The sequence below is a fragment of the Rhizobium sp. R339 genome (assembly GCF_002211395.1).
Classification (GTDB): domain Bacteria; phylum Pseudomonadota; class Alphaproteobacteria; order Rhizobiales; family Rhizobiaceae; genus Rhizobium.
Genome location: NZ_LOKV01000024.1, coordinates 113,398 through 335,428, shown reverse-complemented (window position 1 = coordinate 335,428; position 222,031 = coordinate 113,398). Strand labels below are relative to the sequence as shown.

Genomic DNA, 222,031 nt, shown 5'->3' with positions numbered 1-222,031 from the left:
CGCGAGGCTGAAGCCGGGTGGTCCGCGCGGACCCAGGGAGTTTCCCGACCTTGCCGATCATATCCCGGCACTGCTTCGCAGCAGCGACGCCTTTCGCGATTCTTGGTCGCGCATGTCGAAGCCTTACCGGGATGACAGGATCAAGGCGGCCCTCCTCTGCGCGCCGGGCCGATCCGTTCTTGGTTTCAGCGAGGAAAGCCTGAAAGCGGTCGAGTCACCGGCGTTCATCCTCGTCGGCGATGCCGACCGGGCGGCTCCGGCTGAGGAATGTTCGTCATGGCTGCATGCTCGGCTGAACCACAGCACCCTTAAGATCTTCGAAGGCGGCCTTGGGCATTATATCTTCGTGCCGGAGGGCACGGGACTTGGCTTTGCCTTTGCGGCGGAGCTCTTTACCGATCCGCCAGGCATCGAGCGCGCAGCCGTTCATGAAGAGATCGCCGATCTGTCGGCCGCCCTGTTCCAGAAGGTCAGGACAAGCACATAGCCAAAAGAAAAGCCCCGTTTCCGGGGCTTTTGCGTGTCGATCCTGCTCTAACCGTCAATCGACATCGTCGACGACCGCGTCGGCGGCGCCGCTGATGCGGTGAGCGAGAGCGGCTTCCATGAACTCGTTCAGCTCGCCGTCGAGCACGTCGTCAGGCGCGGTGCTGGCAACGCCGGTGCGCAGGTCCTTGACCAGCTGGTAGGGCTGCAAAACATAGGAGCGAATCTGATGGCCCCAGCCGATGTCCGTCTTGGAGGCGGCTTCGGCGTTGGCGGCGTCCTCGCGCTTCTTCAGTTCCGCTTCGTACATGCGGGCGCGCAGCATGTCCCAGGCCTTGGCGCGGTTCTTGTGCTGCGAACGCTCCTGCTGGCACTGCACGACGATGCCGGTCGGGATATGGGTGATGCGCACGGCCGAGTCTGTGGTGTTGACGTGCTGGCCGCCAGCGCCCGACGAACGATAGGTGTCGATGCGGCAATCGCTTTCGTTGATCTCGATCTGGATCGAGTCGTCGACGACGGGATAGACCCAGATCGACGAGAAGGAAGTGTGGCGACGCGCATTGCTGTCGTAAGGCGAGATGCGCACCAGACGATGCACGCCCGATTCCGTCTTCAGCCAGCCATAGGCGTTGTGTCCCTTGACGAGCAGGGTCGCGGACTTGATGCCCGCCTCTTCGCCGTCGTGGACTTCCAGAAGCTCGACCTTGAAACGCTGGCGCTCGGCCCAGCGGGTGTACATGCGCAACAGCATGTTCGCCCAGTCCTGGCTTTCGGTGCCGCCGGCGCCGGAATGGACTTCGAGATAGGTGTCGTTGCCATCTGCCTCGCCGGAAAGCATCGCTTCCACCTGGCGGCGCGCGGCCTCGGCCTTCAAGGCCTTCAGCGTGTCCTCGGCTTCCTTGACGACACTCTCGTCGCCCTCTTCTTCGCCGAGTTCGATCAGCTCGATATTGTCGTTCAGCTGCTGTTCGAGCTGCTTCACGCCGCTGATGCCGTCATCGAGCTGCTGGCGCTCGCGCATCAGCTTCTGTGCTTCGGCGGCGTCGTTCCAGAGGTTCGGGTCCTCTGCCTTGTTGTTCAACCAGTCCAGTCGTCTTATCGCCTGGTCCCAGTCAAAGATGCCTCCTCAGCAGGGTGATAGCCTGCTTGGTTTCATCGACCACGTTTTCGATTTCAGCTCGCATTTTCCTGCTTCTCTGTATCGGTCTTCTCAAGTGCTGGTGACATAGAGACGCCCGCCGCGGATGTAAAGGGCCGTGGCGGGCGTTCAAAATTCAGGTGAGCGTCAGAAGAGGCCTGGCGTACCGGTCTGGACGGCTTGATTGGCCTGCGGGGAGGTCTTCAGGATCTCTTCCGGCGCCATCGTGCTGTCCATGCCGATGACCGAGAAGCTGTCGGCCGGGCCGGTGCCGGGTTTGAAGGCCTCGATGATGGTATTCGGATCGCCATCGACGGCGGCCATGCCGGTCTTGCGGTCGATCGGGATGAGATTCATGCCTGCGGGGATCACGAATTTGGATTCCGGCATGTCCTTGACTGCAGTCTGCATGAATTCGTTGAAGATCGGCGCGGAAAGACCACCGCCGGTGCCGCCGCGGCCGAGGGGCGCCGGTGTGTCGAAGCCCATATAGAGGCCGGCGACGAGGTCCGGCGTGAAGCCGACGAACCAGGCGTCCTTCTCGTCATTGGTCGTGCCGGTCTTCCCGGCGACGTCGCGGCCGCCGAGATCGATCTTGCCGGCGGCGGTACCGCGCTGGATGACGCCCTGCATCATCGAGGTGATCTGGTAGGCGGTCATCGGGTCGAGAACGGTTTCGCGGTTATCGACGACATTCGGCTCTTCCTGATTCTGCCAGTCGCCGGCATTGCAGCCCTCGCACAAACGCTCCTCATGCTTGAAGATCGTCTTGCCGTAGCGATCCTGGATGCGGTCGATCAGTGTCGGCTTGATCTGCTTTCCGCCATTGGCGAGGACAGAATAGGCCGAGACCATGCGCAGAACCGTCGTGTCGCCGGCGCCGAGCGACATGGAGAGAACCGGCATCATGTGGTCGTAGATGCCGAAGCGCTCGGCATATTCGGCGACGATGTTCATGCCGAGATCGTTGGCGAGGCGCACCGTCATCAGGTTGCGCGAATGCTCGATGCCCGAACGCAGCGTCGACGGGCCGCCGGATTCGCCGCCGTAGTTTTCCGGCCTCCAGACCTGGCCGCCCGAGACGATTTCGATCGGCGCGTCCATGATGACGGACGCCGGCGTATAACCATTGTCCATCGCCGCCGCATAGACGAATGGCTTGAAGGAGGAGCCCGGCTGACGCATCGCCTGGGTGGCGCGGTTGAATTCGGACTGGGCGTAGGAGAAGCCGCCGACCATGGCGAGCACGCGGCCGGTCTTCGGGTCCATGGCGACGAGACCGCCCTGCACTTTCGGCGGCTGACGCAAACGATAGGAGGTCGAGGCGTCGTCGCCGAGCTTCTCGACATATACGACGTCGCCCGGGCTCAAGACGCCCTCCGGTGATTTCGCGGTCTTGCGTGAGCCGTCCGCCGACCGGAAGGCCCACTGCATGTTCTTGGCGTCGATCGTTCCGCGCTGACGGTCCGCCGCAACCTTGCCGCTACCGTCCTTGGACGGCTGCAGGCCGATATCGACGTTGTCGTCGGACACGGCGAGCACGACGGCAAGCCGCCATTCCGGCACGTCGGACAGCGTGGGAATATCGGCAAGCGCCTTGCCCCAATCGCCGCCTGCGTCGATCTGCTTGAGCGGTCCATGGAAACCGCGACGCTCGTCATAGGTCACGAGACCGTCCTGCAGCGCCTTGCGGGCGGCAAGCTGCATCTGCGGATCGAGCGAGGTGCGCACGGAAAGGCCGCCCTCATAGAGCACCTTCTCGCCATATTGATCGATCAGCTGACGGCGCACGGCTTCTGCGAAATAGTCCGAAGCGAAAAGCGAAGGGCCGGTGCTGCGGGCGGTAACGCCGAGCGGCTGCTTCTTGGCTTCCTCGCCGTCGCTCTGGCTGACATAGCCGTTCTCGACCATGCGGTCGATTACCCAGTTGCGGCGCTCGAGCGCTGCCTCGGGATGGCGGAAAGGATGGTAATTGGCCGGGCCTTTCGGCAGCGACGCCAGATAGGCCGCCTCGGCAACGGTCAGCTCGGTGACCGACTTGTTGAAATAGGTGAGCGCGGCTCCGGCGATGCCATAGGAATTCAGGCCGAAGAAAATCTCGTTCAGGTAGAGCTCGAGGATCTTGTCCTTGCTGTAGGCCTGCTCGATCCGGAAGGAAAGGATCGCTTCCTTGATCTTGCGGTCGATCGTCTGGTCGGAGCTCAAAAGGAAGTTCTTGGCCACCTGCTGCGTGATGGTCGAGGCGCCGACCGGACGCCGGCCGGACCCGAAATTCTGCAGGTTGACGAGAATTGCACGGCCGAGGCCGGTCAGGTCGACGCCCGGATGGTTGTAGAAATTCTTATCTTCGGCCGAGAGAAAGGCGGCCTTTACGCGGTCGGGAATGGCCTGAATCGGCAGGAAGAGGCGCTTTTCCTTGGCATATTCGGCCATCAAGGCGCCGTTGCCGGCGTGGACGCGGGTCGTGACCGGCGGCGCGTAACTGTTCAGAACGGCATAGTCCGGAAGATCCTTCGCGACGCTGGCGAGATAGATGGCAATACCCGCCGCCGCGACCAGAAACAGGACGCAGGCCATTCCGAAGAAATATCCAAGAAGTCTAACCATATTTTAAGCTACCGGTCTCTTCGATCTTCAATCGGCGCAGCCGCAACGATTGCACAGATCAAGGCAATTTGCACGTTGCGCGCGGCTTACTCCATGAGCGCTACCGCCACAAGCCGATTCCGCGCTCCAGGCTACGAAACATAAGCCGGAGTAACGGCGCGAATGTGAGCAAAATAGGGCTCCGGACGCCGCATTCACCGCTATATCAGCGTTTCATCAGGAGTGTCACATCCAAGCAACGCCCCTCCTGGCAGCGGGAACGACGCCGTTTGCTCCGAATTTGATTCAGCCAGCGCAGTTTAATATCTGTTTTTAAACGTCTTATCGCTTCAGAACCACCGCGCGGCCTGGACGGCAGTCAGCCGCCATTCGCCACGACGGCCGTGCGGTATCGCTTCACCGCGTCGGTCAGGAGATCGGCGATCTTGCCGCGCCAGGTCTCGTCCAGCAGAAGCTTCTCATCCTCGGCATTCGAGAGGAAACCGATCTCGAGCAGGATCGACGGCACGTCGGGAGCCTGCAGCACGCGGAAACCGGCATGGCGATGAGGGTTGTTGATGGTGCCGACCTGGTCCTTGAAGGAGTTCAGCACGCTCTCGGCCATGGAGATCGAGAAGGCCTGCGTCTCGCGCCGCGTCAGGTCGAGCAGGATATCGGCGACCTCCGGCGGTTCGGCGACAGTTTCCTTGCCGGCGATCTGGTCGGAAAGGTTTTCGCGCTCGGCGAGATCGGCGGCGAGCTTGTCCGAGGCTTTGTCCGAGATCGTGTAGACGGTCGCTCCGCGGATATCCTTCTGCTTCAGCGTGTCGGCGTGCAACGATATGAACAGGCCGGCGTGGTTCTGGCGGGCGATCAGCACGCGCTGCGAAAGCGACAGGAATTCGTCGTCCTGGCGCGTCAGGAAAGCCTTGATGCCCGGCTCCTTGTTCAGCCGGTCGGCCAAAGCCTTGGCGAAAGCCAGCGTCACCTGCTTTTCTTCGGTCTTGGTGTCGACGCCGATCGCGCCGGTATCGATGCCGCCGTGACCGGCATCGACGGCGATGACGAAATCGCCGGGGGCGGCCTTCTCAGGCGCCGGAATGGCGCTCGTCGTCTGGGCCGCCTCTGCCCGGTCGTCCCAGGATTGCGTCTTGACCAGCTCGGCAAAGGCCTGCTTGTCGATCATCTCGGCATCGAGCACGAGCCGATGGCCCTTGCCGGCCTCGTCGGCCTGCACCTTGGCGAGCGCCAGTTTCACCGGCTTCGCAGTCGTCAGCACGATGCGGGCGCTTTCCTCGTCCATCTTGCCATAGCGGATGTCCTTGAAGAGGCCGCGTGCGGCCAGATCCTTCGCCGGGAACCCGAAAGCGGTCGCCGGCAGATCGACGACGATGCGCTCCGGATTGGCGATATAATGGACGGAAAAGCGCGGTTCGCGGTCGAAATCGATGACGATGCGCGTTCTTGCGTCATCGCCGATGATGCGCGCGCCATAGGCGAGCAGCGGATCCCTGGCCTCGGCGGAACCCGCCACGACAGGCAGGAGGCAGCCGGCGACAAGCACCGCCCTCAGAACCCGCCTCGCGAATGTCGATCGCCGCGCTGCGGATTTCGCCGCGATCCGAGCCCTCTTAAACAATAAACCGCCACACCCCATTTATCTCGCGATGGACCCGGCATGGCCGGACGCTCGCCCGAGAGCAAACAGCTTCCACCGCCCCGTCGAATCGCAATCGCTTTATCCCCGATTCCTATGCGTTACGAAATCCATCAATATTATGGCACATTTGGCTTTTCCCTTGCTATTGTGACAGAGAAAACATACAACGCATTTTAGGGTAGAAGTGTTGACGGGATAGAGTCGCCGCAAGGCTGCCAGCCAGATCAGGACCTGGCGCCACATCGGTCATCGTCCGCCGTCTTATGCGTTTCAACCCAGAACTGGATCCTGATTTTCCGGCTTTTGTCGGAACTTCATTGGTGGATCAGCCACCACGCTCTCAGGGAGCACCCTCATCGGACCCAAAACGGGTCTTCGTATTGTCGATCACGCTTGGTTGTTGATGGTTTCGCAGCAGATTTTATCTGAAGTCTACAGGCCCCGGACCGAAATGGTTCCGGCTGCGGTCTGGCTGCTGCTCTCCTCTTCGCGCCAGGCGCGACTTTCATTATCCGGCGCGGCCACGGTGGACCGCATTCTTTCTGTTTCTACAGCAGTCGGGAATGCGCTCTCGCGGCCACGCCGAGGAGCACAGCTTACATGGCAGACAAAATGCTTATCGATGCGTCTCACGAGGAAGAGACGCGCGTCGTTGTCGTTCGCGGGAACCGCATAGAAGAATTTGACTTCGAGTCGCAGCACAAGAAGCAGATCCGCGGCAATATCTATCTCGCCAAGGTAACGAGGGTCGAACCCTCGCTACAGGCCGCCTTCGTCGATTACGGCGGCAACCGTCACGGTTTCCTGGCCTTCGCCGAAATCCACCCCGATTACTACCAAATCCCCCTCGCCGATCGTCAGGCGCTGCTTCGGGCCGAAGCTGAGGAGCATCGCCGCGACGAAGATGTCGAGCATGTCGAAACCGCGCCGATCGTCGATCTTTCGACCCAGGATCAGCCGGATGTCGGCATCGTGCCCACCGAGGCGCCTGAACCGGTTGCCGTAGCGGAAGAGGCAGCGGCGGAAGAGGTTGCCGCAGCGGCAGAGGTGGCGGCATCGCCCGAAGCCGCCGAGGAAGCGCCGGTCAAGAAGGCACGGCCGCGCCGCAGCCGCAAGAAGGTTGCCGAAACGACCGCGACCGAGGACGCCGTTCCCACAGACGTCGAGGCCGAAGGCGCTGCAAACGTCGACAACGAGGATGATGGTTCGACCGGCGGCACGATGGCCGCGATGGTGGAAACCGACACGATCTCCGAGGATATCGACACCAGCAAGCGTCGTCACGATGACGACGACGATGAAGACGATCACGGCGAAGAGGAAGTCATCGAATCCGTCGGCGCAGAAGACGCGATGGAAGAAGTGCCGGACCGCGTGCAGCGCAAGCCGCGCAAGCAGTACCGCATCCAGGAAGTCATCAAGCGCCGCCAGATCCTGCTGGTGCAGGTCGCCAAGGAAGAGCGCGGCAACAAGGGTGCTGCTCTCACCACCTATCTCTCGCTGGCAGGCCGCTACTCGGTTCTGATGCCGAACACGGCGCGCGGCGGCGGTATTTCCCGCAAAATCACCAATCCGCAGGACCGCAAGCGCCTGAAAGAGATCGCGCGCATGCTCGAAGTGCCGCAGGGCATGGGTGTCATCCTGCGCACCGCTGGCGCCAATCGCACCAAGGTCGAGGTCAAGCGCGACTTCGAATATCTGATGCGCCTCTGGGAGAATGTGCGGACGCTGACGCTGGCCTCCACCGCTCCCTGCCTGGTCTATGAGGAAGGCTCGCTGATCAAGCGCTCGATCCGCGACCTCTACAACAAGGATATCGGCGAAATCATCGTTGCCGGCGAAGAAGGCTATCGTGAAGCGAAAGACTTCATGAAGATGCTGATGCCGAGCCATGCCAAGGTGGTTCAGCCGTATCGCGACATCCACCCGATTTTCTCACGCTCCGGTATCGAGGCCCAGCTCGACCGCATGCTGCAGCCGCAGGTGACGCTGCGGTCCGGCGGTTATCTGATCATGAACCAGACGGAAGCGCTGGTTTCGATCGACGTCAACTCCGGCCGCTCGACGCGCGAACATTCGATCGAGGACACCGCGCTGCAGACGAATCTCGAAGCCGCGGAAGAAATCGCCCGCCAGCTTCGCCTGCGCGACCTTGCCGGCCTGATCGTCATCGACTTCATCGACATGGAAGAGAAGCGCAACAACCGCGCCGTCGAGAAGAAGCTGAAGGAATGCCTGAAGAACGACCGCGCCCGCATTCAAGTGGGCCGCATCTCGCACTTCGGCCTGCTCGAAATGTCGCGCCAGCGCATCCGCGCTTCCGTTCTCGAATCGACCACCCAGGTCTGCTCGCATTGCGGCGGCACCGGCCACGTCCGTTCGCAGTCCTCCGTCGCCCTGCATGTGCTGCGCGGCATCGAGGAATATCTGCTCAAGAACACGACGCACAACATCACCGTGCGCACCACGCCTGATATCGCGCTCTACCTGCTCAACCACAAGCGCCAGACGATCGTCGATTACGAAGCGCGCTTCGGCGTCGCGATCATCATCGACGCCGACGGCTCGGTCGGTGCGCAGCACTTTGCGATCGACCGTGGTGAGCCCGTCGAAAATCCGGTCAAGATCGAAAGCCTCTTCAACTTCGCAGCCATTCCCGAGGATGACGACGACGATATCGTCATCGAGGCGGATGAGGACGAAGACGAAGAGCTCGAGGAAAAGGCAGCCGCAACCGAACGCCCTGCCACGGCGCGCTCGGAAGGCGAAGGTGACAACAACCGCAAGCGCAAGCGCCGCAGGCGCCGTCGCGGCCGCAACGGCAATGCCGAGCAGCCGGCACTGGCGGCAGGCGAAGCCGGCGACGAGGACGAAGACGGCGAGGACGAAGGCAGCGAGGGCGAAGAAAATGCTGCCGCCACGCCTGAGGCCCGTGCCGAGAGCGAGGAATCACAGCGCCGCAAGCGCCGTCGCCGCGGCAAGCGTGGCGGTCGCCGCAATCGCGCCGAGGACGGTTCCGAACTGGCGGCCGATGAAGGCGGTGAAGACAATGGCAGTGACGAGAGCGAAGGCGACGACGTTTCGAATGACGTCGCTCCTGCCGAAGCTGCAGTCGTCGAGACTGTTGCCGAACAGGCCGGCGAAGACCAGGCAGCAGCGGCCGCAGTCGAAGGCGCTGCCGTCGTCACCGAGGATGTGAAGCCCGCTCGTGGTCGCGGTCGCCGCAAACCCGCCGCAGCCCCCGTCGAGGAGCTGGTGGCGGAAACGGCACCGGCCGTCGAAGCCGAGCCGGAGGTGGTCGAAGCCTCCGCCGATCTCGAAACGCAGGTCCAGGAAGAGGCAAAGCCGGTTCGCGCCAACCGCGAATCAAACATCTCCTCCTCCGAGCCGACGGTGAAATCCACCCGCAGCGACATCGGCGAAAGCGACGACGGCAAGCCGAAGAAAGCTGGTTGGTGGCAGCGCCGCGGCTTCTTCTGAAAGCTGATTTTCGGACGTAAATGATGAAATCCGGCCGTGGTGACGCGGCCGGATTTTTGTTTGCGGCTATGGCGTCGGTCTTGAACGGCGCAACATCGATGTGTATATTTTACGGGAGATATACACATCGAGCTGAGAAATGCGAACCAACATAGATATTGATGATGCCTTGCTCGTCGCGGCAATGACTGCCACGGGATTGCCGACGAAAAAGGCCACCGTCGAACAAGCCTTGCGAAGCCTCGTCGAAAGGCACCGCCGGACCAATGCAATCGCCAACCTCTCAGGGATCGGTTGGGAAGGCGATCTCGACGAGATGCGTCGCGACCAACCGGACGATGAACGGTGATCGTGGTCGACAGTTCGGTCTGGATAGCGCATATGCGCGGAACAGATACAATCGCGAGACAACGTCTCCAGAATATAGAGAATCCGCTGGATATTGTTGTCGGGGATCTCATTCTTATGGAGGTGCTCCAAGGCGCACGTAGCGAACGCCATGCAAGTATAATCGAAGAGAGCATGCGTCAGTTCACTATCTGCCCGATGCTTGGCAGCAACATCGCCATCAAGGCGGCCCGCAATTACCGCCTGCTGCGGGAGCGCGGTATCACAGTGCGCAAGACCATTGACGTGATCATCGGCACATTCTGTATACAAGAGGGCTATGCGCTTTTGCACGATGATCGAGATTTCGATCCAATGGCCGAGCACCTCGGCTTACGGATTGCCTGATCTCAACGCGCAAAGCCGAGGCGGTGTGCTTGCCCCTCGCTGGCCACAGGCCAGTGGTGTAGAACGCTTCGACATCACCTGGCTGACGGGATGAAAAATAATCACCCCCGCTTGGGGATCAGGCGGCCGGCGGATAGAGAAGATCGACGATGTAGCTGGCGTCGAAGCGGGAATCGAGCATGCCGTAAGTAGAGCGCCAGCCGCCGGCGAGGCGCGTCTCGATGAAGGCATCGGCGATGCGCCCTGCCCCGAGCCGATAGAGTTCGGCAGCGCCCGCGGCAAGCGCCAATTGCTCGACCAGCAGGCGTGCGGCGCCCTCATCCTGTTCGCAGAGGGCGATTGCGGCACGCAGCACGTCGATCGTCTTCTTGCCGGCGGGGCCAAGATCGCGGGCGAGCCCCGCAAAGACCGTCTCGAACAGGTCCTTGCCGCGGTTGAGCACGCGCAGCACATCCAGCGCCATGACATTGCCGGAGCCTTCCCAGATGGCGTTTACCGGCGCCTCGCGGTAATGGCGGGCAATCGGGCGCTCTTCAATGTAACCGTTGCCGCCGATGCATTCCATCGCCTCGTAGATCAGGGCGGGAGCGATCTTGCAGCACCAGTATTTGGCGACCGGCGTCATGACGCGGGCATAGGCCGCGTCCTCGGCATTGCCGCGCGCCTTGTCGAAGGCATCGGCAAGGCGGAAGGAGAGCGCGGTGGCGGCGGCGACATCGAGCGCCATGTCGGCCAGTACGCGCGTCATGATCGGCTGGTTGACGAGCATCTTGCCGAAGACGCTGCGGCCGCGCGTGTGGTGCACGGCCTCGGCCAGAGAGGCGCGCATGATGCCCGAAGAGGCAAGAGCACAATCGAGCCGCGTCAGCGTCACCATGTCGAGGATGGTGCGGATGCCCGCATCCGGACCGCCGAGCAGGAAGCCGAACGTGTCTGAGAATTCCACTTCGGAAGAGGCGTTGGAGCGGTTGCCGACCTTATCCTTCAGCCGCTGGAACTGCAGGCCGTTGGCGGACCCATCCTCCAGAAGACGCGGCACCAGGAAGCAGCCCATGCCCTCCTTGGTCTGCGCCAGCATGATGAAGGCGTCGCTCATCGGAGCGGACATGAACCATTTGTGGCCGGACAGCCGGTATATGCCTTCGCTGACTTTTTCGGCGGCGCTGCGGTTGGCGCGCACATCCGTACCGCCCTGCTTTTCCGTCATGCCCATGCCGATAGTCACGGCGGATTTCTGCATGGCAGGCTTGTTCGACGAATCGTATTTGCGCGAGAGGATCTTCGGCGCCCAGTCCTTTTGCACCGCGGGCGAAGCCGACAGCGCGGCAACCGAGGCGCTCGTCATCGTCAGCGGGCAGAGATGGCCGGATTCCAGCTGCGCCATCATGTAGAAGCGCGCGGCGCGAACCTTGTGGCCCGCATCCTTGGCCTCGGTATCGGCCTGCGGGTCCCAAACGGAAGAATGCAGGCCAACCGACATGGAGCGGCGCATCAGCGCGTGCCAGGCGGGGTGGAATTCGACAACATCGAGTCGCTCGCCGCGCGGGCCATGGGTGCGCAGCTGCGGCGCCCCCTGGTTTGCCATGCGCGCCAGTTCCTGCGCCTCCGGCGAGGTGACGTAGCGTCCCATGTTTTCCAGGTCCTCGCGGATGCCGCGCGGCAGAGCCGCCGTCAGATCGACGATCAACGGATCGGATCGATAGGCATTGATGCCGGACCACAGGCTCGGCTGGTTGAGTTCTGCGAGTTTGTCGTCAGTCCGGTTGGCGGAGGTCATTATTCGCTTCTAGTGCAAGAGCCCGGCAAGGGAAACCGGAAGTTATGATTCGCTTCATCCTGCTCTATCGGAATTCGGGCGAAAATGCATGGGGACATAAGCCGTTGCCCACAGCGCATACTTGCCCCGGCGAACAGCACTCTTTATAGACCCGCCAGAGACAGCAAGAGGCAGGGTCATGGTCTTTTTCCCCCACCGCCACCTCATCGGCATCAAGGGCCTCACCGAGCAGGATATCACCTATCTTCTCGACAAGGCCGACGAAGCCGTCAAGATCAGCCGCCAGAGAGAAAAGAAGACGTCGACGCTGCGCGGGCTGACGCAGATCAACCTTTTCTTCGAGGCTTCGACCCGCACGCAGGCCTCCTTCGAGCTTGCCGGCAAGCGGCTTGGCGCCGACGTCATGAACATGTCGGTCGGCAATTCCTCGGTGAAGAAAGGCGAAACGCTGATCGATACGGCGATGACGCTGAACGCAATGCGCCCCGACGTGCTTGTGATCCGCCATTCGAGCGCCGGTGCCGCGGCCCTTCTTGCGCAAAAGGTCTCCTGCTCGGTCGTCAATGCCGGCGACGGACAGCATGAACATCCGACCCAGGCGCTGCTCGACGCGCTGACGATCCGCCGCGCCAAGGGCAAGCTGTCGCGCATCATCGTGGCGATCTGCGGCGACGTGCTGCATTCGCGGGTGGCGCGCTCCAACATCCTGCTCCTCAACGCGATGGGCGCACGCGTCCGCGTCGTCGCGCCAGCGACCCTCCTGCCCTCCGGCATCGCCGAGATGGGCGTCGAGGTGTTCCATTCCATGAAGGAAGGGGTGAAGGACGCCGATGTCGTGATGATGCTCAGGCTGCAGCGCGAGCGCATGTCGGGCGCCTTCGTGCCTTCGGTGCGCGAATATTATCACTTCTACGGGCTCGATGCCGAAACGCTGAAAGCGGCGAAAGAGGATGCGCTGGTCATGCATCCCGGCCCGATGAACCGCGGCGTCGAGATCGCCTCCGAGGTGGCGGATGGCCCGCAGAGCGTGATCGCCGAACAGGTGGAGATGGGGGTCGCGGTGCGCATGGCCGTCATGGAGACGCTGCTCGTCTCGCAGAACCAGGGTCCCCGAACCGATGGAATGATGGCATGAGCAACCCGATCGTCCTCAAGAACGTCCGCATCGTCGATCCCTCGCGCAATCTCGACGAGGTCGGCACGATCATCGCCGAAAACGGCGTGATCCTTGCCGCCGGCAGGGCAGCGCAGAATCAGGGCGTGCCGGAAGGCGCCGTCGTGCGCGACTGCACCGGCCTCGTTGCGACGCCCGGCCTCGTCGACGCGCGCGTCCATATCGGCGAACCCGGCGGCGAGCACCGCGAGACGATCGCATCGGCGAGCCGGGCAGCGGCGGCCGGCGGCGTGACCTCGATCATCATGATGCCGGACACGGATCCCGTTATCGACGACATCGCCCTCGTCGAATTCGTCAAGAAGACGGCGCGCGACACGGCCGCCGTCAACGTCTATCCGGCAGCCGCCATCACCAAGGGGCTTGCCGGCGAGGAAATGACGGAGATCGGCCTGTTGATGCAGGCGGGCGCCGTCGCCTTCACCGATGCCCATTCCAGCGTCCATAACACCCAGGTGCTGCGCCGCATCATGACCTATGCGCGCGAATTCGGTGCCGTCATCTCCTGTGAGACGCGCGACAAATATCTCGGCGCCAATGGCGTCATGCATGAGGGGCTTTTCGCCAGTTGGCTCGGGCTCTCCGGCATTCCGAAAGAAGCCGAGCTCATCCCGCTCGAACGCGATCTCAGGATCGCCGAGCTGACGCGCGGCCGCTATCACGCCGCGATGATCTCCGTGCCGGAATCGGTCGAGGCTATCGAGCGCGCCCGCAGCCGCGGCGCCAAGGTGACCGCAGGCGTCTCGATCAACAATCTGGCGCTCAACGAAAACGACATCGGCGAATACCGCACCTTCTTCAAGCTTTATCCGCCGCTGCGCCCGGAAGCCGACCGGGTGGCCATGGCCGACGCCGTCGCGAGCGGCGCGATCGACATCATCGTCTCCTCGCACGATCCGCAAGACGTCGATACCAAGCGCCTGCCCTTCGGCGAAGCGGCGGACGGCGCGGTCGGCCTCGAAACCATGCTGGCGGCGGCTCTCAGGCTTCACCATGGCGGCCAGGTAAGCCTGATGCGCCTGATCGACGCCATGTCGACCCGTCCCGCTCAGATCTTCGGCCTCAATGCCGGCACGCTGAAGCCGGGTGCGGCGGCCGATATTACGCTCATCGATCTCGATGAGCCTTGGCTTGTCGCCAAAGACATGCTTCTCTCCCGCTCGAAGAATACGCCGTTCGAGGATGCGCGCTTCAGCGGGCGGGCCGTCGCGACATACGTCTCGGGGAAGCTGGTCCACGCAGTCTAAGAGACGGCTGGAAGGATAAGCCACGGAGGGCTGAGGGGACATATGCTATCCAATCTCATGTCATGGCAGATCACATTGCCGATCGCGCTTGCCGCCGCCGTCATCGGCTATCTCTTCGGTTCCATTCCTTTCGGCCTGATCCTCACGCGCGCCGCCGGCCTCGGCGACGTGCGCAGCATCGGCTCCGGCAATATCGGCGCGACCAATGTTCTGCGAACCGGGAACCGGAAGCTCGCCGCCGCGACACTGCTGCTCGACGCTCTGAAGGCATCGACCGCAGCCTGGATCGTCGGTTATTTCCTCGGTGAGGAAGCCGCCATCATCGCCGGTTTCTTCGCCTTCATCGGCCATCTCTTTCCGGTCTGGATCGGCTTCAAGGGCGGCAAGGGCGTCGCCACCTATATCGGCACGCTGCTCGGCATTGCGCCGATCATGGTCGTGCTCTTCGCCGCCGTCTGGCTGGCAATCGCCTTCACCACCCGCTACTCCTCGCTGTCGGCGCTGGTCGCCATGCTCATCATTCCGATCGCGCTGTGGATCCTCGGCAGCGAAAAGGTTGCGGCTGTTATGGCGGTCATGACGCTCATCTCCTATTGGAAGCACAAGGCCAATATTTCCCGCCTGATGGGGGGGACGGAAAGCAAGATCGGGGCGAAGGGATAATGGATGCGCTGAGCGCGGCACCCAAAGGCGTTGTGCTGACAGAACGGCAGAGAATTGCCTGGCTGCGCCTCATCCGCTCCGACAATATCGGCCCGGCGACCTTTCGCGACCTCATCAATCATTTCGGTTCGGCCGAAGCCGCGCTCGCGGCGCTGCCTGAGCTTTCCGTGCGCGGCGGCGCCACACGGGCAATCCGCATCGCGACCGAGGCCGAAGCGCATCGGGAACTGGAGGCGGCGCATCGCTGCGGCGCCCGCTTCGTCGGCATCGGCGAGCCGGATTATCCACAAGCCCTGAAGCAGATCGACGGCGCGCCGCCGCTCCTTGCCGTGAAAGGTGCGCTTGCCGCCGCCAGGCGACCGGCCGTCGGCATCGTCGGTTCACGCAACGCCTCGATCGCCGGCGCCAAATTCGCGGCCATGGTGGCGCGCGACTGCGGCCGGGCGGGTTATACCGTCGTCTCCGGCCTGGCGCGCGGCATCGACACGGCAGCCCACCGGGCAAGCCTTGATACCGGCACGATCGCAGCCCTTGCCGGCGGTCTCGACCAGCCTTACCCACCCGAGAATATCGGCCTGCTCGAGGAGATAACGGCCGGCAACGGCCTGGCTGTCAGCGAGATGCCGTTCGGCTGGGAGCCCCGCGCCCGCGACTTCCCGCGCCGGAACCGGCTGATCGCCGGCATTGCGCTCGGCCTCGTGGTCATCGAGGCGGCAGAGCGTTCGGGTTCGCTGATCACCGCGCGGCTTGCAGGAGAGTTCGGCCGGCTGGTGTTTGCCGTGCCCGGCTCACCGCTCGATCCGCGCTGCCACGGCACCAACGGCCTGCTGAAGGACGGGGCTTCGATCGTCACCACGCCCGCCGATGTCGTCGAGGCCCTGGCGCCGCTTGCGCAATTCGATCTTTTCCCGTCCTCGATGGCGGAGGAACCGGCGCGTGACGGCAGGGCGATGATCGTGCCGCCCGGCGATACCGACCGCAGCCGCATCATCGACGCGCTCGGACCGACGCCCGTCGAGATCGACGACGTCATCCGCCATACCGGTCTTTCGGCATCCGCCGTCTATCTCATCCTTCTGGAGCTCGACATATCAGGCAGGCTGCATCGGCATCAGGGCGGTCTTGTCTCGCTTTCCGATTGAGCTTTGCGCGATATCAGCGAGTGGCTTTGCGAACTGCAGTAGCCGCGTGTCGAATCCGATAGCCGCGCCACTTGAAATTGCATTCAGCGTACAATCTTCCCTCGATTGCACCGTACGGAAGAAGTAAAATTGTAGCAAACCCCTTGACCGCGGCGATTTCCCTGTCCATGTCGGAGGGCCAGTATCCAAGTTGCGCTGCGTGTTGCGCTGGCCTCCACGCCGGCGCTGCGTCTTTTTTAGAGAATCATCATGAATGTTGTAGTGGTGGAATCGCCTGCCAAGGCCAAGACGATCAATAAGTATCTCGGTTCGGGATACAAAGTGCTCGCTTCCTTCGGCCATGTGCGCGATCTGCCTGCCAAGGACGGCTCAGTTCTTCCCGATCAGGACTTCGAAATGCTCTGGGAGGTCGACGGGGCGTCGGCCAAGCGGATGAAGGATATTGCCGACGCGGTGAAGTCCTCCGACGGACTGTTTCTCGCGACCGACCCGGATCGCGAAGGCGAAGCGATCTCCTGGCACGTCCTCGACATGCTCAACAAGAAGCGCGTGCTGAACGGCAAGTCGGTCAAGCGTGTCGTCTTCAACGCGATCACCAAGAAGGCCGTGCTCGACGCGATGGCCGAGCCGCGCGATATCGACGTGCCGCTGGTCGATGCCTATCTCGCACGCCGCGCCCTCGACTATCTCGTCGGCTTTAATCTTTCGCCGGTCCTGTGGCGCAAGCTGCCCGGCGCGCGTTCGGCCGGCCGCGTTCAGTCGGTGGCGCTTCGCCTGGTCTGCGACCGCGAGTCGGAGATCGAGCGCTTCATTTCGGAAGAATATTGGAACATTTCAGCGCTCCTGAAGACGCCGCGTGGCGACGAGTTCGAGGCAAGGCTGGTTGCGGCCAATGGCAAGCGGCTGCAGCCTCGATCGATCGGCAATGGCGAGGAAGCCGGCAATCTGAAGGCTCTGCTTGAAGGCGCAAGCTATGTCGTCGAAAGCGTCGAGGCCAAGCCCGTAAAGCGCAACCCGGCGCCGCCGTTCACGACTTCCACGCTGCAGCAGGCCGCCTCGTCCAAGCTTGGCTTCTCGGCATCCCGGACCATGCAGGTAGCGCAGAAGCTGTATGAGGGCGTCGATATCGGCGGCGAGACTGTCGGTCTCATCACCTATATGCGTACGGACGGCGTGCAGATGGCGCCGGAAGCAATCGATGCGGCGCGCCGCGCCATCGGCGAGCAATTCGGCGACCGCTACCTGCCTGAGAAGGCCCGCTTCTATTCCACCAAGGCGAAAAACGCTCAGGAAGCGCACGAGGCCATTCGTCCGACCGACTTCAACAGATCGCCGGACCGTGTGCGCAAGTTCCTGGATGCCGACCAGATCCGTCTCTATGATCTGATCTGGAAGCGCGGCATCGCCAGCCAGATGGCCTCGGCCGAAATCGAGCGCACCACGGCCGAAATCATTGCCGACAATAATGGCCAGAAGGCTGGCCTGCGCGCCGTCGGCTCCGTGATCCGTTTCGACGGTTTCATCGCCGCCTATACGGACCAGAAGGAAGACGGCGAACAGAGCGACGATGCCGACGACGAGGATGGCCGTGTGCCGGAGATCAATGCGCGCGAGAACCTCGCCAAGCAGAAGATCAACTCCACGCAGCACTTCACCGAGCCGCCGCCGCGTTATTCCGAAGCATCGCTCATCAAGAAAATGGAAGAGCTCGGCATCGGCCGTCCGTCGACCTATGCCGCGACGCTGGCGACGCTGCGCGACCGCGATTACGTGACCATCGACAAGCGCAAGCTGATCCCGCAGGCCAAGGGCCGGCTGGTGACGGCCTTCCTCGAGAGCTTCTTCACCAAATATGTCGAATATGATTTCACCGCCGATCTCGAAGAGAAGCTCGACCGGATTTCCGCCGGTGAGCTGAACTGGAAGCAGGTGCTGCGTGATTTCTGGAAGGATTTCTTTGCGCAGATCGAGGACACCAAGGAACTGCGCGTCACCAACGTGCTCGATTCGCTGAACGAGGCGCTGGCGCCGCTGGTCTTCCCGAAGCGGGAGGATGGCAGCGATCCCCGAATCTGTCAGGTCTGCGGCACCGGCAACCTGTCGCTGAAGCTTGGCAAATACGGCGCTTTCGTCGGCTGCTCGAACTACCCCGAATGCAATTACACCCGCCAGCTTTCCTCCGAGAACGGCGGGGAAGCCGAAAACGTGGCGCTCAACGAGCCGAAGAACCTTGGCGTCGATCCGACGACCGGTGAGGAGCTGACGCTGCGCTCCGGCCGCTTCGGCCCTTATATCCAGCGCGGAGACGGCAAGGAGGCCAAGCGCGCCTCTCTGCCGAAAGGCTGGAAGCCCGAGGATATCGATTACGAGAAGGCGATGGCGCTGATTTCGCTGCCGCGCGATATCGGCAAACATCCTGAGACCGGCAAGATGATTTCCTCAGGCATCGGCCGCTACGGCCCGTTCCTGCTGCATGACGGCTCCTATGCCAATCTGGAGACCGTCGAGGATGTGTTCTCGGTCGGGCTCAATCGCGCTGTGACTGTCATCGCCGAAAAAGCGAACAAGGCGCCGGGCCGCGGCGCGCGCGGCACGCCGGCGGCACTGAAGACGCTCGGCGATCATCCCGACGGCGGCGCCATCACCGTTCGCGACGGCAAGTACGGTCCCTATGTCAACTGGGGCAAGGTCAATGCGACCTTGCCGAAGGGCAAGGATCCGCAGGCGATCACCGTCGAGGAGGCGCTTGCGCTGATCGCCGAGAAGGCCGGCAAGGCCCCTGCGGCGAAGACCGCCAAAGCGAAAGCCAAGCCGAAGGCTGCGGCCGCCGAGGCCAAGACCGCCAAAACGGCTGCCAAGCCGAAGACAACGAAGGCGAAAGCGCCCGCAAAATCGAAAAAGAGCTAACGTGAGTAGAACACCGCGCGAGAGAACGAACCCTGCGGGCAAACGCCCGGGCAAGATCGGCCGCGCGGGCAAGGATGCTCCCGCCGTCGAGCCGCTGAACATCGTCCACGGCGCGCTGCCTTCGCGCGAGGTGATCCTGCGTTTCATCGCCGATCATCCGCAGAAGGCTTCGAAGCGCGAACTCGCCAAGGCTTTCGGCCTCAAGGGCGACAATCGCGTCGAGCTCAAGCACATGCTACAGGAGCTCGAACAGGAAGGCATGCTGCAGAAGAACCGCAAGTCGCTGATCCGTCCAGGCGCGCTACCGCCGGTGACCGTTCTTGATATCACGACGCGCGATAAGGACGGCGATCTGATCGGCCGGCCGGCGGAATGGCCTGAGGATCAGGGCGTGGCGCCTGCGGTCGCCATTCGCCAGCAATCGCCTGCGGGCCGCCAGGGCAAAGGCAAGGCGCCCGTCGCCGGCCTCGGCGACCGCATCCTCGCAAAGATCTTCCCGGCCGTCGATCGCGGCGGGCCGGCCTATACGGCGCGCATCATCAAGGTGATCGACAAGCGCCGCGGCGCCTCGATGGGTGTTTTCCGCAGTGCGCCGGGCGGCGGTGGCCGGTTGCTGCCGATCGAGCGGCGCGGCGAAGAAATGGTGATCGATCCGGACTATACCGGCGGCGCCAAGGACGGCGATCTGGTCGAGATCGAAGTCGCCCGCCTCGGCCGCTTCGGCCTGCCGCGCGCCAAGGTGCTTTCCGTCGTCGGCTCCGTCGGCTCGGAAAAGGCGATCTCAATGATTGCCATCCATGCGCACGGCATCCCGCATGTCTTCCCGCCCGCCGTCATCGCCGAGGCGGAGGACGCAAAGCCCGCCACCATGTCGCATCGTGAGGATTGGCGCGACGTGCCGCTGATCACCATCGATCCGGCCGATGCCAAGGACCATGACGACGCCGTCTATGCCGAACTCGACCCCTCGCCCGACAATCCCGGCGGCGTCATCGTCACCGTGGCGATTGCCGACGTCTCCTGGTATGTCCGCCCCAAGTCGCCGCTCGACCGCGAGGCGCTGAAGCGCGGCAACTCGGTCTATTTCCCGGATCGCGTCGTGCCGATGCTGCCGGAGCGCATCTCCAACGATCTCTGCTCGCTGAAGGAAGGCGTCGACCGCCCGGCGCTTGCGGTTCGCATGAGTTTCTCGGGAGAAGGCCGCAAGATCGGCCACACCTTCCATCGCGTCATGATGAAGAGCGCGGCCAAGCTTTCCTACCAGCAGGCCCAGGCGGCGATCGACGGTAATCCCGACGACAAGACGGGACCGATGCTCGAGCCGATCCTGAAGCCGCTCTGGCACGCCTATGAGGTGATGAAGCGCGGACGCAACCGGCGCCAGCCGCTGGAACTCGACATGCCGGAGCGCAAGATCCTGCTGAAGCCCGACGGCACCGTCGACCGGGTCTTCGTGCCGCCGCGGCTCGATGCGCACAAGCTGATCGAAGAGATGATGATCCAGGCGAATGTCGCCGCCGCCGAGACGCTGGAAAAGAAGCGCCAGCCGCTGGTCTATCGCATCCATGACGGCCCGACGCTTGCCAAGCAGGAAGTCCTGCGCGAGTTCCTGGCGACCCTCGGCATCTCGCTCCCCAAGGGCGGCAACGTGCGCGCCAACAGCTTCAACGGCATTCTGGCGAAGGCGGAAGGCACGGCGCACCAGACGATGGTCAATGAGATGGTGCTGCGCTCGCAGAGCCAGGCGATCTACAGCCCTGAGAATATCGGCCATTTCGGCCTGAACCTGATGAAGTATGCGCACTTCACCTCGCCGATCCGCCGCTATGCCGACCTCATCGTGCACCGCGCGCTCGTCGGCTCGCTGGGCTTCGGCGAAGGCGGCATCACCCCAGAGGAAGAAGCCACGCTCGACGATATCGCCGCCGAAATCTCGACATTCGAGCGTCGCGCCATGGCGGCCGAGCGTGAGACCATCGACCGGCTGATCGCCCACCACCTCAGCACCCGCGTCGGCGAGGAGTTTGCCGGCCGTGTCTCCGGGGTGACGAAATCGGGACTCTTTATCTCCTTGCCGGACTATGGCGCCGACGGTTTCGTCCCTATATCTACGCTCGGCACCGACTATTTCATCTATGACGAGGCGCATCAGGCTCTTTCCGGAGAAAAGACGGGGCTCGGCTATCGCCTCGGCGACAGCGTCACCGTGAAGCTTGCCGAGGCAATTCCGCTGGCCGGCGCGCTGCGCTTCGAGATGCTGAGCGAGGGGCGTGAGATGCCGGCGGCGGTGCGTTCCTTCCATAAGGCCGGCCGCCGCGAGAGGGGCCAGGTTCGCAAGAAGCCGGGAACGCGGCCACCGCGCGGGCGCCGCTGAGGCATCGTGCCGAAAGCAGCGATGGTCCGATGATGAACCGGTGCTTTTGGCTTGAAAGAGGAAGACGCGATGAGCACACCGACCGATCCGGTCGTCCGCTACGGGGATAGACCCGAGGCCGAGCGTCCGCTTGGGCGTTCCATCATGCGCGGGCTGTTGAACCGCTGCCCGGCCTGCGGCAACGGCAAGCTCTTTCGCGCCTTCCTGAAGCCTGTGGATCATTGTGCCGCCTGCGGCGAGGCGATGCATCACCATCGCTCTGACGACCTGCCGCCTTATATCGTCATCCTCGTCCTCGGCCACGTCGTGGTCGGCGGCTATATGCTGACCGACATGACTTTCCTGCTGCCGGTATGGGTCCATCTTGCCATCTGGGCGCCGATCACCGTCATCACCGCGCTTGCCTCGATCCAGCCGATCAAGGGCGGCGTCATCGGCCTGCAATGGGCGCTGCGCATGCATGGCTTCGGCGGAGAGAGCGACAATCCCGACGATTACGACCTTCCTCGCCGGCCGGATTGAGCACCTTCACCTTCCAGACATATTTAGCGTGTAGTGGCAGCCCTCCACCGACCACCACCGATATGCGGCAGTCGATAATCCGCAACGACTTGACATGGTAAGCTTTTCTTGTCTGAACAGGCTTTACATTCCGCAGATCACATCGGAAATACTGCGAAACGCTGCTCGTCACCTGGATTTGGCACGTCTGTGTCTTTCTATGTGAGGCGAGAGGTCGATTCGCTCGGGCAGCTTTCTAAGGATGGATAAATGTCTCAGCCGAGAAACGGCACACCAGGCGATCTCGAAGAAATCCATTGGCCTTCTCTGGTGGCAGCCGTCTCATCCATTTCAGCCGTCGGCATAGCAATTGGCCTCGGACTGCCCCTCCTCAGCATCATCCTCGAAAAACGCGGCATCTCGTCCACTCTGATCGGGCTCAACACGGCGATGGCCGGGGTCGCTGCGATGGCCGCCGCACCTATTACCACCAAGCTCGCCCATAAATACGGCGTTGCCCCGACGATGCTCTGGGCCGTGCTGATTTCGGCGCTGAGTGCGCTCGGCTTCTACTACGCCCAGGATTTCTGGATGTGGTTTCCGCTGCGTTTCGCCTTCCATGGCGCCACGACGACGCTGTTCATCCTCTCCGAATTCTGGATCAACGCCACCTCGCCGCCTTCCAAGCGCGGCTTCGTGCTCGGCATTTATGCGACGGTGCTCTCCCTGGGTTTCGCGGCCGGACCGCTGCTCTTTTCGCTGCTCGGCAGCGACGGGATCTTCCCCTTTCTGATCGGCGCCGGCGCCATCCTGCTTGCCGCCATTCCGATCTTCATCGCCCGCGACGAAAGCCCGATACTCGAGGAAAAACCGGAGCTGCATTTCATGCGCTACGTATTTCTCGTGCCGACGGCGACGGCGGCCGTCTTCATCTTCGGTGCGGTCGAAGCGGGCGGACTGTCGCTTTTCCCGATCTTTGCCGTGCGCGCCCACTTCACCGAATCGCAAGCGGCGCTGCTGCTGACGATGATGGGCGTCGGCAACGTCATCTTCCAGATCCCGCTCGGCTTGCTCTCCGACCGCATCAGAGACAAGCGGCCGCTTCTGGCGGGCATGGCGCTCATGGGATTCGTCGGCTCGATGATGTTGCCGGTACTGGTCAACAACTGGCTGCTGATGGCCGGTATCCTGCTTTTCTGGGGCGGCTGCGTCTCCGGCCTTTATACGGTCGGCCTCAGCCATCTCGGATCGCGGCTGACGGGCTCCGACCTTGCGGCGGCCAACGCCGCCTTCGTCTTCTGTTATGCCATGGGAACGGTGGCCGGGCCGCAGGCGATCGGCGCGGCGATCGATGTCGCGGGAAATAACGGTTTTGCCTGGGCAATCGCCGCTTTCTTCGGCCTCTATGCCCTACTTTCCGGCATCAGGTTGATGTTCATTCGAAAACGGACTTGACTTTTCGGGCGGGATTCGTAGTTTCGCGCCAGAATTTGCCGTGGAGCCTCATCCGGCTTCCACGGCTTTCATTTTCTTAAAGGCAGGACGAGCATGGCCAAGGCTACAACAATCAAGATCAAGCTGCTGTCGACAGCCGACACCGGTTTCTTCTACGTCACGACGAAGAACAGCCGTACGATGACGGACAAGATGACGAAGACGAAGTACGACCCGATTGCTAAGAAGCATGTCGAGTTCAAGGAAACCAAGATCAAGTAATCACTTGATCCAGGTATTTTCAAAAGACGCGCGCCCTCGGGTTGCGCGTTTTTTGTTGTCCGGCCCGGTAGCTTTCCTGAAATATGATAGCGCAAACAGACAAAACGCCGCCCTTCCATCTTCGGGAAGTGACGGCGTTTTATTGAAAGGGGGTCGGCCAGCATGCAAAACGGCACGAGGAACCGCTATAGCTTGCCTACTAGCCGACCGACCCCACGACCCAGGAGATGCGGCGGACCTGAGCATCATGGGGTATCGACAACTCCTCCACGGGAGCGCTTCTCTTATGAGCGATAATTTGCGCAAAAATGAAAGAAAATCAACAAATTCTTAATGGTAAAAAATCTGAGTCTGATTCTATGGTTAAAAGTCCAGTTTTGGAACATACAAAGAATCATTGGCTCTGCTTGACTTTAGAGCGCAACGCTCACGTTCCCGAAGAAATTCGGCAATATAAGATAATAACTTACGCCGCCGCTCCCCTTACGTGAGGTGACGCCCTGTCACTCTATTTAGCCTTGTTGGCACCCGCTAATTTTTATAGTTTCTAATTCATCAGCAGCGATGAACGGACGGTTTCAAAAACTATCGCGCGCCAGCACATCACAGCAACGCAGGCTGTCCATTTTTGGGCTATTGAGTTGCAAATTTTTCACCCTGCCTTTTCCCGGCCGGGATTAAAAATCGGTAACAATTTGCTTACCGCAGTGGAAAACCCGTAAAGCGCGGCTAAGGCGGCAAATGATTCGTCAGGCGGCTGCGGCGACCACGCGATTGCGGCCTGTATTCTTGGCCTCGTAGAGAGCCAGATCCGCCTGCTTCATCAGCTGATCAGGGGTCAAGACGGCTGCAATACGTGAGGATATGCCGAAGGAAGCGGTGACGTTCAGCGCCTGACCGGAATGTTTCAGCAGGAAGGGCGCGCTTTCGACCGCCGCACGCAGACGCTCGGCGACGGCAGCGGCAATTTCCGGCGAGGTATCGGGCATCACGACGACGAATTCCTCGCCGCCATAGCGGCAGGCGAGATCGGCGCCGCGAATGGTCGAGCGCACGCGGTTTGCGAATTCCCGCAGCACCTCATCGCCGCCATCATGACCGTAGGTGTCGTTCACCTGCTTGAAGCGGTCGATATCGGTGATCAGCACCGAGAGCGGCCGGCCACGCGCCATCGAACGGTTGAAAAGCACGTTCAGGTGATTATCGAGGTAGCGCCTGTTGTAGAGACCGGTCAGCGGATCGGTCACGGCAAGCTCGATCGTCTGTTTGACGCTGTTGCGCAGGCGGTCGTTGTAGCGCTTGCGACGGATCTGCGTCAGGCTGCGGGCCACCAACTCATTGGGATCGACCGGGCGGATGATGTAGTCGTTGACGCCGAGATCGAGCGCGCGAACGACCATCTCGTCGGCGCCCTGCTCGGTGATGATCAGGATCGGCAGAAAGCGCGTGCGTTCCAGCGAACGCAGTTGCGAGCAGAGGCGAAGCGGATCGTAATCGTCGAAATTGGCGTTGACGATGACGAGATCGAACGCGTTTTCGGCCGCCTCGAAGAGGGCAGCCTGCGGATCAGAAAGGGCAATCACGTCGGCGACGGGCTTCAGCGCTTTGACGATGCGCTCCTGCGAATTGGCGCGGCCGTCGACGAGAAGCACCTGGCCGGCCTCGTCGGCGCGGCTCTCGCCTCCCCGCATCAGGTCGTCCATGCCCATCGTATGGGCGGTATTGGCGCGGATGCGCAGTTCATCGCTCAAGGTCTTCAGCCGAAGCAGGCTCTTTACCCGCGAGATCAGCTGCAGGTCGTTGACCGGCTTGGTCAGAAAATCATCGGCGCCGGCCTTCAGGCCGCGCACGCGATCGGCGGGTTGGTCGAGCGCGGTGACCATGACGACGGGAATATGGGCGGTTCTCTGGCTGGCCTTCAGCCGCTCGCAGACCTCGAAACCGTCGATCCCGGGCATCATGATGTCGAGCAGGATCAGATCGACTTGGTTGCGCTCGCAGATCGCCAGGGCCTCGTAGCCGTCGGCTGCGGTCATCACGTCGAAATATTCCGCCAGCAGCCGCGCTTCAAGCAGCTTCACGTTGGCCGGAATATCGTCAACCACCAGTATTCGCGCAGTCATAACGGTCTTTCCGATGCGTCAGGCATCGCCCAGATAGGTCTTGATCGTCTCGATGAATTTCGGAACCGAGATCGGCTTGGAAACATAAGCCTCGCAGCCGCCCTGGCGGATCCGCTCCTCGTCGCCCTTCATCGCGAAAGCGGTGACGGCGATCACGGGAATCACGTGCAGCTCGTCGTCTTCCTTGAGCCATTTGGTGACTTCCAGGCCGGAGACCTCGGGAAGCTGGATATCCATGAGGATGAGGTCAGGGCGATGCTTGCGCGCCAGATCGAGCGCCTCCATGCCGTTTCTCGTCTGAATCGTGGTATAGCCAGACGCCTCGATCAGGTCGCGAAAGAGCTTCATGTTGAGCTCGTTATCTTCTACAATCATCACCTGTTTGGGCATGACAAGCTGTCCCTACGTCCGTTCGCGCAGTCGTTCGTCCCATGAGAAATGCACATGCGGACAAATAGCTCCGTGAAACCGATAGCGCACGCTACCGGTATTTGGTTGAAGAAAAGGTAACTTACCCCTCGAAATGCAAAGCAACTTCAAGACCTCGAAACAACAAGCCGCCGACCCGCACGAGACGGCGATCGCCGTTCTCGGCTGGCTTGCCGACGACCCCGAGATGTTCGGCCGCTTCCTCGCGCTCACCGGTGTGGCCCCTGCCCAAGTGCGGGGCGCCGTCAACGATCCGGGATTTCTCGCCGGCTTGATGGATTTCCTGTTGAACCACGAACCGACGGCGATGGCCTTCTGCACGGCGAGTGGCATCAGCCCGGAGGCGGTGACCGCCGCCTGGCGGCATTTTTCCTCGCCCGGCCTCGATTCCGGAGAGTATTGACGGTGATCGGCGCAGCGGAAATCGACATCTCGCATATCCGCCTCGGCGAACGGCCGCTGATCGTCTGCGACGTCGACGATGTCGTGCTGCAGTTCATCGGCCCTTTCCAGTTGTTCCTTCAAAGCCTGGGCCATGAATTTCTGCCGCGATCGTTCCGTCTCCACGGCAACATCGTCTCGATGGCCAATGGCGCGGAGATCGAGGACCAGCATGTCAGCCGGCTGATCGAAGAATTCTTCGACGCGCAGGAGCTGTGGCAGACGCCGCTCGATCAGGTCGTCGAGACGCTCGATCGGCTTTCGCAAGAGGCCGACATCCTTTTCCTGACGGCGATGCCGCCGCGGTTTCAGGATCAGCGCCGACGACTGCTCGACAGAATAGGTCTTCTCTTTCCGCTGCTTGCCAGCGAACAGCCCAAAGGACCGATCGTTCACGCATTGCATGCCAGCCGCTCCCTTCCCGTCGTCTTCATCGATGATATGGCGCGCAACCTGCATTCCGTCAGGGATCACGTCGCCGATTGCCTGCTCATTCACCTGATGCCGAGTTCACCCGTCCACCGTTTCGCACCGGCAGCGGCCGATGACATCACCCGGGCCACCGACTGGACCCATGCGGCCGCACTCATCGAGGCGCATTTCCTTTCCGGCACGCTCAATCGCGCAGCTCCAGCCGCATGAGCGGACGGCCATCCTTGCGCCTTGCCACCGTCTCGAAACCGGCTGCATCGAAGATCGCCGTCGAGCCGATGCAGAGTGTCACGGATTTCGACTGCTTCACATGATCGATCGGGCAGGCTTCGAGGAGCCGTGCGCCGTGGCGCCGCGCATGGTCGATCGCGCCGGCGAGCAGGCGATGGCTTAATCCCTTGCCTCGGAGTTTCGGCAGCAGGAAGAAACAGCTGATGGCCCAGATCGATGGATCATGCGCGTCGCCCTCCTCCAGCGGCCGCGAGACGGTGCGCGGCGAATTGAACTGTGGCACGTCGTAGCGCGGCCCGACCTGCACCCAGGCGACCGGCGCACCATCGGCATAACAGAGAATGCCCGGCGGCGGGCCTGCGTGGATCCGGTCCCGGATATACGCCTTGCGCTCGTAGGCCGACATTTTCGTCTTCACCGCATGCGGAAGGCGTAGCGCGACGCACCAGCAATTATAGAAGGCGCCCTGCGGCCCGAACAGGATTTCGAAATCGCCCCAGCGCTCTGCCGTTACCGGCTCGAAACAAAGATCGTTATCCAAAGGCAAAGCTCCGGCCTCTCTTGAGACTCGTAAGCTTAAGGCGTAACGTCGCCACGTTCAATCTTTGTTCTCATGATGACATCCGCCCCTGACAAGACACCCGGCTTCTGTCGCGACTGCCTTGCCGAGCAGAAGGGCGAAGCGCGCCGTTGTGTGTCCTGCGGCAGCCCCCGTCTCATGCGCCATCGCGAACTCTACGCCTTGACGCTTGCCCATATCGACTGCGACGCCTTCTACGCGGCGGTCGAAAAACGCGACAATCCCGAACTTGCCGACAAGCCGGTGATCATCGGCGGCGGCAAACGCGGTGTCGTCTCCACCGCCTGCTATATCGCCCGCATCCATGGCGTACGTTCGGCGATGCCGATGTTCAAGGCACTGGAGGCGTGTCCCGAGGCGATCGTCATCCGCCCCGACATGGAGAAATATGTCCGGGTCGGGCGCCAGGTGCGGGCGATGATGCAGGACCTGACGCCGCTGGTGCAGCCGCTGTCGATCGACGAGGCCTTCCTGGAGCTTGGCGGCACGGAGAGGCTGCATCACGATCCGCCGGCGCGGACGCTTGCCAAATTCGCCCGCCGCGTCGAAAAAGAGATCGGCATCACCGTTTCGGTCGGGCTTTCCTATTGCAAATTCCTCGCCAAGGTCGCTTCCGATCTGCAGAAACCGCGCGGCTTTTCCGTCATCGGCCAGGAAGAAGCGGTGGAATTCCTGGCGCCGCGTCCCGTCACCACCATCTGGGGCGTCGGCAAGGCCTTTGCGGCGACACTGGAGGCGGATGGGATTCGCACGATCGGACAGTTGCAGCAGATGGAGGAGAACGACCTGATGCGCCGCTACGGCAGCATCGGCCAGCGGCTCGCCCGGCTGTCGCGCGGCGTTGACGACCGCGAGGTGCATCTCAACGATGCGGCCAAGAGCGTCTCAGCCGAAACGACCTTCTTCGACGACATTTCACGTTATGACGATCTAGTGCCGATCCTGCGCAACCTTTCCGAAAAGGTCTCATGGCGGCTGAAGAAAAACGATATTGCCGGCCAGACCGTTGTCCTGAAGCTGAAGAGCGCCGACTTCAAGATACGCACGCGCAACCGCAAGCTCGAAGACCCGACCCAGCTTGCCGACAGGATCTTCCGCATAGGGCTCGAGCTTCTTGAAAAAGAGACTGATGGTACGAAGTTCCGCCTGCTCGGCATCGGCGTCACCGATCTCGGCGATAGCGCCCGCGCCGACCCACCGGATCTGATCGACCGACAATCCGGCCGGCGAGCGGCCGCCGAAGCAGCGATGGACAAGCTGCGCGACAAGTTCGGCAAGAGCACGGTCGAGACCGGCTATACGTTCGGCAGCGCCAAGCGCGATCACTGATGCATGTCGCCTGGAAGTTTGAACGGTTCCGGGGTAACGACATGCGTCAAAACAAAGAGAGGCTGTGAGCTCAGCTCGCCATCCAGCCTATAAAATCTTCCTTAAACTTCGTCCCGTAATGTGCCGGACCAGTATTGCGTATGGTTGGGTATCATGTTCTCGCGTCTCGCCTTGGGCCTCGGCTTGCTGTCGGCCACAGCACTCGTGCACCCTGCTTTTGCCGCGGATGCACGCACGCTGCAGATCTTCGTTTCGAAGAGCAAGCAGTCGCTTGCGGTCTATGACGGCACCGAGGTCGTCGCGACCTCGAAGGTCTCGACCGGCAAGGACGGCCACACGACGCCGAGCGGCATCTTCTCGGTGCTCGAAAAGCAGAGATATCACGAATCCAACATCTATTCGAACGCGCCGATGCCCTTCATGCAGCGGCTGACATGGTCCGGCATCGCGCTGCACGAATCCAATTCGGTGCCGCGTTATCCGGCCTCACATGGCTGCGTGCGCATGCCCGGGGCTTTTGCAAAAATGCTCTACGGCATGACCGGCACCGGTATCCCGGTCATTATCAGCGACGGCGAATTGGCGCCGCAGCCGATCGACCATCCCACTCTTTTCCATCCGGATATGCCGGCGGCGATGCCGTTGCTTTCCGACGTCGAGCTGCGGCCTGCAATGCCTGTCAGCCCGCAAATGCCGGTGCAGGTGGCGATGAACGATACGGCGGCGATACCGATGCCGGCTGCATCGCCGAAGGCCGAGCCGCCATCCGAGCCGATCAGCATGCTGATCACCCGCCGCACGCTGCGCGAGACGGTGATCGACATCCAGACCCTTCTCAACCAGCTCGGCTTTTCCGCCGGTGATCCCGACGGGCTGCTCGGGCCGACGACCGTGCAAGCGATCAAGGCCTTCAAGACGCTGCGGCCGGCGGAATTTGCCGGTGACAGGAACCTCATCTCCGACACGCTGCTCACGGCCGTCTATGCTGCCGCCGGCAAGGGCGCGCCGCCGAACGGCGTCATCATGGTGCGGCGGGCATTCAAGCCGATCTTCGAAGCCCCGGTCACGATCGCCGATCCTGGGCTGGCGCTCGGCACGCATTTCTTCACGCTGCATGCGGTCGACGAGACGGCCGGAACGGCAGAATGGCTCGGCGTGACGCTCACGAACAACCTGTCACGAGAGACGATGAAACGGCTCGGCATCACCAATCAGGAAAGCTCGATCGTCACGGGCCGACCGATTGCCCGCTCGCTCAGCCGCATCGAGATCCCCGAGGAGACCCGCAGCAAGATCGACGCGCTGATCGCGCCGGGCTCGACGCTGACGATCTCCGATACCGGCCGCGGCACAGAGACCGGCGAAGGCACGAATTTCATCACGATCACCCGGGGCTGATCAAACAAGTTCGACGTCCACCACTCCCGGAGCGGCGCGAAGAGCGGCGGCGATCTCAGGCGTGATGCGGTATTTCTCCGGCAGCGCCACTTCCACCTCGCGTTTGCCCTCTTCCTTGATGACGATGAAGGAAACGAGGCCGTCGCCCTTGGCGTTGAGATGGCCGGCCACCATTTTCAGCGGCCCGGAATCTCTGACATAGACGCGCAGCGCCTTCTGCATCTGCAGCGACTTTTCCTCCAGCGACTGGATCGTCTGGATGCGCAAACCGATACCCTCCGGCCGCTCCTCCCCGGTCGCCGTCAGCAGGAAGGATTTTCCCGATTCCAGTATGTCGCGATACTGGTTCAGCATCTCCGAAAACAGCACGGCCTCGAACTGGCCCGACGAATCCGAAAAGACGATGATACCCATCTTGTTGCCGGTGCGGGTCTTGCGCTCCTGCTTCGAGATGACGGTTCCGGCAAGGCGCGCATTGGTGGCGCCCTGCTTGATGGCGGACGAGAACTCGGCGAATGTTTGCACGCGCATCTTCTGCAGGATGTTGTTGTAGGAATCGAGCGGGTGGGCGGTCAGATAGAAGCCCAGCACCTGGAATTCCTTGAGCAGCCGCTCCGAAGCCAGCCAGGGTGAATAGGGCGGCAGAGAGATCTTCTCCGGCCCTGACGTCAGCGTGCTGCCGAAAATATCCGACTGGCCGCTCAGCTTGTTTTCCTGGGCGCGCTGGGCGTAACCGAGGACACGGTCGAGGCCGGCTGCCAGCTGCGCGCGGTCCGTGCCGAAGCAATCGAAGGCGCCGGCATAGATCAGGCTTTCGAGCACGCGGCGGTTCACCTGGCGCGGATCGATGCGCAGGCAGAAATCCTCGATGCTGGCAAAGGGCTTATCGCCCCGCACCTCGACGACATGGTCGACGGCGGATTCGCCGACACCCTTGAGGGCGGCGAGCGCATAATAGATGCGGTTGTCGCCGGTTTCGAAATGGCGGAAGGAGGTCTGCACCGAAGGGGCGATCACCTCGATGCCGAGACGCTTGGCGTCCTGACGGAAATCATTGACCTTTTCCGTGTTGGACATGTCGAGGGTCATTGAGGCGGCGAGGAATTCGACCGGATAATGCGCCTTCATATAGGCCGTCTGGTAGGAGACGATGGCGTAGGCGGCGGCATGCGACTTGTTGAAGCCGTAATTGGCGAACTTCGCCAGCAGTTCGAAGATATTGTCGGCTTGCGGCTTCGATACGCCGTTCTTGACGGCGCCATCGACAAAGCGTTCGCGCTGCTGGTCCATTTCGGCCTTGATCTTCTTACCCATGGCGCGGCGCAAAAGATCGGCTTCTCCGAGCGAATAACCGGACAGGACCTGGGCGATCTGCATCACCTGTTCCTGATAGACGATGACCCCCTGGGTTTCTTTGAGCAGGTGGTCGATCATCGGATGGATCGATTCCAGCTCTTCGTCACCGTGCTTGCGGGCGTTGTAGGTAGGGATGTTCTCCATCGGGCCCGGACGATAGAGCGCCACCAGCGCAATGATGTCCTCGATGCAGTCCGGCTTCATGCCGATCAGCGCCTTGCGCATGCCCGCGCTTTCCACCTGGAACACGCCGACCGTTTCGCCGCGCGACAGCATCTCGTAGGTCGGTTTGTCATCGAGAGGAATGGAGGCGAGATCGACATTGATGCCCCGCTTGGCGACGAAATCGACCGCGACCTTCAAGACCGTCAACGTCTTCAGTCCGAGGAAGTCGAACTTGACGAGGCCAGCCTGCTCCACCCACTTCATGTTGAACTGGGTAACCGGCATGTCGGAGCGCGGATCGCGATACATCGGTACGAGCTTGGAAAGCGGCCGGTCGCCGATGACGATGCCGGCGGCATGCGTCGAGGCATGGCGGTAAAGTCCCTCGATCTTCTGGGCAATGTCGAGAAGGCGCGCGACCACCGGCTCCTTTGCCGCCTCTTCCTGCAGCTTCGGCTCTTCCTCGATCGCCTTGGAGAGCGGCGTCGGATTGGCCGGGTTGTTCGGCACCAGCTTGCAGATCTTGTCGACCTGGCCATAGGGCATTTCGAGCACGCGGCCGACATCGCGCAGCGCTGCGCGCGCCTGCAGCGAACCGAAGGTGATGATCTGCGCCACCTGCTCGCGGCCATATTTGGCCTGGACGTAGCGGATCACTTCTTCGCGGCGGTCCTGACAGAAGTCGATGTCGAAGTCCGGCATCGAAACACGTTCCGGATTGAGGAAGCGCTCGAAGAGCAGCGAGAAGCGTAGCGGATCGACGTCGGTGATCGTCAATGCATAGGCGACCAGAGAACCTGCGCCCGAACCGCGGCCCGGCCCGACCGGAATGTCATGCTGCTTGGCCCATTTGATGAAGTCGGCGACGATGAGGAAGTAGCCGGGAAAGCGCATGCGCTCAATGACGCTGAGCTCGAATTCCAGTCGCTCGCGATAATCCTTTTCTTCGTAGCCCGGCGACATGCCGAGCGTGGCAAGCCGCATATCGAGCCCTTCGACCGCCTGGCGGCGCAATTCGCCGGCCTCGGCGCGCTCGGCCTCCTCGGCATCGTCGGTGGCGCCGGTGAAGCGCGGCAGGATCGGCTTCCGCGTCTTCAGCACGAAGGAGCAGCGCCTGGCGATCTCGATCGTATTCTCCAGCGCTTCCGGCAGGTCGGCAAAAAGCTTGGCCATCTCGGCGCGGCTTTTCAGATAATGATCCGGGGTCAGGCGAAAGCGGCTGTCGTCGGAAACGATGGCGTTGTGCGCGACCGCCATCAGCGCATCATGGGCATCGTAATCGTCGCGCGTCGGGAAGAAGGCCTCGTTGGTCGCCACCAGCGGCAAGTCGTGCGCATAGGCAAGCCCGACGATCTTCTGTTCATGCCGCTTGTCATAGGTGCCGTGGCGCTGCAGCTCGACATAGAGCCTGTCGCCGAAGAGGCGCTTCAGCATGAGCAGTCGAGCTTCCGCCTGGGCGGCATGGCCTTCCTTAATCGCCGCGTCGACCGGTCCGGTGAGCGCACCGGTCAGGGCGATCAGCCCCTCGGTGCCCGCCTCCTCCAGCCATGACGCGCGGATATGGATGGCCTGATTGCCCTCGCCGCCGAGATAGGCGCGACTGACGAGATCGACCAGCCGTTCGTAACCGGCCTCCGTAGCGGCGAGAAGAACGATCGACGGCAGCTTGATCAGCGCCTGCTGGCCGCCGCGCTTTTCCGTTTCCAGCCCGTCTTCCATGTCGATCGAGACCTGGCAGCCGATGATCGGCTGCAGGCCCTCGTCCATCGCCTTCTGAGAGAATTCCAGTGCGATGAACAGATTGTTGGTATCGGTTATGGCGATCGCCGGCTGGCTGTCGCCGGTCGCCTTGTAGAGGATCTTCTTGAGAGGCAGCGCGCCCTCGAGGAGCGAATAGGCGGAGTGGACCCTCAGGTGGATGAAGCCCGGCGTGCCGCCGGTCGCCTCAGCCGTAGAACCTTTTGCCGTTTCCGCCATGACATGCCTTCCCAATCACCCGAATGAATCGGACGCATTGTCGGCATTGAGGGCGATGATGTCCAGAAGAAGTCCCGCGTCCGGACCGCATGGCTGCCATGCGATCCCCTGAAAACTTTAGATGGCGATGACGATCAGCGAGAAGCTGGCAACGAACATTGCGATGGAGGTGAATGCTGCGATATCACGGATCATGTCAGTCATTTGGCTCTCCTTTACTCGTTATGTTTTTAATTTGTTCCATCTATGTTCTGATGTCAACAGGAATCTTTTCCTTCATGCTTGCGTTTGAAAAAATCCCGTGAGGCGCGTGCGAATCAGCTTTGCTCAGCCCTGGTGTGAGAGTGCCCTCGTCAACCGGCTCGGTGTCTCGACTGAAAACCGGTCCGCGCTGATCATCTGACAGCTGCGACCTCACTCGCGATTTTGTTCTTCTTATGTTCTCTCTGCCGTGTTACATGCATAACGGATGAGTCAGGGGAAGACGACAATGCTCGACACCACGATGCTGAACAACTTCATCGTAGAGGCCAAGGCCGCCACCTATGTCGGCGATGGTGTGCCTCGCCTGCCCTGCCGGCCGGGCTCTCACGATATCGGATACGAACGCGGCGACTGGCGCTATCTCGACAGCTATTTCGGCAGCACCGATTTCGCCGGACAGGAGGTGGTGTGGTTCGGCGACGAACCCGTATGGGCGATGAACTATTTCGGCTGCGTCATCGCCCCTGACCTCATCGATGGGAGCGCGGCCGGGACGGTGATCAGGGCAGCTCTCTCGGCAATGTATCGGCAAGGCCGGTTTCTCGGCGGCATGGAATTCGATCATCCGCTCGGCCGCTATATCGACCGCAGCGAAGGCGGCTGCGACCGCTTCAGCGGCCATGAATGCATCATGGTCGACGGCCGAAAATCCTATGTTCTCGATTATCGCGGCGGGCTGGTCATCCCTTGATCCCAGACTCAGAAGTCGACGATCTTCCCGTCGGAGATCGTCACGCGCCGATCCATGCGCCGGGCAAGCTCGTGGTTGTGGGTGGCGATGAGAGCTGCAAGGCCCGACTGGCGCACCAGCGCCTCCAGCGCATCGAAGACGTAGCTTGCCGTTTCCGGGTCTAGATTGCCGGTCGGCTCGTCGGCCAGAAGCAGGGTCGGCGCATTGGCGACGGCGCGGGCGATTGCGACGCGCTGCTGTTCGCCGCCGGAAAGTTCGCCAGGGCGATGGGCGCCTCGGTGGCCGATGCGCATGTAATCGAGAAGCTGGCCGGCCCGCTCTCCGGCTTCCTTCCAGGACAGCCCGGCGATCAGTTGCGGCATCATGATGTTCTCAAGTGCGGAAAATTCCGGCAGCAGGTGGTGGAACTGGTAGACGAAGCCGATTTCGCTACGGCGGATCGCGGTGCGTTTCTCATCGCTCAGGCCATCACAGGCATGGCCGTTGATGTTGACTTCACCGCCGTCGGGATGCTCCAGCAGACCGGCGATATGTAGCAGCGTCGATTTGCCGGTGCCGGAGGGAGCGACGAGAGCGACGATCTCGCCCTTCGACATCGAAAAATCCGCGCCCTTCAGGATCGGGAGCAGCGTATCGCCCTGCCCGTAATGGCGCTCGACGCCGGTAAGCTTGAGAACGACGTTGCGTTTCATGAAGGCGGCATTCCTTATTCGTAGCGCAGGGCCTGCACCGGATCGAGCCTGGAGGCGCGCCAGGCCGGGAAGATGGTCGCGATGAAAGAGAGCGTCAGTGCCATGACGACGATCGAGATCGTTTCGCTGAGATCCATCTCCGCCGGCAGCTGACTGAGGAAATAGACCTGCGGATTGAAGATTACTTCGCCCGAGACCCACGAGAAAAACTGACGGATGGATTCGATGTTGACGCAGACGAGCACGCCGAGCAGCACGCCGGCAATGGTGCCGACGATACCGATCGCCGCCCCGGTCATGAAGAAGATGCGCATGATCGCACCGGCGCTGGCGCCCATCGTGCGCAGGATGGCAATATCGCTGCCCTTGTCTTTCACTAGCATGATGAGGCCGGAGATGATGTTCAGCGCCGCCACCAGCACGATCAGCGTCAGGATCATGAACATGACGTTGCGCTCGACCTGCAGCGCCGAAAAGAAGGTCTGGTTGCGCTGGCGCCAGTCGGTCAGGTTGATCTGGCGACCTGCCGCCTCCACGACCTTGGGTTTCAGCGTGTCGATATCGTCGGGGTGATCGACGAAAAGCTCTATCGACTGCACCAACCCCTCGGCATTGAAAAAGAGCTGCGATTCTTCCAGCGGCATGAAGATGATCGAGGAATCATATTCCGACATGCCGATCTCGAAGAGGCCGGAGATTTTGTAGGACTTGACGCGCGGGCTGACGCCCATCGGCGTAATGTCACCATCCGGTGACGTCAGCGTAATCAGGTCGCCGACGCTCAGGCCGAGCTGGTTGGCCATGCCGGTACCGATCAACACTCCCTGGCCGGAGGCAAACCCCACCATGTCGCCAGGTTTAATATTCTCCGAGACCGCCTTGAGTTTGGTCAGGTCCTCGGCGCGGACGCCGCGCACCAGCGCGCCGGTGCTGCCGCCGGCCTGGGCGGAGGCGAGAACCTGGCCTTCAACCAGCGGCAGAGCCATCTTGACGCCCGGCACGGCAGCCAGCCTGCTGGCGAGGTCGGCATAATCGGTGAAGGGGCCATCGGACGGCTGGACGATCATATGACCGTTGATGCCGAGGATGCGCGAGACCAGCTCGGTGCGGAAGCCGTTCATGACAGCCATGACGATGATCAGCGTCGCGACACCCAGCATGATGCCGACGAAGGAGAAGCCGGCGATGACCGAGATGAAGGCTTCCTTGCGCCGGGCGCGCAGATAACGCCAGGCGACGAGACGTTCGAAGGTGGAAAATGGCTTGCCAGCCGGACCCAAGCCGGATGTTGAACTCCGGTCCACTGCTGCCTCTGCCATTTCGCCTCCGTTTCCTTAAGCCACGAACCTGTTGATTGCCGCTTCGATGGTCATCGTTTCGCGGGCACCGGTCTTGCGGTCCTTTACCTCCACTTCGCCGTTCGCGACCGCGCGCGGGCCGGCGATGATCTGGACGGGCACGCCGATCAGGTCGGCAGTCGCGAACTTCGTGCCGGCCCGGTCGTCGGTATCGTCGTAGAGCACGTCCTTGCCGGCCTTGGTCAGCGCGGCATAGATCAGCTCGCAGGTATCGTCACAGGCCTGATCGCCCGCCTTCATGTTGATCACGACGGCATCGAAGGGCGCGACCGACGCCGGCCAGATGATTCCGTTGTCATCATGCGATGCTTCGATGATGGCGGGAACAAGGCGTGTCGGGCCGATACCGTAGGAACCCATGTGAACGAAGTGTTCCTTGCCGTCAGGCCCCTGCACTTTCGCGCCCATCGCCTCGGAATATTTCGTGCCGAAATAGAAGATGTGGCCAACCTCGATGCCGCGCGCCGACAGGCGGTCGCCTTCGGGAACGGCGTTAAAGGCCGCCTCGTCGTGCATTTCCGAGGTCGCCGCATAGAGCGAGGTCCACTTGTCGAAGATCGACTTCAGACCCTCGACGCTGTCGAAATCGGTGTTGTCGCCAGGAATATCGAAACCGACGAAGTCCTTATGGCAGAAGACCTCGGATTCGCCGGTGTCGGCGAGGATGATGAATTCATGGCTGAGATTGCCGCCGATCGGGCCGGTATCGGCGCGCATCGGGATGGCGCGCAGGCCGAGCCGATCGAAGGTTCTGAGGTAGGCGGCGAACATCTTGTTATAGGAATGCTCGGCCCCTTCGCGCGTCAGATCGAAGGAATAAGCGTCCTTCATCATGAATTCGCGCGAGCGCATGGTGCCGAAGCGCGGGCGGATCTCGTCACGGAACTTCAGCTGGATGTGGTAGAGGTTGAGCGGCAGGTCTTTGTAGGACTTGACGGAAGAACGGAAAATATCCGTCACCATCTCCTCGTTGGTGGGACCGTAGAGCATCGGCCGATCCTGGCGGTCCTTGATGCGCAGCATCTCCTTGCCGTAGGCATCGTAGCGGCCGCTTTCCTGCCAGAGCTCGGCCGATTGCAGGGTCGGCATCGACAGCTCGATGGCACCGGCGCGGTTCTGCTCCTCACGGATGATGGCGTTGACCTTGTCGAGCACGCGCTTGCCGAGCGGCAGCCAGGAATAAATGCCCTGTGACTGCTGGCGGATCATGCCGGCGCGCAACATCAGCCGGTGGGAGACGATTTCCGCCTCCTTGGGGTTTTCCTTGAGGATGGGCAAGAAATAACGGGACAGACGCATGGCGGATTCCGGACAGTTGAGATCCCGCGGAAAAGCGGAATCGAAGACAATTGTTAATGTCGGGAGCGTTCATAGCCGCTTCGCGGCAGGAAGGAAACCCGCAACGGACCTTGGAAACCTCCCGCACGCGCATGTTCGCACCCGCAAAATGAACGGGCATAAAAAAGCGCGTGTTTATAAGGACTTGAACGAAAATCTTGTCAACAGAAAAATTTTGCTAGGGTGTAGCAAAAATGCAAAAAAAGGTAATGACAAAGCCCAATGTTTGAGCTAGCTTTAGCTCACAAAACAGGCAAGGAAGTTAATTCTTGCCATTTCGCGGTCAAGTCTTGGGAGGATCAGATCTTAGGCGCGCTCGTCGCAGCCCCGGCAACGGTTACAGATCACGCGATACTTAAAACAAGGCTTTTAGCCTTGTTTTTTTTTGGTTTTTCGGCTTCTTCCGTTTCCTAAAAGCCCCTCTCCTTCATAAGAAAGCAGGCCTCATTACGTTACGGAAGCTCTTTGCCGTAACAATATGACATCGGTATGACGGTATACCGTCTGCCGAATTTACATCTGCTCAAACTTTGAGCAAAAGCCGCTTCCTAATAGAAGCTCGGCCCGAATTGTGGAAGAGCATCGAAGCCCCAGCCGAAATAGGTGTCGGAAACATACCAGGCGCCGTAGATCACAGCCGAAACCAGCGTCGTCAGAGAAAAGACAAAGCCGGCGCGAAAACGGGTCGGTGCGCTCGGAACGGTGCCAAGCACCACATCATTATGCTCAGCCTGGGTGCGCAGGCCGATCGGCAGGACCGCGAAGAGTGTCATCCACCAAATGATGAAATAGACAGCAAATCCCTGGAGAAAAATCTGGAGCATCATGGTTCCCATTCATGCCGGTTCGGCACCGCAGTCTTTGCGCAACTCAAGACGCAAGCCCAGCGCATTGCTGCTGGAATTGCCCTGAAGCATCCTTATACGTCGGAATGGCGGCCAACTCAAAGCGAAGGAAATGTTTGACCACTGTTAGGTCACTCTGCCGCAGCGCTCAGGCCTATTCGAGTTCGATCAGCGTGCCGAAGAAATCCTTGGGGTGCAGGAAGAGCACCGGCTTGCCGTGCGCGCCGGTCTTCGGCTGGCCATCGCCGAGCACTCTTGCACCTGCCTCGACCAGCCGGTCACGAGCGAGAAGGATATCCTCCACCTCGTAGCAGATGTGGTGCATGCCGCCGGCGGGGTTCTTTTCGAGGAAAGCCGCGATCGGCGAGGCGTCGCCGAGCGGCTGCAGCAATTCGACCTTGGTGTTCGGCAATTCGACGAAGACGACGGTGACGCCGTGCTCCGGGAGGGCCTGCGGCTCAGAAACGGCAGCACCCAGCGTATCGCGATAGGTGGCCGTCGCCGCGGCGAGATCAGGAACGGCAATGGCGATATGGTTCACCCGGCCGAGCATGCTCAGACCTTGGTGACGAAGGCGGTAACGACAGGCTTCTTGCCCCAGGTTTGGTTCGCGGCGGCGCGGACGGCGCGGCGCACGGCTTCCTGCAGCATGTCGATATCCTTGCGGCGGGCTCGCGGAATGCTTTCGATGGCGCCGATCGCCGCGTCGTAGAGCGTATCTTCCATCTCATCGCCCTCGTCGTCATAAACAGGCAGGCCGATCGAAACGAGATCGGGATCGCCGATGATGTCATAGCGCGCATCGAGCACGATGCTGACGGCGACATGGCCGACATAGGAGAGCTTCTTGCGCTCGCCGATGCCCATCTCGTCGAAATCGCCGATCAGCATACCATCCTTGTAGATGCGGCCATGCGGCGCCTCGCCGATCACCTCGACGGGACCGGGCGCCAGCCGCAAGATATCGCCGTTGCGCACGCGCGGCACGATCGCAATACCGGATTGTTCGGCAAGCTCCTTGTGGGCCGTCAGATGCGTCGCTTCGCCGTGGACGGGGACGACGATCTTCGGCCGCGTCCACTCGTACATCCTCTGCAATTCGTTGCGGCGGGGATGGCCGGAAACGTGGACCAGCGCCTCGGTGTCGGTGATGATGTGCACACCCTGTTCGACGAGGCCGTTCTTGATGTCCTGGATCGCCTTCTCGTTGCCGGGAATGGCGCGCGAGGAGAAGACGACGATATCGCCGGCCGCAAACGCCACATTGCGCATCTCGTCACGGGAAAGCTTGGCAAGGGCTGCGCGCGCCTCGCCCTGGCTGCCGGTCAGGATGACGACGACCTTGTCGCGCGGGATATAGCCGTATTCCTCCTCGGAAATGAAAGGCTTCACGCCTTCCATCAGGCCGATATCCTGGGCAACATCGACGACGCGCTTCAGCGAGCTGCCGAGCAGCAGCACTTCGCGGCCGGCCGCCTCAGCAGCCTCGGCGACGGTGCGGATACGCCCGACATTCGACGAGAAGGTGGTGATAGCAACCCGGCCCTCGGCATCCTCGATGATCTTGCGCAGGCTTTCCGACACATCCTTTTCGGAGGGCGAGACACCGTCGCGCAGGGCATTGGTGGAATCGCACATCAGCGCCAGCACACCCTCGTCGCCGAGCTGGCGGAAGCGCGTCTCATCAGTCAGCGGTCCGAGAGAAGGCTCGTGGTCGATCTTCCAGTCGCCGGTGTGGATGACATTGCCGGCCGGCGTGCGGATCATCAGCGACATCGGCTCGGGGATCGAATGGTTGACGGCCACACCCTCGATGCTGAAGGGGCCGACATTGATCGTGTCGCCCGCCTTGAACGGCGTCACCGGCACTTCACCAATCGTTGCCTTCTCGAAATTGCGCTTGGCTTCGAGCAGACCTGAGGTAAAGGCCGAGGCGAAGACCGGCACGTTGAGACCCGGCCAGAGATCGGCAAGCGCGCCATAATGGTCTTCATGGGCATGGGTGATGATGATCGCCTTGAGGTTCTTGCGCTCACTGGCGAGGAAGCGGATATCGGGCAGCACGAGGTCGACGCCCGGCAGGTCGGGGCCAGGAAAGGTGACGCCGCAATCGACCATGATCCACTGGCGATGCTCGGGCGGGCCGTAGCCGTAAAGAGCGAGATTCATGCCGATCTCGCCAACGCCGCCCAGAGGCAGGAATACCAATTCGTCCTGTTTCGCCATAATTTTCGTTTTTTCCGCTATCCAAAAAACACATCACCGGCGGCAATAGACATCATCCTGCCAGCGCCGGTATCGAGCATCAACAAGCCATTATCATCAATCCCGGCGAATTGTCCGGAAATCGACCGGTCCGGTAAATTGACCGTGATCTTTTCGCCGATGCCACAGGCGATAGTGCGCCAGCGCTCCGTGATCTCGACGATGCCGCGGCCCTGATCCCATATATCGAGCACATCGGCCATCGCAGCGAAGAGATGGGCAAAGAGTTCCTCGGGAGAAGCCGCACTCCCCTGCTCGCGCAGGCAGGTGACGGGATAGAGCGGATTATCGGGCATCACCGAAACATTGATGCCGATGCCGACGATCAGCGCATAGCGCCCGTCCGGCAGCCCCTCGCCTTCGACGAGGATGCCGCAGGTCTTCTTTCGACCGATCAGAATGTCGTTCGGCCATTTGACTTCGAGCGGCTCGGCGCCCGGGGGCAGCACCCTGCGGATCGCCTGGTGCACGGCGACGGCGACGGCCAGCGGCAGGGAGCCGAGGCGCTCCATCGGCGCGGGGTCGATCAGGAGAAGAGAGGCATAGAGATTGCCGCGCTCGGAAACCCATAGCCGGCCGCGACGGCCGCGGCCGCCGGTCTGCCTCTCAGCGGTTACCCAGAGATTCCCGCCATCGCCCGCCCGAGCCCGGGCGAGGCATTCGCTATTGGTAGACGATGTTTCCGACAGAGCCTCGTGCCGGAAATCGCCGAGCGATATCCGGCGCCGTCCGTCGGAGGACATCAGAAGAGCGTCGCGGCGGCAAGCGCTGCCGCGCCGCCGATCGGTCCGCCGATCAGAACATAGGCGGTGACGAAGAGGCCGGAGAGACCGAAGACCAGGCGTAACGAGCCGGAGACACGAGCGAATTCGCCGGTCGCTTCATCGAACCACATCAGCTTGATGACGCGCAGATAGTAGTACGCGCCGACGACCGAGGCGAGAACGCCGATGATGGCGAGCGCGTAGAGCTTGGCCTCGATGGCGGCGACGAAAACGAAATATTTCGCGAAGAAGCCGGCGAGCGGCGGGATGCCGGCAAGCGAGAACATCAGCGCCGTCAGCACCACAGCCATGAAGGGGTTGGTGGTCGAGAGGCCGGCGAGATCGTCGACATTCTCGACGACGGTGCCGTCCTTGCGGCGCATCGACATGATGATCGCAAAGGTGCCTAGCGTCATGATCATGTAGATGACCATGTAAAGCATGACGCCGGAAACACCGGTCTGATTGCCGGCGGCAAGACCGACCAGAGCGTAACCCATGTGGCCGATCGAGGAATAGGCCATCAGTCGCTTGATGTTCTTCTGGCCGATCGCGGCAAAGGAGCCGAGCAGCATCGAGGCGATCGAGATGAAGACGACGACCTGCTGCCAGTCCGCCAGAACAGGCTGGAAAGCGGTGATGACGATGCGTGTCATCATCGCCATGGCGGCAACCTTGGGGGCTGCGGCAAAGAAGGCGGTGACCGGCGTCGGAGCACCTTCATACACATCGGGCGTCCACATGTGGAACGGAACGGCCGAAATCTTGAAGGCGATACCGGCAAGAATGAAGACCAGACCGAAGACGAGGCCGAGCGAACGCGCACCCTCGACGGACAGCGCCTGGGCGATCTCCGAGAAATGGGTGTGACCGGTGAAGCCGTAGACCAGCGACATGCCGTAGAGCAGCATGCCCGAGGACAGAGCGCCGAGGACGAAATATTTCAGGCCGGCTTCGGTGGACTTCAGGCTGTCGCGGTTGATCGCAGCGACGACGTAGAGCGCCAGCGACTGCAGTTCCAGTGCGAGATAGAGCGAAATCAGATCGTTGGCCGAGATCATCAGCAAGATGCCGAGGGTCGCCAGCACCAGGAGAACCGGGAACTCGAACTTGTCGAGCTGATTTTCCCTAGCGTGGCCGATCGTCATGAACAGGGCGACCAGCGAACCGATGAGCGCCACCAGCTTCATGAAGCGGGAGAAGCCGTCGGCCATATAGACGCCGCCATAGGCCAGGCCTTCCGCCGGAACGAAGAGCAGCCACAAGCCGGAGGCCAGGAGCAGGACGATAGCAAGGCCGGTGACGACGGGGCCTGACCGCTCACCCGAGAAGACGCCGACCATCAGCAGGACAAGGGCGCCGACCGCGAGGATGAGCTCCGGCGCGGAAAGATGCAGACTGAGGAGGATTGTTTCAGCGGTCATGTCCAATAAGTCCCGTCATCAATTCATAGACAGCGCAACATTCTGCGCTGCGTGCACGGCGGCCGTGTAGTTGTTGACCAGCAGATCCACCGAGGCGGCCGTCGCATCGAAGACCGGAGCCGGGTAGACGCCGAAGAAGATGGTCAGCGCGATCAACGGGTAGAGGATCAGCTGCTCGCGGGGAGAAAGATCGAGCAGCGTCTTCAGCTTTTCCTTCTCCAGCGCGCCGAAGATCACCCGGCGGTAAAGCCACAGGGCATAGGCGGCCGAGAGGATGACGCCGGTGGCGGCAAAGAGCGCGACCCAGGTGTTGACCCGGAAGACGCCGATCAGCGTCAGGAATTCGCCGATGAAGCCCGACGTGCCGGGAAGCCCGACATTGGCCATGGTGAAGACCATCATCGCGACGGCATATTTCGGCATGTTGTTGACGAGACCGCCATAGGCGTTGATCTCGCGGGTATGGGTACGGTCATAGACGACGCCAACGCAGAGGAACAGCGCGCCGGAGACGATGCCATGCGACAGCATCTGGAAGATCGAACCCTGAACGCCCTGCATGTTGGCGGCGAAGATGCCCATGGTCACGTAGCCCATGTGCGCCACCGAGGAATAGGCGATCAGCTTCTTGATGTCGTCCTGCATCATCGCCACCAGTGAGGTGTAGATGATGGCGATGACGGACAATGCGAAGACGAACGGCGCGAAATAATCGGACGCAACCGGGAACATGCCGAGCGAGAAGCGGATGAGGCCGTAGCCGCCGAGCTTCAGCAGCACGCCGGCCAGGATGACCGACCCCGCCGTCGGCGCCTGAACGTGGGCATCCGGAAGCCAGGTATGGACCGGCCACATCGGCATCTTCACCGCGAAGGAGGCGAAGAAGGCGAGCCAAAGCCAGGTCTGCATCGCCGGCGGGAACTTGTAGGCAAGCAGCGCGGTGATGTCGGTCGTGCCGGCCTGCCAGTACATCGCCATGATGGCGAGCAGCATCAGCACCGAGCCGAGCAGCGTATAGAGGAAGAACTTGTAGCTCGCGTAAACGCGGTCCTTGCCGCCCCAGACGCCGATGATGAGGAACATCGGAATGAGGCCCGCTTCGAAGAAGACGTAGAAGAGCACGATATCGAGCGAGACGAAAACGCCGATCATCATCGTTTCGAGGATGAGGAAGGCGATCATGTATTCCTTCAGGCGCTTCTCGATCGAGAGCCAGCTTGCGAGCACGCAGAAGGGCATGAGGAAGGTCGACAGGATGACGAACAGCATCGAGATGCCGTCGACGCCGACATGATAGCCGATGCCGGTGCCGAGCCAGTTGTGCTTCTCGACCATCTGGAAACCCGGATTGGCATTGTCGAAGCCGAGCCAGATCAAGAGGGAGACGACGAAGGTGAAGACGGTGGTGATCAGCGAGATCCACAGCACGTTCTTGCGGCCGCTTTCGCTCTCGCCGTTCATCAGCAGCAGAAGCACCACACCGACGAGCGGCAGGAAGGTGACCGTTGAAAGAATAGGCCAATCGGTCATCAGAAGGAACTCCCGAGCATCATCCAGGTAACGAGCGCCGCAATGCCGATCAGCATGGCGAAGGCATAGTGATAGAGGTAACCGGTCTGCAGACGGACCACGCGGTCGGTGACGGCGACGACGCGGGCGGCGACACCATTCGGGCCGTAGGTATCGATGACTCCGACGTCACCCTTTTTCCACAGGAAGCGGCCAAGGGCCCGCGCCGTACGGACGAAGAGGAAGTCGTAAAGCTCGTCGAAGTACCACTTGTTCAAGAGGAAGTGGTAGAGCACGCGGTGCTGCTTGGCGAGGATGCGCGGCGTCTGCGGCGAGCGGATATACATGTACCAGGCGGTAACGAAGCCAAGCACCATGGCGATGAAGGGGCTCAGCGCCACCAGCGCCGGCACATGGTGGAATTCTTCCACCAGTTCGTTTTCTGCACCCGTGAAGAGCGCACCCTTCCAGAACTCGGCATATTCTTCGCCGTAGAAGCGGCCTTCGAAGATCACGCCCGCAAGCACCGCGCCGATCGCCAGCAAATAGAGCGGAACCAGCATGACCTGCGGCGACTCGTGAACGTGATGCATGACCTCGTGCGAAGCGCGCGGCTTGCCGAAGAAGGTCATGAAGATCAGACGCCAGGAATAGAAGCTGGTGAACAGAGCTGCGATGACCAGCAGCGAGAAAGCGAAACCTGAGACCGGCGAGTGCGAAGCATAGGTCGCCTCGATGATCACGTCCTTGGAGAAGAAGCCGGCAAAGCCGATCGGCGTGAAGGGAATGCCGACGCCGGTGATCGCCAGCGTGCCGATGATCATCATCCAGAAGGTCACTTTGATGTGCGGCCGCAGGCCACCCATGTAGCGCATGTCCTGCTCGCCATCGACGGCGTGGATGACCGAGCCGGCACAAAGGAAGAGCAGAGCCTTGAAGAAGGCATGCGTGAAGAGATGGAAGATCGCCGCGCCATAGGCCCCTACCCCGAGCGCCACGAACATGTAGCCGAGCTGCGAGCAGGTGGAATAGGCGATGACACGCTTGATGTCGTTCTGCACGAGACCGACGGTCGCCGCGAAGAAGGCGGTGATCGCACCGATCACGGTAACGACGGTCAGTGCATCCGGCGACAATTCGAAAAGCGGTGACATGCGGGCGACAAGGAAGACGCCGGCGGTAACCATGGTTGCGGCATGGATGAGAGCCGAGACCGGGGTCGGGCCTTCCATGGCGTCCGGCAGCCAGGTGTGGAGCAGGAACTGGGCCGACTTGCCCATCGCGCCCATGAAGAGCAGCAGGCAGATGCCGGTCAGCGCATGCGCCTTGTCGAGCTGCATGCCGAAGAGGTTGAGGATCACCTCGCTCGCCTCGCCGCCGCCTTCATGCGGAGCGAAGTTCGAAGCATTGGCGAAGATCGTGTCGAAACCAATCGAGCCGAACAGCACAAAGACACCGGCAATGCCCAGCACGAAGCCGAAGTCGCCGACGCGGTTGACGATGAAGGCCTTCATTGCCGCAGCGGTTGCCGAGGGCTTCTTGAACCAGAAGCCGATCAGAAGATAGGAGGCGAGACCGACGCCTTCCCAGCCGAAGAACATCTGGGCCAGGTTATCCGCCGTCACCAGCATCAGCATGGCGAAGGTGAAGAGAGAGAGATAGGCAAAGAAGCGCGGGCGATGCGGATCGGTGTGCATGTAGCCGATCGAATAGACGTGAACCAGCGTCGAGACCGTGTTGACGACGATCAGCATGACGGAGGTCAGCGTATCGATACGCAGCGACCAGGAAACGTCGATGCCGCCGGACTGGATCCAGCGCAGCACCTCGACCTTGATCGGGCCGCCTTCGGCGTGGCCCATGCCGACCGTGAAGAAGACGAACCAGGACAGGATGGCGGCGATGATCATCAGGCCGCTGGTGACATATTCCGAAGCCTTGGCGCCGATGGCGCGGCCGAACAGGCCGGCGATGATTGCGCCGATCAGGGGAAGAAAGACGATAGCCTTATAGAGGAACATGAGCCACTCAGCCCTTCATCATATTGACGTCTTCGACCGCGATCGAGCCGCGGTTGCGGTAGAAGACAACGAGAATTGCAAGACCGATCGCCGCCTCGGCAGCCGCGACCGTCAGGATGAACAGCGCGAAGACCTGGCCGACGATGTCGTTCAGGAAATGGGAGAAGGCGACCATATTGATGTTGACGGCAAGCAGGATCAGTTCGACCGACATCAGGATGACGATGACGTTCTTCCGGTTCAGGAAGATGCCGAAGACGCCGAGCGTGAAGAGGATGGCGCTGACCGTCAGGTAGTGGGAAAGTCCGATGACCATGTTCTTTGTTCCTTGACCTGCCTTTATACGCCCTGCCCCGGCTTGACCGAAACCACCTCGACGGCGGTGGCGGGCGTGCGGGAAACCTGCCTGGAGATGTTCTGCCGCTTGATATTGGTGCGGTGCCGCAGCGTCAGGACGATGGCGCCGATCATGGCAACCAGCAGCACCAGACCGGCGATCTGGAAGAAATAGACGTAGTTGGTGTAGAGCACGTCGCCGAGGGCGGCCGTATTGGTGCGCTCGCTGAGTGCCGGGATCGGCATGGCGACGGACTTGGCAATATCGGGCGAGATGACGCTGCCGCCGATGACGACAATCAGCTCGGCTGCGAGAATGATTCCGATCAGCGCGCCGATCGGCGCATACTCCAGAACACCGGCGCGAAGCTCGGTGAAATCGATGTCGAGCATCATCACCACGAAAAGGAAGAGAACCGCGACCGCGCCGACATAGACGACGAGCAGGATCATCGCCAGGAATTCGGCACCCGCCAGCAGGAAGAGGCCGGCCGCATTGAAGAACACCAGGATCAGGAACAGAACCGAGTGAACCGGGTTCTTCGCCCAGATGACCATGAACGCCGACGCTATCGCGACAAAGGCGAAAAGATAGAAAAATAGAGCCTGCAGACCCATGTTGGTGCCTTTTTCATCTTCCCCCGGGCAGCCGGGAGTTTCCCTGCCCGATGGAGCTTTCCGCGGCGCTGGCCGGCAAAGCTCCTGTGCATATTGACCGTGTCGGGAGCACTTACGCTCCGTCGCGGCATTTCAAAACGTCAATCAGCGGTACGGAGAATCGATCGCGATGTTGCGGGCGATTTCGCGCTCCCACCGGTCTCCGTTATCCAGAAGCCGCGCCTTGTCGAAATAGAGCTCTTCGCGCGTTTCCGTCGCATATTCGAAATTCGGACCTTCGACGATCGCGTCAACAGGGCAAGCTTCCTGGCAGAAGCCGCAATAGATGCACTTCACCATGTCGATGTCGTAGCGCACCGTGCGGCGCGTGCCGTCGTTGCGGCGGGGACCGGCTTCGATGGTGATCGCCTGGGCAGGACAGATCGCCTCGCAGAGCTTGCAGGCGATGCAGCGTTCCTCGCCGTTCGGATAACGGCGCAGCGCATGCTCACCCCGGAAACGCGGGGAAACCGGACCCTTTTCGAAGGGATAGTTGATCGTCGCCTTCTGGCGGAAGAAATAACGCATCGACAGGAAGAACGCGCCGACGAATTCCTTGAGAAACAGCGAGTTGATGGAGCTGGACAAGCTTGCCATCTTCAACCTCCAATTTTGCCGGAAACGAGAGCGGACATCATCATGCCCATCCCATCAGCTTCAGCACGAATGCAACGATGATGACCATGGCGAGCGATAGCGGCAGGAAGACCTTCCAGCCGAGGCGCATGAGCTGGTCGTAGCGGTAGCGGGGAACGAAAGCCTTGACCATCGCGAACATGAAGAACACGAAGCAGGCCTTCAGCATGAACCAGATGATGCCGGGTACCCAGTTAAGGATCCAGATATCGACCGGAGGCAGCCAGCCCCCGAGGAAGAGGATCGTCGTCAGCGAGCACATCAGGCAGACGGCCGCATATTCGCCGAGCATGAACATCATGTACGGCGAGGAGCCGTATTCGACCATGAAGCCGGCGACGAGTTCCGACTCGGCTTCCGGAAGGTCGAAAGGCGGGCGGTTCGTCTCGGCGAGCGCCGAAATGAAGAAGATGATGAACATCGGAAACAGCGACAGCCAGTGCCAGTCGAGGAACGATGCCGGCAGGCCGAGCATGGTGCCGAGGCCGGTATGCTGCGCATTGACGATATCGGTCAGGTTCAGCGAGCCGACGCAGAGAAGCACGGTAACGATGACGAAGCCGATCGAGACTTCATAAGACACCATCTGCGCGGCCGAACGCAACGCGCCGAGGAAGGGATACTTCGAGTTCGAAGCCCAGCCGCCCATGATGATGCCGTAGACTTCGAGCGAGGAGATCGCGAAGATATAGAGGATGCCGACATTGATGTTGGCAATCACCCATCCGTCGGCGAGCGGCACCACCGCCCAGGTGGACAGCGCGAGCAACACCGTCACCAGCGGAGCAAGCAGGAAGACCGCCTTGTTGGCGCCGGCCGGGATGATCGGCTCCTTGAAGACGAATTTCAGAAGGTCGGCGAAGGACTGGAACAGGCCGAAGGGACCGACGACGTTCGGGCCGCGGCGCAGTTGCACGGCCGCCCAGATCTTGCGGTCGGCGAGCAGCACGTAGGCGATGAAGACGAGCAGGCAGACGAGAAGCAGCAGCGACTGACCGATCATGATGATCGCTGGCCAGACATAGCTCGAAAAGAAAGAATCCATAGTCCCTGCCCTTACTCTGCCGCGACTTTGAAGTTGTTGCGGGCCAATGCCGAGCACTCAGCCATGACAGCCGAGGCGCGCGCTATCGGGTTCGTCAAATAGAAGTCTTTGACCGGCGACGCAAACCCTGACTTGTTCATCTTGCCGGCTTTTTTCGCAACTGCGGCAATTTGGGCGCTATCGGTTTCAGCGATCTCGTCGATGGCGGCGAAATGCGGGAAAGCGGCATAGAGCCGGGCGCGCAATTCGCGCAGCGAATCGAAGGGAAGCTTCTTGCCGAGCACGTCGGAAAGAGCACGGATGATCGCCCAGTCCTCGCGGGCGTCGCCCGGCGCAAAGCCTGCGCGGCTGCCCATCTGGACGCGGCCTTCGGTGTTGACCCAGGTGCCGGATTTTTCGGTGTAGGCCGCAGCCGGCAGAATGACGTCGGCGTGGTGGGCGCCGTTATCGCCATGCGAACCGATATAGACGGTGAGCTTGGCCTTCTTGGCGGTGAAGTCGAGTTCGTCCGCGCCTAGCAGGAAGAGCACATCCATCGCCGTCAGCATTTCGGCGGCATTGACGCCCTTGGCACCGGGAACGAAGCCGAGGTCGAGGCCGCCGACGCGCGAGGCAGCAGTATGGAGAACGGCAAAACCATTCCAGCCTTCGACGACTGCACCGACCGAGCCGGAGAGCTTAGCTGCGGTTGCGAGAACACCGGCGCCATCGCTGCGCGACAGCGCGCCCTGGCCGATGATGATCATCGGCCTTTCGGCATTCTTCAGGACATCAGCGAAGGCGTGGTTGCCGTCGACCAGATCCTTCAGCGTGTCGGGACCGCCGCCGAGATAATCATAGCTGTAGCGCAGTTCGCCTGGCTCGCCGATCACGCCGATCGGGAACTTGCCGCGGCGCCAGCGCTTGCGGATGCGGGCGTTGAGGATGGCCGCCTCGAAGCGCGGATTGGCGCCGATGATCAGCAGCGCGTCGGCCTGGTCGATGCCGGCGATCATCGGGTTGAAGAGGTAGCTTGCACGGCCGAGCGACGGATCGAGTGCCGCCCCATCCTGGCGACAGTCGAGATTTTCCGATCCCAGCGACTTCACCAGTTCGGACAGCGCATACATTTCCTCGACCGAAGCGAGATCGCCAGCAATCGCGCCGATCTTGTCGCCGGAGGTGGCGCTGACGGCGGCCTTGACGGCGCCGAAGGCCTCGGCCCAGGTGGCCGGCTGAAGGCGGCCGTCGCGGCGGACATAGGGCCGGTCGAGGCGCTGGGTCTTCAGGCCGTCCCAGATGAAACGGCTCTTGTCGGAGATCCACTCCTCGTTGATGACTTCGTTGACGCGCGGCAGGATGCGCATGACCTCACGGCCGCGCGTATCGACGCGGATCGCCGAACCGACGGCATCCATGACATCGATCGATTCGGTCTTGTTCAGCTCCCAGGGACGCGCGGTGAAGGCGAAGGGCTTGGAGGTGAGCGCGCCGACCGGGCAAAGGTCGACGACGTTGCCCTGCAGCTCGGAGGTCATCGCCTGTTCGAGATAGGTGGTGATCTCGGCATCTTCGCCGCGGCCGATCAGCCCGAGTTCGGAAATGCCGGCGACTTCGGTCGTGAAGCGAACGCAGCGCGTGCAATGGATGCAGCGGTTCATCACCGTCTTGACGAGCGGGCCGATATACTTGTCCTCGACGGCGCGCTTGTCTTCCTGATAGCGCGAGGTGTCGATGCCGAAGGCCATCGCCTGGTCCTGCAGGTCGCATTCGCCGCCCTGGTCGCAGATCGGGCAATCGAGCGGATGGTTGATCAGCAGGAACTCCATCACGCCTTCGCGGGCCTTCTTGACCATCGGCGTGTTAGTGAAAACCTCGGGCAGTTCGCCATTCGGTCCGCCGCGGATGTCGCGAACGCTCATGGCGCAGGAGGCCTGCGGCTTCGGCGGGCCGCCCTTCACTTCGACAAGGCACATGCGGCAGTTGCCGGCGACCGACAGACGCTCATGGAAGCAGAAGCGCGGAACTTCGGCGCCGGCGTCTTCGCACGCCTGCAACAGCGTGAAATGATCCGGAACTTCGATCTCGTTGCCGTCAATCTTCAGTTTTGCCATCGTCGCTCAGTCCTGTTTCCCGTTTGCCTGAAGACGGCAAACAAACCCATTTTTGCAACAGTCTCATTGCCAAGCCGGATCTTTCGTCCTGCTGGCAGCTGATGTTGCCAAATTCTCTGTCGCGCGTTCCAGACCTGAAACCCGCACCGGCATCTTAGCTCGAGGCCCCCGCCCCTCCGCCGATCTGCCCGTCTTTCCGGCCGCCTGATACGGCCGGACATTTCATTTCTTCCTGCGGCCCCGCCCTGCCAGAACCTTCGCCTGGCCGGCCCAATCGTCGCGCGCGATACGGCCGTTGAAGCCGAGTTCGACCTCAAGCCGGGCAATCTCCTCGTCGCTCCAGGCGGCGATCTCGGCGAAGCTGCGAATGCCCCTGGCATTCAGCACCTCTTCCAGCTTCGGACCGATGCCAGCGATCAGCTTCAGGTCGTCCGCCTTCTTCGTCCTCGCCGCCGGCTTTGCCTTCACGGCGGGGGCCGGCTGGCTGGCCAACAGTTCGCTGGCCGGCTTGACCACCGTCAGTTTCGGTCCTGCCTTCTTTTCCACTACCGGCTTGGCAACAGTCTTGATGTCAGCGCGGATGTTCTCCGGCCGGATATCGACATCCGGCGCCGGTTCTTCCGGCGGCGTGTCGTCGAGGACTGCGGCAAGCTTGCCGGTCGTTTCCAGAGCGCTCTGGAAGGCTCCAAAGAAAGCGCCCGCCATCTGCGTCGAAAAACCGAAGCCGATCGCGGTTGCGGCGGCGAAGGCGGCAGCGGGATGCGCCATCAGCGGATGCACGGGCATTGCCCGTGCATTTTCCAGCACCTCGGCGGCAAGACGGCCGAAGCCAGCCGCGAAATCCGCCGCCTCTTCCCTGTTCCTGCCGCTGGATGCCTTGTCCGCCATGATTATTCAGCCGCCTCCAGAACCGCACCGTGATCGAGCGCGCTTGCCGTATACTGGTCGATGCGCTTTTCGATCTCTGGACGGAAATTACGGATCAGCCCCTGCACCGGCCATGCGGCGGCGTCGCCAAGCGCGCAGATGGTGTGGCCCTCGATCTGCTTCGTCACCTGGAACAGCATGTCGATTTCACGCTTCTGGGCATTGCCCTTGGCCATGCGCTCCATCACGCGCCACATCCAGCCGGTGCCTTCGCGGCAGGGCGTGCACTGGCCGCAGCTCTCGTGCTTGAAGAAGGCCGAGATGCGGGCGATCGCCTTGATGACGTCGGTGGACTTGTCCATGACGATCGCGGCGGCCGTGCCGAAGGAGGAGCCGACGCCGCGCAGGCCGTCGAAATCCATCGGGCAGTCAATGATGTCCTTGGCCGGAACGATCGGGCAGGACGCGCCGCCCGGAATGACGGCGAGCAGGTTGTCCCAGCCGCCGCGGATGCCGCCGGCATGGCGGTCCACCAGCTCGCGGAAGGTGATGCCCATTTCCTCTTCGACGGTGCACGGCTTGTTGACGTGGCCGGAGAGCATGAACAGCTTGGTGCCGACATTGTTCGGACGGCCGATGGCCGAGAACCAGCCGGCGCCGCGGCGCAGGATCGTCGGCGCAACGGCAATCGATTCGACGTTATTAACAGTCGTCGGGCAGCCGTAGAGACCCATATTGGCTGGAAACGGCGGCTTCAAGCGCGGCTGGCCCTTCTTGCCTTCCAGGCTTTCGAGCAGCGCGGTCTCCTCGCCGCAGATATAAGCGCCGGCGCCGTGATGGACGAAGATATCCATGTCCCAGCCGAGCTTGTTGTTCTTGCCGAGCAGGCCATAGTCATAGCACTCGTCAATCGCCGCCTGCAGCGCTTCGCGCTCGCGGATATATTCGCCGCGCACATAGATGTAGGCGGCATTGGCGCCCATGGCGAAGCTCGCGACGACGCAGCCTTCGATCAGCGTATGCGGATCGTGGCGCATGATGTCGCGGTCCTTGCAGGTGCCGGGCTCGGATTCGTCGGCATTGACGACGAGGTAGTGCGGGCGGCCGTCGCTTTCCTTCGGCATGAAGGACCACTTCAGGCCTGTGGGGAAACCGGCGCCGCCGCGACCGCGAAGGCCGGATGCCTTCATCTCGTTGATGATCCAGTCCCTGCCCTTTTCCAGGATCTGCTTGGTGCCGTCCCAGTGGCCGCGGCTCATCGCGCCTTTCAGGGATTTGTCCTTGAGGCCGTAGATGTTGGTAAAGATGCGGTCTTTATCTTGTAACATGCTTCACCTCTTACCGCGGCTTCTTGCCGAAGACCTTGATATATTCCGCTTCGCCGCCCTTGGCGAGCGCCTTGGCCTGCTTGACCCAGTCGTCGCGCTCGATGCGGCCGCGGAAATTCAGGTAGCCATCGACCCAATCGCGTTCGGCTTTCTTCCAGCCTGCGACCTGCGCGAAGGTGAAGATGCCGATTTCGTTCAACGTCGCCTCGATCTTCGGGCCGACGCCCGAGATCATCTTCAGATCATCCGGTGCGGCAGGCCTTTCGATGCCGGCCGGGCGATTCTTGTCGGTCAGGGCAGGTTTTGCCGCCGGAGCGGCTTCGGCCTTGGCGGCCGGGACAGGCTTGGCAGCCGCGGTGCCGGAAACCGGCTGCTCCTCGGCAGCCTTGGCATTCTTCGCTGCCGCCTTCGGCGCCGTTGCCGGCGTCTTCAGCGCGGCATTGGTCTCCGCGTCGGTGCTCTTCGGGCGGGCGGCCTCCGATGGCGGAACCGGAGCGCCGTCGACAGGCGCGGACACGATTTCGGCCTCGGCCTTCTTGGCACGCGCCCTCGCCTTCGGCTCTTCCGTCGTCAGCGAGGTCGGGCCGCCTTCAGGCGCGGAGAATATCCGGTCGATCTGGGTGCCAGGCTTGATGCTTGCGCCGTTGCCGGCGGCAAAGGTGTCAATAATCTCTTCCAGGCGCGCCGGCGTCAGGTCCTCATAAGTGTCCTTGCCGATCATCACCATCGGTGCGTTGACGCAGGCCCCGAGACATTCGACCTCTTCCCAGGACAGCGTGCCTTCGGCATTACGCTCGAAGGGATGGGCGTGGATCTTGCTCTTGCAGACCGACATCAGCGCTTCCGAGCCGCGCAGCATGCAGGGCGTGGTGCCGCAGACCTGGACATGGGCGCGCGTGCCGACGGGATGCAGCTGGAACTGCGTGTAGAAGGTCGCGACCTCGAGCACTCTTATGTAAGCCATGTCGAGCATGTCGGCGATTTTTTCGATCGCCGCGCGCGTGACCCAGCCGTCCTGCTCCTGCGCCCGCATCAACAACGGAATGACCGCCGATTGCTGGCGGCCGGCGGGGTATTTCTGGATCGTCTTGTCCGCCCAGACCGCATTTTCATCGCTGAAGGCGAATGCGGCAGGCTGAAATTGATCTTCGGCTAATCGACGAACGGACATTCTTCCTCACGCCTTGTCAGTTTAGGGTTCCACACCGCGACGCAGTCAAGGACTGCATCTCGCAGGCATAGGCCGACTGGTCTTTCTGCATAAACACTACGAATTTGCCGCCGTTCGGAACGGCAGCCTTGATCTGATAGCCCTTGGACAAAAGCTCGCCCATGGACGATTGCGCTGCCGGCGGCGTCACTTCCTTATGCCCCAACGGCGTGCCGAGGGTGTCGGCCTCCTGAGCCGAAACTCCGGATGCCGAAAGAAGAAGCGCGACGACGAGCGGCAGACGCTGCATCAGCGGTCCACCTCGCCGAAGACGATGTCGAGCGAGCCGAGAACGGCCGCGACGTCGGCAAGCTGGTGACCGCGGCACATGAAGTCCATCGCCTGGAGATGAGCATAACCGGGCGCGCGGATCTTGCAGCGATAAGGCTTGTTGGAGCCATCGGAGACGAGATAGACGCCGAACTCGCCCTTCGGTGCCTCGACGGCGGCATAAACCTCGCCGGCCGGCACATGATAGCCTTCGGTGTAAAGCTTGAAATGGTGGATCAGCGCTTCCATCGAGCGCTTCATCTCGCCACGCTTCGGCGGCACGACCTTGCCGTCGATCGACGAGAAAGGACCGGTCTTCGCATCGGAGAGCAGGCGGTTGACGCACTGCTTCATGATGCGCACCGATTCGCGCATCTCGATCATGCGGATCAGGTAGCGGTCGTAATTGTCGCCATTCTTGCCGATCGGAATGTCGAATTCGAGATCGGAATAACATTCGTAGGGCTGGGCGCGACGCAGATCCCAGGCGGCACCCGACCCGCGCACCATGACGCCGGAGAAGCCCCAGGCCCAGCAATCCGCCAGCGACACGACGCCGATATCGACGTTGCGCTGTTTGAAGATGCGGTTGCCGGTCAACAGGTCGTCGATGTCGTCGAGTGCCTTCAGGAAGGGGTCGCACCAGTCGCCGATATCCTGCACGAGCTTTTCCGGCAGATCCTGGTGGACGCCACCCGGACGAACATAGGCGGCATGCATGCGCGAACCCGAAGCGCGCTCATAGAATACCATCAGCTTTTCACGCTCTTCGAAGCCCCAGAGCGGCGGCGTCAGCGCACCGACGTCCATGGCCTGCGTCGTGACGTTCAAGAGATGCGAGAGGATGCGGCCGATTTCCGAATAAAGAACACGGATCAGCTGACCACGGATCGGGATCTGGATGCCGAGCAGCTTTTCGACGGCCAGCGCATAGGCATGCTCCTGGTTCATCGGCGCGACATAGTCGAGGCGATCGAAATAGGGCACGGCCTGAAGATAGGTCTTGGTCTCGATCAGCTTCTCGGTGCCGCGGTGAAGCAGCCCGATGTGCGGATCAACCCGCTCCACAATTTCGCCGTCAAGCTCCAGGACAAGACGAAGAACGCCGTGCGCCGCCGGATGCTGCGGTCCGAAATTGATGTTGAAGTTGCGGACGTTATGTTCTGTCATGGCGATGGGCTCGCGTTCTCAGATAACCAGTGAGTGGCAGGCACAAGCCCACCAGCCGCCTGAATTTATTGCTTCGCTTTTTCATCGCCGGGCAGCACATATTCGGTGCCTTCCCAAGGCGACATAAAGTCAAAGTTTCGGAATTCTTGTTTGAGCTCAACCGGCTCATAAACGACGCGCTTTGCCGCGTCATCGTAGCGAACTTCGACGAAACCTGTCGTCGGGAAGTCCTTGCGCAGCGGATGGCCTTCGAAGCCGTAGTCGGTCAGGATGCGGCGCAGGTCCGGATGGCCGATGAAGAGCACGCCGTACATGTCCCAGGTTTCGCGCTCGAACCAGTCGGCGCCCGGATAGACGGCGCAGGCCGAGGGAACGGGCGTATCCTCATCAGTCGCGACCTTGACGCGGATGCGCAGGTTCTGCTTCGGCGACAGCAGATGATAGACGACGTCGAAACGGAGTTCGCGCTGCGGCCAATCGACCCCGCAAATATCGATCAGGTTGACGAAGCCGCATTTGGCATCGTCACGCAGGAAAGTCAGCAGCGCGATCAGGTTTTCACCCGTCGCCGTCAGCGTCAGCTCGCCATACTTCATCTGCGAGGCGGCAATCAGGTTGCCGCGCGCTTCGCCAAGATAGGACGCAAGCTCAGTCAGGGCTTCACTCATATGCCTTGTCCTTAACCCTTAGCGTTCGATCGTGCCGGTGCGCCGGATCTTCTTCTGCAGCAGAAGCACGCCATAAAGCAGCGCCTCCGCCGTGGGGGGACAGCCCGGCACGTAGATATCGATCGGCACCACGCGGTCGCAGCCGCGCACCACCGAATAGGAATAGTGATAATAACCGCCGCCATTGGCGCAGGAGCCCATCGAGATGACGTAGCGCGGCTCCGGCATCTGGTCATAGACCTTGCGCAGAGCGGGCGCCATCTTGTTGGTCAGCGTGCCGGCGACGATCATAACGTCGGACTGGCGCGGCGAGGCGCGCGGCGCAAAACCGAAGCGCTCGACGTCGTAGCGCGGCATCGACAGCTGCATCATTTCGACGGCGCAGCAGGCAAGGCCGAAGGTCATCCACATCAGCGAGCCGGTACGAGCCCAGTTGATCAGCTCGTCGGTCGAGGTAACGAGAAAACCCTTGTCGGCGAGCTCGTTGTTGATCTCACCGAAGAAGGCGTCGTTGCTGCCGATCGGCTTGCCGGTCGAGGGATCGATGATCCCTTTCGGCTGCTGGGCGACGAGCGGCTGATTGCTCACAGGGGTCACTCCCATTCCAGGGCTCCCTTCTTCCATTCATAGATAAAGCCGATGGTCAGCACCAGGAGGAAGACCATCATGGACCAGAAGCCGAACCAGCCGATGGCGCCGAAGGAAACGGCCCAGGGGAAGAGGAAGGCGACTTCGAGGTCGAAGATGATGAAGAGGATCGACACGAGATAGAAGCGGATGTCGAACTTCATGCGGGCGTCGTCGAAAGCATTGAAGCCGCATTCGTAAGCCGAGAGCTTTTCCGAATCGGGCGCTTTGAAAGCCACGGCGAACGGCGCAATGAGCAGAGCCAGGCCGATGACAAGCGCGATACCAATGAAGATAGCGATCGGAATATAGGAACTGAGCAGTTCAGTCATCATGTTCATCCTTGCTTGCCGGAGGCGCCAGACGGCGCATTTGGGCAATTGCCCGGCAAGCGAACGTGCGTTGCAACAAGCCGTGGTTAGCGCAGCCGAAGCCCCGGCGCAAGACTTTTACAGAGGCAATTCGACGCGTCGCGCGCGGACATTATCAAGCAGATGCAATGATGTCGCGACAAATCCGCAGAAGCTGATTCAAGCTGCATGCCTGACCCCTGGAAACTGCATGGCTTTCGGAAGAGAATGGCGCGAGTGACGGGGCTCGAACCCGCGACCTCCGGCGTGACAGGCCGGCACTCTAACCGACTGAGCTACACCCGCGCATAACGGACGGAAGAGCCGGACGGCGGTGATTTGTCGCCGGCTTGGAAATGGCGCGAGTGACGGGGCTCGAACCCGCGACCTCCGGCGTGACAGGCCGGCACTCTAACCGACTGAGCTACACCCGCACTTCATTTTCAAGCAATCCGGATGCCTTCGCACCCTCACCAAAACGGCTGCCCGTTTCGATGAGCGGCTAACTACGGGGTTCGTCTTTTAGTGTCAAGCAGGTTTGGAGACAAAACCATGACAGTCGTTGAATTGTTTCGTCAAAGACCATGCGGGGAGAATGAAAAGCCGGCAATTCCGTTTGCCGTTGCGGCACGGACGCCCGATCGAAGCCGACGACACGGTCGAAGCCGAGATGCCTGCCGCCTTCCCCTCCCCTTTATCCACAGCCCGGCTACGCCCGATCGCCACAGCAAGGAGCAAGACCGCCACCAAAAAAATCAAAAAATCTTCACAAACACTCTTGCGGTTTTGCCGCGATCCGCATAGATCACGGCCACCAACGCGGCAGGCCGATCCGGCTTCGTTTGCGATGGGCGATTAGCTCAGTTGGTAGAGCGCCTCGTTTACACCGAGGATGTCGGGAGTTCGAGTCTCTCATCGCCCACCATTCTTTTCCCTTACGTTTCAAAAACCTAAACGACATCAAGGGCTACTAGAGCCCTGGGTCATGTACACGGTGCGTTTGATCACCAATCCTGCGAAGACGCCACGGCGTCTATTGCTATGTGAGGCGTGCGCCGAAAGATGTGGCCGACCGGCAAGGCGGGGTCGCCCAAGAACAACATCCCGGATATTATCGAAGAGATCGCCTCCGACCGGCTACCACCGTTGGTGTGAGCGAAGACCTAGGAGATTTCTGTGGCCATTACGAAGCTCGATGCGGCACGGAGGCAGTTGCTTGCCGCTATCCATCTGCACTGGTTTTTGGTTGAGCCACTTGCCGTGTATCAGTTGGCCGCGAACGTATCCGAAGTATGCGATAAACTTCTCGAAAAGTCGGGAGGAACACGTATCAAAAAGCATGTGGCTGACGACCATGGTTGGGAAGTCAAACACGTAAACATGCTTATCAACTCAGCGCGCAATTTCATGAAGCACGCCGATCGCGATCCTGCTGCAATACTTGAGGATATCACATTTGATGAGTGCACTGCTCTCCTCCTGACCGCTTGCATCGACTACACAATGGCCGCAAAACGTAGTCCGCCCGTGGTCGGAGTGTTTATTGCTTGGTTTGCTGCGGCCAAGATCGGCGGAAGCGAATCGGCATTCTCAGCGATGGCGGGCGGTTTGTTCCCTGGTCTCGCTGAGATGAGCCAAGCAGATCAAATTCTCGCTGCTCGTCGTTTCGTCATTCACCCTATGCAGGGCGATATCCTACATGATAGCCGCAACGAATTGTCTGACAGCTGGCGTTGGAATGAGTTACGCAAGTCCGGGCAAGACTTCAGAACTGGATAGCCAACCAAAAGGAACCGACGGCAGCACGCGTGAGTATCTTCATATGTAACAACATTACATCTCTGAATTACCCGCCCTCTATACGAGAGCCAAGAGGCGTTGCACTCGGACGGTGGCGCTCCTTGTGGGATAGGGGCGCGCCTGTCGTTACGAGATCGCCTTTCACCCTTCCGCCGAAACGGACATACCGGAACGGCAGGTGTTACGCCCGGCAGATCCAGATTCGGCCCGCCGTCTGGAGCCAACGCTCCACCAAAACGGACTACTCCTAGTCGCCCGGCCACCTCCCATTAGGCGAATGGATGGGGGCCGGCCAAAGTGAGACTATTCGCCGCCCGGAAAGTCTCCGTGCATAAAGGTTTCTCACGCCTTGGGGGGTGCCATGAGAACTCTCTGCTCCGCATTGACGCTGTGCATCGCGATGGCCGTTGGCGCGCCAAACGCCACTTACGTCACCCTGCCCGGCTATGCATTCAAGACGAATCCGAATTGCCAGCGCCACGAACCAAAGACCAAATTCGACAGAAGGTGCGACTGGCCGAGCCTCGGCTTCAAGGATTTTACGCCTCCTCTCGTGACCGTGCTTGGGATCTGATGAGCCTGCCCGGCTCGCAAATCATCCCGGTCATGCCTGGCGGCCTGAAGGGCTTCATCCCTTCGCCAGTTCCTTGTCCACGGCGGAAACCAGCCGCGAATCATCCGCCGTCACGTCGGGCGCGAAGCGGGCCGCCACCTGGCCGTCACGGCCGATCAGGAATTTTTCGAAGTTCCAGAGGATGTCGTCCTTATCCCCGTCTGAAATGCCGTGGGATTTCAGGCGTTCGCGCATCGGGCCGTCGCCTGTCGTCGGCACGCCCGATTTGGTCAGTTGCCGGTAAAGCGGATGCTGGGACTCACCCTTGACCGAGATCTTCGAGAAAATCGGGAAGGTGACGTCGTAGGTGCTGGTGCAGAAGTCGAGGATTTCGGCGTCGGTGCCGGGCTCCTGGCCCTTGAAATCATTGGCTGGGAAAGCGGCGATGACGAAGCCGCGTTCGCGCTTTTCCCCATAGAGCTTTTCGAGCCCTTCATATTGCGGCGTCAGCCCGCATTTCGAGGCAACATTGACGATCAGGAGCACCCTGCCCTTGTATTCGTCGAGCGTGGTCTCACGGCCATCCACCGTCTTCACAGGGATATCAAGCACGTTTCCCGTCACGGGAGCCTCCATTTCAAAAGACTATTTTCGCCGAGCTTAGCGATCTCGCCGCCGTTGTCACCAGCGCCGGGGCCAATCGGGCTTCAGGACAGAGCCGGTGCGGCTTCCGGCCGCACCGGCTCCGAAAAGCCATCAGGCGGGAGACGTTTCCTTCACATCGTCGAACAGGAAGTGCACGACGATGTAGTCGGTCTTGTAGTGGCGGCCGCTCTCCGACACGGCGTCGACGCTGCCGCCGTCCTTCGGATGCCAGGCATGGTAATGAGGATTGGTGGTGATCAGCGTGATGGCCTTGCCGGCGAAATTTTCGTTGCCCAACCGGAAGCGCATCTCGGCGAGCGGCCAGATTCGTTCGTAATCCTCCATGGTGATACGCGCCTTCAGCGCGTTGCGGTGCAATGGCGCCTCGCCGGCCTCGGCGGGCAATTCCAGCACCACCTCTTCGGCTCCGCTGATGATGGCGTTGAATTCTTCAGGCCACATGCGTCTCATGAAGTCGCTCCTCCCGAGGCTCTTTCGTCAGTCCACAGATGAAACTTAGCGGTTTGCGCGAAAGAAGCAAATTCCCGTAATGCGGTTGTCATCAGCATCGGCTGCTCCTACTTTCCTCTCGAACTCCATCAGGGCCGCCAGCCGCCCGCAATCCCGAGATCAGAGATGAAAACACGTGAAGAAAGGCAGGCGCTCCGGGCGAGCATGCCGCGCACGCCGCTCAGCGCCCATCATATGGAAAACGCCCGGCTGCTGCCGGATCGCGGCGAACTGCTCTATCGGATCCCGAACGGCGGCATCGGCGTCGAGGTGGGAGCTGCCTTCGGCGAATATACGGCTGAGATCCTGGAAAAGAATCGCCCGGCGCAGCTCTATCTCATCGATCCGTGGTCGATGGACCGCTACAGCTCCGGCCTCGATTCGATCCACACGCAGTTCGCGGCCGAGATCGAGGCCGGCCGGCTGCATCTGATGCAGGGAACATCGCTCGAAAAGCTTGCCGAATTCGAGGACGATTTCCTCGACTGGGCCTATATCGATACCGACCATTCCTTCGAGCTCACCTGGCAGGAGCTTCTGCTCTGCGAAAAGAAGGTGAAGCGGACGGGGCGCATTGCCGGGCATGATTTCTGTACCGGCAATACGGTGAAGCCGATCGTCTATGGCGTCGTCGAAGCAGTCACCAAATTCTGCAAGGATTACGGCTGGCAATTCGAATTCCTGACGGTCGAATCACACGCGCATTTTTCCTATTGCCTGAAGCGGCTCTAAGAGCTCATCCCCTGCCGGCATATTGCTCGTCGCTGACCTGCTCCATCCAGTCGGCAACGCTGCCATCCAGCGCCTCCTGAATGGCGATGTGCGTCATCGCCGTATCAGGGCCGGCGCCGTGCCAGTGTTTTTCGCCCGGCGCGAACCAGATCGTGTCGCCGGCGCGAATCTCCTGGATTTCTCGGCCCCAGCTCTGGGCAAGGCCCCTGCCTGACGTGACGATCAGCGTCTGGCCGAGCGGATGGGTGTGCCAGGCGGTGCGGGCGCCGGGCTCAAAGGTGACGGATGTTGCCCTCACCCGGGCCGGCGCCGGCGCCTCCATCAGCGGATCCTGGCGAACCGCGCCGGTGAAATAATCAGGCGACGGCTTGACAGAGGGGCGCGAGCCCACGGGTTTGATCTCCATGACAGTTCCTTTTCATCCATTGCGGCTGAAGCATCTGGACCCAACGATATTTCATCACCGCGGCCGATCAAGGCCGGATCGGCGATTGCCGCAGAGTCGCCTGCCTGATACGCCAATGTCTTTCATGACCTACGGAGGATTTTTTCCATGAAACACCATGCTTTCGGCCGCATGCCGTTCACGGTCACCAATGTCGGCTTCGGCGCTTGGCAGATCGGAGGCTCCTGGGGCGATATCAGCGAAGCGGACGGCCGCGCGGCCCTGAATGCCGCGCTCGATGCCGGCATGACCTTCATCGATACGGCTGACGTTTATGGCGACGGCCGCTCGGAAAAGATCATTGCCGACGTTTTGAAGACACGCGGCGGCGAACGCCCGATGGTCGCCACCAAGGCGGGCCGCCGTCTCAATCCACATGTTGCGGAAGGCTATAGCAAGGCCAATCTCAAAGGCTTCATCGACCGCAGCCTCAAGAACCTTTCCGTCGACAGCCTCGATCTCGTGCAGCTTCACTGCCCGCCGCGCGAAGTGTTTTACCAGCTCGAGGTCTTCGCAGGTCTCGACGAGCTGCAGAAGGCCGGAAAGATCAAGGGTTACGGCGTCAGCGTCGAGAAGGTCGAGGACGGGCTGAAGGCGATCGAATATCCCGGCGTGGTCAGCATCCAGATCATCTACAACATCTTCCGCCAGCGCCCTGACCACCTGTTTTTCGCTGAGGCGCGCCGCAGGAACGTCGCGATCATTGCCCGCGTGCCGCTCGCAAGCGGCCTTCTCTCCGGCAAGATTACCCGAGATACGCACTTTGCCAGCGACGACCACCGCAACTTCAACCGCCATGGCGAAGCCTTCGACGTCGGCGAGACCTTCGCGGGCGTACCCTTCGAGGTCGGCCTGCAGGCGGTCGAGGAAGTGCGCAAGCTGGTGGCCGCCGGCGCCACCATGGCCGCCTTCGCGCTGCGCTGGATCCTGATGGCCGAAGCCGTCACCGTCGTCATCCCCGGCGCCCGCAACGCCGAGCAGGCCAAGGCCAATGCGGCCGCTGCCGACCTCGCGCCGCTCGCAGCCGATGTCATGGCGGCAACGCGGGAGATCTACGCACGGCTGATCGCACCGCATGTGCATCAGCGCTGGTAGGCTGGAGCTACTTCTTTGTGAGGGCTGCGGCAGCGTGAGACCCCCTCATCCGGCTGCCGACACCTTCTCCCCGTAGACGGGGCGAAGGGACCAAGCCGCGACCTCTCCATTCCCGCTCATGTCTCACAGGGCACGTCCCCTCTCCCCGTTTTTACGGGGAGAGGGCTAGGGTGAGGGGCAGCTTTCAGTTCGTCGCGGTCAAATCAACAGGGAAGAACAGCGTCTCGCCGGAGGAGTCGCTGACGCCGTCATTGTCGGTGACCGCGTAGGGTTTGCCCGATGCGTCGAAGGTGAAGCCTTCGAGCTTGTCGAGGACATAGCCGTTGGTCGCGGTCTTGAGTTCGCCGAGGAAGTCGTGGGCTTCGGTCTTCTTGACGACCGGCAGTTCGCCGCCGAGCTTGGCGGGCTTCAGCTCCGAAATCGCGACCTTGTAGAGCTTCTTCAGCTTGGCCGCGTCGCCGACGAGGTTGTCGCGCTCGATGATGTAGACGCTATCGCCATGGGCGGAAATCTCGGAGAGGCCGACCCAGCCGCTTTCCGTCTTGTCGAGCGGATAGCGCACGGCGCCCCATTCCTTCTTCTTCGGATTGTAGGAGACGAGCTTGACGAAGCCCTTCTCGTCGTCGCCCCACTCGCGCTGAACGGCCATCCAGAGCGTGGTGTCGTCGCCGGTACCGATAATGGTCACGCCTTCGAAACCGAACCGGATTTCGTTGGCGGCAAGCTCTTTCGGCAAGGCAATCTCGGCCTTGATGTCACCCTTGGCATTGACGTTGTAAAGGGCGTGCGGGACGAGGCGCTCGCTGTAGCCTTCCGAGGCGAGCCAGAAGGAGCCGTCGGGGGCCGCCGCGATGCCTTCGATGTCGAGCTTCTGGGCCGGAGCGCCATCACGCTTGACGACCAGCGCGTCAGTGATGACAGCCGGCTTCTTGGTCGCGTCAATCGTGTAGATCGTCGGCTGCGAGCCGAGAACGCTGTCGCTGACGGCATAAAGCATGCCCGGCTTGCCCGGAACGGCGGCAAGGCCCGAAAGGGCAGCGAAGCCGATCGGATTGCCGTCCTTCTCGGCCGAGACGATCTGCGGATAGGCCTTCTCGCCTTCCGAACGCTCATAGATCATCACATGCGAGCGCGCGCCGCCGTCCTTGCCGAGGTCGACTTCATTGGCAGTGGCAAAAAGGTTGCGCTGGGGAATGGCCACCGCGCCTTCGGGCGAAATCCCGGACGGCAGCAGCTGGATGAGCTCGGGATCGGCGCCGGTATCCTTGTAGACGCCGACGATCGAGGCGCGCTCGGCAAGCAGGAAGAAATAGTTGTCATCGCCGAACCTAGCGGCTTCCAGGCCTTCCGGCTCGACGCCCTTCGATCCCGAACGGCTTTCCGGATAGTGGCCGATATGGGCGACGGCGCGTTCGAAGGAAGCGCCCGATTCGTAAAGAACCTTGCCTGTCTTGTCGAAGATGGTGAAGCCGCGCGACCCACCCTGGTAATCGCCTTCATTGGCCACGACGAGGCGGCTGTCGTCCAGCCACTTCACGGCGTCCGGCTCACGCAGCACGCCCTTCGATTCGCCCGTGAATTTCAGGGCGCCGTCGCGCTTGGTGTCGATGCCGGAGAGATCGACGCTGCCGGCGGTAAAGTGCGTCTTCACCTGCGCCGTGTTGGCGTCGATGATGACGATCTCGTTGTTTTCCTGCAGCGTCAGGGCAATCTCGTTCAGGCCATTGAAGGAGACGAATTCGGGCTCCGGATCTTCCGGGGCAACGCCCGCAAGCCCGGTCAGCGTCACGTGCTTGATGGTGCCGCAATCGACGGTGCCGTTCTTGACCTGGAAGACGGCGAGGTCGCCGGCCGGCATCTGCGGGATCTTGCCGTCATTGACGTCTTCGTCGCGTTCGTTCTCGATCGCGATGGCACCAAAGGTCTTGTCCTTGTTGAGGGCGATCGAATCCGGCTGGCCACCGAGATCGCAGGTGCTCTCGATCTTCTTCGTCGCGACGTCGACGATCGCCAGACGGCCCGAAGGCTTGGCCTTGCTGTCGGAGGTGTTGACGGCAACGAGCGCCTTGCCGGCGCTGGAGGTGACCGATGTCGGCTCGCCGTCCATCATCAGCGCGCCCCCGGCCTTCGGAGCCTTGGCGTCGGTGATGTCGATGAAGCCGATCGCGCCAAGCGGGCTGTCGCTATAGATCAGCGTGTTGCCGTCGTCGGTCGCGGTGATGATTTCGGCGGAGGTCGGCGAAAGCTCGTCCTTGTCACCAGGAAGGTTCTGGGCGACCGGGAAGGAGGCGATGCGGTTGAAAACCGGCTCGGCCGCCGCCGGGAAGGCAGCGGATGCGAAAAGCATGGCAGCGAACGCTGCTTTGCGCGATGAATTTGTCATGGAAATCCCCCAATGTCGAAAGATCGAACAGAGGGGTTTTGCTGGACTGCCATGACAGAGACATGACAGTCCGCGTCATTTCAGGGGCTTTGCGTCAGGACGCTTGCCTTTCCCGCCGCATCTCGCTTCGCATGATGAAGAGCGATGCGCAAAGGATGAGCGCAGCGCCCAGCCACAGATAGCCGGCCGGCGCATAGCCGAAGAACAGCCAGCCGGCGAGCACGTTCAGCGGCAGCTTCAGATCGTCGAATGGCTGCACATAGGCGGCGTCGGCGCTGGCATAGGCAAGGGTCAGCAGATATTGCGCCACGACCGTCAGGAGGCCCGCCAGGAGGAAGAGCGCAAGTGTCGTGCCCGTCGGCACCGTGAGGTCCGCGGCAAGCGCCAGGCCGCCGTTGATCGGTGTCAGCAGCACCAGCAGCCAGACGGTGATCGTCTCGGGCTTTTCGATGCCGGTCAGACTCTTGGTGATGAGAGACGATGCGCCCCAGAGCAGTGCGGAGAGAACCGGAAGCAGTGCGGCCCAGGTAAAGCTGTCCGACCATGGCTGGAGGATGATCATCGCGCCGGCAAAGCCCACACCCGTCGCCGCCCAGCGGGCCGTGCCGACGCGTTCGCCGAGGAAGAGGCGCGCGCCGAGGATGATGAAGAAAGGCGAGGTCATGACGAGTGCGATCGCCTGCCAGATCGGCACCGAGGCGAGACCCAAAATCCAGGCCTCGACGCCGAGCGCGGCAAAGATAACGCGTACGACATGCCGCCATGGATAGTCTGTTCGCATGGCCGAGAGACCGACCTTGCGCAGGAAGGGCAAGGAGAAAAGGAAGGCGAAAGCATATTGCCAGAAGGCTGCGGAGGCTGGCGGAAAGGCGAGCTTCATCGTCAGCCATTGAGTGACAACATTGAGGAGCGAGAAGGCCACGCCTCCAAGCACCATGAAAGCTGCGCCGGCAAAGGCGCGGGAACGCGGGATTGCAAGGGAATTCTGATTCATGTCTTCCATCCAAAATAGGAACCAAACATAAATCAGGACGCATGAGGCGATGGCACGCAGGCCGGCAGTCCCCTGCCCGCACGCGGCCATTCTCATTCTCTTTCATCCGGACTGTGACCGTCGGCTCCGGAATCGCACCGGATCTGCTGACCCCTCCCCGGCCAAGGCTTCGGAAGGCGCTCGCGGGCTCAGGCCGCAGCCCTTACCGCCGGTGGGGACTTTCACCCCGCCCTGAGAACAGCATTGTTGGTAGAACAAAGTGCTGCATGCGGCAAGCGGCAAAACAAAAGGGGTCCGGCAATGCCGAACCCCTCGAAATCCTGCTCAGCCGTTCTCGTTTACGGCCGGCGGACGATCAAATCAGCCGTTGACGGCGTCCTTCAGGCCCTTGCCGGGCGTGAACTTCGGCACGTTGCGGGCCGGAATGTCGACTTCAGCGCCGGTCGACGGATTGCGGCCCTTCGTTGCAGCGCGATGAGAAACGGTGAAGCTGCCGAAACCAGCGAGGCGGATATCGCCCTTGTTCTTGAGTTCGGCCTGGACAACGTCGAAAACCGCGTCAACAGCGGAAGCCGCGTCAGACTTCGTCAGTCCTGCCTTTTCGGCCACTGCGGACACGAGTTCATTCTTGTTCATGTTTCCACCCCTTTCTAAATGGTATGAAACGACTCAAATGTAAGCTAGGCGCAGAATAGGTTTCATCAGGCCCGCCGGAAACCCAAAAGCCCTGCAAATCAAGGAAAAGCAAGCGTCTCCATGACGTTTTCACAAAAAAGGCTGGCGTTTCCGCCAGCCTTTTCTCGTCTTTTGCGCGAATTGGGCACAAATGTGGCAAATGCCACTCAATGCGCTATGGCCGCGCCCGTGTCGTCGAGACCTTCGACCGAGGTGATGACGGGCGTTTCCACCGTGCCATCCCACTCGATCGGCTCCGGCCGGCGGATCAGCGCGTGCTTGATCACCTCGCCCATCCGGGAGACCGGGATGATCTCCATGCTGTTCTTCACGTTGTCCGGGATCTCCGCCAGGTCCTTGGCGTTCTCCTCCGGAATCAGCACCTTCTTGATGCCGCCGCGAAGCGCTGCGAGCAGCTTTTCCTTGAGACCGCCGATCGGCAGCACACGGCCGCGAAGGGTGATTTCACCGGTCATGGCCACATGCTTGTTCACCGGGATGCCGGTCATGATCGAGACGATGGCGGTTGCCATGGCGACACCGGCCGAGGGGCCATCCTTCGGCGTCGCGCCTTCCGGCACGTGCACGTGGATGTCGTTCTTTTCGAACATCGGCGGCTCGATGCCGAAATCGACGGCGCGCGAGCGGACATAGGAGGCCGCTGCCGAGATCGATTCCTTCATCACGTCCTTCAGATTGCCGGTGACCGTCATGCGGCCCTTGCCCGGCATCATCACGCCTTCGATGGTCAGCAGCTCGCCGCCGACTTCCGTCCAGGCAAGACCGGTGACGACGCCGACCTGATCCTCGCCCTCGGCTTCGCCGTGGCGGAAGCGCGGGACGCCCAGGTAATCGGCGATGTTGGCGGCCGTCACATGAACGGACTTCGTCTTGCCCTTGATGATCTCGGTGACCGCCTTGCGGGCGAGCTTCATCAATTCGCGTTCGAAGCTGCGGACGCCGGCCTCACGGGTATACTGCTGGCTGATCGCCATCAGGGCATCGTCGCTGACCGAGAATTCCTCGGGCTGCAACGCGTGTTCCTTGATGGCCTTCGGCAGCAGGTGCCGCTTGGCGATCTCGCGCTTTTCATCTTCGGTGTAGCCGGCGATACGAATGATTTCCATGCGGTCCATCAAGGGCGCCGGAATGTTCAGCGTATTCGCCGTCGTGATGAACATCACGTCCGACAGGTCGTATTCGACTTCCAGGTAATGGTCCATGAAAGTCGAGTTCTGCGCGGGGTCGAGCACTTCGAGCAGGGCCGAAGACGGATCGCCGCGGAAATCCATGCCCATCTTGTCGATTTCGTCGAGCAGGAAGAGCGGGTTGGACTTCTTCGCCTTCTTCATCGACTGGATGACCTTGCCGGGCATCGAGCCGATATAGGTGCGGCGGTGGCCGCGGATTTCGGCTTCATCGCGAACGCCGCCGAGCGCCATGCGGACATACTCACGGCCGGTCGCCTTGGCGATCGACTGGGCGAGCGAAGTCTTGCCGACGCCGGGAGGGCCGACGAGGCACAGGATCGGGCCTTTGATCTTGGTAGCGCGGGCCTGCACGGCGAGATATTCGACGATGCGTTCCTTGACCTTGTCGAGACCGAAGTGATCGGCTTCGAGGATCTTCTCCGCATTGTTGAGATCGGCCTTGATCTTCGACTTCTTGCCCCACGGGATGCCGAGCAGCCAGTCCAGATAGTTGCGCACGACGGTGGCTTCGGCCGACATCGGGCTCATCTGGCGTAGCTTCTTCAGCTCCGCATCAGCCTTTTCACGGGCCTCCTTGGACAGCTTGGTCTTGGAGATGCGCTCTTCCAGTTCGCTCATCTCGTCGCGGCCTTCTTCGCCGTCGCCGAGTTCCTTCTGGATCGCCTTCATCTGCTCATTCAGGTAGTATTCGCGCTGGGTCTTCTCCATCTGGCGCTTGACGCGCGAGCGGATGCGCTTTTCGACCTGCAGGACCGAAATCTCGCCTTCCATGAAGCCAAGAGCCTTTTCGAGGCGGGCCTTGACGCTGGTGGTCTCCAGCATCTCCTGCTTTTCGGTGATCTTGATCGACAGATGCGAGGCGACCGTATCGGCGAGCTTGGAATAGTCGTCGATCTGGCTAGCGGCGCCGACCACTTCGGGCGAAATCTTCTTGTTGAGCTTCACATAGCTCTCGAATTCGGAAACGACCGAGCGCGACAGGGCTTCCAGTTCGACCGGATCGTCATGCGGCTCCTCGAGCACATGGCCGAGCGCCTCGTAGAAATCCTCGCGGCTGGTATAGGTGTCGATCTCGGCGCGGGCGCGGCCTTCGACCAGAACCTTCACGGTGCCGTCAGGCAGCTTGAGCAGCTGCAATACGTTCGCCACGGTGCCGACATTGTGGATCGCGGAAGGATCCGGATCGTCGTCGCTGGCGTTGATCTGCGTGACCAGCATGATCTGCTTGTCGGATCCCATGACCTCTTCGAGCGCACGGATCGACTTTTCCCGTCCGACGAACAGCGGCACGATCATATGCGGGAAAACCACGATGTCGCGCAAGGGCAGAACAGGATATGCGGTGCTGCTCGCTACAGACGTTTTCTTCGTCATTTTATGTCCTTTCCATCGTCCCGTTGCCGGGCTCTCTGCACGGCCGCTTGGGACCGGCCGGCACTCTCACTTGGCACTACAAGTGGAGGTTCTGACTACGCTTTTCAAGCCACGCTAACGCCCGCGTTCCCCGGATGTGACAGCTTTATTACAACGGAACGCCAACACTATGAAACGCGTGGCTGGACCGGCGCTTACCACTTCCGACCCGGCTAAAATACAAACGCCAGCAATGGCTCACGGAATCGCTGCATCTTTGCCAAGCACCGCCCCTTGCGCAACATCGGCAAAGGCAATTCCGGTTCCCACCGGTAAAATACTAACAGTGCCTCGCATGGTTTTTCAAATAGAAAGGGGCCCGCCTAAGGCAAGCCCCTCAAAATAATGGTGCGAAAACCACAAGACTACGCGGATGCGTTGGCTTTTTCTTCCTGACGATCGGCATAGATGTAGAGCGGACGGGCCGAACCGCGCACGACTTCCTCCGAAATGACGACCTCGCGCACGCCTTCCAGCGTCGGCAGCTCGAACATCGTATCGAGCAGGATCTTCTCCATGATCGAACGAAGGCCACGGGCGCCGGTCTTACGCACGATCGCCTTACGGGCGATCTCGCGAAGCGCGTCCTCGTGGAAGGTCAGTTCTACGTCTTCCATCTCGAACAGGCGCTGATACTGCTTGATCAGCGCATTCTTCGGCTCGGACAGGATCTGGATCAGCGCATCCTCATCGAGGTCTTCGAGCGTCGCCAGAACCGGCAGACGGCCGATGAATTCGGGGATGAGGCCGAACTTGACCAGGTCTTCCGGCTCCAGTTCGCGCAGCACTTCGCCGACGCGGCGGTCGTCCTGGGCCTTGACGGTGGCGCCGAAGCCGATCGAAGTCTTCTCGCCGCGGGCGGAGATGATCTTGTCGAGGCCGGCAAACGCGCCGCCGCAGATGAACAGGATGTTCGTCGTATCGACCTGCAGGAATTCCTGCTGCGGATGCTTGCGGCCGCCCTGCGGCGGAACGGAAGCGACCGTGCCTTCCATGATCTTCAGGAGCGCCTGCTGCACGCCCTCGCCCGAGACGTCTCGGGTGATCGACGGGTTGTCGGACTTGCGCGAAATCTTGTCGACTTCGTCGATGTAGACGATGCCGCGCTGCGCACGCTCGACATTGTAGTCGGCTGCCTGCAAAAGCTTCAGGATGATGTTTTCCACATCCTCGCCGACATAACCGGCTTCCGTCAGCGTCGTCGCATCGGCCATGGTGAAGGGAACGTCGATGATGCGGGCGAGCGTCTGGGCAAGATAGGTCTTGCCGCAGCCGGTCGGGCCGACGAGCATGATGTTCGATTTCGCCAGCTCGACTTCGCCGTTCTTGGAGGCGTGCGCCAGGCGCTTGTAGTGGTTGTGAACGGCGACCGACAGGATCTTCTTCGCCTGCCGCTGGCCGATGACGTATTCGTCGAGGACCTTGATGATGTCCTGGGGCGTCGGAACGCCGTCGCGGGACTTGACCATCGAGGACTTGTTCTCCTCGCGGATGATGTCCATGCACAATTCGACGCATTCATCGCAGATGAAGACGGTCGGTCCGGCAATCAGTTTCCGGACTTCGTGCTGGCTCTTTCCGCAGAACGAACAATACAGGGTGTTCTTGCTGTCGCCGCCGTTGCTGCCGCTGACCTTGCTCATATCACTTTCCTTCCAGCACGCCGCATTTCAAGGCGAAATCGCGGTCCACTCTATCAGCTCCTGGCGGCGCTCCGTTGCCGGAGCCTTTGCCGAGAAGGGCTTCAGGGGGTACGAACCGGTCCCAGTCAATCATGTGCGGGTCCCGGCGGCAACCAATTCCCCTTCGAATGCCGAATGCTATGTCATAAAAATTCAACATAGCATTAATAGTTACTATTAGCGTCTTCGTCGCCTGATGAAAGCCTTGTTCGATCACAAATGAGATAGAACTGTGGCGGCAAAAACGCCATCCCAATTAATTACTAGGCCTGCTCGCCTTCCATCTCGAGGCGCGACGTCAGAACCTTGTCGATCACACCCCAGCCCTGGGCTTCGTCCGCATCCATGAAATGGTCACGATCGAGCGTCTTTTCAACTTCCTCATAGGTGCGGCCGGTATGCTTGACATAGACCTCGTTGAGGCGGCGCTTCATCTTGAGGATGTCGCGGGCATGGCGCTCGATGTCCGAGGCCTGACCCTGGAAGCCGCCGGACGGCTGGTGCACCATGATGCGGGAGTTCGGCGTGGCGAAGCGCATGTCCTTATGACCGGCCGCCAGCAGCAGCGAGCCCATGGAGGCCGCCTGGCCGATGCAGAGCGTCGAAACCGCCGGCTTGATGAACTGCATCGTGTCGTAGATCGCCATGCCTGCGGTGACGACGCCGCCGGGCGAATTGATGTAGAGCGCGATTTCCTTCTTCGGGTTTTCCGCCTCGAGGAAGAGAAGCTGGGCGCAGACGAGCGTCGCCATATGGTCCTCGACGGCGCCCGTCAGGAAGATGATGCGTTCCTTCAACAGGCGGGAATAGATGTCGTAGGAGCGTTCACCGCGGTTGGTCTGTTCAACGACCATCGGCACGAGGGCCATTGCGGTATCGACTGGGTTTCTCATGTGCGTCCTTTGTCAACGTCTCGCCGGCCGGCGCCGGGAATCAAAGAAAATGTCTTATCCCTACATAGAGTGTCCCTGCCCTTCTCTTCAAGACACGCATGAGGATAACGTTAAGAAGGCGGGGCAAGGCGGCTAAGCTTCGGCTCTGGCAGCCTCTTTCTCCCAAACGCCTGATGACGGCGAGCCCCAGGCGCCGTCTCCCCCGGCTTTTCTCCGGGACAGGATGAAGAAAAGCTTACTCCATTCGACAGTGCTCACACACGTTTACCCCACGGAAAGCCTACCGGCAGATATCGGCGCAAAACCATGCCGCAGTGCAGCGGCATTAAGGAAGTAGCGATCTTCATCGGCAAGGGTGCAGCCTGACAGACAAGGGCCGACAGACGAGGGGTTGCTGCCGTGTTCAATATCGCTACAGGTCTCGCCATCTGGTGTGCGGAGGCCATGACGCTCGCTTTGGTGTTGTTCGTCGCATGGCGCCACAACGTCAAGAACGAGGCCTATCTCTATTGGGGCTTCGGCTTCCTTCTGACGGGAATGGGATTCGCGATGGTCGCGTTGCGCGGTCAAATCCCGAGCGTGCTTTCCATAGAGGCGGGCAATGCCATCGCGCTCCTCGGGCAGAGCGCCTGGGTGGCGGGTTTCCTCGCGCTCGACCGCAAGAAGATCGAATGGTGGGCGTTGCTGCCGCCGGTAATCTGGCTGGCGGGGATCTTCCTGCCTTGGGTCAACGACGACTATTCCAACCGCGTTGTCCTCTACAACCTCGCTTCGGCGACGGGCGCCACGGCGCTTGCCATGGCAGTCGCCGCCGGCGACATGCGCCGCGAGCGCACCCGCGTCAAGCTGATGGGCGTCTTCGTCATCCAGGGCTGCCTGTGCTTCGGCTCGGCGCTGACGATGGCGCTGACGCTGCCGAGCGAGATCGACGCCACCAATCTCGGCGGCGCCTCGGCGATGGCCAGCGCCTTCCTGCTCACCATCGCCTTCGCGCTGACCTGCCGGCTGATCATGGAGCGCTCCGAACGGCACCTGCGCGCGCTGAGCCTGACCGATGCGCTGACCGGCGTGCTCAACCGCCGCGGCCTGCTCGGCTATTTCGACGCCATTCAGGAAAGAGCCCATGACGAGCAGCGCCAGGTCGCGGTGCTGCTTTTCGACCTCGACCATTTCAAGCGCGTCAACGACCGCTTCGGCCATCAGTCGGGCGACGCCGTGCTCACCGCCTTTGCGCGCATGGCCCGCCAGTATATTCCGAACAACATCTTCGGCCGCATGGGCGGTGAGGAATTCGCAGCCTTCGCAGCGGTTACGGACCAGACGGAAGCCGAGGCGATCGCCGAAGCGATCCGCACCGAATTCTGCCGCCTTCCCGTCAGCACCGGCGAGGTGATCGTTCCGGTCACCGTCAGCATCGGCATCGCGCTCGCCTCCTCGATCGAAGCCAATATCGACAAGCTGATTTCGGCCTCCGACCGGGCGCTCTATGCAGCGAAAGCGGCCGGCCGCAACTGCACGGTCACGTTCGGCGAAGCGGAGGCCGCAGCCCCGGTGCCGGCCGCGCCGAGCAGCGCCGCCGGCGAGCTGGTGCCGACGGTCGACGACCAGGTCGAGGCCCTGCGGCGCATGAGCACGCTGTCGCGTGCCGGCTAGCCTGATAATCCCGAAAACCGGAGTCGATCCCCGGGGTTAGGCACAGGTTTTAAAGTGACTGGTGCGCCCTGCGAGGCGCGCAGCCGCTGAAGCCGGTTGCCTCGCCAGCATCTTTTCGAGGCCCGGCAAATCCGCTAAGCCTCAGCGCATGACGATACCGCCCTTCCTCTCGATCGATCCCGCCAGCCGCCATGTCTCGCTGGATGCCCGCAATCCGGCCTTTTACGGCAATCCGAACGCCGTCTATGCGGCGCTTCACGCCCATTGCCCGACCTTTTATTGGAAGGAGCAGAAGCAGTGGTTCTTCACTGGCTACGACCATGTGAACGGTCTGTTGCGCGACCGCCGCTTCGGCCGGCAGATCCTGCATATCGCCAGCCGCGAGGAGATCGGCCTTGCCGAGCCGAGCCCTCATCTTGCCAGTTTCGATCTCTCGGAACGCTATTCCCTGCTCGAACTCGAACCGCCGGAGCACACGCGGCTGCGCACGCTGGTCAACCGGGCCTTCGTGTCCCGCCATGTCGAGAAAATGAAGCCGGAGCTTGTCGAGCTTGCCAACCGGCTGATCGACGGCTTTGCGGACCGGCGCGAGGTCGAGCTGCTCTCGGCCTTTGCCGACATCATACCGGTGACGATGATCGCCCGCATGATCGGCATTCCCGAAGAGATGGGGCCGCAGCTGCTCGCCTGGTCGCACGCCTATGTCCGCATGTACATGTTCGGCCGGACGCGCGAGCAGGAGGACGAGGCCGAACGGGCGGCGAAGGAATTTTCTGACTATGTCAGGACGGTGATCGCCGAACGGCGCGCCGAACCGCGCGACGACCTGCTGACCCACATGATCCATACCGAGCACAAAGGCCAGTATCTGACCGAAGAGGAGCTGATCTCGACGACGATCGTATTGCTCAACGCGGGGCATGAGGCGACCGTGCACCAGATCGGCAATTCCGTGCGCACCATCCTCGACAGCGGCACAGATCCGGCGATACTCTTCCGGGACGAGGCGACGACGGAGCGCACCGTCGAGGAAACGCTGCGCATCTGCGCCCCGGTCCACATCTTCCAGCGCTGGGCGCTCGAGCCTGCGGAAATCGACGGCGTCTCCTTCAAGCGCGGCGACAAGGTCAGCCTCATCCTCGCAGCCGCCAATCTCGATCCGGCGAAATTCACCGATCCCCTCGCCTTCCGGCCAGACCGCAGCGAAGCGGCAAACCTCTCCTTCGGTGCCGGCATTCATTTCTGCATCGGCGCGCCGCTGGCGCGGCTGGAACTCAACGTCGTGCTGCCGATCCTGTTCGAGCGGCTTCCCGGCCTCAGGCTGGCAAAGACGCCCGTGGTCAAGGACGTCTACCATTTCCACGGGCTGGACCGCCTGGATCTGCGGTGGTGATCAAGCCCCTCGCATATCAGCCGTAACGGCCGGTGATGTAATCACGATTGCCGCAGCCGTGCATGAAAACGTCGCGTTCCGGCGACATGCTCTCGTGTCCGGCAGCCTCGCGCAGCGTGCGGCCGCAATCCTGCGGCGTTACGCCGCCTGTTCCTGAAGCTTGCTGGAGATGTCGAGCGCCGACATCGGTTTTCCGATCAGGTAGCCTTGCAGCTGGTCGCAGCCGGCCTCTCGCAGGATCGTTGCCTGGCGCGAATTTTCGATGCCTTCCGCGGTGACGGGAATCTGCAGAGCGGTCGCCAGGGAGATGGTTGCCTTGAGGACATCGGCGCCGTTGGAGGCCTGGTCGAGCGCGGATACGAGCGAGCGGTCGATCTTCATCCGGTCGAAGCCGAACTGCCGCAATGCGCCGATGCTTGCATAGCCGCACCCAAAGTCGTCGAGAGCGAATTTAATACCGACCTGCTTGAGGTGATCGATCGACCGGCGGGCCTGATCCGGATTTGTCATGAGAACGCCTTCGGTAATCTCCAAGGTCAGGCGTCTCGGATCGAAATCGAGATCCTCGAGAAGCGAGATCACTTCGTCGGCAAATTCCGGATTGCAGAGTTGGACCGGCGAAACGTTCACGGACAATGCCAGGCCGGGCCAGTTCCTGGCATGCTCGATCGATGTTTTCAGCATATGAACGCCGAGCGCATCGATGAGGCCGCACCTTTCGGCAAGCGGAATGAAAATCTCCGGGCTGATATTTCCCGTCGCAGTTCGCCAGCGCGCCAGCGCCTCAAGGCCGGTGACCGCGCCCGTCGTCGCAGAGACGAGAGGCTGGAAAACCGCTTCGATTGTTCCATCGCCGATGGCGTCCTTCAACAGGCTTTCCAGTTCGGCGACCCTTAGGCGCTCGCGATCCAGCTCGGGGTCGTATTCGATCGCCCGGCCCCTGCCGTTTTCCTTGGCGCGATAGAGCGCCATGTCAGCCCGGCGGAGCAGCTCCAGCGGCAGTATGTCTCTCTCACGGGCCGCAGCGCCGATGCTCGCGCCAACCTCGATCGTTCGTCCGTCTATTTTGAAGGGCTCGGCAAACAGTGCCAGAATGGTCTCTTCTATCTCTTTACGCGCGGCGGTTCCAACCTGAACCAGCGCGAACTCGTCGCCTCCGAGCCGCGCCACAGCAACGACTTCAGGATGGCAGGCGCTCAACGCTTTCGAGACGATCCGGATCAGGTCGTCTCCAACCGCATGCCCCCAGGCGTCGTTGACAGCCTTGAATCCATCGAGATCGACCAGATAGAGCCGGGGCGGCGAAAAATCCGAGCCTTCCGACTCTCCCAGGAGGGTGAGAAGCCCATGCCTGTTCAACAGGCCGCTTAGGCTATCATGGTTCGCTTCGAAAATCGCCGCCTGCGCCAATTGGTTCAGGCGCCGCGCCTCGGAGGCGCCGACCAGCAAAACGCCCGCCAGGAACAGCACAAGGATGATGACGGCTGCCGCGACATAAGGATAGACCCCCTGAAACACGGCGCTACCCGGCGCCTTGCTCGGCCAAACAAGATGGCCGACGACGCTGCCCTTGAGGTCCGTGATCGGCGTATTCAGCAGACCCGGCTCGGGCGCGGCGGCAAGGCGCAACCCTTCGAGTTCGTGTTCGCTCGAAAGCGTGGCGAGAACTTCCGCGTTGAATTCCTTGTAGAAGCTCAGCACGCTGAGCTTCGGCAGCTCGCCTTCTTTCTCGAATGGCTGGATTGCCTGTGACGCGATCAGCGCGATACCCGTTTTGGTCTTGATGAAATTGACCACCGGCGCCTGGCCGGAATCGGCTGCCTTGTCGACCTGCCGATAAAAGGATGCGCCGAAATAGGTACCGGGCTGGAAAGGCTTGCCCTTGGCATATGCGGAGATGATCGACGAGCGGTCGGGGCCGATCACGACGGCGCCGTCATAGAGGGGGTAGTCCGCACTGGTTTTACCCCAGTTCTCATAGGCCCAATCTGCCGCACCAGGAGCTGAGATCGCCTTATAGGCGTCATCCCATACGGCATTATCAGTCGTTGTCGCGCTCAGGCGATCGACAAAGGCTGCGACGGCCGCCCGGGCGGCGCGCGTGGCCCTGGCATCGTCGATCTCATTCGCCGACCGGGTCATCGTCGTCACGACGTGGGCCATGAGGCCTGTCAGCACGAGAGCGATGACAAGGAAGCAAACAGTTGTCGCAATATTGGAAAACGTTTGGGTGCGAACGTGCCTACCCGCAAGATTCGACGACATGCCAATCCCGGAAAGATGAATTGTAAGGCCATGTCTATGGTGACGGCAGGAGACATCATGTCCGCAATGCGCTGCAGATAAGGTCTACCATTTGACGATGTAGGCACACTTAAAGCGAACGATAAAATGCCGTCTATCCGCAAAAGAGCAGCGGCGATTTCAGGAAAAACCGCCCATAATCGCCGCAATCCGGGACAGAGCCTGCATGGGGAGAGGCCGTTTGCAGCCGCTTCCTAAACCTTGATCACATAATCCTTGCGAGTCGTTTCAACGACTTCCCAGGTTCCCTTGAAGCCGGGTCTCAAGATCATCCGGTCGCCTGCCTTCAGATGAACCGGCTCGCCGCCATCCTCGGTCACGATCGAATGGCCGGACAGCAGGCTGAAATATTCCCATTCCTCATAGACGATCCGCCACTTGCCCGGCGTCGCCTCCCAGATCCCGGAATAGAGGCCGCCTTCGGATTCCTCCAGGTTCCATGTGCAGAATTGCGGATCGCCGGAAATGATCCGGTCCGCCTCGGGGGCGCCGAACTCCGGTTCTATGCCGTCGGTGCTGAAGGTAATGAAGTTCCCCACGGCCATCGCAGACCTCTCCGATATCAATATGTTCTTCGCAGCAAATGTTCGTCTGTGGCCGCAAAAGCTCGACGAAAGATCTACCGTAACAACGATTAAAACCTTTCAGACACCCTTTCAACACGGATGAAGAGCATCTACATCGCCTAATACCGGGGAGACATCGCGGACCTAAGACCAGTCGAAACGAAGGTCAACCGACCCGGGGGAATGGTAGATCCGACGGACTCCAGGAGTGTTTGATGGGGTGGGAAGCGCTGGAGCTGTGGGGCAAAGATGCGGTTCGCATCGAAAAACTCTCCGGCGGAGTCGCCAATGATGTCTGGAGCGTGCGCGTCAACGGGCGACTCGCGGTCGGTCGGCTGGGCACCAGGAGCGACGCCGATCTCGCCTGGGAGGCCGATCTCCTTCGCCACCTTGACCGCGAAGGTCTGAGCGTGCCGGTGCCGATCCCGGCGGCCGATGGAAGCCTGTTCGCCGATGGCCTTATGGTGATGGAATATATGCATGGCGGGCCACCTGAGACGGAAGACGACTGGCGTCGCGTCGCCGAGACACTCCGCGAGTTGCATCGGTTGACGCGGGGTTGGAAGCAGCGCCCAGGCTGGCGGTCCTCGATTGATCTCCTGCACACCGAAACCGGGACGAGGATCGACCTTGCAACGATGCCGCCGAATGGCGTCGCGCGATGCAGAGCGGCGTGGGCGCGGCTTATCGGTCGCGAGACGCGCGTCGTCCACGGCAACCCGACCAACCCTGGCAATATCCGCATGACGGCGAACCGCGTCGCACTGATCGACTGGGATGAATCGCATGTTGACGTCCCAGATCTGGATCTCGCCCTGCCCTACAATGCCGCCAGTCTCGAAGGCACAGCGTACGACGTCGCCGCGCAAGCATCGGCCGCGTGGGAAGCCGCCGTCTGCTGGGAAGACGACTATGCCATCAAGCGACTTGCAGAAGTGCGAGCGGTTTGAGCAACGGCACCGAGGGGCGGCCTCTCCCCAGACGCTTCAATCAAAATAGCTACGGGCGTGGGTCCGTCGTCACGGATTGATAGGCTGTCGTCGGAGGAATGAGATTCGCTTCAAGCGGAGCGCACGCTTTTCCAAGAGATGCCATGAAAGCCACCCGAACAACATCGCTGTCGGCAAGGAAAGGGCGAACACGCTCCACGGCGTGCTGTATTGGCCGAGGGCATAATTCACCACCTGCTCCACTGGCCAGCCATATAGATAGGTGCCGTAGGAGAGGTCGCCCAAGCGGTCGAGCGTCGGCAGGCGTATAATTGGCGAGGTCGCGATGTAGACAAGCGGATAGGCGAACAACATGGGTCCGTAAAGATAGTCGGGCCAAAAGACGGCGAAGAGCACACCGAGCGCCACGAAGATCGATGCCAAGACAATATTTGGCTGCCACTTTTCGATCACGAACCAGAGAAGCGAACCGCAGAAGAAGAAGGGAGCGATAAAAGTGAAATCCGTGATCAGCTTTCTGTCTGGCCACGGATGCTCGAAGAAAAGCTCCCACGTGACGGCCACGGTTAGGACAAGCGCCATCAACGGCGCTCGGAGGAGCCCGATGGCCATAAATGCCGCAAGGATGAGGTAGCAGAAGATTTCCTGGCGAATCGTCCAAAGAGAGCCGTTGGTAAAGGTGGCAAGCCAGGAGATTGCAGGATCATAAAACTGCACTTTCGGCAGGACCATGCCATAACTCGGATTGAGCACCGAATAGACTGTCGTCCTCACATGATACGACCAGCCCAGGTAGCCACCAATGCCCAACGGGCTGAAAATGGCGCCTAAAACATACACGCTGAGCAGCGTGCAGACGACAAGCGCCGGATATATCCTAAGCACCCGCCGCCAGAGAAAACCGCCGACGCTGCCGAACTGCGCGCTCTGCGTGACGAGGAAGCCGCTGGTGATGAAAAACGCGTAGACCCCGAATCTACCAAGATTCCTGCCCTCGCCGAGCAAGCGCATGAAAGGCTCGTTCGCCGTGGTCTTTTCCGAGATAAGGAAGGCATGCGAGAATATGACCATGGAGGCTGCACCGAGCCTGATCATGTTGAAGTTCGGGTAAAATGGCTTCCTGACTGCAGGCTCCTGCATGCGAGCCCCCGTTCCCTCAAGGTTTAACAGATCATTAAGGTGGGTTTTGAACGTTGTCACGACCGTTATGAAAATAGGGCGAGATAACCTTTGATCCGCCGAACTACGCCTCGGTCGAATTATTGTTGGCCTGAGAATGACCGCTCTTATGGATCGAGTTGGACGGCTCGCCGCCTCACTCCCCTCTTTTTCGATTTTTAGTCCGATCAAACAAAATCAGCGCCCGACTCTGCTCGAACCGGGCGCTGATCCCATAATTGCATCGGGCAAACGTAGTCTGCGAAATTTACAAATGCTTGCTGCGAAGGACGGTCAGTGTTCTTCGCAGCAAACCCTTGCATAGACCACGATTGAAATCGTTGTATTTTTTATGCGCGTTCGCATCGTATGTTCAACATCGTCGCAGCGTACCATTGCTCAGCTCCAAGGCTTTCGCAGCATACCTATGTTCGATTTTGCAACCAAAAAAATACGTTCCCACGCGACAAAGCAATGGTGAACGTTTCAGCTGGAACGAGGCTGGCGCTGGGTTGTCCTAGTCACGGGCTCCGATTGTGGCCGGCTAAGGTGGCGGCTCCCCTACCAGATCACCTTGGACAGCTCGGAGACGACATCGTCCCCATAGCTCTCGTCCTTGATGCTGAACTCCGCCTCGCCAGACACGAGATTGAAGTTGAAGTAGACTTCAGCCTGATCTTGTCCGAGGAAAATCTTAGTGGTGTACCAGTCTCCGGGACCGCCGCCGAAGCCGCCTCCAGAGGAGCGGACGGTCGCTGGTCCGAGAAATGCTATATCGAATTCCAGCGTATCCTGTTTGACATCTGAAAAGCGAAGATCGCTCGCTTCCAGGGCTTTTCCCAGTGCGGAAAGGAATCGAGTGGGGCGCGGCCCGCCTGTGACATGGCGGAACGTGCCATGCGACTCACTATGCAGTTCGATGACGAATTTCGTTTCGTCGTCGCCCTGGCCGTACGACGCCATCAAGGCGAGATCATCAGCGTTCGATTTAACCGGCAACGGTGTGATCTTGAAGGGAAGCGACACAGGAGGCCGGCCGTCGGCAACCTGATCTTGTGCGTATAGGCTGCCCGAGAATACAGCGCTCGCAAATACCATCAAGACGGAGCGTCGAGTGATCATTCATTCTCCTAAGTAAGAACCTGCCGCCACGGACTTAGCACGCCGCCTTGGCTGGGCCGCGGACGAGATTATTCCCAGTCGCCATCGTCGTCTTCGCCCGCTTCCGCAGCAGTCAGTCCGATCTGGTATCGATGCGTCGGTACAGAGATGAAATCGACCGCGGCGGGGTTCAGAAACAGGTAGTGATGGTACGGGACGGCCTGGATGTACCGCGCTCCGAACTCCGGAATATACTTGCCATCAAAGATATCGGAAAAGGCATCGTACATTTTTCGTTCGCTCTCGATCGAAAGCTCTCGCCTTGCTCCGGAGGACAGCTGGTAGACGCAGCGGAAGGACAGCCTCTCGGCCTCATCGAGAGTCTTCTCCACAAGTTTGTTGACCTCGTCCACCTGTTCCTGCGTCACTTTTCCGGAGGCAAGGTCCTGTTCGATCACCTCTTTGGGAGGGCCGAAGATGACTCGTTTCAGGCGCTCCAAGCTTTTTTTGTCGTAGTCCGCCTCGCCGAAGTCGAGCACGATGGATTCGATGATTTCCCAGTCCCGGTTATCGGGATATTGCAGATTTGAAGGGTTTTCGTAGGTCTCGTGTTCTGGACCGTAGTCGTCATGCGCCTCGCTACAGAAATAGATGTCGGCGATAGCATCTCTGCGAATGGCTACCAACTGATTGGTCAGACTTCGAATGGGGATGAAGTAGCTCGAACCCATCATCGCGCGCGAAAACTGAACGCGAGCTTCTTCCGAGATGGAAAGGACGAGTGGCCTTCCGCCAGCAGCAAAGTGGAAGGATACCTCACCGTAATATTGGTGTTCGGTCGGGGCGCTGTCGTCGTAAAACGCCGCCACGATCGGAGCGTTAACTCCCAACAGGCGGTCTTCGGTCGAATTGAACAGCTTCGCCAGCGCCTTCATCTTTGCAGGCGGGACCTGTGCCCCCTTTTCCCATCGCTGATATGTCGGTTGCGTGACTTTAATCGCCTCCGCTACCTCTGTCTGGGTCATTTCGGCAGCAAGCCGATGTTCTCGCAACCTATTCGATGCCATGATCGCCCCCACGTCTGTATAATATACGTATATTATACAGACGTGGGCTTGGCAATCATTTTCGTCGGCGACATACCTAGTGGGCGGGAGCTTTTGTTGCCATCAGCACGCAGCAGCCAAAGCACTCCCGTCGCAGGCAGCCAAGGAGATGCAAAGCGACGTCACCGAAATCCAGAAGCACGGTTCGGCTCCCTCCTCTCCGCTCGATGATTGCCGACGCGCGATCCGACAGGAACCACGCCTGGGTTTTCGTCTCGGCCGATCGGGCATAAGTCAGGACCTCTAGGAATGAAGACAGATCGCGTTTGAGCCGATTGCCAGTCAGATCTTCGAAAGCGCCTGCTCGAGATCGGCGATGATGTCCTTGACGTCCTCGATTCCGATCGAAAGCCGCACCACATCGGGGCCGGCGCCGGCGGCGATCTGCTGCTCGTCGGTCAGCTGCCGGTGCGTGGTCGAGGCCGGATGAATGACGAGCGAGCGGGTGTCGCCGATGTTGGCGAGATGGGAGAAGAGCTCCAGGCCTTCGACCAGCGTCTTGCCCGCTTCGTAGCCGCCCTGAACGCCGAAGGTGAAGACGGAGCCTGCTCCCTTCGGCGAGTAGCGCTGCTGCAGGGCGTGGTTCGGGTCGTCTTCGAGGCCGGCATAATTCACCCAGGCGATCTTGCTGTGCGCCTTCAGCCATTTCGCCACCGCCATCGCATTGTCGCTGTGGCGCTGCATTCTGAGCGGCAGTGTTTCGATGCCGGTCAGGATCAGGAAGGCGTTGAAAGGCGAGATCGCCGGGCCGAGGTCGCGAAGACCGAGCACGCGGGCGGCGATGGCGAAAGCGAAATTGCCGAAGGTCGCGTGCAGGACCATGCCGTTATATTCCGGTCTCGGGCTCGACAGCATCGGGTAATTGCCGGATTTCGACCAGTCGAAGGTGCCGCCGTCGACGATGAGGCCGCCCATGGAATTGCCGTGGCCGCCGAGGAATTTGGTCAGTGAGTGAACGACGATATCGGCACCGTGTTCAATCGGGCGAATGAGATAGGGAGTTGCCATCGTATTGTCGACGATCAGCGGCAGGCCGTGGCGATGCGCGACCTCGGCGATCGCGGCGATATCGACGAAGGTGCCGCCAGGATTGGCGAGGCTCTCGATGAAGATGGCGCGCGTCTTGTCGTCGATCTGGCTTTCGAAACTTGCGGGATCATCGGGATCGGCCCAGCGGACCTGCCAGCCGAAATTCTCGAAGGCATGGCCGAACTGATTGATCGAGCCGCCGTAAAGCCTGCGGGCGGCGACGAAATTCTCGCCGGGGCGCATGATGGTGTGGAAGACGATCATCTGCGCCGCATGGCCGGAGGCGACGGCAAGGGCGGCGGTTCCCCCTTCGAGCGCTGCGACACGCTCCTCGAGCACGGCCTGCGTCGGGTTCATGATGCGGGTGTAGATATTGCCGAAAGCCTGCAGGCCGAAGAGAGAGGCGGCGTGGTCGGAATCATTGAAGACGAAAGCGGTGGTCTGGTAGATCGGGGTCACCCGCGCGCCGGTCGCCGGATCGGGCTGGGCGCCCGCATGAATCGCCAAAGTGTTAAATCCCGGATCATTCTTGACCATGTCGTCCTCCAGTTTTGCTGACGGGCAGGATCATAGCCTGTCGCCGATGAAAGTTAATCGCGATCCGTTTCAACCCAGGGGCGTTGGGTGGAAAATCCGTCTCCGCGGACGGCACGTCAGGCAACGAGCCGAGGATACTCGATCGCCGGGCAGCGATTCATCACCACCTTGATGCCAGCGGCCTCCGCCTTAACCGCAGCCGCATCGTCGCGGACGCCGAGCTGGGCCCAGACGACCTTCGGCAGCGGCTTCAGCGCCAATACTTCTTCGACGACCCCATCCAGATATTCGGCGGCGCGAAAGACGTCGACCATGTCGATCGGGACGGGAATGTCGGCGAGCCGGGCATAGACCGTACGGCCGTGAATCTGTTTGCCCGCCTGCCCCGGATTGACGGGAATAACCTCATAACCGCGCGACAGCAGATAGCCCATAACGCCGTTGCTCGGCCGCGCCGGATTGGGCGAGGCGCCGGTCAGCGCGATGGTCTTTACCGAATGCAGGATGTCGGCAAGATAATCGTCCGTGTAAATGTCGTGGTTCATACCGGCTTCTCCACTCCCAAATGCCCTCGGCAGGGCGTAATGTTTGTTTACGTCTCCATGAAACCGGAGGCGCATGTTTCCCGTATATATGAGTTGGGTGCTCCAGGAGGATGATTCGATGAAAAAACTCGCTCTTGCCCTCGCGCTCGTGCTCGCCGCATCACCGGCACTGGCGATCTCGCGTTACAATCCGCTCGCCATGAGCTGCGCCAGCGTGCGCGCCGCCATCCACAATCAGGGCGCCGTCATCTTCCGCTACCAGTCTCCTCGCGGCCTGCCGCTCTACGATCGCTATGTCCGCAACAGCAATTACTGCGACGCGACCGACTATGCGGAATGGACGCATATTCCCTCGAAAGACAATCCACGCTGCCCTGTTTTGAACTGCCAGAACATCGACAACCTTGACGGGATGCTGTTCATTCCACATTATCAACTCTGATAATTCCGCCGCCGCGATCGGTGCGAGAGGGATACGCTCTTCGCGCTTGCGAAAGAGCTGCAGCTCAATCCCGCGCTGCGATTTGTTTTAAATTATACAATCAGCAGCTTCAATTTTCCTCTATATCAAAGTTATAGAATAATATCTATATTTCAGCACCATAGGGTAATCGGTTGTCGAACCCCTCCAAATAATTTCTTTCTTTGTTCCATACATGGACGCATTATGTTCTTACGTCCATTAGAAACATCTCATAGTTGAAAGCAGCTTCTGGATTGAACGCATATCGCGCGCACGTAAAAATTGCTCCGAAGGACTGCCATCGGATACACATCGACGGATGCTGATCGGCATTTGAACGACGCCGTCACGGGCCCGCCTCCATTTTCGTACAAATCCCAGTTGTCTTTTCAGAAATTTAGGCCGCCTATGGAAAGGCGCTTCCTTCCCTCGGCTCTCGGGTTTTACTTCCTTGCCTCTCGACGTCATTCTTCTCGTTCTTTTTGGCGCATTGCTGCACGCGACATGGAATGCCATCGTCAAGGCCGGCAACGACAAATCCCTCGATGCGGCGCTGATTTCGGCGGGCGGCGCGGTTTCGGCCCTGCCGTTCCTTGCATTCCTGCCGTTGCCGCACGCTTCGGCCTGGCCGTTCATCGGCGCCTCGGCCATCCTGCAGTTCGCCTATTTCCAATTGGTCGCCGCCGCCTACCGGGCCGGCGATATCGGCCTCGTCTATCCGCTGATGCGCGGCTGCGCGCCGCTGCTGATTGCCGCCACAAGCGGCTTCGTGCTGCAGGAAAAGCTTTCCCCCGCAGCACTTGCCGGCATCATGACGATCTGCGCCGGAGTGCTGACGCTCGCCCTGGAAGCGCGGCGAGGCAACAGCCACGCCGTGATATTCTCGCTCGCCAATGCCTGCGTCATCGCCAGCTACACCTATGTCGACGGAATCGGCGCACGCCTTTCCGGCAATGCCGTCTCCTACACATTGTGGATGTCGCTGCTGCCGCCCGTCCTGCTGTTCTCATGGGCGACATCCCAGCGCGGCGCTTTCGCCGTGACGCGTCATATCCGTCGCAACTGGTGGCGCGGCCTCGTCGGCGGCGCCGGCTCGATCGCTTCCTACGGGCTGGCGCTCTGGGCGATGACGAAGGCCCCGGTCGCTACCGTTGCCGCCTTGCGCGAAACCGCAATCTTGTTTGCGCTGGTGATCTCCGTCACCGTGTTCAAGGAAAAGGCCAGCATCTGGCGCTATGTCGCAGGCGTCGTCATCGCGATCGGCGGCCTGGTTCTGAAACTGGCGTGACTACTCGCCCTTCCATTCCGCCTTACGCTTGCCGAGAAAGGCGCCGATCCCTTCCTGCGCATCGCTTGTCAGCATGTTTTCGACCATCACACGGGCGGTATAGTCATAGGCTGCCTCCACCGGCAGTTCGAGCTGGCGGTAAAAGGCTTCCTTACCGATCTTCAGGATCAGCGGCGACTTGCCGGCGATGACGCCGGCATATTTGGCGACCACCTGGGCCAAATATTGTTTCGGTACGATGCGGTTGACGAGGCCGAAGTCCTTGGCGGTCGGGGCGTCGATCGTCTCACCGGTCAAGAGCATCTCCATCGCCTGCTTGCGATGAGCAGCGCGCGAAACCGCGACCATTGGGGTCGAGCAGAACAGGCCGATATTGACCCCCGGGGTGCAGAATGTCGACGTATCCGTGCAGATCGCCAGATCGCAGGAGGCAACGAGTTGACAGCCTGCGGCCGTCGCAAGCCCATCAACCTCGGCGATGACGGGCTTCGGCAGATGCGTGATCTTCAGCATCAGATCGGCGCAGAGCCGGAAGGACCGTTCGAAGAAGGCGGCTCCCTGATCGTCATCGGCGCGATGGGCGGTGAGTTCCTTGAGATCGTGGCCGGCGGAAAAGACGTTGCCGGTCGAGGCGATGACGACGACCCGCACATCCAGATCCGCAGCCGCCGCCTCGAGCGCGTTCATCAGCGCTTCGAGAAGCGCGATCGAAAGCACGTTTGTCGGCGGGTTGTTGAGGACGAGCCGCAGCACCCCGTCCCGCAGCGAGCGGAGCAGCAATCCACCCTCATCCGCGCTGTCTGCGTCCTTCCGGAAGGATACGATTTCGGCCATGATGCTGCTCCCTGCGCTTGATTTTCCAAACAGCAGTTCTGCCACAAGGCGCCGGCAATTTCGAGCAATATCGGCGGTTTAGGCGAAAGCGGCCGGGGCCACTACTCTATCCAGAACCATGACCTCGATACCTCAGCCTTCGCCTCGGCGGGCGTCAGGCCGACATCGCGCAGCTGGTCGTCATTCAGTTCCGAAAGAGTGCGGCGGCTGCGGCGCTTTTCCAGCCAATGCTCGATAGCCGCGACGAGCCGCAGGGCCAAGCCGCTAAGCTTGCGGAGCTTCGGCGGGACGATATTGCGGGACGCTTCATTGATCTCGCTTGCTTCCAAAGACATCTCTGCTTCCTTTCCTCGACGGAGGAAAGATGCGCTGGAAGATGCCCCGAAAGAAGCTTATGGATATTATGATATGCATAAGGATTTCTTTGGGATGCCTCTCAATCTCGATCAGCTCGCGACCTTCGTCAACGTCGCAGATCTCGGAAGTTTTACGGCTGCGGCCGACAAGGAGGGGCTGACGCAACCGGCCGTCAGCCTGCAGGTCAAGGGGCTGGAACAGCGGCTCGGCGTTCGGCTCATCGAGCGCGTCGGGCGGCGGGCGCAGCCGACCGCGGCAGGGCTCGACCTGCTCGCGCATGCCAGGCGCCTGCTCCAGGAATCCGCCGCGGCGGAAGAAGCGATGACGCCGTATCGGGATGGCGCGAGCGGCCGCGTGCGCATCGGCAGCGGCGGCACGGCGTCGATCCATCTGCTTCCCCGCGCCATTGCCGCCGCCAGGAAAAGCATGCCCAACCTCGAAATCACCGTCCACATCGGCAATGCCGACGACATCCTGCGCGACCTGGAGGCCAACAGCCTCGATATCGCCGTCGTCGCCCTGCCCGCATCCGGACGGAACTTCGAGATCGAACCTTTCTACGAGGAGGAGCTGCTGGCCGTCGCGCCCGCGTGCAGCCGCATGCCCGAAGGCGGACCGGACGCCGCCTTCATGCGCGGCAGGACGCTGCTGCTTTACGAGGGAGGCAATACGAGACGCATGATCGACGACTGGCTGGCCGCCCCGGATAACAGGATCCGGCCCGCTATGGAGTTCGGCAGTATCGAAGCGATCAAGGAACTCGTGGCTGTCGGGCTCGGCTGGTCGATCCTGCCGGGGCTGGCGTTGAAGCGCGACCGTGCAGGGCTTGTGGCAACGTCGCCGCTAAGGCCCAAGCTCACGCGCCGCCTCGGCATGGTTCTGCGTCGCGACAAACATCTGACACGCGGGCTTCGTGAAATGATGAAATGTCTGCGCGAGTTCGAAGATTAGCGGCCTTTCGAGCGTGCAATCCTGCCTGTAAAGCGGCGTGAAAGTGTCAGGCACGGTCGTTCTTCAGGCAACAAATTGTGAGGTATTATAACACCACATATCTAACTTGCTGTTTTTACTATCTATTTTTTCCACGCATCGGGACGGCCCGTATTGACCGGATGTCACATTGCCTTTATACACCGCGCCAGAACGCAGCCTTTCCGGGCTGCTTTCTTTTTGGCCTGCCTCAGGCGTGCCAATCCAAGCAACAAGAAACGCCCTTCAAGCCCTCGGGCCAAGGGTCCCAAAAGAGAGTATTCACTATGGCAACCTTCTCCCAGAAGCCTGCAGAGGTGGAGAAGAAGTGGGTGATCATCGACGCCGAAGGGCTGGTCGTTGGCCGTCTCGCTTCCATCATCGCTATGCGCCTGCGCGGCAAGCACAAGGCAACCTTCACTCCCCACGTTGACGACGGCGACAACGTCATCGTCATCAATGCCGACAAGGTCGTTTTCACCGGCAAGAAGTATTCCGACAAGGTCTACTACTGGCACACCGGTTATGCCGGCGGCATCAAGGAACGCACGGCGCGCCAGATCATCGAAGGCCGCTTCCCGGAGCGCGTCCTCGAAAAGGCAGTCGAACGCATGGTTCCGCGCGGCCCCCTCGGCCGTCGCCAGATGAAGAACCTGCGCGTCTACGCCGGCTCCAACCATCCTCATGAAGCCCAGCAGCCGGTCGCCCTCGACGTTGCCGCGCTCAACAAAAAGAACGTAAGGAGCGCCTGATATGGCTGACCTCTCCTCCCTGAAGGAACTCGGCACGGCTTCCGAAGCTGCTGCTCCGGCCCACGTCCGCAAGGTCGATTCGCTCGGCCGCTCCTACGCGACCGGCAAGCGCAAGAACGCCGTCGCCCGCGTCTGGGTCAAGCCGGGCTCCGGCAAGATCATCGTCAACGGCAAGGAATTCGCGGAATATTTCGCCCGTCCGGTGCTGCAGATGATCCTGCGCCAGCCGATCGTCGCGGCTGCCCGTGACGGCCAGTTCGACATCGTCGCAACCGTTGCCGGCGGCGGCCTCTCCGGCCAGGCCGGTGCCGTTCGCCACGGCCTGTCCAAGGCGCTCACCTACTTCGAGCCGGGCCTGCGCTCGGTCCTGAAGAAGGGCGGCTTCCTGACCCGCGACAGTCGCGTCGTCGAACGCAAGAAGTACGGCAAGGCAAAGGCCCGCCGCTCCTTCCAGTTCTCCAAGCGCTAATCGCTTCGGACAGACGGAATTTACGAAGGCCGGGGAAACCCGGCCTTTTTGCTTGCGCGTTGAGGAGCTCGTGGGCCTGTTTGGCGCCATTGCCGCATTACGGTTCTGCTGATAGAAATCCGGCAAAGCGCTTCGCGAGTGTGCGAAGCGGCAGCCAAGGCCGCATCATGGGAACAACCAAGTCCGCAGACAACTAAGCCGCAACAACTTTGCGCTGTTGTTGCGGCGTCTGTCCCAGCAAATCCGATACTGATGAAAAGACAGATCGCCGCCGAATGAAATCATTTGAGCGGATCTTACCCATGTCTTATCCGAAAATTCCGTCCTGGAATTATTCCGTGCCGGCGGCATTGTTGCTGATGGCTCCCTTCGACATCCTGGCGTCCCTTGCCATGGACATCTATCTACCGGTCGTGCCGACGATGCCTCAGGCGCTCGCCACCTCGCCTGAAGTCATCCAGTTGACCCTCAGCCTCTACATGCTTGTGCTCGGCGTCGGGCAGATCGTCTTTGGTCCGATCTCCGACATCGTCGGGCGACGACCCGTCCTGCTCGGCGGAACGGCACTCTTTGCCGTTGCATCCTTCCTGCTTGCCGGGGCCTCATCGGCGTCCCTCTTCGTGGCCTTCCGATTGCTGCAGGCCATCGGCGCCTCAGCGGCTCTTGTCGCCACCTTCGCGACGGTGCGAGATGTCTACGCCGAGCGCCCGGAAAGCAGTGTGATCTATAGCCTGCTCGGTTCCATGCTATCTCTTGTGCCTGCGTTCGGGCCGATCGTCGGAGCGTTGATTGCGGACCGGTATGGGTGGCGCGCTATCTTTCTCGTCATCGGCCTCCTCTCGGTCGCCGCCGTTCTCAACGCCTGCACGCGATGGCATGAAACCCGCCCGACGGCTGCGGCCGCAACCATCGCGTTACGCCCCATTCTCACGAGCTTTCCCTTCTGGGTCTATACGACCGGTTTCAGTGCGGCGATGGGGGCCTTCTTCGTCTTCTTCTCGACTGCGCCCCGTATCCTAATCGATCAAGCCGGGTTTTCCGGCATCAGTTTCAGCCTCCTCTTTGCTTCGGTGGCACTGGTGATGATCGCGACGGCGCGCTTCGCCAAACACTTCGTCACGCGCTGGGGCATCGCAGGCAGCCTCGCAAGAGGAATGACGATGCTGCTTCTCGGTGCGGGGATGCTTGCCACGGGAGAAATGTTTCCGCTGGCGCCCGTCGCCAGTTTCATCCTTCCGATGTGGATCATCGCGGTCGGCATCGTCTTTGCAACGGCTGTCACCGCCAACGGTGCGCTCGCAGCCTTCGGCGATATCGCGGGGACGGCAGTGGCGCTCTATTTCTGCGTCGAAAGCCTCATCGTAGGAATTGCGGGCACATTATTCGTGGTTCTTCTCGATGGCGACACAGCTTGGCCGCTGGCAGGTTATACCGGCGTGACGGCACTGATCACTCTGGCGGGATTGCGCCAGCTCCTTCGGAAGACAGCCTGATCAACGGCTGCTGAACAGCGGCCGCTCGAAAACCTCGAGCGGCCGTCAAGCAACGGGATCGCTTGAAATCTCGGCGCACCTCGCCTACCCCTTCTGCTGCCCCGAAAGGAAACACCAGTTCCTTCCGGGGGATCAGGCGGACCTCGTCGAGTGGCAGCAGATCCGCCGCCCGCGGTGTAGTCGTGACCGGTGATCCGGCAACATCAGCCGACATCGAACGCGGCTCTGGTTCAGCGCCCACAGAGAAGGAGCCCCCTCTTGGCGAACAAGTCCATCGATCACGCCTTCACGGCCACCAGCCTCACCTCCGCCGCCAGCGACCCGACCTTTGCCGGTGCGCTGTCCTTCATGCGCCGACGCTTCACCAAGGAACTTGCTGGCGTCGATGTTGCCGTCTGGGGCATTCCTTTCGATGCCGCGACATCGAACCGGCCGGGCACGCGCTTCGGGCCGCAGGCGATCCGCCGCGCTTCGGCAATCTTCGACAACGACGCGCAATATCCCTTCAACCGAGAACTCTTCGCCGGCATGGCCGTGATCGACTACGGCGATTGCCTGCTCGATTATGGCAACCATCAGGACACGCCTGCGGCCATCGAACGCCAGGCGAACGTCATCCTCGACAGCGGCGCTTTCCTGCTGACGCTCGGCGGCGATCACTACGTCACCTGGCCGCTGCTCAAAGCCCATGCGGCAAAACACGGGCCGCTGGCCCTCGTGCAGTTCGACGCGCACCAGGACACATGGTTCGACGAAGAGCGGCGTATCGATCACGGTTCCTTCGTGGCGCGTGCCGCCCGCGAAGGCATCATCGATCCCGACCGCTCGATCCAGATCGGCATCCGCACCCATGCGCCGGAGGATTGCGGCATCAACATCCTCTATGGGCATCAGGTCGAGGACATGAGTGCCGGCGACATCGCCTCGGCGATCATCTCCCACACGCGCGGCGCTCCCGCCTACCTCACCTTCGATATCGATTGCCTCGATCCGGCTTTTGCGCCGGGCACCGGCACGCCGGTCGCCGGCGGACCGTCGAGCGCCAAGATCCTCTCGGTGCTGCAGCGCCTGCATCAGCTCGACATTCTCGGCGCCGACGTGGTCGAGGTGTCGCCGCCCTATGATCATGCCGATATCACCGCCATTGCGGGGGCAACAGTGGCAATGTATATGCTGGGTCTTCACGCCGAGCGACGCGCCATCGCTGTGTCACAAGGCTGACGTATCATCGCAAACTGAATCCGGAAACCTTCAGAACCCATTGAAAGCGCAGGTCTAACATGGCACCGAAAATCTTCATCGACGGCGAACACGGCACAACGGGTCTGCAGATCCGCACGCGCATGGCCGGCCGCCGCGATGTCGAGCTTCTGTCCATTCCCGAGGCCGAGCGGCGCAACGCCGCCATGCGCGAGGACATGCTCAACAGCGCCGACATCGCCATTCTCTGCCTGCCCGACGACGCGTCGAAGGAAGCGGTGCAGATGGTGTCGGCCAACAACAACGTCCGGGTCATCGACACCTCGACCGCCTTCCGCGTCAATCCCGGCTGGGCCTATGGCTTTGCCGAAATGGACAATGCGCAAGCGGACAAGATCAAGGCCGCCCGCTTCGTCGCCAATCCCGGCTGCTATCCCACCGGCGCAATCGGCCTCATCCGGCCGCTGCGCGCCGCCGGCATTCTGCCGGACGGCTATCCGGTGACGGTCAACGCGGTCTCCGGTTATACCGGCGGCGGTAAGCAGATGATCGCGCAGATGGAAAACCCGGATCACCCGGACGCGATCACAGCACCGCATTTCCTGTACGGCCTACCGCTCACCCACAAGCACGTGCCTGAGATGACCGTGCACGGCCTGCTCGACCGTGCACCGATCTTCTCTCCATCCGTCGGCAAGTTCGCGCAGGGCATGATCGTGCAGGTGCCGCTGCACCTCGACGATCTCGCCGAGGGCACGACGATGGAAAGCATCCACGCCGCACTCGTCGCCCATTATACCGGTCAGGAGATCGTCACCGTCGTGCCGCTCGCCGAAAGCAAGGCGCTCCCCCGCGTCAACGCCGTCGAGCTCGAAGGCAAGGACACGATGAAGCTCTTCGTCTTTGGCAAGGAAGGCGGCTCGCAGGTCAATCTGGTGGCGTTGCTCGACAATCTCGGCAAGGGCGCCTCGGGCGCCGCCGTCCAGAACATGGACCTGATGCTCGCCTCCTGACGTCATGACGCCGGACGCGCTTTTCGCCGGCGTGCAGGCATGGTTTGCCGCCGCCCTACCCGACCACGGCATCTATGCGCTGATGGCCTTCGCCGTCATCGCCGGGCTTGCCCGCGGCTTCTCCGGCTTTGGCGCTGCGCTGATTTTCATTCCGCTCGGCGGTGCGATCGTCGGGCCGAAGCTGGTCTCGCCGATCCTGCTCGTCATTGATGGCGTTGCGACGCTCGGGATGATCCCGCCCGCCTGGCGCGGCGCCAACCGACGCGAGGTCTTCATCATGGCGGCGGGTGCTGCCCTTGGCGTGCCGGCCGGCACTGCCATACTGGCTTTGCTGGACCCGATGCTCTTGCGCTGGAGCATCGCGATCATCGCCATCAGCCTGCTTGCGCTTCTGGTATCCGGGTGGCGTTACCACGGCGCGCCCTCCGCACCGCTTACCAGCGGCGTCGGCCTGATCGCCGGGCTTTTCAGCGGCGCGGCACAGCTCGGCGGGCCGCCTGTGGTCGCCTACTGGCTCGGCGGTAAGAGCGACCGCACGCGCGTCAGGGCAAATGTCGTGCTTTATTTCTCGATCTCAACCGTCTTCAGCGTCATCAGCTATTATGTCGGCGGCCTGTTCGTGCCGGCCGTCTTCGCGCTCACCGTCGTCATCCTGCCGAGTTATGCCATCGGCCTCTACGGTGGTTCGAAACTCTTCGGGCTTGCCGAGGAACGGACCTTCCGCATCGCCTGCTACGTGCTAATTGCTGCCGCGGCGATCATCGGCATGCCACTGCTCGATGGGGTGCTGCGCTGAACGATTCTCTTCAGTTATGCTCTGCGATCAGCGTCTCGCGCGGATATTCACCGTAGAAGCCGCGCCAGTTGGCGATGGCGAAGCCGAAGACCACCAGCGCGCCGGCCTGGTGCAGCAGGCCCCAGTGCAGCGGCACCTGCATCAAGAGCGTGGCGACGCCGATCGCCGCTTGTATCGTCACCAGCGCAAAAAGCAGGACGGCGCGGCGCGCATGGGTGGTCCATGATGCGCCGCGAAGGGCGATCACCATATTGATCAGCGTGAGCGCGAAGAGCGTATAGGCGCCGATGCGGTGGATGAACTGCACGGTCTTCGGATTCTCGAAGGCGTTGATCCAGAAAGGCTGCTGGATCAGCAGATCCGACGGGACGACCGCGCCGTCCATCAGCGGCCAGGTATTATAGGAAAAGCCTGCATCGAGCCCCGCCACCAGCGCGCCGAGATAGATCTGGAACAGCGAGAAAATGGCGATCGCGGCAGCAAATGCGCGCGAGCTTCGTGCCGGCGCCGGATCATTCGAATGTCTGGAGAGACCGCGCATGATCCACATGCAGGAGGCGAAGATCAGGCAGGCCATGACGAGATGGGTCGCGAGCCTGTATTGGCTGACGTCGGTGCGGACCGAAAGACCGGAGGACACCATCCACCAGCCGATGAAGCCCTGCAGGCCGCCGAGCGCCAGGATGCCGGCGAGCGGCCAACGCAGGCGTCTCTCGATCCGCCCCGTCAGCCAGAAATAGATGAGCGGCAGGGCAAACATCACGCCGATGCCGCGGGCGATCAGCCGATGCGCCCATTCCCACCAGAAGATGCCCTTGAACTCGTCGACGGTCATGGAGCTGTTCAATTGCTGAAATTCGGGAATGCGCTGGTAAAGGCGGAACTCCTCCTCCCATTCGGCAGCCGACAGCGGCGGGATGACGCCGTGGATCGGCTTCCATTCGGTGATCGACAGGCCGGAATTGGTGAGCCGTGTGGCACCGCCGACGAGCACGAGACAGAAGAGCGTCAAGAGCACGAAGCCGAGCCAAAGGCGCACGGCGCGGCGGTCGCGGTCCTGCTTGCGCATTTCGCTGCGGATCGCCTGTTCCGTGGTGAGGTTCGCGACGGCCATGATATCTCCTTCTATCCGGGTGTTGATTTGCCCCACCGGCTCATGCAAAACAAGCCCCGAACCTTTGCGGCATGCCGTCGCGCCGGTTCGATCCATCCATTGCAAGAGATAAGCGATGCCCATCCGCCTCCGCAAATTCATCGGCACGATCCTCATCATCGTGCTCGTGCTCGGCTATGCGCTGCTGGCCAATACGATCGCGGTGGCAACACTCGGCAACGCGCCCTGGTGGGGGCATCTTCTCTATTTCCTTCTGACCGGCCTGCTCTGGGTCTTGCCGGCAATGGTGATCATCAAATGGATGGCCGGACCGCGGCGGCAGTGAGGCCATTAACGGCCGAATAACCGTGATCGGCGGAAAACCTCGCCCACCCCGCGCGATTAAACCAAATATACGTCAGGCACCCCTACCTTCCGCTCAGCATTCTTGACCGGAGACCCACCCGTGCAGACGCAAAAGCTCGATGTCCATGAACATCAGTCAAATGACGCAGCTTTGGCCGAAACAGCCCTTTCAAACCTGCGCCAGCTGAGCATGAAACTCGCGATGGCCGAAATCGACATCAGCGTGTTCGACAGCATGCAGCCGCTGGAGGACGACTGGCGGGCCTTGGAGCGCGACAATCTGCAGTCGCTTCACCAAAGCTATGACTGGTGCGCCGCCTGGGTGGGCGCCTTTCAGCGGCCGCTTGCGATCCTCAAAGGCACGCATGCCGGCGAGACCGCTTTCATTCTGCCGGTCGAGATTGTCAAATCCCGCGGGCTTTCCGTCGCCAAGTTCATCGCTGCCGATCACAGCAACATCAATACCGGCCTGTTTTCCGAAAACTTTGCAGGAAGCGGCGGAAGCATCGACGCCGACCAGTTCGCCGGCCAGCTCCAGAATGCGTTGAAGGGCCGGGCCGATCTGCTGCTCTTGCAGAACATTCCGCTGGAATGGCGCGGGCGGCAGACGCCGCTGACGGGGCTGCCGATGGTCCAGAACCAGAACCACGCCTACCAGCTGCCGCTCCTTTCCACTTTCGAGGAAACGCTGAAACAGCTCAACGCCAAGAGCCGGCGCAAGAAATTCCGGGTTCAATCGCGACGCCTCGAGGCGGCGGGCGGCTTCGAATACGCCGTTCCCGAAACATCGGAAGAACAGCACGACCTGCTCGATACGTTCTTCCGGCTGAAAAGTGCTCGCTTCGCCAGCCTCGGCCTGCCGGACGTTTTCGCCGACAAGGAGACGAAGACCTTCCTGCACGGCCTCATCGACAGCCGAGATGAAGCCAAGGAGTATTTCGGGCTGCAGATGCATGCGCTGCGGCTCAAAGGCGAAAACGACGGCCGGATCGCCGCGATTTCGGGCATCTCGCGCAAGGGCGATCACATCATCTGCCAGTTCGGCGCAATCGACGAAGAGCTCGTGCCGGATACGAGCCCGGGCGAATTCCTTTACTGGCAGACCATCTCGGCACTGCACGGCAAAGGCGTGGCCCTGTTCGATTTCGGCCTTGGCGACCAGACCTACAAGCGTTCCTGGGCGCCGGTCGAGACGGCGCATCACGATGTGGTGCTGCCGATCACGCCGTTCGGCGTCGCCGCCGGCGCTGCGCACCGGCTCGTGACCCGCGGCAAGGCGCATATCAAGGCGCGCCCGAAACTTTATAAATTCGCCCAGGGCATCCGGGCAAAAATCGGCTGACGGCTCAAGCCGCGCGGCCGAATTCCTGCTTCGCCCCTTCGCCGCCCGACATCAGCACGACGCGCTCGTAACCTGCGGCCTGGAATTCGGTCATCAGCGTCACGAAGACGGTCTCTTCCATCTCCGGCAGGGAAAGGATGATCTCGACGTCGCGGCTGTGCGTCAGCCGCGAGACACCGGCGACATCGGCCGCACCACATTCGACGACCACGAGGTCATAAGCGGCGGCGAGCGCATCGAGGAGCAGCGACAGCCTGTCGACGCCACGCATTGCGCGGCGTGCGTCGCTTCGGCCCTGCGGGATCAGATGGGCATCGGAAAGGCGGTCGCCGTGGATCGTGTCACCAAAGGCCGCCTCGCCGCAAAGCAGATCGGTGACGCCAGGTGCCGCCCGGTCTTCAGCCATCAATTCGGTCGGATAACCGGAACCGGTCATGTCGACCAGGATGACGCGGCGGCCGGCATCGGCGAGCATGCGGGTCAACAAAACCGTCGCCGCCGAGCCATTGTCACCGGTCGGAGATATAGCTATCGCCAGGGGCGCTCGGCTGCCGGTCAGATAATCCGCAACCGATGCAATGGAGAATTCATTCTCGTCCTCCGGCGCCTCTTCGGCGGCCTCAGGCTCCTCGACTGCGTCGTCCTCATCCGTGACGGCGGCAAGCATGCTCGGCTGGACAGGCCTCCTCGCGGCGACGGCGACCGGAGCGGCCTGCGGCGCCTCGTCCTCGATGGCCGCTTCCTCATCGGGCGCCTTCGGGGCGATATCGACGGCGCGCAGCGCCCGGCCGCTGAAGAGTTCGGCCAGCATGATGACGATCGCGCTGACGATCAGCGTTGCGACGGCGGCAACGACGACGATCGGCACGACCTTCGGGAAATAGGGATCGACCGGCTCGATCGCCTTGGAAACGATGCGGGCATCGGCGGGGCTCGAATTGCTGTCGGCGCGGGAAGCGGCCTCGCGGTAGCGAACCAGATAGGTTTCCAGCAACTGGCGCTGCGCGTTTGCCTCACGCTCCAGCGCATTGAGGCCAACTTCGTCTTCGCCGGCGCGGGCGCTGTTGGCCTGCACCGTGTCTTTCTGGCGCTCCAGCTCACTCGCGCGGAGATCGGCAACCTTCGCCTCGTTTTCGATGCTCGCCAGGATCTTCTGCGTCTCCTGGCGGATCTGGCCGCGAATATCGGAAAGCTGGGCGCGCAAGCTCTTCAACCGCGGATGACTGTTGAGAAGACTGGTCTGGAGGTCTGATATTTGCGACTGCAGCCCGGATTCCGTCGCCTTCAGCCGTTGGATTGCCTGCGAGGACATGATGTCGGGCAGCGTGTCGGAGGACTCGCCCGACGATAGCGCATTGCGCACCGCCTGCGCCCTCGCCTCGGCATTGGCCTTGTCGCCGCGCACACGGGTCAATTCTGCGGAGATGTCATTCAGCTGCTGGGCCGGAAAGGTGGTCGTGCCGTTCGTCTGCAACAGGCCGTGGGTGGTGCGATATTCGGCCACCTTCTTCTCGGCCTCGGAGACTTTCTGCCGCAGGCCTTCGATCTCCGGCTCCAGCCAGCGCGTCGCTTCCGAATTGGAATCCAGCTTAGCGCCGCTCTGGATTGAGAGATAGACCTTCGCCATGGCGTTTGGAATCGCGGCGGCGAGCTTCGGGTCCTTGGAGGTGAAGGTGATGCCGATGACGCGCGACCCCGGCACCTGATAGACCTGCAAACGTTCGATGAAGGCGTCGATGACGCGCTCTTCCGGCGGATTTTCCAGCGGGTTCTTCTTCAGGTGCAGCTTCACCAGGATGCTGCTCATCGCCGAGCCGCTGGCGGCATCGTCGAATTCCGGCAGGTCATAGAGCTTGAGATCGTTGATCACCCGCTTGAGAAGATCGGCCGATTGCAGGAGCTGCACCTGGCTCGCGATGTTCAATTCGTCCATCAGCGGGCTGGCGCTCGCGTCACTGACCTGCTGGGTGCTGGCAAAGGCCGGCGCACGCGGCTCGATGAGAAGGCGTGTCTCGCTGCGATATTGCGGCGACATGAGCTTGGCGCCGGCGAAGGCGGCGCCCGCCGCCATGAGGGTAATCGTCAAAATCCTGAGACGGCGCGCCCAAACCGCGCGGGCCAACTGGCCGAGGTCGATGTCCACATCCTGATCACGCACTACGCCGGACATGCTCTTACTCCACAACAAATGTGCCGTAAGCGTAAACGACCATGGTAACTCAACGGTTAATGGCGAACTTCCAAGAAATAAGCATCGATCGGCAAGGAACTCGGGAAATCGCAGAGGTTTTTTACCGGGCATTAACCCTAACGGATCGATAACGACATCACCGAGTTCATTTTCTGTGAGCACAAGCGGATGTCTGTCGCCCCGCCCAAGATCCTTTTGGCCCTGAGCCTTGCAGCCATGACGGCAGCATTGGGCGGCTGCACAACGTATAAGCCGGCTCCGAAAGCCTTCAACGAGGCGACCATCCAGCCCTATACGCTTGATAGCGGCGACAGGCTGCGCATCACCGTCTTCGATCAGCAGAGCCTGACCAACACCTATACGGTGGATCAGGCCGGCTATATCGCCTTCCCCCTCATCGGCCAGGTCCCTGCCCGCGGCCGGACCTTGCAGCAGCTCTCGGGCCAGATCGCCCAGAAACTGCAGCAGGGCTATCTTCGCGATCCCGACGTCACCATCGATGTCGATCGCTACCGCTCGATCTTCATCATGGGCGAAGTCGGCCAGCCCGGCCAATATGCCTATGTTCCCGGCATGACCGTGCAGAACGCCATCGCGGTTGCCGGCGGCTTCACCAGCCGCGCCAACCAGAGCATGGTCGACGTGACCCGCAAGATCAACGGGCAGGTGCTGACCGGCCGGATCAACATATCCGGGCCGATCATCGCCGGCGACACGATCTATGTCCGCGAACGGCTCTTCTGAGTGATGACAAAACAGAGGCCGCTCCGCATCCTCCATTGCTTCAGGTCGCCGGTCGGCGGAATCTTCCGCCATGTCCGCGATCTCGTCGAGGAGCACAGCAAGGCCGGTCATCAAATCGGCATTCTCTGCGACAGCTCGACCGGCGGCGAACACGAGGACAGTCTTTTCGACGATATCCGTCCCTATCTCTCGCTCGGTCTGACACGCGTGCCGATCCGGCGCTCAGTCAGCCCGTCCGATATTGCGACGATGTGGGATACGTACAAGAAAATCAAAAGTTTGCGGCCGGATGTGCTGCACGGGCACGGCGCCAAAGGCGGCGTGCTCGCGCGACTTGCCGGCTCAGCCTTGCGGGTGAACAGGTATCGCGTAGCCCGCCTCTATACTGCGCATGGCGGAAGCCTGCATTATTCGCGCTCCTCCTTCACGGGACAGTTCGTCCTCAGGATGGAGCGCCTGCAGGAATATTTCACCGATGCGCTGGTCTTCATCTGCGAATATGAGCGCGACACCTATGCGCGCAAGGTCGGCAAGCCGCGGACGAAGACGCAACTGATCTACAACGGCATCGGCGAACGGGAGTTCGAACCGATCCATACCCGGTCGGACGCTGTGCACTTCATCTATGTCGGCATGCTCCGGGACCTCAAGGGTCCCGATCTGTTTGTCGATGCCTTCGCCAAGACCGAGCGGCTGCTCGGCAGGCCGCTCTCGGCACTGATGATCGGCGACGGGCCTGATCGTGACCGTTACCGCGAGATGATGGTGGAACGCGGCCTTGGCAAGCGTATCGGCATGCTGCCGGCGATGCGCATCCACGAAGCCTTCGCCATGGCGCAGAACCTCGTCGTTCCCTCTCGCGCCGAAGCCATGCCCTATATCGTGCTCGAAGGGCTGGGCGCCGGCAAGACGATCATTGCAAGCCGCGTCGGCGGCATTCCCGAGGTGCTCGGCAAGGACAGCCCGGCCCTGGTGGAGCCCGGCAATTCCGATGATCTCGCCCGCGTCATGGCGGAAGCGCTGAGCACGCCCGGCTGGCACGCCAGAACAATGCCCACGCGTGAAGCAGTAAAGGCCGTGTTTTCCTCGGCCGTGATGGCGCAGGATGTTCTGAAATTGTACCATGAGCTCGTCGATCCCGCGGCCAGGCAAGCAATACCCGTCGCCTCGTAAATATTTCTTAGGGGCTTTCTGGTATTTCGCTTGCTGACAACGAGCGACAAAACCCCATGAACAAACTGGAAAAAAGCGATCAGTTCGACGTAGAAGCACTGCGCAGGCAGGTTTCCGACGTCGAGGCGCGCGGCGATGCGGCCGAGGAGAAATCTTCCGGGCCGATCGAGATCAATCCCTATGCCCGGCAAATCGCCGAACAGTTCCGCGACGGTCCGCAATCGCCCGTGATCATCATCGGTCAGTTGCGGCTTCTGGAATTCCTGGCGCTCTTCGCCATCGCCCTGATAGCCCACTATTTCTGGCCCGGCGATGGCAGCGATACCCCGCTGATGCGCGCCGGCATGGCGGCTATCGCTTCGGCCCTGACGGTCGTCGGTCTGCAGCTTGCCGACACCTACACCATCCCTGCGCTTCGGGCCAAACTCAGGCTGATGCCGCGCATCCTCGCCTCATGGACGATCGCGCTTATCCTGACCGCCGGCTTTTTCGCCCTGGTCCGCGGGACGACATGGGCGATGATCGATGCCTATGTCCCCTGGTTCGTGGCGGGCGCGCTCTTCCTCGCGGCCGAGCGTTTCCTCGTTTTCTACGGCATCCGCAACTGGGCGCGCAACGGCATCATGGAGCGGCGCGCCGTCATCGTCGGCGGCGGCGAACCGGCCAAGGAGCTGATCCGCATCCTCGAACAGCAGGCCGACAACGACATCCGCATCTGCGGCATCTTCGACGATCGCGGCGAGAAGCGCTCGCCGATCATGGTCGCCGGCTACCCGAAGCTCGGCACCGTGGCCGAACTCGTCGAATTCGTGCGGCTGACGCGCATCGACATGCTGATCATCGCTTTGCCGCTTTCGGCCGAGGCTCGCATCTTCGACCTCTTGAAGAAGCTGTGGGTGCTGCCCGTGGATATCCGCCTGGCCGCGCATGCCAACCGGCTGCGTTTCCGGCCGCGCGCCTATTCGCATGTCGGCTCGGTGCCGATGCTCGACATCTTCAAGAAGCCGATCCGCGACTGGGATTCCGTTGCCAAGCGCAGCTTCGACATCTTCTTCACCCTGGTCGCGCTTGCACTGCTCTGGCCGCTGATGGTCGCAACTGCGATCGCCATCAAGGCGACATCCGATGGTCCTGTTTTCTTCATGCAGAAGCGTCACGGCTTCAATAATGAAATCATCAACGTCTTCAAGTTCCGCTCCATGTACACCAACATGGCCGACCCCACAGGCAAGGCCGCGGTGACCAAGGGCGATCCGCGCGTCACCCGCGTCGGCCGCTTCATCCGCAAGACTTCGATCGACGAGCTGCCGCAGCTGTTCAACGTGCTGCGCGGCGAGCTCTCCCTCGTCGGCCCGCGTCCGCATGCGGTTCTTGCCCAGGCACGTGACCGCGCCTTCGCCGATGTCGTCGAAGGTTATTTCGCCCGCCACCGCGTCAAGCCTGGTGTCACCGGCTGGGCGCAGATCAATGGCTGGCGCGGCGAAGTGGACAATGACGAGAAGATCAAGTTCCGCACGGCCTACGATCTCTATTATATCGAGAACTGGTCACTCTGGTTCGATTTGAAGATCCTATTCCTGACGCCTATCCGGCTGCTCAACACGGAAAATGCCTATTGAGCGCGATCGAGGCGACATATTCGCGTGTCGCCCAGCCGCAGCGGATGACGCTGCGCTTGATCGGCTCGGCCTTCGTCGTCTTCGGCGTCTTCCTTTCCGGCTTCGTCATCGACGAACCCGCCCCCTATGAACTCTGGATGGCGGGGCTGATCGGTCTCTGGTTCATCCTCGGCCTGAAGATCTCGCGCAGCGTGGCGCCGCTGCTTGCCCTGCTCCTCACCTTCAATATCGGCGGCATGCTGTCGCTGACGCAGATGAAGGACCTGGCGACAGGGCCGATGTATATCGCCGTCTCGACCTTCCTGGCGCTGACGGCGGTCTTCTACGCGGCGATCATCGAGGACAGCCACAAGCGGCTGCCGCTGATCTTCAACGCCTGGGTCTTCGCCGCCGTCGCCACGTCGGCGCTCGGCGTGCTCGGCTATTTCCACGCCTTTCCCGGCTCCGAGGTGTTCACGCTCTACGACCGCGCCAAAGGCGCCTTCCAGGATCCGAACGTTTTCGGCCCCTTCCTGGTGCCGCCGTCGCTCCATCTCATCCACGGCATCCTCGTCGGCGACCTGAAGAAATCGCCATTGAAGGCCGCAGCCCTGCTGGTGATTGCGCTCGGTATCTTCCTGTCCTTTTCCCGCGCCGCCTGGGGCCTCTTTGCCCTCGGCGTGCTGCTGCTGATCTTCATCATGCTGCTGAAGGAGCGCAGCGGCGCCTTTCGCTTGCGAGTTCTGATCCTGTCGCTGGCGGCGATCATCATGCTGGTCGCGTCGCTGCTGGTGGCGCTGCAGATCCCCAAGGTCGCAGAACTGTTTTCGGCGCGCGCGCAGCTGGTGCAGCAATATGACGGCGAGCATCTCGGCCGTTTCGAGCGCCACAGGATCGGCTTCACCATGATGATGGAGCGCCCGCTCGGCATCGGGCCGCTGGTGTTCGGCACGATGTTTCCCGAGGACGAGCACAATATCTGGCTGAAATCGCTCACCAGCTACGGCTGGCTCGGCTTCGTCAGCTATGTCGGCATGCTGATCTGGACACTCACCATCGGCTTTCGCAACCTGCTGCTTGACAGGCCCTGGCAACCTTTCCTGATGATCGCCTGGATTTCCGTGCTCGGCCATGCGGCAATCGGCAACGTCATCGACATCGACCATTGGCGGCACGTCTATCTGCTCTTCGGCACGGTCTGGGGCTGTGTCGCGCTGGAAGCGCGGCACAGGCGCCGAAGCTCCGTGGCAGCGGCGTGAGGTCTGCCTATTTCGTCGCCCCTGCCGTCAAGCCGGCGATAAACCGCCGCTGGAAGATGAGATACGTCACGATCAGCGGAGCGATGACGATCACGGCACCGGCGGTCAGCACCGGCGTATTGACCGTGTAACGCCCCTGGAAAAACAGCATGCCGAGAGGCAGCGTCCGATAGGCATCGTCATTGACCAGAATGAAGGGAATGAGAAACTCGTTCCAGGTCCATATGAACAGGAACAGCGCCAGTGTCGACATTGCCGGCACCATGAGGGGGACGACGATCTTGCGAAGGATGTAGAAGCGTCCGGCGCCATCGAGGACCGCCGCTTCCAGAATTTCCTCCGGCAATTGCTGCATCGCGCTGGCGAGGAAGATCGTCGAGAATGGGATCGACATGGCGATCTGCGGCACGATTACCGCGGCATAGGTATTGATCCATCCGAGGTAGCGCATTTCATAATAAAGCGGGATGATGAAGGCCTCCGCCGGCACCATCATGCCAAGCGTCAGGATGGCGAACAGCGTACGCCGGAGCGGAAAAGACAGGAAGGCGAAGGCGAAGCCCGTCAGCAGGCCGAGAAAGACGCTGGCTGCGACGACCGGTATGACGACGATGATCGAATTCCAGAAGTAAATATTGAAATGCCCGGCATTCCACGCATCGAGGTAATTTTCGAAGTGCGGATATGCCGGCAGGGCAAAGGCACCCTTCAAAACGTCGGCCTTACTCTTCACCGAGGTCAGAAGCAGAAGCAGGAAAGGCGTGATTGTTACGAAAGCGAGAAGCCAGAGGAGAATGCGCAGAGATAGCGCAGCGGCGGGGATATTGGATGAACGGCTCATCAAACCACCCCTTTACTTTGTGAGCCCACGAACCGGTGAATGGCATAGTTGATAATGAATGTGAGAGCCGCGCCGACAATGGCGATGGCCGCCGCCGCGCCGAAGCGATTGAGCTCGAAACCGAGCTGATACATGTAGATGTTCGGCACGAGCGTCGCGTTCGCGGGTCCGCCGCGGGTCATCGTGAAAATCAGGTCGAAGCTCTTGATCGACGCGATGACGGTCAAAAGCAGCACCACTCTTATCTCAGGCAGAAGAAGCGGCAGCGTTACCCAGAAGAAGGTTTTTCGCGCCGAGGCGCCATCGACCTTGGCCGCGTCGAAAAGGGACGGATCGATGCGCTGAATTCCGGTCAGGAAGATGACCATGCAGAAGCCGAAGAAATACCATGTCGCGACGACCCCGACCGCGGAAAGCGCGAAATTGAAATTGCCAAGCCAGGGCAGAGCGAACATGCCCAATCCCACAGCCCGCAGAAATTGATTGAACGGGCCGAAGGCGGGATTGTAGAGCCATGCCCAGATGATACCCAAAACGGCCGTCGGCATGATATAGGGCAGGAATAAGAACGTCCGCAGGGCGAGCTGTTCACGCTGCTTCAGGTTCCAGACGCAGGCGGCAAGCGTGATGCCGAGCACGAGCGGCAGCACACAATAGAAGATCATGAGCTGGGCGTTGTTGCGCAAGGCAATATAAAAACGAGTGTCTGAAAACAGATCGAGATAATTGCTGAGGCCAACCCATCTCGGCATGCTCACGCCGTCCCAGCTGGTCAGACTCAAGCCCAAGGCCGCAACGATCGGCCCGAAGACAAAAGCCGTATAGAGCAGCAGCCCGGGCAGCAGATAGATCAAATTGGTGCGTTGGGAACCATCGAGTTTGGAGCGTTTCATCCAGGACTCCGTCAAGCCAAAGCTATGGTCATCGCGCCGCAAGCCGAAATCGCTGTGCCCGTTGAACCTATATCCAGCAGAAGCAGGCCACGGCCGCATGGCGAGCGGCCGTGGCCAGTGTGCAAACTCTTATTTCTTGTCCTTCAGGTAGGCCTGGTAATCCTTGTCCATGGCATCGACGAAGGCTTCAGGCGTAATATTGCCGGACAGCAGAAGCGGCGTGTTGTCGTCTATCGTCTTCAGCATCGTCGGGCTCGACCAATCGGGATAGTGGCCGAGAGCGTCGTTGGCATTGAGCGTCTTCCACATCTCGATACCGCTGGTGAGCAGCGGCGTGAGCTTCGGCTTTGCGTCCGCCGCCAGCGATGTTGCAGGAAGATAGCCTGCATTGGCCCAGGTTTCGGCAGCCTTCTCAGAAACCATGTAGTCTATATATTCGCCGGCGAGATCCAGGGTTGCCTTTTCCTTGGCAAGGCTCGTTATCGCCCAGGCAAGGTCCACGCCGCCGACACTCAACGGCTTGGAAACGCCTTTCGGGGCAGGAATGGCCATAAAGGCAATATCCGGATTGTGTTGCATGTCCCCAAAATACCAGGTGCCGGAAATCAGGAACGCCCCCTGCCCCGATATGAACAGCTGGACGGCGTCGTCACCCGAGATGCCTTCGAAACCAGGGAAAAAATAGCCGCCCTGTGCCCATTGCTGCACGAGCTTGGCGGATTCGATATTCCCCTTGGTATTCCAGGAGCCGCCCCTGCCGTAGATCAGATCATCAAGTTCGGCGCGATTGCTCGCATCGATATGCGCCTGCTCGATGGCGCCGATCATATGGAGCGCCAGATGCTGTTTGGCGGAGCCCATCATGAAGGGCGCAACGCCTTTTTCCTTCAGCTTATCCAGCCCGGCCAAAAACTCCTCGAAGGTTTTCGGCACCTCGACTCCCGCGTCGGCGAGGATCTTCTTGTTGTAGTAGAGGCCGACGATCTCGCCGAGGCCCGATATGCCGTAGGTCTTGCCGACCCCGAATTTTCCATCCTCCCAGCGGTCTCGGGCAAGGACGGAATCGGATTGCCGCTTATCCCAGCTGTATTTCTTGATGTAGTCGTCAACCGGCAGTAGCAGGCCTTCCTTGACCATCGCGCCCATGTCGCCTGCGCCCTGGTTGACCTTGGTGACGACAGGCCCGTCGCCTGCCGAAACAGCGAGCTTCAGCGTCAGCTTCATGTCGTCGAAGGTGCGGGCGGTGCGTTTGATCGTGACGCCGGGATGGGCAGCTTCGAAGTCCTTGTTCAGCTGCTCGATGACCGCGCTCTGACCTTCATAGGTCTGGTCGTCCCATACAGGCAGATCGGCCGCGCGCGCGGCGGAAAGGCCGAAACTTACAAGCGCCGCGCCGGCAAGCGCGACGGCTGCTCTCAATTGGCATGCCGACAGTATGTTGATCGATTTCGCTCTTCTTTTCATGGGTTCCACCTTATTTGGTTTATTCTCCACTCCCCGTTCAGGCCTCGCGCCAAGCAGCGGCCGAACGTTTTCTTCCCCCAGAGCTTTGCCGGGCCGGCGAATCTGAGGTAATCGTCAATGCATGAGCCTCCCTCGCAACCAAAAATGACGAAGCGCCACGCAGGAGGTGGCAAAGTGATGGACAGCAACTGTTTCATCCGCCCGGCGACAGACGCGGACAGCGAGGCGCTTTTTGAAATCTGCCTGAAAACCGCGGACGGCGGCAAGGATGCCAGCGCGCTTTATAGCGACCCGCATCTGCCCGGCTACATCTGGTCGGTGCCCTATCTCAAGTTCGCCAAGGACTTTGCTTTCGTCCTGGTTCAGGACGGCCGCGCGGTCGGCTATGTCGTTGGCGTGCCGGATACCGGCCGGTTCGACAGAGAACTGGAGACGAACTGGTGGCCGCTCGTGCGCCAGCAGATCGCTGGCCTTACGCCCGCCCGTCCGCGCGACGCCGACGTGATAGAGCGGATTCACAATCCGCGCAGCGGAACGCCGTGGCTTCAAGACGAGTATCCCGCGCACCTCCATATCAACATCCTGCCCGGTCGGCAGGCGAGTGGTTGGGGACGCAAAATGATCAACGCCGAGCTGGAGGCGCTGAGGCAGCACGGGGTCAGGGCGGTGCATCTCGGTGTCGACCCCAAGAACGAAGCCGCGAGGGGATTCTACCGCCATCTCGGGTTCTCCGAGCTCGAGCAGGATGACGCCGTAGCCTTTGCCATGCGGATCGATGGAAGATCTGGCCAAAGCTGACGGCGCCGCAACGGTCATGACATCGCCTCCGCATTGGCTGCGTCCAACCCGTATTTCAGGACGACCGCGGCCGGCATGGCGCTCCAGCCCTGAAGCAGGGAACCGCGCCCATAAGGCGGGGAGAAATATTCCACCGCTCCGATCCAGCCATTGTCGAGGCAGGTTTCCCACCAGCGCGTCAAGGCGTAGCGTGCGCCTCCAAGTCCATGGCGAAGGCGTTCTTCGGCATAGGCGCCATCCCAATAGGGCCAGTCCGAGCCGTTGTGGTAGCGGTAGGGAAATGCTGTCTTGGATCGCAAATCACTCGGCCGCTTGAACGGCGGATAGACGCACATGACCCCCCAATTGCCATAGGGCTGCGCTTGATTGTTGCGCGTTTCCAGCTTGCTTTCAAAAGCCTTGAGCAGGCCGACGGCCTTCTGCTTGGAGATCGCGCCAAACCGGGACAAGGTCAGGCTGTCGAGCGCCAGATGATCCTCGAGGAAGGCGCCGGGCGTTCCATAGTCCACATATCCGCCCGTTGCCGGCACGAAGAGCTTGTCCTCGATTTCCTGGCGGGCAAGATTGGCGGTCTTGCCTGCACGTCCGGCAAGAGCCGGATCGTGGCCCTCGCCGAGCCTCGCCACCGCCTCCATGGCGCCGACGAAAAGGCCTAGATCGTAGGAGACGAGGCCCTCCCGATAGACGTTGTCGGCCCAGTCACGATCGTTGCGCGGTTTGAGCGGCAGAACGCTGTCCGGCCCGGCCAGGCTGAGATAGCGATCGGTGATTGCCTTCACGACAGGCCAATGCCGCTCCACCTCCGCCGCGTCTTTGGTCGCGTCGAAATAGTCGCTCAGAAAGAGAATGAAGAAAAGCGGGCTGTCAAAGTGATCGCTCCACCAGTCCTGCGGACGGTTGTGGTACTCCGGAACTGCCCTTTTGTGAATTTTAGGATTGGCCTTGCTGTCCGCGACAAAGCGCTGCCAGGCCTCTGATTGCGCCGGCCCCGTCAGGATCACGCCGCTCGGAGCTTCTCCGTCCGGCTGCACCCCCTTGGCGAGCAGCCGGATCTCGTCGCGCACCGCCTCCGGTGCAAGCGTCAGCAGAGGCTGCATCGTCCAATAGCCATCGCGGTAATAGGTCCGCGCCGGAGCGCTGTAGGCCTGCCCCGCGGCGAGACCGGCGAAGGCGCCGTTTTCGTCTCGCCTTATGCTGGAAAGGGCGGCGTGCACGCCCTGGCTGACCATGCTGCGCATGAGCGGGTCGGCTTGCGGCACCATATCGCAGCGCGCCACGTATTCCGCGGCTTCCGCGATGATGGCATCATCCGTAAGCCCCAAAGCCTTCTCGGCTTCGTCTCGCGAGGCGCCGACGGCAATCCGCAGATCGGAGGCCGAGACCTCCACGATGAGCACGCCCCAGCCCATTTCGAACGTCTGCCGGTAACCATCGCGCGTGGCGCTTGCCCGAGCGCCTTCCCGGTCCGGCTCGTGCCACCAGGCACAACGACGCGCCGGATATATGCCCTGAAGGCGTACCCCTCGGATCAGCATCACCGGCAGCGACTGCGCAACGAATACGCCGCCATGTTTCGACAGGATGCGGTTCGGCGCATAGGTAAAAGGGCCGCCGATTTGAGAAAATCTCACGCGCCCCAGGCTGCCGGCGCCCCATAAAGCAAGATCGGCATATCCCTCCGGATGAACGTCCGCCTGAAGACGTGGCGCCATGACCGGCAGCAGAACGGCTTCATCGGAAGAAAGCTGTCCATCGGTCGAGGGCTTTATCATGAGCAGATCCTCCCCGGCAGGCAAATCAAGGAGACATCAGGACGCGAAAGAGGAAACGGCCAGATAGTCCTCTTCGGGCGATCTCGACGGGAGCGCAGCTATCCGGACGATACGTATGGCTCATAGTTTTCCTTGACCCTCTACGCCGTGCACATCATCGCACGTTCATTCCAGCCTACAGGCCGACCCGTATTTGTCAAGGACATAGACAAATTGTCGGAGACGGTGTACCAAAGTCTGGGTTGTCGCGATAATTGCAACCCAATATGGCCCTCATTAAGTATGCGCTCCGAACTAATTGGAACGGGCTATCCGGATGGCAAAGACATCTCCTGTCGCTCAGACACCCATCGCACGAAAAATTTCCACGAATGCGGTGATCCGAACCGTTCTGGCGAACGGGTCAATCTCCCGTGCCGATATCGCCAAGCTGACCGGCTTGTCGAAACAGACAATTTCCGATGTCGTGCGCGACCTCGAAAATGACGGATGGCTGAAGCCCGTCGGGCAGACAGACGGCCGTCCGGGCCGGAACGCCATCACCTACGAAATCAATGCCAGGGCAGGCCTGGCCGTCTCTATCGATCTCGGGGGCACCAAGATCGCCGCGGCTGTTTGCGATCTGCTCGGAAACGTCGTTGCCGAAACCAAGGTGCCGACCGATCCGCGCGGCGGAATGCATCTCGTCAATCAGTTCAGCGATCTCATCGTCGCGCTTGCGGTTGCGGCCGGGACGACCGCTGACAAACTCCGTGTCGTGGTTCTGGGCAGTCCCGGCGTGCTCGATCCGGTGACCGGACACATCAACGTGGCGCCGAACATCCCCGGCATCGATGCCATAAATCTGAAGCAAGTCTTCAGCGACAGAATGGGCATACCCGTCATCGTCGAAAATGATGTCAATCTCGCCGCACAAGGGGAGCGATGGCGGGGACATGGTCTCGAAACCGGCAATTTTGCTTTCATTGCTCTCGGAACGGGCGTCGGCATGGGCATCATCGCCAACGGCGCTCTGATGCGCGGCGCGCGAGGAGCGGCCGGCGAAATCGCCTATCTTCCGATCGGCGGAGATGCTTTCGATCCCGGCGGGTTTACGCTCGGCACTTTTGAGAGCGCGGTCGGCAGTGTCGCGATGCTGCGCCGCTACACCGGGTTCGGCGGACGCAACGCCTCCACCGTCGCCGATCTCTTCGCCGCGTTCAACGCAGGAGAAACAAGCGCCGTGGCCGCGATCGAAGAGACGGCCAGACTGGTCGCGGTCGCCATAGCCGCGATCGGAGCGACTCTCGATCCCGAGATGGTGATCGTCGGCGGCAGCATCGGCGCCAGACCGGAGTTGGCAGACGCCATCCGGCGTTTCCTGCCGCGTTGCACGCCCTACCCGCCACGCATCGAGATCAGCCGCTTCGGGAACCGAGCCTCCCTCATCGGAGGCGTGGGGATCGCGGTCGAGCGCATGCATGACGATCTGTTTGGCGTAAAATTCAGGGAAATCTGAAGAATGCACCGGCAGTTGAAGAGAGGCTGGCGCGCCACTTGAGAACTGTGTTCGATGCGCTAGATTTTCCGTCATGATAACGGCAACGCAGATACGCGGCGCACGCGCCATGATCGGGATGAGCCTCGAAGAGCTCGCCGCCGCAAGCGGTCTCACGCCTGAAACCGTTGCAGCGCTGGAAAAAGGCGAATGGATGGGTGAGCCACATGCGTTGCTCGACGTACGGGCAACGCTCGAGGCGCAGGGCATCATCTTCCTGTCCAGCGGCAATCAGGACGAAGGCGGCCCCGGCATCCGGCTGCGCGCGCGCACCTCAAGCGATGACGGCATCCGGCCGGAAAACCTCAACGCCGCCAACGACGACTGACAGAACCGAACGATCAGAGATATGTCTTGGCGAGGTCGGCGAGTTTGCCGCCGTCCTTCACGCCCTGCCTGTAGAGCTGAATGATCACCGCGCCGATCCGCTCGGCCTCCGGCGTCGTCTTGTTGAGACCGCGTTCATCGCAGACCTTGTCGAGCACCTGTGAGAGGAGATCGAGGTCTTCCGAAAAAAGCGGCAAATCATGGGGGTGAATTGACGATCGTAACATCACGTCACAGTTCCCTCCGAGGGCAAACGCATCTGACGCTTGCATCGCCGGACGCCCTCCGCAACCGACAATATCATCATTATGCGCGAGGGTCCGAACTTTAGCAACTGCGCAAATTTTCGATGGAACGATATTTTGCCCCGTGCGTTACCGCGGGGTTTTAAAGCAAGTATCAGTGAGTGCAGACGTGAGCGAAAAGCGCTTTCCCTCCCCTGTCCGGGTCCTTTCTCCAAACAGCAGCCTGATCGTTTCCACCGCCTGGGATGCCGTCGAATATCTCAAGCGATGGCCGGCCAAGCGCGGGCGCGATTATCGCGTGGCTCTCCAACATTGCCTGGACGCGCTGGATGGACTGCGCAGTCCGAGGGCAGCGCAGTCTTCCTTCGTCACGGCCGCGAAGAGGGCCGGATTGCTGATATGAAAGGTGCAGCGAGTTTCAAATCTGCCCGCCACGCGTCGAGCCCTTGATTTTCAAGATGCCGACATTGCCAAATGGTTGCGCAGTTTGGCGCGATCTCGCCTAGCTGTTGCGGCTACTGGCGGCGAGTTGAGGGTGAACGGACCCTTCCATGATCACCTTGGCGGTGATCTCGATCACCTGCTCTTCAGCAAGTTCCGCAAGCGCCAGCGCCACTTCGCCTTCCGGCCAGCCGGCTTTGACAGCCTCATCCGACAGAGCCTGAAACGCGCTGGCGAGGGCCTGCCTGCAAGTTAGATTCTGCTTCATATCCGCCATGCGCTCGCACTGGGCCGTCTGGGACTGGGGTGATCTTAATCTACACCTATTCGCGAGAATGCGAAGAGGTTTCAGATCTTTTTCAGTCCAGAACTGGGTTATTCAGGCAAGAACCGGGTATAGCCTTAACGAAATACAACAAATACCTGACCCTCAAACTAGAGGAGTCCCAAAAAGAACTACAGGATTTGTGTGCGACTGCACTCTGGGGGAGTATTTCGTCGCGTTATTTATTTTAAATGGTCGGGGCGACTGGACTCGAACCAGCGACCCCTTGACCCCCAGTCAAGTGCGCTACCGGGCTGCGCTACGCCCCGACCTGCCGAAACGGCTTGATTGCTTTATGAAATCGGCCTTGAGAGCGCAAGGGGAAAATGACGGTGGCGAGAATAAAAATGGAACGGAAGGGGCAGTTATGCACGGTTCGGCGCAAAGAGTCCCACCGAAGTCCCACCGGATGTTCTGCGGGCGTTCCGCCCCTGTGTGCTGTGGGTGGCATGGGGTTCTCGCCCGGAATTGGAAAATTGGCCAATTTCAAGAAGATGCGGCGCCGGTTTCCACACTGTGGCCAAAATAATTTCCATTGTTTTTCAACGAGGGCTGCCACACCTTCCCCCTTCGACATTTAGCATTCATTGTTCACACGGAACGATCGAATGATTTACCGTGTTCTCGAAAGGGTTTTTGTTGATGAGGGTCAGTGAGAATTCTTGGCCTACTGCTCCCGGAGGGCGGTGATTCCTTATTGTCCCTCGTACATGGCCGCATACTCTCATCCACCTGAGGGTTTCACCTTTTAAAGTATCGGAGTGGAACGTTTCCGTGGGGCATTCGACCCGTGGCCCAGTATCCATTGATCTGCCTATGAACACCCGGCCGCTTTGATATTCCCCCTTTGCCTCGATCTCTTGATAGCGAGCAGCAGCCTCGGGGGACTTAGGAGTGATGAAACATTTAAGAAGCCACTCCTTGTTCCAACAGATCCTATCGCAACCTGGGTTGGCCGTTGCTGGCGAATATAGAAGTAACACCAGCATAAAAGGCAATACTTTCCCGTGCGACATTCCACCCTCCCGCGCCTAACAATGATCCACCAACCCGCCCGCGCTCCCAGCGCTAATTGGTAACCACCCGGAATGACCCCCTGTGCAGCTGCCCCGTAAGATTCTTGTATGAAATACAAACCGCCCCAGATTTCGTATCTCTTCTTAATTGGGAAAATACCCCCAGCGCCGAGCAAGGAATATTTAGTTCGCAACGGAAGTTTCTCCGTGCGTCACCATGACCGAGTTGAGCGTAACAAGAGACCTTTAGAATCTCGGCGCCGGTCTTGATACTCTCGCACATCTCCCCAGCCGTTCCTGGCCCGAAATCACGTCCTTCGCTCACGATCGGTTCGCCTGTAAATTCCCCATATGGCCCTGCGCACGTTAGATTGTCCTGAGCTATTGCTGCACACGGAGCCGAAAGCGCAATCAATGCTGCGGATATGTATCTTTTCATATATCTCTCTCAATTGCTGAGCGGAACACAGCCTGTTATGGCGAAAGTGTAGATGTTTGTGCTACCGTCTCTTGTGCATCCGACAATAGATCGGTCCCCCGCGTCAACGTTATTCACGTCGTTCCGGAAGTGGTCCCCATTTTTCCTCATTTCAGAAGTAATACGGTACCGTTGGGTGGTTGAGTTGTTTTTCTGGTAGGCATAATCGCCGCTGCTAGCGAACCCACACACCCGGTAATCGTAAACGATCGCGCACTGCGCATTGGCGGGGGTCGCTATCCATAATACGATCAATCCAACGTAGAGATAGTGTGACATTCTACTCTGTCCCCTAGAAGAAACATCTAGGCACTATAGGGAGTTTAGTACACCACGAAAATTCGCCTTTTAGGAGTATGCCACGTTTTCCGCTCTTGACATCGCCGGCGGACAAACAACGAGGGACCGGCGCCGGAACTGTGCCATCCCCAATCTCATCAGGTTCCAGCTTTCACGCGAGAAGTGCGCCGGATGGACGTCAATTGCCAAACACGCCTTATCCAAAGGATTGGGAAGAGTGATCTGTGTTATCGTTCGCCCCAATGATCGATTGGACGAATCGGCCTGTTTTAACGAATGAAAACAAATAAACTGTGTAGTTTCGTAGCACTTTCGCAGCGCTGATTTTGTTAGCCGCCGCGAGTAGCTGCCACACCAAAGGAGTATTCATGTTGGGTTTTTTTGCATCTTTGAGAGATTTTGGCACCTTTTTAGGAAGTGAATTTTGGTCGGCACTTGTTGGAGCTATCGTTGGTGGGCTTATCGCATTTCTAATACAAAGACAGGCGCAGAAGGCTGCCCGTCGAGAGCGTGAAGACGCTCGCAAAATGGAAGCTAAAAGCCATGCTTATTCGCTTCTGTTTAAAGTGCTTTCCATCCACGCCACATTCGCTCATATCAAGTCGCATGTGGACGAGCGCATCGAGTTCGGACAGCGCGAAAAGGTCGGCATGATATCATCAGTTCTCCTCCCAATTGCGAACATACCGACGCCGATCCAGTTTGCGCCAGCTGAGATGGCAATGCTGCTTTCACTCAAGGATGATGACACGTTCAATCTGTTGTTATCTCTCGATAGAATCCACAACTCGATCATTCCGGTTTGGTCCATCTACGAAGCAAAGAGGGCAGCGATACCAACCAAGGGCGACAACCACGTCTTTGACAAAACTCAGGGCAAAGGTGAGTTCGACGTCGAGCAGGGCAGCCACCTTGAGGCTTCAATATACGAGGTTGAAATGTTAGCGACGGAACTTGCGCAACGCGCGAAACTTGATTTCGAGGAAGCTGACCTCGCAATGAAGAAGCTGGTGCCACTATTGAATGATCGCTTGAAACTAGACATCAAAGTCAGCGACAAGTAGCTGCAACACCGTCGGATAGGGGAGCGATCGGGGGGCTAGCGCCCCACGTCCCGAACGGAGAATGCTTCGCGAAAACCCACCATTTCCGGGACAGGCGGTTTCCATATGTTCCCGCCTGTTCTCATTTCGTCCAATCAATCGGTCCGCACTCGGTCCGGTTGAGATCATTCTTCTTTTCGCTTACTGCACCTTGTCAACCTTGAATGAGGCCTCCCCACTCTCGATGCCTTTTTTTGCTTTCGCATAGGCAGATCTAGGAATCTGTGGGCTGCCCTTATTCAAGTCATCCTTCTCGGTCACGAGCGCCTTCAACTGCGCTGTCAGGCCCTCATCCGTTGCATCACCCGCCCAGCAGTCGATCGACCAGAACATACGAGCAGCATTATTTAACCGATCGTATGAATGAGCAGCAGCTAAATGAGCAGCTTCCTTTTCATTGGGATTGAGAAAAGTCGTGATTGCGGAAAGCACTGGCACGATGATGGAAAAAAGGATGGCGAGAGCCGCGATGTATTGGTTTTGCTCAGCCGTCTTTGTGAACGCCGCAACACCGACCAGCGCAGATATCACTACTGTTGGGATACCCAACCACAGATGCCATGTCTTCCAGCCTTGGGCCGCCTGGTGATGACCCTTGCATGAAAACAGCGTGCTTTCCTCTAGACGCTTCGCCTCGACGATCACCTGATCGCGGGTTTTGGAAGGCGGCCGTTCGCCTGTCGTGGTGACTTCAACCATAGGCGGGAAAATAATCCGGAAAGAGGCGCTGCCATTGTTCGGTCGCGGCTCGGTTTCTGTTTGCGAAGTTGTGCTGCTCGGCCGCCAACGCAATATTTAGCGCTGCCTGTATTCTGGTGACAGCCTCGTCGATTTTGGACTGCGTGCTCAGATAGCCTCCCACGTTATCTCCGTAGCCAGCCGGGTCTTTAATCCCTTGGCGTATGAGTGGCCTGACCTTATCGAAAAAAAACCGCACCCCGGATGGGAAGTCGGAGATGGTCACACCGTCAAAGACCGTCAGCGCCAAAACCTCAAGATGAAAAGATCTGAAGAAGGATCCGCTTCCCTTATTCCAGGCTTTCAGCATTTTTATGATTGGCACCAGTAGTCCGCCATGGTCTTTGTTTGCGGCGCTAACAATCTCGACGTGACGCTTTGGATCTGTGGAAAGCCATTTCGAGGTGACGGAGTTGGGAATGATATAGCCGCCGCCCTGCCTGTTGAAGCCGACCACAACGTCCACCACGAAATCCGTGAAGCGAATTGTAACCGCTTGCCCATTGCGACTGATGCTGGGCGTCGAAGTATAGGTCTTAAGAAGCGTGCGGCGGACCGCATCCAAAAGGCCCGCCGGTCCATTAGGGCTATACTGGTGATAATAAGATGACGCTAACACGAAGAAGATATCGATGTCCGCTTCATTCAATGGCGCGATCATAGTGTGACGAGCATAGGAGCCAGTTAGGAAGCTATCGTGGACGTTCATACCAGCTTCGATGACACTGCGGACGCGGGTTTGGCGTGACGAAACTGTCCCGCCCTGCAGTCCGGTGATCTCCAAATTTGCCTTTAGCTGGGCAAAACCTTGCTGGATAGTAGTCGCCATCGTCGCCTTCAAAACTCAATCTTCAAGCGAATATATCAGCAATTTCCAGTACGAACAGCAGCAAGCAAAAGCTTGACGCCCCTAAGAGGGAGTTATTTTCTTTTTCGGATACGGGATAAGCTAAATCTCCTCAACCACCGCCCCATCCGCCCGCTCCCGCAGCCCCTTGTATGAAGCATGCCGCAGCTTGCCGTCCGCCGTCCAGCCGATGAATTCGATCTCGGCGATCAGTGTCGGCCTCACCCAGACAACGCTCTTTCGGCTGCCGGCATAGTCGACCGCCGGTCGCTTCGCCGGGATCTTGTTCATCATGGCCCGAAGCTTCCAGGCCTCGCTTTCCTTGAAGCCGGTTCCAACGTGGCCGACATAGACGAGCTTGCCGCCGCGGCGCGCCGCCAGCATCAGGCCGGCCAGATGCCCGCGCGCCGACATGGACAGCTCGTAGCCCACGATCGCGAAACTGCCGCTCTGGACGCACTTGATCTTCACCCAGTCGCCGAACCGGCCGGACCGATAGGGACTATTCCGGTCCTTCGCGATGATCCCTTCCAGCTGGTGCTCGCGGGCCACCTTCAGCAAGAGCTCGCCATCCGCCTCAAGCTCTTCCGACAGGCGGATTGCGCCCCGCCGATCATCCGCGAGGAAGCTTTCGAGCAGGTGGCGCCGGACATGCTGCTCCGCCCCGCGCAGGTCGTGCCCGTCGAAATACATGAGATCGAACGCCATCGCGACGGAATCGTCGGAGACGCGCTTTCCCCCGCGGCCGCCGAGCGACTTCTGCAGGCGGCCAAAATCGGACCTTCCCTGCTCGTCGAGCACGACCGCTTCCGCGTCCATGATCGCCGTCGCCACGCCTAGCTGCGCCGCCTCCGCCGCGATCGCCGGAAAGCGGTGCGTCCAGTCATGCCCGCCCTTCGTCAGGATCCTGACGCGGCCGGGCTCGATATGAACGTGAAGGCGGTAGCCGTCCCACTTGATTTCGAACCGCCACTGCGGCCCTTTCGGCGGCTTTGGCTTCAGCAGCGCCAGGCATGGCTCGATGCGCTCAGGCATCGGATCGAAGGGGAGTTGCGGCTGGTCTGGATCGCGCCGGCGGCGCGGCCGGCTGCGAAGCGGAGCTTCGGCGTCACCGAGCAGCGGCTGGGAAGGCTTGCGTGGCGGCTTTGTCATGCCGGCACTTCATCAGCAACACCTTAAAAAGCAATTGACCTAGATTGATTACGGACTCACCCGCGACAGAGTGCGTAAACAAAAGCGATTTAGTTGCAGAGCCTTTGGAAATTCTCCCATTGAACCGTCTTGCTGTATCGACTCTTGATCATCGCAGTTCCAGCTACCGCGATTTCCCGCAGCTTCGCCGGTTCGTTGAGAATGGCGCGGATCGAGGCCGGTGCCGACTGCGGGTCATCATAAGTCATAATGGTGGCCCCGTTGATCATTCCATCCGGATAATTGCCAGCGTCGGAAACCATCAGCGCCCCACAACCAAGCGACTCCCAACACCGCATATTTCCGCGATCGGAGCCCGCCATGTCCACGGCTCCGTTCAGGACGATCTTCGACTGTGAGATGGCGCGATACAAATCGCTTCCGAAAACAGGCGGACGGGAAATCGAACGAATGCCCGTTGGGCGCCGGTGCTCATTGAGAGGCAGCAGCCATCCCATCGGGCTTTCGGCGAGCCTCGTGGCACGGGATCGATCCAGATGATAGACCACTCGAAAATCCGAACGAAGTTCTGACACCGCCTCAAGGATCTCGGCTCGCCTGCGATGATGGCGACTGTATCCACCGACAAACAACACATCTATGGGGCGCCCGCTGTTCTCCGAAAAGGTGTCCATGGCCGGATCGTGCCCCGGAGCGAAGTATTCTGCGCACCACCCCCGATCTCTATAGTTTTGCAGGATAGTCGGAAAATTGCAGACAAGGAGATCATAAGCCCCGAAATCCGCATTGCCGGATGGCGCTGCCCGCCATGCGATCGACTTCTTTACAGTCCCCGGCAATTTCTTGACGAAGTCGTTGCCGTAACGGACGGGATCGAGATTGTAAAAGATCTCCGTGCGGTGGTGCTCGATCTGACTGAGCAGCACCTGCTCCGGCGTCGTGTTGGCCGCAAGACCGTGTTCTATTGCCCAAAAGCGCTGAGTTATGACGTCATCGCCAGTGGTGAAGAATGCGTCACCATCTCCGTCGATGACAGGTTTCAGCAGATGGCACGCCCCGAAGGAATCCGAAAGGAAAACCTGAAGTCTTTCAGAAAAAGAACTTGCGGATGACGCCAGCTTATTGAGTCTCCTCACATATGCGGGGTATAGGCCGAAATTCTGAAAGACGCGCATTTTTGTGACCGATCCATGACTTACAGCAAAGGCGCGTATCACCAAAACCGGCCTTTGGCGATAATGATCTTCGAAGCGGGATGACGAGGGCGAAAGAGTGTTTGCCAATCTAATTTTGACGGCAAGAGAACGACTGCTTGCGAGCCTTGCAACATCGGCCGCCAGGCGTGACGCCTCAATCGCTGCCTATACAAAGCTCGGCTCCGAAGGCAGGATCTTCAATATCCGGAACGACAAGACCGCAATCCAGGTCGGCACCAATGGTATGATCCGCGGCGAACTGCTGACTTTCGGCTTCGGCGGCAGGATATCGGTCGGAGATTGGTTTTATCTCGGCCCACAATCGACGATATGGTCAGCCAGCGAGATCGTCATCGGCGACAGGGTTCTCATCTCCCACTCCGTTGCCATCCACGACAGTGACAGCCACCCTACCGATCCTCAGTTGCGTTTCGAACAGACGAGACAGATTCTCACCTCTGGTCATCCCCGAGAAAACCCAGGCGTAAAAACGAAGCCTGTCCTCATCGGAAACGATGTGTGGATTGGCATGGGCGCCATGATTTTGAAGGGCGTGACAATCGGCGACCGCGCCATTATTGGTGCGCGAGCAATCGTCAAGACAAACGTCCCTGCTGATGGCTTTGTGCCATCTCCCACCAGCGAGCCAAATGTATGAAGAACCGCCTCCGCCGCAAGTTTCGAGATTTCATGTTTCAGACGCGCCGGCTCGTTGGCCTGGAAAAACTACTCATCGTGCAGGGCGAAACTCGCGCGCATCAGATCGCGCAACTGGGCGCCCTGGATACACTTGCTGATGCCGAGTTTTCGGTCTTCTCGCAGTGGGGCGAAGATGGGATCATCTCCTGGCTAATCGACACCATCAAGCCGTCGTCAACCACATTCGTCGAGTTCGGTGTCGAAGATTACCGAGAGAGCAACACCCGATACCTGCTCGCGTCTCGATATTGGTCCGGGCTCATCATCGATGGTTCAGAAGCAAACATCGCTTCGATTCGCTCCGATGACGTCGCTTACAAATACGATCTGCAGACACGCGCGGCGTTTATCGACCGGGACAATATCGAAAGCCTTATCGCTTCGGCTGGCTTCAATGGAGACCTCGGCGTCCTCAGCGTTGACATTGATGGTGTTGACTATTGGGTGCTTGAAAGAATTCCGCAGAGAGCAGCGATCGTCATTGTCGAATACAATCAGGGCTTCGGCGACGCTCCTCTGAGCGTGCCGTATGACCCATCGTTTGTCCGGCTGAACAAGCACTATTCCGGCATGTATTGGGGCGCTTCTCTGGCCGCCTTCAGGCATCTGCTCGAAGGCAAAGGCTACGAATTTGTAGGTACCAATCGAGCCGGCACCAATGCGTTCTTCATTGATGCAGCTTATTCCGACAAACTGTCTGGCAAGCTGGAACGCCGCCACGAATGGCCCTGCCGCATGCGGGAAGTCCGCAATCCGGACAGCAGCCTCGCCTTCAAAACATACAGCGAGGCTAAAAATTTGTTGAATGGCCTACCGGTCGTGAACGTGACGACGGGCGAAACTGTCACTCTGTAGACGTCGCCTGATCATCGCCCCACCCGCCTACATCTTCATCCAGGCTACCGGCAACGATGTCTAAGATGCGGCGCAAAATTGGCTTTAACGCCTCGACATCCCGCGCCTCCTCGATTTCTGCCCGGAGTTGCAGGACTATCGCCTTCTGTTGTTCGAGCGTTTGCATCTTATCTTGTCTCTACAATCTTTCCCTGACAGCAGCCGTCACTACCGAGGCCGATATCAATTTCGGCCCCCTGGGCGCGGAGCCTCGAGCCGGCGCTTCTCTTCTTGCGCGGCAGCTTTCGCTCGCACAACCTGCATGACGGACATCTCAATTGCCATCAGCAACCATACAAACCCGTTCTTCACAGAGAAACTCCTCAGTATAATTGATTAGCTCGTCCCTATCGTCTCCGAGAGCGAAAGGCAATTGACCTTGCATTGGTTACGGCGAGGCAGCCGGGCCAAGCTTGTCATGGCCACCTCCCAGGAAAATGATTATTGACTCGTTCGCCAATGAGAACATATTGAGAACAACGCTCGGGCGGAGCATTCAACAACAGGCGCGGCGGAAAGGACCTCGCAAGAGGATGATGACGCATGGCCGAAACGATCGGCGAGGCAATGGATGCAGGATGGGAGATCCGCGCAAGGTGCGCCTGGGGAAGGCGCGAGGGCTTGAAGAGCGTCCGCGAATGCCCGTGGCGGCACTCGCTCGATGTGGTGACGCTGGTGGCGACGCGGGGGCGCGAATTCCCGCTTGCCAGGTTGTCGGAGCGCATGCGCTGTCCGGTCTGCGGCAGCCGTCGCGTGGCGATCGCCTATCTGCCGAAGAACGAGCCGCGAGTTTTGACGATGAGGAGGAGCACGCCATGACTGAAGGCATGGGCAGGTTTCAGGCAATAAAGGATTGGACGCCCGGCTACATGAACGTCACGCCGGCGCATCTCGATATCATGGCAGAGTGCACAGCCTGCGGAGCGCAGAAGGAATTCTCGAGAGAAAAACTGCCCTCGCAACTGCGCCACGCGCAAGTCGATGATGTCGAGAAACGCCTCAAGTGCGCGTCGTGCGGCGCGAAGGCCGGGAAATTGCGGTTCGGATATTTTGTTGACGAGAAGGGAACGAAATGAGCGACACAGACCGGCCGACGCTGACGAAAGCGCCGGACCTTTATGTCCATTACTGCGAAGTGGAGGGCTGCGGAAAATGGGGCAGCCTCGGCAACAGCCCGTCAAAGCTGGTGCCGGTGCGCTGGTGGTGCGCGGAGCACTTCCCGGAGGCATTCAAGATCAATCGGCCGCTGAAGTGGCCGTGATCACGACGTCAACGAAATCGCGATCGTTACGCCCGAAACGAGGCCGGCAATGAAAAATGCAATCCCGATCAGGAACCGGCTTCTGGCCGGAATATGGCCATTCTCCGCGTCTGGGGCGATCAGGAACATCAGGCAGGCCCAGGCCAGCATCCAGACAATGAATGAGCCGACAGGCGATTCCACAAGAGCCTGCGGCCTGTCGTAAGCGTCGAGGGTTATGGCGTAGATCCGATGCGTCCACAGGATCGCCAGGGTCGACCAGATTGCAACGATGAGAAAATCCGGGCCTTCCCGGCCATTCCTCAAAGATCGGCCAGCGTCGCGCGTGTAGCGGATAAGGCCGGCAGTCGTGGCGCCAAGCACGAGGTCGGAAGAGATTTCGACCATCTGATCATGCGAGAGAAAGAAGTCAAATAACCAATATGCCAAGGCTGCGCCGACTGCGGACCATGCTGCGATGCTGGATTTCAGCCGCTTCATCGCTTCTTTCCTTCTTTCATGCCATTCAATGTGGCGACCGCCATTTGATGGACGCGGTCGCGCCGGCGGCCGAATGTGATGACGGTCTGGGCAAGCTCCTGCTGAAGGTCCAGCTTCTCCCGCTCGATCTCAGGGTTGACGTTCCCGCTCGGGGCCTGCTGCGGCCGCTTGATCCAGGTAGGCAGCTTCATTCGCCCCTCCTCCTGCCGTTGATTTGCGCCATGGCAAGCGGCAGGATCACGTCCATCGTGTCGGTGAACTTCTGGGCCAGGGGCGTCACGAGCTTCAGCGTCGCGATGTGCTCGGTCTGCGCCTTCTCCAGCGCCGCATCATAGGCTTTTCGGTCTTGAGCCCGGCCGTACCGCTCGTACAGATAAAGACCAAGAAAAATGAGGGTGGTGGCGGCGAAGACGCCGCCGTTTTGCAGCATCCATTTGGCCAGCTCAGCTGGAATACCTACCATTATCTTAGCCTAACCGCCTCGCTACTGCGCCGCGTCGACGGCCGCCACACAGGCGGCCCGGCGGTACTCGCCTATATTCCTCGCCGCCCGGTCGGCGGACCAGTTGTCGAAGATTTCTTCCTGCGTCATGTCCCGGTCCGGCTTTGGTGATAGCGCCGGGGTCGCCTTTCGGCAGTCGGGCGGCAGGGTCACCGAAACCGTCCTGGTGATCACAACCGGTTCGGGTTTTGCGTCAGTCAGGGAGCATCCGGACGCGATCGCGAGAAAGGCCAATAGCACCGCCATCAGGGAGAGCCGCATTTCGTTTCCTCAGTTCCTCGAGCTGCTGGGATGCGGCGTTGACCCGGTCGGCCGCGTCCGCCTGGATCTGGATCACCGCCTGCGCCTGGTCGGCAATCTTCCGATTGGCTTCGGCATTCGCCTTTTCGAGCTTCGCCGTCCATGTCTGGTCGGACAGCGCCTTCGCGTTTTCGGCCGCCTCGGTGACCATCGAGCGGATCTCGCGGATGGAACCATAGATCAACCCGGAGATGACGAGCACGAGCGCTAGCGCCGCAAGGCCGATCGCGGCGGGCTTGGAAAGACCGATCATCCGACTTCATCCTTTACCGATTGATCCTGCGTCGCCTCGCCGTCGATCGCGACCGGCGGCGTGGCATATGGCAACCCCGTCCTGGTCGCGAAAATCGCCGCGATGTCCTGTGCCGTGGCAAAGCCGGTGTAGAAAAACACCGAAGCGATGATGTTGACGATCAGGCCCCAGGCGATCGTCTCATTGACGCGCGTGTCCTGGGCGCCGATCAGCACATAGATGAACCAGAACGAGACCATGATGTTCGGAAAGATCACCGCCTTCCGCCATTGCCAGCCCGGTTCGCCGCTCGGCTTCGCCTCGGCCTTGCGGCTCATCAGAGCAGCGCCTGCACCTGGGCGCGCATCCTGTCGCCGCAGGCCTTGGCGCCGACGGCTTTCGGATCGAAGGGCAGCCGCGCCACATCCCATTTCCCGGCCTGCTGGATGCCGAGATTGGCCTGCACCTCGGCATGGCTGAGGATGGTCTTGGGCGTAACCGGGATCCTGTAGAAGCTCGCCAGGTGCGCGATCACCTCCATCGCCCGGTTCCACTGCGTTTCCGTCATCGGAAACCGGCCGGCGTTGAACGGGGTTTCGACAGCCCCCGCCATGCAGGCCATGGAAACGCCGATCGAGCCGGTATTGCAGCCGCGCGTATGGGCGGCATAGTCGTCGTCGCTGGTCACGACGTTGTCGGCGATCGAGTGATCGCCGCGCACCACATTGCCGGCGTTCTCGACGATGAAGTGATAATGCTCCTTGTCGAGATCCGACGCCTTCCAGGCGCCGGCCGACCAGTGCAGGATGACACGGCTCATCTTCACCGACTGGAGCCACTCCAGCGGAAGTCGGTATGACATTGGATTTCTCCGTTTTTGGGATGTGAAAATGCCGCCCGCAGGCGGCCACGCTAAAAATCCGGCGCATTCAAAAGATGATGGCGTGCAGCCTTACCAGCCGTCCGCAATAAGGCGGTCACCTATGTAACCGGCCATAAGGGCGACACCATTAGCCCCGAGATGGAGGCTGTCGATGGAAGAACCGTTATCGAAGCGCAAAGCATCGCAAACGTAATCGCCGGCATAAGCTGCAGCGTCGGCAAACGGCTGCCCGGGTGCAGAAAGCGCGACGAGCATAGAGCGAACATCCAGAAAGTTGTTCGGGAATGCCGCCGCGACAGCCGCGTTGTTCGCCATCTTGGCGTTGTAGCCGGCGGTGCCTACGAACTCGTTTTCCGTGTTAAAGCTCGGGAGAATGAGAAACTTCGCGCCGGCAGGGAGATCACTCACAGCAGCTTGCACGTCTCCTAGGACGGTGTGCCCAGCAGCCGCCCCGTTTGTGCCAGCGAAGTAGATCATGGCGCGGTCAAAATAGTCTTCGTCATCCAACTTTCGTTGGGTAACTTGGTCCGTTTTCTGTCCGCCGATACCGCCGTTGTAGATCCTTCTACCCATGCGCGCGGCGACAATGTTTGTCCAGCGCTCAGCCGGATTGGTGAGGTAGTCCAGTGCGGTGAAGCTGTCGCCAAAGGCGGCGAAATTGAGCAGACGCGAATTGGATCTCGGATCTTTTGCCAGCCACTCATTACCAGCATTGAGACCTGCCTGAAGCCCCCATTTAAACGCGAGGTACGCCGTCACCAGTGCGCTTTCATCGAGCGACAGGACGCGGTCATACACCACGATTTCGCAGATGAGACCATTCCAGCGGCCGCTGGTAACATCAGGGTCGCCGCCGATCCGCCAGGCACCGAGCGCGCTGTAAACCGGTACACCGTTAGCCCCGCCACGGGTTAGTCCGTTGACATAGTTGTATGCAAGGGCCGTCGTTCCGCGCATTTGCGAAACTGTCGGGCCGGCGCTTTCGGGGGCGGCCGGATCCGAAATAGCGGCAGAACCGCAATACTGGTAAACACGGTTGGCAACATTGCCCACGTCGACCTGCAGGCCCGTTCTCACGTTGCCTGCTAGGGCTGTCTGACCGAGATGGAGAAAAGCCGCCGTGGGGCTTCCGTAATCGTTATCCCATACGATGAAAACCGAGTTCGGACCCGCCGTAAACGGAAAGCACTCGGAAGATACGTCGAGATGATGGGTAGTCCCGAACTTCAGCGCGTTCAGCCCGCCCATCGTCCGCAGGTTTGTTGTCGGTCGGTTGCTGCCGGATGCAGTCGCCTGCCCTCCGTAGGAACCCTTATTTGCCCAAGCGCTGACGAGTCCTGCCGAATGCGTGATCGTCGACGCGTCTGACGCATCGAAGTCGATCACTAGCCCCGGAATATCAGTCAAGGCGGCCATAGCCGGCAGCGACGGCGAGCCGCCGCCGCTTCCCCGCCTCGAATACGGCCGACGATCGACGGTCTTCTCGACCGTCTTCGCCAGCCCGCGAATATCTGCAATCCTCGTCGCAATGCCCGCCATGATCAGGCACTCACGACATTGCATTTCCAGCCGGCCTGCGCCGGGATGTCCTTTTCATCGCTCGCGATGAAATGCGATCGAGCCGTGTTCTGTCCCGAGCCGACCGCCTGGCTGGCATCCGGAGCCGACCCGGCCGCCGCGAACATCTCCGCGCTTGCCGGAGCGCGCACGCGAAACACCAGCGAGGCGCCATCCTCGGGAGCCGAGAGCGTAGGCGCGACCTGCGTCGTGCTCTGCCCGAGAGCGATCGTCTCCGACCACAACGGAAAGAACAGTTTGGCTCCGCGGACATCCTTGACGTAGCCGCACTGCACATGAGCGCCTGAGATAGCCATGCTTCAGTCTCCTGGTTGAGAGTAATTTCATCCGGCGGACCGAGCCCGCACGGTTGTATGCTGCGCGGCCAGCGAGGCAGCGCAGGATCTCGTTCGTCTTGTCGGAAAAACTCAGTTTATGCCGCCGGGCCGCCCCCTGGCAAACCTGCTAGCTTACCAGAGGACGCAGCGATGAAATCATCGTGGGTACAGACCTGGATGACACCGCGGCTTTGGTTGGGTGGACGCCATCAGGCACATCAGTCGTCGTTGCGCCTACCCAACCAGGCGCCAAATCGATGAGAGTGAGTTGGCTATCGGCGGCGCAGATGTCTCGATAATTCTGAGCGTATGCAGCCCAATTCACGCGATCTGATACAGGATACAGACCGCCAGCCACCGGTGGGTTCATGATCATCAGGCAGATTTTGACGTTCGGATCATTGGCCCGAAGCTGCGAGATCATGCTCAGATGGTTCGCCTGCGCTTGAGCTACCGAAATACTCCGCACGATGTATGCATCGTTCATATTGTATTCCAGCACGACGATCTCCGGGCGAGTCCGGAGGGCGCGATAGAGGAACGTCAGTCCGATCGCGCTATCTGCCCCATTCTCTCCGAAATTATAGATGCGCGCGATCGACTGCTTCCCCTCACGCAATCCACGCTCGACCTGGCGCTGCCAAAGGTTGAAGTAATCGCCTTGATAGGTCAGGCTAGTGCCGCAGGTGGCGATGCGAATTTCCTTGCTCATTTTTTGCTCCTGCGGTCCCAATAACCGACGGTTTGGACCGAACTATTCATGTTGCTCGCCGCATAGCCGACAACGCGGCTGTTGACGTCTGTCATGACGATGCCACGATAGCCCAGGGTATCCGCTGCGGGCTTGACCCCCATGGTGTAAAACCGGCCCATACTGGGATCGCCGCCATCGGGGTCCATAAGGCCAATTTCACCGCCGCCCGTGTTTACCAGTATCAGCGCCTGAACTTCGCACTTGAAGCCGATCGGCGATTTCATTGTGATGACGGTGGAAGATGCGCCAAGATTGCCGCTGTACTGATTTTCCATGACACCCCACGCACACCAATCTTCTGTCTGGGTATACGGGATGATGTTGGCGGAGCCATCGGTGAGGACGCTCCAAACCCGCCGGCTGGGGGCCATCTCCCACCCTGTCGGATACGCTGGGTTCGTGAGTGACCCAGAAGCGAGAATATCGACAACGCCGGTAGTCGGATTCTGCATCACGTGAAGGTGATACCAAGTGCTGACCGCGAGCGAGCCTTGGTCTAGGGCGCCATTGCCACTGCCGGCCGCCCAGTTCTGATCGAGGCGCTTCATCATGCCTGCCGTCAACATGATATCGGCATCGTCGAGTTGCGACCGGCAAGATCCGGGCGCAACAACAATCCGTTTCGTCGGAACGGTCGGATCTCGTGACGTCTCGAGGCCGACAAGATATTGCGGAGGCAGGCCGCTCTGCGTCATTGACGGCGGAATCTTCTGGACCATTGGTTATGCCTTTATTTCTTCAACGACGAGGGTTGCGGCAGACACGCCGCCCAAAAGGCGGCCAGCAGTAGAGCCGTTTAGACGAGCGGTCCCCGCCACAGCATCCGGCCCGACACGAACAGAGATTGTCACTGCGGTCGTTATCCCCGGTACGAAATCAACTTCGACACTCGACATAAATGCCTGATCTGCCGACACTACGGTAACGCCGACAGCATTCCTGGCGTCCGCAGCCGTTCCGTTGATGCTCGTTCCAGTGGCAAATATCGCAGCTATCACAGTGCCGGCCGCGCTGCGCGAAACCTGCCCTCTAAATCGACAACGGAGTTTGTTGGTCACCGATTTAGGTGTGATGGCGAGTGTGAGAATTTCTGTTCCCTCAGTAATTTGAGGTGCCGTGTCGTCTCTCGGAATAACGGCCGTCAGAGTGGCATTGGCCGCATACGACGCACTGACGCTGTCGACGACGGCGCCCGTGGGCATCTGAGCGTTTGTTATCGCAGCGCCGCTGGCCGCTGCTCCGATCTTCGTGCGAATGTTGGCTGCATCCGCCGCAGACATCTTGGCGGCGGTGACTGCATCGCCCCCAATCTTGGCCGTGGTTATCGAGCCGTCGCTTGGTGCGCCCACTGTGATCTTGTTGCCGAAGCGGACGTCGACCTCTACCCCCGTCGGAACCGGTGGCGACGGTATCCGCAGATAGGCGTTGCCGCCCGAATGCTCCAGCGTGTAAGCCGAAATCGGCTGCGAGACCCCGCCAACGTTGACGAACATGTTGTTGGCGCTGCCCGGGTCGATTGAAAGCAGGAAGTCTGTAGTCGTACCATCGCCGGTGAAGCTGTTCTGGACATAATTGTTTTTGGCGAGATCTGCCCAGTCGGCCGCCTCAGCCGCCGCTGCCTCGGCGCGGTCCGCAGCATCTTCAGCGGCGGCGACGATCGCCGACGACACCTGGTCGCTGACCATGCGGAAAGTCGATCCTGCAATGACCCCGAGCAGTTGCATCCCGGCGATCAGACCGCCAGTCACGACGTCATTGCCGGAATTGGTCTTGACCGTCAGAGGGGAGCCGCCATTGAAGGAGACCGTGACGGGCGTCCCACTATTCGTCTCGAAGACCCCGAGGATAATCAATGCAGATTGGCTAACCGGGATGCTGGTCGTTGCCTGAATAGCGTTCGGTGTGCCTGCTCCGACATCTGTTGCGACGATGAAGGAATAAGGAAGGTCCCCAAGTCGTGTCCACGAACCCGAATTGGCAGCCCCGTTCTTTCGGTAGATGCCGTTATAGGCAGCTGTCGGATCGCTAATGACCCATGCCATGGTATTGGCCGTTTGCGAAAGGTCTGCATAAAGCGCTGCCTGGGTGGCATAGACCTTCCCACCGCTGGCGAGGAAGGCATTGATTGATCCCTCCACCCACGTGCCCCATTCGCGAATCTGCTGTTTGTCCGGCTCAAGCGGGTTGGACGAAGGGCCATCAGCCCAGATTTGCACGGCCTGCATCGGCATAGAAGTGTTTCCTTCTTAAGTAACTGTAAAGGCGCCCGTCGGCGTTCGCGTGCCCTCGACGCCCGAGGCGTTCACGGAAGCCACCCAGCCGTAATAGGTGCCGGCCGGCCGCGTGATAGTTCGGGCATAGGAACCGTTGGGCGCGCCGGCCAGCGCCGGGCTATTGAATGTCGCCGTCGCCGGATTGTTGACCGTATTGTAGTAGACGCGCGCCGAGGCATAGAGGCTGCTGTTCGGCGCGGTCCAGTTGATCGTCACCTCCCCGGGCACCCCGGTTATGACAGCGCCGATCGTGACAGCGGGGGGCGCAGTAGGGTTGACGGTTGAAAACACGGACTCCGTGGCGGACCAGTCGGAATACTTGCCCTTCGCGGAAATGAAAGCAGCCTGGACATCAAGCCACCGATCGCCGGGCACGACATCCGTGGCGCAGACGATGAACCCGCCTGAGGCATCGACGTTGACGATCGTCTTTTCAACCCAAGCGCCAGGATGGCCGCCACCTGTGTCCTGGATCCGGTAACGGATCGCCGGCGTAAGGCTATTGTCGGTCGGATCGACGAGCGAGACGTTAAGATAGACTGAGCCCGCTGCGGCGACTGCCACAGCGGAACTGATGACCGGCGTCGGCATATTTGCCGAATTCGGTTTTGCCGGCGCCGCCGGCTTTTGACCCTCGAGAGCTGTCGACCATTGATCGATATTGTCCGGATGCTGGATCACCTCGAGGCTGAACCCTCCTCGCATGAGATCGAGCACCGCCCGCCGGTTTTCGATGACCTTTCCATCAAGCCTCGGCAGCCGGTTCGGAGTCGCCAGCCTTATCCAGCGGCTGTAGACCGCGTTGATCCCGGAAAGACGAACATTGAGCGACCCCCTCACCTTCTGCAGGATGCGCTGCCATTCGCGCCATCCCAGTCGGCGCGCCTGGCGCCAGTTCGTCACCCATTGATAATTGGCGTCCTCGGCGAGCACGCGACCGGCCAGAAGCTGCCTGTCTTCATCCTCAAAGAAATCAGTGTCCGAGGTGGAGTAGCCGACATCCGGATAATTGAATTTCGGAACGAGGCGGTTGATCTCCTCCTCAAAAAGCACGTCATACTGAATGCGATGACCGACGATGTCGTCGTCGCCAAGGGTAACGACGCGGCTTTCGCGGAACTTGCCGGCGGTGAAGAGCAGAGCCCCGTCGCCGCGCTCGCAGAGCCAGCCATCGCAAGCCGCCAGGATCGCGTTCGTGCCGACCTTCGGCTCACGCTCGGTCGTATCCCAGCCGCTGCACTCGTACCGCTTTTCAACGCCGCCGCCTGTGATCGTGACGAGCTCGTCGCAGACGTCTGCCTCTTCGATCCACATGTCGAGCACAGGCAAAATTGCCTTGCGGTAATCGCGCCGATGACCGAACTCGCTGAAGCACCAATGCCAGGCGAGCTGCAATGCCGGGTTCTTCGAGAAACCCCAGGTCGCCGGCAAATCCGGATCCTGGTCCGGATCGCGAAAGTCCCAGACATGAGCCCCACTGACTTCAACCGTAAGCCGAGGGATATTAAACGGGAAAACAGTGCTGAAGTCCTTCGCTTTCGGCGTAAAGGCCTTCATTGCGATCGATGCCTGCCCATCACCTCGATGATTGTTCGTCCAGATTCCCGAACTGGCGAAGGCGCTTACCATAGGAGCGTAGGGTGTTTCAGGATTGGCCCCCAATCGAGCCAATAATTGCACCAGATCGGAACCGTATCGCCCATCCTCAAGAGCCTGGACATAACCAGATTCATCGAGCGCGACTTCATCGTCATGGAGATAGAAGCGATTGTAGGAATGGACCGCATGCCCCGCGATACCCTGGACGGCATATAGCGCTGCACCGAGCGCTTCCCACAGCATATAAGCGCCCGCCATGCGTGTCGTACCGATAACCCAATGGCGCGGCGGCACGGATTGCGTCATCGGCGCCTTGCCGTCTTCCGGCTTCGGCGGCTTTGGTGCCATTGCCGCCTGAATGCCGACGGTGATCGCTGTCGTGACCAGCGCCGTCGTCAGGCTGCCGAGCACGCCGGCCGTCGTTGCGCCGAAGCCGATCGCCGTGAAAAAGGACGTAAACAGCGGCGTGAAGATCGGGTCGCGGCGCGACAGTGGATAATGCACCGTCGTATTGCGAAGCCTGCCTTCCCAGATATCGCGCTGGAACGCCAGCGCATAAGTCGCTGAATAGAAGCGCTCATCGGCAATCACCGCGACCACCTCCAGCAGGCGACAAGCCGTGCCTTGCGATGCGCGATGCCGCCTGGTCCGGCAGGACCGAGAACTGACCAAAGCGGGCCGAAACAGAGAGCCGAAACATTGCGTTCAACCGGCTCGCTTCCTTCGAAATCGACGAGGGTCCGGATCACAGCCATGTCGCCCGTCGACGGCTGCTGTACGCGCCGCCAACCTTGGCCGACGAGCAGCGGCCCGACGAGCTCCGCAAGTCCGCCGGCGGCGCCGATGAGTGCGCAAGCTCCCTCAGCGCTGTCATAGGTGCCGCGAAAGGCTTCGGCTGGATCGCGGCCGGTGAGCGCGAGCGCATAAGTGCCGCACCAGGTCGTGCAGTCTTCGCCGCCAACGCCGCCCCAGCGGAACCTGACGCGCCTTTCGATATAATCCTTGATCAGCATAGCGCCCTAGAAGTTCGGCCACGCCGGCTGCACGCCGCGCGAATATCGGATCGTGTTGTTGCAAAAGTCATCGGTCGGGGAGACCGCATGCTGCTGCGCTGATGACCACAACGCCCGGGAGGGCCGGCTGCGCATGTTCTCACCGGCCACGACCGAGAGCGAAAGCGAAAGCGTCGGCTGCTCACGACCGGAGACGACAGGCATCGATTCCGCCGTGCGCGCCGCTACGCCTTGCCAGAGCGGTATGATTTCGGTCATCGGCTGATAGTAATCGTCCAGCGTCGTGATGCCGACATGCACCAGCGCCCCGCGCACCTCTGGTATGGAGTCGATCAGCCGCGAACCGGACGCCGGATCAACGCCGGACATCGTGAAGTCAACCGCATCTGAAGTGCCGTTCAGCAGGATCTCGAGCGACGGAAGCCCGACCAGCCGACCGGCGCCGAGATAGATGGTTCCGTCGGGATCGATGCTGTCGAAGCGAGCAGGAATGTCATGCACCCCAAACCAGATATGCAAAGATGGCTCAGTTGCCACCCGCATGAACAGACCGAGCAGAGTGCTAGATCGCAGTCGATCCAGCACGGCCGAAGGCACATAGTTGACGTCGTAAGCCATGCTTAAAACGCCTCGTCGAAGGTGAGCGACGGGCGCATTAGCCAAAATCCTTCCACATCAGATAGGATCTTTGTGCCCATCGAAAGTCTGGCGGCAAAGCGTGGCCGCGCGAATTCGATGCGTGTGCCCGCTACCACCGCCTCGCGTAGCGCCGGGCCAATTGCCAGCGTGTAGTCACGCACGGGATATACCGTCCCCTCGATCGTCTCGCTGCCCTCTTCGGATATCGATATGACGTCCCAATACCGGTAGGCCCGCCAGCCCTTGACGCTCGCATGATAGATCGAGAACCAATCGGACCATCTCAATCGCCGGGAAGCGCTGTAGACCCGAATCTGAAGTTGACCAGCGCCCAAGCCAGCATCTTGGATCACCGATCCCCAAACCGTCGCCTGACTGTATCCCGACGTGTCCGAAAAGTGCGACCCATCGGAATGCGGGATGCCGCCGATGATCGGCTGCGGCCAGCGCCCGAACGTCGGAAACGGTCCCTGCCAGTCCGTTTTCAGAGGCACATCGACGAAGCGGAAAGACCCATTCAGCCGGGCCGCAAGCCACGTGACGTATTCATGCTCTTCGGGCGCCTGCACAAAGCAACCGCCATAAGTGGCGGTCAGGAAGCCGCCACCCGACATTTCCATGGTACTTTCCTGGCCATTGCCGTTCCTGCCACCGCCGATCGCGTTGCCGTCGACGTCGAAGGTCATGCGCGCCGGCTTCAGAAAGTCGATGTCCAGAAGGGGAAGATTGAGGAAGCTCACGCGTCACGCCCTTCGCCAGGCAAAATGCTGCTGCTGGGAGCCGAAACCGGACCGCTCCATTTCCTTGTTGTAGCTGTCGAGACCGGCTGCAACGCCCTGTTCGACCAATTTGCGGACATGATCGTCTCCATTGGCGCCGCTGATGTTGACGTTCAGGGGAACCGGTCCGCGCGGCCCGGTTCCGCGATTGCTGTTCGCCGCCAGCATGCTTTCGGTCCTGTGGTTCGGAACGACCTGGCTGCCACGCGGCAGATTCACGATCTCTCGCCCACGTTCGCCGACGATCGCCAGTCCGCCCGGCGCGAAATCGGTGCCGTCGGCAAACAGACCGGTGATCTTGCCCGAAGCCGCAAGGGCGGCCTGGCCGCCGGCAGGCTTGAAGCCACCGAAGATACCGCTCAAGAAACCGAACAGGCCGCCACCGCCGCCCCCGGCAGCCCCCGTTGGCGCGGCGGGGAAGAATGAGGAGGAAAGCGACTGCCCGATCTTTCCAAGACCGCCCCCGAAGGTATCGAGGCCCTTCGTGGCCGCACTCGCCGAATTCGCCAGCTTGGTAACTGCGTCGGCTGCACCCACGTTGCCGCCGGCGCCGATCCCATCCCATTTCCCGACGCCGACCTTGGCGGCGCCGTACCAGGAGCTCCAGCCGTTCTTGGAGGCATAATCAAGGGCGAAATCCACGCCAGCCGGACCATTCGCGGCAACACGCGGGTCAAGCCCCGTCTTCGACATGAACTGATTGCCGAGGCCGCCGTTCATGTAGAGCTGATACGGCCCGAATGATGGTTCACGAACGCCGTTTTTGATGTAGCCGGATTGAAGGTTCCAGCTGCTGAGACCACCTTCCGACCGCGCCACCTTCAGAGCGGTTTCAGGGTCAATGCCACGCTTCAGGGCCGCCTGCGCGATATAAGACCCCACTTCGCCAAGCGGCGCCCGCGAAACCGGAATGACCGGCGCTTTGCCCATATTGTCGTTGGCCGCACCAAGGACGCTTCCCGCCAGACCGACACCTGCGCCAGCAAGACCGCCGGCGCTCGTTGTCCCCGTGCCGCTAAAAAGCTTGCCGAAGATGATGTTGATCACCCGCTCGAAAGCCTGGTCGCCAGCCTTGGTCATTGCATTGAGGAAGGAATTCAGCAAGGCCTTGCCCGCTGCCTCACCGATCTTGCCGCCGCTGCTGACCAACTGCTGTCGAAAATCGGACACGAAGCCGGTCACAGTTTGCTTGAGCTCAGCTGCATTTTGGTTCTGCCGCATTTGCTGCGCCAGCGGAGAATCGAGGTCGACCGGCAAGCCGGCGCCGCGCTGCCGCGAAGCGATCTGCTGATCTCCCGACGATCGGAAGAGCTGCTCGCGCTCGAACTGCAAATCTGCATTGAGCCGCACTTTCGCCGCTTCCGTCGCTGCCTTTGCATAGGCCTCAGAGAGCTTCTCGATCTCGGCGCGTTGATCGGCCGTGACTGTACGACCCTTCTCCTGCGCCTGCTGGAGCAGTTCCAGTTCCATGCGCATCTTCTGGGCCGCAATGCCGGCCTCACCGGCAGTAGCCGCCTCGAGCTTCATCTGCTCTATGCGGTCGTTGGCGTTGTTGATCAGATCGCGGTAGGCTTCTGCGGCCGATTTTCCAGCCTTGTCTTCGCCTGGCAGCCCCTCCATCTCGATGTTGGGCCTCTGCCAGGGTACCGGCACGCCCACGCGGGCACCATCGCCGTTGACGATCGTCGGGTTCTGATTGTCGAGCCGTCGCTGCGCCTCTCGTTGGGCTGCCAGCACACGGCGCCGGGACTCTTCATCGAGGACGCCGTTGACGACGGGAACGGCTGCCATGGCGCGTCCAGCTGCTTCGTCGGCAGGTGAAAGCGCGGTAGCGCCAACTCTGCGCAGTTCCTCGAGGGCCTTGCTAAGTTCGTTGATCTGGCCGACCTGGCCGGATGCCGCCGGCCCCACCAATCCCAATCCCTCGCGCAGCTTCTCCAGCGCAATGTCTGTCAGGCTGAGATTTGCGTTGAGCTCCCTCACCTTGTCCGTAAGCGGATTCTTGGCGAGGACATCACGCGTTTTTTCGATGCCGGTTATGCTGTCCGGCAGTTGCGTGAACCGGCCGACACGAGGATCGGAGAAGCCCTGGCGCTCCAGATCCATGTTCGTCGTCACCTGCTGGGCGACCGCACTCTTAAGCCGGAGAGAGGCGATCTCCAGTTCGGATTGCGCCATTGCACGCGCAGCTTCCTGCCGCTTCAGCTCAAGCTCTAGCAGCGTGCGCTTGGCCTCGTATTCCCGCTGGGTCCCGGCGACGATCGCGGCCGAAGCCACATCATGCGTGCGGGCGGTCGTGTTGAGCGCCTTGGCGTATTCCCCCTGGAGCTGCTGCAGTTCCTTGAGCTGCGATTGGACGGCACCCATTGGGGCCGCCTGCGCGGCCAGCGACTTCGTGACGTCATCGACAGCCAGCCGCGCTTCAACGGTATTGACGGCGAAAAGCTTATAGGCGCCATAAGCGATGGCGCCAGCCGCAGCGAAGGGCAGGACGTACCTGGTAGCCGCCGACAGGATCGCGCCAAGATCCTTGAGCAGGGCATTGACGCCGCCATTGCCGCCGTAAAGGCCGACGATCTGGGATCCCTGCTGCAGGAGAACGGTGGTGACCGGCATGCCACCGTAAAGCGACACGCCGATATCCTGAACCTGAGGGCCCAGGTTCTGCCGCCTGAATTGCGCCTGGTTGTCGTTGGCGACGCTAGACGGCTTGACCACAGCCGGCACGACCCTCGCCTGCTCCTCAAACCGGGCATTCGCCTGCTGAACTGCCTTCGACAGTTCGACCTGACCGCGTTCGGCAATCCTCGCAGCATCGGCCATCATGCCGTACTTGCGATAGATGCCGTCGAGGATGGCCGAGGCCTGCGTCATCTCGATCTTGCCGAGCTCGACGCCGCGGGTCAGCTGGTTGACCGCCTGGTTGAAGCGCTGCGTCGTCGCGTAGCCGTCCACATATTGGCGAGAAAGTTTCGACAATATGTTCGTCGCGGCGCTGATCTTCTGCTCGTTTTCCGTAAAGCTGTCGCCAAGGCCCTTGCCCGACTGGCGCATGCGGTCATCGGCAGAAACCTTCTGCTGGGCGCCCGCAGTGTATTTGCTCGCGTCCATCTCTGCGGAGACGCGCAGCGTACGGATTTCAACGTTTGCCAAGGGAACCTCGTAGAAGAACGGCGCAGCCCTATCGCTGCGCCTCTTTCTGTTTGCGCTCGGCCTCTACCGCCTCTGAGCGCTCGCGCTGGATCTTCAGCCATTCGCCGTCGATCGCATTCATGAAGACATGGAACCGCTTCAGCCGATCGCCCGATATGCCGTGGTCGCGGGCATATTGGCTAAGCGCCGAATAGTAGATCGGCCCCTCGCCGCCCATGGCGCCGAAGAAGCGGTCATACTGCAGGGCGTCGAAAGCCTCGAAATACATGGCGTGCCACGCCTGAGGCTCGAAATCGTCCTGCAGGGGCGAGCGGCGCGGTCGCAGCCACTCCTGGTCAGGTTCTTGCTCGAACAGCTCTTCCAACCATTCGAGCATTTCGGGGGAAGCCTTCGGCCCGCTTACGCGGCTGCGGAAGGCTTTCCGGAGTTTTTTACCTCGGCCTCGACGAACTCGACATTGACTTCGGAAATCTTGGCAGCGCACCACTCCACGGCGGCGACGACATTGCGGTATTCCGGATCGCCGAGAACCTCCCGCGCCGTCTCCGCGGAATAGGCGACATCGAGGCCCTTCCATCCGTGCAGAAGATGCTCGGCATAGAGCTTGCCCAACTCGACCTTCATCTCCAGCTTTGCCGGCGCGGCCTCGCCCGGCTTCGGCTTCGGCTGGCTGGCCTGCCGCGCAATGCGCATCAGCAGATCATCGCGCGCCGCCTGGTAGGCCGGCAGATGCAGGGAGGAGACGTTGAATTCTACGCCGGGCCAATCCGGAAACGGAACCCAGTCCCCTTCCGCCTCACGCTTCAGGTCCGCCTTCAACGAGGCGAGCTTTACCACTGTCATATCGGGACTCCATCATTGGGGCTTCGGGGAAAGGCGAGCGGCGGACGGCCCCGAATTCGTCCGCCGCTCTTACCGCCGGCGCCGTAAAGGAAACGCCGGCGATCTGGTTATGCGGGATCGCGGGTGATGGTGATCGAGCCGGCCGCCGTTGCGTCGAAATAGGACTGGAACGGGATATCGATCATGACCGCCTGGCCGTTGCCGCCGACGACCGGGCCGCCGTCGAGGAACTTCGTTTTGGCGAGCGCGATGGCGTAAGAATTGCCGAGCTCGTCGAGGAGCGTAGTCGAGATGCCGATATCGTCGTGGTCGAGGATCGCCGTATAGGCGTCCATGTTCTCGAAATAGGTCGTCAGCGAGCCGGTCAGCTCGAAGCGGCCGAGGCCGTGCGAATAGGGTTCGTAGGCGCCGACGACATCGTTCTGATAGATGTTGTTGGTGATGTTGAGCGTCATCGCCTGCACCTTCGGCGCATTGGTGAGACCGGTGAAGCTCAGCGCCGAGACGTTGAGACCGGCATTCAGCACCGGCGTCGTCGTCGCTGCCGCATAGGTCGCACCCGTCAGGATGGCGCTTGTCGGCGTCGGCGAGCGGATGCCGAGGATGCCCCAGTTCGCCTGCACGGACTGGCGAGCGCGCAGCGTCAGCGCCAGCGTGTTGAATCGCACCGCCTGGAAGCGGACGTAGGTATCGGTCGCGCCCTGCTCGTAGAAGTATTCGAGCGTGCCTGCCTGCTGCAGGATGCCGTTCTTCAGCACGTCGCTCGACCAAGTCGAGCAGAGCAGCCGCGCAAGCCAGGTGTCGAAGGTGCCGTAGGACAAGAAGGTGTTGATCGTTCCCTGCACGGAGCGGCCGACGTCGACGATCGACGCGACGTTGCGGTCGGCGCGGATCTCGTTCGGAATATCCGTCTGCTTGGAAATGCGCACGTCGGAAGAGACATAGCGCATGATCTGGAAAGCGGGGGTGGCGGGCGTGGTGCCGATCGTTACTTCCGAAACGTCGGCAAGGCGCACCTGACTGCCGTCAGCTACCGTCATTGAAGGCTCCATAGCGGATTTGCCACGTCGTCAGACGATGGCGGCGTGCTTGCCCAAGGCACGGTAAAGGCAACCGGCAGCGCCGGAAATCACGGGGTCAGGTCGGTATAGTCGCGCCGGTACCAGCCGATCGTCGCAGTGAAGGCCCAATAATTGGGGAAATCCCTTCCCGGTTCGCCGGCGCCGAGCGACATAGTCGGCATGAACAACGCTTCGCCCGTCGACGGATCGACTAGGATCGGCTGTTCCCGAAACAGGTTCGTCAGTTGCTTCGCCCAGGTTCTGGCCTGTCGGCTTCCACCGCCCGATTTCGTCATCACGTGCAGATAAGTCGCGCCGCGCTCCAGCCACTGGTTTGCCTGCGGCGCCCCGAAGGTCTCCTGGTCGAGCACGTCGCCATAGATTTCCACGTAGACGAACGGCAGGTCTGCTTCGATCAGGTCCTGCGCAAATTCGTTCTCGAAAACGAGCGCCGTTGCGGTCCAGGCGTCGCGCAGCCGCGTCTCGAATGCGTCATAAACTTCTACGGAAGACATAAAGCTTACACCTGATTGATTACGACGGCCGGATAGGTGATCTGCATGCCTGCCTGCCGATCCTTTCGCCGTCCCTGAGCACGCTTGAGAACATAAGGCATCCCCGGATGCACCCCTGCGCTGACGTCAAGCCACCGCGTTTCGAACACGAAAGCCGCCGCGTTGCGCCCCTCGTTGCCGAAACGGGAGGCGAGCGCCCGCTTCGTTCCGTCGAAGATCGAATAGCGCTTCGCGCCAAGCAACCCATTCTCCGCCTTGCGGACATAGGGCTGGAAATTGGTGATGATGACCTCGGCATCCGGTCCGATGGCATCGTAGTCGGTCACCTCGTGCTGGTTCGCCAGCACGATGAAGCTGCCGCGGAACCGCCCGCTCTTGACCGGCGATCGACGCCGGAGCTCGTCGAGCGCGAAGGTGATGATCGGCTCCCAGAGCGAGAATTCGTAGATGATTGGCCCGGGCGCCTGGACAGTCTCTTCCGGCGCGCCCTGCCGACCATTCACATAGCGCTCATAGGTCCCACTCGCCCGCCCGCTGGATATCACCTCGCGGACGCTGTCCTTTGCGAACTTCGCGAGCAGCGCATTGATCGCCTCCGGCTCCAGATCCGCCGTCGCCAGCTTCAGATCCCGCTCGAAGATGTCGACCCCCTCCATCAGCCGGCCACGATCAGATTGCAGCGAACCCACTGACCAGCGACATAAATCGGGTCAGAGAATTTCACCTGACGCTCCCGGCCCTTCACGACCATAAAGTCATTTGCCCGCGGAAGGCGCGGGTCGACCGCACCAGGTGCTGGCGGAGAGCCCCCGGGCCATCCGTCCGCGAGGATCTCCGTCGGAGACATGACCACGCTCAGATCGTTCTGAGTGACCGTCCCGACCACCTTCTGCGCATTCACGCCACGAACGCGGGCACGGCAGCCCACATCCGCATTTCCGGAATTCGACTTTCGCCGCAAGATGACGTCTTCGCCGGAAGCGAGCAGGGCGGCGTCGAGATCCGCTATAATGCGCTCGGGAGACAGCATGTCAGACCCTGAAGTTCCGGAATCGCTTCAACTGACCGGCAACCATGTCTGGCACGGCTCCCTCTCTCGCTTGCCCCGGTACGGACCCAACCCAATAATCCGTGGTTGTGCTCTCGACTTCGAAAACATCGGTCTGCACTCGCTTGACCAGCGGATCGCGCGACCTTGCCAGCCATTCGGATCGGAAGAAATCCATTGCCGCGAATTTCAGATCAGCCGGGATCGTCTCGAAACCGGCGGTGTAGACGACTACGATCTTCGAACTGCGCCACGACATCGGGCAATCCGACCGCATACGTGCCAGGATTCCCGCCTCCGGATCCATGATGTAGTCATCCGTCGTTAGCGCTGTATCGCCATCGGTAAGGCTGGTGATCGTGATGTTATGCCGGCGGGAAAGTAGTAAGCGCTCGAGGTGGACGTTATAGAAGGTTTCGGTGAGCGTTTCCTTCTTCAGTGTCGGTTCGCCGCCGCTCCCGACGGCGATATTGCATTCCGACATGATCGCGGCTGCGATACGCTGATCGAGCGTCAGCAGAAGCGCATCCTTGCTCGCATCATCCTCGGCAAGCCCAGCGGCCTCCCGACGCTCTGCGACGGTCAAGAGCGTCAGGTCCGTCGCCGCCGTCGTGACGACGAGAGTGCTCCGCATGGGCTTCCGGATCATCTTTATTCCGCCTGCCCGTCGCTTTCGCCGCTGGCGTCGGCCGGCGCATCGTTCTCACCGGGCTCGCTGGTTTGGCTTTCACCCTCGCCACCTTGGCCTTCTTCGGAGCCCTCATCGCCCTCGAGCGCGACGACAGGCGGCGGAGTGATGATGCCGGCGGCGATCAAAGCGGCGATGAGGTCGGCTTTTTTGGCGCGGCTCGAAATCTCGATACCTGCCCTCTCGCAGAGCTCGTAGAGCTCGGCGTTGCTGAGCGCTTCCAGCGCGGCCGTATCGGGGGTCGCATCGACAGGATGAATGACGCTCCAGGCGAGCTCCCTGGCCGCGATCATGTTGGGGAGCTCGACATCCTTGCTGATGTTGACGCCGCCCGGGTCAAAGAGATCGTATCCACCGCCGGGGATCGCCTCGACGCGGAAGCCGCGCGGCAGCTCGTCCGGCCGGTTGGCGACGACAGGTTCGGGCGCTTCCAGCCCCGCGGCCGCGATTTCTTCGTCGGTCACGGCCTCGACTGTTCCCATGGCCAGGCACGACTGAGCGGCGTCATATGGCATGTTGATGATGTTCCCGGCCTCCCGGCCGATCAGCTGTCTGACAAACATGGGTCACCCCTGAAATGTGTCGATCGGAGATTTCCGCCGGGCCGAAACCCGGCGGCCATCAAGTCAAAGATCAGTCGACGATCGCGCTCGGGGGTGTTTCCTGACCATAGCGCAGGTCGGTGAGCAGGAAGACAGCCGCGGTGATGTTGGCAACGTTGGAAGCGCCGGTGGTGAAATAGACGCAGTCGAAGCCATTGTTGATGTCGAGCAGCGCGGGGTCGATTTCAAAGACCACCTGCTTGTTCTTGAGCGCCGCGTCCGTTGTGTAATTGACGGCGTCGGCCCGGCGAACAAGCGTGTCCGACGTCGCCGTGTCGAGGTTGGACCAGATCGGCACGGCATTGGCGAGAACCTTGGCGCCGGTACCGGCCACATCCTGAGCCTGCATCGGCGTCAATGCGACGGTTGCGGCGTTGCCCTGCGTCAGAGACACAAGGATATAGGCCTTGCCGGCATTCTTCAGATTGATGATGTCGGAGCTGCGGCCGGCCGCATCGGTGGCGGGAGCCATGGCCTCGACGATCTTCAGCTGCTGGGGAAGCGTCAAGCGAGTCATTTCGCGTTATCCTTCGATGAAAGTGGGGGGGAGGAAGAAAGCGGCCGCGAAGGCCGCTTCCAGTCAGGATCAGCGCGTCTGCAGCGCGATGAACGGGCTCTGCGTCTTCGTCCCCTTGTAGGGCGTCATCGGCACGGACCAGATCGGCTGGCCGTTGAACCGATAGACGAAGCGGAAGCAGGTCTCGTCGTAGATGAACCGCACGTGGATGGACGAGGCGGATTCCATCGGTCCCTTGTCGATCGCCAGGTACTGCGAGAGATCGACCAGCATGATGTCGCCGGCGGTACCGAGCGTCGCCGCATACTCGACCGGGATAACGGGACGGCCCATCAGCGTCGCATACTGGTTGCCGCCCTGGCCGGCCGGCGTGAACATGATCTGCGGCGCTGCAATGCCGCCGACATTTTCCGTGCCGGCAACATTCTTGATCTTGATGTTGAACTGGTAGAGCTGCGGCTCGACGTCCTGGTTGACAATCCAGACGGCGTTCTTCCGCGAGCGGGCCGGCATGCGCGCCCACATGTTCAGCACGTTCTCGGCGACGATCGTCGCTGCAAGCTGGCCACTCTCCTTCGGCACGGTGATGACCGCGCCGCTGTTGAGGAAGCCGAGAGGCATACCCGCGCCAGATCCGTTGACGATCGCGTCTTCGATCTTGAAGAGGAACTCGTCGGAGAACGCCTGGTAGAGCCAGGCGGCGAGAGCCGTGCTGTCCTGCAGGAGTTCGTCGGTCGCGTAGCAGAGGCCGGTCAGCTTATCGAGATCCATCTTGATCTGCCGGAACTTCGGACGCGAAGCCGTTTTGAGCTGCGCCTCTCCGGTCCAGAAGGCCTGCACGCCGCCCCAGCGAGAACCGTTTGCACGGCTGGTCTCGTCGACGCCGTTCATGCGGATACCGCTGAAATTTGCCCCGATCGGGATGCGGTTGACGCGGCTGGCGATCTCACCGGCTTCATAGGTGTTCTGGAGAAGATCGTTGGCGAAGTCGGTCTGGACGAGGAAGCCGCCATCGGCGGCAATGCCCTCGGACATGCCGGTCGGACCGGCCGAGGGGGCGGCAATGAGGCGCGGATCGATCGAGCGATAGGAAGGATGGTCGGCCCGCGCGACCGCCATCATCTGCTCGCCAAGGGAGGCGAACCGCGCGCCATCATTGCGGCCGCTGCTGCGGTGATCGGCGGATTCGTTGCCGTCGACGGCCGCGCCGACCGAGCGCTGGCGCTCCATTTGACGCTCGGCGCGTTCGATATTGGCGTCGATCTCGACGAGTTCGGCGCCGATGGCGTCATCCCGCGCGTTTTCGTCAGACGTAAGATTGCGGTTTTCCTTTGCCGCAAGATCGAAGATCGCCTGGGCTTCGCGGACGAGATCGGCGCGACGCTGGCGGAATGCCTTGATGGTCATGTGTCTAGCTCCAAAGTTTGGTGGTGCCGGGAGGATGGGCGCGGAATTCTGCCCACGGTCCCGGCAGGGCGTGGGGCGCTAACTAGATTTTCGGGGCTGCCGCTCGTTATTGAGCGGATCTGAGACGATGAGCGTGCCGGCGACGGCGGAAAGCATCACTTTCGGATGCCGACAAGTCGGGACTATCTTGCTCTTCCGCGGTTGGAAGCTCAGGTTCGGGCGACCTGATATCCGCCGACGCATCGGCGCCTTCGGGCTGCTCGTAGCTCTGGATATCGGCCACATCGGCCGCGCTCGCCTTTGCGGATGCAGTCTTCTTCGCCGAAGAGAGCCGCCGGATGGTGCCGTCGAGAGTGTCGACTCGGTCGGCCATTCCAGCCTTAACCGCCTGCTTGTCTTTCACGACCCTTCCCTCACCGAAGCCGGCTTTGACATCGGCGACCGATACGCCACGGCCGCGGGAAACAGCCGAAACAAAGTCGTTGTAGAAGGCGTCGACATTCGACTGGGCCGCCTGCGCCGCCTCGTCGGAAAGAGGCTCGAAAGCATTCCCTTCGACCTTGTACTTGCCGGCGGAGATAAACGTGAATTTCAGGCCGGCTGCGTCAACCGCCCTCGAGACGTCCTGATGAAGCGAATAGACGCCGATCGAGCCGGCCATGGCGCCGGGCGTCATCACGATCTCGTCGCAGGAGCTGGCGACCCAGTAAGCCGCCGAGGCGCAGAGGCTGTTGACTTGCGCAATGACCGGCTTGTCACCGCGGCCGTTGAAAATCTCGTCCGCAAGCGCCTGGACGCCACTGACGTTGCCGCCCGGGCTGTCGAAATTGATGACGATCGCCTTGACGGACGGGTCGGCCTTCGCAGCCCGATAGCTGTTCGTGACCCTCTCTGTGGATGTGCCGCCAGGGCCGCTGATGTCATCGACTTGCGAGGCGTGCTGAGCCACGATCCCAAAGAATGAGATAACCGCAATGACGCTCGCGCCCTGCCCAGATGCGCCAGGTGCGGCGGCGGAAAGAGTCACGGTTTCGCCGGTGCTGGCATCGAAGTAGGTCGCGACGCCATTCGGTCGCCGCTCTCCCTTGATCGCCGCGATCTCCTCAGGCGAAAGGCGGATGCCTTCAACCCGGCGTTCGATCACTTCCGCGATCGCCTCAAGCCGTTCCGGCATGATAGCCCACGGCTGCTGCATGATCGCGGCACGAAGATGCGGAAACCTAGTCGTCATGGTCTTGCTCCGAAGATACGTCTTGATCGTCGAGGGCGGGTCCGCCGTTGTGGCCGATCTGCGCCGCTGTGGCGCCTGCCGAGTTATTGACAGGCATATTGTCGGGGGTCGTGGTGTTAGTCGGGACAAGCGGCTCGTCCAAACCGTTGATGGGATTGTATCCGAGCGCTTCACGAGCTTCGTTGCGCGTCAGGATGCCGTTCAGAACCAGGCGCGAATAGAAATCTGCCTGCGCTTTCGAATCCCCTTTGATCAGGGACTCGACATCGAACTGCGCTTCGTAGAGGTTCGGGGCGAGAATGAGGTCGCGCCGAATGGCAGAGGTCCAGCAACCGAGCCAGGGCATCAGGTTGTTGCGGACGAAGGCGAGCATGATTGCCTCGACGCCTGTCCCCCAGGAGCTCGTCTTCGTCAAGTGATGCAGCATGACGAGGGGAACATCGAACCAGCGCGCGATTTCCTCGATCGAGAATTCCCGGCTCTGGATGAACTGGGCTTCCTCGTTATCCATGCTGATCGGGCTGAACGAGGCTCCCTGCTCCAGGATTGGCGTCTTGCCGGCATTGCCGATGCCGACGAACGTCTGTTGCCACTGCGTCTTGAAGCGCTCGAAGGCAGGATCGCTCATCTCACCTGCCACGGTGACAACGCCTGATGGCCTCGCGCCGTTGGAGAACATGCGCGCGCCATGCTCCTCGGCGGCCAGCGCGAGCCCGATTGTTTCCTTGGCGTAAGCGATCGGGCTTATGCCAACGATACCGCCGGGTGCCATGTGGCTGCGCAGGTGGAACATTTCATCCTGCAGCAGGATGCGCGTTCCCTTGATCGGGTCGGACACCGTGTAGCGGATCGAATAGTCGGGCATGCGCTCGGCAATGACGCGATCGGGATGGATCGGCTCCAGCCGATCGGCGAAGCCGCGGGGACCGGCGATTATCTCGGCGTACCCGTTGCCCCTGAGCGCCAGGTGCCCCATCAGCATCGCCTTAAAGTCCCAAGCCGATTGCCAGGGGTTCGGCTGGTGTTCGAGCAGCTCGTTCAGTGGATGCTCCGGCGCCTCAAACCTCTTCCCGGTACCAGGATCCTTCCGGTACATCCGCAGCGGCAACGTCGCCACCGTTTTCGACAGCAGTGCAATGCAGGCGTAAGCGGCCGACACGCGCATCGAGCCGTCGACCGACACGTGACGACCGGCGTTACTCATCCGCGACAGATCGCCGTCGAACCAGCGATCGGCAGGATCATCGAGATACAACGGGTCCGAGGCCTCGTCGTCAGAGGCGCGGAAACCGCCGAGGATGGCGGAGAACAGCCCCATTATCGGCCACCGCGCAGCGTGCCGATGACGGCGAGACCGACAAGGATTCCGCCGGCAACCATGAATCCCGCCGGCGGATAGGACATCCATGCTCCATAGCCTGCGAGCGCAGCGCCAGCTGCACCCGTCAGTTCACGGACGGTCTGGCGGTCGATTTTGAGGCCCGAATCCGAACGCTCGCTCTGCAATCTCTCCGGCATCAGGCCACCCTCAATCCACGTTTCTCGTAAACCGACCGAATTTTCTTCGGCTCGGGATTCTTCGTCATGATGGTCACTGCGTTGAACAGTGCCATCACCGGGTCGATCTTCGCGTCGCCGGCCGTCTGCTTTGTTGCCCTGATTGCCGTCGCGGTGGGCTCGATCTTCAGGTTGGAAACCGCCCAGGACATCATTGGGCTGCCGGCATGAAGCAGCATCTTGTTTGATAGTCGGCGCTCAGAGGTCTTGATCGCATTCATTAGCGCATAACCCTGCGGCACGCCGATAAGCAGTCCATTATCCTGCGTCACATCGATCTCAGGCATCGCCAGCGCATCGACGAAGTCACCTATCCCAGCCGGATCGACCGCGACCGACGCGAGCAGATCGCGACCCTTGACCATCTTGACGATGTCGACGATCGCGGCGATGTCCTCGAGCGCGTTGTCGATGATGGTAAGATGTCCAGACTTCTCGAAGTCGAGCAGCACCGGTGCGATCTTCTTGCGCCGCTTGAGCACTTCCCGATGGCACCAGGCATGCGACCAGCTAAGCCATCTCTTCATCCAGACGACGGTCTCGCGACCGTTCACCTTGATCTTGACCTCGAGCTCTTCAGGCTCGCGTCCGACGATCGTCAGACCGAACAAGTCGTCTAGGCCGCCACCGTCTGCGCCGATCACTGCCACGTCGATGCGATCGAGCATCCGTTCCAGTGCGTCGAAGGGCGCCCGGTCCGAGATCTCGAAAAGCTCCTCGTCGACCGCGGCTGTCCAATGGTTTGCGCCAGGCCAGCGATTGGCCCTGAGGCCCATCCCGATTTCGATATTCAGGTGCTTGGCCAGGAAGCTCTGATAGGTGTCGCCTTCCTGATCCTCGCCAGACCGGACATTGAGCATTTTGCGCTCAAGCCATTCGCGGCGAACGGAGCGCCCGATATTGGGGTTGGTGACATACCAGTTTTCCGGGTCGAGATAGGCCTCGCTGACGATCATCGCCTCGGGAAACTCGTAAAGCACCGCCAGGCTCTGCGGATCGTTGACTTTGCCGTCCCGGACGTCTCGGAAGTAATCCAGTTTTTCCTTGAACACACCGGTCGGTGGCGCGTCCGCCTGCGTCGAGATGTAGATGACGAAGCCTTCCGGACGTGAAATCAATCCGCCGGTCGCCTCCTGCAACATAGCCGCTGCGCCGGCTTTCTTGCCGAACAGCCAGAGCTCGTCGATCAGAACGAAACCGGCCTTCTTGCCGGCGGCGGTTCCTGAATCAGCCGACACAATCTTCAGCACCGCCTTGGTGATTGTGTGCGTGATCGACTTGACGTTGTCCTGCACATGCAGGAGCACCGAGAGTTCGGGATCCGCCCGGATCATCGCCGCCGCCGGACCGAATGAGTTCTCGGCGACTTCGCGCGTCGGCGCCAGGATCATCAGCTCCTGGTGCGAACGCCAGTTGCGGATGAGCGCCGTCACCATGATGCCGGCGACGATCGTCGACTTGCCGTTCTTCTTGCTGATGAGCAGGAAGAACTCTTCGATCAGCCGGCGAGCCGAGCCCTCGTCATAGGCGCCGAAGACAGCCGCCACGAAATCGAACACGAACGGTTCGCAGGACTCGCCGAACGTCGGATGTCTGCTCTGGCCCGTCTTGCGATCATAGACCTGCGGCAGGTCCGTGATCTGCAGCGACTTGAACACCTCGAGGGCCGCTTCCGCCTCGTCGGGAAAGAGCGGCGCGATCGGGATCAGGCTTTCGCCCGCAACAATCCGCCGCTCCCAGTCGAGGCAAGCCGTCGAATACCGCATTTGTTACCAGCTGCACTTGCGGATGGTGACCAATCCGAAGGCCTTGACGCTGCCATCCGCCCGGCGAACAACCCAAAATATCCGCCGCTCGATTGCTCCGAAGGCGACGCACCGCGCTTGAGAGATAACCGCCTGTTTCTCGCTGATGGCCGGCCTCTCCGCTACCTGCTTCGCGGTGCCCTGTTTGACCAACAGGCCGAGCGCGCAGCATGCGGTGGCAATCAGAACAGCCAGGGCAATCATCGGGCGGTGCATCGGCGTCAGTCGGCGGGTGTGAAGTCGAGGAAGTATTCCTTCCCGAGATCAAACTTGTCGATCGCCTCGGGATTGGTGATCGAGATCTTCAGCTCGCCGCTCGGCGTGGCTTTTGACCAAGTCCTGTTGACGCCCTCCTGCTCCCAAACCGGGATCATTCGGATTGTGGTGAAGACATTGTTCGGATCGGCGTTCTGCGCCGGCTCGATGGCCATAACCCGGAATTTTGCTCTTACGACTGGTGCGCTCATGCGCCTTCTCCTTCTTCTGATACCCGGAACCGCCGGGCGCGGATTACGTCAGGCCTCGTCGCTGCTCGCGACGGGCTGGCCGTTATTGGCGATCAATCGCGGGCCGGCCGGCACCGCATATCGACCGCCACCACTGATGGCCCGGGCATTGTCGAGCCGCTGCTCTTTCTTCGAGACGTAACCTCGAGGCGTCGGCTTGTTGGCAGCCTTGTTCTGCATGTCCCGATTGACTTTCTCAGCGGTGACGCCGTCCAGCATCTTCAGAGCACCGGACAGAGCGGCAGCACTGCCGGCGAGACCCTGCTGGATTTGCGCAGTCCTGAGCCTGGCCTTCAATCGGGCCAGCATCACCTCTCGCTGCTTCAGCAAGTGAAAATAATGTTTGCGCAAAGTCGGCGTAGAGAGCCCGACCGTCTTTGCGACTTCCGCGTTCGTCATCCCCGACGCAAGTAACACCATGACATTTATGATGTTTTCTTCCGTGGGGACGTGCTCCGGCCTTCCCTGCCCGCGACCGGCCGAGTGGTAAGGGTTGCCAAAGAGGTCTAAATCGTCAGCCATCAGAAAAAAAAGATGCGAATGGGACCCATGCGGTTAGGCCCCTGTTGGGGCTCTGGACTTCTACCCCCCTACCCCTGGCCCTTTGAGGGGTAGGCGAGAGGGGTCAGAACCGTTCGGCGAGGCGCTTCGCCCTTGCGGCTGCGGTCTTGCGGGTATGGGATGCACCACATCGGAGCATGACGTTGCGCGGGTCGAGAGGTGCGCCGCCATCCTTGAGCTCGACAACGTGATCGCCGAAGACACGCATGCCAGGCTTGTGGGTTCGTCCGTCGCAACCCGGATCCTCGCAGATCCGGCCGCGCTCCCTGATGATCGCAGCCATCAGCGCCCGCCACTCGGGCGAGAGATAGAAGGCATCTGCCTTCTTGCTTTCAGGTACGACGGTGCGCGTATCGATGGTGCGCAGCGTGGTGCTCATCGTTCGAAGCTTGCCCATACTCAAGAACGCAAAAAGCGGCCCGCTCGGACCGCTTCGAACATGGAAACCAATGCAGTAGCACTTGCTCTGACTTGGTGCCTCGTCTGAGGCTGGCAGAGCGGGGTCCTACCGGTAAGCAGCTCCGAGGTTTGTCACCTCGTTTGCCGGTGATCACGCCACCGACTCAAAGCCCACGCTGGGATCTAGGATCATCCACGGCCGGACTCTGATCACATCTTTTCGATTTGATCAAGCATCAGTTGCACGGGTGTCGATCGACCGAAGATATCCACCTCAAGCGACACATAACCCTTCTCATCGTCGATAGCCGAGACAATGCCGGGGAAAGAGGCGAACGGCCCGTCGATGATCCGCACCCGTTCTTTTAGTTCAAACTTGCGGTCTTTGCGGGCACTCGCATCGTACTTTCCAGCTTTCGCCATCTGCTTGAATCGATTGATTGAATCCGCATCGGCACGGTATGGCCGAATAGCTCCGCCGACCACGTCGATGACGCCCTTGACATGCAGCAATCCCATCATCGCCTGGGCGATCGGGCAGCAATGAACAAGCACATAACCGAGGATGACTGGGCGTGGCGGGATGATGCAAACGCGCCCGCGCTTTACCACTTTGCACTCGTTGGTCATCACAACTAGTGATTCCACATCCGCCAAAGTTAGAGCTTTTTCCACAGCGATTTCCCGTCCGGTTGCCACCCTGAGGCAGAACCAGCCCGATTTCGGCGCCGCCGGGTCCTCTGTCAAGCGAATCACCGAGCCGCGCGACGCCATATTCAGATGATCGATTCGCATGACGAGGTCGCCGGCAATCCCGTCCCGCTTGGTCAGTGCCGATGCCCTCACCATCACTTCGCCGCCGCCGACCTTGGGAACACTCACGAAACCTGTGATGCGCCTTCCGTCGAACGCCCCTCTCCTATGCTGCATCGTCATCGCCCCGCTCCATGCCCAGCGCCGCACGTGCGGCCATTTCGAATTCTTCGAGCCCTTCCGGCCCACCCTTCGGGAAGTAGACCACCCGCATGCCGCCCGGATCCGGCACGAAAGGCCAGTTCATCTGCTGGTGATGGGCGCGCCAGCGCTCGTAAGTTTCCGAGCCGACCGGCACGGCCTCGCAGAGATCGGAGAAGATCGCGAAGCGGGCATCCGCCGCGCCCCTGCCGCGATCCTTGGCGAGCTTGTCGAGCGCATGCGCCTCGGGATAGCCGCTGTCGCATTGGCGGCGACGGCGCTCCTGGATGCGGTAATCGTCTGGAAACACCAGCTCGTTGCCCTCCACCGCGATGCCGCGATGGTTCGCCCAGGACCTGGCCGTGGTCTCGCTGGACCGGCGCAAGCGGTTATAGGTTTCGACTGCGAGCTCGAGCAGATTGTCGGGCAGATCGATCGACATCGGGCCATCCAGCAGCGCAAGCGCCCGCTTTCCCGCCCAGATCGGCCCGAACGGCGCGACCGGGATCGCCTCTTCCTGCCGGCGCTTTTCGGCCTGCCCGCGCACCACCTGCGGCGCGATCGCGTCGACGAGATCAAACATCCGGTCGCGGAGATAGACGCCGAGCGCGGCCGCCTTCGGCTTGCCCTTGTGCTCGCCGGAAGCCAGCTTCGGGCAGGCCGCCAGATAGGCGTCGCGGCGCTCTTCCGCCCGCAACCGCTCTTCCGGCGTAAGCTTCACGAATTGCTGGAACGCCCATTCGGGAGCCGAGGAGAGCACATCGGGCCACGGATTGTCATGCCGGCCGACCATGAGAGCGTTGAACCGCTTGCGCAGCGCTTTCGGATCATCTTCCGAAACCTCGCGCGCGCTCCCTCTCTCTCTTACGGGTTCTATTACAGGTTCTCTTACAGGTTCTATTGAGGACTCAGGAGTCCGGTTCAAACCGTCATTTGAGTCCGGTTGAAGGGTGCCTTCGTGTCCGGTTGACGCCTCGCTTGAAGCGGACAAATTGTCCGGTTCATTTTCGGCCGAATCACCGGCCTCGAAGCGGCGGAAACCGGCTTCGAAACCAAGGCTGTAGCGGTTCGCCTTGCGGTTCTTTCCCTCGCGCTGCTCGACCCAGTTGACCAGTCCCTTTTCGCGCAGCGAGGTCAGCGAGCGCCGCACCGAGCGCTCGTCGATCTCGCAGGCGTCGGCGAGGTAGTCCTGCTTGGGATAGCAGCCGAAGATCGGGTTATGGCAGTCGGCCAGGTGCCACAGCACCCGCGCCTCGGTGCAGCTGATGCCGCGCACCTTGACCGCCCACATGGTTGCCTCGTGGCTCATGTGGCGCCGCCATATCCCGCGCATCCCGCCATGCGCGTCAAACTGTTCATTGCAATGCCCTCGCTCATTCCTGCTGGCTTTTCAGCGCTAGTCCCGCCGCCGCCAGAAAATCCTGAAATCGCTCCTCGACGCGGCGCCGCGCCGCGTCTTCCCGCAGTTCCGTCCCTTCGGCTTTCGTGCCGCTTTCCGTCACCCACACGCGCCAGCGCCAGAGCCGTCCCGGCGCGCGCGGCGGATAGACCGCCCCGATATCCACCGAGCCGCTCTTGGCGAGTTGCCGGTAGATTTCGTCACGCCATTGCAGGCGCTGGCTGCGCCCGGTTTCATGCCGCCCCTCCGATCGAGCCGAACAGCGGCGTCCCGACGCCCTGCGCATGCGCGGCACTCGCTCTGTCGAGGGCCGCGGAGGCCCGATGGTTCAGCCACAGGACCTCGACACGCGGGCGCGCGCCGTCGGCGAAGGTTTCCTTCTCGATGCGTCGCCAGTCGAACAGCATGTCGTCGTAGAGGCCTGCGGCATAGCCGGAGAGGATCACCATGCCGGCGACGCCGCGCAGATATTCGAGCAGCTCCGCATGCTGGTCGTTGGTCATCTCATGGCGGTACATGCGCCAGCCGAGATCGTATTTGTTCCCCTGCGCCCTGGTCTCATGCATGTAGGGAGGATCGACATAGTGCAGCGTGTCCGGCCGGTCGTGCTGGGCCATGACCTCGATTGCAGGCCTGTTCTCGATCACCACGCCCCGCAGACGCTCGACAAGCGCCGCCATCGCATCCGGATAGTTCATCCAGTCTTGCGCCGGCGTCGTGCCGCTGCGGCTGCTCGTCGCCCGGAATCCCGTCGAGCGATGCCCTTTCTCGGCACTGGCATGCGCGTTCGAACCGAAGCCCATGAACGAGCGGATGACAAGACGCCGGCAACGCTCGACAACGTCATCCGTCGGCTCGTAGGCGGCCCGAAACTCGCCTCGAGCAAATGGCGTCAGCCGCAAGAGCTGCTCAAGCGCAGCAGCACGCTCGGTATCGCGCAGCACGCGGAAAAGATCCACGACCTCGTCGTCGAGATCGTTGTAGATCTCGGCATAGGCGCGCGGCTTGCGAATCAGCACCGACGCCGCGCCGCCGAACGGCTCGACATAGGTCCTGTGAACCGGGAAATGGCTGATGATCCACGGTGCCAGTCGCCACTTTCCACCATGCCAGCGCAATGCGGGTCGAGAGGGAACGGTCGTCATTCGCTCCCCCATTCGATATAAAGGCCGACGCACGGGACGGGAAAAACGTAAAGGCGGCGCTTCCGGCCATCGCAGAAGAATCCGACCCAGAAATCGTACCAGGCTATGATCGGCCGCACCCTCACTCCGCAGCCTCCACGAACTCATAGCGGCCGTTGCACTCGGCCAGCAGCTGGATCATCTTTTTCGGGACACTGTTGCCAACGAGGTGGCCGATCTGGGTTTTCGTCGGCTTGCGCTTCACGAGCCTGCCGCGCTCGTCGATGTATTCGATCACGTGGTCGAAGCTCTTCGGATCGAAGCCATGCGCCGCAGCACCCTCCAGCGGGTCGAGCATGCGCATGCAGATATCGGTGATCACCATCGTCTGGCCGTTCACCTGGACCGTGACGAGGCCGTGGCGGTCATTGGTCGTCACCGTGTGCAGCGGATCGCGCGCATCGTGATTGTTCTCACCCGAGCCGTAATAGGTTTGCAGGAACGGCAGGATCAGCATTTCGTGGCCGCCGCCATTCGCCGTCTGCGCTGGTAACGGTTGCCCGATGTCCTGCCCATCTCTGTCTTTCCCACGAAGTCTGCCAAGCGTCGCCGCCACCACCCCTTGCTGCGACTGGCCGCGATCGCCGCCGGTCGTGAGCGTCGATAGCGGATCTTCGGCCGAATGACCGACAACCCCGGTATTGTGCTGCGCGAGGAAAACCGCGCCGACGCCCTGCTGAGCATTGACCGTCACAGTCGCCAGAGGTTCGGACATATCGCGCCCGTGACGGAACTCGACCGAGCCGTCGGCGCGCGGGTCGCTGTTGTGCTGCGCCAGGAATGCCGCCACCACAGCCTGCCGCTGACCGCCGGCGGTCTGCGTCCCGATCGGGTTTTCGACATCAAGGCAGCGCGCCACCTGGCCGGGATGCTCGCCATTGCCCGCCTGGATCATGGTGGCGGCGACGAGCGACAGCCCGGCCCCGCCCGCCGTGATCGTATGCAGCGGCTCCTCGGCCGCGCCGAAGGGCTTCTGCGCATTGCGCATCGTCGACATATGCACGGCCGCGACGCCGAGCGGCGGCGCGCCGCCCGGCCGCTTCTCGAAATTGTTCGCCGTATAGGTCGGCAATGGCTCCTCGACATCAGCGCCCGTCGAGCCCGGCCGGAATTTCGTCAGGTGCGCGGAGACCATCACCGAATCCGGCTTGGTGGTCACGGTCTGAATCGGCTCCTCCACCGACCGCTCCGACGACTGCCCCATCCGACCGCCGACGCCGGCGATCGCGGGCACGACCAGCGCCAGCTCGCCGCGATGCGCGGTCGTGAAGGTGCGCAGCGGCTCGTCGATATCGTGCACGCGGTCGCCGCCGGTATGGGTGATCGGCACGATGAACGGCCGCTTGGCATTGACGACATAGCGCATGACCCCGCGCGCGATCCGCCGCAGCGTCGCCTCGGCGAGCGGCTTCTTGCGGTCGAAGATCGATTTGACGGGCAGCGACCAGTCGATGATCGTATGCGCGCCGACCCAGGGCTTGAGCCCGAGCGCCTTCGCCTTGTCGCGCGGCGCATGGGTGCGCTCCGGCCAGTAGATCCGCCCGCCGTCGGCGCGCGCGACGCCGAAGAAGCGCTTGCGGATCGTCGGGATGCCATAATCGGCGCAGACGAGGATGCGGTGCTCGAAACTGTAGCCGAGGCCTTCCATGTGCCGCAGCCAGGCGCGCCAGATCCGGCCCTTGTGGCGCGGATCCGGGATCAGCCATTGCTCGTCGACAGGAATGCGCTCACCCTTGGCGGCGATGCTGCCGTCGCGGCGCATCGCCCTGCCCGTCTTCTTGTCGCGCTTGCAGATCAGCGGCCCCCAGGTGCGGATCTCCTGCACGTTTTCCATCGTGATCACCTCCGGCCGCACCTGCCCGGCCCAGCGCGGAATCACCCAGGCGAGCGAGCGCCGGCGCTTGCTGACCGGCTTGGAACCTTTGGCGACCGAGAAATGCGTGCAGTCTGGCGATGCGTGCAGGATGCGCACACCCCGCCCCCGCGTCGCCTCGCGCGGATCGACCTCGAAGACATCGCAGCGCAGGTGCTTCGTATGCGGGTGGCGCTTCTCATGCATGGCGATCGCCAGCGGATCGTGATTGACGGCGAGATGCACGTGAAAGCCCGCATCCTCCAGCCCATCGCAGCCACCGCCCATGCCGGCGAACAGCACCACCGTCATGCGGTTGTCGAGCCCGAAGCTCCTCGGCATGGACATCGAATTCATTCCGCCCCCTCTGCGGCCCTTGCCGCGTCCCTCATTGCGCCCGCCGCCATGTGCACGGCCATCACCACCGTCTGCGGATAGCCGCCGTCGGGCAGTCTCGTTGCGTTGGAAAAGGCGAGCAGCGCGTCGAGGTATTCGACGCCGGCGGCGAAGCCGCGATCCTTCAGGATCGTGCGGATCGCCACTTGCTCGCGGTGGATGATGCCGATCGGGCAGCGCTGCAGCCACGACGCCCACTCGGAAGGCTTCTCGCGACCGGCCAGGATATCGACGAGCGGAAGAGCGTCTCTCATCGGATCACCAGCGCCCAGGCAAGCCAGGATGAAAGCGTGGCGATGGTGGCCAGCGCCATGATCAGCAGATTGAAGAGAAAATTGACCGTCCGCCCGTATTGCGGGACATCGCCGGCCTTGACGCTGCCGATGGCAAAGCCGAAGGCAACGATAGTGACGCCGAGCGGCAGCACCCAGTTTCCGAGTTCCACGCTCATGCTCGCGATCCTCGCGTTTCACGGTGAACATTTGCTGTAACAGCTTGATTTCGTTTATCGACGAAGATCAGGTAGGCGACAGGGTCGCGCTTCATCGCCGCGCAGAGCGCCAGCATGCTGGCGGCCGAAAGCACATCCTGCCGGCAGGCGCGGGAGATCATCGCCGGGTTGAGGCCGGGATGGGCAGCTTGCGCGTCCCGCGTCGAAAGCTTGCTGTCGGCAAGCCACTTGCGGACATCGCGGGCGAAGCGGGCGCGGTCGATCTCAGGCTGCATCGTCCGCCCTCCGATGCGCCATCCATTCCTGCTGGTCGGCTCCGACCAGCCGCACGCCGTGGGCCGTCGGGCTGACGCCGAGCGCCCGCCACAGCTTCACACGCGCGTCGAGATCGACGCCGAGCCCATCCCAGGCCCGCTTGAAATCCTTGGCCGTGACACCCGCGCGCTTGCGCAGCTCGCCGCGCAGGCCCGCCTCCTGATGCACCCGATCGGCCTCGACCGTCAGCGGCGCATTCGGATAGGCCTTCATGTAGAATTCCATCTTCACGCGGGCGCGCAGGAAGCCTTTCAGCATGGCCGGCGAGAAATCGGGCATAGGAAGGGAATGATCGTCGCTCACGCCGCTACCCCCTGAATCTGCTCGATAAGCTCAAACAGCTTGGGGTCGTTGATGACGGCCGCCGTCGCCTTGAGCGCAGTCCAGCCATCGCTCGCCACCTTGAAACGGCCGTCGCCGGCCGGGTCGATGAGCCGCTTTTCCAGCATCCAATGGATAGCGCCATCCGCCGTCGAGGGGCGGACACCGATGGCCCGACGCAGCTCCACAGCATCGAAGTCATCCTTGCCTGCGCACCAGATCAACGCCCTCGACGAGACTTCCTCGACCCGCTCGTCCAGCGTCTTGCGCGGGGTCTCTCGCTTGAACTCGTCGAAGTGCGGGCCGCCGGCATTGCCGCCGGCTCCCGGTAGCAGCGCATCCCTATCTTCGTAATCTTTCCAGTCGACGCGCTTGATGACCGTTGTATCGCCATAGCCGCCATCTTCCTGCCGCTCCCATACGAACCAGGCGGTGTTCATCCGGCTCGACGCCTTCGGCCCGTCATAGCCCTCGCGATGCATCATCGGCAGGCGGCGCTTGAACACGTAGACGCGCGCCGGCGGGTTTTCGTCCATGACGAAGTTGCGCGCTTCGTCGGCAAAGCCGCAGAGGAAGTTGAGGTTTAGCAGCAGCGCCATCTTGCGCGGCTTGTGGACGCGCAGCGCATGCGCCACGTAATCGTTGAGCACCTCGCCATAGGGCGGGTTGGTGACGAGGTCAGGCCCCTCGCCGGCCTCGTCAGGCGCGGTCGCCAGAAAGTCGCCGACCGTCTGAAATTCGCCATGCTGTGTCACCGCGCCGCGGTCGACCAGATCGGAGATGATCACCTCGTAACCATGCTCTTCCAGCACATGGGCGATCGCGCCGTGCCCGCAGGACGATTCCCAGACCGTGGCCGAGAAGCTTTCGAGCGCCAGCAGCGTGCGCGTTGCCACCCCGGGCGTCTGGTAGAAATTGTCGCCCCGATCTTCCTTGCTGGCCGAGGCGGTGCCTATCGCCGCGCGCAGATTGGCGCGGCTGGGCTCGAAACCCTGCGCCAGGCGGGCTTCGATCGCGCGCTCGACGATGCCCGGCTCCTTCGCCTCGGCGTCGCGCAGCTTGCGCGCCTCCAACAGCCGCCGCCGATCGACACCGACGTCAGCCAGCGTGAAAATGTCCGCGTCTTGGACATTTGCCTTCTGTCCCGGCCGCGCCACCTGCCCCTTCGCCTGCGCCTCGTCGACGGCATTGGCCATCGCCACGTAGCAGACGCTTTCGATCTTCAGCGCATCCGCCTGCATGCGCCGCGCCTTGTCGATCAGCTGCCGGCTCGCCTTCACCTTCTCCGCATAGCCGGCCGCCGCCTTCGCCTGCTCATAGGCGCCGGTTGAGAGCAGCAGCGCCGCCTGGTAATCCCCGTCATCCAGCAGCGCCCGCGCCCGCTCGATGGTCGCGGCGAGATCGGATGAATCGGAGATTGCCGGGGTGACTGCGTTCACTTAGCAGCACCCCGCAATGGCGCCGTTTCGCGTTCCCGCGAAACCTGCTGGCGCGCCTTCTGGATTGCCTTCCAGCGCTCCTCCTCCATCCAGTCGGGAAGATCGATGACGATTGCCCCCCCCTGCACCTCGCGCCGCTTCGGATCTTCGAAGGCGAGCGCGATCTGGGGCGTCCAATCGGTTTCCGGCAGACGGAAAATCACCGTGTGCTTCATGAAGGTCGGCTTGAAGTGACCGGACTCGTTCGGCTTCATCATCAGCTTGCCCTTGTCGCCGTTGTCGCCCATCAGCAAGTCGAACCGCTCGGCGTTTTTGAAGAGCAGCGTGAAAAGCGCCGCGGGGATGCTGATCTGCAGCCTCCAGGGGCCGCCGCGCATCGAAACGGTCGATATCTTGAATGTGCCCGTCTTCGCCTTCGGCGCTGGCACGATCATGCTGAAACCCATGGCAATCCCCTCATATCGACCCGCCGCGACGGATCCTGTTCAACATCCGCTGCGCCCTTGCGCGGCGGTCACTCAGCTCTCATCAGCCTGTTGAGAAACGCCCGGCCGCTGTCGGCCAGGTGGATCACGTCCTCGTCCCTGCGGTCGCGCACGGCGAATCCGGCGACCAGCACCCGGCCGAGCGCGTCGCGATCGCGGTTGCTTTCGAGCCGGTACGGTCCCTGCGCCAGCATCACTCGGCGCATCAACGCGATGCCGCGCGCCCCGACCGCGCCGCACGCGGCGCTGCGTGGCTGTGAATGTTCGGCGCCGGCGTAGGGAATTTTCCGGTTCACGACGCCTCACCCACGACCTTGAGACCGGCCTTGACGCCGCCCGAAGCCTTGATCACGGCGAGCGCCGAGCGCAGATCCGATGCCGCCCGCTCCAGCCCGCTCGCCAGCCGGTCGACCGTGGTCGCCTCGGACGGCGTCACCTGCCCGTCGCTGATCGCGACGGCGATCGCGTTGGCGACCTCGGCGGATTGCCGCATCAGCTCGGCATGGCTGGTCAGCACGTTGATCTCGGCCTTGCGCGCCTCGTCCGGATCGGTCAGCCGGCGGCCGTTGGTTTCGGCGAGCACCGCCGTCACCAGCGCCTGGCCGCAATCGCGCTCCAGCACGGCGATCGCGCCGACCGGCATCAGGTCCGGCTCGGAACCGTTGTTCCAGCGGCCGACCTCGCTTTTCGAATAGCCCGATTTCTCGACGACGCGCATGATGCCGCCGCAGCGTTCGATCAGGTCTCTTTGCGCCGCCTTCACGCGGTAAAGAAATGCGTCCATGTCCTTCACTCCAGACAACAAAAAACAGTTTCCCGGGCCGGGAATTCCGGCCGGTTATTCCCGTGGCGGGAATGCTTCGGAAATGTGAGAACTCAGCCCATCACGAGATCACGGGGGACCGCATGACTGGGCGAACACGGAAATGGTTGCAGGGGCAGGATTTGAACCTGCGATTTCGTGGTTATGAGCCACGCGGCTTGGACCGGACTTGCCCACCCTGCGGAAAAGAGAAGGCGCGCCGGACGCTGGGGGTCCGCCCGTCCGGCGCGAGGTGGCGCGGCGAAGGTTGCATCCGTCGCGCTTCTGGGAGAGATGGCCGGGCCGCTTGTTCATGCCGCGGCCTCCGGAGCTTCGGAATAGGGAACGTCGCGGGCAACGCAGTTTGCCCGGTAGAATTCCTCCGGCCCGAAGCTCGTTATCGGAATCAGAATTCGCCAATGGCGGTCGGGAATGCCGGTATGACGCCACTTGTAAATTGCGTCGCGGGTGATCGCGACGCCCGCGTCTAGGCATGCGCGCTCAATCGCCGCGACGCCGCCCGCCTCCTTGATGATCTTAGCTACCGTGATTTCCGCTTCCATGCATGCACCTGTACTAGATTTTAAATCTAGCTTCAAGCCATGGGAAATCTACACCAGAAAAAAATTCCGGATTTAATATGCGCTTTATGACTTGGTGGAAAAGATTAGATACCCGACGGCAGGAGCTCGGATGGAGCGGTGCGGAACTTGCACGGCGCGCGGGTATTCCCTATGCAAACATAAACAAATATCTGAACGGCAAGATTGAGCAGCCGCGCGGCGAAGAGATGCAGAAGCTGGCGACGGCGATCGGCAAATCCGTCCTGTGGCTGCGCGACGGCCTGGAGCTCAGCGACGTCGAAGCCGCCCCGGTCGAAGGAAGGCTCTTGCCGGTCGCCGTTGTCGGAAAGGTGGAAGCGGGCACGTTCCGCGAAGTTGACGACATGGACCAGTCCGAACGAGAACTCCTGTCTCTTCCTGCCGACGATCGCTTTCCCAGCGCCCGCCTGATGGCTTTCGACGTCTCCGGCGATTCCATGAACGATCTCCGCCCGCGCCCCATCCTGCCGGGCGACAGGGTCGTCTGCGTCGCCTATGAAGATATCGCTCATGAAGCGCCCTTGCGGGATGGAATGGTCGTCGTCGTCGAGAGAAGCCGCGACGGAGGCCAGACCCGGGAATGGTCCGTCAAGCAGATCGAGCTGTATCAGGACCGAACCGAGTTCCATCCGCGATCGACCAACCCCAAGAACAAGCCGATCATTGTCCCCCGTGACCATACCGCCGACGAAGGAACAATCGTCCACGTGATCGGCCTCGTCCGCAGGATCGTCAACGACCTTCCGTTCTAGCCGCGCCGGCGCCAGGCGCCGACCAGGCGGCCTATCGCGCTCTCGCATCGGGGGCAGCAGAAGCGCAGGTTTGCGAGAAAATTGCTTTCGATCAGCTCGTCCACGCTGTCGGGCGCATCGTCGATATCCGGCACTGCGATGCGCCGCTCGCTCTCGCGCATGCAGTTTTCGCACCTGATTTGCAGGTCAAAAACTCGTGATATCTCGCCGACCGTGAGTTGCATGCTGTTCTCCTTTAGTTCCCATTAATCCAAAGATTGCAGCAGGAGTCGAGTCGAATCAGCGGTATAGATTTTATTTCTATCTCCCTATTGACGATTTCAGAATGTAGATTTAATTTCCATCTCGTCCGGTGATCCTCCTCCCTCACCGGAGCATGGCGCGCAAGAGACGTCGCCGGTCCGCACTCTTGCGGCCGGCGGCGGGCCGCCGAGGAGCCGGGAGGATCAAGGAGATCGTCATGAAGACCGCTGAAGTCACCGCCGCTGACCGCCGCGACCGCCAGGAGATGCTGCGCCTCTATCAGGAGCGCGGTTCCCAGACCGAAAAGACCCTGCTGGCCGCCGGCATCAGCCTCGAAAGCCAGGCGCGCAATGCGCCGTGGGTCGCCGAGCAGGTCAAGCTCGCCGAGGCCGCCTGAGATCCGGTTTCGGCTCCCGCTCCGACCAGGAACGGAGCGGATCCCGAAACGGATGAACGGAGGGCTTCATGACATCCGAGGTTTTCGAAAGTTGGGCGATCGTCGAGCTGATGGGCCACCGCAAGCGCCCCGGCTACGCCAAGGAAGTGGAGATCGCCGGCGGCAAGATGCTGCGGGTCGATATCCCTGTCAGCGACGACGAGAGCGTAACCGAGTTCTATGGAACGCCGGCCATCTACGCGATCCGGCCGGCGACCGAAGAGGTCTGCCGCGATATGGCCTATCGCACCTATGGCATCGATCCTCGCCCCGTTCGCCCCGTGGATTACAAGCCGCGCCCTGCAATCTCCGCCGCTGACGAAAGCGGTCAGGATGACGACGGGGAGTTCTGACCATGAACCACTTCACACCCTTTCTACCGGCCGCCGCCATCTCCCGCGGCACCCCCCGGCCGAAGTCCAGCAGTCGCGATATCGAATCGCGGCTGCTGGAAGCCTCACGGATGCGCAAGCAGATGCAGGACCGCCTGACGGCGTCGGCGCTGCTCGCACTGTCCTTCGGCCTCACCTTCGCCGCCGCCCTGCAGGTGGCGTCATGACGGTCACCGGCTACATCACGCTGTTCTTCGGCGTCTTCGTCGTCGCCAGCTTCGGCGCCTGCATTCTGATGCTGGTCGGCAAGGGTTGCAGCGGCATCCCCGGTCGCGCCCGCGCGACCACCCGCCGCCGGGCCGGGAGGCGCTGACATGGCCGAGATCCTGCACTTCCCCATCCCCGCGCCGCGCCCGGCGCTTCGCCTCGTCAGCGATCTCGACGACCAGGTCGAGATCGAAACCTGCACCATGGCGCACAAGCTCGTCGCCAAGGCGATGGAGAGCATGGGCGCGGCCGACCTCGATCTGAGAGCCGTCAACGTCATCCTGCTCGATCGCGGCGGCGATGTCGCCGAGCTCGTCAGCGAGGAGACGGTCGTCAGCCTCTGCCACGCCCTGATCGCCGTCATTGACGCCAAGGGCTGCCGCACCGCCGACCGGCCGCTGCGCAACGCCGCCGCCAAGGCCATCGCCGAGAGGGAGGGCGTCTATAATGACGGCTGAAACCATCGCCTTCGCGCCGGCAAAGCCCGCGCCCGCCAGCAGCCTCTATGCCGCCGCCTTCGCGGCGCTGAAGATCCGCATGCCGCTTCGCCACGACACCAGCTGCTGCGGCACGATCGTCGATGCCGACGGCAACATGGTCTGCGTCGTCGACATGCACGGCGAGCGCCCGGATGCCGAGGTGGCCGATATCGCCGAGCTGCTGCTGCTGGCGATCAACGTCCACGCCGGCTTCCTCCCGGAGGCGCGCCATGCCGGCTGAAACCCTCTTCCGCGTCCACTTCGAGGACGGCACCAAGCTCGACATCACGGCCGCCGATGCCACGGCGGCCGGAAAGCGCGCCAGCGACCAGCACGCCGGCATCATCAAGAAGGTCAAACGGGTGAAGGGGAATGGCTGATGGCGCGCGGATATAGGGAACGTCTCGAAACGGCGACCGCAGATGCCGCGAAGCGTCTCGCAAACCACGTTATGGTCGAGGAGCCGGTAAAGTCTTTCCGGTTCCACATGCATTCCGTCGACAAAAAGGTGACCAAGCGGCAGGAAGGAGCCTATCCGTTCCTTCGCGTCCTGCCGCCAGCCGAGGGCGCGCAGTTCAAGTACAATTCCACTTACGCGTATACGCTGACTTGGACGCCCGGTCACATGACGATCGTCGGTGATATCGGCGAGCTGACAGTCGTGCATTACAACGCGATGCCGACGCTCGAAGCAGCGTGCAACTGGCTGCAATCCTCAGACTACGACTACCTGCTCTCCAAGACCAACGTGCAGCGCGAATTTCAGCGCGGCGCCACGATCGACGACATTTGGCAGACGATCGCGCAGGAGGCACTACCGTCCATCAGAGCGATCGACGAGGAGTGCGCTGCTTACGAAAAGGAAAAGCCGAAGTGGCGCAAGCGCGACGGCATGACCAAAGACGAGTTCGAGCAGGAGCTACGCTACTGGAAAGAAGATCAACCGAGAATCCAGTACCGCTTCGAGGAGGTCGAGCGGCCTACCTATCTCGAAAACCGCAATCTGTGGCGCCAGTGTGAACGCGACGGTTGGCGGGTGCCCGAAGGTTTCTACTGGGCCTTCCGCGCCTGGACGGAACTGAAAGACGGCCATTACGGGCTCGACAGCGACCCCAACTTGTTGATGTCGGCCGAAGGCATGGCCGGACTCGAAGACGCTTTGCGGAGCCGCCTCGACGGTCTTGCTGAAGACGAAATCCTGGGTTGGGTTTACCGCGACCTCGGCTTCGAAGACTACTCCTCCATTCGCGAATATTCGCACCACGCCTTCTTTCAGATCGCCGCCATCCAGCACGGTGCGCGCATGATCCTTGATCGGCTTTTTTCAGACGAAAGGGCGGCCGCATGACCGACCTCCTCCAGCGCGTCGCAGAGAACGTCCAGGAACACATGGACGCCATCCTCGAAAACTTCAAACCGGACGCCAAGATCATTGTTCTCGTTCGCTTCCCAGACAAGCCGACGGCGGACTTCTGCATGACGGGTGATGATCTCAATGCCGTCGCGGAAATGGTCGAGCGCCGCCGGACCAACAAGCCGTCGCCGGGAAACCGTACCATAACCGGAGAGACGGTCAGGGGAGAGGCTTGTCACCTCTCCCCGCCTGACATCTCCCTCTGGAAACCAGAACCGGACGCGCTCATTCACCAGGCGCTCGGCAAGGCTGGTGAGGAAGCCAGCGAACTTGCTGCGATCCTCTTCCGCTGCACGATCCAGGGCCTCGACGGGAGCGAGCCGGTTTCCGGCAAGCCGAACCGCAAGGCGCTGTTCGATGAGATCGCCGACGTGCTGGCCGCCACCCAGTGGCTGCGCGATCTGATCGGCGACGATTTCGACCAGGCTCGCTTCGATCGTAAGCTCGCCGGGTTCCGCCTCTGGCAGACCATGCTCGAGGAGGATGCTGGGCACGGCCATTGCGACATCTGCGCCAAACCGATCGTTGCCGACGATATCTGCGCCACCGATATCGAAATGGGCACCTGCCACGCCGCCTGCCTCGAGGGCACGCCCGTCGTGGATCTGAACACCGGCGAACCGACGAACGGCGAGATCGAAACTTACCGCTATGGCGATCTGGCGCCGAAAGGCGGAGCCGATGTTTAGTCGCCGCACATTCCTTCGAGGTGTCTCCATATTGGCGGTCGCTCCCGCCTTACCGAAGGCCATCGCACCCGCTTCAGCGGCAGTGGCGCAAGTGCAACCGGCGACCACCATGTGGGTCGGCGGCCATTATGGCGAGTACGACTGGAGCCCGATCAATGCCAATACGCGTGAAGAGGCGATCCGCGAGCTGCTGAATTCCTGGGGCTATTACGACCTCGAAGAAGGCGAGACACCAGAGGATGCGCTGAAAAGCAACAGTCTCACGCTCGAACGCGCCAGCGGGATGGACGGACTTCAGGTAGAGGAGATCGGAAATCACCACTGGATCAGCGCCGGCTTTGGCTCGCATTGCTCGCGATGCGATACCGAATGCAGTCCCGAAGAAGGAGCCATCGTCATCGGGACAGAGGTGATCTGCGAGGATTGCAAGGAAATCAGGGATCTTTTGATCGATGACCCGGAACGTGCCGAGGAGCGGCTGGTCGAAGTGTTCATGATGAACGACTGCGACGAGGCTGCCGCACGTGAGGTTCTAATTCGGGATGTCGACGTGGATATTATCCCGTCCGACATGTGGGCAAAGTGCCTCGCAGAAGCGAGGGCAGAACAATGACCGCTAACCATCACCCCTGCTTTTCCTGCACCCTGCCCGATTGCGACGAGCGCGATCGGCGCTGCGGCCTCAAACGCGCACTCAACATTTACCACTCGCTGCTGAAGCGCAAAGAGCCGATTCCAGAGAGGGTCCGCGTGGCCCGCAACCACGCCTACAACGAACTTTACGGCGAGCGCCACCGCGAGATCTCGGCCGAGCGGTACCAGAAACTTAAGCTTGCAAGATCCGAAGCGGAGCGCGCCAATGTCTGACGGCACCAAGATCGAATGGACCGACGCCACCTGGAATCCGATCACCGGCTGCGCCATCGTCTCCCCCGGATGCACCCACTGCTACGCCATGAAGCTCGCCGGCACGCGCCTGCAGCATCACCCGAGCCGCGCCGGTCTGACGCGCGACAGCAAGGCCGGCCCGGTCTGGACCGGCGAGGTGCGCTTCAACGAGCAGTGGCTCACCCAGCCGCTTGAGTGGACGCGCCCGCGCATGATCTTCGTCTGCGCCCATGGCGATCTCTTCGCCGAAGGCGTGCCGGACGAGTGGATCGACAAAGTCTTCGCCGTCATGGCGCTCGCCCCGCAGCACATCTTCCAGGTGCTGACCAAGCGTCCGGAGCGAATGCGGGAATATCTGACGACGCCGATGCGCCAGCACAAGATTGTCAACGCGCAGCTCGTCCTGCCGGGCGAAATTCCGTCACCGGGCATATGGCCCCACTTGCCCCTTCGGAACGTCTGGCTCGGCGTCTCGGTCGAGGATCAGAAGCGCGCCGACGAGCGCCTGCCCATCCTTCACGAAATCCCGGCCGCCCTGCTTTGGGTGTCGAACGAGCCGTCGCTCGGCCCGATCGACTGGAAGCGCTGGCTTCCGACGGGCCGGCGCGCCAGAAGCCCGCAGGGGCACGACTTCATCGCCGCGCATTATTTCATGACGAAATGCGAGCATTGCGGCTGGATCGGCTCGTCCGAGCTGCAGCACGTCAGCCCGATCGCGGACAGCGGCGATGCCGACGTCATCTGCAACGCCTGCCACCAGACCACCGCCTGCGACGAAATTCCGCGCATTGGCTGGATGGTCGCCGGCGGCGAGAGCGGCCCGGGCTGCCGCCCCATGCATCCACACTGGGCCTACGCGCTGCGCGACCAGTGCGCGGACGCCGATATCCCCTTCCTCTTCAAGCAATGGGGCAACTGGATCGTCGCCAGCGCCGAGAACGGCCACCACGACAGCAGCATGGCGACGAACGACGCCATCTGGCTCGACGTTGACGGCCGCCAGGCCAAGCCCAGCTGCGACGGCATGCGCGAGCCGATCGGCATGTTCCGCGTCACCAAGTCCCGCGCCGGCCGCAAGCTCGCCTGTGTCGAGCACAATGGCTATCCGCCCCTTCCCGCCCATTTCGCCAAGGAGGCAGCAGAATGACGAAGCCGAGAAAACTGCCGAGCGACGAGGTCTTGCGCCAGCTGATCGAAAGCGGCCTCACCCGCGCCCAGATCGCCGAGCGCTACCAGGTGCATCGCTCCACCCTTCAGCAGAAGCTGGCGGACCTCGGCCTCGCGCAGGCCGCGCAGGAGCCCGGCCAGCGCCGCCCGTTCCAGGTCGAGGAGGTGCGGAACCTGCTCCGCGCTGGCATGAGCTTTTCCGATATCGACCGCCACTACGGCCGCACGGTCGGCTGCGCCTGGTGCTTCTGCCGCAGCCGCGGCCTCATTCCCGAAATCCCCGATACCGACATCCGCGACGACAAGATCGTCATCGGCATCACCGCCACCGCGACCGACAAATCGGGCAGCGCCCGCACCGTCCGCATGGCCATCAGCCTGCCGCCGATCAGCATGTTCGCCGCCGCACGGCTGCAGCGTGGCGAGAGGAGGCCAGGTCGATGAGCGACGAGATGAAGTGGCTGCCGGTCCGCTGGATGGATGAATATGTTCCGGATCCGCAGGGCGATCCGAACGCTTTCATCGGCTACAATGATGAGATCGGATTTTATCTGAGGCCGGTCGAGGATCAGGATTCGAACTCCCCCGATCAAGACTTCGGTGCGATCGAGGTAAAGGAGGGTGAAACGGTCCGATTCTACGCCATGGAAAACTATGGCGATTTCACCTTGATCGTCCGTGATGACGGGACGTTCGAGACCGACCGGGAAATCCCCGCCAAGGCCAACTGCTTCCGCCTGGACCGCGACACCGATACGCTGCAGCCGAGCCTTTCCGAGCTGGTCAATAACGGCTACTTCGGGGAAACGCTTAAGCCGGGCTCCCACGATATCGACGCTTACTGGTGGTCTGAGGAGGAATATGCCTTCGCCTTCAGCATCGTCGACAGCAAGGGCCGGCTGACGCAGGTCGGAGTGGTTCAATGACCGTTCCCGTCCGCCTACAGTTATCGCGCGCCAAGGGCTTCAACCTGCAGGCCGCATCGCGAGCCGCCAATGGCCTTGCCGCCGTCAAGGTGGACCGCACCTCGCCCTTCGGCAACCATTACGCCTTCAGCAAGGATCCTTTCGCCAAGCCTTCGATCTGGGATGTCTTCACCCACGGCACCATCGTCAAGAGCTGCTCGTCGAAGCAGGAAGCGCGCGATTTCGCCATCGCCTGCCACAAGGCCGAGGTGTCGGCCACAGGGCCGCATAACACCCGCTATCGCTATCCCGTCCCGACGCCGGTCGATATCGCCAAGGCGCTGCGCGGCTTCAACCTCGCCTGCTGGTGCAAGCCCGGCGAGCCTTGCCATGCCGATATCCTGCTGGAGATCGCCAACGCACCGCTGCAAGAGGTCGTATCGCGATGATGATGAAAGCCCTCACCGTCTGGCAACCATGGGCGTCGCTGATCGCGATCGGCGCCAAGCCCTACGAATTTCGTGGCTGGCGGGCGCCGCAATCGCTTATCGGCCAGCGCCTCGCAATCCATGCCGGAGCACGGCCGATGAAGCGCGCCGAGGTTCTGGCGCTGCGCATCAACCTTGCCAATCCCGGCCGCCACCCGACGCCCTGCCTCAAGCCGGATCTCGCCATTCCGCTGCTCGACAGGATCCTTGAGCAGAGCAAGCGCGATGTAGCGACCTTTCTTCCGCTCGCCCACGTGCTTTGCACGGTGATTGTCGGCGAGCCGAAGCGGGGCGACGAGTGCGCCCGCGAGTTCGGCGAGAGCGCCGGCAACGACAGCGATCGCGGCGGCACCTTCAACTGGGGCTGGCCGATGCTCGACATCGAAGCCCTGGAGCCGCCCGTTCCTGCGCGCGGGCTACAGGGCCTCTGGAATTGGAGCGACCCATGCTGAAATCCGACCCCGTCGCCGGCACGGCAAAAATCTTCTGCGACAGCTGCTCCGCCTCGCTGGACTCGGTGATGGACGCCGACCCGCGCGCCGCGCGCGACAAGGCCGTCCGCGTCGCCAAGATCGCCCGCTGGCTGATCGAGCGCCACGCCGGCGCCTGGCAGCATTTCTGCCCGGCCTGCCGCCAGACCAGAAACAGGGGATCGCTGATATGAGCAGGGAAGCCCAGATCCAGATCCGCGACCTGATCGTCGAGATGATGGCGAACGGCGTGCGCACCGGCGTGTTGACCCAGGTCGAGGCCATGGCCGCATGCTCGGGCGCCTGCGCCGCGATCATCGCCACCATGATGCTGCCGGAAAACCACGCCGAGGCGCTGGAGATCACGATCGAGCAGCTGCCGATGCAGGTCGCGGCCCACGCCGCCGAGGTGGCGGCACACCGCCGTGCGAGGGCGAACTGATGCCTGACCACATCAACATCAACCATCCCGACAACCGAGCGAAATACCGCTACGAGATGCTGGAGATCGTCCAGCTGCGCGCCCGCGTCCAGACGCTGGAAAACTTCCTGCTCAATGCCGAGAGCGACCTCGAGGCGATCTTCACCAGGATCGAGCGCGGCGACGAGGTCGAGCTGCACATGCAGAGCGGCGCCGTTTTTGTCGTCACGGGAAAGAAGCGCAAATGACCCTCGATCTCTTCAAGCCGGATATGCGCCGAAGCGCCGAGATCTCCGATTGCGGCCGCTATCGCTACGAGCTGCGCCGCACATGGGACAAGCAGAAGCCCATGCTGGTCGCCTGCATGCTCAACCCGTCGACGGCCGACGCCGAGAAGGACGATCCGACCATCCGCCGGCTGATCGCATTCGCCACGCTCTGGGGCTTTGGCGGCCTCTGCGTCGTCAACCTCTTCGCCTTCCGCGCCTCGCACCCGAAGGACCTGCCCGGCAACATCGCCGAGGCGGTCGGCCCGGACAACAACCTCTATATCGACAGCGCCTTCACCATGGCCCGCCACCGCAACACGCGGGCGCTCGCCGCCTGGGGAAACCTGCCGCCGCAGATGATCGCGACGCGAGACAAGCTGCTCGCCCGCGCCCGCCACCACATGGTGCACCTCACCTGCCTCGGCACCACGCTCGACGGTTCCCCCAAACACCCCATGGCCCGCGGCCAGCACCGCATCCCGAGCGACCAGCGGCCGATCATGTTCCAGAACGCGATGGAGATGCCGCAATGACGAGAGGATATCTCATGAAGCCGGATGAAGCGCGCGCCATGGCGGTCCAGCTCTGGGACGCCATGACCAGGATCGCGCAGCCGGAAACGCTGGAAGGCGTGCCGGAGCAGGATCAGGCGGAGAAGCTGCAGCTGATCGCGATCGAGGCCATGTCGACGGCGCCATCGCAGGCGGCGCGGGAAATGACGATCAGTCGTCGGCGCGAGATCCGCGAGGCGCTGTCCGTCAATATGGACGCCGCCCTCACCGCAATCGACCGCCTCCGCTGCCACGCCACCGGCAATAGCGATGTACGATTCGAGGCGTCGGATGCCGAGGAAGTCTTGGATCATCTTGAGGTCTTGGCAGGGATGCATCAGCCGGAGCAGACACAGGCTCTACTAGATGTCGCGGCCGAGCGCCGACGCCAGATCGATGTGGAAGGCTGGACGCCCGCCCACGACGACCAGCACACCGATGGCAGCTTGGCCCAGGCTGCCGCCGCCTACGCCCTCAAGGCTCGCAGCGACGAAAGCCATGCCAACGGCAAACGCATGCAGGTTCCGTATCTCTGGCCGGACAGCTGGCACAGTTCATGGTGGAAGCCGAAGGATCGTCGTCAAGACCTCGTCCGCGCCGCAGCCCTCATCATCGCAGAAATCGAGCGCATCGATCGCGCCAGTGCAACGGAGGGCAGCAGCAAATGAAGGTCAGCGAGCTTCGAGACGCTCTCTCAGAGATGCCGGGCGAGATGAACGTCCATATTCCGAGCGGCGAAGGCGTCATGTCGGTAAAGCACATCTTCCGATTGAACTTGGTTGGCGTCGAGCAATTTGCCGAAATCACCATTTTCGGAGGCGACCCACACACCCCTGATATGGAAGACAGCAAGATCGAGCGCTTCACCGGATTTAAAAACCGGGACGAGCTTATCACCGCCTACCTCACGCTGAGGGATGGACAGCCATGAAGCGCGCCGACTTCATCACCATGCTCGACGGCGAATTCGCCGAGGGCTGCGAAATCCTCGACATCATGCAGATGGCGGTAAACGACCCGGACGCAGTCCTTACCGAAAGGGAGAAGTGCCGCCTTTTCATGGGCCGGTATCTTTATGCTGCTGCGGTAGAAGCGACCAACAGAGCAACCCAGCAGTTCGCGATCGCGCCGGCAGACCTGATGGCCGACTTTTGGGCGATGGCCGGCGAGGCCGTCGGATGCGTGACGGTCCAGGCTTTTGATTCCGCCCCGCGCTCCCGCCGCGCCGTCCGAAAATTTGCCAAGGAAACGATGATGTCAGGATACGACCACCTCATCGCGCTGGTCGACGAGCACGACGCAGAAGCGAAGAAGGCGAAAGACTCCTGATGGCAACCGAGGCGGAAAAGCGCAAGCTTGAGCAGCTCCGGCTTTCGCTGGAGATGGTCGGCCGCGACTGGTGGGCCGAGGCCGACGGCGAGGCGACGCGCCTCATGGTGCGCGACCCTGCCGACGGCGAACCGCGGCCGATCGCCACCTTTGCCGCCGATGCGCCGGCCGCCTTCTTCACCTTCATCGTCGGCGCTGCCGATGCGACGGCGCTAACAATCGATCTGCTCGATCGCTGCCGCCGCGCCTATCGCGAGCTCGCCCATAACCAAGCCGGCAGCCAGCCGAAGCCGAAGCGCTATTCCGCCGAATGCGCGATGAAGTGCCGCAACGACCAGGCCTTCCGCCAATACCTCATCGAGCGCCACGACCTGCGCGACACGGCCGACTTCGAGCGCATCAAGACCCGCATGCACTCGATCCTCAACGTCCAGTCGCTGAACGAGCTCGACACCGACGAAGCCGCCGCCGCCCGTTGGAAATCCCTGCGCGCCGATTTCGACCACTGGAGGCGCCCATGAACGCCAAGGGAGGCAGCCATGTCTGACAATCTTCTCTTGCCCAAGGAAGCGGCGAAGCAGCTCAGAATTTCCGAGCGCCAGCTGCGGGACTTGACCGATGACGGTCTCTTGCGCTGGATTAACGTCGGCCGAGGCGCCAAGCGGGCGACCCGTCGCTACACCCAGGCAGACATAGACGAATTCAAGGAACGGCAGGCAAAGACATCATGTCCGTCTACAAGCGCCCCGGCAAGGAAACCTACTCCTACGATTTCATCGTCAGGCACCGTCGATTTTCTGGCGATACTGGCGAAACGAAAAAGCGAGAAGCAAAAGCCGTCGAAGAGCGGGAACGGGCCACAGCCAAGGCCCTGATGGCGGCCGAGGCCTCGCTTGAGGCCGACACGATGACATTCGAGATCGCCGCCCTGCGCTGGTATCACGAGATCGGCCAGCACCATAAGAACTACGAGACGACGCTGAAGGTGCTCGACTGGCTGAAACGCCATGTCGGCGCCGCAACGGACCTGCGCAATATCGATGACGCCTTCGTTGCGAGCCTGGTTGCCCGCCGGCGCGGCGAGCGCGTCCGCCGCAAGCACAAGGACGGCAAGTTCCACGAAGGCAAGTTCGTCAGCCCAGCGACGGTCAACCGCACCTGCACCCAGCCGCTCCGCGAGATCATCCTGCGGGCGAAGAACATCTGGAAAGTCCAGGTCGGCGACGTGAAGTTCGGCGATCACCTGCTGCGCGAGCCGAAGGAGCGCGTGCGCGAGGCCACCGTCGGCGAGGAAGATGCGATCATGGAGGAGCTCGGCCGCGGCTATGAAGCCGCCGTGCGCTTCGCCTTCCTCAATGGCTGCCGCCGGATGGAGATTATCGGCCTGGAATGGCCACATGTCGATTTCTTCTCACGCCGCTTCACCGTCACTGGCAAGGGCGGCAAGTCGCGAACGATCCCCATGTCCGAGGAGACTTTCGAGATCCTATGGGCGCAACGCAACAACCACCCGGTCAAGGTGTTCACCTTCATCGCATGGCGCACCAGGAAGAGCCTCAAGCAGGTTCGCGGCCGCCGCTATCCCATCACCGAGGCCGGCTTGAAGAGCGCCATGCGCCGCGCCGTGCCGGCCGCCGGCGTGCAGAACTTCCGCTTCCACGATACCCGCCACACCGCGGCAACCCGGGTGCTCCGAAAATCGAACCTGCGCGTCGCCCAGCGCCTCCTCGGTCACTCCGATGTGGCGACCACGGCGAAGTACGCACATGCCCTTGATGACGACATACGAGCCGCGCTGGAGGCGACATCAAGTCCCACCAGAAGTCCCACGCGCAGCGGGGAGGATCAAGATAACCAATTGGAAAAGAAGAGAAACCGGGACTAAGGGGATCGTTCCCCCAGTCAAGTGCGCTACCGGGCTGCGCTACGCCCCGACCTGCCGAAACGGCTTGCTTCGTTTAGTTTTTCAGCGCGTGCAATGCAAGCGGAAAAAGCCTGCTTCGCAGAAAAAGGAGGGACTGAACGGCGATGGTCAGATCGCAGTCAGCATCAGCCGGCCTTCGGCGGTCTGGCGAGGCTGGAAGGCCTGGTAGTTGGCGATCGAAAAATGCGGCGTTGCGAAGGGCGTCACGTGGGTTTCGGTGATGACGGCGACGTCGGCGCCGGCGGCTTCGCCGGCGAGGATGCCGGCCACCGCATCTTCGAAGACCAGGCATTTCGACGGATCGACGCCGAGGCGGCTCGCGCCGAGCAGATATCCCTCGGGGCTGGGCTTGCCTGACTTGACCTCTCCGCCGCTGACGATGACCTTCGGCATCGGAATGCCGGCAGCAGCCATGCGGCGCCTGGCGAGTTCGATCGGCGCCGAGGTGACGATCGCCCATTTGCCATCGGCGATGGCGCCGAGGAAGCGGATCGCGCCGGGAATTTCGACGATGCCGGCGACATCTTCCATCTCCTCGGCAAGCAGCAGATCCGCTTCATGGGCCGGATCGACATCGGGCAGACCGAGCCCGCGGATGACGTCGGAGGCGCGGATGCCGTGGATCGTCTTCAAGAAGACCTCCGGCTCGAAACCATGGCGTTTTGCCCATTCGCTCCAGACGCGTTCGACGACGGCAATGGAATTCAGGAGCGTGCCGTCCATATCGAAGAGGAAGGCGTCGTAAGACCTGTCGAGGATGTTGTGGAGAGCGGACACGGGCGTTTCCTTGCGGGTGATAAGGCACGGACGGCCCTCAAGCAGGCGAGTAGCGGAGAGCGGTCACGACGTCAACGTCAGTTGTTGACGTCGGGATGGGTCGCGTTGCGCAAATCGGCAAGGCCGCGGGCGGCATCGCGGCTGCCGGTCGCCGCAGCGGCTTGGAAGACGCGGCCGGCATCGTCGTACATTTTCAGATTGAGATAGCAATAGCCGCGCAGCACCATCAGGTCGATGCGTTCCTGCTGCAGTTGGGCTCGCTGATCGAGATAGATGAGGGTTTCACGATAACGCCCGGCATCGAAGGCCGAAAGGGCGCGATCGGCGAGGATCGCCACCTGGAGCTCGGCGGCGCGCTGGCGGTTTTGCGGCGCCTTGGTGGCTGCGACAGCAGCGTTGCTGGAAAGGCCGGCCCGCAGATAGGCGAGGCTCTGGCCATAGGCTGCATCCTCGCGAACCCTACGCACGGGGCTCTGCAATGCCGCCTCGAAAGCGGAGATTGCCTCCATCGGACGATTGATGTCCATCAGGCACCAGCCGCGCGACAGCGCGTCGTTCGGGCTCAGCTGCGCAGCGTCGACGGTCGTCGAGCAGCCGCGCGTCTGGCGCGGACCGCGCCGGACAGTCACTGTCTGTATTGCGGGCCTTGCCGCGCGAACGGCCGCTTCCGGCTCCGGCTGCTGCGCGATGCCGCGTTCGGCCGGAAGCGGCTCGACGGCGGCAGGGCGCTGCGGCGGCTGCTGCGGAGCTTGCTGCTGCGGGGCGAGCGTAGCCCTCTCCGGCGGCATGACCGCACCCGGCGTCAGAGCGGCCGTGTCTTCGAGATTGGCGATCCGGGCCGAACGGCCGGCCCAGGCGCGCTGGAGGTCCGCCACAGCCTTGCGGTCATTCAGCTGTTCGCGGGTAATGACGAGGCCATAGGCGGAGGGTTCGTCATCGGGTTTCCAGGCGAGCGCCGTCTCGAACCAGCGCGCGGCGGTCTGGAATTGATTGAGGGAGCGGGCGTACCAGCCGAACTGCTGCGCCGTCGGCGCATATTTCCGGGCGATGATCTCCGCGGCGATACGGTGCAGCACGTCTTCGGCCAGATCGGCCGGCGGCTGCAACGCCATGAGGTTGGCGGTGGCGGCGAGATAAGTGGCGGTCGCTTCGTCGGAATCGGCGCGCCAGCGGAACATCACATCCTCGGCTTCCTGAGGCGCCTTGCGGGCAATCAGCGCCAGCGCCAGCCCCTGCGAAGCGGCGGCCGAATCCTGCTTGGCACGGGCGGCGCGGAACCACTTCTCGGCATCGGCATCGTTGTTGCGGCGAAGCTGATACCAGCCGAGCAGCAGTGCATCCGAGGCCAGGCCCTCGGTTTCAGCGAGCTTTTCGAGGCGGGTGATATAGTCGGGTGCGATGGCGAGGTTTGGGGTCTCATTGCCTTCAGCGACAAAACGCCGGGCAAGATTATCGCGGATCGCATCAAATTCCCTGCTGCCACCGGCGGCCGGCTTTTCCAGCGCCAGCAGCGCCTGCATCGGCTGGTAGCCCAGCAAGGTCGAGGCCTTTTCGACCGTCGCCTGCCGCTCGGCGGGATCGGTGCAATTCTTCAGGATATAGGTATAGGCATCTTGTCCGCGCTGCGCCCTCTTCGTCTGGACGAAGGCTTCGGCGACGCGCCAGAGCACATCGACCTCGCTGCAGGTCAGCAGGCTCGGCGTGACGGCAGCGATGTCGACCACCGTCGCATATTGCTTGAGGTCCGAAGCGTTGACGAGGCGAGCACGCGCCTCGGCAACGTCAAGCCGCTCAAGAAGATCGACGGGCGGCTGCCATGCGGCATCCGCGGCCTGACGGTCGGCGATCGCTCTGCGCAGCTCGGCATAGCGGCCGTCGGAATAAAGCCGCCACATGGTCTCAAGCTGTTTGTCGCCATTCTGCGGCACGGCGAGCGGATCGGCCGGCGGAACCCAGTTCGGGTAGAGCGCCTGAAGGCGAGAGATTTCGGCCTGCAGGCGCACCTTATCGCCGCGGCTGGCAAAATAACGCAGCGCGCTTTCATCGACGGCAGGCTGCGCGGCGGGCTGCTGCGGTGGTGGTGGCGGCGCCGAAACGATGGGAGGCGGAACCGGCGCCGGCTCTGCGGTCGTCTGCGGAGAAGCGGGTTGCGGTGCCGCCGGCTGCGGCGCTTCCGTTTGCGCCTCGGGTGCAGCCGGTGCCGACGGCGGCGGAGAGGTAATCGCCTCGATCTTATCGGTGACACTCTGCACGTATTCGGGATCGACCGCCGGAGCTTCGCTCGGCTTGATCCGGCCCATCATCATCAATTCCGGCGCCGGCTTGGCCGAGGGTCCAAGGCCGAACTTTTCCTGCAAAGCGACACGGTCCTTCAGCCCGGTGACGAGGGTCGCCACCACGGCTGCCGCAGAAATCGCCACGAGAGAAGTCTTCACAGACACTCCGGATGCTTCTCCCCAATATAGGCCAGCCCCAGCAGCTGAAGCGTTGACGGATAATAGAGCGCGGGCGCAAATTGCAGAGCCGAAGCCGGCAGCTTGGTCCCATCGATTACACAGGCCAGAACATCGTTAACAATTCGATAACCGGGGTCCGACAGCACGGTCTTCGGGCGGCCGGTGGTCAGATCGATGGTGGCCGGAAGGCCGTCCGGGGACATGCCCTGCTGCAGGCGGGTCAGCAGCGCCTTGTCCGTCACGCCGCCGCGCGCGAGATAGAGTGGTATGCGAATGGCGTTATAGGCGAATTCGGCATCGAATCCCTCTGCCGGCCGTGGCTGGCCGCGCAGGCTCACCCACTCGGCCGGAAGCTTGCGCGGACCGAATTGCATCGTCTTCAACAGCGCCACGCCGTCTTCCGACAGCTTTTTCCAGTCATCCGAGGGAGCGAGCACGGCCATCACGGGAATGGCCTCGTAAATCCAGTAGGACGGGTTGACGACGGGACCATCGTCGCGATCGGCGGCTTTAAAGCCTTCCGCTCCCGGCATCAACAGCGTCCGGCCGTCTGTGCGCACCACGGTCTCGGCAAGCAGCGACTGTGCCATGCGGGAGGCGGCGAGGATATAGTCGTTGCGTTTCCATGCCGTACCGGCAAGCGCCAGCGTATAGGCGATCAGCATGTCTCCATCGGTGGCATTGTTGGTGTCGGTGACATGCGGTTTGACATTCGGATCCCACTTCCACACGGCCAGACCATCGTCGCGCAGCAGCAGCTCCGTGCGGGTAAAATACCAGATCTGTTCGAAATCGGCGGGGCTTGCCGAGAGGTAGGCGAGCAGCATGCCATAGCCCTGCCCTTCGCTATGGCTGATATTGCCGTTGCCATTGTCGACGATGCGGCCGGACGCATCGAGAAATTTCGCCTTATAGGCCGACCATGCGCCTGCATTGATCATCGCCTGCTGCGCGAGGGCGGGCGAGCCCACGGGCGCGAGTGCGACCGTTGCCGCAAACAGGAACTTGCTCCACCCTCTCATTTCGACCGACCCAGCCTTCTCAGCATGCTCGACGTAGCGAAGCCGATCAGTAATACGAAGACGACGAGCAGGAAGGCATAGGACAGGATGTTCGTCGACAGCCAGTTGGCGGCAATCAGGCGGTAGTTGCCGATTGACCAGGGCGTGGACGGCACGAAATCGAACCGGGTGACCGGCACCGTGTCGACCTTACCTGTCTTGCTCGAATAGGTGGTGATGTGGCCCGATATCTGCGACCAGTTCAGCTGCTCGGTCACGGCCTCGAGCCCTTCGCGCAAATCCTTCGCCGAAGGCGCCGTCACCACGGTCCATGAGCCGCCACCCGCAGGGCTGGAGCCCTGAGCCACCAGAAGCGTGGCGGCGTTGGACGGGGTGAAAATCTCCTCGGCGCCGGGGACGAATTGCAACGAGCTGCGGGAAATATCGAAATTGCGCCACAGCCATTCGCGGAAGGCGGTGATCCGGCTGCGCAACACACCGCCGCTGACCTTGGAATTCCACTGTTCGAAGGCCGCGCCAGTATCGACGACCGCAGTCTGCGTATCGACAACGGGCCGCCACGACGCCTGGCTGGCGGTGGAGACATTGGTCTGCGTCAGCACGGTCGCCGGCATTTGCGAGATCGAGCCGATAAAGATCGCATCGCGATCGCCGATCGTATTCGGCGAGGCGACGGTTTCGACCGGGATCGGATGGCCGGCCATGATCGCCATCTGGCCAAGAAGCGTGGCAGCGGCCGAAAGCGTATCGGGATCGACGCGGTCGATGAAGAGCGGCACGGGCTCAAGGTCGCGGCCATAGGGATAGGCTGTGCCGGCGACCGCGGCGAGGTTCGGCCGCTGACCGACACGGGCAAAATCGGGAATGTGCAGTTCCGACGTATCGAACAGGGCAAAACGCGGATTGGCGCCGGCATTGGCGCCCGGCGTGCAGGCTGCATCGTCCTTGGTCATCAGGATCGCTTCGATCGCGATCGAATTGAGGCCGGGCTTGAAGTGACGCATCGTCATGCGGATCGGCAGATGACGGAGAATGCCGCCTGATGTCGCCGTGATCGCCACGGTAGAGGCGATGTTGCCGTTGACGTAGATATCGATATGGCTGCCGGGCAGCACATTGTCGGTATAGGCGGCGTCGAGCAGCACCTTCGCCTCGCCATAGGCATTGGCGTAGAAATCGGCCGGGACGCCGATATTGAACTCTGTCCGGAACCGCCGCCCCGAGAATTCGGTGGTCTTCACGCCGAGCTGTGACAAAGCGATGTTCGTATCGGAGAAGATCAGCGGCGCATTCGGCGCGCTCCAGCGTTCCGTCGTCAGCACGTCGCGGCGAATATCCGGGGATCTGTCCGTCGGGGCAACGATGGTGTCGATCGCCGAGGAAACTGCCGGCCAGGAGGGGCCGCTGATCAGCAGCACCGGCGAGCCGCTGCGCGGATCGGTAACGAAGGCGGCGAGCGCAGCACTTTCGGCCGCAGGCGGAAGGCTCGGAAAGAACGGCCGCAGTTCTGCCGCGGTGCCGACCAGCACGCTCAGCTTGCCGGGCCCGGCGGCCGGAAGCGAGCCGGTGCCGAAAGCGAAGACCTGGTTCGGCATGCTGCTCAGCACCGACAGTCCCTGCGCCAGCCGCAGCAGCGGCTTGGTCGTTCCCGGCTGTTCCAGCGCCGGGACAACGATGTCGAATTCGGTCTTGCCGGCGCTGTCGACGCCGATGGCACGGATGGCGTCTGCGCTCGATAATTCTGCGGCATCCCGGCCGGCGAAGCTCATATAGGTTCCGGCCGGATCGATGTTCGACCACAGTTCATAGGTGGACTGGATGCTGCAATCGGTGCGATGGCGCTGATCGGCTTCAAAGGTGACGAGGTTGGCGCCTGGCTGCAGCAAACCGGCGGGAATTTCGAAGGTGACTGCGGACGGGCCATCCGGCGAACTGATGCGTTGCTGGCCGATCGGACGGTTGTTGAGGTAGATGGTCAACGCCGACGCCTCGGGCGCGGCGACGATCGAATTCTGGTAGGCGAAGGTAAAGCTTGCCTTGGCCGCCGCCTGTTCCGGCGTCAGATAGACCGACCATGAGCGGCGGTCATATTCCCCGGCAAGAGCCAGTTTCGAAAACGGCAAGACATAGCGGCGGACATCGGCGGAGCGGGGCGGCGAAGCCGGATTTGCCGCTGTGGCAGGTTGGGGCGCAGACGCCGCCGGCTGCGGCTCGGTAGCGATCGGTGGAGGAACGGCAGCCGGAGCGGGCGCGACGGGAACCGACGCCGCAGGGGGAGCGGCAGGCGCCAATCTCGGGGCGATTGGCGCACCAGGCAGCCGCTCGCCGGACATGTCGAAGGGCGCCGTCTGCGCCTGGGCGAAGGCGGAAGCATGGAGCAAAAGGAGCGACGCGGCGACGACTGTTCTCATCCGGCATTGACCTTTGCCGTCCGCTGTTGGGCTTCCTTCTCCGGCCGCATGCTGCGGAAGAAATAGATCAGGCCGCGGCTCGTCTGATAGAGCGACAGGCCGAGGAACCAGATGGTGCCGCGAATGATGCCCGGATTGCGGCGGCGTGACTCCTGGAACTGGGTCCACTGGTCGGAATTGGCAAACATCAGGTCGGCGATCAGGCGATGGTCGAGCGCGCTTTTCGGCACGTATTGGCAGCCGACATTACTGATGTCGCCTGACGGCTCGATATTGCGGACGATCAGCGGCAAGCTTGCCAGCTCCGCGCCGCTATAGGGCCGGAAACGGATTTCGCCGGGCGCACCGACCAGCATCTCGTCGAGATGTTTGTTGAAGATATGAAGCCTTGCACCGTGGACGGAAACGTCCTCGATCGAAGCCGTGTACCACTTGCCGTTGGCGGAGAATTCGCAGCGCCGGTTGACGCGGACGCGGCGGGACAAAGCGCGCTCGCCGCGCTCCGACACGACACCGAGCGCGCAGCCGGCCATGATCAGGTTGATGACGTTCCAGCCGCCGACGACGAGCGTCACATCGGCCTTATAAGGCTCGGCATAGATCTTGTAGATGGTGATGACGAGCGCGACGATCTGCACCGCGAAGATGACGAAGAACGGACGGCTGATCTCCGACAAGCGGCTGACGGAAATCGATTCGTCCTTGGCGGTCACCTTGAAGGTGGGCTTGCGCGGATTGAGCATGACCGAGACGACGGCCGGCAGCAGATGAACGGTCTGCACATATTCGTAGAGCTCGGAAATCCACGGCCAGCGGAACGAGCCGTAGAGATAGTTCTGCATCATCAGATTCACGAGCAGGTAGGCCAGCGTATAGGCGAGAAACTCGCCGCCGGAGGCCGTGAAGATTTCCAGATCGAAAAACAGATAGAAGAGCGGCGCAAACAGGAAGATCGTGCGCGGGAACGGGAAGAGCCAGAAAAGCGTGGAAGACATGTAGCAAAGACGCTGCGGGATCGACAGTCCGCGCTTCAGAAGCGGGAACCGGAAGCGCAGGATCTGCATCATGCCCTGCGCCCAGCGGCTGCGCTGGCCGATGAAACTCGCGAAGGTGGCGGGCTGCAGGCCGGCGATCAGCGGCTTGTCGACATAGATGCTGTTCCAGCCGCTGCCATGCAGCGCCAATGCGGTCTCGCAATCCTCCGTGATGCTGATGCCGGAAAAGCCGTTCTGGGATTCGAGCGCTTTGCGGCTCAGAACCGCGGCCGAACCGCAGAAGAAGGCAGCGTTCCATTTATCGAGGCCGCGCTGGATGATGCCGTAGAACATTTCGTTCTCGCTCGGCATCTTGTCGAAGGTGCGCAGATTGCGCTCCAGCGGATCGGGATTGATGAAGAAGTGCGGCGTCTGGACGAGGAAAAGCTTCGGATCGTCTTCGAAATAGCCGACGGTCTCGAGCAGGAAATCGCGAGTCGGTGCATGGTCCGCGTCGAAGACGGCGATGAGTTCGCCGCTCGAATGCTTCATGCCGTTGTTGAGATTGCCGGCCTTGGCGTGCTCGTTGCGGTCGCGCGTGAGGTAGTTGACGTCGAGATCCTCACAGAGCTGCTTGAGTTCGGCATGGCGGGCGGCCGCCGCCTGGGCCTCGAGCAGCTTGCCGGAGTTGCGCTTCTGCAAGGTGCCGCCATCATCAAGCAGCCAGACATGCAGCTTGTCGGCCGGATAATCCATGGCCTTGGCGGCGGCCAGCGTGTTGCCGAGGAGGCCGGCATCCTCGTTGTAAGACGGCACGAAGACATCAACATGGGGCAGCCGTCCGGGATTGGCGGCGCGCGAGGGGCGCGGCGGCAGCGGTGTTGCGACGATGAAGAGGCTGAGCGCCAGCATCGCAACGCTGTACATCTCGGCAAGATAGAGCAGCAGGCCGGGAATGAAATTTTCCGGCTGGTTCAACGGCGGTAGTGTGTTGGTGGTGCGCCAGTAGACATAGCGCAGCACGATCGACGTGCCGAAGGCGAGCGCCACCAGGCGCCAGGTGCCCTCGCCTTTCAGGATCTTGATCAGCGCCATGACGGTCACCACCGTGATGCTGGTGATAAGCTGGGTCTGCAAATTGACCGGAAGCGTGATCAGCACGATCATGCAGAGCGAAACCACGGCCCATATGACGACACTGCGGGCTTTGCGCATCGACCTTCCTTCGAAATTACTCAACCGGGGGCACCATCGGGCGCTCCAGGCATGCTCATTATTTCCGGCAGGCGGCCGTCATGGCCGCATCGCCTATGCAGTCCGGCGACGGCACGCTGACGCCGATCGCCCTTGCGGATTGTTCGACAGGCGCGGCGGCCGCGGCCGGCTTCGCGCTCGCCTGCGGCGCCTCGCCCGGCAGCGGCACGCGCGGACCGATGGGCGCCGGCAGCGGCGCGATGTTCCGAGCCGGTTGCGAAGCCGGGGCGCTGCGAACAGGTGCCGTGCGCGGCCGGCTGACTACGGCGGGCGCCGGCTCGTAGCCGATCGGCATCGGGCTGGCGCGATAACCGCCCTCGTCGGGATAGATCGGCTGACCGGTGCGTCCGAGCGCAGCGTCGGCGGGCGGCGGATTGCCGTACGGGTTCCATATCTCACCGTCGAAGGTGCCAGTGACGGTGTAGCCGTAGACGATGCCGAGCAACTGGCGCTCGCTCGCCCTGGCGTCGCAGAGCCGCAGGCGCAGCTGGATCATGCCGAAATTGCGCGCCTGCGTGTTGGCAGACGCGCTCGAGCGGATCTGCTGCCAGGCATAGATGCAGGTGTCGCCGGCGCGGCTTTGGCCGGCGGCATAACCGAAGGGGCCGTAGCTGTTCTGCAGAAAGGTCGCCGAGGCCGCCATCGGCACACCGGGCGCCGAGCGGGCCACTTCGCGGCCAATCGCACCCTCATTGATCATCTTGTAACCGGCGTTGCCGGTGCCGGGATTGGCGCCGGACGCGCCGAAGAACTGGACCTTGAGGAAATTCTGGCCGGGCACGGAGGATGAGGTAAACAGCGAGATCGTCTGCTCGACACCGTTGCCGCGCTTGCGTTCCACGACGCTGACGATCGAGGGGCCACCCGGCGGCGGCAGGACCAGCGCCTTTTCGGGCGCAACGGTCTCTGGTCCGGACGGCTCGCGTACACTGCCTGTCGATGTGCAGCCGGCTATTGCGCCCGCCACGGCCACCAGCGATATCGTTTTCCGCAAGTGCATATCTCGAGCCGCCGCAATCGTTTTCCAGATATCCATTCGCAAGCCGAAACGCGACGGATCTTCGAATCAACGACCCGCGAGCCGCCTACCCGGACATAAACCGCCAACATGGTTAACGAAGAGTAACCAACCGCGCCTTGGCGTCGCCAGACGAACCCATGCTGGATGTTGTTCGGACAACTCAACCCTATGATGAGCAAAATGATTCGCCAACAACTTAATCGGTCTTTCCCGGTCTTTGTCTCCGCGGCGATGGTGGAAACGCGTGCACAAAAGCGAGCATCGGAACGCTGCCGCGGGGACATGGGGAACCATGATGCATGGCCGGCGTTGCCTACCTGTCTGGGATAGGAAAAGGAGAACACCCATGCGCAAGACCATGCTTGCTGCGGCCGCCATGCTGACCATCTGCTCTTCCGCGTTCGCGCAGAGCAGCGTCATCGTCACCGATCCCGCACCGACCAGCTCGACTGTCGTACTGCCCGGCGAGGTGCGCACTTACGTGATGGAGCAAAATACGCCGTCCGTCGTCTATGAAGGCGATGTCGTGGTCGGCACGACACTGCCTGATACGATCGAAGTGCATACCGTGCCGAATGTCGACGGCTACGCCTATACCGTCGTCAACGACCGGCGCGTCATCGTCGAGCCACAGACGCATCGCGTGATCCAGGTTCTGGAATAACGCGATCCGAAGGGAGCGGGCGTGCAGGCCTGTTGCGGCCTCACGTCTGCTCGCCTTGCGTTCCCCCTGGCACGTTCAAGATGTCGCGGATCTTGTGCGCCAGTTGCTCCAGGCTGAAGGGCTTGGCGAGCAGGGAAACACCGTGATCGAGCACGCCATTGTGGACGATGGCATTGCGAGTGTAGCCGGTCGTATAGAGGATGCGGATCGCCGGCCATCTTTCCTCGACGATATCGGCAAGCTGCCGTCCGCTCATCTCAGGCATGACGATATCCGTGAATATCAGGTCCACCGCCGCATTTTTCTCAAGAATGAGAAGCGCCTCCGTGCCGCTTCCCGCCTGCAAGACGGTATAGCCCAGCTCGTGCAGGCTCTCGGCAGTCATGGTGCGGACGTGTTCGTCGTCCTCCACCACCAGAATAGTATCATTGGCGCTCCCCTGAGGGATCGGCTGAGAGCTGCCGGCCGAGCGGGCGTCGGCCGCACCGACATGCCTCGGTAGGTAGATCTTGACCGTCGTGCCTCTGTCGATCTCCGAGTAGATCTTGATGTGGCCCCTGCTCTGCTTGATGTAGCCATAGACTTGGCTGAGGCCGAGGCCGGTCCCCTTGCCCGGCCCCTTGGTCGTGTAGAACGGATCGAAGGCCCGATCGATCACATCAGGCGACATGCCGGTGCCGGTGTCGGTGATGCTGACCATCACATATTGGCCGGCGTCCACTTCCGAATGCATGCGCGCATATCGCTCGTCGAGTTCGGTGTTGGCGGTCTCGATCGTCAGATGACCGCCGCCCGGCATGGCGTCGCGAGCGTTGACGGCAAGATTCAGCATGGCGTTTTCAAGCTGGCTGAGATCGGCAAAGCTCGGCCAGAGACCGCCGGCAAGCACGGTCTCGATACGGATATGCTCGCCGAGCGTACGCCGCAGCAGTTCCGACATGCCACCGACCAGCTTGTTGACATCGATCACCTCGGGAGCCAGCGGCTGCTGGCGCGAGAAGGCGAGAAGACGCGCGGTCAACACCGCCGCCCGCTGCGCGCCGTCCTTTGCATTCTGGATGGAATTCAGCAGGCGCGGATCCTCGTTTCCGGTCAAGCGCCGCTGGGCGAGATCGAGATTACCGATGATGATCGCCAGCATGTTGTTGAAATCATGGGCAACGCCGCCCGTCAGCTGGCCGATCGTCTCCATCTTCTGCAGCTGGCGCACCTGTGCCTGAGCGGCGGCATTCTCTTCCATTTCATGCCTGAGTTCGCCCGTGCGCTGAGCGACCGTCTCTTCCAGGCGCTCGTTGAAACTGTTGAGCTCGTCGCGAAGGCGGCTCTGCCTGGAATGAGAGATGATGATCATCTCCATCAGGCCGATGATGATCACGGCATTGATGAGATATGTCGAAAGGCCGACCCATTGCCCGGCGCTGACGGGCCAGAAGACATCGTGCGGCTCGACGAAGAACTGCTGGACGATGAAACAGGCGAGCATGGCCGCGACAAGGCCGGGTCCCGCGCCGCCGATGAAGCTCGCGAACAAGATCGCCGGAAGGAAACTCAGGAAAGGAAAACCGGAAAGATAATCGCTGGCGGCGAGCCTCAGAAGAAACGTCAATCCAACCGCGGCGAAAGCCAGCGGATAGGTAAAAGCGGGCCTCTGACGCAACCAGTCCGTGGCACTCAGCAAATCCATTCCAGACTCTTCCCTCCGCTTCGACACCGGCATTCCAGCTTTTGCACATCGAATTTCGCCCGGCAATATGCAGTTTCTCGCACTGCCGGGCAGGACGTCTTGACGAGCCGCACAAGCAGTCCACATATCTCCATGCCCGGCAAGGGAAATGGGTGGACGGGAATCATGAAAGACATATTCATCGTCGAAGACGATGCTCTGATCGCCATGCTGCTCGAGGATATGCTCGGCGACCTTGGCTACCGGGTCTGCGCGAGCGCCCCTGATCTGGAACGGGCGCTGGCAACCGCCAAAGACTCGGAATTCGATGCCGCGATCCTGGACGTCTCGCTTGCCGGCCACAGCTCACTGCCCGTCGCAAAGCTGCTCGACGAACGCGGCAAGCCCTACCTCTTCGCAACCGGGTATGGCAGTGCGCCGGAAGGCAGCGCAGGCACGCTGCCCGTCTTGCGCAAACCCTTCCAGCTCAGTGAGCTCGAAGAGGCGATGAAGCGGCTGACCGCAGCCTAAACTTCCTGCTCAGCGCACCTGATCGAGCAGACGCTTGCATTCCAGGAGATCGTAAAGCGCCTCCTGCAGCAGCGCCCTGTCTTCCTTGCCGACGCTCGACTTGCCGATCGAAACCTCAGGCTGATCGTCGTCTCCGGCGACGAAGTTGAAGAAGCGGCGGGTGATCGGCGGCTTGGCGCGCCCGACGATCTGATCTTCCTCGGCCATGCCGACGCGCGGTTCGCCGGCGCCCGCATCCTGCACGCCCGACGCAAGCGCCTCGACACTGGCGAGATCGCCATGGCCGACGGCGACGACGAACTTGTTGCCGTTGGTCTTCAGAAGCTTCTGCACGCCCTTGATCGTATAGCCGTGATCATAGAGGAGATGCCGGATGCCCTTGAGGAGATCCACGTCCTCCGGCCGATAATAACGACGGCCGCCGCCGCGCTTCATCGGCTTGATCTGGGGAAAGCGCGTTTCCCAGAAGCGCAGCACATGCTGCGGCAGATCAAGATCGTCTGCAACTTCGCTGATGGTGCGAAAGGCATCGGGGCTCTTGTCCAACGTCATACTGCTACGCGACCTCGCGGCTCGATCCAACGGCGACTCATCATATTTCAAAGGTTTGGCGCCGACAATTCAAGTCATGTCTTGACGTTGCGCACAGCCAAGGACAGTGCGAGAGGAAAAAACTGCCGTCGGGAAACAGGAAGCGGCGATCAGGAGGCCGGGTTTTGCGGCTTCAGCTTGACCTTGCGGGCGACGTGCGCCTTGAGGATGCGCGTCTTCAGGACGTTCGAGGCCTTGAAGGTCATTACGCGGCGGGGAGAAATCGGAACCTCTTCGCCGGTTTTCGGGTTGCGACCGATCCGCTCGTTCTTGTCACGCACCTGGAAGGTCGCGAAGGAGGAAAGTTTCACGGTTTCGCCACGCACGATGGCGTTGCAAATTTCATCGATGACGGTTTCGACCAGTTCGGCGGATTCGGTCCGGGAAAGCCCTACCTTTCGGAAAACGGATTCCGCCAGGTCTGCTCGCGTCACTGTTTTTCCCGTCATGGTTTCCCCGCCCATTACAAAATATTTTGTGAAAGCGAACGAAGAGTATTTGTCTTGCGCCTTACGGTCAAGCTCTTGTTCGCCGCCAGTTTTTTAGGATTCTTGCCTACCAGCGCAGCAAAACTGCGCCCCAGGTGAAACCGCCGCCCATGGCTTCGAGCATCACGAGATCGCCTTTCTTGATGCGGCCGTCGCCGGCAGCGGTCGCAAGGGCGAGCGGGATCGAGGCGGCCGACGTATTGCCATGCAGGTCGACGGTGACGACGACCTTCTCCGCGGCGATGTTCAGCTTCTTCGCAGAGCCGTCGATGATGCGCCGGTTGGCCTGATGCGGCACCAGCCAGTCGAGGTCGTCGGCGGTGGTGCCGGTCGAATCGAAAGCAGCCTGGATGACATCGGTGATCATGCCGACGGCGTATTTGAAGACCTCGCGGCCCTCCATGCGCAGCTTGCCGACGGTTCCCGTGCTCGACGGTCCGCCATCGACATAAAGCTTGTCCTTGTGCGAGCCATCGGAGCGCAGATGCGCCGTCAGCACGCCGCGATCGGCAGACGTGCCCTCGCCTTCGGCCGCTTCAAGCACGATCGCGCCGGCGCCATCGCCGAAGAGCACGCAAGTGGTGCGGTCGTTCCAGTCGAGGATGCGCGAAAAAGTTTCGGCACCGATGACCAGAACGCGCTTTGCCAGGCCGCCGCGGATATAGGCGTCCGCAGTCGTGACCGCATAGACGAAACCGGTGCAGACGGCCTGGACGTCAAAGGCGAAGCCGTGGCTCATGCCGAGACGGTTCTGGATGTTGACCGACGTCGCCGGAAAGGTGTTGTCGGGCGTCGAGGTGGCGCAGATGATGAGATCGATATCCGCCGGCGTCAGCCCGCCATTGGCAAGGGCTGCGCGTGCGGCAGCTTCGCCCAGCGAAGCCGTCGTCTCGTCATCGCCGGCAACGTAACGCTGGCGGATGCCGGTGCGCTGGACAATCCATTCGTCCGATGTATCGACGATGGCCTCCATGTCACGATTGGTCATCACGCGCTTCGGAAGCGCGGCTCCGAATCCGCGAACCACTGAACGGATCATATTCGATTGCACCCCGTAGCTCATGCCGCTTCCGGGCCTATGGGAGGCAGCCGCTTGGCATGATATTTCTTAAGATCGTTTTCTATTTTCTGATTGAGGCCGTTCTTAGCCATGTCGTAGCCGACTTCGATGGCGGCGGCGATGCCTTCGGCATTCGCTCCGCCATGGCTCTTGATGACGATGCCGTTCAGGCCGAGAAACACGCCGCCATTGACCTTGCTCGGATCGAGCTTCTCGCGAAGCATGTCGAAGGCGCTCTTGGCAAAGAGGTAGCCGATGCGGGCAAGCAGCGTGCGCGACATTGCCGCACGCAGATATTCGGCGATCTGTTTGGCCGTGCCTTCGGCGGTCTTCAGCGCGATATTGCCGGAAAAGCCTTCGGTGACGACGACATCGACCGTGCCCTTGCCGAGATCGTTACCCTCGACGAAGCCGGAATATTCGAGCGAATCGATGTTCGCCTCGCGCAGAAGCCGGCCGGCTTCCTTGACCTCTTCCTGGCCCTTCACTTCCTCGACGCCGACGTTCAGAAGGCCGATCGTCGGGCGCTCGATCTCGAAAAGGGCGCGCGCCATGGCGCCGCCCATCAGGGCGAAATCCATGAGCTGCTGTGCATCGGCGCCGATCGTCGCGCCGACATCGAGCACGATGCTCTCGCCCTTCAGCGTCGGCCAGATCGCCGCGATCGCCGGGCGCTCGATGTTGGCCATGGTGCGAAGACAGAACTTCGCCATCGCCATCAGAGCGCCGGTATTGCCGGCAGAAACCGCGACGTCGGCATCACCCGTCTTCACCGCCTCGATCGAACGCCACATGGTGGAGACATAGCGGCCGCGGCGCAGCGCCTGGCTTGGCTTCTCCTCCATGCTGACGGCCAGCTCGCAATCGTGAAAGACCGATTTTTCCTTGAGTTTCGGGAACTTGACGAGAACCGGTTCGCAATGTTCCTTGATGCCGTAGAAAACGAAGGAAATATCCGGATGCCTTTCCAGCGCCTTGGCGGCGCCGGGGATGACAACCTGGGGACCAAAGTCGCCACCCATGAGGTCGAGAGATATTCTGATCACGCGTCCCTGATCCTTCTTTCCGCCGAGGGCGAAATTTCGGCCAAAATACCGGTTTTGGCGTCCCTTACAACTGAATTATATCAAATGCCAGAGGCGCTTCAGTCCTTTTTCCAATCCTTGAGGACCGCGAAAGCGGAGGGCTTTTTGTCGTTCTCGCCGCTATCCTCGATATGGCCAGTGAACTCGACGCCCTGCTTGCGCGGATAGGGATCGATCGCAAGCGCGGCGAATTCTGCAACCACCTCGCCGGCATCGATCGTGTCGCCGACAAAGGTCTCCGGCAGATCCGGACCATCGGGGTCGAGCAGCATCTCACCGGCGTCGTTGCCGGGCTGGCGGGCAAGCTTGGAACCGTCGGGCACAAAAATCTGCTCGAAACTCTCGTCAATGGCGGCATCCACCGGTTCCAGCGTTACGACGCAGGACTGAACGATCTTCGCCTGCACGCGGCCCTTGACGCGCACACCGTCGCGTTTCCAGCGGGCGATCTGCAGATCGGCGCGCAAATCATCGACCGAGACCACGCTCCAGGTCTCGGCAAGCGCCTTCAATTCGCTGGCATCCGCCTCGATATGGACCTCGACGGGATTGGCCGAGATGTGGCCGACCTTGACGTGATAGGAGAAGGGAACATCGTCCCGATCGTGTTTCATCGTTTCCTCCTTCAGGCGGCCGGCGGCAGCGTTGCCGAACCGGTGGCGATCAGCTCTTCCGGAACGGCGGACAGATGGGCTTCGGCCGCTATCATCCATGCCGCGAGGCCGGACATGTCGGCCGGCGTCGCGGGCTCCGGGTAGATGTTGCGCTCAAGCGCGAGAGCGAGCGCTTCGGTATCGCCCGCATCCATCGCCTTCGAATAGGCTTCGAGCCGGCCGTAGAACATGCCGGCGAGCTTTTTCATGCGTTTCGGCACGCTATTGTCGCCGATGCCGAGTTCGCGGATCGAATAGTCGATATCCTGGAAAAAGGCGTCGACGATCTCCTGGGCGATCTCCTGGCCGCTGGTGGTGGAACCGCGCGTGCGGCGGAAAAACAGAATCATGACGATCGACAGCATTTCGAAACGACCCATGACCGTGTCCGGCACATTGAGGCCTTCGTAAAGCTCGGGCATTCGCGCGGCGGCCGTCAGCGTCGCATATTGCCGATCGACGATCGCCTGATTGTTGTTTTTCTTGCGGAAGAGCCCGAAGATCATTGTTTTTTCCGGAAATGCCTCATTCTTCGCGCCGGCTGGCGTCTGGCCTTGTTGCATGATGTCGAAAGCTGGTTTACCGAAGCAGGCGCGAATTGCAATGCCGATCGTGGCCAGTTTCGGGACGGCGCCTTCAAGGTGTCAGCGAAACAAAATCGGGAAATTCGACCCGGAATGGCCACAATGGTTTTGCAGGAGGAAGCGTGTAAGGCCCCAAATGGCTGCTATCGACACTCAAGGGAGTAGATGTCGTTGAAGAAACGGTATTTCAAGTCTGACATGAAATTCTTCAGCAGCGCGGCCATTGCCTTCATAATCGCCTCCACCACTGCTCTTTCGGGCTGCCAGACCGGCACCGTGCTCAATGGCGGATACGTCGCCGACCAGCAGTCGCTGAACCTCGTTCCAGAAGGTTCGAGCCGCGAGCAGGCGCTGCTTTCGCTCGGCACCCCGTCGACGACGGCGACCTTTGACGGCGAAGTCTTTTATTACATCTCGCAGCGGCGCACGCGTTCGGTCGCCTTCCAGAAGCTGAAGGTCGTCGATCAGAGCGTTCTGGCGATCTATTTCGACAAGGACGGCGTCGTTAACCGCCGCGCCAATTATACGCTGCAGGACGGCAAGGTGTTCGACACGATCGGACGCGTCACGCCGACCGGCGGCAAGGAACTCACCTTCCTGCAGCAGATGCTCTCCGGCGGCAGCGCCGCAAGTGCGGCCCGCAGCCTGTTCGGCGGCGGCGCCGGCGGCACGCCGCAGAACCCGAGCAGCCTGCGCTGATCGGACAAGCTTCAAACGAAAAAACCCGCCGGATCGCTCCGGCGGGTTTTTTCATGGTTGGGTATGGCACCGCGGCGAAGCGCGGCGCCTGGATGCATTAACCGGCGAGAACGGCGAGCAGCAGAAGTGCCACGATATTGGTGATCTTGATCGCCGGGTTGACGGCGGGGCCGGCCGTGTCCTTGTAGGGATCGCCGACGGTATCGCCGGTCACGGAAGCCTTATGCGCTTCCGAGCCCTTCATGTGACGCACGCCGTCCTTATCGACGAAACCATCCTCGAAGCTCTTCTTGGCATTGTCCCAGGCGCCGCCGCCCGATGTCATCGAGATGGCGACGAAGAGACCATTGATGATGACGCCGAGAAGTGATGCGCCGAGGGCGGCGAAGGCCGAGGCCTTGGAGCCGGAGATCAGAAGCACGCCGAAATAGACGACGATGGGCGCCAGCACCGGCAGCAGCGACGGCACGATCATCTCGCGGATCGCGGCCTTGGTCAGAAGATCGACTGCCTTGCCGTAGTCCGGCTTTTCCGTGCCTTGCATGATGCCGGGCTTGGCCTTGAACTGACGGCGCACCTCCTCGACGATCGAGCCGGCGGCCCGGCCGACGGCGGTCATGGCGATACCGCCGAAGAGATAGGGGATCAGACCGCCGAAAAGCAGGCCGGCGACCACATAGGGGTTCGACAGCTCGAAGGAGATCGTGCCGATATTGGCGAAATAAGGATATTGGTCGCCATGGGCCGCGAAATATTGCAGGTCGTTGGCATAGGCGGCAAAGAGCACCAGCGCACCTAGACCGGCCGAGCCGATCGCGTAGCCCTTGGTGACGGCCTTGGTGGTGTTGCCGACGGCGTCGAGCGCATCGGTCGACTTGCGCACCTCCGGCGGCAGATGCGACATCTCGGCGATGCCGCCCGCATTGTCGGTGACCGGGCCGAAGGCATCGAGCGCAACGATCATGCCGGCAAGGCCGAGCATGGCAGTGACTGCGATGCCGGTGCCGAAGAGGCCGCCGAGCTGATAGGTGGCGAGAATGCCGCCAACGATGACGATGGCCGGCAGGGCTGTCGATTCCAGCGAGACGGCAAGGCCCTGGATGACGTTGGTGCCGTGGCCGGTCACCGACGATTGGGCGATCGAAACGACGGGGCGTTTGCCCGTGCCGGTGTAATATTCGGTGATGACCACGATCAGGGCGGTAACGACGAGGCCGACGAGACCGCAGATGAAGAGGTTCGTGCCGGTAACGTCGGCGCCGGCGACGGTGCCGAGCGAGCCCCAGCCGACCGTCAGCGACGTGGCGGCGCCGAGACCGATGATGGACAAGAGGCCGGTGACGATGAGGCCCTTGTAGAGCGCGCCCATGATCGAGCCGTTCGAGCCGAGCTTGACGAAGAAGGTGCCGATGATCGAGGTGATGATGCAGGCGCCGCAGATCGCCAGCGGATAGATCATTGCCGACTGGAGGACCGGCGCACCGGCAAAGAAGATCGCGGCGAGAACCATGGTGGCGACGACGGAGACCGCATAGGTCTCGAAAAGGTCGGCGGCCATGCCGGCGCAATCTCCGACATTGTCGCCGACGTTATCGGCAATCGTCGCCGGGTTGCGCGGATCGTCCTCGGGAATGCCGGCTTCCACCTTGCCGACGAGGTCGCCGCCGACATCGGCGCCCTTGGTGAAGATGCCGCCGCCGAGACGGGCGAAGATCGAGATCAGCGAGGCGCCGAAGCCGAGCGCGACCAGCGCATCGATGACTTCACGCGAGCCGCTTTCATGTCCAAGCCCGACCGTCAATATGGTGTAGTAGATGGAGACGCCGAGCAGCGCGAGGCCTGCCACCAGCATGCCGGTGATCGCGCCCGATTTGAAGGCGATGTCGAGGCCGGCGGAGAGGCTGGCGGAAGCCGCCTGGGCGGTGCGCACATTGGCGCGAACGGAGACGTGCATGCCGATGAAGCCGGCAGCGCCTGACAGTACGGCGCCGATCAGGAAGCCGATGGCGGCCGTGGCGGAAAGGAGAAGCCATGCCGCGATGAAAACAACAACGCCGACAAGGGCAATGGCCTTATACTGGCGGGTCAGATAGGCCTGAGCGCCTTCGCGGATATAACCCGCGATCTCCTGCATGCGGCTGTTGCCCTGATCGGCGGCAAGCACCGACCGGGTTGCCCAGGCGGCATAGACCACCGAGAGCAGACCGCATGCAATTACGCATAAAAGAATGGTCATTTCGCTCTTTCCTCCCATAGGCCGGAGTTCATCCTCCTCCGGCAGATACGCCGCCGACTCGCCTTCCTCTCCACAGAAATGCACAGCTAAGCGGTGCGGAGATTGCGTGGTCGATCACGTGGCGTCAAGACCGCAACGGGCGAAAACCATTGCGGTACGAAGAAAGACGTAGGGAGATTGTTCGGCGGCTAAGAACTTACTTCTTCGCCTCGCCACGAACCTGCTTGGCGATGCGGTCGAGCACGGCGTTGACGAGCTTTGGCTCGTCGTCCTCGAAAAAGGCCTGCGCGATCTCGACATATTCGGTGACGATGACCGCCACCGGAACGTCCTTGCGGTCGGTCAGCTCGAAAACGCCCGCGCGCAGGATGGCGCGCACGGTGCTGTCGAGGCGGGACAAAGCCCAATCATCCTGCAGGGCCGCGGCAATCAGCGGATCGAGACGGACCTGATCGCGCACGACGCCGGAGACGATGGAGCGGAACCAGCCCGCGTCGGCCTTCAAATAGGTTGCGCCGTCGAGCTCCTGCCCGAGGCGGTGCGCTTCGTATTCGGCCACGATTTCCAGAACGCCCGTGCCGCCGACATCCATCTGATAAAGCGCCTGCACGGCGGCAAGACGAGCAGCGCCCCGCTGGTTCGCAGTCTTGACCGGCCGTTCCGTCTTGTCGTCGTTCATTCTTTAAGCACCCAGTTTCTGCTTCAGCTCGATCATCGTCAGAGCCGCGCGGGCGGCGAAGCCGCCCTTGTCCTTTTCCGAGCGGCGTGCGCGCGCCCAGGCCTGTTCATCATTTTCCACGGTCAGGATGCCGTTGCCGATGGCAAGCGACTCGCTGACCGCGAGATCCATCAAAGCGCGCGAGGATTCGTTCGATACGATATCGAAGTGATAGGTCTCGCCGCGAATGACCATGCCGAGGGCGACATAGCCATCATAATGCGTGCCGCCATTGTCGTCCCCATCGAGCGACATGGCAATCGCCGCCGGAATTTCTAAGGCGCCGGGAACGGTGACCACCTCATAGGTGGCGCCGGCTTCCTTGAGCGCGAAGGTCGCGCCTTCGAGCAGCGCGTCGGCCATGTCGTCGTAAAAGCGGGCTTCAACGATCAAAATATGGGGAGCGGTCTCTCTCGACATGGTTCACCTTCGTTTCGCGGGACATTTTCCACTCGGCAGCCCGCGGTCAAAACATGCCTTCATCGGAATGGCAAGCAATTTCGCCCGATGCCGCAACGTGGAAAGACGAAATATCCGCAAAGGGATAGCCGCAGGATCCGCGCGCAACAGGACAGGCCTTGAAAACCTGTTTTGCAGGATGCCTTGAAAACGGCAATTCGAAGGCAGTTTTCATGAACAATTTTTAATGGATTTTCAGTGGCTTAAGCCATTGAATCGCGAAAGGGCGAGCGCCAATTCCATGTCGTGACACCGACGATCCCCTGCAACGACAGCCGACCGTCAAAGCAGATGAAAGGATATGATCATGAACCGTATTGTCACCGTCACCCTCGCTGCAGCGCTCTCCTCCCTGGCATTTGCCGGCGTCAGCCGGGCCGAAAGTCTTGGAATGAACACGGACCGGGGCATCGAGCAGACGCTCAGGAGCTTCCAGGGCAATGATTTCAACGTCGAGCAGGTCCATAACTGGCGCAACCTCGACGACGAATGGACCGGCCCGCACTCGGCGCCTGAGCGGTCCGGCCAGGCCGTTCGCGGCATCCAGGCCTCGATCGACGCCAACAGGTCACTCGCCCATCGGCTTAACAACGAGGGCGTCGACGTTCGCAACATCGTCAATGCCGAACAGGCGGCCGATGGAAGCCTGACCTTCTACGTCCGCTGACGGCTTCCCGCATGGGCGGCGGTCTCCTCTCCGCCCATGCCGGGCTCTCGCAGAAAGTCATTGAATTTTTCGACGCGATGATGGTTTCTCTTTCTGCAACAGGAGGACCTCATGGCGACAGAACCGAAAGCGGTGATCAACACCGCCGATCTCAAGCTCGACCACTGGAAACAAGGCGAGTTCTACGAAAGCGCCGATACCTCGTTCGGTGGGCTTCTTGGCCTGGCCGGCCTTGGCATCAGCTATAATGAAGTGCCGCCGGGCAAATCGAGCTGTCCCTTCCACAATCATCACGTCGAAGACGAACTCTTCTATGTGATTTCAGGCGCCGGCGAATACCGCCTCGGCGACGAGCGCCATGCGATCAAAGCGGGCGACGTGCTCGGCGCGCCGGCCGGCGGACCTGAAACGGCGCATCAGATCATCAATTCAGGCACAACGACGCTGGTCTATCTCGGCATTTCGACGATGGCGAAAACCGAGATCGTCGAATATCCCGATTCCGGAAAGTTCCTCGCCAAGACCAACTGGGACGGGGCGAAGCCCGGGCGCTTCCGCCATATCGGACGGCCGGAAAGCGACCTCGATTATTGGGACGGCGAGCCCGGCGCTTGAGCACGTCATTCCCAAAGGATCAAACATGACCACCATTCCGACACTCGAAACGGCGCGGCTGACGCTTCGCCCCCACCGCCTGGACGATTTCGAAGCGCATGCGGCGCTGTGGGCGGACGAGGATGTCGTTCGCTTCATCACCGGCGCGCGGTCAACCCGAGAGCAGAGCTGGAGCCGCATGCTGCGCATCGCCGGCATGTGGCACCATATGGGATTCGGTTTTCTTGCCATCGTGGAAAAAGAGAGTGGCCGCTTCATCGGCGAAGCGGGTTTCCTCGAAGCCCGCCGCGAGATGGAGCCCTCGATCGAGGGCACGATGGAAGTCGGCTGGGCGCTGATGCCCTCGGCACACGGCCGCGGTTACGCCACCGAGGCGCTGACCGCCCTGATCGGCTGGGGGAAAGCGCATTTTCCAGGAAAGCCGATGAGCTGCATCATCAGCCCCGAGAACGAGGCTTCGCTGAGGGTCGCAGCCAAGCTGGGCTTTCGCGAGACGGCGCGCGCGCAGTACAATGGCGAGATCATTCAGTTTTCGCGGTAGGGAATTTCGCCAAACGGGCAGCGCAGAGCGTCCACCGCACCAGCCCGATGCTCCTGGAATGCGGAGTACCAATGCCCGAGGGCATGCAACCTTCCTTACATCAGTGCTTCTTCAATTTGCGCAATTTTCGCTCCAAGCTGAGGGAACGAATTCTGCCAGTACCGGTAGACATTCAGCAGGTTGCGATATGCGGTAGGCAAGTCGCTTGCCGGCAAATAGCCTCTTTCAAACGCAAAATTCAGCACGTCCTCATAGTAGGTGATTGCATAAATGAATTTCCAGTTGACCTCGGGATTCGACGTGGCGTTCTCATGGCGCCTGAAATAGGAAAGCGGTGTAGGGTGGATGACGAAGTTGCCGAGCTGCGCCAGTTCCACCCAGGCTGACAAATCAATCAAGCCAGGAAAGAGGTCGCCTTCCATCTTATACAATCGGAATCGACCATTGCTATCGAATGCATCCTCCTTCCGAAATAAAGCCGTTGTGTACTCTCCAACTAAATTGACGTGATTGAGAGCCGTCAACCGCAAGAAGTCGTCGCCAGAAACGATCTTGAGGCCATCTCCGGAAGCGTTGAAGTGGTTAATGAAGCCGGTCGTATGATTTTTCCCGTCAATCAAATAACGAGGAGAAAACGAAAGGCGGGTGTTTCTTTCTTTTGTCGACTCCAGCGCCTCTAGCAGGAACTGTATGCAGAAAGGGTGTAGCACGTCGTCATCGAACAAGAATTTGATGTATTCGCCGCTCGCGATTTCCACCAGTCTGCGCACATTGCTCTCGGGACCCGGATTCGGATTGCTGCTGTATTGCACAAATCCGTCGTAGTTCCGGCAGATCGCCTGGATTTCATCGGTCGGACAATCATCCGACACCAGAATTTCGACATCGGTGAAGCTTTGAGCTAACGCACTTCGCAGGCACAGTTCGAAATAGTCGGCCTTGTATGCGGGAATACAGATCGATACGCGCGGCATCGGACATCCTTGGAATTCAGAAGTTGAGTTCGCTAAAGCGGAGCCTATTGCGTTTGGCCGGCTTCACACATGAGAAAGATGCTGGCGCAAAGATCGGGATAAACTTGCCCCAGCTGATAGCAACCCTCCAGATAGTCACTAGAAATGATGTCCGTCTGAAGTAAGCGATCCCACTGAAAATTTGCCAGGGCTTTGAAGAAAACGCCGGACCGATGCACAACGTTCAATCCCGCCAACCTTGCATCGCGCTCCAGGGTATCCAGTGAATATGTGATGCGGTGACCATGCTCCGCTTCCGCCTTCGTGATTGCGGAATTGTGGCTTATCAAACCCATTTTAACAGCGATCTGGCGGGACGGGGCATTCGCATTCGGGCATACCAGGAAGAGCCTGCCCCCTTCCGATAGCCATTCGTCATTGACGCGCTTCAGCACGCCTACCGGATCGTCCAAATGCTCGAGAACATGTGTCAGCAGGACATTGTCATAGCGTTTGGGGAGCTTCACCTCTTCGAACACGTCATTGATAAATGTCAGGCCGTCACCCAGTTCGTTCCGCGCGACGGCTATTGCCTCATCGGAGGCTTCTACGCAGGTGATATCGTCGAAATAAGGAACGATCCTTTTCGTGAAGTCGCCCCGGAAACTTCCAAGTTCAAGCAGGCTTCCCGAGCGGAAAAAGGGCATGAAAGACTTCAGCATATAATGATGCATGACGTCGAAATCGAAGTTGTATGCGTAGCGATGATCGCTAGCATCCTTGATTTCGCTATTATAATCGCGCTTCTTCTCAGCCATCTTCTACCCCAAATCTCGCTTCATTGTCAGCATTGACTGTTCGCCATCCAGCACCACGAACCCATATCTGCGATAGACAGCGACGGCGGCCATGTTTTTCGCCTCGACCTCGAGGCGTATCGTTTCAAACCTCTCCTGCCTGGCCAAAGCCATGCTCCGTTCGAGCAACGCTCCCGCTATTCCCCTGCCGCGCCATTCCTCCAACACACTTAGATTCGTAATGAATGCCGATGTCTGTTGGGGATTGTTGCAATATATGGCCAGAAGCCCGATCAACTTACCGTCAGACCATGCCTCAAAGCGCTCGGCATTGAGCAGGATTTTCAGCGCATAAGCGTCGATGTCCACGCGTGCGCGAAGCCCCTCGGCGAAAACAGTTCCGCATTCATTCAAATGGTAGGCGATGTCGCTTTCCGAAGCGAGGTTGTGGCCCCAATCCGGCGTCATGCAGCACGTTCCAATATTGCGGCGCCGAATCCATGCCGGCCAAACTGGTTTCCGTTATAGAGGAGGTAGATTGACCCATCCGCCTCGAAGACGTGCGGATAGCACAACATGTCGGAATCCCATTCGCCGTCCGTTCCTTCAATCCCCAATTCAAGGTCATCGCGTGACCAGTTGATCAGATCGTGCGAATAGGCGTGGCCGATTTGATAGCCGCGTTTCCTGTTGGTGCGAAAATCCGACGATTGCCGATAGCAGAAGAACATATGATAGCGATCATCGATCCGGATGACGGTCGGCAGAGCTTGGCTCTCGTCGGCCCCAAGCCGATCGGGTATGATCTGCCTGCCTTCCTCCTTCTGCCAGTTGATGCCGTCTGGCGAGGTCGCATGACCAATTTTATAAGTGCGATCCGGAGGCGCGCCCGGGGAGTATTCTTTCCACCCAGTCCCGAAAATATACCACATGTGAAAGAGGCCATCGATGAACTTCACAAAGCCGTCGCCGACCAGGCACGGCTCCTTCAGAGACGCCGACAAGACCGGCCCATCGCCGATCCTCTTGAACGACATCCCGTCGTCGTCACTGAGGGCAAGCCCGATTGCCGTATCGACCGAGACCGCAACCCTTCGATTCCAGCCGCACGTGTAGCCGTAGATCTTCCCTTCGTGTCGCATCACATTCATCGGGAAGATGCCATGCTCGTCAAAGCAACCGAGTTTGCCGAGTTCAATAACCGGCCTGTCGGAAACGCGAATGGCCCGCTCCAGAGTCTTATCCATGTCGACGAAAGCGACATGGCTGAGATATTTACCGTTCACGTCAGTTGCGCGCGTTGAGAAGTAGATTCGTATAAAGTCATCAAAAACGAGGGCTTGGGGCGACTGCGCAAACTCGACACAGCCTGCGGGCAGTTGATGCTGCGTGGGATCAAAGATCCTGCCCAGTTTCTTCCATCGCATTTTGGTCATGCGTCACCGAGCTTTCCGTCGAGAACAGCAAGGCCGAAACCATTGCGCCCGACTTGATTGCCGAGATAGGCCATATAGGTCTTGCCATCCAACTCGAAGACATGCGGGTAGCTGACCATCTCATCATCCCAGCCTGTGTCGGAGACCGTCAGCCCCGCTTTGCTATCGTCACGTTGCCAGTTGACCAGATCGTTGCTCGAGGCGTAGCCGATCCGGTATCCTTTTTCCTTGCCGCGATAATTCGTACTGTGGCGATAACAGAAGAACATGTGGTAGCGCCCGCCGGCAAAGATCACATCGGGGCTCGCCTGTGCCTCGTCGGTCTCGACGACAGATTCGATCAGATCTCTGTTCGCTTTCGTCCAGTGCACGCCATCTTCAGAGGTGGCCAGACGGATTTTGTACACAGGCTCCGCACGCCCATCGGCCATAATCCACTTGGAACCAGAGATATAGAACAGGTACCACCGGTCGTTAAAACGCCGAATCTTAGGACTACTGAGGACGAAGGGTTCATCCGGCGAGTATGGCACGACGGGTCCGCTGCCCGCCTTAGAGAAGGTCCGGCCTTCGTCCGTGCTCAAGGCCAATCCTATACCGACGTTGAAAGGCACGGATTCGCATCGCGTCCAGCCGGCATAGTAAGCGCGTATGAGGTCGCCATCCCTCGCTACGGAGATCGGATAGGTACCAAATTGATCGAATTCGCCGAGATCGCCCAATTCCAGGACCGGACGTTCGCTGATCCGCATGATCTTGAACAAGTCAGCCCTGTCCACGTCAATAAAAGCAGAATGCGAGACATATTGCCCGGCCTGATCCGCTGGTGGGCGGCAGGAAAAATATATTCGGACAAAGTCGTCGAAAACCAGCGTTGCAGGCGCTTGAGCAAACTCCTTAAGCCAGGGACGATCAGTCACCTCCTGCGGCGTAAAAACCTTGCCTAATTTCTTCCATTTGAACATTGCGTCACCGATTTATTCTTCTTAGACCGCTGCAAGCCGACGCTCGTCTGCACCTAGGATTGGATGAGCTCATACTCGCCGAGGATATTTTTCTGAATCTCTTCCGCCGAGTTGAACATGATGACATCCACAATCGACAGCCAGGGCACGAAATCAGCGCCGAACTGAAAATATTCCACCTGCTTCGGCTTGATGAATTTCAGCTCAATGTCACGCGCAGCAAACGCATCTTGAGAGTAAAGTTCCATGCCCCCTATCGCATTCACATAGACCTTCGCGCCCGCTTTCTCGCAAAGTGCCAAAACCTTTTCCTGGGACTTGAGATCGTGATTTATCGCTATTTCAGAGGAGACGGCGAACTCTGTCCCGATTGCAAGGTAGCCGCAGATTTCCGTGATGGAGTTGAAAATATAGGAAAAAAGATTGTTGTCCGGGAAGCCTATCGCCTGCTCGAGCACAGGGAAAGCATTGGAAAAAAATGGCGCGCGTCGATAAGCGCCTTGAAGTTGATTCAGCAGCTTGTTGCGGTCGAAGTCTGGCGACAGGCTGCGTTCGCACACGTCTAAACTATCCGGCGCGGCCTTCAGCGGCAGAGAGAATGTGGCGTCCCGGCCGTCGCGCAACATCCGGTTCCGGTTAATCCAACCCTTTTTTGTGTATTTGATATTGTCGTAGACGATGAATTTATCGACCGCACTGATCAGCTGAAAGTAGCCAATGTAAGGAAAAAAATACGGCTGCATAATAGCCAGTTTCATTTCATCTACCCCTGACAAGCAATGATCGCGCAGACCTTGTCGACGATCTCCATTTCCATGTCGGGATAGATGGGAAGGCAGAGTACCTGTTGTGCGGCTTCGGTTGCGACCGGCAGATTCGCAGGCTGCGCGGAAGGCCGGCTGCGGTACATCGAAAAGCTTGAGATCAGTGGATAGAAATAACGGCGCGGATGAATGCCGTTTTCCTTCAGAAGCTCATAGAGCTCATCGCGCGAAATCGGATAGCCAGGGCGTACTAGGATCGGGAAATAAGAGAAGTTGGAGACGGTCTCGCCGGAACGGTTCAGGCATTCTATGCCGGCGACGCCGCGCAGACGCTCGCGGTATGCGGCATCGATGAGCCCACGCCTTTCAAGGGCGAAGTTGATGTACTTCAACTGCAACAGGCCAAGCGCAGCGTTGAATTCGCTCATCTTGCCGTTCGTGCCTGGCGCGACCACGGTCACTTCATCGACGTAACCGAAGTTCTTCAGCTGGTCGATTCGGGTCTTCGTCTTGACATCAGGGCAGATGATGGCCCCGCCTTCGAACGTGTTGAACACCTTGGTCGCGTGGAAGCTCAGGATGGAAAGGTCGCCGTGATTGAGAATGCTTCCCCGCTCGTCTTCCACGCCGAAGGCATGGGCGGCGTCATAGATCACCTTGAGATTATAGAGATCGGCGATCTTCTGGATCGAATCGACGTCGCAAGGGTGGCCGTAGCAATGCACCGGCATGATCGCCGTCGTCTGCTGCGTGATCGCCGCTTCGATCTTCGCCGGATCGAGATTGAGCGTCACCGGATCGATGTCGACGAAGACGGGCTTCAACCCGTTCCACAGAAGCGAATGCGAAGTGGCCACGAAGGAATAAGGCGTGGTGATGACTTCACCCGTGACGCGGAGCGCCTGAAGCGCCGTCAGCAACGCAACGGTGGCGTTCGAAAACAGGCTGATGTGCTTCACGCCGAGATGGTTGCAGAGCTCCTGCTCCAGTTGCTCGTGGAATGGCCCGCCATTGGTCAGGATGCGATTGTTCCAGATCGCTTCCAGCGAAGGAATGAATTCGTCGAGCGGCGGCAGGCTGGGCTTCGTTACATAGATCTTTTCGTTTTTCATGACGCCGTCCAAAGTTAGGCACTATCACGCAGTTGGCCTGGCACGACCATTACGGCTTAACCTGTTCCCAAGCTGACCAGCGAAATTCCTGCCAACAGTGTGGCGCAAGCTTCACGTCCAATAGTCGACACCCGAACCAGCCGAATGCTGTTGCGTGAATCACGAAGACGGCGGCCATGCCCGAAGGACAATACCTTGACGATCAATCAGCCCATTTCTTCCCTGCCGGCAGGTCTTCCCGATTTGACGCTTCTCACGGAGAAAGCGGCCAGCACTGGATCAGTCATTATCTATCAGCCTTATCTTGATCCTTTGCAGCGCAGCCAGCTCGATGCGGCGGCCATGCCGTTCGACATCTCGTTCAATACGCAGGCGACGACCCGCGAATATGAACTTTTCCTCACCCTGCATCAGCATCACGAGGCAATCGGCCTCGGCGAGGACGTGTTCTGGGGGTTGCTATCGAGCAAATTCGAGATGAAGTCGGTGACGAGCTTCCGGTCCTTCGTCACGGAAGCGGAAAAGGCCAGGGCGGAAGGTGCGGACGCCTATCTTTACAATCCGCTGATCGGCCATGCGGCGATCTACAGCAACGTCTGGGAGCATTCGCTGCTTGGCGGTCATCCCGGCATGGAGCCGATCTTCCTGCATATTCAGGAGCTCGGCTATCCGATCGCGCCACCGCAAGACAAAACCGCCTTCATGTTCTGCAACTATTTCTGCGGCAACAGAAAGTTCTGGTCCGCTTATTTCGCCTTCTGTGAACACATTCTGGAATCGCTGGAAAATGAAGCGCGTCGCGGCACGCCGGCGGGCATTGCCTATGCCGGCACGGCTCACTATACACGCGACGCCAACGCGACGATGCGCCCCTTCGTGATCGAGCGTCTGCTCGGGCTCTATGTCCAGCAGGCCGTTGCGGCAGGTTTGAAGGTCGCCGCCTTCGTGCCGGCGCCTGCCGATTTCGAGTGGAAGTTCGGCGTCCGCCTCGGTCGGTTGCTGCATGGTCTCTTCACCGCCAAGGAAGCCTTTCTGCGGAGCCGTGAGGAGGCTCTCCTGACAAAGTGGCAGGAAGGCCGCCAACCACTCGTCAAGCAGCCGCACCTGATCTGGTTCGCCGATGATCCGCCGGCCTGGATGCCGCGCGGCCAGTTCACGGGCGGCCGCGAACTGATGCGTGCCTATGCTCAGCAGACTCCAGGCGTCTCTCCAGGCCCGCAGCCGGTACGAACGGAAAGGCCCGCTATACCAGCCGCGCCGAAGATCGAGCAGTCGCTTCCCAATACCTTGCAGCCCTTTGCCGGCGGATGGCAGGCTCACAAGGATCGCCATTGCATCTGGATCGTGACCCCTCCCAATTACAACCACAGCCACGCCTTCGACGAGGTTGCACTCGGCCTGCAGGGCGCCTTCCATGAACTGGGCGGCTCGGCACCGATTGTCAGGGACATGAATGAATTCGCGGGTCGTGCGCCGATTATTTATGGCGGTAATCTTCTGGCCCCCGAAATTGTCGGCCAACTACCAAAGGACAGCGTTCTCATCAACCTCGAGCAGGTGTCCGAAGAAAGCACCTGGATCAACTCACGCTATGTGTCGATCCTGAGGGCGATGCCGGTGCTCGACTACAGCCCGCGCAACCGCGAAAACCTTGCCGCCAAGGGTATCGACCACGCCGGTGTGCTCGAAATCGGTTACAGCGGTTGCCTGAGCCAGATCCAGCACGCCCCGGTCAAGGACATCGACGTGCTCTTCTACGGCTCGATGAACGAACGCCGCCACCATATCCTGAAGACGCTGACAGAGCGCGGGCTCAAGGTCGCGCATCTCTTCAACGTCTACGGTGCGGAGCGCGATGCGGCGATTGCCCGCGCCAAGATCGTCATAAACATCCATCACTATGCGAGCGGCGTCTTCGAGATCGTGCGCATTTCCTATCTGCTCGCCAATCGCGTTTGCGTGCTGACAGAAGGCGACATCCGCGATCCAGACCTGCAGCCCTTCATCGGCGGCTTGGCAATCGAGCCGTATGACCACATGATCGAGCGCTGCTGCAAGCTGATCGCAGATGCCGACGAGCGCGATGCCATTGCGGCGCAAGGCCTTGCGGCCATGCGGAGCCACTCGCAGGCGGACATGCTGATGAGCGTCATGAGGGCGGGCGCCTGATGAAGGCCGCAGAGAAGGTAAATCATGCGCATTGAGACCGCGGCCATCGAGGGCATTGTTGCAATCACGCCGCCACGCTTCGGCGATCACCGCGGCTACTTCTCCGAGGTATTCAAAGACGCCTGGTTCCGGCAAAATGTGGCCGACGTCACGTTCATCCAGGACAATGAATCGCTTTCGGCGCAGGCCGGAACCGTCCGGGGGCTGCATTTCCAGATACCCCCCTTCGCACAGGGCAAGCTGGTGCGCTGCCTTGCCGGCCGGATCATGGACGTGGTGGTCGACATCCGCGTGGGATCACCGAGCTACGGCAAATGGCTCTCTCAGGAGCTCTCGCCGGAAACCGGCAAGCAGCTCTGGGTACCGACCGGTTTCGCACATGGATTCGTAACGATCGAACCGAACAGCGTCATCAGCTACAAGGTAACCGCACCCTACAGCCCGCAGCATGATCGGGGCATCGCCTGGAACGATCCCGCGATCGGCATTCGCTGGCCATTCGATGAGAAAGACATGGTATCGTCCGACAAGGACAAGACGCTGCCTCGGCTTGCCGATCTGCCGAGCCATTTCTTCTATTCAGCACAGCAACCCAAGGATTGATTCACCATGCGCATCCTGGTCACGGGCGGAGCGGGCTTCATTGGATCGGCATTGGTGCGCCATCTCGTCAGCGAGATCGGTGCCGACGTACTGAACGTCGACACGCTGACCTATGCCGGCAATCTGGCATCATTGAAATCCGTCGAAGCAGCGCCGAATTATCAATTCCTGCGCGCCGACATCTGCGACCACTCCAAGATGCAGGAAGCATTCGCGTCCTTCCGTCCCGATCTTGTCATGCATCTCGCAGCCGAGAGCCATGTCGACCGCTCGATCTTGGGGGCCGCCGATTTCATTCAGACCAATATCGTTGGTACATTCAGCCTGCTGGACGCCGCACGGCACTATTGGGATGAGCTTGACGCTCGCCGGAAGAGCGCCTTCCGCTTTCTGCACGTCTCGACGGACGAGGTCTACGGCTCGCTCGGCGACGAGGGCCTCTTCGAGGAGACGACGCCTTACGATCCGTCCTCGCCCTACTCCGCGTCCAAGGCCGCGAGCGACCATCTGGCGATCGCCTGGCACCGTACCTACGGCCTGCCCGTCGTGGTCTCCAATTGCTCCAACAACTACGGACCGTTCCATTTCCCGGAAAAGCTCATTCCGCTGATGATCCTGAACGCACTGGAGGGCAAGCCTCTTCCGGTTTACGGCAATGGCGCGAATGTCCGCGACTGGCTCTATGTCGAAGACCATGCCCGCGCGCTCCTCACGATCGCATCGAGAGGGCGGCCCGGCGAAAAATACAATGTGGGCGGCCGCAATGAGCGCAGGAACATCGATGTCGTTCATCGCATCTGCGCCATTCTCGACGGCGTCTACAATGACAGGGCACCGCATGCGCGTCTGATCACCAACGTCACGGACCGCCCCGGACACGACGCACGCTATGCGATCGATGCCTCGAAACTGGAAAGCGAACTTGGCTGGAAGGCGCAAGAGACCTTCGAAACCGGCATCGAGAAGACCGTGCACTGGTACTTGGAAAACGAATGGTGGTGGAGGCCGCTGCGCGAAAACGTCTACTCCGGCGAACGCCTCGGCGTTTTCAAGGGACCATAAACGATGCGCGTTGCCGTCACCGGTAAACAGGGCCAGGTCGTTCAGTCGCTGCTCAGACGCGGCACCGAAACGGGCGTCGAAATCAGCCCGGTCGGGCGCCCGGAAATGGACCTTGCAGATCCTGCAAGCATTGCAGCCGCCTTCTCGGCTCTGCGCCCGGATGTGATCGTCTCGGCAGCCGCCTATACGGCAGTCGACAAGGCCGAGAGCGAACCCGAGCTTGCTTTTTCCATAAATGCGGCAGGCGCCGGGGCGGTTGCAGAGGCTGCAGCACGGCTCGGGGTCCCGGTCATCCATATTTCGACCGACTACGTCTTCAGTGGCGACAAGGCCTCCGCCTATTGCGAAGAGGACGCGACGGCGCCGATCTCCGTCTATGGGCGTTCGAAACTCGCGGGCGAGAAGGCCATCGCGGCGGCGAGCCCGAACCACGTCATCTTGCGCACCGCCTGGGTCTATTCGCCCTTTGGCACCAATTTCCTGAAAACGATGCTGCGGCTTGCGGAGACGCGCGATCATCTTCGTGTTGTCGCCGATCAGACAGGATGCCCGACTTCGGCACTCGACATCGCCGACGCGATTCTTGCGATCGCGGCCCGTGTTGTAGCGGACCCTGCGCCATCGCTCCGCGGCACCTTTCATCTGACCGGCAGCGGCGTAGCAAGCTGGGCGGACTTCGCCGAAGAGATATTCACGGAGCTTTCCAAATCCAGCGGCAGAAACGTCGGCGTCGAGCGCATCCCGACGGCGGACTATCCGACACCGGCCAAGCGCCCCGCCAATTCGCGTCTCAACGGCGACAAGCTCGCCAGAACATATGGAATCCGGCTCCCGGAGTGGAAGCAGTCCATGACGATTGTCATGCAAGACCTTTTGAATAAGGGTCTTTAAGGAGAAAGCATGAAGGGGATTATTCTCGCCGGCGGCACGGGCACGCGTCTGCATCCGATCACGCAGGCCGTCTCGAAACAGTTGATGCCGGTCTACGACAAACCGATGATCTACTATCCGCTGACGACGCTCATGCTCGCCGGCATCAGGGAACTGCTGATCATCACCACGCCTCACGACGTCGAAGCCTTCAAGCGCCTTCTCGGCGACGGCTCGCAATGGGGCATTTCGCTGACCTATGCCGTACAGCCGAGCCCGGACGGCCTCGCCCAGGCCTTCATCATCGGCGCCGACTTCGTGCATGGCGACAGCTCGGCACTCGTTCTCGGCGACAACATCTTCTACGGGCACGGACTGCCGGAAATCATGAAATCCGGCACGAGCCGGCAGGAAGGCGCGACAGTGTTCGCCTATCACGTCACCGATCCGGAACGCTATGGCGTTGTCGGCTTTGACGAAAAGATGAATGCGCTGTCGATCGAGGAGAAGCCGACGCAGCCGAAATCGAACTGGGCGGTGACCGGCCTCTATTTCTACGATCAGCAAGTGGTCGATATCGCCGCCAACCTGAAGCCGTCACCGCGCGGCGAATTGGAAATCACCGATGTCAACCGCGCCTATCTCGAGCGCGGCCAGCTTTTCGTGGAGCTGATGGGCCGAGGCTATGCCTGGCTCGATACCGGTACGCCGGATAGCCTGCACGATGCCGCAGGTTTCGTCAGCACACTGGAGAAACGCCAGGGCTTTAAGATCGCCTGCCCGGAAGAAGTCGCCTGGCGCATGGGTTACATCTCGCAGGACGACCTCGCCAAGCTGGCGGAGAAGCTCGGCAAGAGCGCCTACGGCCAGTATCTGACGAAGCTCTCCCCGGTTTGGTGAGCTATCTGGCCAGCCAGACGCTCCAGCGGGAAACCCCACAGATTTTCGATTCAGGCGCTCGGGAATTCCGCCAGCCGGGCGGCGTAACGCGCCATGGTGTCGACTTCGAAATTAACGAAATCGCCGGCCTTGCGGTCACCCCAGGTGGTCACTTCGAGCGTGTGGCGGATGAGCAGGACGTCGAAATCCGTGCCGTCGACGGCATTGACGGTCAGCGAGGTGCCGTCGAGGGCGATCGAACCCTTGGGGGCGACGAATTTTGCCAGATGTTCGGGTGCGCGCAGGCGGTAGCGCGTGGCGTCGCCCTCCGATGTCACGGAAAGAATTTCCGCCTTGCCGTCGACATGGCCGGAAACGATGTGGCCGCCGAGTTCATCGCCGATCTTCAGCGACCGTTCGAGATTGATGCGGCTGCCTTCCCGCCAGGTGCCGATCGTCGTCAGCCGCAGCGCCTCTTCCCAGGCCTCGACCTCGAACCAGCGGCCGTTGCTGCCTTCCTGCGGCAGGCCGGTCACGGTGAGGCAGATGCCCGAATGTGAGATGGACGCGCCCATATCGATGGTCGCCGGGTCGTAACTCGTCGCGACGCGGAGCTTGATGCCCTCCTTCAGCGACGAAACGGATTCGATTGTACCGACATCAGTGACAATTCCGGTGAACATCAATTCTCTCTTTCATATTCATCCAGGCGATCAGCGCCGAACATATGCGTGCCCCTGTGGGCAAAACCGGATGGTATGTCGGTTGCCTGCAACGGGGATTCAATACCGCCCTCGCCGATGACGACGGGTGCCTGGTAAAGCTGGATGCGATCGACAAGGCCGGCTTGGAGGAAAAGCTTCGCGGTCTTTGCGCCGCCCTCGACCAGAAGCGAGGAGATGCCGCGCGTCGCCAAGGCCGGCAGCAGGACTTCAGGGTGATAGGGATTGCAGTAGACGATCTCGACACCGGCGGCTTCGAGAGCGGTACGGCGGGAATCTATGTCAGACACGGTGGGTGGAGTACCCCCCTCTGACCCCAACGGCGAAACATCTTCACTCGCCACCAAGATGACCGGCACTTCCCGCGCCGTTGCAACCAGCTTGCTCGTCAGCGGTAACGCCAGTGCGGGATCAAGCACGATACGAACAGGCGAATAGGCTTCGAGACCCGGCGTGCGCACCGTCAGCAGCGGATCATCCGATATCGCCGTGCCGATGCCGACCAGGATCGCGTCGGTTTCGGCGCGCAGCGCCTGAACCTCGGCGCGGGCCTCCGGTCCCGTTATCGCCACCTGGCCTTCCCCCTGGCGGCCGATCATGCCATCGGCGGAAACGGCAAGCTTGAGAGTCACATAGGGGCGGTTCTTCGTCTGGCGGGTGAGATAGCCGGCAAGGGCGCGCCGGCCGTCGGCCTCCAGCACGCCGGCATCCACCTCGATGCCCGCGTCGCGCAGCATGGAAATGCCGCGGCCGGAGACGCGGGGATCGGGATCGGTGACGCTGATGACGACGCGGGCAACGCCATAGGCGATCAGGGCCTCGGCGCAGGGCGGCGTCTTGCCGTGATGCGAGCAGGGTTCGAGCGTGACATAGGCGGTGGCGCCACGGGCGCGTTCGCCGGCCTCGGCGAGCGCCTGCGGCTCGGCATGCGGGCGGCCGCCGATGGCGGTGACCGCCTGGCCGACGATGACGCCATCCTTGACGATCAGGCAGCCGACGGAAGGGTTGCTGGCGGTACGGCCGAGATGCGCGCGCGACAGGCGGATCGCCGCCGCCATGAAACGTTCGTCATGCGGCGAGATGCTCATGGCTCATCCGTCCAGCGGGTCGCGGGCGATCTTGGCGTTGATTTCCGAAATGACTTTCTCGAAATCCTCGGCCAGCGAGAAATCCCGATAGACCGAGGCGTAGCGCACGAAGCCGACATCATCGAGGCTCTTCATCGCCTCGAGCACCTGAAGACCGATCTGCTCGGAAGAGATTTCGGTCTCGCCGGAGCTTTCAAGCCGGCGGACGATGCCGGAGACGGCGCGCTCGATGCGGTCCCGCTCGACGGGCCGTTTGCGCAACGCCACTTCGAAGGAGCGCACCAGTTTTTCGCGGTCGAAGGGTACTTTGCGGCCGGTTTTCTTGGTCACCATCAGCTCGCGCAACTGCACGCGCTCGAAGGTGGTGAAGCGGCCGCCGCAATCCGGACAGATACGCCGCCGGCGGATGGACGTGTTGTCCTCCGCCGGGCGCGAATCTTTAACCTGAGTATCTTCCGAACCGCAATAGGGGCAGCGCATCGCTACTCCTTATCCCATGTAGTCATACATTGGGAAGCGGTCTGTGAGGTTGACCACCTTGCCGCGCACGGCGGCTTCGACGGCGGCGTTGCCTTCATCGGAATTGGCGGCCTTCAGGCCATCGAGAACCTCGACGATGAGATTGCCGATTTCGCGGAATTCAGCTTCCTTGAAGCCGCGCGTCGTGCCGGCGGGGGCGCCGAGGCGCACGCCGGAGGTGACGAAGGGCTTTTCCGGATCGAAGGGAATGCCGTTCTTGTTGCAGGTGATGTAGGCACGGCCGAGCGCCGCCTCGGCGCGCTTGCCGGTGGCGTTCTTCTTGCGCAGGTCGACCAGCATCAGGTGATTGTCGGTGCCGCCAGAAACGACGTCGAGGCCACCCGCGATCAGCGTTTCGGCAAGCGCCTTGGCGTTCTTGACGATCTGAGCGGCGTATTCCTTGAACTCAGGCTGCAGCGCTTCGCCGAAGGCAACCGCCTTGGCGGCGATGATGTGCATCAGCGGACCGCCCTGCAGGCCCGGGAAGACGGCCGAGTTGAACTTCTTGGCCAGATCCTCCTCATTGGTGAGGATAACGCCGCCGCGCGGGCCGCGCAGCGACTTGTGGGTCGTGGTCGTGGCGACATGGCAGTGGGGGAACGGCGACGGATGCTGGCCGCCGGCGACGAGGCCGGCGATATGGGCCATGTCGACCATCAGATAGGCGCCGACCGAGTCAGCGATCTCGCGGAAGCGCTTCCAGTCCCAGATGCGGGAATAGGCGGTGCCGCCGGCGATGATGAGCTTCGGCTTGTGCTCTTCGGCCTTGCGGGCAACCTCATCCATGTCGAGCAGATTGTCACCTTCGCGCACGCCATAGGACACGACGTTGAACCACTTGCCGGACATGTTGACCGGCGAACCGTGCGTGAGGTGGCCGCCCGAATTCAGATCGAGACCCATGAAGGTGTCGCCGGGCTGCAGCAGCGCCAGGAACACGGCCTGGTTCATCTGCGAGCCGGAATTCGGCTGGACGTTGGCGAAATTGACGCCGAACAGCTTCTTGGCGCGCTCGATGGCCAGTTCCTCGGCAATATCGACGAACTGGCAGCCGCCGTAGTAGCGCTTGCCGGGGTAACCCTCGGCATATTTGTTGGTCATGATGGAGCCCTGGGCTTCCAGCACGGCGCGGGAGACGATGTTCTCGGAAGCGATCAGTTCGATCTCGTGCCGTTGGCGACCGAGTTCCTTTCCGATCGCGCCGAAAATCTCGGGATCGACGTCCGCAAGCGAGCGATTGAAGAAGGATTCGGTGGAAGCATTGGTCATGGGCGGGCTCCTCAACTGGAATGCGCTGAGGTATTAGCCTTCCGCCGTGGCAAGGGCAATACGAAGAACGACATTTGCTGGGCAAAGCGCGCGCTCCAGTCATTTTGCGACAGCGCAAAGCGAAGAACCGGCGGTCACGTTACCGCGCGCCCTCCCCGGCATAAAAAAACCGCGCCGGGAGGGCGCGGTTTGAAGATGCGATGCAGAGGTCGCCGCTTACTGAACCGGCTGTTCCATGCCGGCCGTGGTATCGAGCGCGAGCTCGGCATTGCCGTCCATCTGATAGATGTCGTCGCGGAACTGGACGATGCCGTCGGGCATGCCCCAGGCGGAGATGTAGACGAAATAGACGGGAACTTCCGTGGCCAGCTTGACCGGCGTGTTGACGCCGCTTGCGATCACCTGCTCCATCTGCTGGCGGTTCCAGCCCGGCGTCTCGCTCAACAGCCAGTTCGTCAGGTCGCGGACGTTCTGCACGCGGACGCAGCCCGAGGATTCGAAGCGCATCAGCTTGTTGAACAGGCCCTGCTGCGGCGTGTCGTGCATGTACTCGCCGTTCTTGTTGTAGAAGTTGATCTTCGTCGACGCCATGGCGTTGATCTTGCCCGGGTCCTGGCGGAACATCAGGTTCGGCGCCTCGCCGTTCCAATCGACGGTTTCAGGCGCAACCTCGTTGCCCTTGCCGTCGATCAGGCGGATGGCGTTCTTTTCGAGATAGGTCGGGTCCTTGCGCATCAGCGGCATGATGTCCTTCTCGACGATCGAGCGCGGCGCGGTCCAATAGGGGTTGAGGATAACCTCATAGACCTTCGAGTTGACGATATGCGTCGGGCGGCTCAAGCGGCCGACGACCGCGGTATGACGCGTCGCGACGCTGCCGTCTTCGACAGCTTCGACGTAGGCGGCCGGGATGTTGACCATCAGGTGGCGGCGGCCAAGGTCTTCGGGGAAGGTCTGCAGGCGAATGACATTGGTGTTGAGCTGCTGCAGGCGGACATCGGCCGGGATGTTCATCGCCTTCAGCGTGAATTCGCCGAGAACGCCATCGGCCGGAAGGCCGTGACGAGCCTGGAAGCGCTTGACCGCACCATCGACATAGGAATCGAAAGCGTTCGACAGGCCGGCTTCGCGCGGCAGGTCGCCGGTGATCGCGAGGCGCTGGCGCAGCGCCTGGACCGAGGGATGGCTGACGCCGAGCTGCAGGCGCTGATCACCGGGGTTGACTTCAGGCCAGCCGCCGGCGGCTGCAATTTGCTGATACTGCATGATCGCCTGCTGCGCGCTGGCGACCGATTGGGGGCCGAGAATCGGCGTGTTGGAAACGACGGCGGTTGCCGTGCGCGAAGCCGCCTTGGCGTCGAACTGATCGTCCCAGTTGCCGCGGCGCGGCGCATTGATCAGCGTATCGAGCGCCGATTGCGCAAGCGCCGGAGCGGCAATCGCGCTGGCGCCAATCGTGGCCGCGGACGCAAGGAAAGCGCGGCGCGAGAGAGCTTCATTTCCGTTTTTCTTCGACATAGTCCCAACCACTGAATGCCGCTATGAAGGAAGCGCGGCCCTTTGCGATATCACTGCGCGCTAACGCAGATCCCTATCCATTCGTTCTCCCGGCGCATCAGAAAATCCCGCCCGCCGCATCACAAAACCGCGATGCGAAAGCCTGAACGTTCCTGGTCCATTGAAAGCGCCGGTTGTTAAGCATTCCGCTGCCACACCAATATGGCCAATTCGTGTTGCCGGGTGGGAAGACAAGCCGCCGGCTCCGGGAACACGACACAACGAACCATATGACGGGGTAAATCGTGCCGGTTAATAACGGCTAAAAAACGGCTTGGATATGGGCGACAACGCTTGCCTGCCGTGCGTTGCAAAGATGCCACGCGGCAAACGGCGAAACCGGAGGCGCAGGGAATGCATCCGGTTTTCTTCAACCCTAAAAGGAGTTAGAGGTCTTACAGACGGTAACAGGTCAGAATTGTTGCCCAATGAAAATTATAAGTAATGCAGCGGCTTTTCTCACGGTTGACGCCGCTTGCCGTTCTGTTGGCTGCCTAACGAAAGCCCACAGACAATTTTCAATGGCTTTACTCACCTCTCGTGGAAATCAACCGCTGCTGCCGCTCGATATCGAGCAAGCGTTGGATCAAGCCGTAGCGCATCGCCCGCAGCTCGTTCACCTTACTTTCCTTGGCGACTTCTCGCAGAGCGTTCCCAGCCCTATCCATAATTTCAGAAAGGTCTCACTAGGGTTCGCCACGGTAAGATACTGGCGAATTGCGTGGATGATGTTGCTTAGACGCTCTCCCTCGTTTTCCTTAAATACACGCAAGTACTCTTCCATCGGTAGCGCAGCGAGTCGCTGGGTCACCTCACGGTCGAACGCCCGATCTACCAAGGCGGCGAAGATATCATCCCGCCCCATCTTGGGTTTCTGAGACTGGCTCGCATCGTCAATAAGCTGCCAGATATCTTCCGGGATTTTCTCGTAGTAGCGCGCGATATCGCTTACATCGAAGGCTCCCTCAACGGCCTTTTTTTCCGAGATGTACATTTTGACGATCGTGAGGTAGCGATCGTCTTCTAAGTCGTGAAAAAGCTTCGCGACCCCATAGATCTCGGTCAGAATAAGGTTCGCGATGTTCTCCTCGACAACTCTAAACAATTGATCAAGGGCTTCGTCTGCGCTCGTTTGAAAAGAGTAATTGAATTGGTTCCATGCATCCCTCAGCCGAGCCTCGACCTTGCTGCGTATATCTGCATGATGGAGAAGCGTGGCATGCTCTTCTAATTCGCTGGCGATGAAATAACCGCGCTGGATCCCTCTTAGAAGGGAAAGATCGAACTTATCGGCATGGCCGAACCGATAGCCCCTCAGCAGATCTCGCCACTTGAGATCAAGGTCTGTGTCTTCCTTGTCGGAATCGTAAGTATTGGCTCGTTTTAGATACTCAAGGTCGGGTCCTACTTCCGGTTCAAAGTAACTCCATCCCATAAGGACTACTGTGCTCACGGCATTTTCGGTAACGATGGGAGCGTAGTCCTTCAGCAGCGGCGCCAAACCCTTCACCAGCCCATACACTTTCCGGATCACCCGGACATTGCTGATTCCCAAGAACATGGCACGTTCACGGACCATCTTGCTCAGTTCATCGTCATCGGGAAGAGCGATGAATCCGATTTCCTCGGCCGTAGGCTCGAAGCGAAGATGGATATCGACCACCTTCTCAAGGTACGAATCGTATGTCTTGCGGTCTTCTAACTGACTGTCGTTTAGCAGGAGAACGATTTTACAGCTGCGCTCCTCCTTAAGATACGTCATCAACCCCATTACATCAGAGGCTCGAAGTTTCTCGCCCTTACGTTCGAAATCATCGAGGCAGATGATCATGCGATTGGTGAGGAACCCCATGGCCGAGACAAGCGCTTCCCCGCGTGTTCCCAACACGCCGGTGACGGATTTCACGATACCCTTTTTCAAACCACTCTCGGCGGTGCTGAGCATGTTGCTGAAGGTCGTCAGGTCCGGAGTGTCTCCGATCTGGGCACGAACCACCATGCTCTGCAGGATCTGCGTCTTGACCTCAGCGATACTGTTCAGGCCGAACAGCGAAACATAGGCGTACTCATTGAGCGCAATCGCCCCCGGCTTATCGCGTAGCGCCCGCACCGTGCTTTTCCAATTAAATGTCTTGCCCGTGCCCCAGGCGCCGCTGATGCAAAGAACCTGCGGGTCGGAGGTGGACAGAAAGGTCTCTATGGCACTACGGACATTCTTGACTGACATAGGCAACTCCGGATCGAGACCACAACCCATAGCAGAAATCACTGCCAACATTCGAGGGGTGAGACATCTTTAGAGCGTGAGTAATTTAGTAGGCAGCCTGCTCGTCACTTTGTCCGATCTGGTCGAGAATTGGCGTGAGGCGATGAATGTCATGTATAAGGAGGATGGTTGTGACGCGGAGGCAAGCTCGTGCTTACCATTCCGCCATCCCGAGCCCCAAGTAATACTCTGTGCGATGATTTGCGGGAGGGGGACCACTCATTTCGGAGGTCGAACTAGACTGCTCTCTTCGGTGATCGGCCTAGCAACGGCATAGGGAAATCCTTTAAATAACTAACACACGCGTAAACAGGCGCAACGGCACGCCTTCTCAAGCACCGTTGCGCCTCGTCGCGCCAGTTAGGAGGTCTAATAAGCCCTCAGGGAAAAGGGCTTAGCAGATTACAGGCGATATAGGATCTGGTCATTCCAGAAGCGGTCGAGACGCTGCAGCAGCTTGTTCATCTGGGTGAACTCGTCGGTGCCGATGCCGCCGACCTTGTCGATCGAGGCGATGTGGCGTTCGTAGAGCTTGGCGACGGTTTCGGCGATGTCCTGGCCGGTTTCGGTCAGGCTGATGCGGACCGAGCGGCGGTCGATGCGAGAGCGCTGGTGGTTGATGAAGCCGAGATCGACCAGCTTCTTGACGTTGTAGGAAACGTTGGAGCCGAGATAGTAGCCACGCGAGCGCAGCTCGCCGGCGGTCAGCTCGGAGTTGCCGATGTTGAAAAGGAGCAGCGCCTGGATGGCGTTGACGTCGCTGCGGCCCTGACGGTCGAACTCGTCCTTGATGACGTCGAGAAGACGGCGGTGAAGACGTTCGACAAGATGAAGGGATTCCATGTAAAGATCACGGATGCCCTGATCCTGCTGGTCACGGAAGTTAGATACCGCCTGCGGCTTGATTTTCGTATTCATATTGACTGCCTCACTGTTTGTTTGGCGGTGTCGTTTTCTTCCCGCCTTGAGTGAGACCCTATCGAATACATATAAAATTCGACTTAAACCGCAGGCTTAACGGAGCCTTACTGGAAACCCCACGTTGTCTCAGGGTAAATCAACGCTTACCTGGCGGCGGTGCCGGCGCTTTTCCAGCCAGAGCAGCAGGCGGAAAATCCAATAGACGACGGCGACCATGGCATGCAGCAGGATGATCAGCTGGTTGGAGCCGAAGATCTCGGGCAGCAGCCCATGCATGACGATCTGGCCACCGGCCGCCAGCACCCAGATGACGGGACCCCATGAGACGGTCAGCCAGAGGCCGAGGGAAGCGACGGGGAACAGCACGGCAAGGCTGGTGCTCGCCACCTTCCACGGCAGGCTCAAAAGATCGAAGCGGCCGCTGCCGACCAGCGAATAGCCGACGAGCATCGCCCAATACTGCAGGCCGAACCAGAAGCAGGATACCGCCACCAGCCGGAGGAAGAGAATGAAGAGAAGATCCGCCAGCGTGCGTTTCGGTATCGTCGGAGAGTCGGTTTCCATAGCGCAAACTTCGGTTTCGGGGTTCTATCGTTACGAGCGGTTTTCCGCCGCGGCCAATCGTCCGGTTTGGATTTTCCGGGCGCCATGATAATGAGCGCTCCGATAAATGGAATGGGCCAGGGACAGATATCATGCAGGACAGGACGCATCTCGTCGACGAAATCACCGGCCATCGCCGCATGCGGCGCAACCGCAAGGCGGATTGGACGCGCCGCCTGGTGCAGGAGAACCGGCTGACGGTCGACGATCTGATCTGGCCGATCTTTATCGTGCCGGGCTCCGGCATTATCGATCCGATCCCGGCCATGCCCGGCGTCAACCGCATGAGCATCGACACGGCCGTCGAAGCCGCGCGCGAAGCGGCCGATCTCGGCATTCCGGCGCTTGCGACCTTCCCGAATATCGAGATGGAGCTGCGCGACGAGACGGGCTCGAACAGCCTCGAAGCCAACAACCTGATCAACCAGGCGACGGCGGCGATCAAGAAGGCGGTGCCCAATATCGGCGTTATCACCGACGTCGCGCTCGATCCTTTCACCAGCCACGGCCATGACGGCATCCTGAGAGGCGGCGAGATCGTCAATGACGAGACGGTCGATCAGGTGGCGCGCGCCGCCGTGATGCAGGCCGATGCCGGCGCCGACATCATCGCGCCGTCGGAAATGATGGACGGACGCATCGGCGTGATCCGCATGGCGCTCGATGCGGCCGGCCACCAGAACGTCGGCATCATGAGCTATGCGACAAAATTCGCCTCCGCGTTTTACGGACCCTATCGCGAGGCGATCTCGACCGGCGGACTGCTGAAGGGCGACAAGAAGACTTATTATATAGACCCCGCAAACGGCACCGAAGCGATCCGCGACGCCGCCCTCGACGTCGAGGAAGGCGCCGACATGCTGATGGTCAAGCCCGGCCTGCCCTATCTCGACATCTGCTGGCGCATGAAGGAGGCCTTCGGCCTGCCGACTTTTGCCTATCAGGTGTCCGGCGAATACAGCCAGATCAAGGCGGCGGCGATGAACGGCTGGATCGACGGCGAGCGGGCGATGCTGGAAACGCTGCTGTCGTTCAAACGGTCGGGCTGCGACGGCATCCTCACCTATTTCGCGGTCGAGGTGGCGAAAATCCTCAGCAAACGCTGATTGGGATGGGGATGATTGTATTTCGTCTTGCTGACACCATATCAGCGGCATCGCTTTTCCTGAGGAGATTGAGATGAGCTACAACCCCAACCCGCTTTATGCCGCACCGGAGGACTGGCGCGCCTATAGCGGCGTGTTGAGCCGCCGTGTCTTCGCCTTCATCCTCGATTATATCATCGTGGCGCTGCTCTGGATTCCCGCAGCGGTCGTGCTGTTCTTCCTGTCGATCCTCACGCTCGGGCTTGGCTTTTTTCTCTACCCTGCCCTCTTCGTCATCGTCGCCGGCATTTACTTCGGCCTGACGGTCGGCGGATCGAGCCAGGCCTCGCTCGGCATGCGTGCGATGGGGATCGCGATGATGCGCGTCGATGGACGGCCGCTGGATTTCCTGACGGCCGTCGTACATCTGGCGCTGTTCTGGATCCTCAATTCGGTGCTGACGCCGCTCATCCTGCTTGTCGGCCTGTTTACCGAGCGCAGCCGCCTCATCCATGATCTGCTGGTCGGCACAGTGACGGTGCGCACCGCCTGAAACCCGCGGCGGAGACGAAATAAAGTCTCCGCCTTCCCTTTGCCGGGTGTTGCAGGGCTCCATATCTAAAATTAGAAGACTGAAATGAAGGGCGGAAACCGCCCCGCTGTTGACGTTTTCTATTCTTAGGTCATGCTGTCAGAAAACGGCACTGTCTCGACAAGGAAACTTCCGCGACAAATGAATACGCAGACGACGCCATCCCCGCAGTTTTATCTGACGGCACCGGCTGCATGTCCGTATCTGCCGCATGAGATGGAGCGCAAGGTGTTCACCCATCTCGTCGGCCCGCGCGCCGCCGAGATGAACGACATCCTGACGCAGGGCGGCTTCCGCCGCTCGCAGAACATTGCTTATCGACCGGCCTGCGAGTCCTGCCGCGCCTGTGTTTCCGTGCGAATTCTCGCCCAGGAATTCGAGCCGACGAAATCGATGAAGCGGGTGCTCGCCGCCAATTCCGACGTCATCACCACCGAGTTCGCTGCCCAGCCTTCCAGCGAGCAATATTCGCTTTTCCGGCGCTACCTCGATTTCCGCCACCAGCAGGGCGGCATGTCCGACATGACGGTGCTCGACTATGCGATCATGGTGGAAGATACGCATGTGAACACGCGAATCATCGAATACCGCCGGCGCGAGGAAGGCTCGGGGCTGGAGGAGCGGCCGAAGGGCGAACTGCTCGCCGCTGCGCTGACCGATACGATGAGCGACGGGCTTTCGATGGTCTATTCCTATTTCAACCCGGCGCTCGAACGGCGTTCGCTCGGCACTTTCATGATTCTCGACCATGTCAGGCGCACCAAGGCGCTCGGCCTGCCGCATGTCTACCTCGGCTATTGGGTGCAAGGGTCACGAAAGATGGACTATAAAACACGTTTCCAGCCGCAGGAGCATCTGACGCCGCGCGGCTGGGAGCGTTTCGATCCCTCCACGATGCCCGAAAGCACCCACGACTGAATGTCTTTTCCCACCGCTCTTTCCGACCACCGGAAGGGCCTGCTGCTGACGGCGATCGGCGGCCTGGCGCTTTCAATGGATATTCCGCTCGTCCGCCTCGGCGAGGGCGACATCTGGTCGGTCCTGGGGGTGCGAAGTGCGGCCACCGTTGTCGCCACGCTCGTCATCCTCGCGGCAATGCGCCTTGCCTCGGGCAGATGGCCGGTCCTCGTTCCCGGGCGGCCCGGCCTGATGACGGGTCTGCTCTACGGTATTTCGTCGCTGACCTTCGTGCTCGCCGTCTTCAACACGACCACAGCCAATGTCGTTTTCATCGTCGCCTTCAACCCGATGTTCGGGGCGCTTCTCTCCTGGATTTTCCTCAAGGAGAAGCCACAGGCCGCGACGCTGATCGCCATGCTCTTCATGATCTTCGGCGTCGGACTGATCGTGCGCGAAGGGCTTTCCAGCGGCCATTTCTTTGGCGACGCCATGGCGCTACTCAGCGCGCTCATTCTTGCCGCAGCCATCACCATCGGGCGAGCTTCACGCCGGGAAATGGGCTTCGTGCCACTGCTTGCCGCCATCCTGCCGACCGCGCTCGGGCTCGCGCAAGCTCTGCCCTCGGGGCTTTCCATCGACCATCCCGGCTGGATCCTTTTCAACGGCGCCATCATGATGCCGGTCGCCTTCTGGTGCCTCGCGACCGGGCCACGTTATCTTTCCGCGCCCGAGGTCGGCATGTTCTATCTGCTCGAAACCGTTCTCGCCCCGATCTGGGTCTGGCTGATCTTTGCGGAAACGCCGGCGACAATGACACTGGTTGGCGGTGGTATCCTGGTGACGGCGATCGCCGGGCATTCGGTCTGGATGGTGCGAGGGAAGAACGTCAGGCAGGCCCCGGAATAGGTGTTGCCGGGTTTCCGCGCCCATGTTATAACGCCGTTACCACGCAGAGGATAGAGCGATGAACGTCACGATCCGCAAAATCGGAAACTCCGAGGGTGTCATCATCCCCAAGGAGGTGTTGCAGCGATTGGGCCTTAGCAGTGGTGACAGCCTTGAACTGCAGGAGATCGAGGGCAATATCCACCTCGTGCCGGAATCAGCAGATCTGGCTGAACAAATGCGGGCGGCCCGCATCGGCATGGAAAAATATCGGGTAGCGCTCCGCGAACTCGCGAAATGATACGGCTGAAATGGCTCAGTCGCCAAGCGGTCGAAAATATGCATGCTGAGCAGATTGCCGAACATGGCGGTTTGTCGGGCCTACGGGATGCAAATGCATTGGAGACAAGCTTGGCACGCCCACTCAATAAAGCTGCCTATGGCGAAACCGACATCTTCGTACTCGCCGCAGCCTATCTTTACGGCATTGTGAGAAACCATCCCTTCGTGGATGGAAACAAACGCACCGGCTATCTCGCCGCGTTTACTTTTCTCTATGTCAACGGTTACATCATCGATGCCGATAACGCGCAGGTTATCGCATTTGTGCTAGACGTCGCCGCCGGCGAGATCGATGAGGAAGGCGCGACCCGCTTCCTTCGGGATTTCAGCGTACCGCTCACCCCGTAGCCTTCAGCTGCTGCTCCTCCAGCTCCCTGCCAAGACCTTCGACGACATGCGCCCAGCCTCGGCGGGTCTTTTCCTCGTGTTCGGCCCATTCGGCGCACATTTCGTGGGTCA

236 protein-coding genes, 5 tRNA genes, 1 pseudogene and 1 riboswitch (2 of these 243 running past the window's edge) are annotated in these 222,031 nt (G+C 61.0%); of the genes and pseudogenes, 94 read left to right on the top strand and 148 right to left on the bottom strand.

The window, feature by feature from the left end:
* Positions 1-487, top strand: the end of a protein-coding gene (locus tag ATY76_RS24470; RefSeq protein WP_088677271.1) for a dienelactone hydrolase. 527 nt of this gene lie to the left of the window's left edge; the window shows 487 of its 1,014 coding nt (coding positions 528-1,014); its start codon lies off the left edge, out of view; the stop codon is at positions 485-487.
* A gap of 54 nt (positions 488-541) precedes the next feature.
* On the opposite strand, the gene prfB is transcribed toward ATY76_RS24470, so the two are convergent.
* From prfB to ATY76_RS24455, 3 genes are all read right to left on the bottom strand, one after another.
* Positions 542-1,673, bottom strand: a protein-coding gene (prfB, locus tag ATY76_RS24465) for a peptide chain release factor 2 (protein WP_190233727.1) whose coding sequence is annotated in 2 segments (ribosomal slippage) — positions 542-1,603 and positions 1,605-1,673 — 1,131 coding nt in all. Because the reading frame shifts where the segments join, the coding sequence is not laid out codon by codon here.
* A 101-nt stretch (positions 1,674-1,774) separates the two neighbouring features.
* Positions 1,775-4,234, bottom strand: coding sequence for a penicillin-binding protein 1A (locus ATY76_RS24460; protein WP_088677269.1), 2,460 nt, complete (start codon positions 4,232-4,234; stop codon positions 1,775-1,777).
* A gap of 358 nt (positions 4,235-4,592) precedes the next feature.
* The gene (locus ATY76_RS24455) at positions 4,593-5,852 is read right to left on the bottom strand and encodes an N-acetylmuramoyl-L-alanine amidase (protein WP_088677268.1); all 1,260 of its coding nucleotides are present in this window, start codon (positions 5,850-5,852) and stop codon (positions 4,593-4,595) included.
* 621 nt (positions 5,853-6,473) lie between these two features.
* Between ATY76_RS24455 and ATY76_RS24450 the strand changes: the two genes are divergently transcribed.
* The 3 genes from ATY76_RS24450 (at position 6,474) to ATY76_RS24440 (ending at position 10,088) form a co-directional block, all read left to right on the top strand.
* A complete protein-coding gene (locus ATY76_RS24450; protein ID WP_088677267.1) occupies positions 6,474-9,353 on the top strand; it encodes a ribonuclease E/G in 2,880 nt (959 codons plus the stop codon).
* A 139-nt stretch (positions 9,354-9,492) separates the two neighbouring features.
* The gene (locus ATY76_RS24445; protein ID WP_088677266.1) at positions 9,493-9,702 is read left to right on the top strand and encodes a type II toxin-antitoxin system VapB family antitoxin; all 210 of its coding nucleotides are present in this window, start codon (positions 9,493-9,495) and stop codon (positions 9,700-9,702) included.
* The gene (locus tag ATY76_RS24440; protein WP_088677265.1) at positions 9,699-10,088 is read left to right on the top strand and encodes a PIN domain nuclease; all 390 of its coding nucleotides are present in this window, start codon (positions 9,699-9,701) and stop codon (positions 10,086-10,088) included. The genes ATY76_RS24445 and ATY76_RS24440 overlap by 4 nt, the downstream gene beginning before the upstream one ends.
* 118 nt (positions 10,089-10,206) lie before the next feature.
* On the opposite strand, the gene ATY76_RS24435 is transcribed toward ATY76_RS24440, so the two are convergent.
* The gene (locus ATY76_RS24435; protein WP_088677264.1) at positions 10,207-11,865 is read right to left on the bottom strand and encodes an acyl-CoA dehydrogenase family protein; all 1,659 of its coding nucleotides are present in this window, start codon (positions 11,863-11,865) and stop codon (positions 10,207-10,209) included.
* A 178-nt stretch (positions 11,866-12,043) separates the two neighbouring features.
* On the opposite strand from ATY76_RS24435, the gene ATY76_RS24430 reads away from it, so the two are divergent.
* The 9 genes from ATY76_RS24430 (at position 12,044) to rpmG (ending at position 23,589) form a co-directional block, all read left to right on the top strand.
* A complete protein-coding gene (locus tag ATY76_RS24430; RefSeq protein ID WP_088677263.1) occupies positions 12,044-13,000 on the top strand; it encodes an aspartate carbamoyltransferase catalytic subunit in 957 nt (318 codons plus the stop codon).
* Positions 12,997-14,286, top strand: a complete 1,290-nt coding sequence (locus ATY76_RS24425) for a dihydroorotase (protein WP_088677262.1) — start codon at positions 12,997-12,999, stop codon at positions 14,284-14,286. Before ATY76_RS24430 ends, ATY76_RS24425 begins: the two co-directional genes overlap by 4 nt.
* Before the next feature lie 42 nt (positions 14,287-14,328).
* The gene (plsY, locus tag ATY76_RS24420) at positions 14,329-14,949 is read left to right on the top strand and encodes a glycerol-3-phosphate 1-O-acyltransferase PlsY (protein ID WP_088677261.1); all 621 of its coding nucleotides are present in this window, start codon (positions 14,329-14,331) and stop codon (positions 14,947-14,949) included.
* Positions 14,949-16,091 carry a DNA-processing protein DprA gene (gene dprA / locus ATY76_RS24415; protein WP_088677260.1) on the top strand — a complete coding sequence of 381 codons (1,143 nt, stop codon included), beginning with the start codon at positions 14,949-14,951 and terminating at the stop codon, positions 16,089-16,091. The genes plsY and dprA overlap by 1 nt, the downstream gene beginning before the upstream one ends.
* Positions 16,092-16,340: 249 nt before the next feature.
* Positions 16,341-18,998 carry a type I DNA topoisomerase gene (gene topA / locus ATY76_RS24410; RefSeq protein ID WP_088677259.1) on the top strand — a complete coding sequence of 886 codons (2,658 nt, stop codon included), beginning with the start codon at positions 16,341-16,343 and terminating at the stop codon, positions 18,996-18,998.
* A 1-nt stretch (position 18,999) separates the two neighbouring features.
* Positions 19,000-21,372, top strand: a complete 2,373-nt coding sequence (gene rnr, locus ATY76_RS24405; RefSeq protein WP_088677258.1) for a ribonuclease R — start codon at positions 19,000-19,002, stop codon at positions 21,370-21,372.
* Between the two features lie 69 nt (positions 21,373-21,441).
* On the top strand, positions 21,442-21,894 hold the full coding sequence (locus ATY76_RS24400) for a DUF983 domain-containing protein (protein ID WP_088677257.1): 453 nt from the start codon (positions 21,442-21,444) through the stop codon (positions 21,892-21,894).
* Positions 21,895-22,143: 249 nt separating this feature from the next.
* Positions 22,144-23,328 (top strand): MFS transporter, encoded by a 1,185-nt coding sequence (locus tag ATY76_RS24395; RefSeq protein ID WP_088677256.1) that lies wholly within the window; start codon positions 22,144-22,146, stop codon positions 23,326-23,328.
* A 93-nt stretch (positions 23,329-23,421) separates the two neighbouring features.
* On the top strand, positions 23,422-23,589 hold the full coding sequence (gene rpmG, locus ATY76_RS24390; protein ID WP_003587245.1) for a 50S ribosomal protein L33: 168 nt from the start codon (positions 23,422-23,424) through the stop codon (positions 23,587-23,589).
* Positions 23,590-24,338: 749 nt separating this feature from the next.
* On the opposite strand, the gene ATY76_RS24385 is transcribed toward rpmG, so the two are convergent.
* Together ATY76_RS24385 and ATY76_RS24380 are read right to left on the bottom strand one after the other, a co-directional pair.
* The gene (locus tag ATY76_RS24385) at positions 24,339-25,712 is read right to left on the bottom strand and encodes a PleD family two-component system response regulator (protein WP_088677255.1); all 1,374 of its coding nucleotides are present in this window, start codon (positions 25,710-25,712) and stop codon (positions 24,339-24,341) included.
* A gap of 18 nt (positions 25,713-25,730) precedes the next feature.
* Positions 25,731-26,102 (bottom strand): response regulator, encoded by a 372-nt coding sequence (locus ATY76_RS24380; protein WP_003547430.1) that lies wholly within the window; start codon positions 26,100-26,102, stop codon positions 25,731-25,733.
* 133 nt (positions 26,103-26,235) lie between these two features.
* On the opposite strand from ATY76_RS24380, the gene ATY76_RS24375 reads away from it, so the two are divergent.
* Both ATY76_RS24375 and ATY76_RS24370 read left to right on the top strand, forming a co-directional pair.
* Positions 26,236-26,544: a DUF3572 domain-containing protein gene (locus ATY76_RS24375; RefSeq protein WP_088677254.1), complete on the top strand. Its 309-nt coding sequence runs from the start codon at positions 26,236-26,238 to the stop codon at positions 26,542-26,544.
* A 5-nt stretch (positions 26,545-26,549) separates the two neighbouring features.
* Positions 26,550-27,224 carry a hypothetical protein gene (locus ATY76_RS24370; RefSeq protein WP_088677374.1) on the top strand — a complete coding sequence of 225 codons (675 nt, stop codon included), beginning with the start codon at positions 26,550-26,552 and terminating at the stop codon, positions 27,222-27,224.
* Here ATY76_RS24370 and ATY76_RS24365 read toward each other — a convergent pair.
* On the bottom strand, positions 27,199-27,786 hold the full coding sequence (locus ATY76_RS24365; RefSeq protein WP_088677253.1) for a GNAT family N-acetyltransferase: 588 nt from the start codon (positions 27,784-27,786) through the stop codon (positions 27,199-27,201). The two genes, ATY76_RS24370 and ATY76_RS24365, sit on opposite strands and share 26 nt — an antisense overlap.
* A gap of 75 nt (positions 27,787-27,861) precedes the next feature.
* Here ATY76_RS24365 and ATY76_RS24360 point away from each other — a divergent pair, with 75 nt between their 5' ends.
* Both ATY76_RS24360 and ATY76_RS24355 read left to right on the top strand, forming a co-directional pair.
* Positions 27,862-29,154, top strand: coding sequence for a DNA polymerase IV (locus ATY76_RS24360; RefSeq protein ID WP_088677373.1), 1,293 nt, complete (start codon positions 27,862-27,864; stop codon positions 29,152-29,154).
* Between the two features lie 153 nt (positions 29,155-29,307).
* The gene (locus ATY76_RS24355) at positions 29,308-30,552 is read left to right on the top strand and encodes a L,D-transpeptidase family protein (RefSeq protein ID WP_088677252.1); all 1,245 of its coding nucleotides are present in this window, start codon (positions 29,308-29,310) and stop codon (positions 30,550-30,552) included.
* On the opposite strand, the gene dnaE is transcribed toward ATY76_RS24355, so the two are convergent.
* The gene (gene dnaE, locus ATY76_RS24350) at positions 30,553-34,050 is read right to left on the bottom strand and encodes a DNA polymerase III subunit alpha (protein ID WP_088677251.1); all 3,498 of its coding nucleotides are present in this window, start codon (positions 34,048-34,050) and stop codon (positions 30,553-30,555) included.
* Positions 34,051-34,540: 490 nt separating this feature from the next.
* Here dnaE and ATY76_RS24345 point away from each other — a divergent pair, with 490 nt between their 5' ends.
* Entirely contained in the window at positions 34,541-35,005 is a 465-nt protein-coding gene (locus ATY76_RS24345; protein WP_088677250.1) for a DUF5680 domain-containing protein, read from the top strand.
* An 8-nt stretch (positions 35,006-35,013) separates the two neighbouring features.
* Here ATY76_RS24345 and ATY76_RS24340 read toward each other — a convergent pair whose 3' ends face one another.
* The 25 genes from ATY76_RS24340 to ATY76_RS24220 form a co-directional block, all read right to left on the bottom strand.
* Positions 35,014-35,697, bottom strand: a complete 684-nt coding sequence (locus tag ATY76_RS24340) for an ABC transporter ATP-binding protein (protein WP_088677249.1) — start codon at positions 35,695-35,697, stop codon at positions 35,014-35,016.
* A 14-nt stretch (positions 35,698-35,711) separates the two neighbouring features.
* Entirely contained in the window at positions 35,712-37,016 is a 1,305-nt protein-coding gene (locus tag ATY76_RS24335) for a lipoprotein-releasing ABC transporter permease subunit (RefSeq protein ID WP_088677248.1), read from the bottom strand.
* A gap of 15 nt (positions 37,017-37,031) precedes the next feature.
* The gene (gene proS / locus ATY76_RS24330; RefSeq protein WP_088677247.1) at positions 37,032-38,354 is read right to left on the bottom strand and encodes a proline--tRNA ligase; all 1,323 of its coding nucleotides are present in this window, start codon (positions 38,352-38,354) and stop codon (positions 37,032-37,034) included.
* A gap of 587 nt (positions 38,355-38,941) precedes the next feature.
* Positions 38,942-39,217 (bottom strand): DUF1467 family protein, encoded by a 276-nt coding sequence (locus ATY76_RS24325; protein WP_088677372.1) that lies wholly within the window; start codon positions 39,215-39,217, stop codon positions 38,942-38,944.
* 175 nt (positions 39,218-39,392) lie between these two features.
* Positions 39,393-39,791, bottom strand: a complete 399-nt coding sequence (mce, locus tag ATY76_RS24320) for a methylmalonyl-CoA epimerase (RefSeq protein ID WP_088677246.1) — start codon at positions 39,789-39,791, stop codon at positions 39,393-39,395.
* A gap of 2 nt (positions 39,792-39,793) precedes the next feature.
* Positions 39,794-41,464, bottom strand: a complete 1,671-nt coding sequence (locus ATY76_RS24315) for a ribonuclease J (protein WP_088677245.1) — start codon at positions 41,462-41,464, stop codon at positions 39,794-39,796.
* Positions 41,465-41,481: 17 nt separating this feature from the next.
* Positions 41,482-42,246 (bottom strand): biotin--[acetyl-CoA-carboxylase] ligase, encoded by a 765-nt coding sequence (locus tag ATY76_RS24310; RefSeq protein WP_088677244.1) that lies wholly within the window; start codon positions 42,244-42,246, stop codon positions 41,482-41,484.
* On the bottom strand, positions 42,246-43,691 hold the full coding sequence (nuoN, locus tag ATY76_RS24305) for an NADH-quinone oxidoreductase subunit NuoN (protein WP_088677243.1): 1,446 nt from the start codon (positions 43,689-43,691) through the stop codon (positions 42,246-42,248). The genes ATY76_RS24310 and nuoN overlap by 1 nt, the downstream gene beginning before the upstream one ends.
* A gap of 18 nt (positions 43,692-43,709) precedes the next feature.
* On the bottom strand, positions 43,710-45,221 hold the full coding sequence (locus ATY76_RS24300) for an NADH-quinone oxidoreductase subunit M (RefSeq protein WP_088677242.1): 1,512 nt from the start codon (positions 45,219-45,221) through the stop codon (positions 43,710-43,712).
* Entirely contained in the window at positions 45,221-47,221 is a 2,001-nt protein-coding gene (gene nuoL / locus ATY76_RS24295; protein WP_088677241.1) for an NADH-quinone oxidoreductase subunit L, read from the bottom strand. The genes ATY76_RS24300 and nuoL overlap by 1 nt, the downstream gene beginning before the upstream one ends.
* A 7-nt stretch (positions 47,222-47,228) precedes the next feature.
* Positions 47,229-47,537, bottom strand: coding sequence for an NADH-quinone oxidoreductase subunit NuoK (nuoK, locus tag ATY76_RS24290; RefSeq protein WP_010066755.1), 309 nt, complete (start codon positions 47,535-47,537; stop codon positions 47,229-47,231).
* 23 nt (positions 47,538-47,560) lie between these two features.
* Positions 47,561-48,175: an NADH-quinone oxidoreductase subunit J gene (locus tag ATY76_RS24285; RefSeq protein ID WP_088677240.1), complete on the bottom strand. Its 615-nt coding sequence runs from the start codon at positions 48,173-48,175 to the stop codon at positions 47,561-47,563.
* A gap of 144 nt (positions 48,176-48,319) precedes the next feature.
* Entirely contained in the window at positions 48,320-48,811 is a 492-nt protein-coding gene (nuoI, locus tag ATY76_RS24280; RefSeq protein WP_088677239.1) for an NADH-quinone oxidoreductase subunit NuoI, read from the bottom strand.
* 40 nt (positions 48,812-48,851) lie between these two features.
* Positions 48,852-49,895, bottom strand: coding sequence for an NADH-quinone oxidoreductase subunit NuoH (gene nuoH / locus ATY76_RS24275; protein ID WP_088677238.1), 1,044 nt, complete (start codon positions 49,893-49,895; stop codon positions 48,852-48,854).
* Positions 49,896-49,906: 11 nt separating this feature from the next.
* Positions 49,907-51,988 (bottom strand): NADH-quinone oxidoreductase subunit NuoG, encoded by a 2,082-nt coding sequence (gene nuoG / locus ATY76_RS24270; protein ID WP_088677237.1) that lies wholly within the window; start codon positions 51,986-51,988, stop codon positions 49,907-49,909.
* Positions 51,989-52,210: 222 nt separating this feature from the next.
* On the bottom strand, positions 52,211-52,876 hold the full coding sequence (locus tag ATY76_RS24265; RefSeq protein WP_088677236.1) for a 5' DNA nuclease: 666 nt from the start codon (positions 52,874-52,876) through the stop codon (positions 52,211-52,213).
* A gap of 2 nt (positions 52,877-52,878) precedes the next feature.
* Positions 52,879-54,183, bottom strand: a complete 1,305-nt coding sequence (nuoF, locus tag ATY76_RS24260) for an NADH-quinone oxidoreductase subunit NuoF (RefSeq protein ID WP_003558451.1) — start codon at positions 54,181-54,183, stop codon at positions 52,879-52,881.
* Positions 54,184-54,193: 10 nt separating this feature from the next.
* Complete coding sequence (locus ATY76_RS24255) at positions 54,194-55,354, bottom strand: NADH-quinone oxidoreductase subunit E (RefSeq protein ID WP_088677235.1); 1,161 nt, start codon at positions 55,352-55,354, stop codon at positions 54,194-54,196.
* Positions 55,355-55,370: 16 nt separating this feature from the next.
* Positions 55,371-55,643, bottom strand: coding sequence for a hypothetical protein (locus ATY76_RS24250; protein WP_088677234.1), 273 nt, complete (start codon positions 55,641-55,643; stop codon positions 55,371-55,373).
* Entirely contained in the window at positions 55,643-56,833 is a 1,191-nt protein-coding gene (locus ATY76_RS24245; protein ID WP_088677233.1) for an NADH-quinone oxidoreductase subunit D, read from the bottom strand. Before ATY76_RS24245 ends, ATY76_RS24250 begins: the two co-directional genes overlap by 1 nt.
* A gap of 65 nt (positions 56,834-56,898) precedes the next feature.
* Positions 56,899-57,501 carry an NADH-quinone oxidoreductase subunit C gene (locus ATY76_RS24240; protein ID WP_088677232.1) on the bottom strand — a complete coding sequence of 201 codons (603 nt, stop codon included), beginning with the start codon at positions 57,499-57,501 and terminating at the stop codon, positions 56,899-56,901.
* Between the two features lie 18 nt (positions 57,502-57,519).
* The gene (locus ATY76_RS24235; RefSeq protein ID WP_008521904.1) at positions 57,520-58,104 is read right to left on the bottom strand and encodes an NADH-quinone oxidoreductase subunit B; all 585 of its coding nucleotides are present in this window, start codon (positions 58,102-58,104) and stop codon (positions 57,520-57,522) included.
* The gene (locus ATY76_RS24230; protein WP_008521906.1) at positions 58,095-58,460 is read right to left on the bottom strand and encodes an NADH-quinone oxidoreductase subunit A; all 366 of its coding nucleotides are present in this window, start codon (positions 58,458-58,460) and stop codon (positions 58,095-58,097) included. Before ATY76_RS24230 ends, ATY76_RS24235 begins: the two co-directional genes overlap by 10 nt.
* Before the next feature lie 247 nt (positions 58,461-58,707).
* Positions 58,708-58,784 (bottom strand) — tRNA-Asp (locus tag ATY76_RS24225).
* Between the two features lie 51 nt (positions 58,785-58,835).
* Positions 58,836-58,912 (bottom strand) — tRNA-Asp (locus ATY76_RS24220).
* A gap of 415 nt (positions 58,913-59,327) precedes the next feature.
* On the opposite strand from ATY76_RS24220, the gene ATY76_RS24215 reads away from it, so the two are divergent.
* From ATY76_RS24215 to ATY76_RS24205, 3 genes are all read left to right on the top strand, one after another.
* Positions 59,328-59,403: transfer RNA gene (locus tag ATY76_RS24215), tRNA-Val, on the top strand.
* 251 nt (positions 59,404-59,654) lie between these two features.
* Entirely contained in the window at positions 59,655-60,257 is a 603-nt protein-coding gene (locus ATY76_RS24210; RefSeq protein WP_088677231.1) for a hypothetical protein, read from the top strand.
* A 382-nt stretch (positions 60,258-60,639) separates the two neighbouring features.
* Positions 60,640-60,852: a hypothetical protein gene (locus tag ATY76_RS24205; RefSeq protein ID WP_088677371.1), complete on the top strand. Its 213-nt coding sequence runs from the start codon at positions 60,640-60,642 to the stop codon at positions 60,850-60,852.
* A gap of 54 nt (positions 60,853-60,906) precedes the next feature.
* Here ATY76_RS24205 and ATY76_RS24200 read toward each other — a convergent pair whose 3' ends face one another.
* Together ATY76_RS24200 and ATY76_RS24195 are read right to left on the bottom strand one after the other, a co-directional pair.
* Positions 60,907-61,455 carry a glutathione peroxidase gene (locus ATY76_RS24200; protein ID WP_088677370.1) on the bottom strand — a complete coding sequence of 183 codons (549 nt, stop codon included), beginning with the start codon at positions 61,453-61,455 and terminating at the stop codon, positions 60,907-60,909.
* 132 nt (positions 61,456-61,587) lie between these two features.
* The gene (locus ATY76_RS24195) at positions 61,588-61,947 is read right to left on the bottom strand and encodes a hypothetical protein (RefSeq protein ID WP_088677230.1); all 360 of its coding nucleotides are present in this window, start codon (positions 61,945-61,947) and stop codon (positions 61,588-61,590) included.
* Positions 61,948-62,112: 165 nt separating this feature from the next.
* Between ATY76_RS24195 and ATY76_RS24190 the strand changes: the two genes are divergently transcribed.
* Positions 62,113-62,718, top strand: coding sequence for a class I SAM-dependent methyltransferase (locus tag ATY76_RS24190; protein ID WP_088677229.1), 606 nt, complete (start codon positions 62,113-62,115; stop codon positions 62,716-62,718).
* 4 nt (positions 62,719-62,722) lie between these two features.
* On the opposite strand, the gene ATY76_RS24185 is transcribed toward ATY76_RS24190, so the two are convergent.
* Positions 62,723-63,124, bottom strand: a complete 402-nt coding sequence (locus ATY76_RS24185; protein WP_088677228.1) for a cupin domain-containing protein — start codon at positions 63,122-63,124, stop codon at positions 62,723-62,725.
* Positions 63,125-63,271: 147 nt separating this feature from the next.
* Between ATY76_RS24185 and ATY76_RS24180 the strand changes: the two genes are divergently transcribed.
* Positions 63,272-64,258: an aldo/keto reductase gene (locus tag ATY76_RS24180; protein WP_088677227.1), complete on the top strand. Its 987-nt coding sequence runs from the start codon at positions 63,272-63,274 to the stop codon at positions 64,256-64,258.
* Positions 64,259-64,442: 184 nt separating this feature from the next.
* Here ATY76_RS24180 and ATY76_RS24175 read toward each other — a convergent pair whose 3' ends face one another.
* The 6 genes from ATY76_RS24175 to clpP form a co-directional block, all read right to left on the bottom strand.
* Positions 64,443-66,641 (bottom strand): esterase-like activity of phytase family protein, encoded by a 2,199-nt coding sequence (locus ATY76_RS24175; RefSeq protein WP_088677226.1) that lies wholly within the window; start codon positions 66,639-66,641, stop codon positions 64,443-64,445.
* A 94-nt stretch (positions 66,642-66,735) separates the two neighbouring features.
* Positions 66,736-67,644 (bottom strand): DMT family transporter, encoded by a 909-nt coding sequence (locus tag ATY76_RS24170; protein WP_190233726.1) that lies wholly within the window; start codon positions 67,642-67,644, stop codon positions 66,736-66,738.
* A gap of 81 nt (positions 67,645-67,725) precedes the next feature.
* Positions 67,726-67,878: riboswitch (FMN riboswitch) on the bottom strand.
* Between the two features lie 117 nt (positions 67,879-67,995).
* Complete coding sequence (gene hupB, locus ATY76_RS24165; RefSeq protein WP_003558438.1) at positions 67,996-68,271, bottom strand: DNA-binding protein HupB; 276 nt, start codon at positions 68,269-68,271, stop codon at positions 67,996-67,998.
* Positions 68,272-68,477: 206 nt separating this feature from the next.
* Positions 68,478-70,895 (bottom strand): endopeptidase La, encoded by a 2,418-nt coding sequence (gene lon, locus ATY76_RS24160; protein ID WP_088677224.1) that lies wholly within the window; start codon positions 70,893-70,895, stop codon positions 68,478-68,480.
* 404 nt (positions 70,896-71,299) lie between these two features.
* On the bottom strand, positions 71,300-72,577 hold the full coding sequence (gene clpX / locus ATY76_RS24155) for an ATP-dependent Clp protease ATP-binding subunit ClpX (RefSeq protein WP_004680013.1): 1,278 nt from the start codon (positions 72,575-72,577) through the stop codon (positions 71,300-71,302).
* Positions 72,578-72,879: 302 nt separating this feature from the next.
* Positions 72,880-73,509 carry an ATP-dependent Clp endopeptidase proteolytic subunit ClpP gene (gene clpP, locus ATY76_RS24150; protein ID WP_003573944.1) on the bottom strand — a complete coding sequence of 210 codons (630 nt, stop codon included), beginning with the start codon at positions 73,507-73,509 and terminating at the stop codon, positions 72,880-72,882.
* Positions 73,510-73,908: 399 nt separating this feature from the next.
* Between clpP and ATY76_RS24145 the strand changes: the two genes are divergently transcribed.
* Positions 73,909-75,162, top strand: coding sequence for a GGDEF domain-containing protein (locus ATY76_RS24145; RefSeq protein ID WP_088677223.1), 1,254 nt, complete (start codon positions 73,909-73,911; stop codon positions 75,160-75,162).
* Between the two features lie 148 nt (positions 75,163-75,310).
* On the top strand, positions 75,311-76,555 hold the full coding sequence (locus tag ATY76_RS24140; RefSeq protein WP_088677222.1) for a cytochrome P450: 1,245 nt from the start codon (positions 75,311-75,313) through the stop codon (positions 76,553-76,555).
* Positions 76,556-76,693: 138 nt separating this feature from the next.
* Here the strand turns inward: ATY76_RS24140 and ATY76_RS24135 are convergent, their stop codons facing one another.
* Complete coding sequence (locus tag ATY76_RS24135) at positions 76,694-78,820, bottom strand: bifunctional diguanylate cyclase/phosphodiesterase (protein WP_088677221.1); 2,127 nt, start codon at positions 78,818-78,820, stop codon at positions 76,694-76,696.
* Between the two features lie 233 nt (positions 78,821-79,053).
* Positions 79,054-79,404: a cupin domain-containing protein gene (locus ATY76_RS24130; protein WP_190233725.1), complete on the bottom strand. Its 351-nt coding sequence runs from the start codon at positions 79,402-79,404 to the stop codon at positions 79,054-79,056.
* Positions 79,405-79,640: 236 nt separating this feature from the next.
* Here ATY76_RS24130 and ATY76_RS24125 point away from each other — a divergent pair, with 236 nt between their 5' ends.
* Entirely contained in the window at positions 79,641-80,375 is a 735-nt protein-coding gene (locus tag ATY76_RS24125; RefSeq protein ID WP_088677220.1) for a phosphotransferase, read from the top strand.
* A gap of 69 nt (positions 80,376-80,444) precedes the next feature.
* On the opposite strand, the gene ATY76_RS24120 is transcribed toward ATY76_RS24125, so the two are convergent.
* The 5 genes from ATY76_RS24120 to ATY76_RS24100 all read right to left on the bottom strand — a co-directional run bounded on the left by ATY76_RS24120 (position 80,445) and on the right by ATY76_RS24100 (position 85,851).
* Positions 80,445-81,515, bottom strand: a complete 1,071-nt coding sequence (locus ATY76_RS24120) for an acyltransferase (protein WP_088677219.1) — start codon at positions 81,513-81,515, stop codon at positions 80,445-80,447.
* Between the two features lie 579 nt (positions 81,516-82,094).
* Positions 82,095-82,655, bottom strand: a complete 561-nt coding sequence (locus ATY76_RS24115; protein WP_088677218.1) for a hypothetical protein — start codon at positions 82,653-82,655, stop codon at positions 82,095-82,097.
* Between the two features lie 68 nt (positions 82,656-82,723).
* On the bottom strand, positions 82,724-83,701 hold the full coding sequence (locus tag ATY76_RS24110; protein ID WP_088677217.1) for a helix-turn-helix transcriptional regulator: 978 nt from the start codon (positions 83,699-83,701) through the stop codon (positions 82,724-82,726).
* A 321-nt stretch (positions 83,702-84,022) separates the two neighbouring features.
* Positions 84,023-85,306, bottom strand: a complete 1,284-nt coding sequence (locus ATY76_RS24105) for an O-acetylhomoserine aminocarboxypropyltransferase (protein ID WP_088677216.1) — start codon at positions 85,304-85,306, stop codon at positions 84,023-84,025.
* Positions 85,307-85,422: 116 nt separating this feature from the next.
* Entirely contained in the window at positions 85,423-85,851 is a 429-nt protein-coding gene (locus ATY76_RS24100) for a CoA-binding protein (protein WP_088677215.1), read from the bottom strand.
* Between the two features lie 118 nt (positions 85,852-85,969).
* On the opposite strand from ATY76_RS24100, the gene ATY76_RS24095 reads away from it, so the two are divergent.
* A complete protein-coding gene (locus ATY76_RS24095) occupies positions 85,970-86,293 on the top strand; it encodes a hypothetical protein (RefSeq protein ID WP_088677368.1) in 324 nt (107 codons plus the stop codon).
* Positions 86,294-86,765: 472 nt separating this feature from the next.
* Positions 86,766-87,602, top strand: a complete 837-nt coding sequence (locus tag ATY76_RS24090) for an EamA family transporter (RefSeq protein ID WP_088677214.1) — start codon at positions 86,766-86,768, stop codon at positions 87,600-87,602.
* Here ATY76_RS24090 and ATY76_RS24085 read toward each other — a convergent pair whose 3' ends face one another.
* The gene (locus tag ATY76_RS24085; RefSeq protein ID WP_088677213.1) at positions 87,603-88,436 is read right to left on the bottom strand and encodes an enoyl-CoA hydratase; all 834 of its coding nucleotides are present in this window, start codon (positions 88,434-88,436) and stop codon (positions 87,603-87,605) included. It lies immediately after the preceding gene.
* 101 nt (positions 88,437-88,537) lie between these two features.
* Positions 88,538-88,771 carry a DUF1127 domain-containing protein gene (locus ATY76_RS24080; protein ID WP_088677212.1) on the bottom strand — a complete coding sequence of 78 codons (234 nt, stop codon included), beginning with the start codon at positions 88,769-88,771 and terminating at the stop codon, positions 88,538-88,540.
* A 73-nt stretch (positions 88,772-88,844) separates the two neighbouring features.
* On the opposite strand from ATY76_RS24080, the gene ATY76_RS24075 reads away from it, so the two are divergent.
* From ATY76_RS24075 to ATY76_RS24045, 7 genes are all read left to right on the top strand, one after another.
* Entirely contained in the window at positions 88,845-89,744 is a 900-nt protein-coding gene (locus tag ATY76_RS24075; RefSeq protein WP_190233724.1) for a LysR family transcriptional regulator, read from the top strand.
* A 305-nt stretch (positions 89,745-90,049) separates the two neighbouring features.
* Positions 90,050-90,514 carry a 50S ribosomal protein L13 gene (gene rplM / locus ATY76_RS24070; RefSeq protein ID WP_012483399.1) on the top strand — a complete coding sequence of 155 codons (465 nt, stop codon included), beginning with the start codon at positions 90,050-90,052 and terminating at the stop codon, positions 90,512-90,514.
* Between the two features lies 1 nt (position 90,515).
* A complete protein-coding gene (gene rpsI, locus ATY76_RS24065) occupies positions 90,516-90,983 on the top strand; it encodes a 30S ribosomal protein S9 (protein ID WP_010035502.1) in 468 nt (155 codons plus the stop codon).
* A gap of 302 nt (positions 90,984-91,285) precedes the next feature.
* Complete coding sequence (gene cml / locus ATY76_RS24060; protein WP_088677211.1) at positions 91,286-92,476, top strand: CmlA/FloR family chloramphenicol efflux MFS transporter; 1,191 nt, start codon at positions 91,286-91,288, stop codon at positions 92,474-92,476.
* Positions 92,477-92,734: 258 nt separating this feature from the next.
* Positions 92,735-93,697, top strand: coding sequence for an agmatinase (gene speB / locus ATY76_RS24055; protein ID WP_088677210.1), 963 nt, complete (start codon positions 92,735-92,737; stop codon positions 93,695-93,697).
* Positions 93,698-93,756: 59 nt separating this feature from the next.
* On the top strand, positions 93,757-94,689 hold the full coding sequence (gene argC / locus ATY76_RS24050) for an N-acetyl-gamma-glutamyl-phosphate reductase (protein WP_088677209.1): 933 nt from the start codon (positions 93,757-93,759) through the stop codon (positions 94,687-94,689).
* Positions 94,690-94,693: 4 nt separating this feature from the next.
* Positions 94,694-95,485, top strand: a complete 792-nt coding sequence (locus ATY76_RS24045; protein WP_088677208.1) for a sulfite exporter TauE/SafE family protein — start codon at positions 94,694-94,696, stop codon at positions 95,483-95,485.
* Positions 95,486-95,495: 10 nt separating this feature from the next.
* On the opposite strand, the gene ATY76_RS24040 is transcribed toward ATY76_RS24045, so the two are convergent.
* Entirely contained in the window at positions 95,496-96,599 is a 1,104-nt protein-coding gene (locus tag ATY76_RS24040; RefSeq protein ID WP_088677207.1) for a COX15/CtaA family protein, read from the bottom strand.
* Positions 96,600-96,714: 115 nt separating this feature from the next.
* Between ATY76_RS24040 and ATY76_RS24035 the strand changes: the two genes are divergently transcribed.
* Both ATY76_RS24035 and ATY76_RS24030 read left to right on the top strand, forming a co-directional pair.
* Positions 96,715-96,924, top strand: a complete 210-nt coding sequence (locus ATY76_RS24035) for a DUF2842 domain-containing protein (protein ID WP_088677206.1) — start codon at positions 96,715-96,717, stop codon at positions 96,922-96,924.
* Positions 96,925-97,044: 120 nt separating this feature from the next.
* Positions 97,045-98,286, top strand: coding sequence for a GNAT family N-acetyltransferase (locus ATY76_RS24030; protein ID WP_088677205.1), 1,242 nt, complete (start codon positions 97,045-97,047; stop codon positions 98,284-98,286).
* Between the two features lie 4 nt (positions 98,287-98,290).
* Here ATY76_RS24030 and ATY76_RS24025 read toward each other — a convergent pair whose 3' ends face one another.
* The gene (locus ATY76_RS24025; protein ID WP_088677204.1) at positions 98,291-100,456 is read right to left on the bottom strand and encodes a Wzz/FepE/Etk N-terminal domain-containing protein; all 2,166 of its coding nucleotides are present in this window, start codon (positions 100,454-100,456) and stop codon (positions 98,291-98,293) included.
* Positions 100,457-100,645: 189 nt separating this feature from the next.
* Here ATY76_RS24025 and ATY76_RS24020 point away from each other — a divergent pair, with 189 nt between their 5' ends.
* Genes ATY76_RS24020 through ATY76_RS24005 form a run of 4 tightly spaced genes read left to right on the top strand, consistent with a single transcriptional unit; the run spans position 100,646 to position 105,251 of the window.
* The gene (locus ATY76_RS24020; protein ID WP_010060356.1) at positions 100,646-101,221 is read left to right on the top strand and encodes a polysaccharide biosynthesis/export family protein; all 576 of its coding nucleotides are present in this window, start codon (positions 100,646-100,648) and stop codon (positions 101,219-101,221) included.
* A 3-nt stretch (positions 101,222-101,224) separates the two neighbouring features.
* Positions 101,225-102,394, top strand: coding sequence for a glycosyltransferase family 4 protein (locus tag ATY76_RS24015; protein ID WP_088677203.1), 1,170 nt, complete (start codon positions 101,225-101,227; stop codon positions 102,392-102,394).
* Positions 102,395-102,450: 56 nt separating this feature from the next.
* Positions 102,451-104,013, top strand: a complete 1,563-nt coding sequence (locus ATY76_RS24010; protein WP_088677202.1) for an undecaprenyl-phosphate glucose phosphotransferase — start codon at positions 102,451-102,453, stop codon at positions 104,011-104,013.
* A complete protein-coding gene (locus ATY76_RS24005; RefSeq protein ID WP_088677201.1) occupies positions 104,010-105,251 on the top strand; it encodes an O-antigen ligase family protein in 1,242 nt (413 codons plus the stop codon). Before ATY76_RS24010 ends, ATY76_RS24005 begins: the two co-directional genes overlap by 4 nt.
* 7 nt (positions 105,252-105,258) lie before the next feature.
* On the opposite strand, the gene ATY76_RS24000 is transcribed toward ATY76_RS24005, so the two are convergent.
* The 3 genes from ATY76_RS24000 to ATY76_RS23990 all read right to left on the bottom strand — a co-directional run bounded on the left by ATY76_RS24000 (position 105,259) and on the right by ATY76_RS23990 (position 108,449).
* A complete protein-coding gene (locus ATY76_RS24000; RefSeq protein WP_088677200.1) occupies positions 105,259-106,092 on the bottom strand; it encodes a carbohydrate ABC transporter permease in 834 nt (277 codons plus the stop codon).
* Complete coding sequence (locus tag ATY76_RS23995) at positions 106,092-106,985, bottom strand: sugar ABC transporter permease (RefSeq protein WP_088677199.1); 894 nt, start codon at positions 106,983-106,985, stop codon at positions 106,092-106,094. The genes ATY76_RS24000 and ATY76_RS23995 overlap by 1 nt, the downstream gene beginning before the upstream one ends.
* 129 nt (positions 106,986-107,114) lie before the next feature.
* Entirely contained in the window at positions 107,115-108,449 is a 1,335-nt protein-coding gene (locus ATY76_RS23990) for an extracellular solute-binding protein (protein WP_088677198.1), read from the bottom strand.
* 177 nt (positions 108,450-108,626) lie between these two features.
* Here ATY76_RS23990 and ATY76_RS23985 point away from each other — a divergent pair, with 177 nt between their 5' ends.
* Complete coding sequence (locus tag ATY76_RS23985) at positions 108,627-109,247, top strand: GNAT family N-acetyltransferase (protein ID WP_088677197.1); 621 nt, start codon at positions 108,627-108,629, stop codon at positions 109,245-109,247.
* 14 nt (positions 109,248-109,261) lie between these two features.
* Here ATY76_RS23985 and ATY76_RS23980 read toward each other — a convergent pair whose 3' ends face one another.
* On the bottom strand, positions 109,262-111,019 hold the full coding sequence (locus ATY76_RS23980; RefSeq protein WP_088677196.1) for a glycogen debranching protein: 1,758 nt from the start codon (positions 111,017-111,019) through the stop codon (positions 109,262-109,264).
* A gap of 316 nt (positions 111,020-111,335) precedes the next feature.
* Between ATY76_RS23980 and ATY76_RS23975 the strand changes: the two genes are divergently transcribed.
* Positions 111,336-112,517 (top strand): ROK family transcriptional regulator, encoded by a 1,182-nt coding sequence (locus tag ATY76_RS23975; RefSeq protein ID WP_088677195.1) that lies wholly within the window; start codon positions 111,336-111,338, stop codon positions 112,515-112,517.
* A gap of 73 nt (positions 112,518-112,590) precedes the next feature.
* Complete coding sequence (locus ATY76_RS23970) at positions 112,591-112,884, top strand: helix-turn-helix domain-containing protein (RefSeq protein ID WP_088677194.1); 294 nt, start codon at positions 112,591-112,593, stop codon at positions 112,882-112,884.
* A gap of 13 nt (positions 112,885-112,897) precedes the next feature.
* Here the strand turns inward: ATY76_RS23970 and ATY76_RS23965 are convergent, their stop codons facing one another.
* Positions 112,898-113,110 (bottom strand): hypothetical protein, encoded by a 213-nt coding sequence (locus tag ATY76_RS23965; protein ID WP_088677193.1) that lies wholly within the window; start codon positions 113,108-113,110, stop codon positions 112,898-112,900.
* Positions 113,111-113,297: 187 nt separating this feature from the next.
* On the opposite strand from ATY76_RS23965, the gene ATY76_RS23960 reads away from it, so the two are divergent.
* Entirely contained in the window at positions 113,298-113,531 is a 234-nt protein-coding gene (locus ATY76_RS23960) for a DUF982 domain-containing protein (RefSeq protein ID WP_088677192.1), read from the top strand.
* Between the two features lie 99 nt (positions 113,532-113,630).
* Here ATY76_RS23960 and ATY76_RS23955 read toward each other — a convergent pair whose 3' ends face one another.
* Positions 113,631-113,846: a hypothetical protein gene (locus ATY76_RS23955; protein ID WP_088677191.1), complete on the bottom strand. Its 216-nt coding sequence runs from the start codon at positions 113,844-113,846 to the stop codon at positions 113,631-113,633.
* Positions 113,847-114,086: 240 nt separating this feature from the next.
* Positions 114,087-114,163, bottom strand: a tRNA-Pro gene (locus ATY76_RS23950).
* 1,893 nt (positions 114,164-116,056) lie between these two features.
* Between ATY76_RS23950 and ATY76_RS23945 the strand changes: the two genes are divergently transcribed.
* The gene (locus ATY76_RS23945) at positions 116,057-116,752 is read left to right on the top strand and encodes a hypothetical protein (protein WP_141105046.1); all 696 of its coding nucleotides are present in this window, start codon (positions 116,057-116,059) and stop codon (positions 116,750-116,752) included.
* Between the two features lie 180 nt (positions 116,753-116,932).
* Here the strand turns inward: ATY76_RS23945 and ATY76_RS23940 are convergent, their stop codons facing one another.
* The 4 genes from ATY76_RS23940 to ATY76_RS23925 all read right to left on the bottom strand — a co-directional run bounded on the left by ATY76_RS23940 (position 116,933) and on the right by ATY76_RS23925 (position 120,703).
* Positions 116,933-117,490: an SLATT domain-containing protein gene (locus ATY76_RS23940; RefSeq protein ID WP_088677189.1), complete on the bottom strand. Its 558-nt coding sequence runs from the start codon at positions 117,488-117,490 to the stop codon at positions 116,933-116,935.
* Positions 117,483-118,358 carry a CBASS oligonucleotide cyclase gene (locus ATY76_RS23935; RefSeq protein ID WP_088677366.1) on the bottom strand — a complete coding sequence of 292 codons (876 nt, stop codon included), beginning with the start codon at positions 118,356-118,358 and terminating at the stop codon, positions 117,483-117,485. The genes ATY76_RS23940 and ATY76_RS23935 overlap by 8 nt, the downstream gene beginning before the upstream one ends.
* Before the next feature lie 120 nt (positions 118,359-118,478).
* A complete protein-coding gene (ligD, locus tag ATY76_RS23930; RefSeq protein WP_088677188.1) occupies positions 118,479-119,528 on the bottom strand; it encodes a non-homologous end-joining DNA ligase in 1,050 nt (349 codons plus the stop codon).
* Between the two features lie 89 nt (positions 119,529-119,617).
* A complete protein-coding gene (locus tag ATY76_RS23925; protein ID WP_088677187.1) occupies positions 119,618-120,703 on the bottom strand; it encodes a glycosyltransferase in 1,086 nt (361 codons plus the stop codon).
* Positions 120,704-120,800: 97 nt separating this feature from the next.
* Between ATY76_RS23925 and ATY76_RS34475 the strand changes: the two genes are divergently transcribed.
* Both ATY76_RS34475 and ATY76_RS23915 read left to right on the top strand, forming a co-directional pair.
* Complete coding sequence (locus ATY76_RS34475) at positions 120,801-121,382, top strand: acyltransferase (RefSeq protein ID WP_088677186.1); 582 nt, start codon at positions 120,801-120,803, stop codon at positions 121,380-121,382.
* A gap of 32 nt (positions 121,383-121,414) precedes the next feature.
* Positions 121,415-122,278, top strand: coding sequence for a hypothetical protein (locus ATY76_RS23915; RefSeq protein WP_141105045.1), 864 nt, complete (start codon positions 121,415-121,417; stop codon positions 122,276-122,278).
* Here ATY76_RS23915 and ATY76_RS33810 read toward each other — a convergent pair.
* Positions 122,268-122,444, bottom strand: a complete 177-nt coding sequence (locus ATY76_RS33810) for a hypothetical protein (RefSeq protein ID WP_190233723.1) — start codon at positions 122,442-122,444, stop codon at positions 122,268-122,270. The two genes, ATY76_RS23915 and ATY76_RS33810, sit on opposite strands and share 11 nt — an antisense overlap.
* A gap of 416 nt (positions 122,445-122,860) precedes the next feature.
* On the opposite strand from ATY76_RS33810, the gene ATY76_RS23910 reads away from it, so the two are divergent.
* The 3 genes from ATY76_RS23910 to ATY76_RS23900 are packed head-to-tail and all read left to right on the top strand — an operon-like array spanning position 122,861 to position 123,578.
* On the top strand, positions 122,861-123,136 hold the full coding sequence (locus ATY76_RS23910; protein WP_190233722.1) for a hypothetical protein: 276 nt from the start codon (positions 122,861-122,863) through the stop codon (positions 123,134-123,136).
* The gene (locus tag ATY76_RS23905) at positions 123,133-123,393 is read left to right on the top strand and encodes a hypothetical protein (protein WP_245310048.1); all 261 of its coding nucleotides are present in this window, start codon (positions 123,133-123,135) and stop codon (positions 123,391-123,393) included. Before ATY76_RS23910 ends, ATY76_RS23905 begins: the two co-directional genes overlap by 4 nt.
* A complete protein-coding gene (locus ATY76_RS23900) occupies positions 123,390-123,578 on the top strand; it encodes a hypothetical protein (RefSeq protein ID WP_088677184.1) in 189 nt (62 codons plus the stop codon). Before ATY76_RS23905 ends, ATY76_RS23900 begins: the two co-directional genes overlap by 4 nt.
* Here the strand turns inward: ATY76_RS23900 and ATY76_RS23895 are convergent, their stop codons facing one another.
* The 49 genes from ATY76_RS23895 to ATY76_RS23655 all read right to left on the bottom strand — a co-directional run bounded on the left by ATY76_RS23895 (position 123,579) and on the right by ATY76_RS23655 (position 160,981).
* The gene (locus tag ATY76_RS23895; RefSeq protein ID WP_088677183.1) at positions 123,579-124,058 is read right to left on the bottom strand and encodes a hypothetical protein; all 480 of its coding nucleotides are present in this window, start codon (positions 124,056-124,058) and stop codon (positions 123,579-123,581) included.
* The gene (locus ATY76_RS23890) at positions 124,055-124,249 is read right to left on the bottom strand and encodes a hypothetical protein (protein ID WP_088677182.1); all 195 of its coding nucleotides are present in this window, start codon (positions 124,247-124,249) and stop codon (positions 124,055-124,057) included. Before ATY76_RS23890 ends, ATY76_RS23895 begins: the two co-directional genes overlap by 4 nt.
* Positions 124,246-124,521, bottom strand: a complete 276-nt coding sequence (locus ATY76_RS23885; RefSeq protein ID WP_088677181.1) for a hypothetical protein — start codon at positions 124,519-124,521, stop codon at positions 124,246-124,248. The genes ATY76_RS23890 and ATY76_RS23885 overlap by 4 nt, the downstream gene beginning before the upstream one ends.
* Positions 124,522-124,753: 232 nt before the next feature.
* The gene (locus tag ATY76_RS23880) at positions 124,754-125,113 is read right to left on the bottom strand and encodes a hypothetical protein (protein WP_088677180.1); all 360 of its coding nucleotides are present in this window, start codon (positions 125,111-125,113) and stop codon (positions 124,754-124,756) included.
* Complete coding sequence (locus ATY76_RS23875; protein WP_088677179.1) at positions 125,110-125,430, bottom strand: hypothetical protein; 321 nt, start codon at positions 125,428-125,430, stop codon at positions 125,110-125,112. Before ATY76_RS23875 ends, ATY76_RS23880 begins: the two co-directional genes overlap by 4 nt.
* Entirely contained in the window at positions 125,430-125,954 is a 525-nt protein-coding gene (locus ATY76_RS23870) for an N-acetylmuramoyl-L-alanine amidase (RefSeq protein WP_088677178.1), read from the bottom strand. The genes ATY76_RS23875 and ATY76_RS23870 overlap by 1 nt, the downstream gene beginning before the upstream one ends.
* Positions 125,955-126,044: 90 nt before the next feature.
* Positions 126,045-127,514: a hypothetical protein gene (locus ATY76_RS23865; protein WP_088677177.1), complete on the bottom strand. Its 1,470-nt coding sequence runs from the start codon at positions 127,512-127,514 to the stop codon at positions 126,045-126,047.
* Between the two features lie 2 nt (positions 127,515-127,516).
* Positions 127,517-127,849, bottom strand: a complete 333-nt coding sequence (locus tag ATY76_RS23860) for a hypothetical protein (RefSeq protein WP_088677176.1) — start codon at positions 127,847-127,849, stop codon at positions 127,517-127,519.
* A 148-nt stretch (positions 127,850-127,997) separates the two neighbouring features.
* Complete coding sequence (locus ATY76_RS23855; protein ID WP_088677175.1) at positions 127,998-128,582, bottom strand: SGNH/GDSL hydrolase family protein; 585 nt, start codon at positions 128,580-128,582, stop codon at positions 127,998-128,000.
* A complete protein-coding gene (locus ATY76_RS23850; RefSeq protein ID WP_088677174.1) occupies positions 128,579-129,343 on the bottom strand; it encodes a hypothetical protein in 765 nt (254 codons plus the stop codon). Before ATY76_RS23850 ends, ATY76_RS23855 begins: the two co-directional genes overlap by 4 nt.
* A 3-nt stretch (positions 129,344-129,346) precedes the next feature.
* A complete protein-coding gene (locus ATY76_RS23845; RefSeq protein WP_088677173.1) occupies positions 129,347-130,855 on the bottom strand; it encodes a hypothetical protein in 1,509 nt (502 codons plus the stop codon).
* A gap of 15 nt (positions 130,856-130,870) precedes the next feature.
* A complete protein-coding gene (locus tag ATY76_RS23840) occupies positions 130,871-133,087 on the bottom strand; it encodes a hypothetical protein (RefSeq protein ID WP_085742378.1) in 2,217 nt (738 codons plus the stop codon).
* Positions 133,084-133,509: a hypothetical protein gene (locus tag ATY76_RS23835; RefSeq protein ID WP_088677172.1), complete on the bottom strand. Its 426-nt coding sequence runs from the start codon at positions 133,507-133,509 to the stop codon at positions 133,084-133,086. Before ATY76_RS23835 ends, ATY76_RS23840 begins: the two co-directional genes overlap by 4 nt.
* 6 nt (positions 133,510-133,515) lie before the next feature.
* Positions 133,516-134,127, bottom strand: coding sequence for a hypothetical protein (locus ATY76_RS23830; RefSeq protein ID WP_085742377.1), 612 nt, complete (start codon positions 134,125-134,127; stop codon positions 133,516-133,518).
* Between the two features lie 2 nt (positions 134,128-134,129).
* Complete coding sequence (locus tag ATY76_RS23825; RefSeq protein WP_085743620.1) at positions 134,130-134,834, bottom strand: hypothetical protein; 705 nt, start codon at positions 134,832-134,834, stop codon at positions 134,130-134,132.
* A gap of 57 nt (positions 134,835-134,891) precedes the next feature.
* Positions 134,892-138,080, bottom strand: a complete 3,189-nt coding sequence (locus tag ATY76_RS23820; protein WP_088677171.1) for a phage tail length tape measure family protein — start codon at positions 138,078-138,080, stop codon at positions 134,892-134,894.
* A 28-nt stretch (positions 138,081-138,108) separates the two neighbouring features.
* Positions 138,109-138,456, bottom strand: coding sequence for a hypothetical protein (locus tag ATY76_RS23815; RefSeq protein WP_085742375.1), 348 nt, complete (start codon positions 138,454-138,456; stop codon positions 138,109-138,111).
* A 23-nt stretch (positions 138,457-138,479) separates the two neighbouring features.
* On the bottom strand, positions 138,480-138,923 hold the full coding sequence (locus ATY76_RS23810; protein ID WP_085742374.1) for a hypothetical protein: 444 nt from the start codon (positions 138,921-138,923) through the stop codon (positions 138,480-138,482).
* 107 nt (positions 138,924-139,030) lie between these two features.
* A complete protein-coding gene (locus ATY76_RS23805; protein WP_085743619.1) occupies positions 139,031-139,963 on the bottom strand; it encodes a phage tail tube protein in 933 nt (310 codons plus the stop codon).
* Positions 139,964-140,052: 89 nt separating this feature from the next.
* A complete protein-coding gene (locus ATY76_RS23800) occupies positions 140,053-140,499 on the bottom strand; it encodes a hypothetical protein (protein ID WP_088677170.1) in 447 nt (148 codons plus the stop codon).
* Between the two features lie 5 nt (positions 140,500-140,504).
* Entirely contained in the window at positions 140,505-141,155 is a 651-nt protein-coding gene (locus ATY76_RS23795; protein ID WP_088677169.1) for a hypothetical protein, read from the bottom strand.
* The gene (locus ATY76_RS23790; RefSeq protein WP_088677168.1) at positions 141,155-141,529 is read right to left on the bottom strand and encodes a hypothetical protein; all 375 of its coding nucleotides are present in this window, start codon (positions 141,527-141,529) and stop codon (positions 141,155-141,157) included. The genes ATY76_RS23795 and ATY76_RS23790 overlap by 1 nt, the downstream gene beginning before the upstream one ends.
* A 1-nt stretch (position 141,530) precedes the next feature.
* On the bottom strand, positions 141,531-142,196 hold the full coding sequence (locus tag ATY76_RS23785) for a hypothetical protein (RefSeq protein WP_088677167.1): 666 nt from the start codon (positions 142,194-142,196) through the stop codon (positions 141,531-141,533).
* A 2-nt stretch (positions 142,197-142,198) separates the two neighbouring features.
* Positions 142,199-142,798, bottom strand: a complete 600-nt coding sequence (locus tag ATY76_RS23780) for a hypothetical protein (RefSeq protein WP_088677166.1) — start codon at positions 142,796-142,798, stop codon at positions 142,199-142,201.
* A gap of 70 nt (positions 142,799-142,868) precedes the next feature.
* Positions 142,869-143,354: a hypothetical protein gene (locus ATY76_RS23775; RefSeq protein ID WP_088677165.1), complete on the bottom strand. Its 486-nt coding sequence runs from the start codon at positions 143,352-143,354 to the stop codon at positions 142,869-142,871.
* 69 nt (positions 143,355-143,423) lie between these two features.
* On the bottom strand, positions 143,424-144,761 hold the full coding sequence (locus tag ATY76_RS23770; RefSeq protein WP_088677164.1) for a phage major capsid protein: 1,338 nt from the start codon (positions 144,759-144,761) through the stop codon (positions 143,424-143,426).
* A gap of 106 nt (positions 144,762-144,867) precedes the next feature.
* Positions 144,868-145,992 carry a S49 family peptidase gene (locus tag ATY76_RS23765; protein ID WP_088677163.1) on the bottom strand — a complete coding sequence of 375 codons (1,125 nt, stop codon included), beginning with the start codon at positions 145,990-145,992 and terminating at the stop codon, positions 144,868-144,870.
* Positions 145,982-147,310: a phage portal protein gene (locus ATY76_RS23760; protein WP_183916057.1), complete on the bottom strand. Its 1,329-nt coding sequence runs from the start codon at positions 147,308-147,310 to the stop codon at positions 145,982-145,984. The genes ATY76_RS23765 and ATY76_RS23760 overlap by 11 nt, the downstream gene beginning before the upstream one ends.
* Positions 147,310-147,510: a hypothetical protein gene (locus tag ATY76_RS23755; RefSeq protein WP_088677161.1), complete on the bottom strand. Its 201-nt coding sequence runs from the start codon at positions 147,508-147,510 to the stop codon at positions 147,310-147,312. The genes ATY76_RS23760 and ATY76_RS23755 overlap by 1 nt, the downstream gene beginning before the upstream one ends.
* Positions 147,510-149,315, bottom strand: a complete 1,806-nt coding sequence (locus ATY76_RS23750) for a terminase large subunit (RefSeq protein WP_088677160.1) — start codon at positions 149,313-149,315, stop codon at positions 147,510-147,512. Before ATY76_RS23750 ends, ATY76_RS23755 begins: the two co-directional genes overlap by 1 nt.
* A 3-nt stretch (positions 149,316-149,318) precedes the next feature.
* The gene (locus ATY76_RS23745; protein ID WP_141105044.1) at positions 149,319-149,558 is read right to left on the bottom strand and encodes a hypothetical protein; all 240 of its coding nucleotides are present in this window, start codon (positions 149,556-149,558) and stop codon (positions 149,319-149,321) included.
* 17 nt (positions 149,559-149,575) lie between these two features.
* Positions 149,576-149,821 (bottom strand): hypothetical protein, encoded by a 246-nt coding sequence (locus ATY76_RS23740; RefSeq protein ID WP_085742362.1) that lies wholly within the window; start codon positions 149,819-149,821, stop codon positions 149,576-149,578.
* Between the two features lie 48 nt (positions 149,822-149,869).
* A complete protein-coding gene (locus ATY76_RS23735; RefSeq protein ID WP_088677158.1) occupies positions 149,870-150,382 on the bottom strand; it encodes a hypothetical protein in 513 nt (170 codons plus the stop codon).
* A 103-nt stretch (positions 150,383-150,485) separates the two neighbouring features.
* Positions 150,486-150,800, bottom strand: a complete 315-nt coding sequence (locus ATY76_RS23730; RefSeq protein WP_245310045.1) for an HNH endonuclease signature motif containing protein — start codon at positions 150,798-150,800, stop codon at positions 150,486-150,488.
* Between the two features lie 230 nt (positions 150,801-151,030).
* A complete protein-coding gene (locus tag ATY76_RS23725; protein WP_088677156.1) occupies positions 151,031-151,756 on the bottom strand; it encodes a transcription termination/antitermination NusG family protein in 726 nt (241 codons plus the stop codon).
* Positions 151,740-153,083, bottom strand: coding sequence for a helix-turn-helix domain-containing protein (locus tag ATY76_RS33980; RefSeq protein WP_210199523.1), 1,344 nt, complete (start codon positions 153,081-153,083; stop codon positions 151,740-151,742). The genes ATY76_RS23725 and ATY76_RS33980 overlap by 17 nt, the downstream gene beginning before the upstream one ends.
* A gap of 64 nt (positions 153,084-153,147) precedes the next feature.
* The gene (locus ATY76_RS33375; protein ID WP_141105043.1) at positions 153,148-153,459 is read right to left on the bottom strand and encodes a hypothetical protein; all 312 of its coding nucleotides are present in this window, start codon (positions 153,457-153,459) and stop codon (positions 153,148-153,150) included.
* A complete protein-coding gene (locus tag ATY76_RS23710) occupies positions 153,407-154,318 on the bottom strand; it encodes a DNA adenine methylase (protein ID WP_088677154.1) in 912 nt (303 codons plus the stop codon). The genes ATY76_RS33375 and ATY76_RS23710 overlap by 53 nt, the downstream gene beginning before the upstream one ends.
* A 121-nt stretch (positions 154,319-154,439) precedes the next feature.
* On the bottom strand, positions 154,440-156,557 hold the full coding sequence (locus ATY76_RS23705) for a DNA cytosine methyltransferase (protein WP_245310044.1): 2,118 nt from the start codon (positions 156,555-156,557) through the stop codon (positions 154,440-154,442).
* Positions 156,558-156,562: 5 nt separating this feature from the next.
* Positions 156,563-156,859 (bottom strand): hypothetical protein, encoded by a 297-nt coding sequence (locus tag ATY76_RS23700; RefSeq protein WP_088677152.1) that lies wholly within the window; start codon positions 156,857-156,859, stop codon positions 156,563-156,565.
* Entirely contained in the window at positions 156,856-157,056 is a 201-nt protein-coding gene (locus ATY76_RS23695) for a hypothetical protein (RefSeq protein ID WP_088677151.1), read from the bottom strand. The genes ATY76_RS23700 and ATY76_RS23695 overlap by 4 nt, the downstream gene beginning before the upstream one ends.
* Positions 157,053-157,331 carry a hypothetical protein gene (locus tag ATY76_RS23690; protein WP_088677150.1) on the bottom strand — a complete coding sequence of 93 codons (279 nt, stop codon included), beginning with the start codon at positions 157,329-157,331 and terminating at the stop codon, positions 157,053-157,055. Before ATY76_RS23690 ends, ATY76_RS23695 begins: the two co-directional genes overlap by 4 nt.
* A complete protein-coding gene (locus tag ATY76_RS23685) occupies positions 157,321-157,674 on the bottom strand; it encodes a hypothetical protein (protein WP_141105042.1) in 354 nt (117 codons plus the stop codon). The genes ATY76_RS23690 and ATY76_RS23685 overlap by 11 nt, the downstream gene beginning before the upstream one ends.
* Entirely contained in the window at positions 157,671-159,131 is a 1,461-nt protein-coding gene (locus ATY76_RS23680) for a hypothetical protein (RefSeq protein WP_088677148.1), read from the bottom strand. Before ATY76_RS23680 ends, ATY76_RS23685 begins: the two co-directional genes overlap by 4 nt.
* Positions 159,128-159,577, bottom strand: coding sequence for a hypothetical protein (locus ATY76_RS23675; RefSeq protein WP_088677147.1), 450 nt, complete (start codon positions 159,575-159,577; stop codon positions 159,128-159,130). The genes ATY76_RS23680 and ATY76_RS23675 overlap by 4 nt, the downstream gene beginning before the upstream one ends.
* Positions 159,578-159,645: 68 nt before the next feature.
* Complete coding sequence (locus ATY76_RS23670) at positions 159,646-159,912, bottom strand: hypothetical protein (RefSeq protein ID WP_088677146.1); 267 nt, start codon at positions 159,910-159,912, stop codon at positions 159,646-159,648.
* Positions 159,909-160,400, bottom strand: coding sequence for a hypothetical protein (locus ATY76_RS23665; protein ID WP_088677145.1), 492 nt, complete (start codon positions 160,398-160,400; stop codon positions 159,909-159,911). Before ATY76_RS23665 ends, ATY76_RS23670 begins: the two co-directional genes overlap by 4 nt.
* Positions 160,401-160,543: 143 nt before the next feature.
* Positions 160,544-160,622, bottom strand: a tRNA-Met gene (locus tag ATY76_RS23660).
* Between the two features lie 107 nt (positions 160,623-160,729).
* On the bottom strand, positions 160,730-160,981 hold the full coding sequence (locus tag ATY76_RS23655; protein ID WP_088677144.1) for a hypothetical protein: 252 nt from the start codon (positions 160,979-160,981) through the stop codon (positions 160,730-160,732).
* A 77-nt stretch (positions 160,982-161,058) separates the two neighbouring features.
* On the opposite strand from ATY76_RS23655, the gene ATY76_RS23650 reads away from it, so the two are divergent.
* Positions 161,059-161,772, top strand: coding sequence for a LexA family transcriptional regulator (locus ATY76_RS23650; protein ID WP_348627528.1), 714 nt, complete (start codon positions 161,059-161,061; stop codon positions 161,770-161,772).
* On the opposite strand, the gene ATY76_RS23645 is transcribed toward ATY76_RS23650, so the two are convergent.
* Positions 161,769-161,996, bottom strand: a complete 228-nt coding sequence (locus tag ATY76_RS23645) for a hypothetical protein (RefSeq protein ID WP_088677143.1) — start codon at positions 161,994-161,996, stop codon at positions 161,769-161,771. The two genes, ATY76_RS23650 and ATY76_RS23645, sit on opposite strands and share 4 nt — an antisense overlap.
* A 236-nt stretch (positions 161,997-162,232) precedes the next feature.
* Between ATY76_RS23645 and ATY76_RS23640 the strand changes: the two genes are divergently transcribed.
* The 25 genes from ATY76_RS23640 to ATY76_RS23530 all read left to right on the top strand — a co-directional run bounded on the left by ATY76_RS23640 (position 162,233) and on the right by ATY76_RS23530 (position 174,005).
* Positions 162,233-162,412, top strand: a complete 180-nt coding sequence (locus ATY76_RS23640; RefSeq protein ID WP_088677142.1) for a hypothetical protein — start codon at positions 162,233-162,235, stop codon at positions 162,410-162,412.
* A 68-nt stretch (positions 162,413-162,480) separates the two neighbouring features.
* The gene (locus tag ATY76_RS23635; RefSeq protein WP_088677141.1) at positions 162,481-162,804 is read left to right on the top strand and encodes an acetyltransferase; all 324 of its coding nucleotides are present in this window, start codon (positions 162,481-162,483) and stop codon (positions 162,802-162,804) included.
* 2 nt (positions 162,805-162,806) lie between these two features.
* Positions 162,807-163,010, top strand: coding sequence for a hypothetical protein (locus ATY76_RS23630; RefSeq protein ID WP_088677140.1), 204 nt, complete (start codon positions 162,807-162,809; stop codon positions 163,008-163,010).
* The gene (locus tag ATY76_RS33805; RefSeq protein WP_190233721.1) at positions 163,007-163,156 is read left to right on the top strand and encodes a hypothetical protein; all 150 of its coding nucleotides are present in this window, start codon (positions 163,007-163,009) and stop codon (positions 163,154-163,156) included. The genes ATY76_RS23630 and ATY76_RS33805 overlap by 4 nt, the downstream gene beginning before the upstream one ends.
* Position 163,157: 1 nt before the next feature.
* Positions 163,158-163,508: a hypothetical protein gene (locus ATY76_RS23625; RefSeq protein ID WP_088677139.1), complete on the top strand. Its 351-nt coding sequence runs from the start codon at positions 163,158-163,160 to the stop codon at positions 163,506-163,508.
* Entirely contained in the window at positions 163,498-163,770 is a 273-nt protein-coding gene (locus ATY76_RS23620; protein ID WP_088677138.1) for a hypothetical protein, read from the top strand. Before ATY76_RS23625 ends, ATY76_RS23620 begins: the two co-directional genes overlap by 11 nt.
* Positions 163,760-163,909, top strand: a complete 150-nt coding sequence (locus ATY76_RS33800) for a hypothetical protein (RefSeq protein WP_190233720.1) — start codon at positions 163,760-163,762, stop codon at positions 163,907-163,909. The genes ATY76_RS23620 and ATY76_RS33800 overlap by 11 nt, the downstream gene beginning before the upstream one ends.
* 71 nt (positions 163,910-163,980) lie before the next feature.
* Positions 163,981-164,877 carry a hypothetical protein gene (locus ATY76_RS23615; RefSeq protein WP_141105041.1) on the top strand — a complete coding sequence of 299 codons (897 nt, stop codon included), beginning with the start codon at positions 163,981-163,983 and terminating at the stop codon, positions 164,875-164,877.
* Positions 164,874-165,632 carry a hypothetical protein gene (locus tag ATY76_RS34295; RefSeq protein ID WP_245310043.1) on the top strand — a complete coding sequence of 253 codons (759 nt, stop codon included), beginning with the start codon at positions 164,874-164,876 and terminating at the stop codon, positions 165,630-165,632. Before ATY76_RS23615 ends, ATY76_RS34295 begins: the two co-directional genes overlap by 4 nt.
* Positions 165,625-166,245, top strand: a complete 621-nt coding sequence (locus tag ATY76_RS23605) for a hypothetical protein (RefSeq protein WP_141105040.1) — start codon at positions 165,625-165,627, stop codon at positions 166,243-166,245. The genes ATY76_RS34295 and ATY76_RS23605 overlap by 8 nt, the downstream gene beginning before the upstream one ends.
* Positions 166,242-166,499: a hypothetical protein gene (locus ATY76_RS23600; protein ID WP_088677135.1), complete on the top strand. Its 258-nt coding sequence runs from the start codon at positions 166,242-166,244 to the stop codon at positions 166,497-166,499. The genes ATY76_RS23605 and ATY76_RS23600 overlap by 4 nt, the downstream gene beginning before the upstream one ends.
* Positions 166,492-167,667: a phage Gp37/Gp68 family protein gene (locus ATY76_RS23595; RefSeq protein ID WP_088677134.1), complete on the top strand. Its 1,176-nt coding sequence runs from the start codon at positions 166,492-166,494 to the stop codon at positions 167,665-167,667. Before ATY76_RS23600 ends, ATY76_RS23595 begins: the two co-directional genes overlap by 8 nt.
* Positions 167,664-168,131, top strand: coding sequence for a helix-turn-helix domain-containing protein (locus ATY76_RS23590; RefSeq protein ID WP_088677133.1), 468 nt, complete (start codon positions 167,664-167,666; stop codon positions 168,129-168,131). Before ATY76_RS23595 ends, ATY76_RS23590 begins: the two co-directional genes overlap by 4 nt.
* Positions 168,128-168,613 (top strand): hypothetical protein, encoded by a 486-nt coding sequence (locus ATY76_RS23585; RefSeq protein WP_088677132.1) that lies wholly within the window; start codon positions 168,128-168,130, stop codon positions 168,611-168,613. The genes ATY76_RS23590 and ATY76_RS23585 overlap by 4 nt, the downstream gene beginning before the upstream one ends.
* Entirely contained in the window at positions 168,610-169,041 is a 432-nt protein-coding gene (locus tag ATY76_RS23580; protein ID WP_088677131.1) for a DUF4326 domain-containing protein, read from the top strand. The genes ATY76_RS23585 and ATY76_RS23580 overlap by 4 nt, the downstream gene beginning before the upstream one ends.
* Entirely contained in the window at positions 169,038-169,532 is a 495-nt protein-coding gene (locus tag ATY76_RS23575; RefSeq protein WP_088677130.1) for a hypothetical protein, read from the top strand. Before ATY76_RS23580 ends, ATY76_RS23575 begins: the two co-directional genes overlap by 4 nt.
* Positions 169,526-169,744: a hypothetical protein gene (locus ATY76_RS23570; RefSeq protein WP_088677129.1), complete on the top strand. Its 219-nt coding sequence runs from the start codon at positions 169,526-169,528 to the stop codon at positions 169,742-169,744. The genes ATY76_RS23575 and ATY76_RS23570 overlap by 7 nt, the downstream gene beginning before the upstream one ends.
* A complete protein-coding gene (locus ATY76_RS23565) occupies positions 169,741-169,992 on the top strand; it encodes a hypothetical protein (protein WP_088677128.1) in 252 nt (83 codons plus the stop codon). Before ATY76_RS23570 ends, ATY76_RS23565 begins: the two co-directional genes overlap by 4 nt.
* A complete protein-coding gene (locus tag ATY76_RS23560) occupies positions 169,992-170,219 on the top strand; it encodes a hypothetical protein (protein WP_088677127.1) in 228 nt (75 codons plus the stop codon). Before ATY76_RS23565 ends, ATY76_RS23560 begins: the two co-directional genes overlap by 1 nt.
* The gene (locus tag ATY76_RS23555) at positions 170,216-170,773 is read left to right on the top strand and encodes a DUF1643 domain-containing protein (RefSeq protein ID WP_190233719.1); all 558 of its coding nucleotides are present in this window, start codon (positions 170,216-170,218) and stop codon (positions 170,771-170,773) included. The genes ATY76_RS23560 and ATY76_RS23555 overlap by 4 nt, the downstream gene beginning before the upstream one ends.
* A 14-nt stretch (positions 170,774-170,787) precedes the next feature.
* On the top strand, positions 170,788-171,459 hold the full coding sequence (locus ATY76_RS23550) for a hypothetical protein (protein ID WP_141105039.1): 672 nt from the start codon (positions 170,788-170,790) through the stop codon (positions 171,457-171,459).
* A complete protein-coding gene (locus ATY76_RS23545) occupies positions 171,456-171,722 on the top strand; it encodes a hypothetical protein (protein WP_088677125.1) in 267 nt (88 codons plus the stop codon). Before ATY76_RS23550 ends, ATY76_RS23545 begins: the two co-directional genes overlap by 4 nt.
* Positions 171,719-172,120 (top strand): hypothetical protein, encoded by a 402-nt coding sequence (locus ATY76_RS23540; RefSeq protein WP_088677124.1) that lies wholly within the window; start codon positions 171,719-171,721, stop codon positions 172,118-172,120. Before ATY76_RS23545 ends, ATY76_RS23540 begins: the two co-directional genes overlap by 4 nt.
* Entirely contained in the window at positions 172,120-172,641 is a 522-nt protein-coding gene (locus ATY76_RS23535; RefSeq protein ID WP_088677123.1) for a hypothetical protein, read from the top strand. Before ATY76_RS23540 ends, ATY76_RS23535 begins: the two co-directional genes overlap by 1 nt.
* A 206-nt stretch (positions 172,642-172,847) precedes the next feature.
* Positions 172,848-174,005, top strand: a complete 1,158-nt coding sequence (locus ATY76_RS23530; RefSeq protein WP_088677122.1) for a site-specific integrase — start codon at positions 172,848-172,850, stop codon at positions 174,003-174,005.
* Between the two features lie 147 nt (positions 174,006-174,152).
* Here ATY76_RS23530 and ATY76_RS23525 read toward each other — a convergent pair whose 3' ends face one another.
* The 6 genes from ATY76_RS23525 to bcsN all read right to left on the bottom strand — a co-directional run bounded on the left by ATY76_RS23525 (position 174,153) and on the right by bcsN (position 183,938).
* Positions 174,153-174,821 (bottom strand): HAD family hydrolase, encoded by a 669-nt coding sequence (locus ATY76_RS23525; RefSeq protein ID WP_088677121.1) that lies wholly within the window; start codon positions 174,819-174,821, stop codon positions 174,153-174,155.
* Between the two features lie 77 nt (positions 174,822-174,898).
* Positions 174,899-177,256 carry a cellulose synthase gene (locus ATY76_RS23520; protein WP_088677120.1) on the bottom strand — a complete coding sequence of 786 codons (2,358 nt, stop codon included), beginning with the start codon at positions 177,254-177,256 and terminating at the stop codon, positions 174,899-174,901.
* Positions 177,253-178,299 (bottom strand): glycosyl hydrolase family 8, encoded by a 1,047-nt coding sequence (locus ATY76_RS23515; protein WP_088677119.1) that lies wholly within the window; start codon positions 178,297-178,299, stop codon positions 177,253-177,255. Before ATY76_RS23515 ends, ATY76_RS23520 begins: the two co-directional genes overlap by 4 nt.
* Positions 178,296-180,710 carry a cellulose biosynthesis cyclic di-GMP-binding regulatory protein BcsB gene (locus ATY76_RS23510; RefSeq protein ID WP_088677118.1) on the bottom strand — a complete coding sequence of 805 codons (2,415 nt, stop codon included), beginning with the start codon at positions 180,708-180,710 and terminating at the stop codon, positions 178,296-178,298. The genes ATY76_RS23515 and ATY76_RS23510 overlap by 4 nt, the downstream gene beginning before the upstream one ends.
* Positions 180,707-182,899, bottom strand: a complete 2,193-nt coding sequence (gene bcsA, locus ATY76_RS23505) for a UDP-forming cellulose synthase catalytic subunit (RefSeq protein ID WP_088677117.1) — start codon at positions 182,897-182,899, stop codon at positions 180,707-180,709. Before bcsA ends, ATY76_RS23510 begins: the two co-directional genes overlap by 4 nt.
* Positions 182,900-182,957: 58 nt before the next feature.
* Entirely contained in the window at positions 182,958-183,938 is a 981-nt protein-coding gene (bcsN, locus tag ATY76_RS23500; protein ID WP_088677116.1) for a cellulose biosynthesis protein BcsN, read from the bottom strand.
* A 367-nt stretch (positions 183,939-184,305) separates the two neighbouring features.
* On the opposite strand from bcsN, the gene ATY76_RS23495 reads away from it, so the two are divergent.
* On the top strand, positions 184,306-184,623 hold the full coding sequence (locus ATY76_RS23495) for a DUF1236 domain-containing protein (RefSeq protein ID WP_088677115.1): 318 nt from the start codon (positions 184,306-184,308) through the stop codon (positions 184,621-184,623).
* 40 nt (positions 184,624-184,663) lie between these two features.
* Here the strand turns inward: ATY76_RS23495 and ATY76_RS23490 are convergent, their stop codons facing one another.
* Positions 184,664-186,307 carry an ATP-binding protein gene (locus tag ATY76_RS23490; RefSeq protein ID WP_088677114.1) on the bottom strand — a complete coding sequence of 548 codons (1,644 nt, stop codon included), beginning with the start codon at positions 186,305-186,307 and terminating at the stop codon, positions 184,664-184,666.
* A gap of 165 nt (positions 186,308-186,472) precedes the next feature.
* Here ATY76_RS23490 and ATY76_RS23485 point away from each other — a divergent pair, with 165 nt between their 5' ends.
* Positions 186,473-186,817: a response regulator gene (locus ATY76_RS23485; protein ID WP_088677113.1), complete on the top strand. Its 345-nt coding sequence runs from the start codon at positions 186,473-186,475 to the stop codon at positions 186,815-186,817.
* Positions 186,818-186,826: 9 nt separating this feature from the next.
* On the opposite strand, the gene ATY76_RS23480 is transcribed toward ATY76_RS23485, so the two are convergent.
* The 6 genes from ATY76_RS23480 to ATY76_RS23455 all read right to left on the bottom strand — a co-directional run bounded on the left by ATY76_RS23480 (position 186,827) and on the right by ATY76_RS23455 (position 191,257).
* Positions 186,827-187,369, bottom strand: coding sequence for a MerR family transcriptional regulator (locus ATY76_RS23480; protein WP_088677112.1), 543 nt, complete (start codon positions 187,367-187,369; stop codon positions 186,827-186,829).
* Positions 187,370-187,518: 149 nt separating this feature from the next.
* Positions 187,519-187,857 (bottom strand): integration host factor subunit alpha, encoded by a 339-nt coding sequence (locus tag ATY76_RS23475; protein WP_088677111.1) that lies wholly within the window; start codon positions 187,855-187,857, stop codon positions 187,519-187,521.
* Positions 187,858-187,963: 106 nt separating this feature from the next.
* Positions 187,964-188,935: a beta-ketoacyl-ACP synthase III gene (locus ATY76_RS23470; RefSeq protein WP_088677362.1), complete on the bottom strand. Its 972-nt coding sequence runs from the start codon at positions 188,933-188,935 to the stop codon at positions 187,964-187,966.
* A 20-nt stretch (positions 188,936-188,955) separates the two neighbouring features.
* Entirely contained in the window at positions 188,956-190,002 is a 1,047-nt protein-coding gene (gene plsX, locus ATY76_RS23465) for a phosphate acyltransferase PlsX (RefSeq protein ID WP_088677110.1), read from the bottom strand.
* Positions 190,003-190,100: 98 nt separating this feature from the next.
* Entirely contained in the window at positions 190,101-190,655 is a 555-nt protein-coding gene (locus tag ATY76_RS23460; RefSeq protein WP_088677109.1) for a DUF177 domain-containing protein, read from the bottom strand.
* Positions 190,656-190,666: 11 nt separating this feature from the next.
* Positions 190,667-191,257, bottom strand: coding sequence for a ubiquinol-cytochrome C chaperone family protein (locus ATY76_RS23455; RefSeq protein ID WP_088677108.1), 591 nt, complete (start codon positions 191,255-191,257; stop codon positions 190,667-190,669).
* A gap of 186 nt (positions 191,258-191,443) precedes the next feature.
* On the opposite strand from ATY76_RS23455, the gene ATY76_RS23450 reads away from it, so the two are divergent.
* A complete protein-coding gene (locus ATY76_RS23450; protein ID WP_088677107.1) occupies positions 191,444-191,977 on the top strand; it encodes an outer membrane protein assembly factor BamE in 534 nt (177 codons plus the stop codon).
* Positions 191,978-192,074: 97 nt separating this feature from the next.
* Here ATY76_RS23450 and ATY76_RS23445 read toward each other — a convergent pair whose 3' ends face one another.
* The 4 genes from ATY76_RS23445 to ATY76_RS33795 all read right to left on the bottom strand — a co-directional run bounded on the left by ATY76_RS23445 (position 192,075) and on the right by ATY76_RS33795 (position 195,565).
* Positions 192,075-194,213, bottom strand: coding sequence for a sodium-translocating pyrophosphatase (locus ATY76_RS23445; protein ID WP_088677106.1), 2,139 nt, complete (start codon positions 194,211-194,213; stop codon positions 192,075-192,077).
* 196 nt (positions 194,214-194,409) lie between these two features.
* Positions 194,410-194,892: a transcription antitermination factor NusB gene (nusB, locus tag ATY76_RS23440; protein WP_088677105.1), complete on the bottom strand. Its 483-nt coding sequence runs from the start codon at positions 194,890-194,892 to the stop codon at positions 194,410-194,412.
* A 3-nt stretch (positions 194,893-194,895) separates the two neighbouring features.
* Positions 194,896-195,351: a 6,7-dimethyl-8-ribityllumazine synthase gene (locus tag ATY76_RS23435; RefSeq protein WP_088677104.1), complete on the bottom strand. Its 456-nt coding sequence runs from the start codon at positions 195,349-195,351 to the stop codon at positions 194,896-194,898.
* Between the two features lie 46 nt (positions 195,352-195,397).
* The gene (locus ATY76_RS33795) at positions 195,398-195,565 is read right to left on the bottom strand and encodes a hypothetical protein (protein WP_190233717.1); all 168 of its coding nucleotides are present in this window, start codon (positions 195,563-195,565) and stop codon (positions 195,398-195,400) included.
* Between the two features lie 132 nt (positions 195,566-195,697).
* Between ATY76_RS33795 and ATY76_RS23430 the strand changes: the two genes are divergently transcribed.
* From ATY76_RS23430 to ATY76_RS23420, 3 genes are all read left to right on the top strand, one after another.
* Positions 195,698-196,057 carry a hypothetical protein gene (locus ATY76_RS23430; protein WP_088677361.1) on the top strand — a complete coding sequence of 120 codons (360 nt, stop codon included), beginning with the start codon at positions 195,698-195,700 and terminating at the stop codon, positions 196,055-196,057.
* Positions 196,058-196,168: 111 nt separating this feature from the next.
* The gene (locus tag ATY76_RS23425) at positions 196,169-196,672 is read left to right on the top strand and encodes a cupin domain-containing protein (RefSeq protein ID WP_088677103.1); all 504 of its coding nucleotides are present in this window, start codon (positions 196,169-196,171) and stop codon (positions 196,670-196,672) included.
* A 25-nt stretch (positions 196,673-196,697) separates the two neighbouring features.
* Positions 196,698-197,213, top strand: a complete 516-nt coding sequence (locus tag ATY76_RS23420) for a GNAT family N-acetyltransferase (RefSeq protein ID WP_088677102.1) — start codon at positions 196,698-196,700, stop codon at positions 197,211-197,213.
* A 95-nt stretch (positions 197,214-197,308) separates the two neighbouring features.
* Here the strand turns inward: ATY76_RS23420 and ATY76_RS23415 are convergent, their stop codons facing one another.
* Genes ATY76_RS23415 through ATY76_RS23385 form a run of 7 tightly spaced genes read right to left on the bottom strand, consistent with a single transcriptional unit; the run spans position 197,309 to position 203,240 of the window.
* Positions 197,309-198,187 carry a glycosyltransferase family 2 protein gene (locus ATY76_RS23415; RefSeq protein WP_088677101.1) on the bottom strand — a complete coding sequence of 293 codons (879 nt, stop codon included), beginning with the start codon at positions 198,185-198,187 and terminating at the stop codon, positions 197,309-197,311.
* A 44-nt stretch (positions 198,188-198,231) separates the two neighbouring features.
* The gene (locus ATY76_RS23410) at positions 198,232-198,984 is read right to left on the bottom strand and encodes a class I SAM-dependent methyltransferase (RefSeq protein ID WP_088677100.1); all 753 of its coding nucleotides are present in this window, start codon (positions 198,982-198,984) and stop codon (positions 198,232-198,234) included.
* A 3-nt stretch (positions 198,985-198,987) separates the two neighbouring features.
* Complete coding sequence (locus ATY76_RS23405) at positions 198,988-199,431, bottom strand: GNAT family N-acetyltransferase (RefSeq protein ID WP_088677099.1); 444 nt, start codon at positions 199,429-199,431, stop codon at positions 198,988-198,990.
* Positions 199,428-200,399: a hypothetical protein gene (locus ATY76_RS23400; RefSeq protein ID WP_088677098.1), complete on the bottom strand. Its 972-nt coding sequence runs from the start codon at positions 200,397-200,399 to the stop codon at positions 199,428-199,430. The genes ATY76_RS23405 and ATY76_RS23400 overlap by 4 nt, the downstream gene beginning before the upstream one ends.
* Positions 200,396-201,364, bottom strand: coding sequence for a glycosylase (locus tag ATY76_RS23395; protein WP_088677097.1), 969 nt, complete (start codon positions 201,362-201,364; stop codon positions 200,396-200,398). Before ATY76_RS23395 ends, ATY76_RS23400 begins: the two co-directional genes overlap by 4 nt.
* A gap of 53 nt (positions 201,365-201,417) precedes the next feature.
* On the bottom strand, positions 201,418-202,122 hold the full coding sequence (locus ATY76_RS23390; RefSeq protein ID WP_088677096.1) for a WbqC family protein: 705 nt from the start codon (positions 202,120-202,122) through the stop codon (positions 201,418-201,420).
* Between the two features lie 5 nt (positions 202,123-202,127).
* Positions 202,128-203,240, bottom strand: coding sequence for a DegT/DnrJ/EryC1/StrS family aminotransferase (locus tag ATY76_RS23385; RefSeq protein ID WP_088677360.1), 1,113 nt, complete (start codon positions 203,238-203,240; stop codon positions 202,128-202,130).
* A 195-nt stretch (positions 203,241-203,435) separates the two neighbouring features.
* Between ATY76_RS23385 and ATY76_RS23380 the strand changes: the two are divergent.
* The 5 genes and pseudogenes from ATY76_RS23380 to rfbA all read left to right on the top strand — a co-directional run bounded on the left by ATY76_RS23380 (position 203,436) and on the right by rfbA (position 208,844).
* Positions 203,436-205,444, top strand: a pseudogene (locus ATY76_RS23380) (glycosyltransferase family 1 protein).
* Positions 205,434-206,012 (top strand): dTDP-4-dehydrorhamnose 3,5-epimerase, encoded by a 579-nt coding sequence (gene rfbC / locus ATY76_RS23375; RefSeq protein WP_088677094.1) that lies wholly within the window; start codon positions 205,434-205,436, stop codon positions 206,010-206,012. Before ATY76_RS23380 ends, rfbC begins: the two are co-directional and overlap by 11 nt.
* Before the next feature lie 6 nt (positions 206,013-206,018).
* Entirely contained in the window at positions 206,019-207,074 is a 1,056-nt protein-coding gene (gene rfbB, locus ATY76_RS23370; protein WP_088677093.1) for a dTDP-glucose 4,6-dehydratase, read from the top strand.
* Between the two features lie 3 nt (positions 207,075-207,077).
* On the top strand, positions 207,078-207,965 hold the full coding sequence (gene rfbD / locus ATY76_RS23365) for a dTDP-4-dehydrorhamnose reductase (protein ID WP_088677092.1): 888 nt from the start codon (positions 207,078-207,080) through the stop codon (positions 207,963-207,965).
* Between the two features lie 9 nt (positions 207,966-207,974).
* Positions 207,975-208,844 carry a glucose-1-phosphate thymidylyltransferase RfbA gene (gene rfbA, locus ATY76_RS23360; RefSeq protein ID WP_088677091.1) on the top strand — a complete coding sequence of 290 codons (870 nt, stop codon included), beginning with the start codon at positions 207,975-207,977 and terminating at the stop codon, positions 208,842-208,844.
* A gap of 50 nt (positions 208,845-208,894) precedes the next feature.
* On the opposite strand, the gene ATY76_RS23355 is transcribed toward rfbA, so the two are convergent.
* From ATY76_RS23355 to ATY76_RS23320, 8 genes are all read right to left on the bottom strand, one after another.
* On the bottom strand, positions 208,895-209,506 hold the full coding sequence (locus ATY76_RS23355) for a riboflavin synthase (RefSeq protein ID WP_088677090.1): 612 nt from the start codon (positions 209,504-209,506) through the stop codon (positions 208,895-208,897).
* Complete coding sequence (ribD, locus tag ATY76_RS23350) at positions 209,506-210,633, bottom strand: bifunctional diaminohydroxyphosphoribosylaminopyrimidine deaminase/5-amino-6-(5-phosphoribosylamino)uracil reductase RibD (protein WP_088677089.1); 1,128 nt, start codon at positions 210,631-210,633, stop codon at positions 209,506-209,508. Before ribD ends, ATY76_RS23355 begins: the two co-directional genes overlap by 1 nt.
* A gap of 3 nt (positions 210,634-210,636) precedes the next feature.
* Complete coding sequence (gene nrdR / locus ATY76_RS23345) at positions 210,637-211,113, bottom strand: transcriptional regulator NrdR (RefSeq protein ID WP_088677088.1); 477 nt, start codon at positions 211,111-211,113, stop codon at positions 210,637-210,639.
* A 9-nt stretch (positions 211,114-211,122) separates the two neighbouring features.
* Positions 211,123-212,421 carry a serine hydroxymethyltransferase gene (gene glyA, locus ATY76_RS23340; RefSeq protein ID WP_088677087.1) on the bottom strand — a complete coding sequence of 433 codons (1,299 nt, stop codon included), beginning with the start codon at positions 212,419-212,421 and terminating at the stop codon, positions 211,123-211,125.
* Between the two features lie 216 nt (positions 212,422-212,637).
* Positions 212,638-213,939: a L,D-transpeptidase family protein gene (locus ATY76_RS23335; RefSeq protein ID WP_088677086.1), complete on the bottom strand. Its 1,302-nt coding sequence runs from the start codon at positions 213,937-213,939 to the stop codon at positions 212,638-212,640.
* Between the two features lie 655 nt (positions 213,940-214,594).
* Positions 214,595-216,205, bottom strand: coding sequence for a hypothetical protein (locus ATY76_RS23330; RefSeq protein ID WP_088677085.1), 1,611 nt, complete (start codon positions 216,203-216,205; stop codon positions 214,595-214,597).
* Between the two features lie 441 nt (positions 216,206-216,646).
* Complete coding sequence (locus ATY76_RS23325) at positions 216,647-217,162, bottom strand: MarR family winged helix-turn-helix transcriptional regulator (protein ID WP_008522155.1); 516 nt, start codon at positions 217,160-217,162, stop codon at positions 216,647-216,649.
* Positions 217,163-217,291: 129 nt separating this feature from the next.
* The gene (locus ATY76_RS23320) at positions 217,292-217,729 is read right to left on the bottom strand and encodes a DUF6163 family protein (RefSeq protein WP_088677084.1); all 438 of its coding nucleotides are present in this window, start codon (positions 217,727-217,729) and stop codon (positions 217,292-217,294) included.
* A 131-nt stretch (positions 217,730-217,860) separates the two neighbouring features.
* Between ATY76_RS23320 and hemB the strand changes: the two genes are divergently transcribed.
* The 6 genes from hemB (at position 217,861) to ATY76_RS23290 (ending at position 221,920) form a co-directional block, all read left to right on the top strand.
* Entirely contained in the window at positions 217,861-218,874 is a 1,014-nt protein-coding gene (gene hemB / locus ATY76_RS23315; protein WP_088677083.1) for a porphobilinogen synthase, read from the top strand.
* A 73-nt stretch (positions 218,875-218,947) separates the two neighbouring features.
* A complete protein-coding gene (locus ATY76_RS23310; RefSeq protein ID WP_088677082.1) occupies positions 218,948-219,406 on the top strand; it encodes an RDD family protein in 459 nt (152 codons plus the stop codon).
* Between the two features lie 180 nt (positions 219,407-219,586).
* The gene (locus tag ATY76_RS23305) at positions 219,587-220,363 is read left to right on the top strand and encodes an arginyltransferase (RefSeq protein ID WP_088677081.1); all 777 of its coding nucleotides are present in this window, start codon (positions 219,587-219,589) and stop codon (positions 220,361-220,363) included.
* Entirely contained in the window at positions 220,364-221,251 is an 888-nt protein-coding gene (locus ATY76_RS23300; protein WP_088677080.1) for a DMT family transporter, read from the top strand. It abuts the gene before it with no gap.
* Positions 221,252-221,309: 58 nt separating this feature from the next.
* Entirely contained in the window at positions 221,310-221,531 is a 222-nt protein-coding gene (locus ATY76_RS23295; protein ID WP_088677079.1) for an AbrB/MazE/SpoVT family DNA-binding domain-containing protein, read from the top strand.
* Positions 221,528-221,920, top strand: coding sequence for a type II toxin-antitoxin system death-on-curing family toxin (locus ATY76_RS23290; protein ID WP_088677078.1), 393 nt, complete (start codon positions 221,528-221,530; stop codon positions 221,918-221,920). Before ATY76_RS23295 ends, ATY76_RS23290 begins: the two co-directional genes overlap by 4 nt.
* Here ATY76_RS23290 and ATY76_RS23285 read toward each other — a convergent pair.
* Positions 221,910-222,031, bottom strand: partial view of an SRPBCC domain-containing protein gene (locus ATY76_RS23285; protein WP_088677077.1) — the 3' portion only. 337 nt of this gene lie beyond the right edge of the window; the window shows 122 of its 459 coding nt (coding positions 338-459); the start codon falls outside the window, past its right edge; the stop codon is at positions 221,910-221,912. The genes ATY76_RS23290 and ATY76_RS23285 overlap by 11 nt on opposite strands.

Excerpts from the sequence above, each read along its gene's own strand:
- ATY76_RS23935 (WP_088677366.1), bottom strand. The coding sequence starts at position 118,358 with ATGGCGACTACTATCCAGCAAGGTTTTGCCCAGCTAAAGGCAAATTTG.
- rfbA (WP_088677091.1), top strand. The coding sequence starts at position 207,975 with ATGAAGGGGATTATTCTCGCCGGCGGCACGGGCACGCGTCTGCATCCG.
- ATY76_RS33805 (WP_190233721.1), top strand. The coding sequence starts at position 163,007 with ATGACGGTCACCGGCTACATCACGCTGTTCTTCGGCGTCTTCGTCGTC.
- nrdR (WP_088677088.1), bottom strand. The coding sequence starts at position 211,113 with ATGCGCTGCCCCTATTGCGGTTCGGAAGATACTCAGGTTAAAGATTCG.
- lon (WP_088677224.1), bottom strand. The coding sequence starts at position 70,895 with ATGACGAAGAAAACGTCTGTAGCGAGCAGCACCGCATATCCTGTTCTG.
- ATY76_RS23475 (WP_088677111.1), bottom strand. The coding sequence starts at position 187,857 with ATGACGGGAAAAACAGTGACGCGAGCAGACCTGGCGGAATCCGTTTTC.
- ATY76_RS23835 (WP_088677172.1), bottom strand. The coding sequence starts at position 133,509 with ATGCTGATCAAGGATTATATCGAAAGGCGCGTCAGGTTCCGCTGGGGC.
- ATY76_RS23675 (WP_088677147.1), bottom strand. The coding sequence starts at position 159,577 with ATGGGTTTCAGCATGATCGTGCCAGCGCCGAAGGCGAAGACGGGCACA.
- rpmG (WP_003587245.1), top strand. The coding sequence starts at position 23,422 with ATGGCCAAGGCTACAACAATCAAGATCAAGCTGCTGTCGACAGCCGAC.
- ATY76_RS24380 (WP_003547430.1), bottom strand. The coding sequence starts at position 26,102 with ATGCCCAAACAGGTGATGATTGTAGAAGATAACGAGCTCAACATGAAG.
- rfbD (WP_088677092.1), top strand. The coding sequence starts at position 207,078 with ATGCGCGTTGCCGTCACCGGTAAACAGGGCCAGGTCGTTCAGTCGCTG.
- ATY76_RS23880 (WP_088677180.1), bottom strand. The coding sequence starts at position 125,113 with ATGATCGGTCTTTCCAAGCCCGCCGCGATCGGCCTTGCGGCGCTAGCG.
- ATY76_RS23985 (WP_088677197.1), top strand. The coding sequence starts at position 108,627 with ATGGACAGCAACTGTTTCATCCGCCCGGCGACAGACGCGGACAGCGAG.
- ATY76_RS23615 (WP_141105041.1), top strand. The coding sequence starts at position 163,981 with ATGGTCGAGGAGCCGGTAAAGTCTTTCCGGTTCCACATGCATTCCGTC.
- ATY76_RS24425 (WP_088677262.1), top strand. The coding sequence starts at position 12,997 with ATGAGCAACCCGATCGTCCTCAAGAACGTCCGCATCGTCGATCCCTCG.
- ATY76_RS24075 (WP_190233724.1), top strand. The coding sequence starts at position 88,845 with ATGCATAAGGATTTCTTTGGGATGCCTCTCAATCTCGATCAGCTCGCG.
- nuoN (WP_088677243.1), bottom strand. The coding sequence starts at position 43,691 with ATGACCGCTGAAACAATCCTCCTCAGTCTGCATCTTTCCGCGCCGGAG.
- ATY76_RS23850 (WP_088677174.1), bottom strand. The coding sequence starts at position 129,343 with ATGGTCCAGAAGATTCCGCCGTCAATGACGCAGAGCGGCCTGCCTCCG.
- ATY76_RS23825 (WP_085743620.1), bottom strand. The coding sequence starts at position 134,834 with ATGACCTTCGACGTCGACGGCAACGCGATCGGCGGTGGCAGGAACGGC.
- nuoK (WP_010066755.1), bottom strand. The coding sequence starts at position 47,537 with ATGGTCATCGGACTTTCCCACTACCTGACGGTCAGCGCCATCCTCTTC.
- ATY76_RS24255 (WP_088677235.1), bottom strand. The coding sequence starts at position 55,354 with ATGTCCGTTCGTCGATTAGCCGAAGATCAATTTCAGCCTGCCGCATTC.
- ATY76_RS33810 (WP_190233723.1), bottom strand. The coding sequence starts at position 122,444 with ATGCAAACGCTCGAACAACAGAAGGCGATAGTCCTGCAACTCCGGGCA.
- ATY76_RS24010 (WP_088677202.1), top strand. The coding sequence starts at position 102,451 with ATGAACAAACTGGAAAAAAGCGATCAGTTCGACGTAGAAGCACTGCGC.
- ATY76_RS23905 (WP_245310048.1), top strand. The coding sequence starts at position 123,133 with ATGACTGAAGGCATGGGCAGGTTTCAGGCAATAAAGGATTGGACGCCC.
- ATY76_RS24170 (WP_190233726.1), bottom strand. The coding sequence starts at position 67,644 with ATGGAAGACATGAATCAGAATTCCCTTGCAATCCCGCGTTCCCGCGCC.
- cml (WP_088677211.1), top strand. The coding sequence starts at position 91,286 with ATGTCTTATCCGAAAATTCCGTCCTGGAATTATTCCGTGCCGGCGGCA.
- ATY76_RS24230 (WP_008521906.1), bottom strand. The coding sequence starts at position 58,460 with ATGACTGAACTGCTCAGTTCCTATATTCCGATCGCTATCTTCATTGGT.
- ATY76_RS23845 (WP_088677173.1), bottom strand. The coding sequence starts at position 130,855 with ATGCCGATGCAGGCCGTGCAAATCTGGGCTGATGGCCCTTCGTCCAAC.
- ATY76_RS24035 (WP_088677206.1), top strand. The coding sequence starts at position 96,715 with ATGCCCATCCGCCTCCGCAAATTCATCGGCACGATCCTCATCATCGTG.
- ATY76_RS23795 (WP_088677169.1), bottom strand. The coding sequence starts at position 141,155 with ATGGAGGGGGTCGACATCTTCGAGCGGGATCTGAAGCTGGCGACGGCG.
- mce (WP_088677246.1), bottom strand. The coding sequence starts at position 39,791 with ATGCTCGGCCGGGTGAACCATATCGCCATTGCCGTTCCTGATCTCGCC.
- ATY76_RS23650 (WP_348627528.1), top strand. The coding sequence starts at position 161,059 with ATGCGCTTTATGACTTGGTGGAAAAGATTAGATACCCGACGGCAGGAG.
- ATY76_RS23765 (WP_088677163.1), bottom strand. The coding sequence starts at position 145,992 with ATGACGACTAGGTTTCCGCATCTTCGTGCCGCGATCATGCAGCAGCCG.
- glyA (WP_088677087.1), bottom strand. The coding sequence starts at position 212,421 with ATGACCAATGCTTCCACCGAATCCTTCTTCAATCGCTCGCTTGCGGAC.
- ATY76_RS23410 (WP_088677100.1), bottom strand. The coding sequence starts at position 198,984 with ATGGCTGAGAAGAAGCGCGATTATAATAGCGAAATCAAGGATGCTAGC.
- ATY76_RS24120 (WP_088677219.1), bottom strand. The coding sequence starts at position 81,515 with ATGCAGGAGCCTGCAGTCAGGAAGCCATTTTACCCGAACTTCAACATG.
- rpsI (WP_010035502.1), top strand. The coding sequence starts at position 90,516 with ATGGCTGACCTCTCCTCCCTGAAGGAACTCGGCACGGCTTCCGAAGCT.
- ATY76_RS23810 (WP_085742374.1), bottom strand. The coding sequence starts at position 138,923 with ATGACAGTGGTAAAGCTCGCCTCGTTGAAGGCGGACCTGAAGCGTGAG.
- ATY76_RS33795 (WP_190233717.1), bottom strand. The coding sequence starts at position 195,565 with ATGAAAACTGCCTTCGAATTGCCGTTTTCAAGGCATCCTGCAAAACAG.
- ATY76_RS33375 (WP_141105043.1), bottom strand. The coding sequence starts at position 153,459 with ATGCGCAGGGCGTCGGGACGCCGCTGTTCGGCTCGATCGGAGGGGCGG.
- ATY76_RS23945 (WP_141105046.1), top strand. The coding sequence starts at position 116,057 with ATGTTGGGTTTTTTTGCATCTTTGAGAGATTTTGGCACCTTTTTAGGA.
- ATY76_RS23970 (WP_088677194.1), top strand. The coding sequence starts at position 112,591 with ATGATAACGGCAACGCAGATACGCGGCGCACGCGCCATGATCGGGATG.
- ATY76_RS24335 (WP_088677248.1), bottom strand. The coding sequence starts at position 37,016 with ATGGCAGAGGCAGCAGTGGACCGGAGTTCAACATCCGGCTTGGGTCCG.
- ATY76_RS23460 (WP_088677109.1), bottom strand. The coding sequence starts at position 190,655 with ATGAAACACGATCGGGACGATGTTCCCTTCTCCTATCACGTCAAGGTC.
- ATY76_RS24245 (WP_088677233.1), bottom strand. The coding sequence starts at position 56,833 with ATGACAGAACATAACGTCCGCAACTTCAACATCAATTTCGGACCGCAG.
- ATY76_RS23395 (WP_088677097.1), bottom strand. The coding sequence starts at position 201,364 with ATGTTCAAATGGAAGAAATTAGGCAAGGTTTTTACGCCGCAGGAGGTG.
- ATY76_RS24345 (WP_088677250.1), top strand. The coding sequence starts at position 34,541 with ATGCTCGACACCACGATGCTGAACAACTTCATCGTAGAGGCCAAGGCC.
- ATY76_RS23595 (WP_088677134.1), top strand. The coding sequence starts at position 166,492 with ATGTCTGACGGCACCAAGATCGAATGGACCGACGCCACCTGGAATCCG.
- ATY76_RS24140 (WP_088677222.1), top strand. The coding sequence starts at position 75,311 with ATGACGATACCGCCCTTCCTCTCGATCGATCCCGCCAGCCGCCATGTC.
- ATY76_RS23990 (WP_088677198.1), bottom strand. The coding sequence starts at position 108,449 with ATGAAAAGAAGAGCGAAATCGATCAACATACTGTCGGCATGCCAATTG.
- nuoH (WP_088677238.1), bottom strand. The coding sequence starts at position 49,895 with ATGGATTCTTTCTTTTCGAGCTATGTCTGGCCAGCGATCATCATGATC.
- ATY76_RS24460 (WP_088677269.1), bottom strand. The coding sequence starts at position 4,234 with ATGGTTAGACTTCTTGGATATTTCTTCGGAATGGCCTGCGTCCTGTTT.
- ATY76_RS24340 (WP_088677249.1), bottom strand. The coding sequence starts at position 35,697 with ATGAAACGCAACGTCGTTCTCAAGCTTACCGGCGTCGAGCGCCATTAC.
- ATY76_RS23580 (WP_088677131.1), top strand. The coding sequence starts at position 168,610 with ATGACCGTTCCCGTCCGCCTACAGTTATCGCGCGCCAAGGGCTTCAAC.
- ATY76_RS23320 (WP_088677084.1), bottom strand. The coding sequence starts at position 217,729 with ATGGAAACCGACTCTCCGACGATACCGAAACGCACGCTGGCGGATCTT.
- ATY76_RS24235 (WP_008521904.1), bottom strand. The coding sequence starts at position 58,104 with ATGGGAGTGACCCCTGTGAGCAATCAGCCGCTCGTCGCCCAGCAGCCG.
- ATY76_RS23355 (WP_088677090.1), bottom strand. The coding sequence starts at position 209,506 with ATGTTCACCGGAATTGTCACTGATGTCGGTACAATCGAATCCGTTTCG.
- ATY76_RS24185 (WP_088677228.1), bottom strand. The coding sequence starts at position 63,124 with ATGGAGATCAAACCCGTGGGCTCGCGCCCCTCTGTCAAGCCGTCGCCT.
- ATY76_RS23300 (WP_088677080.1), top strand. The coding sequence starts at position 220,364 with ATGTCTTTTCCCACCGCTCTTTCCGACCACCGGAAGGGCCTGCTGCTG.
- ATY76_RS24115 (WP_088677218.1), bottom strand. The coding sequence starts at position 82,655 with ATGATCACTCGACGCTCCGTCTTGATGGTATTTGCGAGCGCTGTATTC.
- ATY76_RS23655 (WP_088677144.1), bottom strand. The coding sequence starts at position 160,981 with ATGGAAGCGGAAATCACGGTAGCTAAGATCATCAAGGAGGCGGGCGGC.
- ATY76_RS24040 (WP_088677207.1), bottom strand. The coding sequence starts at position 96,599 with ATGGCCGTCGCGAACCTCACCACGGAACAGGCGATCCGCAGCGAAATG.
- ATY76_RS23665 (WP_088677145.1), bottom strand. The coding sequence starts at position 160,400 with ATGGACGCATTTCTTTACCGCGTGAAGGCGGCGCAAAGAGACCTGATC.
- ATY76_RS23290 (WP_088677078.1), top strand. The coding sequence starts at position 221,528 with ATGATACGGCTGAAATGGCTCAGTCGCCAAGCGGTCGAAAATATGCAT.
- ATY76_RS23400 (WP_088677098.1), bottom strand. The coding sequence starts at position 200,399 with ATGACCAAAATGCGATGGAAGAAACTGGGCAGGATCTTTGATCCCACG.
- ATY76_RS23730 (WP_245310045.1), bottom strand. The coding sequence starts at position 150,800 with ATGAGCACCACGCTGCGCACCATCGATACGCGCACCGTCGTACCTGAA.
- ATY76_RS23450 (WP_088677107.1), top strand. The coding sequence starts at position 191,444 with ATGTCGTTGAAGAAACGGTATTTCAAGTCTGACATGAAATTCTTCAGC.
- ribD (WP_088677089.1), bottom strand. The coding sequence starts at position 210,633 with ATGAGCATCTCGCCGCATGACGAACGTTTCATGGCGGCGGCGATCCGC.
- ATY76_RS23705 (WP_245310044.1), bottom strand. The coding sequence starts at position 156,557 with ATGTCCATGCCGAGGAGCTTCGGGCTCGACAACCGCATGACGGTGGTG.
- ATY76_RS23590 (WP_088677133.1), top strand. The coding sequence starts at position 167,664 with ATGACGAAGCCGAGAAAACTGCCGAGCGACGAGGTCTTGCGCCAGCTG.
- ATY76_RS23975 (WP_088677195.1), top strand. The coding sequence starts at position 111,336 with ATGGCAAAGACATCTCCTGTCGCTCAGACACCCATCGCACGAAAAATT.
- rfbC (WP_088677094.1), top strand. The coding sequence starts at position 205,434 with ATGCGCATTGAGACCGCGGCCATCGAGGGCATTGTTGCAATCACGCCG.
- ATY76_RS23335 (WP_088677086.1), bottom strand. The coding sequence starts at position 213,939 with ATGTCGAAGAAAAACGGAAATGAAGCTCTCTCGCGCCGCGCTTTCCTT.
- ATY76_RS23385 (WP_088677360.1), bottom strand. The coding sequence starts at position 203,240 with ATGAAAAACGAAAAGATCTATGTAACGAAGCCCAGCCTGCCGCCGCTC.
- ATY76_RS24195 (WP_088677230.1), bottom strand. The coding sequence starts at position 61,947 with ATGAGACGCATGTGGCCTGAAGAATTCAACGCCATCATCAGCGGAGCC.
- ATY76_RS23860 (WP_088677176.1), bottom strand. The coding sequence starts at position 127,849 with ATGGCTATCTCAGGCGCTCATGTGCAGTGCGGCTACGTCAAGGATGTC.
- nuoI (WP_088677239.1), bottom strand. The coding sequence starts at position 48,811 with ATGGCAAGCTTGTCCAGCTCCATCAACTCGCTGTTTCTCAAGGAATTC.
- ATY76_RS24045 (WP_088677208.1), top strand. The coding sequence starts at position 94,694 with ATGACGCCGGACGCGCTTTTCGCCGGCGTGCAGGCATGGTTTGCCGCC.
- ATY76_RS24375 (WP_088677254.1), top strand. The coding sequence starts at position 26,236 with ATGCAAAGCAACTTCAAGACCTCGAAACAACAAGCCGCCGACCCGCAC.
- ATY76_RS24095 (WP_088677368.1), top strand. The coding sequence starts at position 85,970 with ATGAAAAAACTCGCTCTTGCCCTCGCGCTCGTGCTCGCCGCATCACCG.
- bcsA (WP_088677117.1), bottom strand. The coding sequence starts at position 182,899 with ATGCGCAAAGCCCGCAGTGTCGTCATATGGGCCGTGGTTTCGCTCTGC.
- ATY76_RS23545 (WP_088677125.1), top strand. The coding sequence starts at position 171,456 with ATGAAGGTCAGCGAGCTTCGAGACGCTCTCTCAGAGATGCCGGGCGAG.
- ATY76_RS24285 (WP_088677240.1), bottom strand. The coding sequence starts at position 48,175 with ATGGGTCTGCAGGCTCTATTTTTCTATCTTTTCGCCTTTGTCGCGATA.
- dprA (WP_088677260.1), top strand. The coding sequence starts at position 14,949 with ATGGATGCGCTGAGCGCGGCACCCAAAGGCGTTGTGCTGACAGAACGG.
- ATY76_RS23455 (WP_088677108.1), bottom strand. The coding sequence starts at position 191,257 with ATGCAACAAGGCCAGACGCCAGCCGGCGCGAAGAATGAGGCATTTCCG.
- ATY76_RS24435 (WP_088677264.1), bottom strand. The coding sequence starts at position 11,865 with ATGACCTCCGCCAACCGGACTGACGACAAACTCGCAGAACTCAACCAG.
- ATY76_RS24205 (WP_088677371.1), top strand. The coding sequence starts at position 60,640 with ATGAGAACTCTCTGCTCCGCATTGACGCTGTGCATCGCGATGGCCGTT.
- ATY76_RS24130 (WP_190233725.1), bottom strand. The coding sequence starts at position 79,404 with ATGGCCGTGGGGAACTTCATTACCTTCAGCACCGACGGCATAGAACCG.
- ATY76_RS23535 (WP_088677123.1), top strand. The coding sequence starts at position 172,120 with ATGGCAACCGAGGCGGAAAAGCGCAAGCTTGAGCAGCTCCGGCTTTCG.
- ATY76_RS23420 (WP_088677102.1), top strand. The coding sequence starts at position 196,698 with ATGACCACCATTCCGACACTCGAAACGGCGCGGCTGACGCTTCGCCCC.
- ATY76_RS24190 (WP_088677229.1), top strand. The coding sequence starts at position 62,113 with ATGAAAACACGTGAAGAAAGGCAGGCGCTCCGGGCGAGCATGCCGCGC.
- ATY76_RS23735 (WP_088677158.1), bottom strand. The coding sequence starts at position 150,382 with ATGGCTGACGATTTAGACCTCTTTGGCAACCCTTACCACTCGGCCGGT.
- ATY76_RS23695 (WP_088677151.1), bottom strand. The coding sequence starts at position 157,056 with ATGAGCGTGGAACTCGGAAACTGGGTGCTGCCGCTCGGCGTCACTATC.
- ATY76_RS23620 (WP_088677138.1), top strand. The coding sequence starts at position 163,498 with ATGACGGCTGAAACCATCGCCTTCGCGCCGGCAAAGCCCGCGCCCGCC.
- ATY76_RS23875 (WP_088677179.1), bottom strand. The coding sequence starts at position 125,430 with ATGAGCCGCAAGGCCGAGGCGAAGCCGAGCGGCGAACCGGGCTGGCAA.
- ATY76_RS24175 (WP_088677226.1), bottom strand. The coding sequence starts at position 66,641 with ATGACAAATTCATCGCGCAAAGCAGCGTTCGCTGCCATGCTTTTCGCA.
- ATY76_RS23625 (WP_088677139.1), top strand. The coding sequence starts at position 163,158 with ATGGCCGAGATCCTGCACTTCCCCATCCCCGCGCCGCGCCCGGCGCTT.
- ATY76_RS23415 (WP_088677101.1), bottom strand. The coding sequence starts at position 198,187 with ATGCCGCGCGTATCGATCTGTATTCCCGCATACAAGGCCGACTATTTC.
- ATY76_RS24110 (WP_088677217.1), bottom strand. The coding sequence starts at position 83,701 with ATGGCATCGAATAGGTTGCGAGAACATCGGCTTGCTGCCGAAATGACC.
- ATY76_RS23515 (WP_088677119.1), bottom strand. The coding sequence starts at position 178,299 with ATGAGAGGGTGGAGCAAGTTCCTGTTTGCGGCAACGGTCGCACTCGCG.
- nuoL (WP_088677241.1), bottom strand. The coding sequence starts at position 47,221 with ATGTTCCTCTATAAGGCTATCGTCTTTCTTCCCCTGATCGGCGCAATC.
- ATY76_RS24325 (WP_088677372.1), bottom strand. The coding sequence starts at position 39,217 with ATGCTCCAGATTTTTCTCCAGGGATTTGCTGTCTATTTCATCATTTGG.
- ATY76_RS23485 (WP_088677113.1), top strand. The coding sequence starts at position 186,473 with ATGAAAGACATATTCATCGTCGAAGACGATGCTCTGATCGCCATGCTG.
- ATY76_RS23750 (WP_088677160.1), bottom strand. The coding sequence starts at position 149,315 with ATGCGGTATTCGACGGCTTGCCTCGACTGGGAGCGGCGGATTGTTGCG.
- ATY76_RS24445 (WP_088677266.1), top strand. The coding sequence starts at position 9,493 with ATGCGAACCAACATAGATATTGATGATGCCTTGCTCGTCGCGGCAATG.
- ATY76_RS23640 (WP_088677142.1), top strand. The coding sequence starts at position 162,233 with ATGAAGACCGCTGAAGTCACCGCCGCTGACCGCCGCGACCGCCAGGAG.
- ATY76_RS23870 (WP_088677178.1), bottom strand. The coding sequence starts at position 125,954 with ATGTCATACCGACTTCCGCTGGAGTGGCTCCAGTCGGTGAAGATGAGC.
- ATY76_RS23700 (WP_088677152.1), bottom strand. The coding sequence starts at position 156,859 with ATGAGAGACGCTCTTCCGCTCGTCGATATCCTGGCCGGTCGCGAGAAG.
- ATY76_RS23855 (WP_088677175.1), bottom strand. The coding sequence starts at position 128,582 with ATGAGCAAGGAAATTCGCATCGCCACCTGCGGCACTAGCCTGACCTAT.
- ATY76_RS23895 (WP_088677183.1), bottom strand. The coding sequence starts at position 124,058 with ATGAAGCGGCTGAAATCCAGCATCGCAGCATGGTCCGCAGTCGGCGCA.
- ATY76_RS23435 (WP_088677104.1), bottom strand. The coding sequence starts at position 195,351 with ATGTCGAGAGAGACCGCTCCCCATATTTTGATCGTTGAAGCCCGCTTT.
- proS (WP_088677247.1), bottom strand. The coding sequence starts at position 38,354 with ATGCGTCTGTCCCGTTATTTCTTGCCCATCCTCAAGGAAAACCCCAAG.
- rfbB (WP_088677093.1), top strand. The coding sequence starts at position 206,019 with ATGCGCATCCTGGTCACGGGCGGAGCGGGCTTCATTGGATCGGCATTG.
- clpP (WP_003573944.1), bottom strand. The coding sequence starts at position 73,509 with ATGAGAAACCCAGTCGATACCGCAATGGCCCTCGTGCCGATGGTCGTT.
- ATY76_RS23445 (WP_088677106.1), bottom strand. The coding sequence starts at position 194,213 with ATGACCATTCTTTTATGCGTAATTGCATGCGGTCTGCTCTCGGTGGTC.
- ATY76_RS23800 (WP_088677170.1), bottom strand. The coding sequence starts at position 140,499 with ATGTCTTCCGTAGAAGTTTATGACGCATTCGAGACGCGGCTGCGCGAC.
- ATY76_RS23965 (WP_088677193.1), bottom strand. The coding sequence starts at position 113,110 with ATGTTACGATCGTCAATTCACCCCCATGATTTGCCGCTTTTTTCGGAA.
- ATY76_RS23940 (WP_088677189.1), bottom strand. The coding sequence starts at position 117,490 with ATGGTTGAAGTCACCACGACAGGCGAACGGCCGCCTTCCAAAACCCGC.
- ATY76_RS23470 (WP_088677362.1), bottom strand. The coding sequence starts at position 188,935 with ATGATCCGTTCAGTGGTTCGCGGATTCGGAGCCGCGCTTCCGAAGCGC.
- ATY76_RS23865 (WP_088677177.1), bottom strand. The coding sequence starts at position 127,514 with ATGGCGGGCATTGCGACGAGGATTGCAGATATTCGCGGGCTGGCGAAG.
- nuoG (WP_088677237.1), bottom strand. The coding sequence starts at position 51,988 with ATGGCAAAACTGAAGATTGACGGCAACGAGATCGAAGTTCCGGATCAT.
- plsY (WP_088677261.1), top strand. The coding sequence starts at position 14,329 with ATGCTATCCAATCTCATGTCATGGCAGATCACATTGCCGATCGCGCTT.
- ATY76_RS24360 (WP_088677373.1), top strand. The coding sequence starts at position 27,862 with ATGACATCCGCCCCTGACAAGACACCCGGCTTCTGTCGCGACTGCCTT.
- ATY76_RS24080 (WP_088677212.1), bottom strand. The coding sequence starts at position 88,771 with ATGTCTTTGGAAGCAAGCGAGATCAATGAAGCGTCCCGCAATATCGTC.
- ATY76_RS23570 (WP_088677129.1), top strand. The coding sequence starts at position 169,526 with ATGCTGAAATCCGACCCCGTCGCCGGCACGGCAAAAATCTTCTGCGAC.
- ATY76_RS23295 (WP_088677079.1), top strand. The coding sequence starts at position 221,310 with ATGAACGTCACGATCCGCAAAATCGGAAACTCCGAGGGTGTCATCATC.
- ATY76_RS23690 (WP_088677150.1), bottom strand. The coding sequence starts at position 157,331 with ATGCAGCCTGAGATCGACCGCGCCCGCTTCGCCCGCGATGTCCGCAAG.
- ATY76_RS23745 (WP_141105044.1), bottom strand. The coding sequence starts at position 149,558 with ATGATTGCCCTGGCTGTTCTGATTGCCACCGCATGCTGCGCGCTCGGC.
- ATY76_RS23780 (WP_088677166.1), bottom strand. The coding sequence starts at position 142,798 with ATGTTTGTCAGACAGCTGATCGGCCGGGAGGCCGGGAACATCATCAAC.
- ATY76_RS23550 (WP_141105039.1), top strand. The coding sequence starts at position 170,788 with ATGAAGCCGGATGAAGCGCGCGCCATGGCGGTCCAGCTCTGGGACGCC.
- ATY76_RS23725 (WP_088677156.1), bottom strand. The coding sequence starts at position 151,756 with ATGACGATGCAGCATAGGAGAGGGGCGTTCGACGGAAGGCGCATCACA.
- ATY76_RS24135 (WP_088677221.1), bottom strand. The coding sequence starts at position 78,820 with ATGTCGTCGAATCTTGCGGGTAGGCACGTTCGCACCCAAACGTTTTCC.
- ATY76_RS23305 (WP_088677081.1), top strand. The coding sequence starts at position 219,587 with ATGAATACGCAGACGACGCCATCCCCGCAGTTTTATCTGACGGCACCG.
- ATY76_RS24100 (WP_088677215.1), bottom strand. The coding sequence starts at position 85,851 with ATGAACCACGACATTTACACGGACGATTATCTTGCCGACATCCTGCAT.
- ATY76_RS33980 (WP_210199523.1), bottom strand. The coding sequence starts at position 153,083 with ATGAGCCACGAGGCAACCATGTGGGCGGTCAAGGTGCGCGGCATCAGC.
- ATY76_RS23790 (WP_088677168.1), bottom strand. The coding sequence starts at position 141,529 with ATGCTGTCTCCCGAGCGCATTATAGCGGATCTCGACGCCGCCCTGCTC.
- ATY76_RS24180 (WP_088677227.1), top strand. The coding sequence starts at position 63,272 with ATGAAACACCATGCTTTCGGCCGCATGCCGTTCACGGTCACCAATGTC.
- ATY76_RS23325 (WP_008522155.1), bottom strand. The coding sequence starts at position 217,162 with ATGAATACGAAAATCAAGCCGCAGGCGGTATCTAACTTCCGTGACCAG.
- ATY76_RS23710 (WP_088677154.1), bottom strand. The coding sequence starts at position 154,318 with ATGACGACCGTTCCCTCTCGACCCGCATTGCGCTGGCATGGTGGAAAG.
- ATY76_RS24310 (WP_088677244.1), bottom strand. The coding sequence starts at position 42,246 with ATGTCCTCCGACGGACGGCGCCGGATATCGCTCGGCGATTTCCGGCAC.
- ATY76_RS23490 (WP_088677114.1), bottom strand. The coding sequence starts at position 186,307 with ATGGATTTGCTGAGTGCCACGGACTGGTTGCGTCAGAGGCCCGCTTTT.
- ATY76_RS23740 (WP_085742362.1), bottom strand. The coding sequence starts at position 149,821 with ATGAGCGCACCAGTCGTAAGAGCAAAATTCCGGGTTATGGCCATCGAG.
- ATY76_RS23510 (WP_088677118.1), bottom strand. The coding sequence starts at position 180,710 with ATGAGAACAGTCGTCGCCGCGTCGCTCCTTTTGCTCCATGCTTCCGCC.
- ATY76_RS23575 (WP_088677130.1), top strand. The coding sequence starts at position 169,038 with ATGATGATGAAAGCCCTCACCGTCTGGCAACCATGGGCGTCGCTGATC.
- ATY76_RS24385 (WP_088677255.1), bottom strand. The coding sequence starts at position 25,712 with ATGACTGCGCGAATACTGGTGGTTGACGATATTCCGGCCAACGTGAAG.
- ATY76_RS24430 (WP_088677263.1), top strand. The coding sequence starts at position 12,044 with ATGGTCTTTTTCCCCCACCGCCACCTCATCGGCATCAAGGGCCTCACC.
- ATY76_RS23830 (WP_085742377.1), bottom strand. The coding sequence starts at position 134,127 with ATGGCTTACGACGTCAACTATGTGCCTTCGGCCGTGCTGGATCGACTG.
- ATY76_RS24125 (WP_088677220.1), top strand. The coding sequence starts at position 79,641 with ATGGGGTGGGAAGCGCTGGAGCTGTGGGGCAAAGATGCGGTTCGCATC.
- nusB (WP_088677105.1), bottom strand. The coding sequence starts at position 194,892 with ATGAACGACGACAAGACGGAACGGCCGGTCAAGACTGCGAACCAGCGG.
- ATY76_RS24450 (WP_088677267.1), top strand. The coding sequence starts at position 6,474 with ATGGCAGACAAAATGCTTATCGATGCGTCTCACGAGGAAGAGACGCGC.
- ATY76_RS23425 (WP_088677103.1), top strand. The coding sequence starts at position 196,169 with ATGGCGACAGAACCGAAAGCGGTGATCAACACCGCCGATCTCAAGCTC.
- ATY76_RS23805 (WP_085743619.1), bottom strand. The coding sequence starts at position 139,963 with ATGACGGTAGCTGACGGCAGTCAGGTGCGCCTTGCCGACGTTTCGGAA.
- ATY76_RS23760 (WP_183916057.1), bottom strand. The coding sequence starts at position 147,310 with ATGGGGCTGTTCTCCGCCATCCTCGGCGGTTTCCGCGCCTCTGACGAC.
- ATY76_RS24000 (WP_088677200.1), bottom strand. The coding sequence starts at position 106,092 with ATGAGCCGTTCATCCAATATCCCCGCCGCTGCGCTATCTCTGCGCATT.
- ATY76_RS23955 (WP_088677191.1), bottom strand. The coding sequence starts at position 113,846 with ATGGCGGATATGAAGCAGAATCTAACTTGCAGGCAGGCCCTCGCCAGC.
- ATY76_RS23900 (WP_088677184.1), top strand. The coding sequence starts at position 123,390 with ATGAGCGACACAGACCGGCCGACGCTGACGAAAGCGCCGGACCTTTAT.
- ATY76_RS23565 (WP_088677128.1), top strand. The coding sequence starts at position 169,741 with ATGAGCAGGGAAGCCCAGATCCAGATCCGCGACCTGATCGTCGAGATG.
- ATY76_RS23430 (WP_088677361.1), top strand. The coding sequence starts at position 195,698 with ATGAACCGTATTGTCACCGTCACCCTCGCTGCAGCGCTCTCCTCCCTG.
- ATY76_RS23555 (WP_190233719.1), top strand. The coding sequence starts at position 170,216 with ATGACCCTCGATCTCTTCAAGCCGGATATGCGCCGAAGCGCCGAGATC.
- ATY76_RS34295 (WP_245310043.1), top strand. The coding sequence starts at position 164,874 with ATGACCGACCTCCTCCAGCGCGTCGCAGAGAACGTCCAGGAACACATG.
- ATY76_RS23405 (WP_088677099.1), bottom strand. The coding sequence starts at position 199,431 with ATGACGCCGGATTGGGGCCACAACCTCGCTTCGGAAAGCGACATCGCC.
- ATY76_RS24085 (WP_088677213.1), bottom strand. The coding sequence starts at position 88,436 with ATGGCCGAAATCGTATCCTTCCGGAAGGACGCAGACAGCGCGGATGAG.
- ATY76_RS23635 (WP_088677141.1), top strand. The coding sequence starts at position 162,481 with ATGACATCCGAGGTTTTCGAAAGTTGGGCGATCGTCGAGCTGATGGGC.
- ATY76_RS24240 (WP_088677232.1), bottom strand. The coding sequence starts at position 57,501 with ATGAGTGAAGCCCTGACTGAGCTTGCGTCCTATCTTGGCGAAGCGCGC.
- ATY76_RS23815 (WP_085742375.1), bottom strand. The coding sequence starts at position 138,456 with ATGCTCGAATGGTTGGAAGAGCTGTTCGAGCAAGAACCTGACCAGGAG.
- ATY76_RS33800 (WP_190233720.1), top strand. The coding sequence starts at position 163,760 with ATGCCGGCTGAAACCCTCTTCCGCGTCCACTTCGAGGACGGCACCAAG.
- ATY76_RS23645 (WP_088677143.1), bottom strand. The coding sequence starts at position 161,996 with ATGCAACTCACGGTCGGCGAGATATCACGAGTTTTTGACCTGCAAATC.
- clpX (WP_004680013.1), bottom strand. The coding sequence starts at position 72,577 with ATGAGCAAGGTCAGCGGCAGCAACGGCGGCGACAGCAAGAACACCCTG.
- ATY76_RS23330 (WP_088677085.1), bottom strand. The coding sequence starts at position 216,205 with ATGTCAGTCAAGAATGTCCGTAGTGCCATAGAGACCTTTCTGTCCACC.
- ATY76_RS24015 (WP_088677203.1), top strand. The coding sequence starts at position 101,225 with ATGACAAAACAGAGGCCGCTCCGCATCCTCCATTGCTTCAGGTCGCCG.
- ATY76_RS23770 (WP_088677164.1), bottom strand. The coding sequence starts at position 144,761 with ATGACCATCAAGGCATTCCGCCAGCGTCGCGCCGATCTCGTCCGCGAA.
- ATY76_RS24300 (WP_088677242.1), bottom strand. The coding sequence starts at position 45,221 with ATGACCGATTGGCCTATTCTTTCAACGGTCACCTTCCTGCCGCTCGTC.
- hemB (WP_088677083.1), top strand. The coding sequence starts at position 217,861 with ATGCAGGACAGGACGCATCTCGTCGACGAAATCACCGGCCATCGCCGC.
- ATY76_RS24355 (WP_088677252.1), top strand. The coding sequence starts at position 29,308 with ATGTTCTCGCGTCTCGCCTTGGGCCTCGGCTTGCTGTCGGCCACAGCA.
- ATY76_RS23755 (WP_088677161.1), bottom strand. The coding sequence starts at position 147,510 with ATGCCGGAGAGATTGCAGAGCGAGCGTTCGGATTCGGGCCTCAAAATC.
- ATY76_RS23480 (WP_088677112.1), bottom strand. The coding sequence starts at position 187,369 with ATGACGTTGGACAAGAGCCCCGATGCCTTTCGCACCATCAGCGAAGTT.
- nuoF (WP_003558451.1), bottom strand. The coding sequence starts at position 54,183 with ATGTTACAAGATAAAGACCGCATCTTTACCAACATCTACGGCCTCAAG.
- argC (WP_088677209.1), top strand. The coding sequence starts at position 93,757 with ATGGCACCGAAAATCTTCATCGACGGCGAACACGGCACAACGGGTCTG.
- ATY76_RS23915 (WP_141105045.1), top strand. The coding sequence starts at position 121,415 with ATGTTTCAGACGCGCCGGCTCGTTGGCCTGGAAAAACTACTCATCGTG.
- ATY76_RS24250 (WP_088677234.1), bottom strand. The coding sequence starts at position 55,643 with ATGCAGCGTCTGCCGCTCGTCGTCGCGCTTCTTCTTTCGGCATCCGGA.
- ATY76_RS23630 (WP_088677140.1), top strand. The coding sequence starts at position 162,807 with ATGAACCACTTCACACCCTTTCTACCGGCCGCCGCCATCTCCCGCGGC.
- ATY76_RS24025 (WP_088677204.1), bottom strand. The coding sequence starts at position 100,456 with ATGTCCGGCGTAGTGCGTGATCAGGATGTGGACATCGACCTCGGCCAG.
- ATY76_RS24105 (WP_088677216.1), bottom strand. The coding sequence starts at position 85,306 with ATGGTCAAGAATGATCCGGGATTTAACACTTTGGCGATTCATGCGGGC.
- ATY76_RS23585 (WP_088677132.1), top strand. The coding sequence starts at position 168,128 with ATGAGCGACGAGATGAAGTGGCTGCCGGTCCGCTGGATGGATGAATAT.
- rplM (WP_012483399.1), top strand. The coding sequence starts at position 90,050 with ATGGCAACCTTCTCCCAGAAGCCTGCAGAGGTGGAGAAGAAGTGGGTG.
- ATY76_RS24265 (WP_088677236.1), bottom strand. The coding sequence starts at position 52,876 with ATGGCGGACAAGGCATCCAGCGGCAGGAACAGGGAAGAGGCGGCGGAT.
- ATY76_RS23995 (WP_088677199.1), bottom strand. The coding sequence starts at position 106,985 with ATGAAACGCTCCAAACTCGATGGTTCCCAACGCACCAATTTGATCTAT.
- ATY76_RS24395 (WP_088677256.1), top strand. The coding sequence starts at position 22,144 with ATGTCTCAGCCGAGAAACGGCACACCAGGCGATCTCGAAGAAATCCAT.
- ATY76_RS23925 (WP_088677187.1), bottom strand. The coding sequence starts at position 120,703 with ATGCGCGTCTTTCAGAATTTCGGCCTATACCCCGCATATGTGAGGAGA.
- bcsN (WP_088677116.1), bottom strand. The coding sequence starts at position 183,938 with ATGCACTTGCGGAAAACGATATCGCTGGTGGCCGTGGCGGGCGCAATA.
- ATY76_RS23980 (WP_088677196.1), bottom strand. The coding sequence starts at position 111,019 with ATGATAAAGCCCTCGACCGATGGACAGCTTTCTTCCGATGAAGCCGTT.
- ATY76_RS23560 (WP_088677127.1), top strand. The coding sequence starts at position 169,992 with ATGCCTGACCACATCAACATCAACCATCCCGACAACCGAGCGAAATAC.
- topA (WP_088677259.1), top strand. The coding sequence starts at position 16,341 with ATGAATGTTGTAGTGGTGGAATCGCCTGCCAAGGCCAAGACGATCAAT.
- ATY76_RS23605 (WP_141105040.1), top strand. The coding sequence starts at position 165,625 with ATGTTTAGTCGCCGCACATTCCTTCGAGGTGTCTCCATATTGGCGGTC.
- ATY76_RS23310 (WP_088677082.1), top strand. The coding sequence starts at position 218,948 with ATGAGCTACAACCCCAACCCGCTTTATGCCGCACCGGAGGACTGGCGC.
- ATY76_RS23890 (WP_088677182.1), bottom strand. The coding sequence starts at position 124,249 with ATGAAGCTGCCTACCTGGATCAAGCGGCCGCAGCAGGCCCCGAGCGGG.
- ATY76_RS23885 (WP_088677181.1), bottom strand. The coding sequence starts at position 124,521 with ATGGTAGGTATTCCAGCTGAGCTGGCCAAATGGATGCTGCAAAACGGC.
- dnaE (WP_088677251.1), bottom strand. The coding sequence starts at position 34,050 with ATGGCGGAAACGGCAAAAGGTTCTACGGCTGAGGCGACCGGCGGCACG.
- ATY76_RS23775 (WP_088677165.1), bottom strand. The coding sequence starts at position 143,354 with ATGACTCGCTTGACGCTTCCCCAGCAGCTGAAGATCGTCGAGGCCATG.
- ATY76_RS23600 (WP_088677135.1), top strand. The coding sequence starts at position 166,242 with ATGACCGCTAACCATCACCCCTGCTTTTCCTGCACCCTGCCCGATTGC.
- ATY76_RS24400 (WP_088677257.1), top strand. The coding sequence starts at position 21,442 with ATGAGCACACCGACCGATCCGGTCGTCCGCTACGGGGATAGACCCGAG.
- ATY76_RS24315 (WP_088677245.1), bottom strand. The coding sequence starts at position 41,464 with ATGGCGAAACAGGACGAATTGGTATTCCTGCCTCTGGGCGGCGTTGGC.
- ligD (WP_088677188.1), bottom strand. The coding sequence starts at position 119,528 with ATGACAAAGCCGCCACGCAAGCCTTCCCAGCCGCTGCTCGGTGACGCC.
- ATY76_RS23910 (WP_190233722.1), top strand. The coding sequence starts at position 122,861 with ATGGCCGAAACGATCGGCGAGGCAATGGATGCAGGATGGGAGATCCGC.
- ATY76_RS23540 (WP_088677124.1), top strand. The coding sequence starts at position 171,719 with ATGAAGCGCGCCGACTTCATCACCATGCTCGACGGCGAATTCGCCGAG.
- ATY76_RS23495 (WP_088677115.1), top strand. The coding sequence starts at position 184,306 with ATGCGCAAGACCATGCTTGCTGCGGCCGCCATGCTGACCATCTGCTCT.
- ATY76_RS23785 (WP_088677167.1), bottom strand. The coding sequence starts at position 142,196 with ATGATCCGGAAGCCCATGCGGAGCACTCTCGTCGTCACGACGGCGGCG.
- ATY76_RS23390 (WP_088677096.1), bottom strand. The coding sequence starts at position 202,122 with ATGAAACTGGCTATTATGCAGCCGTATTTTTTTCCTTACATTGGCTAC.
- ATY76_RS23530 (WP_088677122.1), top strand. The coding sequence starts at position 172,848 with ATGTCCGTCTACAAGCGCCCCGGCAAGGAAACCTACTCCTACGATTTC.
- hupB (WP_003558438.1), bottom strand. The coding sequence starts at position 68,271 with ATGAACAAGAATGAACTCGTGTCCGCAGTGGCCGAAAAGGCAGGACTG.
- ATY76_RS24020 (WP_010060356.1), top strand. The coding sequence starts at position 100,646 with ATGTCTGTCGCCCCGCCCAAGATCCTTTTGGCCCTGAGCCTTGCAGCC.